The organism is Bradyrhizobium sp. S3.12.5 (assembly GCF_040548225.1).
GTDB classification, from domain to species: domain Bacteria; phylum Pseudomonadota; class Alphaproteobacteria; order Rhizobiales; family Xanthobacteraceae; genus Bradyrhizobium; species Bradyrhizobium cytisi.
The window spans coordinates 55,676-284,749 of record NZ_JBEPRF010000003.1 but is presented as its reverse complement, the minus strand read 5'-3'; the positions used below and the strand labels follow the sequence as shown (position 1 = coordinate 284,749).

The window sequence follows — 229,074 nt, the reverse complement described above, 5'->3', positions numbered from 1 at the left end:
GCATCGTGTTCAGCATGCCTGCAGCCTGAACGTTCAGGTAGAGCGGGATCATGTACACTTCAAAGGGAACGACCGATGTCGCGATGATGATGCCGAAGACGGCAGGGAACCAAGGCAGATCGAACTTGCCGAGCACGTAGCCGGCAATGGCGGAGGTGGTGACGACGCTGGCCGTCGAAATCCCTGCAAAGATGAGCGTATTGCCGATCCAATGAAGCAGTGGCGTTTCGTGCAGCACGCCGAGGATGTTCTCCAGCGTCGGCCGGTCCGGAATGATGGTTGGCGGCCAGGCCAGCAGCTCCGGCGGCGTCTTGAACGCGTTGCTGATCAGGAAGACGAGCGGCAGCAGCATCATCAGGCCGACAGCGAAAAGAACGACGTCGATCGCGAGGCCAGCAGGCGCGTTCCGGTCAACATCGCTGGACGGATGGTCTGGATCGCTCACGCGCGGCTCCGATCCCGAAACAGCCTGAACTGCGCGCCGGTCAGGACGAGCACGATCACGAGAAGGACCACGGCTTCGGCGGCGGCATAGCCGACCCGGTAATTTCGAAAGCTGTTTTCGAGCATGTCGAGGACGAGGACGCGAACGAGATGCCCCGGCGCGCCCTGGACGTCCGAGGCCAGGACGAAGGCCTGCGCATAAATGTTATACGACGAGATCAGCGTGATCACCGACACGTACAGCATCACCGGTCTCAACAGAGGTATTGCGACATAACGGAATGCCTGGAGAGCGGATGCGCCATCCAAGCGCGCCGCCTCGTACAGCGCCTCCGGAACGTTCTTCAATCCGACCAGAAAAATCAGGACGGCGTAGCCGATCGACTGCCAGGAGCACAGAACGATCAGACACACCAGCGATAAGGCAGGGTCGAACAACCAGGCCTGGGCCGGGATTCCGAACCATCCGATCAGGGCGTTGAGGGGCCCGAGCCGCGCATCGAAAATCCATTTCCAGGCCATCGCCGCTGGCACAAGCGAGACGACGTGAGGCAGGAAGATCGAGGTTTCGTAGAAGCCACTGCGCCGCAGGCCTTGCCGGCCGTTGATCAGCGCGGCGAGTGCCAACCCGACAGGAATGGTGATCACCAGCACGCCGAACGCAACGATAGTGGTGTTGAAGATCGCTTCGAGAAACAGCGGGTCACTCATCAGCTCGACAAAGTTGTCGAGTCCGACGAACGGTTTGCGCCGCGAGATGATGTTCCACTTGAAGAGGCTGAGACGCAGTGTCTCGGCGATCGGATAGATCCGCAGGCAAGCGTAGAGGCCGAGAACCGGGAGCAGCGCCAGAACCGGAAATAGCCATTTCGGCTTGGAACGCATGGAGTCTCCCAGAGCGGCCGCCGGCTAGCGCTGCAACTGTGTGGTCGCGACCATCGGATGCGATCTCACGGTTTGGCCAGCAGATCTTCCCGGGCAAGGATCTTGTCGCTCTCCTCAGCCGCAGATTTCAGGAAAGCGTCGATGCCGGCATCGTTTCCTGCCAGCGATTTGTCGGTGAATGCCTTCTCGAGCCGGGCCGCGAGCCGGGTGAGGATTTCGCTCGCCGGACTGATCGCCGGAACGGTGAAGAAGACGTGGTCGGCGGGCGTGTTCACAAACGCGCCGAGCTGGGGGATCTTGCCGAGGACCGCAGAGTAGTCGAGCCCCTTGCGATTGGGCACCCACGCCGTGTTCTCGAGCAGCCAAAGCAGATTCTCCGGCTCATTGGCCTTCTGAACGAAATCCCAGGCGATCTGGCTCTTCGGCCCCTTGTTGGGAACGTAGAGGTCCACCGGCACCATCAACGTTCCCTTCGGCAACGGCGCCGTCGCGTATTTGAGGTTGGGCGCCTTCTTGGCGATGTCGCCGATCACCCAGGACTCCCGGATGAACATCGCCGTCTGGCCGAGCTCGAAGGCTTCAGCGTCCGCCTTCATCTCAGGCGACACCGTCCGATAGGTCACGACGTTGTCGAGATACTGCTTGAGCGCATTGCGGCCGGCCTCGTTCGCATAGGCCGAGCGCCACTTCCCGCCCTTCTCCTCCAGCAACGTCCCGCCGAAATTATAGAGGATCGTCCAGTACTTCTCGGCGATACCTGAACCACCACCGCTGAGACGCAGGCTCCAGCCGCTCACCGTCGGCGCACCGGACGCGTCACGCTGGACAAGCTTCTGCGCATGGGCCGTATAGTCCGCCATCGTCTTGGGCGGCGAATTAAGGCCGGCCTTGGCAAACATGTCGGTGTTGTAGAACAGCGCGCCCTGCCCCTGGAACAACGGGACGCCGTAGATCTTGCCCTCATAAGTGGCGGTCTTCACGCGCGTCATGTCGTAATTGGCTTTGACGAACTCCACGATCGAGGCCGGCGGCTCCGGAATCAGGCCGGCCTCCAGATATCGCGCCGCCTCGACCTCCATCTCGATGACGTCTCCGGCCGCGCCGGATGGAAGCGACAGCGCCAGCCGCTTCTCATGCTCACGCAAGGCGATTGCCTCGACGCTGATGTCGAGATCGGGATACTTCGCCTTCAGCTGGTCGCCGACGCGCTTATAGAATGGGACGAGGTCGGGCCAGCCGCTCCAGATGGTCAGCTTCTCCGCTGACGCCGGCGACGCCAGCATTGGCAGGGCAACAGCCACTGCCAGCAATCCAGCAGCCGACAGCCATGAACGACGCTTCTTCCCGGGAGAGGCTGGATATCCGAACGTGCCAACCGATGTCGCGATGAAGGCCATGTCCCCGCTCCCAGAACTACATAAATCCCGATCAAAGGCTGTCATGCAACCGGTTGCGTGTCAATTGCGATCCGTTGCCGCTTTCGAAGGCTATTGACCAAATCGTCAGCGGCTTTTTCGTTTCGCCGGCGCCGGACCGGTGCTCGCGCGAACGACGAGATGAGAGTTCAGCTTGTGGCGGATTTCGCCCGACGCGCCACCGCTCATCTGGCTGAGCAGGAGGCCGACCGCGACGTCGCCGGCATCGGCGCAGCGCGCCGACACTGTCGTGAGCTGCGGGTAAGTGGTTTCGCCGAGGACATCATCGCAGCCGACGACGCTGAACGATCTGGGCACGTCGACGTCGAGGGCAGCAAGCCCCGCCAGCAGACCCTGGGCAACGAGATCGTCAAACGCGATGGCCGCGGTCACCCCGCTGGCGACGATCGGGGCGGCGGCAAGCCGGCCGGTGTCGTAGGACGGCGGGCGGGCCGGAATGGCGATCACCTTGAGCCCGCGCTTCGCCGCCTCCTTCCGGACGGCATTGCGCCGCTGCTGGTTGGACCATGACGTTGTGGGGCCGCTGACATAGGCGATGTGCCGATGCCCGAGCTCGGCAAGATGTGCGATCGCGGCTGCAACGCCTGGTGCTGTGTCGATCAAGACCCGCGTAATTCCTTCGATATCGCGATTGATCAGCACCAGCGGACGACGCGCCGCATAGATCCGGATTTGCGCTTCGTCCAGGCGGGACGAGGCGAGGACAAGTCCTTCCACCTGGCCGATAAAGCGGCCGAGCAGTAACTCCTCACGGGCGGGATCCTCGTCCGAATTGCCCAGAAAGACGCACAGTCCCGCCCTGTCGGCATGAAGCTGGGCCGCTCTGATCAAAGGTGGAAAGAACGGATTCGCAACGTCGGAGACAATGAGCGCGACATTGCCATGCCGCCCGGTCGAAAGTGCGCGCGCGACCTGGTTGGGCACATATCCCAGCTTGTCGGCGACAGCCTTGACGCGCCGGACGGTCTCCTCGCTCAGCATTCCCGGGCGCGTGAAGGCGCGCGATACGGTTGCACGCGAGACCCCGGAGATCTTTGCGACCTGACTGATGGTCGGCGCGATCTTGGCACGCTGCTCCCTGCCGTCGGAATCGCGTTTCACCGGGGGCGTCTCCTATACGGGATCTCGATACTACACATGCCTTGATCGTCGCCGGGGCGCAAGCTTGACATGCAACCGATTGCATTACATCCTCGATCGCACGGAGTGACGGGCCCCGGCAAGAACCACGGATGAGCATGATGGCTTCGGTCGCTCCAGGGATCGCGATATCAGAGACGCGGGATGCGATGGGCCGGGCTGCGGCTTTGGACATCGCAGCCGCGCTACGTGATCGCCTCGCGCGGCAAGACAGCGTGAGGATGGTGTTCGCCGCCGCTCCGAGCCAGGCAGAGATGCTGGACGCGTTGGCAGCAGAGCGCGATGTCGATTGGCGACGCGTGATCGCGTTCCACATGGACGAATACCTCGGGCTTCCGGCGCACGCACCCGAGCGCTTCGGAGTGTGGCTGACCCGCCATTTCTTCTCGCGCGTCCCTCTGGGCGCCGCCCATTTGATCGGACAAGAATTAGACCCGGACCACGAGGCGGCGCGCTACACCGCCCTTCTGGCCGAGGCCCCGATCGACATCGTGTGCCTCGGCATCGGCGTCAACGGGCATCTGGCGTTCAACGATCCGCCCGTCGCGGATTTGCTCGACACCAGGCAGGTCAAGATCGTCGAGCTCGACGCGATCTGCCGTCAGCAGCAGGTTGACGACAAGTGCTTTGCGACTCTGGGCGACGTTCCGACACACGCGATCACCCTGACGATCCCTCGATTGCTGGACGCTCATCAGCTTTTTTGCGTAGTGCCCGGCGCGGCCAAGCGCGCCGCCGTCGAGCAGTCCCTGTACGGCCCGATAGGTGCTGCCTGTCCGGCGAGCGCATTGCGTACGCATCCGCGATGCACGCTGTATCTCGACCGTGATTCCGCACCACTACGGCTTTCACTGCAAGCACCGGCACGCGCATGAGCGAGGTTACGACGCAGGTCTGGGGTCGCGATCCGGAGACCGGGCAACCTCGCACGATCACATTTATGGATGGCCATATTTCAGGCATCGCCCCCGGCGGCCCTGATGACGGGCATTGGTTGTCGCTCGGACTGTTCGATCTGCAATTGAACGGCTTCGGCGGCCATGACCTCAATGGCGGCACCGATCCGCAGACGGTTCGCGATCTCGCCCTGGCCGTCCATGGCAGCGGCGTTTCGCGTTTTGCTCCGACGTTGATCACGGCATCACGTGCTGCGCTCATCGATGCGTTGAAGGCGATCGCACAGGCGCGCGACAGCGATCCGCTGGTCAGGCACGCGATCCCCTTCGTCCATGTTGAAGGGCCCCATATCGCACCGGAGGACGGTCCTCGCGGCGCGCACCCGGCCGAACACGTCAGACCACCGGATCTCGCTGAGTTCGACGCCTGGCAAGCCGCCAGCGGAAACCTCGTCGGCCTGGTGACCTTGTCACCGCACTGGCCGGAGACGGCCGACTATGTGCGAGGGCTTCGCTCGCGCGGAGTTCATGTCGCGCTCGGCCATACCAATGCTACGACAGCTCAGATCTCCGCCGCGGTCGAGGCTGGAGCGATGTTGTCGACGCACCTTGGCAACGGCATCGCGGCCCAGCTGCCGCGGCACCCCAATCCGATTTGGACGCAGTTGGCGGAAGACAGGCTCTGGGCGAGCTTCATCGCCGATGGCCACCACCTTCCGCCCGAGACCTTCAAGGCCATGCTGCGCGCAAAGGGCCTCGAACGATCGATGCTGGTTTCAGACGCCGTCGCGCTCGCGGGATGTCCGCCGGCGATCTACGACATGCCTGTGGGCGGACGCGTCGAACTCAAAGCGAATGGCCGGCTGGAAGTCGTCGGCACGCCGTTTCTGGCGGGCGCAGCAGCCAGCCTTCCGTTCGGGGTCGCGACGGCCAGGCGAGTGGCCGGCTTGACGCTGGCCGAGGCACTCAGGCTGGCAACGATCAATCCACGCACACCATTCCAGCTGCCAGCTCTGACAGTCGGCGCGCCGGCGGATCTGCTTCGATTTCGTCTCGGAGACGACGGGTCCATCATTCCCGAGACCGTCTATGTCGCTGGTCAACCCTTTCCAGCCAAGCATTGAGGAATTGAGATGAGCCAACTTCGCATCGGGTTGGTCGGTCCAGGGGCGATCGGTGAAACACACGCGCGGGCGATCAGGGCGCTCGACGAGACAGTTTTGGCCGCTGTCGCCGGCGGTACCCCCGAGCAGATTGCCGCATGCATCGACGGCGCGCCTGTTCCGGCATTTGCAACCACCGACGCCATGCTGGCCGGTGCAGACATCGACGCCGTCGTTGTCTGCACTCCGAGCGGCGCTCATCATGACGCAGCACTTGCCGCCATCAGGTCCGGACGACATGTGCTGGTCGAGAAACCCCTCTGCGTCGATCCCGCCGAGGCCGCATCGCTGGTCCGTGCGGCCGAGAGCTCGCAGCTGACCTGCGGCGTGGTCTCGCAGCGCCGGCTCGAACCGCAACATTTGGCGATCAAGAAGCTGCTCGATGCAGGCAGCCTCGGACAACCGCGTCTGATCGAGGCGGCGATCCACTGGTATCGTTCCGACGCATATTATGCGGAGAAGCCATGGCGCGCCGAGGCCGATCACGGCGGCGGCTCGCTCTTCAACCAGGGCGTCCACAATCTGGATCTGATGCTTTGGCTGTTCGGACCAGTGGCGAGTGTTCAGGGCAAGACGGCGACGCTAGGACACGTTCACGCGATCGAGGACACGACGGCGGCGCTACTGTCCTTCGCATCCGGCCCCCTCGGCGTGATCGTGACGAGCACGGCACTGCCGCCGGGACGGCCGGCCATGCTGCGCCTGTTCACCGATCGGGGCAGCTGCGAGCTTGCACACGACCGCATCGTCTGCTGGGATTTTCCCGATATCCCGCAGCCGGCGAGCGCGACGGGACCAGGAAGTGCCGCCAACGATCCCAAGGCGATCGGAATCGAGGGGCATATCGCGCAATGGCGCGACTTCGTCCAGGCGGTCCGGGAGCGACGGGCACCCGCCACTCCGTTCAGGGATGGATTCGAGGCTACGCGCGTCGTCACCGCGATCTATCGCTCGGCCGCGGAAGGCCGGGCCGTCACCCCCAACGACGTCTTGCCGGAGATGGCCCTCGATGCCAGGTGATGCCTCTTCCATGCTCGACATTGCCATCATTGGTGCGGCTCATCCGCATGTCGAATACGTGCTCTCGGAGATCGCTGTCAGGACCGACGTCAGGATCGCTGCGGTCGCCGATCACGATGCCGCCCGCCTCACCGAGCTCGAGCGACGCACGCAGTCTCCCGGCTATGCTGACCCGATCGCATTGCTGGAGGCGCACAAGGTCCAGGCCGTGGCTGTTTTCACTGAGTTCGGTCTTCGAGCGCCGATCGTAGCCGAACTGCTGCGCCGGAATATTTTTGCGATCGTCGACAAGCCGATGGCGGTGACGCTTCCCCAGCTCGCCCTGATTGAGAACGCCCTTGCCGGGCGCAACCTGCTGACGCTTCTGCTCGAGAAGCGCTTCTATCCGGTCACGCTCGCGCTCCGCTCGGTCCTTGAAGGTGGCGAGTTAGGAGACATCGTATCGATCAACTCGACCGGGCCGCACAAGCTCGTGCCAAGCCGTCGTCCGGCATGGATGTTCGAGCCAGCGACCTATGGCGGCATCCTCGCCGACCTGACGGTCCACGACATCGATCTTGCACTTTGGCTGACAGGGCACACCAGCGGCACGATCAGCGGCTGGGTCTCGCCCACCCCGGCGGCCGGCACGACGAGCTTTCCCGCTTTGGGACGCGCCATCCTCGCATGCGACAACGGCCCGCAATTTTCGATCGAAGTGGACTGGATTCAGCCGGAAGCTTCTCCCCGCCATGGCGATTATGCCATGCGTATCTCAGGGACACGCGGGCGCGCGGACGTTCTCTTCGCGGAAAACAGGCTCCTCGTTGAAACGGCGACACGCCCTCGACACGACGTCGACCTTCCCCCGGGCGCCCCGCCTGCCGGCTTCGCCTTCGATCACCTCGCGCGCGGCGAAGCCCTGCAGATTTCGGCGAAGGATGCCCTGCGCGCCACGCGCATCGCGATCCTCGCCGAGGAAAGTGCGAAGCAAGGCGGCAAACCCATACGGTGGGGTTGAGGCGCAAGACCAGGAGTTGCCGCGACGATGCCCGACGTTACGGCAGATTATCCCGCAGAAAAATGTCGATGCGGATGCGCTCCTGATCGGGGCTGATCGGCTCGCCGGAACAATGCGCGAGCAGGACGCGCGCCGCAGACCGTGCCTCATGGCCCGGGTCCTGGTTGATGATGGCATCAAGCGTGCCGCGGACCAGGAAACGCCGCGTGTACTGCGTCAGCTCATGGGTGATCCAGACCACCTCGCGCGCGCGGCCGGAGGCCTCGAGCGCATCGGCGATGCCACGGTTTCCGGCACCGCAGCAATAGATGCCGCGGAGATCGGCATGACGCGCGAGCAACGCCGCGGTGAGCTGGCGCGTTCGCTCGCTGTCGTCGCGCCCCTCGATGACCGGTAGCGCGCGCAGGTTCGGATACTCGCTAGACAGGATCTGGTGGAAGCCAAACTGTCGCTCGGTGTGATCGCGCAGCGACAACGATCCCGCGATCACGGCGACCGTCCCCTCGCGCCCGGCAAGGAAGCGCCCAATCAGCGTCGATGCAGTCCGCCCTGCGGCCGGGTTGTCGATACCGACATAATGCAGGCGGCGCGAGCTCGGCGCGTCCGACACAAGGGTCACCACGGCGACCTCGCGCGCGATGAGCTCGTCGATCGCGGCACGCACCCTTGGATGGTCGAGCGCGATGACGGCGACGCCCTGATAGGCCGGCGACAGGTTTTCCAGCGCGCCGGCCAGCACATCTGGATCGAACACGTCGACATGGAGGATATCGATGAAGCCGCGCTGGCCGGCGAGCCAGTCCGCGGTGCGCTGGACCTGCTCGGTCAGGTTGGTCATGAAGCTGTTGCTGCCGGATGGCAGCACAAAGGCGAAGCGAAAACTCTGCCCGCGTGCGAGCCGTGCGGCCGCCACGTCCGCGCGGTAGCCGAGCTTGGCGACGGCGGCCTCGACACGCGCGACGGTCTTGGCGCGCACGCCCTCGCGCCGGTTGACAACGCGATCGACGGTGGCAAGCGAAACGCCCGCCGCACGTGCGACGTCCTCCAGCGTGGCGCGAACCGCCGGCTGCGTCGCGCCAGCTGTCATTCGCGCGCCGCCCACAGCATGCCGCGGGTCATCAACGTCCGGATCTCCGGTACGTCGAGCTCGTAGGCGCGGTGGCCGAGCGAGGAATAGAACACCCTGCCCGCGCCGTATCGCTTCTTCCAGACCACCGGCATCACCACGCCGTCGATCCAGGATGCGTGCTCGCCGGTAAAGGTCGTCGTTGCCAATACCTCGATGGCGGGGTCGACATGCATGTAGTACTGCTCGGAACGATGCTCGAAGCTCTTCAGGCCCTTCATGACGGGATCATCAGGCTTCGTCACGTCGACCTTGTAGTCGATGATATTGCCGGGATGCGCGACCCATTGCCCGCCGCACAGGAACTGATAGTCGACGGACTCGCGGAACGCGTCGCACATGCCGCCATGATGGCCGGCGAGCCCGACGCCGCCACGCACCGCCGCGCAGAGATTGAGCGCGTCCGCCTTCTCGATCTTCGACATGGTGTAGATCGGCATGATCAACGAGAGATCATGGATCGCAGGATCGCCGAATGCCTCCGTCGTCGTTTCAATCCGGACCTCGAAGCCTTCCGCCTTCAGCCAGCCGCGGATCATCGAGGCACAGAGATCGGGATCGTGTCCCGGCCAGCCGCCCCATACAATCAATGCCTTGCGCATGGTCATTCCCTCAGTCGATCTGTCCGGTTTCACGCCCGGCCGGCAGCATCGCCGGCCGCTCGACGCGGTTCTCGATCTTGATGCGCCGCCCTTCGTCGGCGGAGGTCTGGAACGCCTCCATCACCTCCAGCACGTGGAAGGCAAGCGCACCGCTGGCACGATGCGGCCGGTTGTTCAGGATCGCGGAGGCCATGTCGGCGACGCCGATGGAACGGAATTCGCCCTCGACATGACCGTGTGTCAACGGCACCGTCTCCCATTCGCCGCCGGTCTTCGCGACCTGCACCTCGCCGCCGAAGCGGTTCGGGTCCGGCACCACCATGCTGCCCTTGTCGCCGAATATCTCGATCGGCGCGTGCCGGTGCTTCGGCACATCGAAGCTCATCGCGATCGAGACGACCGCGCCGCTCTCGAATTCGAGCGTGCCCGCGACATGGGTCGAAACCTCGACCGGGATCAAGGTGCCGTTCATCGGCTGGCTGGTGACCAGACGTTCGGATTTCGGGCGCGCGGTCGAGCCCATCACACTCGCCACCGGGCCAAGCAGCTGCACGAGATCGGTGATGTAATACGGCCCCATGTCGAGCATCGGTCCGCCGCCGCGCAAGTAATAAAATCCCGGCGCCGGATGCCAGCGCTCGTGGCCGGGACAGCCGAAGAAGGCGCTGCCCGCCACCGGCGTGCCGATAGCGCCGTCGTCGATCAGCTTGCGCGCGGTCTGGTGCCCACCGCCGAGGAACGTGTCGGGCGCGCAGCCGACGCGAAGGCCCTTCTGCGCGGCGAGGTCCATCACCTTGCGGGCCTCCGCGACGTTGATGCCGAGCGGCTTCTCGGAATGGACATGCTTGCCGGCATTCAGCACCGCGAGACTGACGTCGGTGTGGGCAAGCGGCACGGTGAGATTGATGACGATCTCGACGTCGTCGCGCTTGAGCAGCTGGTCGACCCGCATCGCCGGCAGCCCGAAGGCGGCACCCTGACGCTCGGCCGCGTCGCTGCGCATGTCGGCGAGCGCCTTGATCTCCATGACCGGAAAGCGCTGGGCCGCTTTCAGATAGGCGGTGCTGATATTGCCGCAGCCGATGATTCCGACGCCGACTTTTCTCATTGTGATCTCCGTGAGGTACCGTTCATCCCTTGACCGCGCCTGCAGTGAGGCCGGCGACGATGTGCTTCTGTGCCAGCAGGAACAGAATGATCGTCGGCAGGATGGTGAGGGTGATGAAGGCCAGGATCAGGTGCCACTCGGACGAATACTCGCCCTGGTAAACCATGATGCCGAGCGGCCAGGGATAGAGCGCATCGGTGTTGAGCATCACCAGCGGCAGCAGATAGGCGTTCCAGCTGTTGACGAAGGTGATGGTGCCGACGGTCGCCAGGATCGGCCGCGACAGCGGCAACGTCACGTAGCGGAAGAATTTGACATAGCTGCAGCCATCGACCAGCGCCGCTTCGAGCAGCTCATGAGGGATGTCCCTAAAGAAGCGCCGCAGCAGCAGCACGCTCATGGCAAGGCTGAAGGCCACCTGCGGCAGCGCGACGCCGAAGTAAGTATCGAGCAGTCCGAGATCGCGCACCTTGATGAACAACGGCAGTACGGCGGTCGCCGCCGGAAACAGCAGGCCGAGCGTCAGGTAGCTCAGCAGCATCGACGAGCCGTAGAACTTGACATGGGCGAAGGTGAACGCCGCCATCGAGGCTGTGATCAGGGTCAATGTCACCGTGAGCGTCGAGATGATCAGCGAGTTGCGCAAGAGCTGCCAGTAACGGCCGGAGAACAGGATGTCGGCATAATTCTGCCATTCCCAGTGCGTGGGCCAGCCGAATGGATTGACGCGCAATTCGCCGAGCGATTTGAAGCCGCCGAGCAAGGTCGCAAGCAGCGGCACCAGCACGAAGATGGCGACAGCCGTGAGGAACGCCGCCTTGAACAGCACGGCGGGATCGAACGGCGCGCGGGTGGTCTCGGCACTACTCATCGCGCATGAACCATCGCTTGTAGGTGAAGGCAAAGGTCACGCAGATCACGAACAGGATGACGCCGATGGCGCTGCCATAGCCGACCCGCATGCGCGAGATGCCGTTGTTGTAGAGGAAGCTCACCATCGTGTTGGAGGAATCCGCAGGCCCCCCGCGCGTCAGCGGCATGACGAGATCGAACAGCTGCAGCGAGCCGACGACGGCGAAGAACACGGAGAGCCGGATCGTCGGATAGAGCAAGGGGATGACCACATGGCGCAGGGCTTGCGAGCGCGTCGCGCCGTCGATCCGCGCCGCCTCGATCAGGCTCTTGTCGAGGCTCTGGAGCGCCGCGATGAACAGCATCATGTGGAAGCCAAAGTACTTCCAGACGATCACGATCAGCACCGCCAGCATCGCGGTGTCGGTCGAGGCCAGCAGATGCGGCGCCTCGGCGCCGAATGTGCGCCAGATCGAGGCAACCAGTCCGTAGTCTCCGTCGTAAACAAAAGAGAAGATCAACCCGGTCGCGATCTCGGCCAGGATGTAGGGCATGAAGAACAGCATGCGCAGCGCCACCGCGCCACGAAAGCGCTCGGCGAGCATCAGGGCCAGCGTGAGCGCCAGCGGCAGCTGGACCGCGAGCGAGACTGCGATGATCAGTCCGTTGTTGCGCAGCGCGAGCCAGAAAGCGCGTGTCTCCAGCACGAAGCGGTAATTGTCGAAGCCGATCCAGTTGGTCGGCCGGCCGAATCCATTCCAGTTGAAGCCCGAATACCAGGCCGCCTCGCCGATCGGCAGCACCACGAATAGCGTGAACAGCAGCAATGCCGGCGGCAGGAACAGGATCAGGACGGTGAAGCGTCCGTCCCAGCTCGGGCCGCGTGTCGTGGCCTGCGGGACCGTCTCGCCGGTAACGCCCACCGCCGACACGATCGCGATCCGCCGCGTCATCGTCAGTTGCCCTGCTTCCGCGCCGCTTCGATCGCTTTGGCTGCGTCCTGCGGGCTCATGCTGCCACCGGCGATCTCCGCCGTGACATCGTTGACGACGCGACCGACCGAGGGGCCGAGGCTCTGGTCATAGAAGTTCTGGTGGTAGTTCGACTTCGCGAGATTGGCCGCGATCAGCTTCATGAAGGCGTTGTTGAGGCCGGCGTCCGCGCCCTGGACCACGGGGATAATGTAGTTGCCCGCCGCAAGCCGCGTCTGCACGTCCTTCGAGACGAAGTACTTCAGGAAATCGACCGCTTCCTTGGGGGAGTCCTTGGTGATCAGCCAGCCGGTGATGCCGCCCAGCGTATCCGTCGGCGCGCCCTTGCCGCCCGCGACGACCGGAAAATCGAACCAGCAGATCTTGTCTTCGCTCAATCCGACCTTGTCGGCGGCAAGCGCGCGCTGCAAATTATAGACGGTCGAGATCGCGAGCGTCATCGCGGCCTTGCCGTCGCCGAAATAGCCGACGGCCTGCGGGTTCTTGAAGCCGAGAAAACCGTTCTGGAACGGCTGGAGATCAACGAGCTGCTTGAACAGCTCGCCGGATTTCTGGAAGGTTTCGCCGGCAAAGCCACCATTCTCGCCGCGCAGCGCCGCATCGAAGGCCGCCTTGCCGCCGACGCGCACTGCAAGATGCGTCCAGTAGAAGTGCAGCGGCCATTTGTCGGCGCCACCGACCACGATCGGCGTGACACCAGCTGCCTTCAGCGTCTTCACGGCGGCAAGCAGATCGTCCCAGGTCTTGATCCCGGCGGGATCGACCTTCGCCTTTGCCATCAGGTCCTTGTTGCAGAGGAAGCCGACCTGCGACAGCGCGACGGGCAGTCCATAGACGCGGCCATTGCTGGTGAATGCAGCGAGCGCTGCCGGCGTGAGACTATCGCTGTAGCCCTTCACCTGATCGGTGATGTCGTCGAGGACCCCGGCCTCGATCTGCGTCTTCAGGACCCCGCCGGCCCAGCTGTAAATGATGTTCGGCCGATCCTTGGATTGCAGGATGGTGGGCAGCTTGGCCTTATAGGCCTCGTTCTCGAGGAACTGCATCTCGACCTTGACGCCCGGATGCGACGCCTCATAGCTGCGTGCGACCTCCTCCCAGATCTTCACCTGGGCTGGATTAACCTCGATGTGGAGCCATTTCACCGTGGTGTCGGCTGCGGCGACGTTGGCGCCAAGCAAGCATGCAGTCGCGGCGAGTCCCAGCTTCTCGAGCAGTCTCATCACATCCTCCCAACCGGCTTTTATTCGTTGGCTGCAATCCTGCCCTCAGTTTCTGAGGTACGCAACTAAAATTCTGACCTATGCACCTCACGCGGGGAATGGCTAAGGTCTGGAAAAGAATCGGGGCGGCCCGTCGCGTCACCCGAAACAAGCTGAGAGGTGCCCATGGCTGCCATCTATTCCGACCTCGCCGGCAAGGTTGTGCTCGTCACCGGAGGTGCGGCGGGGATTGGCGCTGCGATCGTGCGGCGCTTCGCGGAGCAGAAATCCAAGGTCGTGTTCTTCGACATCAAGGTCGAGGAGGGTCAACGCCTGGCGCGCGAGCTATCCGATCAGGGACTGGCTGCGCATTTCCAGCACGTCGACCTGACCGACATCCCCGCACTGCGCGCCGGCGTGGAGAAGGCACGCAAGACGCATGGCGCGATCAATATCCTGATCAACAACGCCGCCCATGACGAACGGCACAACACCGAGGAGATGACGCCGGAATATTGGGACGACCGCGTCGCGGTGAATCTGAAGCACCAGTTCTTTGCGTCGCAAGCCGTGCTGCCGGACATGAAGGCTGCGAATGCCGGGGCCATCATCAATTTCGGCTCGGTGTCGTGGATCGCCGGACAAGGCGGCATGGCCGCCTACACCGCCAGCAAATCGGGCGTGATCGGCCTGACGCGCTCGCTGGCGCGCGACTACGGTCCCTACAATATCCGCGTGAACGCGATCGCGCCGGGCTGGATCATGACCGAGCGCCAGCTCGAGAAATGGATGACGCCGGCGGGCGAGATCGAACTTCAGCAGCGACAGTGCCTGAAGCGCAGGCTGGTGCCGGACGAGGTCGCGAAATTCACGGTGTTCCTCGCCTCCGACGAGGCCTCCGCCTGCACCTCCCAGCACTATATCGTCGATGGTGGCTGGGTGTGATGCCTTGAGTATGCGCCGTTGTTCGGGCTACTCCGCGCGATAGTGCTGCTGCCAACGCAGCACGTAAGCCTGCAATCGCGCGGCGGGCTAGCGCAACACCGACCACTGAGGGTGTAATTCTCAAACGTTTGACCGATTGACCCTCAACGCGTGGTCGAACGTTCTCTCACCGTTCTACGCGACCCCGTCGTAAGTCTTTGGAATGCTTGGTGGGCGCACCAGGGCTCGAACCTGGGACCCGCTGATTAAGAGTCAGCTGCTCTACCAACTGAGCTATGCGCCCGAAAGGCGGTCAATGCCTTGCGAGGCCGGTCGTTTAGCAAAGCGATCCGGGTCTGGCAAGCGATGTGGCGCATGTTTTCCAAGGTTCTTCCACAGCCCCGGAAATGCGAAAAGCCGCCGGATTCCAGCGGCTTCTCAGAGGTTAATACCCGGGGAATCCCGGTGCGCTCACAGGCGCCCTTCCCGATCCGGGCCGCCGTCGCGGTCGCCGCCGCGGAAGTGGTCCATGCCACGCTCCATCATGCGGTCCATGCCGCGTTCCATGAAGCGGTGGGGCGGGCCGTCCTCGCCGCCGCCGAACGGGCCGCGGTGGCGGGTCAGCAGGGCGAGGCGCCGCTTCTGGCCGTCATCCAGGGTCTTGTAGAGCGGATCGGCGGCATCGGCGATCTTCTTCAGGGCCGCGGAGGTGGCGCCCATGTCCTCGGCGCGCTGGCGCAGGCGGGCGACCGGATCCTCCGGCTTGTCGGCATCCTTCGAAGCATCGCCGGGGCCGGCATTCATCCGCGCATTGGCGCGGTCGATGCGCAGCTTGGCGAAGTCGCGCACGGCGGCCTCGACCGGCGGCCACAGCTTCTCCTGGTCGGCGTTGAGCTTCAGCCCGGCATGGACGGCGGCGATCCGCGCGTCGACGAAGGCGGCGCGGTCTTCGGGGTTCATGCGGATGTGGCGGAAGTGCTCCATCCACGGGCGATGAAATTGGGCATAGACCGCGCCCGACCCGGCGATGCTGAGCACGGCGATGGCGGCGATGGTGAACTTCCTCATGACGTACCTCCTCTGGAAGGATGTCCTGAAGATGAGGGTCGCGAGGCCAAGGTGCAACTTACAACTTGGACAGGGAGGGCGTTCTTTCAGAGGTATAATTCACTTGAACGTCCGTTCAGCCACCGCCGGACATCATTCGCAACAAAAAAGGGCCTCCGTGCAGCCCGCACGGAGGCCCACCTTCATATTTCGTTTGGATTCGCTCGACGTGCGCTCGGTTCGTCGTGCTAGTTCGTCGTGCTCTTCGATTCCTTCAGGAACTCATCGATCAGCGGCTGGCCGACGCGGCTCGCCGCATCCTTGTAGACCGGCTCCATCGCCTTGCGCATCGCCTCGTCCTGCTCCGGCGTGAGCTTGATGATCTCGCTCTTGCCGCTCTTCTTGATCTCGGCGAACGCGTCATCGTTCTCCTTCTGCGACTGCGCGTTGTTGAAGTCGGTCGCTTCCTTCATCGCCTTCGACAGCTGGTCGCGGATGTCGGCCGGCAGATCGTCCCAGAACTTCTTGTTCACGATCACGACGTAGCCGATGTAGCCGTGATTGGTCTCGGTGATGTACTTCTGCACCTCGTGCATCTTCTGGGTATAGATGTTCGACCAGGTGTTCTCCTGGCCGTCGACCACGCCGGTCTGCAGCGCCTGGTAGACTTCCGAGAACGCCATCACCTGCGGCAGCGAGCCGAGCGCCTTGAACTGCGCCTGCAGCACGCGCGAGGACTGGATGCGGAACTTGACGCCCTGATAATCGGCCGGCGTCACCAGCTTCTTGTTGGCGCTCATCTGCTTGAAGCCGTTGTCCCAATAGGCAAGGCCGGTGATGCCCTTGGAGTCCAGCAGCTTGAGCAGTCTTGCGCCGAGCGGGCCTTCCGTCACCTTCCGCAGCGTCTTCAGGTCGGGAAGGATGTACGGGAGATCGAACACCTCGAACTCACGGATGCCGAGCGGGCCGAACTTGGAGTTGGACGGCGCCAGCATCTGCACGCTGCCGAGCTGAAGCGCCTCGAGCTCTTCCTTGTCCTTGTAGAGCGACGAGTTCGGATAGACCTCGATCTTGACCTTGCCGCCGGTGTACTTCTCGGCGAGCTCCTTGAATTTCTCGGACGCCTTGCCCTTCGGGGTGTCGGTCGCGACGACATGGCTGAACTTGATGATGATCGGGTCGGCGCTGGCGGGGCCGGCAAAGGTCAAGGCCAATGCCGCGACGGATGCCGCGATCGCGAAGGTGCGCATAATCTCTCCCTGCTATTCTCTTGGGCTGCCCAATACGGGCGCTCCTATCCTCGAGCCGGGAGCATCAATAGCGGCTCACACATTGAGCCGCTATTGGCCGTTAGCAGGGCAGCTATTCGCCACCACCAGCGATGTCATTCCGGGGCGGTCCGCAGGACCGAACCCGGAATCTCGAGATTCCGGGCTCGATGCCTCGCATCACCCCGGAATGACGACCTACGTTCTCAGCTTGCCGCGGCCGTCGTCACGGTGTCGCGCTGGCGCTTCATGACGATCTTGTTGAGCGCGCCGAGATAGGCTTTTGCGGACGCCACCAGCGTATCCGGATCCGCCGCCCGCGCCGTCATCGCACGTCCCTCATGCGACAGCCGCACCGACACCTCCGCCTGCGCGTCGGTGCCTTCGGTCACCGCATGGACCTGGTACAGCTCGAGCTTGGCTTCGTGCGGCACCAGGCGCTTGATGCAATTGAACACGGCATCGACAGGACCGTTGCCCTCGGCCTCCTCGATCTTGATCTGGCCGTCGACGTCGAGCTTCATGGTCGCGCGCTGCGGGCCATGGGTGCCGGCGATCACGGTCAGCGAGGTCAGCTTGATGCGGTCGTGCGACGCCGCCATCTCCTCGTCGACCAGCGCCTCGATGTCCTCGTCATAGATGTCCTTCTTGCGGTCGGCGAGCGCCTTCATCCGCGTGAACGCATCTTCCAGCTGGTTCGGACCGAGCTTGTAGCCCATCTCCTCCAGCTTGTGCACGAAGGCATGGCGTCCGGAATGCTTGCCGAGCACCAGCGAGGATTGCTTCAGGCCGACCATTTCGGGCCGCATGATCTCGTAGGTCGAGGCGTCCTTCAGCACGCCGTCCTGGTGAATGCCGCTCTCATGCGCGAACGCGTTCCGGCCGACGATCGCCTTGTTGTACTGCACCGGGAACGAGGTCGCCGCCGACACCACCTTCGAGGCGCGGGTCAGCTGCGTAGTGTCGATCTTGTTCCAGAACGGGAATTTGTCGTTGCGGACGTTGATCGCCATCACGATCTCTTCGAGCGCCGCGTTGCCGGCGCGCTCGCCGATGCCGTTGATGGTACACTCGACCTGACGCGCACCGCCGACCACGCCGGCCAGCGAGTTCGCCACGGCCATGCCGAGGTCGTTATGGCAGTGCACGGAGAACACCGCCTTGTCGGAGTTCGGCACGCGCTCGATCAGCGTCTTCATGAAGTGGGTGTATTCGTCGGGCGTGGTGTAACCGACGGTATCTGGGATGTTCACCGTGGTGGCGCCGGCCTTGATGACGGCTTCGACGATGCGGCACAGATAATCCATCTCGCTGCGGGTGCCGTCCTCGGCCGACCATTCGACGTCGTCGATCTGGTTGCGGGCGCGCGCGACCATCGCGACCGAGGTCTCGAGCACCTGCTCCGGGGTCTTGTTCAACTTCACCCGCATGTGCAGCGGCGAGGTCGCGATCACGGTGTGAACGCGGCCGCGTTTCGCAAATTTCACGGCTTCAGCGCAGCGGTCGATGTCGGCCGGGTGCGCACGCGACAGGCCGGCGATCACGGCGTTCTTGGAGCGGCGGGCGATCTCGCTCACCGCCTGGAAGTCGCCTTCGGAGGTGATGGGGAAGCCGGCTTCGATGACGTCGACGCCCATATCATCCAGCAGTTCCGCGACCTCGAGCTTCTCCTCGAAAGTCATGGTGGCGCCGGGGCACTGCTCGCCGTCGCGCAGTGTGGTGTCGAAAATGATGACGCGGTCCTTATCGGACTTGTTCGCGGGGGCCATTATCAAATTTCCTTTTGAGCTTTCGCGCCGACAGTCTGCTGGGCGCTTAAGGTGTCCGGTGATCTCGACCAACCCCTGAGCGCCCAGGCGCGTGGCGCCCAGCCGGCCCTCAGGGGCAAGTAAGAAGAAGCCCGCCGATCAGGAGGGTGGGCAGCAGCGCGGCCGGGATCGTGGCGGCGGCCAGAGCCACCTCCCTCGAAATCCCATCGATTTGGCCGCGAATCAGCATTGCCAGACCCTTTTGAGCCCCAAATCCTCGGGCAAAACCGTTGACGGTTGGTTGCCGGGAGGCTCAGTGCGTCGTTTCTAGACGAGAAATGGCCGCAACTGCAACGCCAAAAGATGGTCAGTATGGGTGACCCACCGCTTCACGGTGTCATCCCGGCGAAAGCCAGGAACATGCCGCGAAGGTCTATCGATGGCTGACGGTCTGAACGACCGGTCTTCACCAAACTTCCGCCTTGGATAGTCAGTCCTGCTTTCGGGAGGACGACGATAGGAGGTGTTGCGCGCAACTTCCTCAACGTCATTGCGAGCGAAGCGAAGCAATCCAGAGTCTTTCAGCGACGGGCAGTCTGGATTGCCTCGCTTCGCTCGCAATGCCGGAATTGCTTTTGTGAGTGCGGGCCATGCTCACCATCATTGTTAGGGCGCATACCTCCAGCGACAACCGCGTCGCGGTCACGCAAGGATGACGGTCGAGCTTGTTGTCTCTAGAAAGCTACCCCGTGCGACGCGAGCGGGCCCTGGTTTCCCAGCGATCCAGCATCTGGCCGAGTTCACCGAGGGCGGGGGACGGAGTTTCGTTGGTGTTGGCGGGAACGGTGGGGCTAAGCCAGTCCGGTTGCCTGTAGCCGCCCGAGCGGCGAGCCAATGCACGCCGTTTGCGGGACTGGAAATCGCGCGTGAAATAGCCGGCCGCATACGCGATCCCGAGCAACACGATCAATGTAATGACACCCTGCACCATTTGCTGCGGCCTTTCTCCCAAGGTTTTCTGCGCAGCAATAGAGGCGACGTCAAGGCTTGACGGGGCCCAAACTGGGGCTCGGTTAATTCCCCAAAGGCACGCGAATTGTCGCGTCACACCGGGCCGAACAGCGGTTCACACATATTCCTGGCCGCCCTCGCAACCGGGGATGAATGGGACTAACCTTGCACTTGCTCGGCCGGATCAACCGGCTAGCCGAACATGACCCGGGAGGACGCGAATGACACGCCAACAGCAGCGTGAGCAGGATGTTGCGCTTTCACGACGAACGCTAGTGCAGGGACTTGCGCTCGGTGCCGCGGCCACGTTCGCCGGAACGGGCGCCGCGCTGGCCCAGACCGGACCTGCCGCCCCGCCGACGACGATCACCACACCGCCGCGCGACTTCGGCCCCCGCGGCGCACCGACCACCTATTTCTGGGACCCCGATATCATCGCGGTCGATCCGTCCTTCAACGATCTCGCGCAACCCAACACCGCGATCAAGCGGCTCTACACCGGCGTGCTCTGGGCTGAAGGTCCGGCATGGAGCGCGCAAGGCCGCTATCTGCTCTGGAGCGACATTCCCAACAACAGGCAGATGCGCTGGAGCGAGGACGACGGCCGCGTCAGCGTATTCCGGGCGCCCTCCAACAATTCCAACGGCAACTCGTTCGACTTCCAGGGCCGTCAGCTCTCCTGCGAGCATCTGACCCGGCGGGTGACGCGCTACGAGCATGACGGCACCGCCACCGTGCTGTGCGACAATTACAACGGCAAGAGGCTGAACTCGCCGAACGATGTCGTCGCGCATCCCGACGGCAGCTACTGGTTCACCGATCCGCCCTATGGCGGCCAGCTCTATGAAGGTGAGCCCGATGCGGCGGGCGGACCGAGCAATGCGCCCGGCAAGCTCAACCCGCGGATCGGACAGCCGGCCGGCTTTACACCTGGCAAGCGCGAGCTGCCGACCAATTGCTATCGCATCGATCCAAGCGGCCGTGTCGATCTCGTCGTCACCGAGGAGCAGGTGCCCGATCCGAACGGCCTGTGCTTCTCGCCCGACTTCAAGAAGCTCTACGTCGTGTCGACCGGCAAGGGACCGGGCGACACCGGCCCCGGCGGCAAGGGCGAGATTTTCGTGTTCGATGTCGGCAGCGACAACAAGCTGTCCAACCTGAAGAGCTTCTCCGATTGCGTGATCGACGGCGTGAAGTGCGGGCCCGACGGCGTGCGCTGCGACGTCAACGGCAACGTCTGGGCCTCCAGCAATGCCGGTCGCGCCGTCGGCTATAACGGCGTGACGGTGTGGTCGCCGGAGGGCAAGCTGCTCGGCCGCATTCGACTGCCGGAAGTCTGCGGCAACATCTGCTTCGGCGGACCGAAGCGCAACCGCCTGTTCATGGCCGCGAGCCAGTCGCTCTACGCGGTGTTCACCGCGACGCAAGGTGCGGGGCCGGGCTGAGCAGGCGTGAGCTGAATTGTAACGAGGCGCCGGCGTGCCCCGCTGGCGCCTCAGACGTGAATCCGACCATTCGCAAGGACAACCAAGTGACCATCACCGTTCGTCCAATGACTTTGCCGGAAACTGCAATGGTCATTGAGTATTTCCACGCAGCGACGCCGGAGCATTTGGAAATGCTCGGGGTCGATCCGTCGCGGCTGCCGCAGGCATCGCAATGGCAGCGGCTCTATGAGCAGATGTTCGACCAGCCCATCGAGCAGAGGAGCAGCCTTTTGGTGAGCTGGCTTTACGATGACAGGCTGTTGGGGTTCTCGACCGCCGACAAGATCCGCGTTGGCCAGCAGGCGAACATGCACCTTCACATCACCGATGCCTCTCAACGTCAGCAGGGTATCGGCGTCGCGTGTGTCAGACAGACCGTCGATCTCTATTTCCAGACTCTAAAGCTAAAGCAACTCTTCTGTGAGCCCAATGCGTTCAATGTGGCGCCGAACCGCGCGCTCCAGAAGGCGGGATTCAAGTACGTCAAGACGCACATGACCGTCCCCGGCCCTCTCAACTTTCACCAGGCGGTCAACCGCTGGGTGATCGATAGAGGTTGACGCATCTCAGGAGCCTGCGTCGACGAATCATGAGTGCGCGCCCTCCTCTCCGCAGGCAACACGTGACTTCCAGACAGGGCGCGTGATAATTGAGCCATGGCAGACAAAATTCGCGTCGTTGTTCTCTATGGCGGCAGGTCCGGTGAGCATGAGGTCTCGCTGAAATCGGCGGCCTCCGTGCTCAGGCATCTCGACCGCGCGCGCTTCGAGGTGATCCCGGTCTCCATCGACAAGACCGGCCGGTGGCAGTGGAACGATCTTGCCAGGATCGATCCGGCGCAGGCGGCCTTGCCGATCTTGCCCGATGCACCCGAGATGCGGCTCGCCCGAGGGGCTGACGGACGTGGCGTTCTCGTGCCGATCTCCGAAAGCGCGACAGGCCCGATCGAGATCGACGTCGTGTTTCCGGTCATGCACGGCCCCCTTTGCGAGGACGGCACGGTGCAGGGTCTTTTGGAGCTGGCCGAGGTCGCCTATGTCGGCTCGGGCGTTCTCGCCTCCGCCGTCAGCATGGACAAGGATGTCGCCAAGCGGCTCGCGGAATTCGCCGGCGTTCCGGTCGCGCCCTATCGCGTGCTCACCCGCAAGGCCTTCGCCGCGGACCGCGCCGCGTCTCTCGCCAAGGCGGTCGAGGGGCTGAGCCTCCCGGTGTTCGTCAAGCCGTGCAACATGGGCTCCAGTGTCGGCATTCACAAGGTCAAGACGTGGGATGCACTCGGCACGGCGCTCGATGATGCGTTTCGCTATGACGTCAAGGTGCTGGTCGAACAGGGCATCGACGCGCGCGAAATCGAGGTCGCGGTGCTCGATGGCGAGACGCTGTTTGCGAGCGTCGCCAGCGAGCTCAATCCGAACGCCCATCACGAATTCTATTCGTACGAGGCCAAATATCTCGACCCCGACGGCGCCCGCGTCGATCTTCCGGCCAGGCTCGACCCGGCGCAGATGGAGCGCGTGCGCGCGCTCGCGGTGCAAGTGTTCGCGGCCCTCGAATGCAGCGACCTCGCGCGGGTCGATTTCTTTCTCGACCGGCAAACCGGCGAATTCTGCTTCAACGAGATCAACACCCTGCCCGGCTTCACGTCGATCAGCATGTATCCGAAGATGATGGAGGCCTCGGGCGTGCCGTATGGAGAGCTGCTGACGCGCCTCGTCCATCTGGCGCTGGAGCGATACCAGCAGCGTCATGCCCTGGAACGCGGCTATTCGAGCTAGGTTGTCTCCTCAACGGTAGGCCCCAGGTCAGGGATAAAGCCATGCGCGTTGTGATCTGCGGCGGCGGCGTGATCGGGGTCTGCACAGCTTATTTCCTCCGCCGCCTCGGCGTCGATGTCATCGTCGTCGAACGGACGGAAGTGGCGGCCGCGGCCTCCGGCAAGGCCGGCGGTTTTCTGGCATGTGACTGGTGTGCGGGCACGCCGCTCGATGCGCTGGCGCGGCGCAGCTTTGCGCTTCACGCGCAACTGCCGGAAGAGATCGCGGGCGATTGGGGCTACCGCCCGATGAGCGCATATGGTGGCTACGTGGCGTCCGATGGCGATCCGCGGCGGACTGCGCCATCCGCACTCGGCTGGCTCAGCGATGGCGTCGTCATCGCACAGCGCATCGGCACGACCGAGACGACCGCGATCGTTCATCCGCAAAAGTTCACGTCGGCCGTGATGACGGCGGCGCTCGCGCAAGGCGCCGAGCTTCGCCCCGGCCGCGTCACCGGCATCGTTCGCGATCCGCATGGGACGCGCGCGAAAGGTGTCGAGGTCGAAGGCAGCACCATCGAAGCGGATGCCATCGTGATTGCGATGGGACCATGGTCGCTGCTCGCGGCGCAATGGATGAGCCTGCCCGCTGTCTATGGCCAGCGCAGCCCGAGCATCGTCTACGACCTCGGCTCCAACGTGCCGGCCGATGCGTTGTTCCTGGAATGCGAGACGGATGGCGGCGCCGTGTCGATCGAGGTCTTTCCACGCGCCGACGGCAGCACGCATATCACGGCGCTGTCCGACATCGCGCCGCTGCCGCTCGATCCGGCGGCCGTGACGCCGGACCGCGATGCGATTGCGCGCCTGCAAACCATGTCGGAGCGGCTGTCGCCGCTGTTTCGCCCTGACAAGATCATCGCGCAGCAGGCCTGCTTCCGTCCGGTGACCGAGGACGGCCTGCCGCTGATCGGCCGGGTGCCGCAGAGCGACCGTCTCTACGTCGCGACCGGACATAATGTGTGGGGCATCCTGAATGCGCCCGCGACCGGCGAGGCCATGGCGCAGCTCATCGCCGAAGGCGGAACGCGTCAGGTGGATCTCGCGCCGTTCGATCCCGCCCGGCTCGTGCCGCTCGATCCATCGCTGCTGCAATCGCGCTAAGCAGCTCAGCTACCCTTTCTTGTAGCCTCGAATGCTCATGCATGCCCGCCACCGAAATCTGCATGCCTGCGTGCGGAATATCGATCCGCTCTGCCCGATATTTGCGCAAGCGCTAGACTTTAGTCCCCAACGTACAATCCTGAATACAGTTTCACTTGCCGGGGATTCTCTCGTCGTTATAGTCCCGCCCAATAGCTCAAAGAAGCTTGGTTCAAGGGAGAGAACAACATGAATAAAGCACTCTCTGGTGCATTGCGAAGTGCACTTGGTGCGGTCGCCATCGGCGCATTGTTGGCAGCGTCAGGCCCGGCTTTTGCGGCCGATCCGATCAGGATCGGCGTGATCGCGGAAGCGCAGGCGATCGCCGGCGCATCGATCCCGCAGGCGGCGCAGCTCGCCGCCGACGAGATCAACGCCAATGGCGGCGTCGACGGCCGCAAGATCGAGATCATCGGCTACGACAATCACTCCTCCTCGGCAGATTCGGTGCGCGCGTTCCAGCGCGCGGTGAACGAGGACAAGGTCAACGCGGTCATCGCCAGCTATATCAGCGAAGTGGTGCTGGCGCTGGAGCCCTGGGCTTCGCGGCTAAAGACGCCGTTCGTCACGCCGGGTGCCGCCTCCAACGAGATCAGCAAGAGCGTCCACGCCGACTACGAGAAGAACAAGTACACCTTCCACGGCTATCTGACCTCGGCGGCATTGGCGCTCTCGGTCTGCGACGGCGCCAAGGACCTGCTCGTCGACAAGATGCACATGAAGACGGCGGTCATCATGAGCGAGGACGCCGCCTGGACCAAGCCGCTCGATGTCGGCTACGAGGAATGTCTGCCCAAGGTCGGGCTGAAGGTGCTCGACCACATCCGCTTCTCGCCCGACACCACCGACTTCACGCCGATCTTCAACAAGATCGAGGGCGCCAAGCCCGACGTGATCATCACCGGCATTTCGCATGTCGGGGTGCAGCCGACGGTGCAGTGGAAAAACCAACAGGTGCCGATCCCGATGTTCGGCATCTCCTCGCAGGCGACCAACGAGACCTTCGGCAAGGACACCAACCAGGCCGCCGAAGGCGTGCTCTATCAGGGCGTCTCCGGGCCCGGCGTCGCGGTGACGCCGAAGTCGGTGCCGTTCGCGGAGAACTTCAAGAAGAAGTTCGGCAACTATCCCTCCTATGCCGGCTACACCGCCTATGACGAGGTCTATTACATCGCCGACGCCGTGAAGCGCGCCGGCTCGACCGATGCCGACAAGCTGGTCGAGGCGCTGGAGAAGACCGACTGGGAAGGTACGATCGGCCGCGTCCAGTTCTACGGCAAGGACGATCCGTTCACGCATTCGATCAAATACGGCAAGGGCCTGATCACCGGTCTGATGCTGCAATGGCAGGACGGCAAGCAGAGCGCGGTCTGGCCCAAGGACGTCGCCAAGGTCGACATCAAGTTCCCGAGCTTCATCAAGCTCAGCAACTGATCCGACATGCTCCCGGGATCACTTCCCGGGAGCTTCCACTTGTGGCCCTCCGCAGCACCTTTTCCTCTAGTGAGACTCCTGGCCAATCATAGATGCGAGCTTTCCAGATTCTGATCGATGGCTTTGCCATCAGCGCTCTCTACGCTCTCGGCGCCACCGGCTTCACACTGATCTTCGGCGTCTCCGGCGTGCTCAACCTCTCCCACGGTGCCATCATGGTGGCGGCAGCGGTGGCGGCTTGGGCCGCCGCCAGCGTGCTCAATGTCGGCACCTATGCCGGCGCGCTGATCGGGGTCGGCGTCGCCCTCCTCGCGGCGTTCGCCACCTACTTTGCGGTGGTGAAGCCGATCCAGGATTCCCGGCGCATCCCGAACGAGGAGAAGGAGATCTTCGTCCTCACGGGAACGCTGCTCTGGGGCATCATGATCCAGGAGCTGATCGCCTATTTCTTCACCAACAACGCCAAGACCGTGCTGCCGATCGTCGAGGGCGTCGTCGAGATCCTCGGCGTCCGCACGCCGAAGAACGAGATCTTTACCGCGATCGTGTGCTGCCTCGTCATCGCGCTGCTGTGGCTGCTGGTGAACCGCACCCGCACTGGCAAGGCGGTGCTGGCGGCCTCGATGAACCCGCGCGGCGTCACCCTGCTCGGGCTCGAGCTCACCAACATCTACATCGTGGTCTGGGCGATCTACGGCATCCTCGCCGGCATCGCCGGCGTGCTGCTAGGCATGTTCTTAGGGGTGAGCTCCTACAGCGTGGGTCCGCTGACCGCGAGCGCATTCTCGATCGTCGTGCTCGGTGGCCTCGGCAGCGTCTCCGGCTCGCTGATCGCGGCCTTCGTGGTCGGCTATCTCGAGACGCTGACGGCCTATCTGGTCTCGCCGGCCTATCGCACCATTCCGGCGCTGCTGCTGCTCGTGTTCGTGATGTATATCCGGCCCCAGGGCCTGCTGGGGAGGCGCTGAGATGGCGGGCTTCTTTACCTCGCGGCTGTTCTTCGTCTCGCTGGCGCTCGTGATCATCGCAGCCACGCTGCCGCTCTATGTCTCCGGCTACGTGCTCGGGCTCCTCACCGTCGCATTTTATTTCGGGGTGTTCGCGATGGCCTGGGACCTGCTGTTCGGCTTCGCGGGCGAGGTCAATTTCGGACCGACCTTCCTGATCGGCGTCGGCGCCTACACTGCCGGCATCCTCAATGCCCAGTTCGGCTGGTCGGTCTATCTCTGCATCGTGCTGGGCGCGTTCGCCTCCGTCATCGCCGGCCTCGTGCTGGCGCTGCCCGCGCTCCGGGTGCGCGGGCCGTATTTCGGCCTGACCACGCTGGTCGCGGTCTTGATGCTGCAGAACTTCATCGTCGTGTTCGCCGACCTCACCGGCGGCGAGATCGGCCTGACCATCCCCGACGTCATCACCATCAACGCCGGCGCCAATTACTGGATCGCGCTCGGCTTTATGACGATCTCGGCGGCGATCCTCTACGGCCTGTCGCAATCGCCGGTTGGCCTCGTGCTGCAAGCCAGCGGCCAGGATCCGGTGCAGGCCGGCGCGCTCGGTTTCAACATCGTCAAGCACAAGCTCGCCGCCTTCATCGTCAGCGCCTTCTTCTCAGGCCTGTCAGGCGCGCTGCTGGTGTTCTACTTCGGCACCGCCTCGGTCGGCACCGTCGTCGACGTCGCGGTCGGCGTCAACGTGATCGTGTCGGCAGTGCTCGGCGGCCGCCGCACCGTGCTCGGCGCCGCACTCGGCGCGATCTTCCTGATCGTCGCCGGCGAATTCCTGCGCCCCACCGGCGAGCTCGCGACCTTCATCGTCTCGGCGGTCGCGCTGCTCGTCGTGCTGTTCTTCCCCGGCGGCTTCCTCGGAGCGGCCCTCTCGCGCGAGGCTCGCTCGTAATGGACCAGAGGCTTTCAAACCGGCCCGTGCTCGAAGTCCGTGGCCTGACCAAACGCTTCGGCGGATTGACAGCGGTGAAGAACCTCGGCTTCGAGGTCAATGGCGGCGAGATCTTTGGCCTGATCGGGCCAAACGGCTCGGGTAAATCCACCGCGATGAAGAGCGTGATGGGCATCGAGCGCCCGACCGCGGGCGAAGTCGTCTTCGAGGGGGAGAACGTCGCCGGCCTGCCCGCGCACAGGATCGCGCGCAAAGGGTTTGGCATGGTGTTCCAGCATTCGCGGCCGCTGAACCGGCAGACGGTGCTGGAGAACATCATGGTGGCGCTGTTGCCGGACAGCCTGTTCATGCTGTTTCCGGACAAGGCGCTGCTCGATCGCGCCAAATGGATCGCCGATCGCGTCGGGCTCGGCAACGTGATGAACCGCCGGCCGCCGACGCTGCCCTTCGCCGATCTACGCCGGCTCGAGCTCGCCAAGGCAATCGCGCGGGACCCAAAAGTGGTGCTGGTCGACGAGCCCTTCGCCGGCCTCACTCGCGCCGAGGTCGATGTCTTCTCCGACCTGATCCGCAGCTTTCGCGACGAGGGCCGCGCGGTGATGCTGGTGGACCACAATGTCAAAAGCGTCGCGGCGCTGGTCGACCGCGTGCTCGCGATGTATCTCGGCGAGGAAATCGTCACCGGCAAGGCCGACGACGTCATGAAGAATGAGACCGTGCGCCGGGTCTATCTCGGCGGCGCCATCGCGACCCATGCACGGCCCGAGACCGGCTTCAAGGACAAGGTGCCGCTGCTCCAGGTCGAGAATGTCAGCGTCCATTACGGCAAGGCGCAGGCGCTGGAGAATGTCTCGATCCACATCCATGAAGGCGAGTTCGTCTCGGTTGTCGGCCTCAACGGCGCCGGCAAGACCACGCTGTTCAACACCATCTCAGGCTTCTTGCCCTATAGCGGCGAGATCATCCGCGGCGGCGAAAAGCTCCGCGGCACCAGCCCGGCGAAGATCGCCCGCAGCGGCCTCGTGCAATGCCCGGAATCGCGCGAGCTGTTCGGCGAGATGAGTGTGCGCGAGAACCTCGATCTCGGCGGGCAACATCTCACCGAGGACAAGCGCGCCGCACAGCTCGCCTGGCTGTTCGAGCTATTCCCGATCCTGAAGGAGCGCCAGGGCCAGCTGGCGCAGACGCTGTCCGGCGGCGAGCAGCAGATGCTCGCGATCGGACGCGCGCTGATGATGCAGCCGCAGATCCTGATCCTGGACGAGCCGACACTGGGCCTCGCGCCCGTCATCCTCGAGCTGTTGTCCAAGGCGCTGGAGAAGCTGCGGCAGACCACGTCGATCACGGTGCTGCTCGGCGAGCAGAACGTGACCTTCGCGCTGCCTCATGCCGACCGCGTCTATGTGCTGGAGCACGCAAGGATCGTCTGGGAGGGCGATCCCGGCCGCTTCGCGAGCGAAGCCGGTGCCGATTTTCTTTAGCTCGCGCATATCAACAACAAACAAGCGAAAGGGAAACGACCATGCGATCATCGAGCATTTTGAGCTCTGGCCTCCTCACCTCCGTGCTGGCGCTCTGCCTCGCCGCCCCCGCCCACGCGCAATCGAACGATCCGATCAAGATCGGCGTCATCGCCGAGGTGCAGTCGATCGCGGGTGCTGCGACGCCGGGCGGCGCACAGATTGCCGCCGACGAGATCAACGCCAAGGGTGGCATCCTCGGCCGCAAGGTCGAGATCGTCACCTATGACAACAAGAGCTCCTCGGCCGATTCGGTGCGCGCCTTCCAGCGCGCGGTGAGCGAGGACAAGGTCTCCGCGGTGATCGCGAGCTATATCAGCGAGGTCGTGCTGGCACTCGAGCCCTGGGCGGCGCGCCTGAAGATGCCGCTGATCACGCCCGGCGCCGCCTCGAACGAGATCACCAAGGCGATCCACAACGACTATGAGAAGAATAAGTACACCTTCCATGGCTACCTGACCTCGGCCGCGCAAGCGCAGATCGTCTGCGACGCGGCGAAGGATCTCCTCGTCGACAAGCTCAAGTTCAAGACCGTCGCGATCATGAGCGAGGACGCCGCCTGGACCAAGCCGCTCGATGTCGGCTACGAGGCTTGCCTGCCCAAGGCCGGGCTGAAGGTGGTCGAGCATGTGCGCTTCTCGCCGGATACCACCGACTTCACGCCGATCTTCAATAACATCGAAGGCAAGAAGCCTGATGTGATCGTCACCGGCATCTCGCATGTCGGCGTGCAGCCGACGGTGCAGTGGAAGAACCAGCAGGTGCCGATCCCGATGTTCGGCATCAGCGCGCAGGCGCTGAGCCCGACCTTCTGGAAGGATACCAATGGTGCTGCCGACGGCGTACCGTCACTGGCCGTCGCAACGCCCGATGTTGCCGTCACATCCAAGACGAAGCCGTTCGCGGCGGCCTTCGCCGCCAAGTTCGGCACGCCGCCGGCCTATACCGGCTACACCGCCTATGACGAGGTCTACATCATCACCGACGCCATCAAGCGCGCCGGCTCGACCGATCCCGACAAGATGGTCGCCGAGATGGAGAAGACCGACTTCGAGGGCACGATCGGCCAGATCAAGTTCTACGGCAAGGACGACGAGTTCACCCACGGCATCAAGTCCGGCGCGGGCGCGGTGACCGGCCTCGTCTTCCAGTGGCAGGACCAGAAGCAGGTCGTGGTCTGGCCGGAGAAGATCGCGGAAGGCAAGCTGAAGTTTCCGAACTTTGTGAAGCTGTCGCAGTAAGAAAGCAGAACAAGGCCACCGCAACGATGTGATGCCCGGGCAGAACCGCGTCTTCGCGCTAGATGTCCCGGGCATTTCATCTCTCGCTCGATGCGCCCCTGAAGTGAAGCCCGCTTGCAAATTCGGCAGGGTCGCTCACAGTAAGGGTGCACGCAGGCAACTCCAAGAATCTGCGGCCATCAAGGAGGACCCATGCTCCCTTATGTCGCGCACGACCTTCGCTTCGAGCGGCTCGTCATCGGCCATGTCAATCTCGAGAAACTCACCAGCGGTTGCCGCTGGGCCGAAGGCCCCGCCTATTTTCCGGCCGGGCGCTACCTGATCTGGTCCGACATTCCGAACAACCGGATGATGCGCTTCGACGAGACCGACGGATCGGTGTCGGTGTTCCGCGCGCCGAGCTTCAATTCCAACGGCAACACCACCGATCGCCAGGGGCGGCTGGTCAGTTGCGAGCATTTCATGCGGCGCGTCACCCGGACCGAGCACGATGGCTCGATCACCGTGCTGGCGGATGCGTTCGAGGGCCGCCGGCTGAATTCGCCCAACGACGTCGCGGTCAAGTCGGACAATTCGATCTGGTTCTCCGATCCGACCTACGGCATCGACAGCGACTATGAAGGGCAACAAAGTCCGTCCGAGATCGGCGCCTCCAACGTCTACCGGATCGACGGTAGTTCCGGCGCCATCACGCGCGTCGTGTCCGACCGAGTGCAGCCCAACGGGCTGGCCTTCTCGCCGGACGAAACCCTGCTCTATGTCGCCGACACCGGCGCCACCCATGTCCGCGGGCTTCCGCCGACGATCTGGTCCTATCAGGTCAAGGGGCAGACAGTCGGGGAAGCCTCGCTGTTTGCCACCTGCCCGGACGGGCTCTATGACGGCTTCCGCTGCGACATCCATGGCAACATCTGGACGTCGGCGGGGCGCAGCGTGTTCTGCTATGCGCCGGATGGCACGCATCTCGGTACGGTCCCGATCGGCGAGATCGTCGCCAATGTCTGCTTCGGCGGCCCGCGCCGCAACCGCCTCTACATCTGCGGACAGACCTCGCTGTATTCGATCTACCTCAATACACGGGCGGCGGTGTAGGGGCGCGATCGCAACCCAGCAGAACGTGTCGCGTCAACTCGTGACACGTTCGCCGCGCCCGTAGACCAGCAGCATGAAGATGATGACGAGGCCATAGATCACCTGGCGACCGGCCTCGGGCATGTCCATGATCGACAGCACGCTGTTGAGAAGCACGATCAGCACGACGCCGATCAGTGTCCCGAGATAACGGCCGCGGCCGCCAAGGATGTTGGTGCCGCCGATCACGACCGCCGCGATCGACGGCAGCAAATAGGCATCCCCCATGCCCTGATACGCCTTGGTGGAGTAGCCGGCGAGCAGAACGCCGGCGAGCGCGGCTGCGACACCGCACAGAACGAAGCAGATCACGGTGATGCGGCGGGTATCGACGCCGGCCAGATACGCGGCCGCCTCCTTGTTGCCGATGGCATAGACGTAGCGGCCAAGCGTCGTGCGCTGCAGAACAATCGTGACAAGTACCGACACGGCGATCCAGACGAACAAGGCGTTGGGAATGCCGAGCGTGCGGTCGCCGGCGAGCATCCGCATCAGGTCGGTGGCGCCGGTCTGCGGCGCGTAGCCGCCGGTATGGGCGACCATCAGGCCGCGCATCACCGCGTTGACGCCAAGCGTGAAGATCATCGAGGGCACGCGCAGATAGGCAACCCCGATGCCGTTGACGAGACCGACCAGAAGCCCGACCCCAAGCCCGACCGGAATCGCGAGCGAGCCGCCGATCGTTGTCGCCATCATCGCGGCCGCGGCGAGCGTCCACGGCACCGACAGGTCGATCTGGGCGATCAGGATCACCAGCATCATCCCGGCGGCCACGATGCCGAGGAAGGCGCCGATCTGAAGCTGCTGCAGCAAATAGGCCGGTGACAACAGCGGCGCACTGCCGAAGCGCGCAAAAGTATAGATCGTCCCCGCCACCAGGATGACGAGGATGAACAGGGCCGCGATCAGGATCGGGCGGTCATCGCGAGAGAGACTGAGGGAGGCCGAACTCATCGGAACAGCTCCAGCGTATTCTTGACGCGCAGCACGCCGAGCGCGCCGATGCTGACCGCCGCCAGCAGGATCAGGCCCTCGAACAGCGGTTGCAACAGCGGGGCGATGTCGAAGATGCGGAAGAAGAACGAGATGACGCGCAGCACCATCGCACCGAAGATCGAGCCGATCGCGCTGCCGGTCCCGCCGAGCAGCGAGGTCCCTCCGATGACGACGGAGGCGATCGAGTTGAGCGTGTAGGCGCCGGCCTGCGGGATGTCGGCATTGCCTGAGGATGTCTGGATGGCGAGGAACAGGCCGCCACAGCCAGCGAAGAAGCCGGCGAGCGTGAAGGCCGCGATCTTGGCACGCTCGATCGGAAGGCCGGACATGTAGGCTGCGCCTTCGGCCGAGCCGACCGCATAGACGGCCCGGCCAAGCACGGAGCGGCGGAACGGCACCCAGACCAGGAGCGCGATCAGGACGAGCAGCACGAACGGCACCGGGATCCAGGCCACCGGCCCAAACCAGCCGGCTCCGCCATCATCGAAGATATGGACGGTCGCGGCGAAATCCCCGAGCGAGTTGGTCAGCGCCCAGTTGAGATCCTCGTCGATCTTGCCGCCCGGCGTCGGCCGCAGGAACAGCGCGATGCCGATATAGACCGCCCCGGTCGCAAGCGTCGCAATGATCGGCTGGATGCGCCCATAAACGACGATGCAGCCATTGACGAAGCCGGCCAGTGCGCCGGTCGCAAGACATATGACGATCCCGAGCAGGATGCCGCTCACGCCGCCGGGAAAGATACCAAGGCCGAGATGCAGGCCGAAGATCTCGAGATGCAACGGGCTGCCCCCCGCCGCTCCCGTGAGCAGGTAGCTCGCGAAACACCCCACCATGGTCATGACGGCGCCAACCGAGAGATCCAGCCCCGACGCCAGCACCGGCACGGTCTGCGCCATCGCCAGCATGGCGAGTGCAAAGATCTCGTCGCCGTTCTGCACCAGAACCGCCGACGAGAAGCCCTTGGGGTGGGCGAGGTTGTAGAGCAGATAAAGGATGGAGAACAACAGGACGGCGGTGACGATGCCGATGTTCTGGCGAATCCTGATAGCGACATCGTCAAGCATGGACGGCTCCGGATGTGTCCGGCGTCGCGGCGTCGATGTTGAGCGCGCTGGCGATGATGTTGGTCTCGGTGAGCTCATCACCTTCAAGCTCGCGCACGATGCGCCCGTCATACATGATCGCCACCCGGTCGCAGCAGCCGATGAGCTCGTCATAGTCGGTCGAGTAGAACAGGATGGCAGCGCCCTGGTCGGCGAGCTCGCGCATCAGCCGGTAAAGCTCCTGCTTGGTGCCGACGTCGATGCCGCGCGTGGGATCATTGAGCAGGATGAGCTTGGGATCGGTCATCAGCCATTTGGCGAGAACGACCTTCTGCTGGTTGCCGCCGGAGAGCGTGGCGACGGCGTCGCCGGGCGCGCCGATCTTGATCTGCAGCCGCGCGATGGCGCGCTTGATCGCATCGGTCTCGCGCGCGCGGTCGACCAGAGGTCCGGTCGAGATCGCGTCGAGCGAGGCGATCACCAGATTGTCCGATATCGACATCGGCAGCATCAGGCCTTCGGTCTTGCGGTCCTCCGGCACGAGCGCGATGCCGACCGACTTCGCCGCCGCCGGCGAGCCCGGACGCACCTCGCGGCCTTCGACGGTGATTTGCCCGGAAACGCCACGCAAGACGCCGAACAGCGCCAGCAGCAGGGATTTCTGGCCCTGGCCGTCCAGCCCGCCGAGGCCGACGATCTCGCCGGCGCCGACGCGGAGCGAGATGCGATCCAGGCTTTTGTCCCAGCTCAGATGATCGACAGCCAGCATCGGCTTCGGCGATCCGCGCACGGGCTTGGGCGGATACTGGGTGGCAATGTCGCGCCCGATCATGAGCTGAACGATATCGGCGGTCGACCTCCTGCCCTGGTCGAAGGTCTCGATATGACGCCCGTTGCGGAACACGGAAGCACGGTCGGCCAGCGCCTCGACCTCGTGCATCCGGTGCGAGATGTAGAGAATGGCAACGCCCTCGGCCTTGAGCCGTGCCAGCATGGCATACACCTTCTCGACGTCGGCACTGGTGAGGGCCGATGTGGCTTCGTCGAGGATCAAGAGCTGCGGCTTCTTGCCGAGCGCCTTGGCGATCTCCACCACCTGGCGGCGCGACAGCGGCAGGTCGCGCACGCGCATCAGGGGATTGACGTCCTCGCATCCGATCTCGGCCAGCAGCTCCTCGGCGCGGCGGCGCTGCGCCCGCGCGTCGATGAGGCCGAAGCGGCGCGGCGGCGACGCGATCGAGATGTTGTCCGCGACCGAGAGGTCGGGCATCAACGACAATTCCTGGAAGATGCAGACGACGCCGGCTGCATTGGCGGCGGACGGTGTCGCGAAGGTCACATCGTGTCCGCCGAGCCGCATGGTGCCGGTATCGGGCTGGACGACGCCGGCGATGATCTTGATCAGCGTCGACTTGCCGGCGCCGTTCTCGCCCAGCACCGCGTGGATCTTGCCGCGCTCGCATGCGAAGTCGACGCCTTCGAGCGCCCGCACTCCGGCGTAACGCTTGGAGATTCCGGACAGGGTGAGGAAGGCGGATTGGCTTAGAGTAGCGTCCGGCATGGCGGGCTCACGCAGCAGCGGCCCGGCCAAGGCCGGGCCGCAACCGGAACATCTCCGGTGCGCTCACTGGGTGTTCTTCTCGCTCTGCGACATGATCTCCGGCGCCGTGAAATTGACGCCGCAGGGCGTGAACTGGTTCGGCGCGAAGAAGTTTGCGTTGAGGTCCGGCCAGTAGTTGGTGCCGGGCTTCAGATCCTTATAGGTCGCGACCGGGATCGGGATCGAGATGAGCTGCGGCATCACATTGCCCTGCAGCGCAGAGATCGCCGCCTTGGTGGCGATGGCGACCAGCGCCGGAGACTGGCCATAGGACATGCCCTTGAGCCCGTCCTTGGCGTGATCGGCGATCTGCTTGCGGTACTCGTTTTCTCCCTCGCCCGACATCGGGACGAAGGGATGCTTCGCCGACATCATCGCCTGCACGGTGCCATCGGAGCCGCCTTGCGTGAACACGCCGTCGAAATGGCCGTGCACCGCGAGCGCGTCCGCCGTCACCTTCTGCGAGGTGCCGGTATCCCAATTGCCGACCACTTCGGTGATCTTGAAGCTGTTGCCCGGCGCTTCCATGACCTCGCGGAAGCCGAGATGGCGGTCCCGGTCGACCGAATTGCCCGGCAGGCCGCGGACCTCGAGGATGTCGCCCGCCTTCTTGCCGCTCTCATCAATGAGCCACTTCGCCGACATGCGGCCCATTTCCTTCTGGTCCTCGTTGACCATCATCACCTTGTCGGTGTCGAGGACGTTGTCGAAGGGCACCACGACCACATTGTTCTTGTCGGCGAGGCGGATAATGCGGTCGAAGCCATCGGGGGCCACCGCGATGGTGACGATGGCGTCAAAACCCTGATTGATGAAGTCCTCCATCGCGCCGAGTTGCGCTGCAACATCGGTGCCGGTCGAGACGACCTTGAACTCCTTGATGTTCTCCTTGATGCCCGGCTGCGAGGCGAAGGCCTTTGCAGTCTTCACCATCTGGATGCGCCAGGTGTTGCCGACGAAGCCGTTGACGAGCGCGATCTTGTAGGGACCAGGCTTCTTGTCCCACTGGAAGAACTTGGTTTGGGCGGACCAGGGCTTGAAGCAACCCGGATCGGCGCCCGGACCGGACACGACCTTCGGCCCTGCCAAGGCACTGACCGGGGACAGCAACAGGCCAACGCAAGCGAGCCCCGCAAAACGAAGCGTCCACACCATGTCTCTTCTCCCTGAGCTTTTGTTTCGACCCTTAACGCGGCACGATGGCCAAGCCGGGAATTGGGCTTCCCGTGCAACTTACCCCGCTAGGATGGCACGCAATCTCCGATGCGCACAAGCCGAATGCCGGTCGTAAGCCTGGCCTGCGGCGAGCGCGCGGGAGCGAGACCATCACGATTGCGGGAGACGACGTCGCGTCGGGCCGAAGCTGAAAGCACACGCGCGACAAGCGGATGTTCGCGTCCGCGCATGATGCAGGCAACGGAACGATCCGTGGTGAGGGACAGCGGAGCGGTCTCTTCCTGAGCGCTCCACAAAAAGAATGATACTCAGGGAAAAATGCCGATCTGATCCACGCACGGCCGCGATCTGCCTGGTGCGGTGCATGTTGACTTTCACGAGCGCCCTCCAAATACTCGCCAAAAAACATAAAACCAGTCGCAAACGACGGTTCGGAGGGAGGGATAGGATGCCGACTTCACGCAGGCAGCTGCTGAAGGGTACGGCGGCTGCCGCCGCCACGCTCAGCCTCGATTGGACCCGGGCCCAGGCGCAAGCCGAGATTTTGCGCATCGGCCTGATCTACGATCTTACCGGACCATTTGCCGCCGGCGGCTCGGTCGCCTCCTCGGTCGGCGCCCAGATCGCCATCGATCTCGTCAACGAGAAGGGCGGCATCGGCGGCAAGACCAAGATCGTGCCGGTTGCGGCCGACTCCCAGAGCAAGGCTGATGTCGCCATCAACGAAGCCGAACGGCTGATCAGCCAGGAGAAGATCGACATCATCAACGGCGTCTATTCCAGCGCGCATGCGGTGCCAATGGCCGCGAAGGTCGAGCAGCAGAAGAAAATCCTCTGGATCACAACCGCGGTCTCGACGGCCGTGTTCAAGGACAAGAACCTGCAATATGTGTTTCGCGCGCAAATCCACTCGGACCAGTACGGCCAGGCCTTTGCCGGCTTCATGAGCGAGCACGCCAAGGCGAGGCTCGGCATGGAGCCGAAGGACGTCCGGATCGCACTGATCCACGAGGATGGCCCTTACGGCGTCGGAGTCGCCGCCGCGGACGAGGCCTATGCCAGGGAGGCCGGGCTCCAGATCGTGTTGAAGGAAGGCTATTCGGCCGCGGCGCCCGATCTCTCGGTGCTCGTGACCAAGATCAAGCGCGCCAAAGCCGACGTGATCTCGCATGCCGGCTACAACCCTGACATCACCCTGTTCCTGCGCCAGGCGCGCGAGAGCGGCCTGCGCTTCAAGATGCTGTTCGGCGCCGGCGCCGGCTACAGCCAGCTCGACAAGCTGCGCGCGACCTTCGGCGCCGACATCGACAATTTCTGCAACATCGATCCAGTGCCGGCACAACTGCTCGATCCGTCGAAGCTCGCGCCTGGCATAGGCGATCTCATCAAGACCATGGTTACGCGCTACCAGGCCAAGACCGGCGCGACCGACGTGCCGCCGCACTGCTCGATGGGTTGCAACCAGACCTGGGTGCTGCTCAACAACGTGCTGCCGGTGGCGAAAGAGAAGTACGGCAGCTTCGAGCCCGAAGCGATCCGCAAGGCCGCGCTCGACGTCGACATCCCCGCCGGCGGCACTATCCAGGGATACGGCGTAAAATTCTTCCCGCCGGGCACGCCGCTCTCCGGCCAGAACGAACGCTCGACGCCGGTGGTGATGCAGAACGCGGGCGAGCACATCTCGGTGGTGTGGCCGACCAACATCCGCACCCAGGATCCGGTGTTTCCGCTGCCGAAGGGCTCGACTTACGGGACGTAGCAATGAATGTGCTGAAACAGCTCGCGGCACCTCGGCGCCGTCTTCCCCTCTCCCCTTGTGGGAGAGGGTGGCTCGCCGCGATAGCGGCGAGACGGGTGAGGGGTCTCTCTCCGCACGTGAATCTCTCACGCTCGAATTCGCGGAGACAACCCCTCATCCGGCGCTTCGTGTCCAGCGGATGGATTGGTACATTCGCGCCACCTTCTCCCACAAGGGGAGAAGGATCGCAGTGTACATTGCAGCTAGTTCAGCGAACCAATCGCTACAACACCACGCGCCGTCCCTCTTCCGCCGCCCAATAGCCGGCATAGTTCACCTTGATCGTCTCGTACGCCAGCGCGAGGTCCGACAGCGGCTGGCGTCCCGTGGCGGCGCATTCCATGAAATCCTGAATCTCCTGGAGATAGCCGCGCGTCCATTCCTCCTCAAGGCAGACATATTGCCAGCCGGTTTTGCGGTCGACCTTCTCGGTGATGTAGACAGAGGCGAGCTTCTCCTCGCTGGTCTGGTAACTCATCAGATGCGTGTTGGGGGTGATGTTGGCGAACAACGAGCCGCCGCTGGTGTAGGTCTCGATCAGATTGCGCACGCCGCCCATGATCATGTCGCCGGAGAACACCGTGGCCTTGGTTCCGTCGGAGAAGGTCGCCGTCAGCGTGCCCCAATCCTCGACATCGACCGGATTGGCCTTGATGTAGGTCCGCTCCTCCGGCTTGAGACCAGCCGTGACGTTGCCGACATCGCCGGTGACGCTTGCAACCTTGATGGTCTCTCCACGCGCCTTCGCTTCGACCTGCTTGAGATAGAGCACGGCCGAGAGCGGATGGCAGCCCATCCGGATCAGCGAGCCGCCGCCGGTCATCGCCCATTGCGCGGCATGCGCCGCGTGCGAGCCGGAATGGCTCTCCTCGCCCTTCATGAACAGGATCTTGTCCTTTGTCGCCTTGAGGATCTCGGCGGTCTTGGTCACGGCTGGCGCGTAGATCCAGTCCTCGGCATACATGAAGAGTTTGCCGGTGCGCTCGATCGCGGCGCGGGTGGCGTTCATCTCCTCCAGCACGCGTTCATACATCAGCGCCTTCGGCACGTGCTTGCCGATCGGCTGCTTGTCACCCTTACGGCCGAAATAGCCGGCAAACGGCTTTTCGCAGATGACGTGCTTGCCGGCTTGCATGCTGGAGACGATCATCCCGGCATGAAGATTGGGTGGCGTGCAGATATCGATGACATCGAGCGCGCGGTCTGCGATCAATTCCGCAAAACTGCGATAGACCCGCGGGATGTCATGACGGGCAGCAAATTCGACGACGTGATCGCCGCGCGCAGCGACCGCCGCAACCTCGACGTCGACGCCGTAGACGCGCCGGAACGCATGCATATGCAGCTCCGACACGAAGCCGCAGCCGACGAGTCCGACCTTGATCCTTGCCATAGCGCTCCCCGCCCCTTGCTTTGGGCGGCACTATAGCGCGCTTGCAAGCCTATTCCACCGAGACCCGCACCACGCCTGCGCTCATCATGCCGAGCGCGCGGGCGGCGGGCACCGAGAGATCGACGATGCGGCCGCGGATGAAGGGACCGCGATCATTGACGCGGCATTGAATCGTCCGCCCGCTGTAGGACACCCTGAGCACGCTGCCGAACGGACGCGTCCGGTGCGCGCAGGTCAGCTCGCCATTCCTCGCGGCCTTCCCGTATCCGTAATATGAGGCAAGTCCGCTTTCGGCGTGGGCGATGGAAAATGCAGAAAGCGAGAAAGTGGTCAGACAATACAATAGTGTCGGCTGCGCTCGCACGGCACCGCTCCCGATTGGCCCTGGCCCGCGCGGCAACGCCGCCCGGTTCCACTTGGTTCCGGGAACTGCCGGGCGATGCCCGGCAGTGCCATCACACATTGTTACTGTTTGTGAAAGACCAGCGTGCGCACCTCGATGCTCTCGCGGGGCGCAGCATCGGCCGGCGTGGTCGGATCGACGAAGGCGGTGTGCGGAGCGAAACGGGTGCGGCCGTCGGTTGCTGAATCATAGCATTTGAGCAGCAGCGCCTCATCCGCCGTCATCTCCGGAAAATAGAACCAGCGATGGTTCGGATTGTATTTTACCGAATAGGTTTCGCCGCGACGATTGGGATAGATCAGGTCTGAGGCGACGAGATCGTCGGGAGAAACCGTGGTGCCATCGACCATCGCGAGCGGTGAATCGCGCAAGGGACCGCGGATCGGCCGCCAGAGATTGATCACCTGGACGCGGCCCTTGAGCAGCTCCTCGGCTTCGTCGGGCAGATGCTCGCGTACACGGTTGGCGCCGGAGACGGCGGTCTGGTCGACATGGACGCGCGTCGCGGGCTGGCGTGGGCCACCGTCGCGAATATCCGGAGCACCCTCGACGCGCTTGCGCACGGTGTGGTCGAATATGAAAACGCGATCGGCCTTCAGTGTCGCGCGCAGGAAGGCCTCGACGGCGGGGTAGTAGACGGTGCGGATTTCCTCGTCGTTGTAAAAGTCCTTCACCTGGTTGGGATGGCGTACCAGCGCAAAACCTTCTCGATCGAGCGAGACATTGTCCGCAATCAGCCGCGCATCGAAAATCGGGACCTGATGCGGCTCCGGCAGCGAGGTGCTCTTCGGCTCGCCCGGCGGCGGATCGAAGGCATAAGTGCGCGGCTTGCCGGATACCGGCGCGAGGTAGTTGAGTTCAGCTGTGACGAAGGGAAGCGATTCGATTTTTGTTTCTTGCAGGCCCATGGCCGGTCTCCCGATGTGGTCGTCTGAGTGATTTTTGACGGAGTGGGGCGCGGCGCAAGGGAGGTGGTGCAAATAGAAATGTCGATGTTGCTGCGTCTGTGAAATGCAGAACGAACATTTCGAGGAAGGCTCTGCGTGCGTTGTTGCTTCCCTTCTCCCCTTTTGGGAGAAGGTGGAGCGCCGGATGAGGGGTATGCATCCGCGAGTTCAAGATGTCAGAAACGTGATTGCGGACAGAACCCCTCACCCGTCTCGCCGCTGCGCGGCGAGCCACCCTCTCCCACAAGGGGAGAGGGAAAGTGCTCGCTACAACCCCGCCTTCGCGATGGCATCCGCAAAAGATCGGTCGACGATCTCGGCAGCAACGAGCTTCTGCCTGATCAGGCCCCAGCGGAAGTAGAGATCAATCGTGCTCTGCTCGTCCGCGACCACGCCGTCGTCGATCGGCGCGATGCGGATCTTTGCGCGCGAGAGCCAGTTCTGCGGGACCGCGGTCGGGATGTTCATCAGCTTGCCCCAGGTCTCGGCATAACCGTTGGCATTGGTCAGCGACCACGCCCGCGCTACGGTGAGGCGGCGGATGAAGTCGGTCAGCTCTGCGCGCTTGTCGCGGATCGCGTCGGGCCGCGCCACCTGGAAGCTCAGGCCCGGCGTCAGGCCTTCCGCCGTGATGACGCGGCGTGACTTGAACAGCACCTCCTCCTGGCTGACGTAAGGCTCCCAGGTCGACCACGCATCGACGGAGCCTTGCGTGTAGGCGATCTTGGCGTCCGACGGCGCCAGGAACGCGATCTGCACGTCGCTCGCAGCCCAGCCGTTCTTCTCGAGCGCGGCCAAAATCAGCTGATGCCCGATCGAGCCGCGGCCGGTTGCTATCTTCTTGCCGCGGAGATCGGCGAAGCTCTTGATCGGCGAATTTTCGGGCACGAGAATCGCGAGCCCTTCGCGCGTCTGCCGGATCGCGGCGATCGCCTTCACGGGCGCGCCGGAGGCGGCGGCGAAGGTGAAGGGAGCATCGCCCACGAGCCCGGTCTCGATCGCACCGGCGCTGAGCGCTTCCAGCAGCGGCGCGGCCGCCGGAAATTCCTTCCACTCGATCTTGTAGGGCACATCCTTCAATACGCCTGCCGCTTCCATCACGGCCTGCGAATTGCCCTTCTGGTCGCCAACGCGCAGCGTGGTCTGCGCAGCTGCGAGATCGGCACCCGCAAATGCGAGCGCTGCAGCAATGATGAACCGGATCATTCCGCCGCGATCCCCCGCTGCTGGTCGCGTTCGGCGATCAGCTTGCGCGTCAGCGGGATCAGCTCGCGGCCATAGTCGATGGCATCGGGAAGCGGATCGAAGCCGCGGATCAGAAAGTGGCTGACGCCGAGATCGTAATAGTCGGCGAAGACCTCGGCGACCTGCTCGGGCGTGCCGACCAGCGCGGTGGTGTTGCTGTTGGCGCCGGTGAGTTTCGCGATCTCGGTCCACAGCCGCTTGTCGATGCGCGCGCCCTGATCGGCCGCCGCCAGCAGCCGCTTGGCGCCCTCGGTTGCGTGATTGGGCCGGCGATAGCCGGTCTGGTCCTGCAGCGCGGTGGCGCGCTCCAGAATCGACTCGGCCTTCTGCCAGGCCTTTTCCTCGCTATCGGCGAGGATCGGCCGCACCGAGAGGCTGAAGCGGGGGCTCGGCCGCCCGTGCTTCGCGGCTGCCGCACGCACGCGCGCGGTGACGTCGCGCACCTGCGCATAGGATTCACCCCACAGCGCAAAGGTGTCGGCATGCTTGCCCGAGACCTCGATCGCGGCATCGGAGCCGCCGCCGACGAAGGTGTAGATGCCGCCCTTCTGCAGCGGCTTCACCTGCGAAAAGCCGTTCTCGACGGTGTAGTACTTGCCGCTGTAGTTGAACGGCTTCTCGCTGGTCCATTCCAGCCGCACGACGTCGAGGAATTCGCTGGTGCGGGCATAGCGCTCGTCCTTGTCGTCGAGCGTGTTGCCGTCCTGCCTGAGCTCGATCGCGTTGCCGCCGGTGATGACGTGCAGCGAGACGCGGCCGCCATAGAGCTGATCGAGCGTGGCAAGCTGGCGCGCCAGCAGCGTCGGCGCGGTGAAGCCCGGGCGCTGCGCGATCATCACCTTGAGATTCTTGGTGATGGTCAGCACGTGCTGGGCGATCTGGAGCGCGTCAGGCGTGGTCGAATGAAACGCGAGCAGCGCGCGGTCGAAACCGGCAAGCTCATGCGCCTTCGCCACCGTCTCGATATAATGCGGATCGAGCACCGGCCCCTGGCGCACGATGGTCTCGGAAGCGTTGCTGTTTGCGACAAAGCCGATGAACTCGACCGACATCAGGGAACTCCATATGTTGATTGAACAGGTTGATTGGTCAGATGCCGAGCGCGATGCGCCCGGCGGAGCTTTTCGTGCTGTCGTCCTGTGGCGTGTGGACGCGGCCGCAGAGCACGTCACGGTAATGCCGCTCCAGCGGATTTTTGCGCGACAGGCCATGATTGCTGGTCAGCGACAAGGCGTCCTCCACTGCGGCCACGGCATTATTGGTCACCGTCAGCTTGATGATGTTGGACTCGACCGCGCTGACCTGCAAGCCGTCGTCGAAATCGGAGGCGAAACTCCCGATCAAACGTGCGTTGACCGCAAGCCGCGCCTCGATGCCGCCGAGGATCTCCTGGGCGCGCGGCAAGGTCGCCAGCGCTGCGCCGAGACTGGCCGGCGCCCGCGTCTTCAGGAAGGTCACCAGCCAGTCGCGCGCCGCACGCGCAATGCCGTCATAGATCGCGGCAACGAAGATGGTGTGGACGGTCGCCTGCGCAACGTCCGGCGCGCGCCAGTCTGCGGGCTTGCGGACATCGACCTCGGCATCGAGCGGGATCACGACGTCGTCGAAGATGACGTCATGGCTGCCGCTGGCGCGCAGCCCATGGTGATCCCAGGTCTCGACGATACGGGTGCCCGGTAGCCCCGCCGGCACCAGGAACTGACCGACACGCGGCTCGGCCTCGTCGGTGCGAGCCCAGACCAGGTACCATTTCAGGATCGGCGAGCCGGTCGAATAGATCTTGTGGCCGGTGAGGCGCCAGCCGGTCTCGGTGCGCCGCGCGATCGTCGCCGGCAAGCCGCCGCGCGCGGGTGAGCCAAGCTCGGGCTCGACGCGGAGCGCATTGACGAGCGCGATTCCTTCGACGGTTTCCTGTGCGAGCTTGCGCGACAGCCGTATCGGCCAGAACGGGCTTCGCGCCATCACCAGATGATTGATGTAATGCATCGACAGCACCAGCGCCGTCGACGAGCAGGCTTTGCCGACGATACCGAGCACGCGCGCGGCATATCGCGCGCCCGCGCCGGCACCGCCGAACGCCGCAGGCACGGTCAGCGACAGCAGGCCTGCTTCCGAGAGCTCGCGAAAGTTCTCGAACGGAAAACTGCCGGTGCGGTCATGCTCGGCCGCACGCGCAGCAAAGCCTTCGGCCAGGGCCTCAGCACGCGCGATGTAGTCGGGTTCGCTATGGGCTGTGCGCCCTTTGGCTGCGGACGTCACCATGTGGCATCCAATCCCAGGAGGCCAAGAATCTGGCGGCGCAGATCGGCCAGATACGGGTCGCCGCGATGACGCGGATAGGGCCGGTCGACGCGGATGTCGGCCTTCACGCGCGCGGGACGCTCGCTGAAGACGATGACGCGGTTGGCGAGCACCAGCGCCTCCTCGGCATCATGCGTGACAAGGAGCGTGGTAAAACCCTTGCGCTGCCACAGCGACACCAGCTCGGCCTGCATGGTGATGCGGGTCAGCGAGTCCAATTTTCCCAGCGGCTCGTCCAGGATCAGGATTTTGGGATCGTTGACCAGCGCACGCGCCAGCGCGACGCGCTGCGCCATGCCGCCGGAGAGCTGATGCGGATAGGCGGTGCGGAAGTCCGATAGCCCGACGAGATCGAGCGCGGCATCGACGCGGTGGCGCTGGCTCTTCAAAATGCCCTGGGCTTCCAGCCCCAGCGCCACATTGTCCCAGACCGTGCGCCAGGGAAACAGCGTCGGGTCCTGGAACACAACGACGCGTGACGGATGCGGACTTCTGATGCGGACCTCGTCCTCGCGCAGCGTTCCCGCTTTGGGTTTGTCCAGGCCGGCGACAAGCCGCAGCAAGGTCGACTTGCCGCAGCCGGACGGCCCGAGCAGCGCGACGAACTCGCCGGGCTCGACGGCGATGCTGACCTCGCTGAGCACGGGGAGCTCGGCGCCGTCGATGTCGAAGGCGTGGCTGACCTGCTCGATGTCGAGGGCGGCGCCTGCGGCCGCATGCGCGATCGCTTCGGCGAAAGCAGCTTCTACCATTTCACGGTCCCCTTCTGCCAGACCAGCAGGCGGTCGCGGATCGCAAACAGCAGCGTGATCGCGCCGGAGCAGAGCAGCGACATCACGATCAGCGCCGCATACATGTTGGCGTAGGCCGCCCAGCCCTGCGCCCATTGCAGGTACCAGCCGAGCCCGGCCTTGACGCCGATCATCTCGGCAACGACCAGCACGGCAAAGGACGCGCCGAGCCCCATGAACAGACCGACGAAGACATGCGGCAGCGCCGCGGGGATCGCGACCTTCAGCACCAGGAAGGACGGTTTTGCGCCGAGCGTGCGCGCGACGTCGTAATAGGCCGTGCTGACGCTCGCGACGCCCGACCAGGTCAGCACCGTGACGGGGAATCCGCTGGCCAGCGCGATCAGGAAGGTCGAAGCACTCCAGCTCGACGGAAAGGTGAAGAAGGCAATCGGCAGCCAGGCGGTCGCCGGCAGCGGGCCGATGAAGCGCAGCACCGGATGCACCCAATAGCCGACAGCACGCGACCAGCCGATCGAGACGCCGGTCAAAAAGCCGATTGTGGCGCCGATGAGATAACCGCCGAGCTGAAGCTTGACCGAGGCGAACACGCTGTCGAGCAGCTTTGGCAGATCGTCGGTATAGACCTCGATGATGGATTGCGGCGGCGGAAAGAACGGCAGCGGCAGCCACGCCAATTTGGCGGTCGCGACCTCCCACAAGGTCAGGAAAGCTCCGAGCGCGATAAGCCACGGCGCGCGCTGGCGCAGGGCCCGGCCGGCCGGGCCGAGATAGTCCGCGCCGACGGTCCCGAACAGGGCGATGGCGGCGATGACGAAGGCGGCGATGCCGAGCGAATGCGTACGCGACCAGTCGCCGACGTCCTTCCACCACAGGCAGGAGAGACCGAAGGCGATCCAGGCGGCGCTGGCGGCCACGCCCGCACCGGATTCCTGGACCCAGGTCGCAAGCCACGGCGCGTGCGAGGTGCGCGGCGCGCCGGACGCGAGCCCGTCAGACAGAGAATACGTCGACATAGATGCGCTCCGCAAATTTGGTCGTGTCGGTGCTCTGCTTGAAGACCTGCACGCTCTTGAGATCGTCGGCATAAGCCTTGAGCTCGCGCTTCAGCACCTCCCCCGTGGGGTGATGATGATGCGTGTGGTAGCGCACCATGCCCTCGATATCGGCGAGCGTTGCCGCCTTCGGTGCGTAGGGCTGGAACGACTTGACCGCCAGCGACGGGTTCTGCGAGGTGAACATCGCGGCGTCGAGCAGCGCCTGGGTGATGGCGCGGGCGACCTGCGGCTCCTCGCGCACCAGGCTGCCGCGCAGGCCCACGATGCAGCAGCTCTTGTCGCGATAGTCGCCGTCGAGATTGGAGGCGACCTCCTTGTACTGGGTGTCCTTCAGCCAGAGATAGGCCAGCGGATCGCCTGACAGGAAGGCCTGCACCTCGCCCTTCTCGACCGCGACGTTGAGGAGGTTGCCGGGATAGGCACGCCAGTCGACGTCCTTGTTCGGATCGATGCCGAGTTTTGCAAGCTGGATCGAGAAGAAATTCTTGTCGGGCCCGGCGAGATCGCCGACGGCGACGCTTCTGCCCTTGAGATCGGCAAGCTTGGTCACGCCGGAATCGGCGCGGCTCAGCACGCGCATGCAGCCGCCATGGGTGCCGGCGGCGATCTTGACGTCAAAGCCCTGCTCCAGCGGCTTCAGCCAGCGCAGCGCCATGCCGAGACCGGCGTCGCTCTTTCCGGTGGCGATCGCCTCGAGCAGCTGATCGGTCGAGCCGGAATAGTTGACGAGCTCGACGTCGAGATTCTGCTTCTGGAAGAAGCCGTGCTCGATCGCGACCGGCAGCGGCGCGAGGCAGACCGCGCCGGCATTCCACGACAGTTTCAGCTTGCGCGGCGCGCCTGACAGCACCGGGCCATCCGACGCCGTCCGGCACAGCGGGAACTCCGAGAAGTCGACGCCGGATCCGATCGCCTGCGGCGCAAAGGCCTGCGCGCCTAGCGCACCGAGCGGCGCGGCGAAGGCCGCCGCAAGCCCCGCCTGGAGCAAGTGGCGCCGGTCGAGCCCCGATCCACCGCGCTTGTTGTCGTTGTTCATCGGCCTCTGGCTCCTGCGCTGGCATGGCTCCGCCGCATGTACAACGGTTCGCGTTGCGCACATTCCCTGCGGAGCTGCGTTGAGAGAAAATCTTCCCGTCGGCGCTTCGCGCGCCGCGTTGATGCGATGCGCAAATCATGCGGCGCGTTCCTCGCACCGTCAATGAAATGGAATTTCGAATGTTGCGCGAAGCGAAGACATTCTCTCCACCGGCGCGCGCGAGAACGATGAAACGATTTTCGCCGAAGCACCGGCCCGCGCTTCGTATCACGACTCCGTCACCCGCATCATTTGCGCGCGATTTCGTGCGCGTGCACGGCGTGTTCTCGAAAGCGGTCATTCGCTGAAACGTCCTTGCCCGGCGCGCGCGCAATACGGTTGGCCATTTCATTGACTGCGCATCGCGCGCTCATAGACTTGATCGTCCAGCTGCATCGTTCGCTCGCGCGTCGTGAGCAGGGCAAAAAAGACAGATCAACAAGACAGGCCACATGAGCATCAATTCCCACGATCGTTCCATCACGCGCCGGTTGGCATTCTCGCTGTTTGCTGCCGCCGTCACCTTGTCGACGGCGGCGGCGTCGTTCGCGGCCGACACGGCCGTGCTCCGCGTCGGCGACCAGAAGGGCGGCAACCGCTCGCTGCTGGAGATTTCAGGCTTTGCGAAAGACCTGCCCTACAAGATCGAATGGTCGGAATTCCCGGCGGCCGCGCCGATACTGGAAGCGCTCAACGCCGGCGCGCTCGACGTCGGCTACACCGGCGATCTCTCCTTCCTGACGGTCTACGCCGCCGGTGCGCCGATCAAGGCGATCGGCGGCACCAGGTCGGACGCGAAAACGCAAGCGATCCTGGTGCGCCAGGATTCGCCGATCAAATCGGCCGCCGACCTCAAAGGAAAACGCCTCGCCGGCACGCGCGGCGGCTGGGGACAGTTCCTGATCGACGCGACGCTGGAGAAAGCACAGATCAGGATCGAGGATGCGACCTTCGCGCCGCTCGGCCCCGTCGATGCCAAGGTCGCGCTGGTGGCCGGCTCGATCGACGCATGGGCGGTGCGGGAGCCCTATGTCTCGTTCGCAACGCTAAAGGACAAGGCGCGCGTGATAGCCGACGGCGAAGGCCTGACGCCGACCATCACCTTCATCGTCGCCTCCGACAGCGCCATCGCCACCAAGCGCGCGGCGGTGCAGGACCTCGTGCAGCGGCTGAACAAGGCGCGGCTCTGGTCGCTGGATCACCTCGACGAATATGCCAGGAGCACGGCCGAGCTGACCAAGCTGCCCGAGGACGTGCTGCTGTCGGCCTACGCTGCGCAGCGCACCAGCCCGATTCCGATCGACGAAAACGTCGTGAAGGAGGTGCAGGAAGCATCCAACCGTTCGACGCGCTACGGCATCCTGCCGAAGACGCTCGACGTCAGCAAAGCCGTCGACCGCAGCTTCACCGCCGCGGCCGCAGGATCGAACTAGCGCGGAGGCGGCGAGATGCGCAGGCTGCGTCTCAAAGCCGGCCCGCTGCATCTCGCCGCAATCGTGCTCGCCCATCTCGCCTGCATGAGCTTGATCGTGTGGCTGTCGCTCTAGGAGCATGATCCGGAAGAGTGTGAGGCGGTTTTCCGAAAGATCATATGCTCAAGCAAAAAGCTCTTACCAGTACCCGCCGTAATACGGGCGCGGACGGTAGTAGCCGTAATACGGACGGTAGGGCCGATAGTATCGCGGATAGGCCGGCCCGTAGCCGTAACCGTAATAGGCCGGCGCATAGCCGTAGTCCGGTCCCGGATATCCATAGCCATAGTACGGCCCACCGCCGTAATAGCCGTAGGGACCGCCGCTGGCGATGGCGCCGCCGATGATCGCGCCGGCAGCGAGGCCGCCGAGCCCCCATCCAAAGCCGCGGCCACGCCAGTAGACCGGCGTGACGTCATCGCCGGCCGCGGCCTTCATGGTCGCGACATTGGTCGGCAGCGGGGCCGCTGTCGCCTGCCCCAAATGGCCAGCCACGACCGCAGCCGTGAGCGAACAGGCAATTGCCGTTTTCCAGATCGTCATCGTCTCACCTCCTGACTGACGTTTCGGTTTGGAAAGTGATCCGGGCGCCATGATTCAGGCATCCCAGCGTTAAGTCAAAGCCTCGAGCTTGCGTGCAGCGCACAAGATGCCGGACCTGCCTGAAATGTGATCATCCGCGATGCCGAGATGACACCGGGACGACGGCGCGGGAGAGTTGAGATCGGCGGCAAAGCGTTAAGCTTTCCATGTGTTCGCAACCAACAAGCACCTTCCCGATTTACTATTCGTACCGTTACTATCGGTTCCAATGGTGCGCGGCCGGAAGGCACTTCGCGAGAGCCCGAGCTTGCGCCGGACGAGTGGGAGGATGACATGAGTGCCGCCGGAAATGAGCCGCTTGCCCGCCAGGCTTTGGCGTTTGTCCTGGCCGGTGGTCGCGGCAGCCGGCTGCTGGAATTGACCGACCGGCGCGCCAAGCCCGCGGTCTATTTCGGCGGCAAATCCCGCATCATCGATTTCGCGCTGTCGAACGCGGTCAACTCCGGCATCCGCCGCATCGCGGTCGCCACCCAGTACAAGGCGCACAGCCTGATCCGGCATCTTCAGATGGGCTGGAACTTCTTCCGTCCCGAGCGCAACGAGAGTTTTGACATCCTGCCTGCGAGCCAGCGCGTCTCGGAGAGCATGTGGTATGTCGGCACGGCGGACGCGATCTACCAGAACATCGACATCATCGAGTCGCACAACGCTCGCTTCATCGTGGTGCTCGCCGGCGATCATATCTATAAGATGGATTACGAGGTGATGCTGCGGCAGCATGTCGACAGCGGCGCCGACGTCACGGTCGGCTGCCTCGAAATGCCCCGCGCGGAATCAAGCGGCTTCGGCATCATGCATATCGACGAGAACGGCTGGATCCAGCAGTTCCTCGAGAAGCCCAAGGATCCGCCGCCGATGCCGGGCAAGCCGGATGTCTCGCTCGCCAGCATGGGCATCTACGTGTTCGACTCGAAATTCCTGTTCGACCAGCTCAAGCGCGACGCCGAGGATCCCAACTCGAACCACGATTTCGGCAAGGACATCATCCCCTACATCGTCAAGAACGGCCGCGCCATCGCGCATCAGTTCTCGACCTCCTGCGTGCGCACCGGCACCGAACCGCGCTCCTACTGGCGCGATGTCGGAACGGTTGATGCATACTGGGCCGCCAATATCGACCTCACCGACGTGGTGCCGGAGCTCGATCTGTTCGACCGCGCCTGGCCGATCTGGTCCTATTCGGAGATCACGCCGCCCGCGAAATTCGTCCACGACGAGGAGAGTCGGCGCGGTTACGCCGTCAGCTCGCTTGTCTCGGGCGGCTGCATCATCTCCGGCGCCTCGCTGCGCCGCTCGCTGCTGTTCACCGGCGTGCGCATCAACTCCTATGCCAATGTCGAGAACGCCGTGATCATGCCTTACGTCCACGTCGGGCGCGGCGCGCGGCTGAAGAACGTCGTGATCGACCGCGGCATCGAGATTCCGGAAGGACTTGTCGTCGGCGAGGATCCCGAGCTCGACGCCAAGCGATTCCGGACCACCGAGCAGGGCATCACGCTGATCACCCAGACGATGATCGACAGGCTCAATACATGACGCCTGTTCGCGTCCTCGCGGTCGCTTCTGAAGTCTACCCCATCGTCAAGACCGGCGGCCTCGCGGATGTCGCCGGCGCGCTGCCGGTCGCGCTGAAGGGGCACGGCGTCGAGATGCGCACGCTGATGCCGGGCTACCCGGACGTGATGCGGCTGCTCGCGGGCGCGGATGAAATCCGGCGCTGGCCGGATTATTTCGGCGGGCCGGGCCGGTTGCTTGCCGGCTCGCACGACGGGCTCGACCTGTTCGTGCTCGATGTGCCGCATCTCTACGCGCGGCCGGGCAACCCCTACGTCACCGCCGAAGGCACCGACTGGCCGGACAACGGCATACGCTTCGCCGCGCTGTCGCGCATTGCAGCCGATATCGGCCACGGTCTCGTCGCAAGCTTCGTGCCCGATGTCGTGCATGCCCATGACTGGCAGGCCGGGCTGGCACCGGCCTATCTGCACTACGATGGCGGGGCGCGCCCCGGCACCGTCATGACCATTCACAACATGGCCTATCAAGGCAAGTTCGACCGCACGCTCGCGGGCGCGATCGGCTTGCCCCAGCATGCGTCGTTCGACGTCCACGGCCTCGAATATTTCGGCGGCATCAGCTTTTTGAAAGCCGGCCTGCAGCTGGCCGATCGCATCACCACGGTGTCGCCGACCTACGCGCATGAAATCCAGAGCGACGAAGGCGGCATGGGGCTCGGCGGCTTGCTGCGCGAGCGCGCCGGCGTGCTGAGCGGCATCCTTAACGGCATCGACACCGAAGTGTGGAATCCGCAAACCGATCCGCATATCGCCTATCGGTTCGGCGCCGAGGAGCTGTCGTTTCGTTCGGCCAACAAGGCGGCGCTGCAGCAGCGGCTCGGCCTCGATCCGCGGCCGGATGCGCTGCTGCTCGGCGTCATCAGCCGCCTGTCGTGGCAGAAGGGGCTCGATCTGCTGCTGGAGTCCATGCCCACCATCCTGGGCGATGGGATGCAATTGGCGCTGCTCGGCAGCGGCGATGCCGAACTGCAGGATCGCTACCAGGGAACCGCACGCGGACATCCGGGCCGGATTGCGGCCGTGATCGGCTATGACGAGGCGCTCGCGCATCTGATCCAGGCCGGCTCTGACGCCCTGATTGTGCCGTCGCGGTTCGAGCCGTGCGGGCTGACCCAGCTCTGCGCCCTGCGCTATGGTGCCGTGCCGATCGTGTCGCGTGTGGGCGGCCTCGCGGATACCGTGAACGAGACGACCGGCTTCACATTCGGGCCCGTGACATCGGCAAATCTCTCGGCAGCGCTGGGGCGCGCGAGCTTCACCTTCCATGACAAGTCCGCGTGGCGGCAATTGCAGCTCGCGGGCCTTGCGACCGACGTCTCCTGGCGCAACCGGGCGGGCGAGTACGCGACGCTCTATCGCAACCTGGTGGCATCCCGCGGGCGCAATGCGTAGGCCGGATTAGCGAAGCGTAATCCGCCCTGCGAAAATCATCCAAACACATACGACGCCATCGCGACGCTTGCGACCTCGTCGACGAAGACGCGCTTGCCGACGTCGCTGCCGGCGGCGCCTGCCGTCACCATCAGCGGCAGCAAATGATCCTCACGCGGATGGGCGAGACGTGCGCTCGGCGCGTTCTCCCAGTCGACCAGCATCGCGTTGCGGCGGGCCGCATCCGGGTTGCTGATCGCCTCGTTCAGATAGGCTTCGAAATCATACGAGACGGGCTTGGACTCCGCGCGGCCAAAACCGCGCATGTTGTGATAGGTGAGCCCGCTGCCGACGATCAGAATGCCCTCGTCGCGGAGCGAGGCGATCGCCTGCCCGACCCTGATGTGCTCGGCCGCGTCGTAGCTCGACTTCAGCGACAGCAGCACGATCGGCATGTCGGCGTTCGGATACATCAGGCCGAGCGGCACGAAAGTGCCGTGGTCAAACCCCTGATTGGGATCTTCCCGGCAATGGAGGCCGGCGTGCTTGAGCAGCGCGCTCACCTCCGCAGCGAGCTCGGGCTGGCCCGGCGCCGGATATGTGATGTGATAGGTATGCTCGGGGAAACCGTAATAGTCGTACACCATCGGCGGATGCGCCGACGTCGACACGGTGAAGGCGTCGGCCTCCCAATGGCCGGTGATGACGAGCACCGCCTTCGGCCGCTCGGGAAGAAGCTGCGGCAAACGGCCGAACTCAGCAGCCGTCTTGGCATATTGCACTCGCCTGTCTTCCATAAACGGCCAAGGGCCGCCGCCGTGCGACAAAAACAAGGTCGGTAATCGCGTCATGGATGTCGGCTCGCCTGTTTCACAACATGCGCGTGCGAACGGCCCGCGCGAACGGCGGCGAGCATAGGCAAACCGGTATGGTTAGCAAGCCGTTAACGATTTACCGCCCACAATCCAACCGTGGCCGAAGGAACGGTCAGAAGACAAGTGAGACGTGAGATGAGGAAGTTTGCGCTGGGGGACGTCGTCAACAGTGACAAGGGACGCCGCGGCATCGTTCGCGCCGCCTACCGGTCCAGGGAAGGCCAGCAGTTCTATGCCGTCGAGAAGGACGGCGCGATGGACTATCTGGAAGAAGACCGGCTGAGCCCGGCGCCGCGCGTCGAGCTCGCGGCCTAAGTCCAACTCATTTTTTGCTTTCGCCTGCGAGCCGGTCCAGACGCTCTCCCCAAGGGTCGTCGCCGCTCGCGGTACGATCATTGGCGATCAGCAACAGATGGTCGCGGTCCGCGGCAGCATCCCAATGCGGCAGCTCTGCGCCGTTGGGGTCGCCGCTCCTGGCGAAGTTGATCCAGTAGGCCCGCATGCGGTTTGCGACCTCGCGGTCGCGTCGCGAGAAGATGCCCGCACCGGGCACGCCCTCCACGCCGAAGATGAACTGCAGCTCGCGCCCATGGCCTTCGTCGGGATTGCCGCGCCTGCCTTCCGGCACATAGGCAAAGCGGTAGCGGAAGGTCGGCGCGCCGGTCGCGGCATGAAGCCGGGCGAGCATTCGCACCGGCTCGGAGAAGACCTTGTCGGTGTAGAAGCTCGCCGCAACGTCTGAGGACCTTGCGGCATCGGGATAGAGCTTGCGCAGCTCGTCGATGCTCTCGCCCGACGCGGACAGCATCTCCTTGACCTCTAACTCGCTGTCGTAACGCGTCTCGTCGTCGTTCGAGCCGATGATCAGGGGAATGCGGCTCTCATGTCCTGCCGCAAATCCCGCGGCAATGTCTTCTGTCACCAGATCTCCATCCATCGCCGGCATAAAGCTGCGCGGCGATTTCTCCAGCAGACGCTTCTCACCAGCAAGCAGACGCGCCGGTTCGACGGTGCGCAGATCCGCCTGTTGCCCGAGCGCGGCGACAAATTGCCGGCCTGCGGTCTCGGCCCCCTGCGACGACGGTAGGCGCGTGCGGCCGGGCATCGATTGCAGAATGGCTTTCTGGAAGAGATTGCGGGATTGCGCGCACAGCATCAGCAGTGCGATCGACGTTGCGCCGGCATCGTTGCCGAACAGCGTCACGTTGTTCGCATCGCCGCCGAAGGCCGCGATGTTCTCATGCACCCAGCGCAGCGCCGCGATCTGGTCCATCAGGCCGAAATTGCCGGAGCCGCCGTCCGACAGCGCGGGATGCGTCAGCCAGCCGAGCGCACCGAGACGATAATTCACGGTGACCACGATGAGCCCGGCCTGCGCGAGCCTCGCACCATCGAACAGTGGATCATTGGCGGTGCCCTTAACGAAACCACCACCATGGATGAACACCATCACCGGCAGCGGCCCGTCGACGCCGAAGGGACGAAACACGTTGAGCGTGAGGCAATTTTCGCGCGCGGCCGGCAGCGATGGCTGGAGACAGGGCGCGCCATACTCGTAGGCCATGCTCATCTCCGAACTCTCGGGCAAGGCCTGCGGCGGACGCCAGCGCAGGCTGCCTACCGGCGGCGCTGCATAGGCAAGCCCCTTGAACGATGCCACCTCGCCTTCGACGGCGCCGAGCATCTGGCCTTCGCGCGTCAACGCAAATGGAAATTGCCCAACCGGCTGGGCCACGGCCCTGCCGGTGCAGAGCAATGCAAAGGCTGCAATGAACGCAAGCAGGGACCGCATCTTCAGGGGATCTCGATGCGCGAATTGTTCCCCGGCAGGTTACGTCCGAGCCCCGCAGTGAGGCAAGCGCTGTGGCGGGAGCTAGCCGCCCCTGGCAATAATCTCCGCCAGCGCGCGCCGTGCAATGATGCCGAGCTCGCCGAGCGTGGAGTGGCCGGATCGCGCTGCCTCGATCAGGCGCTCGGCGATGAACCTGCGGCTGTCGTGATCGCCGCCATGCGGCAATTGGCGGCACGTCTCCTCCAGGACGACGTCCATGTTGGCTTTGGTTCGCTCACTCAACTCTGTCATGACGCCCTGGCTTGTAGCCGCAAGCATACACAGACGGATCGTGCATGATTATCCGGGCAATCACGGCCATGGTGCATCGCGATGCGTGCATTGACGCAAGCTTCGCGCCGCCACGATGACGCCGCAAACGGGACTACCGAAGATTGCACCTGCTCTGATGACAAGCCGGGCCTGCGGCGCTAGCCTGCCGGCAAAATAAAATACACGGGAGGAATACCATGCCGGACGCAATGGTCGCCGCACGTGAGTCCAAGGCGGCGAGTGGAACAGCTCAACAGGTCGATGTTGCCGTGGTTGGCGCCGGATTTGCCGGCCTCTATCTACTCCATCGCCTGCGCAAGGCCGGCCTCTCCGCCGCCGGTCTCGACGAAGCCGGCGACGTCGGCGGCACCTGGTACTGGAACCGCTATCCCGGTGCGCGCTGCGATATCCAGACCATCGACTACAGCTACACGTTCGATCCGGAACTCGACAAGGTCTGGACCTGGTCGGAGAAATACGCCACCCAGCCCGAGATCCTGCGCTATCTCGGCTTCGTCGCGGACCGCTACGACCTGCGCCGCGACATCCGCTTCAAGACCAAGGTCACCGAAGCCAAGTGGGACGAGACGGCCGAGCGCTGGCAGCTCACCACCGACAATGGCGCACCGGTCTCCTGCCGCCATTACATCATGGCCACCGGCTGCCTCTCCGCGCCAAAACCGCCGGAGATCGACGGCGTCGGGGATTTCAAGGGCGAGGTCTATTTCACCGGACGCTGGCCGCATGACGGCGTCAATCTCGCCGGAAAACGCGTCGCCGTGATCGGCACGGGATCGTCGGCCATCCAGTCGATCCCGCTAATTGCCGAACAGGCCGCGCATCTGACCGTGTTCCAGCGCACGCCGAATTTCGCGCTGCCTGCGCATAACGGCCCCTCGCCGGCCGATCGCAGGGACCTGTTCCAGAGCGACCGCGCGGCCTATCGCGAGCAGGCGCGCCAGTCGATGGCCGGCGTGCCCTACCCGCAGCAGACGGCGGTGAGCTGGCAGCTCAGCGACGCCGAGCGGCGCGAACGCTTCGAGGTGGCCTGGGGCAAGGGTGACCTCGTCTATATCCTCACGCAGCTCTGGGCCGACCAGGGCGTCGACTTCGACGGCAACAAGCTGATCTGCGATCTCATTCGCGAGAAGATCTCGGCGGCCGTGAAGGATCCGGAGACGGCGGCAGCGCTGATGCCGCACGATCATCCCTTCGGCGCCAAACGTCCCTGCCTCGATACCAACTACTACGCGACCTACAACCGGCCGAACGTCACGCTGGTCAATCTGCGCCAGGAGCCGATCAAGGCAGTCACCGCAGGCGGCATCACCACCGGCAAACGCAACGTCGACGTCGACGTCATCGTGTTTGCGACCGGCTTCGACGCCATGACCGGCGCGATCCGCGCCGTGCATCCGATCACGGGGCGCGGCGGCAAGTCGCTCAGCGGTGTCTGGGCGCAGGGGCCGCAGAGCTATCTCGGTCTCACGGTCGAGGGCTTCCCGAACTTCTTCATGATCACCGGACCCGGCAGCCCGTCGGTGCTGTCGAACATGGCGGTCTCGATCGAGCAGCATGTCGACTGGGTCGTCGACCGCCTCGCCGCATTGCGCGACGCCGGCTTCACCACGATCGAGCCGACCGTGACGGCGCAAGCCGGCTGGGGCCGGCACATGGCCGACTGCTCGATGGTGACGCTGCACCGGCTCGCCAACACCTGGTACACGGGCGCCAACGTGCCCGGCAAGGTGCAGGGCCTGATGCCCTACACCGGCGGCGTCGGCCCCTATCGCAGCATCTGCGACGAGGTCGCGAGCCGCGGCATGCTCGGCTTCAGGCTCACCGGCCCCAACGTCGCCGCGCAATGCAATGACGGCGAGGTGGTGCGGCTGCAGCCGGACGTGCGGCTGGTGCTGAACCTGCTGGCGTCGCTGAACCTGCCGCCGATCGAGTCGATGGGCGCGATCGGCGCGCGTGCCTTCGTCAACGAGTTCAACAAGGGCCGGCCTGCGGGACGGCTGATCGGCGACATCGCCGACGGCACCCTGCCCGGCGCGGATGGCCCGCTGCCTTATCGCGTCTACAAGCCGGCCACACCGGGCCCGCATCAGATCGTGGTCTATTTCCACGGCGGCGGCTGGGTGCTCGGCGACGAGCAGTCGGACGAGCCGTTCTGCCGCGACATGGTGCGGCGAACCGGCATGAGCTTTGTCAGCGTCGGCTATCGCCACGCGCCGGAGCATCGCTTCCCCACCGCGGCCGAGGACGGCTACGCGGCGACGCGCTGGATCGCCGGGCATCTGGCCGAGCTCGGCGGCAAGCCCGATCCGGTGCTGGTGGCGGGCTGGAGCGCCGGCGGCAACATCGCCGCCGTCACCTGCCAGCTCGCGCGCGACCGCGGCGGGCCCGAGATCGCCGGCCAGCTGCTGGTGTGTCCGGTCACCGACTGCAGCTTCGACCGGCCCTCCTACAACGACAATGCGACCGGCTACTTCCTGACGCGATCGCTGATGGACTGGTTCTGGGACCTCTACTGCTCGCCGGCCGACCGCACCGATCCGCGTGTCTCGCCGCTGCGCGGCAAGGTCGCCGGCCTGCCGCCGGCCTTCGTCGTCACCTGCGAGTTCGATCCATTGCGCGACGAGGGGATCGCCTATGCGGAAGCGATGGCGGCCGCCGGCGTCCCGGTCGAGCAGCTGAAAGCCCGCGGCCATTTCCACTCGTCCTTTCCGATGGTCGACGTGGTGATCACCGGCGTCCAGGGCCGGATGCAGATGGCTCAAGCCTTGCGGCGCTTTGCCGGGCTGCCGCCGGAGGTCAGCCGCAGCGACGAGACCGGCCACAGCCATGAAAGCCCGGGTCACAAAATCGCAGCTGCCGCGAGTTAAGCCGCCATCGGCCGGGAACCTTTTCCCGGCCGCCGCGTTACCGATGCGTGGCATTGAGATGCAGCGATGGGTATGGGCCCCGGCACGGCAGATTGCGTGCTGGGGCTCTTGTTGCGTGAGGCGGGGACGAGGCGGGGACGATGGGTGGCGTATCAGTTGAGTCAAAAATCGATTTCAGCGCGCGCGCCGTGCTGCATAAATGGCCGTCACTCGGAAACCAGCGCCGGCCGGACCGCGCGTCCTATCACGTGAGCGAAGGCACGCTCGACGAGTGCATCTCGGCCTTCATGGAAAAGCCCGCGCCGACCCGGCATCTCTATGAGATCCACACCGCGCCGCAACCGCCGCTGGTCACGGACATCCTCTCGCCCGAACACATCGCAGAGCTGTCGCGGCTGCGGGAATTTCTCTGATTGCCGGTGGGCGAGCGGCTGCACGCGCACGACGAACGTCTTAGCCGCTTCCGCCGGCTTGGGTAGGAACCTTCTTCCGGTTTTTCCAGTTAACAGGATCGGAAGCCAATCCAAAGCCAAGACGTGAGCAACTCACATGCTTGAAGCTGGCGCGCAATTCCCGGTCGTGCCATTTGGCGCAGATCAAACCCTGTTCGTGGTGATCGATCGTCTCGACGAAGCGACTGAAATCCGGGTCGAACGAAGCGATCTCGACGCTACGATCAGCGAGCTCGTCGCGGGCTGCTTTAACGACCCCATCAAGGTGATCTCGTTCAACACGCTCGAGCACTGGATGAAGGACATCTCGACCGATGTCGCTGATGAGATCCAGGCACGCTGCGGCGCCGATGGCGTGACGCTGCCCGACTACCTCAGCGATTTCGTCGAGAACCATAGCTGACCCGCCTGCCGGCGATGACCTCGATCTCGCGGCGGCGTTCGCCGGCGAAGCTCAGGAGCTTCTCGATCGTCGGCGTATCCGTGATCCGTTTGGCAAGCCGCTCGGCGCGCGCCGCCTGATCTTCGAGATACTGGATCGTGTTCAAGCGCGTCCCCCCAAAGCCCCGAATTGCCGGGCACCCATGGTGCGGGAGAGCAGCTAACAGCCGGTTAAACGCGAAGCTTCGAAGTCGATCGATTACGCCCTATCGCACGACGTCGAGCCGGACATTGGTGATGCCCTTGTCGACCATGCCGAGCGCCTCGGCCGCGGACGGCGAGATGTCGACCACGCGGCCGCGAACGAAGGGCCCGCGATCATTGACCCTGACGGTCACGGCGCGGCCGGAGGAGACGTCGGTGACGCGCAGCCTGGTACCGAACGGCAGGCTCGGGTGAGCCGCGGTCAATTCGTTCTTGTCGAACTTCTCGCCGCTCGCAGTTTCCGTGTCCGAATAGAAGCTCGCAACGCCGCGCGAGGCCGTAGGCCTTGCGTCCGCGGTCTCGCTGGCAGCACGCACCCGGCTGATCGGCCGCGGATGCAGCGCCGCCACCCGGTGCGGCCGCTCGATCGCGACCTGCCGGCCGGTGCTGGCAAGGTCCGCCTTCTGGCGGCCGACCGGTGATTGCGCGCACGCGGCGAGCGAGGCGGCACCGATAATGGCGAGCAGCAACCGGCTCGAGGTTGCCGGCGAAATCCGGGCCGTTTCGGCAGCAGTTTCTGCACTTGCAAAGCGAGACATGATGCGCCCTCCGAACAACCCCAAGTTTCGGTGGGCAATGAGGGCAGAACCTTGGCTGAACAAAAGCGGCCTTGCGACCGCCAGCGTTTCGCGCCGGCTGTGATGAATCCACCACAGTTAGCTGTCCTGAATCGAAACAGGCTTGCGAAAAATCACCCCGATGCGGCGCGCCAGATGATCGGGCGCGTCTCCGGCCGCGCTTCGCCGCTCGCGACCTCGCCCCTGATGAGCCGCATCAGCTCGCGCCGATAGAGCAGCCGCCAGCCGGTTTTCAGGCTGGCGAGAAAGTCGAGCTCCCGTTGCGTCAGCATGTACATCATGAACCCGGTCAGCTTGCGAGGGCCGCGCCGAATTCGCGGGGGCCCGCTACCTTACGTAGTGTTACGCATCGTAACGCTCGCGGCGCCCGTGTGCAAGCCGCGATTGGCGCAAACGCGGCGCCGTCCTGGCGCGCCGCTAGAAATTCGGCCCCAGCGCGATCTTGGTGATCGTTCCGTTCCTGACGCCGATGCGCCATTCCGCCGAGCCGTTGGCGAACTGGGCGACATAGATGTCGCTGTCGAGCGCGGTGACGCCGCGGAACGAGACCGCGCGCAACGCCCCGAGCCGCGCCACGATGGCCTGGTCGAACAAAAGCTGCTGACGCGTGATGTTGGCGACCTCGGTGGTCATATGGTCGTAGTCGGGCTGCCCCTTGCCGATGCCCTCGATATATTGCCGCAGCATCGCCTCGCCATTGGCGATCGGGACGGCGCGACGCGACGCACGCCCCGGCCTGGCACTGACGTTCGAGGCCTCGACATTATGGAAGCGCGTCTGCCGGCCCGGCACCAGGATCTCCATGCACTTCCCTGACTTGTCGGCAATGACCCATGGGCTGTTCACGGTGGTCAGCGCGGCCCAGGTCATGTCCGACCTGACGACGCTCTGCGCCTTGCGCTCGCCGTCAGCGCCGAGATTGAAGACCTTAATATCGTCGTCCGTCTCGTTGTAGAGCATGATCCTGATCGGCGAGGTGCCGGCGCGGCCGCGCACATTCGCCTCCTCCGAGCAGGAGACGATGCCGCCAAGCTCGTCGTTGCCGTCGGGCCGGAAGATCACGTCGCCGGCCTTGCCGTCCGGCTCGAGCAGCACGCGGAATTCCGCCGTGCCGTTCTCGAATTTGGCGCCATAGATGTCGTAGCCGCCCGGCCCGACGCCGCGGAAGAAGATCGTCTCGACCGCACCGAGCGCCACGAAGGTCGCGCGCAATTCGTCGAGCCGACGATGGATGCTGGCGGCGAGCGGCGCGCTCATGCGATCGTAGTTCGGCGTGCCACGGCGCAAATCCTCGATACCAGTGAGGATCACCTCCTTGCTGCGCGCGGCCGGGACCTGCTCCCTGAATCTGTCAGGGACTTCCGCCAGGCGGCGCGCGAAGTCGGCCTCGATCGCCTGAGCCTGCGCTGCATCGATCCGCTGCGCGAGGCGGGCGCCGGAGGTGGCGTTGTGGACCAGCACGCGCGAGATGCCGGCCGTTTCATCGCGCAGGAAGATCAGGAGATGATCGCCATGGACGGAGAACGCGTCAGTGCCCTCGGCAAGAACCGGCGCTCGGCCCTGGCCGGTCTCTTGCACGTGCAGACGATCGCCATCGCGCCGCACGGTGAGCACGCGGCCCGGCGCGATCCTGTACCAGCCGACATATTGATCGAGCGACACCAGATCAGCTGTTGGCGCCGGCATCTCGGCAACGCGAACGGCAAGCACGTCGCGGCCATTCATATGCAGCGTCAATTCGGACGAGCGACGCTCCGCATCAACAGGGAACGTGATCTCGCCGGACGACGCCGCATAGGACGCCGTGCCGTCGTTGGCGACGGTCAGGCGCAGCCTGCGTTGTCCGGTGAGCTGCCCGTAGATTTCGTCGCCCTCGCGGAAGATGGCGAACACCGAGGCCGGGCCCATGACGTTGAAATTGACGGCGTAGAAATTGACGAACGGATGGTAATGCTCGGCCGGCACCTGGCCGAGATCTGCGCCGGCGGGCACCGGATCCGGCGTGCGATAGGCGATCATGCCGGCGGACACGATCACGACGGGCACGATCGCGGCCGCGATCCACAGCCGCTTGCGCCAACCGACCGCTGCGGGCATGGCGGCGGCTGCGATGATGCGTTCGACCCGCGCGCGCACGGTCGAAGCCCGCGCCATCGCAAGCTCCATCGGCCGCGGCTTCACGGAGGTCGCGACGTCGAGCAGGATTTCGGCGTAGGACAGCCGGTCGTCGATCATCTCGATCGCGCGGGCATCGCTGATGATCTCGGCAAGCTCGGCAAGCCGCGCCAGCTGCCACCAGGAGAACGGGCTGAACCAGAACACCGCGCGGTTGAGCGAGGCGAGCAAGAGGACGTAGAAATCGCCATTGGCGACATGCGCGCCCTCATGGGCGAGCACGGCGAGGCGCTTCTTCGCGTCCCAGCCGAAAAACTGCGGCGGCACCAGGATGATCGAGCCGAAGGTGACGGGGCCGCCGACGTCGCGGCTGACGCGCACATCGGCATCGATCATCTCACGGCTTTTCACCGGCTTCGCCGCGCGCGCCAGACGCCAGGTCAGGCAGAGGCCGATGGCCAGCCGCAGCAGCATCAGGCCGGCGAGGCAGGCATAGACGGTGGTGGCGACCATCCACCAGTCGATCGAGACACCTCGCTTCACCATCGGCGCGATGGCCGCAGCGGGCGCGATCGGCAGGGACGGCTGCGGTCGCTCCAGCATCGAGAAGTCAGCCGGCCACGCTTCATCCCGCATGGGCACGGACAAAGGCATCCGGTCGATGGTGAGCGTCGGCCAATGCATCACGAACGGCATCGCCAGCGATGCCAGCAGCACGACCATCCACGCCGTCATGTGGACGTGCGGATTGCGCACACGAAACAGGATGAGACCGATCCAGACGACGCCTCCCAGCGCGAAGGAGCGTAACGCCGCCTCAGCCAGAGCCGCGATCATTCTTTTTTCACTCCCCTCGCCTTCTTCGCCTTAGCCACCTGGTCGGCCAGCGCACGCAATTGCTGCTGGTCGAGCATCGCATTGTCCACCATGCCGACGAGGACCTCCTCCATCGAGCCGTTGCAGAACCAGTCGACGATGCGCTGCACCGCCTTGGCCGCAACCCGCGCCCGCTCTTCGGCGGCGTGATAGACGTAGGTGCGTCCGTCCACGGTGTGGCGAGCATAGCCCTTTTCTTCCAGCCTGCGCAGCACCGTCCGCACCGTCGATTCCTTCAGGCGTCGCGATAGCCGCTCGCGCACGATTTCGGCCGTGACCGGCCCATGGGCCCATACCAATTGCATGACCTCGTGCTCGAGATCGCCCAGGTCGGGCAAACGATCGTCCATGTGGCTTACCTAACAGCTTGAGATTCTTGTAACGCTACGCAGCGTCGCACATAAGGCACGGGCAGACAACGGCGATTCCGGCTGAGCCGGGGTCGGCGTGCCGGGCTGTCGCATATGCGAAAGGGCAGGCGGCTTGCCTGCGGCCATCCTTCGAGACGCCCGCCTGCGGCGGGCCCTCAGGATGAGGACGCGTCTGCTGCGAGATACCAGACCCTCATGGTGAGGAGCCCGCCAAAGCGGGCGTCTCGAACCATGCAGGCCGAGCTCTCCCGGCAGTATTCAACCGTCATAAGCGACAGGCTTGGACTGGTTCAATACTTCGGCTCGTACATCTGCGACTGGACCAGGGCCTTGACATCGTTGGGTGCGGGTCCGTCGGCGAGCCCGCGCTGATAGGCGACGTCAGCGACGGCCACCGCAATGCGGGCCGAGACCTCCCGGATGCGGGGCAGCGCAGGATAGAGGCTGCCCTGATCGAGGTCCTCCTTGCCGACGCAATTGGCGAGCGTATGCGCGGCCGCCATGAACATCTCGTCGGTCACGAGCCGCGAGCGGCTGGCGATGACGCCGAGGCCGACGCCGGGGAAGATGTAGGAGTTGTTGCCCTGGCGCGGCACGAAGGTGCGGCCATTGAGCGTGACCGGATCATAGGGGCTGCCGCAGGCAAACAGCGCGCGGCCCTCGGTGTAGCGATAGGCGTCTTCCGCCGAGCACTCGGCCTTCGAGGTCGGGTTGGACAGCGCGAACACGATCGGCTGCGCGTTGAGCCCGGCCATCGCCTTGAGCACCTCGGGCGTGAAGGCGCCGCCGACCGCGGCGACGCCGATGATCGCCGTCGGCTTCAGCGTCTTGATCGCGGTGAGGAAGTCGGCGATCGGCGCCTGGTCCTTATGCGCATAACGGAGCTTGTGGCCGGAGAGGCCTTCGCGACCGCCGACGACGAGGCCGCGGGAATCCACCAGCCAGTTGCGCCGGAGCGCCTCGGCTTCCGTTGCGCCCTCCGCGATCATGGCGGAGACGACGAGATCGGCGATGCCGGTCGCAGCCTCGCCTGCACCTAGGAACAGGATGCGCTGATCCCGGAGCTTGCCGCCATTGACGCGCAGCGCCGAGAACAGGCCGGCGAGCGCAACCGCTGCGGTGCCCTGGATGTCGTCGTTGAAGACGCAGGCTTCGTCGCGATATTTGTGCAGCAGCTTGAACGCGGAATGGTTGGCGAAGTCCTCGAACTGGATCAGCACATCGGGAAACGTCTTGCGCGCTGCGACCATGAATTCGTCGACGAAGCTGTCGTAAGCGTCTCCGGTGAGCCGCCGCTCGCGCAGGCCGAGATAGTAGGGATCGCTGAGGAGCTCCTCGTTGTTGGTGCCGACGTCGAGCACGATCGGCAGGCACTGCTCGGGATGCACACCGGCACAGGCCGAATAGAGCGAGAGCTTGCCGACGGGGATACCCATGCCGTTGGCGCCGAGATCGCCAAGCCCCAAAATGCGCTCGCCGTCAGTGACGACGATGAGTTTTGCGGCATTGGGCCAGTTCTTCAGGATCTCCGCGATCTGGCCGCGATCGCGCGAGGAGATGAACATGCCGCGCGGTCGCTGGTAGATCAGGCCATATTTCTGGCAAGCGAGCCCGACCGTCGGCGTGTAGATGATCGGCTGGATCTCGTCGATATTGTCGACCACGACGCGAAAGAACAGCGCCTCGTTGCGGTCATGCAGCGCGTTCAGCGCGACGAATTTTTCCAGGTCGGTCGGCAGCGTGCGCAGATTGGTCAGCACGCGCTCGACCTGCGTCTCCATTGTCAGCACGCAAGGCGGCAGCAGGCCACGCAGGCCGAGCGCTGTGCGCTCCGCTTCCGTGAAGGCCGTGCCCCTGTTGAGCAAGGGATCGCGCAGCAAGGCCATGCCGTGCGCGGAATCGGACGATGTCGAATGGGTGTCGACCCGAGCAGGTCTATTCACGAATTCCCCCAGGGAGTTTCTTATTGAAGGGCAAGCATTGTCGGCCAGCGTTCCATCGAGATCAAGGACGTTGCTCCTTGGGCCGCGATTGTGATCTCGCACCGCAGCGAGACTTTCGCGAGAGAGCGCAGTGCGCGCGACGCAAAAGTTAACGGCGCGGGGCGACTCGCGCTCCTCATGGTGAGGAGCGCGTCTTCGCGCGTCTCGAACCATGAAGGCCCCTATCTCGCCCGCGTCCATCCTTCGAGACGCCCGCTGCGCGGCCTCCTCAGGATAAGGAAAGCCCCTATTCCGCCTTGATATCCGCGGCCTTCACGACCGGCCACCATTTCTCGGTCTCGGCCTTCTGGAAGGCGGCAAGCGCTGCGGGTGATTGCTGGTCCACTGGCGGAATCTCCTGGCCCAGTTCGGCAAAGCGCTGCTTGACGGACGGATCGGCAAGGGCTGCGACAAAGGCCGCGTTGAGCTTTGTGACGATCTCCTTCGGCGTGTTCTTCGGTGCCCAGATGCCGTGCCAGTAGGAGATGTACAGGCCAGGCAGGCCCGCCTCGTCGACGGTCGGAATGTCGGGCGCGGACGCGAGCCGCGTCGGCGCCGTCACCGCGAACGCCTTGATCGTACCGTTTCTGTATTGCGGCAGCGAGTTCGAAGCCTGGTCGAACATGATGTCGATCTGTCCGGCGACGAGATCGATCATGGCGGGCCCGGCACCGCGATAAGGCACGAACTGGAAGTCGGTGCCGGTCTTCTCCTTGAAGAAGACGCCGGCGACATGCGCGCCGGTGCCTGCGCCGGCCGTCCCCGCGGTGGCCTTGCCGGGATTGGCCTTCAGCCACGCGATCATCTCTTTCAGATTGCTGGCCTCGAGCGACTTCCGGCCGACGATCAGCTGCGTGCCCATCGCGACCAGCGCGACCGGCTCGAAATCGGCGACTACGTCATACGGCAGCTTGAGGACCGCGCCGTTGAGTACATGCGTGCCCCAATGGCCGATGGTGATGGTCGTGCCGTCAGGCGTCGCCCGCGCGACGCGGGCGCCGGCGATGCTGCCGGACGCGCCGGCCACGTTCTCGACCACGATCGTCGCATGCAGCTCGGTGGCGATCCGCTCGGACAGGATCCGCGCCAGCGTGTCGGTCGGGCCGCCCGCCGCGAACGGCACGACAAGAGTGATGGGTCGCGACGGAAACGGCTGAGCGTCCGCCGGCGCCATCCACGCCGCACTTCCGATCAACGCGCACGCGACCATCACACGGCCGCGCAATCCGGCCCACAGCCCCCGCATCGTTCTCTCCCACCCTTTTTGCCGCCCGCACGTCGTCAGCGGGCTGAAGCCGGAGTGAACGCTGCCGGACGGGCAGAGGCAAGCTGGAAATGATGCCGGGCCGCTTAGGGGGTGGACTCATAAACTCGCGCTGCACTTTGTGTGAGGTCCGCTCTGCCTCCGATACCGGCCGTGTTGGCGCACCTCACCCGAGGTCCGAGTTGGGCACATGAGCGGACATGTCCGAACCGAAAAACACGGCCAGCTGAGACGGCTTCATACCAAGCTTGCGAGCAAGATGGCTATGAAAAGGGTAGGCCCATACGCGAGCAAGGCGACTTCGGCTCGGACCGATTTTTGGCGATATTGTTGGCCCAGCTCCGTGTAGTCAGCAGGATCGGTTTGGAATGAGAACTGGCGTGGCCCTAGGATGGGCCGCTCCTTCGGCACACGATGGTTCAGCATCTGCGCCGACAAGATGAAGTTCCATAAGAAGATGCCAATGCCGACGCCAATCCACAGCGCTACGCCGATGTAAACAAGGACACGCATTGGCCGCTCCGCACAAGGTATCAGGGATTATAAAACAGAGAAAATGAAAAGATCGAGGTCCGCGATGGGCGGTTATCGGACGTCAGAATGCGGCGGTCCAGAAGGTCGGCTACGGGCCAAGAGCGGCCATAGCGATAACACTGTAACTAGATGGCTCATCAAGATGCACCCCCAATGAACAGCCCTCGCGTGACCGCCATTCCGTTTTGCAGATAGACCTGATGCGGTTCAGGGAACACGTGGGTCAGCCGCCCCACCCACGGAAGCGTTTTGCTGATGTCTACGCGGACGGGATCACTCGTGACTTCGACGAAAACTCCGATCAAACGCGCGGAACGTCCAAACACTCGGGGGATGTCTGCCTGAGTTATTGGTTGTCCGCCGGCTGGATCGCCTCGGTCTCCAAACCACAAGAGTAGGGGCAGATTATCGTCTCTGAGTTTGCGCTTGCCTGACGGAGGTGACCAACCCCTCAAGTCATTGACCGACGTTCCCTTGTTGAACGCCCTCGGGAAGAGCCACAGCGCACCCCAAGGACCACCGTATGTGTCTGGCGCACCCCAGCGCTCTCCGTTGGCCAGTGCGGCGACGAGGACGCCCTTCTCTGTGAGGTCTACAACTGCGGCCTGTCCCCGCACGGTGGGACCGTACCCGCCCGAGTCGGCTATTTCAGGGCCACCATGCCAAGTGACCTCGATCACGCTAGAGCCGGAGTGGAGTTGTCCATCAATCTCGACGTCAACAGTCAATCGATATCGATAGGTATAATTGGGGTATTTATATAGGTAGAGCCCGACCGCTGCTCCCGCGATCAGAAGAACACTAAAAAGTCCGGCTAAGCAGCCCTTTTTCATATTTCGCCTATTGCTTCGAGCGTTGCACAACGCGCCTGACGACCTCTCTTGGTTGCATCGTGCTCGATGCGTCAACTGTGCGCTCACCGTGATGCCAATTTTCAGTGAACGCCAATAGTCAGCTTAGGGTCAAAAGCCGATGCCGCCACGGCAGGGACTTGATCGCTTGGAGTCCACTAAGGGCTGTTATCGGACTCCAGACTGGGGTCGCTGGGCATGTCGATTAAGGGCCATGAGCCGACCTGCCTCGCGGCGATTGTCTCTACCCAAATCGTTTGGCGAACTCTACGAGCGCTGCTGCAACATCTTTACGCCTAGCGTCCGTGCGTGTGAATCCCAGCGGTCCTGCGAACTTGATAACTACCTTTTCGGGATTGGATTTCGGCCGAGCATCGGTCGTCCAAGATAGCTCTCCGGCCCGAACCTTAACAAGATCGCGACTGGTGCACGCGGACTCAATCGATGAGAATATCTGCTTTGCTTCATCGACTGAAAGCTCCATCGATTGACACTCACCACCGCCGAGCGACATTAGGGTCAAACCAGACCGTTCGATGCGGAAGTACAGCCCATTGGTCAACGCGACAGTTTCCCTAGGTCCCAACCCGGCAGCAATAAGACACCGTCCCAACACTTCAAGAAAGACTTTAATCCGTCGATGATCATTCATGGGTTCGGTGTTGCCGTGTGTGGGCCAAGCTGACGACGAGAGCATCCCCGTCATTGATACGCATTGCAAGGCCTGCTTCGGGTCACAAGCAGCCTTCGACCGGATGCACACGGCAGGTCGGGTACGGGCCAAGAGCAGACCTCGGTACAGGAAGCTCCGCCGCTCTGCTTTAGGACAGATTCGGGACCACCCTCGTCAGTTGTTACTGTCGGGGACCTTTGGTGCCGAACCGAAGCACATCTCGCAAGGCGAAACCGGTTCGCATTCGACACGATCACCTTGCTCAAGCGGCCGATGAACGCCCCCCTCTAAGATATATAGTCCCTTTGTAGTCATCCTCTCTGTTTATGCCTCCAAACACGAACACTCCGTACCGTGAGAACGTGACAGCAAACACGTTCCAGTCTCGCCATTGTCCCTTCCTGTCTTTGTGCTTTAAGAGTCCGCAAACCCGTTTTGGTTCTGAAATCGAACGAGTGAGCCCACTCAGCATCGCTCCCGACGAGGCGTCTGTTACTCCCATCAAATCGACGCGCAACTCTTCAAAGAGCTGATGCTGCTCTTCCGACGTCAGAACGTGTCGAGACCAGTCCGCGAAATGCATCGGAACGTGAGGGATCAAATGCCTATCTGCGAAAAGGTAACCTTCCGCAGCCAGAGCGGCCGAAATGACTACCAAGACCATTCGCTTAGCTCTCATTCCGTCATTTCATCCCAGGCGTGCATTTTTGCAAGCCACTCGCACCAACAATATTAATATTTGGAGAAAGAGCTGCCCAAGCCGCCGATCACACGCAAGGTGGGAGACTTCCGGTTTGCATTGGTAAGCTGACGTTTATGGGTACACGCTCTGGTATTACGGTGACTTAATTTTGGAATTGAATGCACTGTAATACCCATGCAGCGCAGCATCATTCAATTACATAGTCAGCGCGGCTAAGGATTGACGGCGGGATGGCAAGGCCGAGCATTTTGGCAGTCTTGAGATTTAATCTCAGATCGAATCTAGTCGGCACCTGAACCGGAAGCTCTGCGGGGCTTGCGCCGTGGAGGATGCGATCGACGTAGAGGGCGGCGCCAACAAACAGGTCCTCGTCTACGGGGCCATACGAGAGTAGCCCACCCTGTTCGGTAGGAACCGTTCGATCTGAGACCGCAGGAACATGGTGTTGCGTCGCCAGTGATATGACCATTGCACGATGGACAACCATAAATCCATCCGATTGGACGACGAGACCTCCGCCTGGCTCCCGTCCAAGACTCGCAATCGCCGTTTCAATATCCGCCTCATTACGCACAGATGCTGTGATTGCCGAGACGCCAACAGACCGCGCGGCAGCTTCGAAGGAGGGAAGGAAATATGATCCGCCTGAGGGGGCCGTGTCTGGATTGAACATCATCCCGACCCGCATGACGCGAGGCGCGATCTCCTTCAGCAGCTCCAGCCACTTGCCGCCCATCGTCGGCTCTAGGTTGATGAAGCCGGTGATATTCGCGCCAGGGCGGGAAAGGCTCGCGACGAATCCGGCCCCTATTGGGTCAGACACTGTTACAAATACAATCGGAAGCATCCGTGTCTCCCGCTGGAGCGCAGCGGTTGCTGGGGTCGTGGATGCGACGATCAGGTCGGGTCTCAGTTCAACCAGCTCTTTCGCCAAGAGTTGCATCCGATCAACACTTCCCGCAGCCACGCGAACGTCCAGCCGGATGTTGTGTTCTTCTATCCAACCCAAGTCGCGAAGCCGCTGTGTCAACTTGGCGAGAAGGAGTTTTGTTGTCGGATTGTTCTCATCCCATCCCAAGAGGACGCCGACCCGCCGCATGCGGCCTTGCTGCGCGTACCCGGCGCGCGAAAGGGCTATCGTAGTAGCCGAACCAGCGAGAAGAGTAACGAACTCGCGCCGCCTCATTCGATCACCTCGTCGGCCAGGGCGAGCAGTGTAATGGCCCGAATAACGATAGCACAATCACGAGATGGCCAGAGACTGCTGCGGTGCGAGATTTTAATCCGGCCGATGGCCGCCGTGGGTCACAAGCCGCCGATCACACGCAAGGTGGGAGACTTCCGGTTTGGATTGGTAAGATGACGTTTATGGGTACACGCTCTAGCCGGCCGCCCGCCGCGGCGTCAGATTGTCGGCGCTGTCGGCCGGCGGCGCGATCTGCATCAGGATGGTCTGGACCGGGGACGCGACCTCGATGCCGTTCTGCTGGAAGCGCTGCTTCATGCGGCGGTTGAACTCGCGCTGGACCGGCCAGCGGCCCGCCTCGGTGCAGCGGATCTGACCGACGATCGACACCATGGCACCATCGACCTTGTCGATGCCCCAGAGCTCGAGATCGCCGCGGATCAGCGGGCGGAATTCCTGCTCGCGGCGCATCTCCTCGACGATGTCCTTGAGGATCTGGCCGGCGCGGTCGGTGTCTTCCTTGTAGGCGACATTGACGCTGACGGAGGCATTGCCGGCGCCACGGCTGGCATTGGTGATGGTCGTCACCGCGCTGAACGGCACGATGTGCACGGCGCCGTCGCCGGCGCGCAAGCGGATGGTGCGGATCGAGACGTTCTCGACCACGCCTGTGAGGCCCGACACGCTGACGGTGTCGCCGACCTGAACCGTGTTCTCCAGCAGCAGGAACAGGCCGGTGATGAGATCCTGCACCAGCTTTTGCGAACCGAAGCCGATGGCAATGCCGACGATGCCGGCACCCGCGAGCAGCGGCGCGACATTGACGCCGATTTCGCTCAGCGCCGTGAGGCCGACGACCGTGGCGATCACGCACAAAAGCGCCGTGCGCAACATCGGCTGGAAGGTGCGCAGCCGCGCCGCACGGGCATAATGTCCGTCGCGCGACAGCGTATTGATCTGCCGGTCCAGCAGCGCATTGCTGGCTTCCCAGATCGCCGCGGCGATGACGACAGCGACGCCGATCGTCGCTACCGCCGAGAGCAGCCGGCTGCCGATCTGGCCGCCATAGAACCAGACGATGGCATCGACGCCCCAGACCTCGAGCACGGCGACGAAGCCGATGAAGGCGATCACGCCGGAGACGATCCTGCGCAGCAGCGGCAGATAGCGGTTGGCGCGGATCTCCAGCCCCGGAAAGCGCTGCAGGATTTCCGGCTGGATGCGGAAGCCGCGGTCGATCAGGCTCAGTGTCACCATGATGGCGACCCGCGTGATCAGCACCACCGCGACGGTGCCGACAAAATATTGCAGCAGCAGCGAATAGCCGTTGCGGATGTTCAGCGCCCAGACCGCCCATAGCGCCAGATCGAGCGCGATGGCCAGATAATGCCAGCCGCCGGCGATGCGGTTGCGCAGGCGCGCGGCGATCCCCTGCCGGTCCGCGGGTGCGCGGATGGCGTCGGCGACCTGGCGCCGGCATTGCAGGATGATGACGACGACGAAGAGATGCACGACCAGCATCACCATGCGAATGAGCGCGGCATAGCCGGCGCGATGCAGGCCGAGCAGCAGCGCCACGTTGGCGAAGGCAATGCCGGTTACGGCGACGCCGACGATGCGACGCGCCCAGATCTCGATATAGGCTGCCGTCTCTGCGCGCACCGGAAACAGGCCGAACGGGCCTGCCAGCGCGCGGACGACGCAAATGAGCCCGCGCGAGAACGCATAGGCGTTGACGACGGCAAGGATCACGAGGCGGACGGTCGCGGGCTCGCCGATCTCTGTTCCGAGCAGTGCGGTCGCGATGCCAACGAAAACGACCACCGGCAGCAGTTCGAGCAACAGCCGCCCCAGCACGAAGGGCAGCCGCAGCAACAGCTGCCAGACCCGCGCGAGGCTGTGCCTGCGCTTGTGCAATTCCGGCTCGGGAGTGACGTCGGCGACCGATGAGGGTTGATCGGCAATGGGCAGCGCCTGCGCCGGCAGGCGCGCGGTCTGCGGCACGCGCCCTTCGAGGAAGGCTACGGGGCGCCGCATCAGGCGGACAATCCCCCATTCGGCCGCAAGCGCACAGCCGAACACCAGCGCCAGCTTCCAGGCGATCTCGATCAGGAGATTGTAGGCGTCGGGATCGTTCGCGGTCCGCACGATCCAGTAATAGAACGCCGAGAAATGCGTGAGCGTCCGCGCCATATCGGCGACATCGCGCGAGACGTCGCCGATCTGCTCTGACACGGTGAGCAGAAGCTGCGCACCGAGGCCGTCGGCCGATAGCGGGATCGCAGACTTCTGCTCGGGCGCGGGTGCGGGCTGCTGCGGACCGGACGCATTCGCGATCGCGCGCAGCGTATCGATCATTTGCGCACGCTTCTTGTCGTCCTGAAGCGTCTCCAGCGCCCGCCTGGCCTCGTCAGGCGACAGTGCGGCCGTGCTATTGGCGGCCGGCGCAGGCGGCTCTGCGTGGGCTGGGGAGACGGACGAAAGGACGAGAAAGAAGACAGCGACAAGCGCCGAAGCAAGCTTATGCGACACGCGGATTCCTCAAAATAAATGAAATGCGCCGGCGGAATCGGGACCGCACGAAGCACTGCGTCATGCCGGATGGAGGCTATTCGCCCCCAACCTGTGTCGGAAGTTTGCCGGTGAGGCGACCATCTCTTGGCATTTCCTCTCGCATTTCCTTGGGCATTTCCTTGGGCATTTCCCGCAACGCAGATGTGATGGAACCGCTTCGTGGTCAATGTCGCAAAAGCATGCGAGATTGCGGGTGGGAATTCGGGGGCATCACATGACAGATTCCGATCGGCGCCGGCTCGTGCTTGCGGGAGCCGCGGTCGTGCTCGGCCTGCCGTCAGCGGTCGCGCAGAATGGACCGACTTTCACCTATCGCGGCATCACGGTCGACACCAGCGCCGCGCAGGACCCGCCTTATATCATGGAGGTCGTCGCGTCGCTGAAGCATCAGATTGACATCGTCGTGGAATGCGGCGCGAAGCCCGAGATCATGACTTTCTTCAAGAGCCAGCCGGTCTCGGTCAAGCCCGGACAGGGCGACGGCGGCGGGCACTTCACGTCCAAGGTCAAGGGCGTCACGGTTGACGCGGCCGTCGTTGCGCCGGAGAAGCCGGTGCTGCTGCACGAGCTGCTCCACGCCTATCATTTTCGCGTCCTGCCGGGCGCGCTGGAGAATCCGGACCTCGTCCGTTTCTACGGCATCGCCAGGCAGGACGAGCTCTATCCGCTGGACGCCTACGTGCTGAAGAACGTGCAGGAGTTCTTCGCGGTGACCGGAAGCCTCTATCTCTGGGGCAATGTCGACCGTCCCCCCAACAATCGCGCCACGCTGCATGACAAGCAGCCGGTGTATTATCCCGGTGTATTATCAATGGCTCGGTGATCTCTTCGGCGTGCAGAAGAAGGCGTAGCCGATGCGCGAGGGTGCAAAACGCACAGCGCCGGGCAGGTAGGGGCCATGCCTTACTGACTGCAGCCCACTAAACCTTTACCCGGCGTGCCGTTCGCGGTTTTCGCCGCTATGCGATAGTCCGAACGAGCTCCATCGCACTTAACGCGGCTGGATTTGCGGAGGTGGAGTCATAGACCTCCCCTTGCTCATGAGGTGGACGTTACGCGTCGCTTGTTTGCGACCATCGGCATGCTCCTCCTGTGACATAAAACTGTCAAGCGGGATCAAATGGCCTGAGCATCACATTTGCAGAGCGGTTCCGCGACGACTGACCACATCAGAGCCGCACCGGCGCAATGGTGACATCATGCCCCTGTTTTGCCCGACGGGTCAAACGAAATTCTTTGAATCCGAATATCATTTGCGCTGTCATTCAAGTCATTGATTTCACGATCATCGGCTACTGTGCATGGGGTTGTTTTCGAGATCGGGCGTACTGACAGCCGACTTGCGCAGAAATCGTAGGGTGGGCAAAGGCGCACTCGTGCCGTGCCCACCATCTCTCCTGTCCGAACGAAGATTGGTGGGCACGCTTACCGCTTCCCCTTCCCCTCCTTCTCCAGCGCCTTGCGCACATTCTCGAACTCCGCCAGCGAAGCCTTGTCGGCGCGGGGAAAGCGCAGGTCCAGTTTTTCGAGCTCCGCGACGATGACGGAGCCGATCACCACGCGGGCAAACCATTTGTGGTCGGCGGGCACGACATACCACGGCGCATGCCGCGTGGCGGTGTGGCGCACGATGTCCTGATAGACCGCCTGGTAGCGCGGCCACAAGGCGCGCTCCTCGATGTCGCCCATCGAGAACTTCCACTGCTTGGCCGGCTCCTCCAGCCGGTCGAGAAAACGCGCGCGCTGCTCTTCCTTGGAGACGTTGAGAAAGAACTTCAGCACCAGGGTGCCGTTGCGGGAGAGATAACGTTCGTAGGCGGAGATGTCCTCGAACCGCTCCTTCCAGATATTTTTCGTCACGAGCTTTTGCGGCAGCTTCTCCCTGGCGAGGATCTCCGGGTGCACGCGCGTCACCAGGCATTCCTCGTAATGGGAGCGGTTGAAGATGCCGATATGGCCGCGCTCCGGCAGCGCGAGGACGTGGCGCCAGAGGAAATCGTGGTCGAGCTCCTTGCTGCTCGGTGCCTTGAAGGAAGTCACCTCGCAACCCTGCGGGTTGATGCCCTCGAAGATCGCCTTGATCGCACTGTCCTTGCCACCGGCGTCCATGGCCTGGAACACGATCAGCACCGACCAGCGGTCCTGGGCGTAGAGCTTCTCCTGGAACGCGACCAGCCGCTTCTTGTTGGCGTCGAGAATCTCCTGCGCCGCCTCCTTGTCCAGATCGCCCTTCTCGTTGGTCTTGTAGCCTTTCAGGCGAAACTTGCCGGACCCGTCGTGCCGGAATGGCGTGATGTAGCGGTCAAGTTCCTGGGCGAGCGATCTGGACGGCTTTTTGCTCATGAGGGCGGGGCACCTTGCGTTGCGACTTCAATCGGTCGAGCAGGCTACCAAGGATGCCCTTCGGAAGGAATATGATGAAAAGCACCAGCAGCACGCCGTAGACGAGATTGTCCCAGCCAACCGCCCTGGTGCCGAAGCCGATGCGCAGGGTTTCCGCGAGCAGGATGGTGATGACGGCGCCGACGGTCGGACCGAGCGAGACGAACAGGCCGCCGACGATGGCCGCGAACACCATCTGGAGCGACACCGCGATGCCGGAGACGGTGTCGGGCGTGATGAACATCTGGTACTGGCAATAGATCGCGCCCGCCAGTGCCGTCATTACGGCGCTGATCAAGGTGATCTTCAGTTTCTCCGCGGTGACGTCGACGCCGGCGGCGGCAGCCGCGTCCTCGTCCTCCGAGATCGCCTCGAGCGCGTAGCGGCTCATGCTGCGATCGATCAGGTGCCAGACGACGATGCCGCCGAGCCATACCGCAAGCGCGATCAGATACCAGGTCGTCTTGTCGTCGAATTGCAGCGCCAACAGCTTGTTGCCCGAGGCGCGGTTCGGCGTGTAGCCGAGCGAGCCGCCGGTATAGTCGCGCGTGGCCGTGATGATCTGGAGCACGATGCCGGAGAGCGCGAGCGTCACCAGCACGAAGTAATGCCCGGTGATGCGGAAGCGGAAGCAGGGGTAGCCTACGATCAGCGCCAGCGCGCCGGCCGCGACCATGCCGACGGGAATCCCGATCCATGGCGACAGGCCGAGATGGTTCCACAGCAGCGCGGTGACATAGGCGCCGATCCCCATGAAGCCGCCATGCCCGAGCGAGACCAGGCCGAACCGCCCCATCATCGACCACGACGTGTAGGCGAACGACCAGATCAGGATCAGCACCAGAATGTGCAGGTGATAGGGATCGCGATACACGAACGGCAGCGCGACCAGCGCGGTCAGTCCTAATCCCCATGCGACAAGCCGGCCCTGCCCCATCATCGGCGCCTCGCGAGCAGGCCCGCGGGCCGGATGAACATCATGACGATGAAGAAGGCGAAGGCGAGCACGTAGCCCCATTCGAGATCGGAGAACAGGCCGCCGAGCGAGATGATCTCGGCAAACACGAAGGCCGCAATGAAGCCGCCGATGAAATTGCCGAGGCCACCGAGCACGCAGATCAGGAAGGTGATCGGCCCGAACGAGAGGCCGACGAAGGGGTGCACGTCGTATTGCAGCACCAAGAGGCAGGCGGCGAGCCCGGCCAGCCCGCCGCCGATCGCGGACGTGATGAGATAGATCCGTTTGGTGTCGACGCCCATCAGCGCCATGATCTGGCGGTCCTGCGAGATGGCGCGGATCGCGGTGCCGGTGAAGGTGCGGGTCATGAACAGATAGACCGCGACCATGCCGACCAGCGCCGCCAGGAACGACAGAAGTCGCGCGTAGCTGAAATTCATGTCGCCGAAGGCGAGCACCGGCAGGCGGATGCCGAGGTTGCGGAAGTCGATGCCGAAGGCCACGGTGGCAAAGCTCTGCAGCACGAACAGCACGCCGCCGGTCGCGAGCAGCTGGTTGATCGGCGGCGCCGTCAACAGCGGCGCGATCACGAGATAATGCAGCAAGGCGCCGAGGATCGCGACCAGCAGAATGGTCAGTGGCGCGGCGATGAAGTAGCTGACACCATAGTACTGCACCAGGAAATACATCGCGTACATGCCGATCATCACGAGCTCGGCGTAGCAGATCCAGGTGACGTCGATGACACCAAAGATCAGGTTCAGCCCGAGCGCGAGCAACGCCAGCACGCCGCCGAGCAGGATGCCGTTGATCACGGCTTCCAGCAGATAAATGTCGAAAATGTCCAGGAACGCCTGCATGCCCTCGCCCGCCCTTTCACACCCCGAGATAAGCTTCCTTGACCGTGTCGCTCGCCAGCATCTCGGCCGAGGTGCCTGAGGCGCGGATCGTCCCGGCCCCGATCAGATAGGCCCGGTCGACCACGCGCAGCACCTGCTGCACGTTCTGCTCGACGATCAGCACCGTCAGTCCGCGCGCCCGAATCCGCTTCATGAGCTCAAACACCTGCTGCACCACCACCGGCGCCAGCCCGGCGGACGGCTCGTCGAGCAGGAGGAGCTTTGGATTGGACATCAGCGCGCGGCCGATCGCGCACATCTGCTGCTCGCCGCCGGACATGGTGCCGGCCATCTGATGGCGGCGCTCCTTCAGCCGCGGAAACAGGTCGAACACGACCTCCTGCCGCTCGGCATAATGGCCGCGCGCCTCCTTCATGAAGGCGCCCATCTTGAGATTGTCGTCGACCGTGAGCTGCGGAAACAGCCGCCGGTTCTCGGGCACATGCGCGATGCCGAGGCTGACGATCTTGTGCGCTGGCGTCGCGACGACGTCGGCGCCCTCCATGGCAATCGATCCGCGCGAGGGACGGATCAGGCCTGAGATGACACGCATCAGCGTGGTCTTGCCGGCGCCGTTCGGGCCGATAACGCCCACGGCCTCACCGGCCTTCACGTCGAGATTGAGGTCGAACAGCGCCTGGAACGTGCCGTAGCCGGCATTGACGCCGCGAAGCTCCAGCATCATTGGCCTCCCGCGCGGCGGCGCGCTTCGGCGGCCGCAGCCTGCGTAGTCTCGGCATCGGTGCCGAGATAGACCTCGATGACGCGCGGATCGCCCGCAACCGCGCTCGGCAGGCCTTCCGAGATTTTTTCGCCGTGATCGAGCACCATGACGCGGTCGACGACGCGCATCAAGACGCCCATGATATGCTCAACCCAGATGATGGTGATGCCGAGCTCGTCGCGGATGTTGCGCAGCATGTCGGCAGCCTGGTCCATCTCGGCATCGTCGAGACCGCCGAGGCTCTCGTCGGCAAGCAGAAGCTTTGGCGCGGTGGCGAGCGCTTTCGCGAGCTCGAGTTTCTTCAGCCCGGCCGCGCCGAGGCCGTCAACGCTGGCGTGGCGATCGGTCGGCAGGCCCACCATCGCGAGTGACCGCTCCGCCGCCTCCTCGGCCTTGACGCGGCTATGGCGGCCCTGGCCATAGAAGCCGGCAAGCACGACGTTCTCGAAAATCGTCAGCCGCCGGAACGGCCGCGGAATCTGGAAGGTGCGGCCGATGCCCCGGTTGATGATCCGGTGCGGCACCAGCCCCGCGATCTCCGAGCCATCGAACAGGATCGATCCGGAGCTTGGCGCCAGCGTGCCGGAGAGCATGTTGAAGATCGTGCTCTTGCCCGAGCCATTGGGACCGATCAGACCGAGAATCTCGCCCTGCTCGACTCTAAACGACACGTTGTTGACGGCGGTGAAGCCGCCAAACCGCTTCACCAGCCCGCTGACCTCCAGCACCGCCCCGCTCCGCCGCTACTGGTTGCTGTAGGAGGCGCATCTAAACCTCCTTGGACGATTGTGCATTGCAATTTTTTGTTTTGCTTTTGCGCCCATCACATGGGCTGGGGCGCGCGATGTCAAGCCTCGCGCGTCAGCGCGAGGCGAACTGCTGCGCGATGAAGGCCGTGACAAATCGCGGCATGGTCGGCGTGAGATCATCCATCCCACGCACGAGATGGATGGCCGAAAGCTCCGGTTCGTCCTGGCGAGCCAGATTGGCTTCGATCCGCGCGCGAGCAGCTTCACCCGGCATATCCAGGTTGAGGATCTGTATCATTGCAAGTGCGCTGCCGGTGACGACACAATGCCAGTCCGCCTCTGCCGAATAATCGGCGGGAAGCAGGCCGGTCTCCTCCTCGAGCTCGCGGACGACGCTGCCGGGAATGTCAAGCGTGCCGTCCCTGACATCATCGAGATCGGGTGTGCCTGACGCGAAATAGATGCGTCCCGCATTGGCGGTGTGATGTGCCATCTCGCCCATCACGAAGGCGCCGTCGGAGGTGCGTAGAGCGGCCATGCCGAACCCATTGAACACGGCCGGATCAGGAAAGCCCCAGTCGCGCCAAGCCAGGAAGCTGGCGAAATCCGTCTCGAAATAGGTCGCGGCGAGATGACCGCCGGTGAAGACGGCATCGCGCCCGAGCAGCACTCGGCCGTTCCAGATTTTCGGCCGCGCACGTTGCTGCTCGGCGAAATGCGCCTCGATCTCGGCGCGCCGGTCCCCGGCGAACGGCCAGACGACGGGGCGCACGGCAAGTTCAAGCGTCGAGACGCGATGAATGGTGAGTGACGTCATGACGCCTGATTACCAAGCCTTCGCGTCAGTTATTTGGCGCTCCCCGTGGTCTTCTTAGCCTGGTCGACGAACTTGTTGGTAAAAGTCTTGCTGACGTCGATTTTGGCGTTGGCCACCTCGGGCGAACCGACGCTGAACACCGCCAGCACGGCGTCGGCGCCCTTGGGATCCATCTTGCCGGTCTCGGAGAACATCGGGATCGTGTTCTTCAGCGCGGCGAGATAAAGGTCCTTGTTCTTGCCGACCATCTCGTCCGGCATCTTGGCCATGATCTCTTCGGGCGAATGCGAATGGATCCAGGCGATCGTGGCCAGCATTGCGTTGGTCAGCGCCTGCGTCTCCTTCTCATGTCCATTGATCCAGGCCAGTGTCGAGTACAGCGCGCCGCCCGGATATTCCCCGCCGAACGTCTCTAGCGTGTCCTTTTGCGTGCGGGTGTCGCTGAGAATGCGCAAATCCTTGTGGGTGCCCTGGAGCACGGTGACGGAGGGATCTAGCATCACCGCGGCATCGATCTGACCCTGCTCCATCGCAGCGACGGCCGTGGCGCCGAGGCCGACGCCGATCACGGCGGTGCCGGCCGGATCGAGCCCATTCTTCTTCAGAAGATATTTCAGGAAGAAGTCGGTGGAGGAGCCGGGCGCGCTGACACCGACCCTCTTGCCGGCCAGATCCTTGACCGATTTGATGTCCCCGCTATGCGACGGTGCGACGACCAGCACAAGCCCGGGATAGCGGTCATAGACCACGAAAGCCTGCAGCTCCTGCTTCTTGGCCGCCAGGTTGACGCAATGGTCGAAATAACCGGAAACCACGTCGGCACTGCCGCCGAGCACGGCCTTGAGCGCGTCCGAGCCCCCCTTGAGATCGACCAGCTCGACATTGAGGCCGGCCTTCTCGTACTCGCCGAGCTGCTTGGCCAGCACCGTCGGCAAATAGCACAGGCAGGCGCCGCCACCTATCGCGATGGTCACCTTGCTTTGCGCTGCGGCAAGACCGGTGGTGAGCGTCAGCGCGAGCAGCGCGCCAGCGAGCCTGGCAATCGTGTTCTTCATTGGTTTCCTCCGTTCGGCTGGCGGCACCATAGAGCAGCGCAACTGGCTTGAGAAGCACCGCTTAAGTGGCACTGGCCATTGGCCTTTCGGCGAAATAGCATGCGCCCACAACAATAATCTCTGAGGGGAGGATCATCCATGAATCGCCTTGCTGCCGGGCTGTCGATCACCGCTGCCTTTGTCGCCGGATGCGGCGCGACCTACCTGCTCGGGCCGGCGCTCGCCGCCGAAAACATCACCGCGCAGATCATCCATACCGGCGACATGGAAGGCGACGCACTCGGCCCCGCCAACCAAGTCGGATACCGTTCGAAGACGTTCATGACCGCTGATGGCTCGACCGTGTCGATCCAGGTCGGCAATGTGCCGAAACACCTGCATCCCAACACCAACGAGATTCAGTACATCCTGGACGGCACCGGGACGATCTGGCTCGGCGACAAGGAAGTGACGGTGAAGCCGGGCGATCTCGTCATCATCCCGAAGGGCACGCCGCATGGCGGCACCAAGCCGATCAGCGGCCAGGTCAAGGCGATCGCGATCAAGACGCCGCCGCAGGCGCCCGACGACGTCAAGCTGCTGGATTGAGCATTTGCTATCGGGGTTCGCGCAGATGCGCGGGCCCTTTTGCCGCTAGCCGCGGCCGTCCACGGTCGGCCGCCAGACCAATAGCCGCCGCTCGACCAGCGTGACACCAAAATCGATCAGGATGACGAAGGCCGACAGCACAAACATGCCGGCGAACACGCCGGCGACGTCGAACACGCCTTCGGCCTGCTGGATCAGATAGCCGAGGCCTGCCGCCGATCCCAGATATTCGCCGACGACGGCGCCGACCACGGCGAAGCCGACCGAGGTGTGCAGCGAGGAGAACATCCACGACAGCGCCGACGGCCAATAGACGTGCCGCATTAGCTGCCCCTCGCTCATGCCGAGCATGCGGCCGTTGTCGAGCACGGTGCGGCTGACTTCCTTGACGCCCTGGTAGACGTTGAAGAACACGATGAAGAACACCAGCGTCACGCCGAGCGCGACCTTGGACCAGATGCCAAGCCCCAGCCACAGCGCGAAGATCGGCGCCAGCACCACACGCGGCAACGCATTGACCATCTTCACATAGGGGTCGAACACCGCGGCCACCAGCGGCTGGCGCGCGAACCAGAAGCCGATGAGGACGCCGCCGAGCGATCCGATCACGAAGGCGAGGATCGATTCCACCAGCGTGATCCAGAGATGCTTCCAGATCACGCCGGAGACGAACCATTTGACGATCTGCTCGAACACGTCGACCGGGTTGGAGAAGAAGAACGGCGGCAGCAGGATCTTGCCGAACACCGGCACGGTCGACAGCAACTGCCACAGCACGATGCAGACGATCGCGACCAGGACTTGCAAGGCAAGCAGCGTGACGCGCGACATCAGACGGCCTCCGCCGCGTGGGTGGATTGCGCGTAGCCTTTCATCACCTCGTCCTTGAGCACGCTCCAGATCTCTCGATGCAGCGCGTGGAAGTCCTTGTCCATCCGCACCTCGAAGATGTCACGCGGGCGGGCGAGCTGCACGCGCCAGTCGCCGATGATGCGCGAGGACGGCCCCGCCGACATGATCACGACGCGGTCAGCGAGTGCGATCGCCTCCTCGAGATCGTGGGTGACGAACAGCACGGCCTTGCGGTCGGCGTTCCAGAGATCGAGCAGCAAATTGCCCATCACCTGGCGCGTCTGCGCATCGAGCGGCCCGAACGGCTCGTCCATCAGCAGGATCTTCGGGTCGCGGATCAGGACCTGCGCCAACGCCACACGCTTGCGCTGGCCGCCGGAGAGCATGTGCGGATAGCGGTTGGCAAACGCGCCGAGACCTACGGAGGTGAGCCATTTTTGCGCCTGTGGCAGCGCCTCGCTGCGTGGTGTGCCCTTGATCTCGAGCCCGATCGCGACATTGTCGAGCGCCGTCTTCCAGGGGAACAGCGCATCGGCCTGGAAAAGATAACCGGCATCCCGGTTCAGCCCGGCGAGCGGCCGATCAAAGATCTTGACGCTGCCGGCGGCCGGTTTGAGCAGCCCGGCGGCGACATTGAGCAGCGTGGATTTTCCGCAGCCGGTCGGGCCGACAATGGCGACGAACTCGCCCTGCGCGACTGCGAGATGGGCCTTCTCCACCGCCGTATAGACCCGCCCGTCCCCCAGCCGGAACGCGACCTTGGCATCTTCCAGCGCCACTGCCGTGGGCGTAGTCATGTGTTTCCTCCGAACTTGGCTTGATGCCTTAGCCGCTCGCGCGACCAAGTTCAATCAAGGCGCCAAGCGTGCTACGCATGGGCCTCGTCATACCCTCCCTCCACGGGCGGGTCAGCGAAGTGAGCCCCCGCCCGATGCCGTCCAGACCGATGATTGGCTATTCCCGCGTCACCAAGAGCTTCGGCCCCCTCAGGGCCGTCGACGACGTGTCGCTCGACATCGCCGAGGGTGAATTTCTGGCCATCGTCGGCGGCTCGGGCTCGGGCAAGACGACGCTGGTGCGGCTTGCCAACCGGCTGATCGAGGCCGATGACGGCATCATCACGGTCGAGGGCGAGGACGTCCAAAACATCGATCCGGTCGCGCTGCGGCGCCGGATCGGCTACGTCTTCCAGAGCGGCGGGCTGTTTCCGCATCTAAATGTCGCCGACAATATCGGGATCACGCCAAAGCTGCTGGGCGAGCCGGCAGCGGCGATCGCGACGCGCGTCGACGAGTTGCTGGAGCTCGTCCAGCTCGACCGTGCCACCCATCGTGACAGGCTGCCGGAGGCACTCTCGGGCGGGCAGCGTCAGCGCGTCGGCGTGGCACGGGCGCTGGCAGCAAAGCCTCGCATCTTGCTGATGGACGAGCCATTCGGCGCGCTCGATCCCCTCACCCGTGATGCGCTCGGCGAGGACTTTCGCGAGCTGCACCGCAAGCTCGGCCTGACAACCGTGATGATTACGCACGACATGACGGAGGCGATTTTGCTTGCCGACCGCATCGCGGTCATGCGCGGCGGCAAGCTGCTCGCGCAGGGCACGCCGTCTGAGCTCTCGACGAGCAGCGATGCCTATGTGCTGGAGCTGCTAAGCACGCCGCGGCGCCAGGTCGAGCGGCTGAACGCGCTCTTGCCACAGGGCGGTGCGGCATGAGCTTCTTCAATGATCCGCGCTGGGGCGAGGCGCTGTCGCATTTGCCCGATTATCTCGGCAATCATGTGCGGGTGAGCCTCGCCGCGCTCGCGCTCGGCCTGATAGTCAGCCTGCCGCTCGCAATCCTCACACGCAACCGCCCGGCGCCGCGCGCCATCCTGCTCGCGCTCGCCAGCATCGTGCAGACCGTGCCGGGGCTGGCGCTGCTCGCGCTGTTCTACCCGCTGCTGCTGCTCGCGGCGTCCGTGACGCTGAAATGGTTCGGCATCTCCTTCTCCGCATTCGGATTCCTGCCGGCGATGCTGGCGCTGGCGCTCTATTCGATGCTGCCGGTGCTGCGCAACGGCATCACCGGGCTCAACGGCATCGACCCCGCTCTGATCGAAGCCGCCAAGGGCGTCGGCATGACGGCGCGGCAGTCGCTCGTCATGGTCGAGCTGCCGCTGGCACTGCCAGTGATGATGGCCGGCATCCGCACCGCCGCCGTGTGGGTGATCGGCACCGCGACGCTGTCGACGCCGATCGGTCAAACCAGCCTCGGCAATTACATTTTCGCGGGGTTGCAGACCCAGAACTGGGTATTCGTGCTGTTCGGCTGCTTGGCCTCGGCCCTGCTCGCGCTCGCCGTCGATCAGCTGCTTGGCCTCGTCGAGAGCGGCCTGCGCAATCGCAGCCGCCTGGGTGCCGGGCTCGGTGCGATCGGGATCGCGGCGCTGGTTGCGGCGACGCTGGTGCCGACGATGGGACGTTCGTCGTCCGGCTATGTGGTCGGTGCAAAGACCTTCGCCGAGCAATATGTGCTCTCGGCCCTGCTGAGGGACCGCCTCCAGGCAGCCGGTTTCTCCGCCGCGGCACGGTCCGGTCTCGGCTCGAGCGTGATCTTCGGGGCGCTGAAGGCCGGCGATATCGATCTCTATGTCGACTATTCCGGCACGCTCTGGGCCAATCAGCTGCACCGCACCGACATCAAGCCGCGCGCGGAGCTGGTGACAGATTTGAAGACGGCGCTCGCAAAGGACAACATCACGCTGCTCGGCGAACTCGGTTTCGAGAATGCTTATGCGCTGGTGATGCCGAAGACGCGCGCCGACGCGCTCGGCATCCACACCATCGCCGATCTCGCCGCGCACGCTTCAACGATGTCGATTGCCGGCGATTACGAATTCTTCTCGCGGCCGGAATGGGCGGCGCTGCGACAGGCCTATGGCCTTCAGTTCAGCGCGCAGCGCCAGATGCAGCCGGACTTCATGTATGCGGCGGTCGCGAGCGGCGAGGTCGACGTGATCGCCGGCTACACCAGCGACGGGCTGATCGCGAAATACGATCTGGTGGCGCTCGACGATCCCAAGCACGCGATCCCGCCTTACGATGCCATCCTGCTGCTGGCACCGAAGCGCGCTGGCGACGAGCGGCTCAAAGCGGCGCTGAGCCCGCTGCTCGGCAAGATCGACATCGCCACCATGCGCGAAGCAAACCTGCGCGCCAGCGGCAATGACGCGAATTCATCGCCGGATGTGGTGGCGAGGTGGCTGTGGGAGAAGGTCGGCAGGCAGTAGGCCCGTGCCGCGCACGCTCGCACCCAAGCCGTCATCCTGAGAGCTTGTGAAGCTTTCAGGGTGACGGGGAAAGGGCAGCGCTCGGACGGGCAAACAGCCTTAAAGCCCGTGTATCATCCCCGCATTGATCAGCAGCCGGTTGAGCCGCCGCGCCTCGGCGCCGTCCTTGCAGCCGTAGAAGATGCCGTTGCAGCGGAGCATGATCTCCTTCTGCTCGGCGAAGGACGGATCGAGCGGAATGCCGGCCGCCTCCTGGATCACCAGCGGCAGATAGGGACCGTCGACCGTGTCCATCACCGTATCGCTCTTCACCGGCTCGAAATTGACGGCGTCGATCGCGTAATAGGTCGCATAGAGGCGCGGATCATAAGCGTCGAGCTTCTTGCCGATCGCGCCTTCGTCGAGCCCGGGCTCGAGCAGATTGGGCGCGAACTCGGGCTGGTGATCGCCGTAGCGCACGATCAGGAAAGGCTCGCCCGGAAAATTCTTCTTCAAGCCCGCAATGAAGGACTTGTATTGCTCGGCGCTCATCGCCTGCCGGCGCAGATATTCGTCGATCGACGGCGCGTTGCCCGGCGCGCGCCAGTTCGGCACCAGATCGGGGCGGAAGCGCGTCTCCCAGGGGAAATGATTGGCGCCGAGATAGATGAAGCTGAACAACGGCTTGTTCGGCGTCCGCTCGCCCATCAGCCGCAGCGCCTTGTCGTAGAAGAAGCTGTCGGGCTCGACGTCCTTCGCGCCGAGATCCCTGGAGTCGAGGAAGCGCTCGACGCCGGTCGTCACCTGGAAGCTGCGCGCACCCATGAAGCCGCCATAGGCGGGATAGAGCGACATGGTGTCGTAGCCGCACCGGCGCAGCGCCAGCGGCAGGCCGCGCTCGACGCGGCCCGACGCAATACGCGTCACGAAATAGGCGAAGCGGCCGAACGAGCGCGAGGAAAGACCCGCAAGCACATTGTATTCGGTGAACCAGCTAGGCCCGCCATTGCTCTCGGCCAGAAATGTGCGCTCCTTACCGTCCCAGGACTTGAAGTGACTGCCGTAACCCGGCGGCACCTTGATGCCCTGTGCGGCGCGGATGTCAAAACTCGATTCATCATGGATCATGATGATGTTCGGCCGGCGGCCGGCCGGATGGCAGGCGTCGACCAGCGGCATGTTGAGCCGCTCATTGGTCGAGGCGTCCGACTCCATGAAGCCGTACTGCACGAAATCGGAGACGGCGGTGACGCCGGAGCGGAAGAACTTTGAGAGATAGCCGTCGTCGTAATAGCCGCGCCAAGCTTCATCAGGATGATAGACGGAATATCCGACCACCCCCGCGAGACAGGCGAGCATCGCGGCGAGCGCCGGCAGGCGGCGGATGCGGAACGGATCGAGCCACCACAGCGCATACATCAGCGGCAGCGTGACGAAGCCGGCGCCGATCACCGACCAGCGCAAGTTCGGGAAGATCGTGAACAGGAACGCGACCGTGTCGCGGTCGATCATCATCAGGTCGATGAAGTTGACCGTCATCTGCACGACGTCGTGCTTGAGCCGCGACAGCAGCACCAGCACCACGACCATGGTCAGCGACAATGCGCCCGACAGCGCCGGCCGGCGCAACAACGCGATCCAGAAGAAGTTGAGGATGCCCCAGGCGAGCAAGAAGGACAGGCGCGAGCCGAAATCGGTCTCGGTCTCGTACATGAGAGCGAGGGCGGCAAGATGCGGTGCGGCAACCGCGAGCAGCCGCCAGATGCCGAGCGCGGCGACGCTCGCCAGGACGGCGGTGGTGGCGGAAGGACCTGAATTGGGCGCGGACGCCATCGACGACACGCAACTTCTGGTCCGGCGGGTGATGCCAGGCCGTCTGGCGGGCCTGCGGCGTTCGGCGCAGCCGGAAGCCTGCACCGTGTCATAAAACTGTAATTGAACGGTCACGGACAAGCAACGCGAGCAGCGAACCGACCTTCGCTTAATGTTAGCGGGTGGCGAAAGGCGGCACGCCGGCACGCTAGGGCTTGGCGATCCCCACGATGAACAGATCGATCACCGCCTCCGCCATCCGCTCGATCTCGTCCTCCGCCACGCCCCAGCGCGGAAAATGGCCGTCGAGGTTCATCCGGGCAAAACCGTAAATCAGGGCGCGGCCGGCGATCAGGACGCGTTTGAGATCCGCCGATTGCAGCAGGCCCTGCTCGGCCGCGTCAGCCAGCATCTGCTCGGTCAGCGCGACCAGCTCGGCATTGTCGCGCGTCAGCTCGGCCGAGCTGCCATGGGCGAAATAGCGGCCGGTGGAGATGATCTCGAAATGCGCGGGGTTACGTATCGCCCAGCGTACATAAGCGATGCCGAAAGCGCGGAAGCGGGCCAGCGGGTCGGCCGATGGCACTTCCCTCAGCGCGGCCTCGATCTCGACGCGGAAGCGCCGCTGCGCCTCCCCGGCCACCGCCGCCATCAGCGCGTCGCGATTGGGGAAGTGCCGGAACGGTGCCCCCGGCGACACCGCAGCCCGGCGCGCAGCCTCGCGCACGGACACCTCGGCGCCCTCGGCTGCCAGCTGCAGCGCAGCATCGATCAGCACGCGACGGAGGTCGCCGTGATGATAGGGCCGGGCTTCCGATGTCTGGCGAAGGGTGCGGGACTTGGATGTCTGACGCTTGGAGGTCTGACGGGCGGGCATGGCGTCTTCTAGCATCACCCGAACGTGAATGTAAGCAGAGATTACATTATTGACGATCACGCCGCCCGAAATGTAATCGATGATTACATGATAGAGGAGACCACCATGTCGCAACGGCAAAGCTGGTTCGAAGGCTGGCGGCTGCTCGCCGTCCTCACGCTGAGCCTGATTGCCTTAAGCCTCTGGATCGCCTCGATGCGGCAGTTCGAGGTCGAGGGCATGCGCATGGTCATCCGCTTCACGGCGCGCAGCTCGCTGCTGCTGTTCTGCCTGGCCTTCGGTGCCGCTGCGCTGGCGCGGCTGTGGCCGAACGCCTGGACACGCTGGCAGCGCCGCAACCGCCGCTATCTGGGTTTAAGCTTTGCGGCCTCCCACGCCATCCATGCGCTCGCGATCGTCGTATTCGCGAAAATGGACCCGGCTGGCTTTGCGGAGGCGACCTCGCCCGCCTCCTACGTCTTCGGCGGCATCGGCTACGCCGTCATCATCGCCATGAGCGCGACCTCATTCGACCGCACGGCCGCACTGATCGGACCGCGCGCCTGGCGCGCGCTGCACCTCGTAGGCGGCTATTATCTCTGGTTCCAGTTCATGGTGTCGTTCGGCAAGCGCGTGCCGGCGATGCCGCTCTATGTCGCGTTCCTCATTCCGCTGCTGGCCATGATGGCGTTGCGGCTGATCGCGATGGCCGCCCATCCGCGCGGACGGACGGCCGTGGCAGGTTGAGCGGCCGCTTCAGCCTTGCGGCAGCAGCCCGAGCCGCTTGGCGATGATGCGGTCGACCGTTCGCTTGGGCAGTGCGGCCGTCATGAAGTGCCGCATCCGGTCGGGCGTGATCTGGTAGCGAACCTTGGGCCTCGCAGCCGTGAGGGCCTCGAAGACGACCTCGGCGATACGTTCGGCCGGCAGCCCGGTCTCGCCGAGCTTCATCATGAACGCCATGACCTTGTTGAGCGCCGGGAGATAGGGCGAGTTCTGGTAGACCGACATATCGAACTGCTCGGCCTTGCTCCAGATTGGCGTCTTCACTGCGCCGGGCGCGACGATAATGACGTCGATGCCGAACAGCATCAGTTCGCGGCGCAGGCTCTCCGACAGGCCCTCGATGGCGTGCTTGGAGGTGCAGTAGGGCGCCGACAGCGGATTGCCATTCTTGCCTGCGACCGAGCTGATCATGACGATCCGCCCTTTCGGCCCGTTCAGCGACGGATCTGCGCCGAGCAACGGGCCGAACGCCTGCGTCGCGATCACAGGGCCGATGACGTTGACGTCCATCTGGCGGCGGAAATCATCCGCCGACAATTCGAGCACGGGACCGGCGATGGCAACGCCGGCATTGTTGACGAGGCCCGCCAGCGTCTCGCCGCTCAGCACCTCGCGCACCTGGCGCGCGGCCGCCAGCACGGCGGCCTCGTCGGTGACGTCGAACAGCAGCGGCGTGAAGTTTTGGCCGAACTCACCCGTGAGCCGGTCGGCGTCGGCCTGCTTGCGGACGCTGCCGAAAACGCGATAGCCGCGCGCAATCAAATATTGCGCGATGGCCCAGCCGATGCCGGTGGACGCGCCGGTGACGACGACAGATCGCATGGTCTTCCCCCCAATAGTTCCCATGGTCATGTAGGAGGAAGGCGTCGGTGCGCAATGCCGTCCACCTCCAAGCAGGTGCGGCGGATGTCGGTACTTAAGGTGGAGCGGCGCGAGAACATCGCGACACATGATCGATTGCATCCTGACAATACGGATGAAGTGCCGAATCCTTGACTCTGAAGACGCAGCACTTTTGGCGATTGAAGGTTTCTGAAAAAGCTCTGAAAAAGACGCGAGACCAAGAATGTGCTTTAAGCGTCAGTTCTTGGTCTTGCGCCGAGGCTTCAAGCATCGAAGAGTTTGAATGAAGCTACAAAGCTTGAGAGGGAATGCATGTGTCGGGGCATCCATCTCATCTCGGTTCGAATATACCGGATAAGCACTTAATTTTTGGTTTGCCTCCGCTAATGGACAGCACCCTGGCCGGCCCGCTCGCGGAGCCGATAGAACTGGAGCGCAGCCTTCGCGGTATTCGGCTTCAACCGGAAGAAGCTCGCAAAGCACTGCTCCAATCGTGCTTTCGCCTCGGGGGCCGAGCCGCGCTGAAACGTCAAGATCGCCTTCGTCGTGTCCCAGGATAGTCCGATGGCCTTCGCGAGAATGAGAATTTGCTCGGGCTCGGAGCGGACCAGCGCACGCTCGATCGCTCCGATCGGCAGATCGCTCATGAGCGACAGGGCAATTGCGGTCTTGTCGAAGTTTCGCTCGCCGATGAAGCCGAGCACCCTGGCCTCGTCGAGTATTCCCCCAGAGTGCAGGGACCTCACCTCGGCCATCGCCCGGGCATGCTCGCTCGAGCCCACCCGTGCCGTCATCTGAAGCTCGTCGGAGGCCTCCGCGACGGCGCTGCGGATCAGGACTGCCCGGCGGGGATCGGCAGCTTCCAGCTTGCACCGCACCATCTCGGATGCATGGACGAACAATTTCAGCAGGGTCTCGCGCGGAATATCCGGGCGAGACCAGATGCACATGGCGAGCGCGCCATTGTCCCGCGCCCGCTTGACGAGCATGGACATCCCCTGGGGCGAGAATCTGGCTCCGCCGTTGCCGGCAGTCCGTACGGCAACATCATCGTTGCCGCGTTGGACGAGGACATCGGTGACGGGTTCCGTCAACTGGCTGCGCCCGGCGATGGCCAGCAGGTGATCCTGGCTCCTGGTCCGCGCGTTCTCCGCCAACGTCACCTCGTCGAGCCGTGGCGAATGCTCGAGCACCGGCGCGGCCACCTCGGGCGCATCGTCAAACGCCAGCAAGCGGATCGTCCGGGGCGGAGCGTCAGGCAATCTGGAAAGCCGGCTCCCGAAGGTCGCCCGGGCGGCGCATTCGATATTCTGGAGCAGCGTGCTCATCACCTCGTCGAACAGATCAATCTGTCCCTCGGTGAACTTGCCCGAGCCGAACACGAAGAGGTCTGCGACTTGTCGCAGGAGCTCGGCGCGCTTCGACAGCTCCGGGCTCGCCAGCGCCGTCTCGAGTTGATCGATCACGCCGTTCGCCAAATTCATCTCTCGTGTCCCGGAGATCGAGTTGCCCGTATTCCGACGAAGATCATGACATCACGCGACGTTTTGCGCCGGCAACGGCGAATCGAAACTGACTTCCGAGTTCGGCACGGGTCGCCCGAACAGATATCCCTGGACGAGGTCCACTCCCGCCGCCTGCAGGGCCTCGAACTGCGCACGACTCTCGACCCCTTTGGCGACCGTGGCGACATCGAGACCGCGCGCCAATGCGACGGCAGAGGCGACGACCGCCGCGCAGTCCCGTCGCGTTGCGCAGCCCTGCACGATCGCCCGGTCGATCTTGAACTTGTCGAATGGGAAGCTCTGGAGGTAGCTCCCGGCGGAATAGCCCACACCGCAATTGTCGAGGACGACGCCGACGCCCAGGTTCTTTAGTTGCCGGACCGTGAGCAGATGAGCCGCAAGATTCCCGTCCAGCAGCGCAGCGTCGGGAATTTCGAGCTCGAGGCGCTCCGGCGACAATCCCGACTCGACCAGCGCGCACAGGACGACGTCCAGTAGGTTACCTTTGTGGAACTGGGCAGCGCTCATGTTGACGGCGACCCGGATATGGGCCGGCCAGGCGGCCGCATCCAGGCAGGCCTGTCGCAGAATCCATTCACCGAGCGGCAGCATCAGTCCGGCCTGCTCGGCGACATCGAGGAACTGCGAAGGCGCCAGCACGCCCTTCGACGGGTGATGCCAGCGCACAAAACATTCCAGGCCGGTCATCGCGCACGTTCCGGCATCAATGATCGGCTGGTAGTGCAGCTCCAACTCGTTGCGAGCCATCGCCTCGCGCAGTTCGCCTTCGATCGACTTCTGTGTGTCGGCAGCTTCCGTCATCTCGGGTTGGAAGATGCGGAAATCATTCCGCCCTGCGGATTTCGTCGCATAAAGCGCCAAGTCCGCCCTCTGTAGCAAGCTCTCGGCATCGGCGCCGTGCTCCGGCGCGAAGGCGATACCGATACTGGTGCCGACGCTGACGCGATGACCGTCCAGATCGAAGGGTTGCTCGATTAGACCGATGATCCTCAGAGCCAATGCGATCGCGCCTTCGCTTTGAACTTTTTCGTTCTCCTGGATGATCGCGAATTCGTCGCCGCCGAGGCGCGCCAGGACGTCGGTATCCCGCAGCGATGAACTCAGCCGCCGCGCCACCTCAATCAGCAACTGGTCGCCCGCAGCATGACCGAGCGTATCGTTGACCGCCTTGAATCTGTCCAGATCCAGCATCAGCACGGTGAACTTTGCGCCATGACGCTGCGACCGCTTTGCAGCATCGTCGAGTTTTTCGGAGAACACGGCGCGGTTCGCAAGACCCGTGAGCAGATCGTGCTGCGCCAGATATGCGATGCGCTTCTCGTCTCTCGCTCGCTCGGTGATATCCTCGTGGGTCGTGAGCCAGCCACCGTCCGCCATCATGTGACGCGCAATCGCGACCACCCTGCCGTCGGCGAGTTCCCGGATCTCGCTGAGCTGCTTCACGTTCTGATTGAGATAGACGTCCGGCGCGACGTCGACGAAATGCGTGCCTTGCTCGCGACGATACTCGAGAATTTGCGCCAGCATGGTTCCTGGTTTTATCCGATCACCGTCAATGTGGTAGATTTCGCTATAGCGTGCGTTCGACACCACGATCCTCTGGTCCGCATCGAACATGCAAAGCCCTTGGGACATGTTGTTGAGGGCGGCGTCGAAGCGCATGTTGATCGCTTCGAGCTCCGCGGCCTTCTGGGCCAGCATTTGCTCGCCGCGCCTTTGCTCGGTGACGTCTTCGTGCGTCGCGACCCAGCCGCCATCCGGCAGCGGCTTGCGCTGGATCAGAACCTGGCGCTGGTCTTTCAGTTCATAGGCCTGCTGCCGCAGGGTCGGCATCTTCTGAAGATGTTGATTGACTGTCAGGTCGCCGGCGGATTCGCCGCGATCCGCGTAGTGCTGCAATATCCGTTCCAGCGGCGTGCCGGGCATGACGAGTTCGTCTGGCAGATCGTACATCTGCTGATAGCGGCTGTTCGATATCACGAGATTCTTGTCTGCATCAAACAGGCAGAGCCCCTGGGACATGTTGCTGATAGCGACATCGAACCGCGTGTTGATGAGCTTCAGCTCGGCGGCATTTTCCGCTAGCAGCATCTCGTCGCGCCGCTTCTCGGTGATGTCCTCATGGGTGGCGACCCAGCCGCCATCGGCCATGGGGGTACGCAGGATCGAGATGATCCGGCCGTCGGCGAGCGTGACAATCCGCGGGGTCCGGCGCCTTGCGCCATCGAGGAACTCGTCAATGTCGAGATCGCCTCCCGCCGTCTTGTAGACGCCGACGATGCTGCCCAGCGGCGTACCGCGCCTGACCTGCGCCTCGGTGAGGTCGTAGATATCACGATAACGGCTGTTGGCGATCAGCAGCTTCGCGTCGGCATCAAACATGCTGAGCCCATGCGGCATGTTGCTCAACGCAGCGTCGAACCGAGCACTCGCGGCCGCAAGTGCATTCGTTTGCCGTCGCAGCAGAAATGTACCGATCAGAATAATGGTGACGATCGCGGCAGCCAGCGGACCGAAGGTGTAGAGATGCCGGTACAGCGGCTGCAACACGTAACTGCGCGAGTAAGTCACCACCAGAACCAGCGGCAGGCCGGAAACGGCCTTGTACGCTGCAATGCGCGCGACGCCATCGATGGGGCTCGTGAGCTCGTATGAGCCTACCTCGGAGACCGGCAGATATTGGGTAAACAGCGGGCCGCCGGCGACCGACTTGCCGAGGACATCTTTCTGTTCCGGTACGCGCGCGAGGACCCGTCCGTTGCGGTGGAGCAGCACCACCGAGCCATTCGGGCCGAGATCGATCTTCCGGTAGATCTTCAGGAGAAAAGATTGATCCAGCGGCGCAGTGACGATGCCCGCAAAGCTTCCATCCGGGTTGTTCAATCGGCGTGACGCCGCACTGAACCATTTGTCGCCGCCTGCCGAGCGATAGGGTGGTGCAACGAACAATCCGGTGCCAGCGCCATCGCGTTGCGCGATGAAGTGCGCCATGTCCGAGATGTTGTTGCGCGGCAGCGTGTGGTCGTAGGAATGCGCAACGACCGCGCCGGACGCATCGGTCCAGCCGACCGCGACGAGAATCGACGAGCTCTTGACCAGTTGACGCAGCGCGACATTGGCCGCTTCGCCATCGGCGTATTTTCCGGACAAAGCGTCCCTGCGGATTGCCCGCGCCTCAAGCAGCACACGATCGATGTCTTCGAACGTCACCGCGGCATGCTCGGCCAGAATAGCCGAGAGATTGAGGGCGTCGGTTTTCGCAGATGCGACTGCTTCTCGGTAGCGGATGCCCAGATCAACGAGAAAAAGGGCGACGACAACGAGCGAAAACAGCAAGCCCAGGATCGTGACGGACGATCCCGGCGATCCGGTCGGCCTTCGCCAAGGGTTCGGCATTGTCCATCTGCGGTACGAGCAAAAGTTCACCCTCGCTCAGTCGCACTAAGATTTGGTTGATCTGCCTATCGCAATTGGACTCCGTAGTCGCACGGAAATCACGTCAGTAACGGTGTCCCAATACTCGGGAGCTCGCTGGAAAACATCCATTCTGCTGCAAAACCGAAGCCGGTTTCGGCAGGAGCTTCGCGCAGCGCGGGGCAGCGGCGCGCACGACAACGAGATCACGCTGGCACGAGGCGGACGTCGCATCGCCGCGTTACTTCCGGGGAGGCGTCCATGCAAACCCCGGAGGCTAGTGAACATCGATCGAGGTCCGGGGGGCGCGACTTCGTCACGTCCCCCGAATGACGGCGTTGCCGTCAGTTCTTGCTCTTGTCGACCAGCGCGCCCTTCTTGATCCAGGGCATCATGTCGCGCAGCTTGGCGCCGACTTCCTCGATCGGGTGCTGGGCGAGCTTGGCGCGGGTCGCCTTGAACGAGGTCTGGTTGACCTTGTTCTCGAGCATCCAGTCGCGGGCGAACTTGCCGCCCTGGATGTCGGCGAGAACGCGCTTCATCTCGGCCTTGGTCTCGGCGGTGACGATACGCGGACCGGTGACATACTCGCCGTACTCCGCGGTGTTGGAGATCGAGTAGTTCATGTTGGCGATGCCGCCTTCATAGATCAGGTCGACGATCAGCTTCACTTCGTGCAGGCACTCGAAATAGGCCATCTCGGGGGCGTAGCCGGCTTCGACCAGGGTCTCGTAGCCGCCCTTGATCAGCTCGACCAGGCCGCCGCAGAGCACGACCTGCTCGCCGAACAGATCGGTCTCGCACTCTTCCTTGAAGGTGGTCTCGATGATGCCGGCGCGGCCGCCGCCGACAGCGGAGGCGTAGGACAGGCCGAGGTCATGGGCGTTGCCCGAGACATCCTTGGCGATCGCGATCAGGCAGGGCACGCCGCCGCCACGCTGATACTCCGAGCGCACGGTGTGGCCGGGGCCCTTCGGCGCAATCATCAGCACGTCGAGGTCGGCGCGCGGATCGAGCAGGTTGAAGTGGACGTTGAGGCCGTGCGCGAACACGAGCGCTGCGCCCTTCTTCATGTTGTCGTGCAGGTGTTCGCGATAGATGTCGCCCTGGAGCTCGTCCGGGGTCAGCATCATGACGAGGTCGGCCCATTTGGCGGCATCGGCGACTTCCATCACCTTGAAGCCGGCGGCTTCAGCCTTCTTGACCGAGCCCGAGTCCTTGCGCAGCGCGATCGCGACGTCCTTGACGCCGGAGTCCTTGAGGTTGAGCGCATGGGCGTGGCCCTGGCTGCCATAGCCGACGATGGCGACCTTCTTGCCCTTGATCAGGTTCAGGTCGGCGTCGCGATCGTAATAAACACGCATAGTCGTTTCCTCGTTCAGGGCCAGAATCGGCCGATAGTCAGTGTCCGAATGGTGAAATTTGCGGATTTCGGGGACTGTCTAGAGCATTTTCAGCCCCTAGGGAAACCCGTTTCTGCATGGAAATCCGCGACATCATGCATCCATGAAAACGGGGTAGAGGGAGGCGAGCAGCAGGATCGCCATCAGGATATTGAAGGCACGGACCAGCCGCTCCGAAGTCAGCACCGGCCGTAGTGCAGTGCCGAAGAAGGCCCAGACCACGGTCGAGACCGTGCCCACGAGCAGGCTGATCAAGGTCTGGATTGCGATGTTGATGGGAAACTGGGCTATCGCCGCATAGGCGGTGATGGTCCCGATCACGATGACCCAGCCCTTGGCATTAATCCATTGGAACATGGCCGCGCCCCAGAAGGTCATCGGGCCGCGACCATCCCCCTCGCCCGGCTTCGCCGGACCGGAGAAGGCGATCACGGCGGCGAGGTAAATCAAATAGGCCGCGCCGGCATATTTCAAAATGGTCTGGAGGATCGGATAAGCCAGGAACACCGTGCCGAGCCCGAGGCCGACGGCGCCGACCATGAAGGCGAAGCCGATGACGATGCCGGCGATGTGGGGGATGGTACGCCGGAAGCCGTACGTCAAGCCCGAGGCCAGCAGCATGATGTTGTTTGGCCCCGGGGTGAAGTACATCACCACCATGAAGGCGAGGAAGGCGTAGAACAGCGAATTGGCCATGTTCACCTCACGCGATCTTCGCAAGCGGCCGAGGCCGCTTGACCAGCACCATCACCGCAATGCCGCCGATCACGGTCAGCATGCCGGCGAGGCGTAGCGGCCCGAACCGCTCGCCGAACACGATGCTGGATGCAGCCGAACCGACGAACGGCACCAGCAGCGCGAACGGCACCACTTGCGCAGCCGGATAGTCACGCAGCAGCCGGCCCCACAGCCAATAGGCGATGCTGGTGGAGATCGCGCCGATCACCAGCAGGCAGATGAGGCCGGTCAGCGACATATGGACCAGCGACTGGAAGGTCGGCACCGGTCCGTTCACGACGAGCGCGAGTGCGAACAGCGGCACCGCGGCGGTGAGGCACAGCCATGCGAACAGATCGAACATCGGCGCACCGCGAGCACCGCGCAGCAGGAGATTGCCGACAGCAAAGCAGATCGGGGCGATCATCAGCACCGCGAAGGCGCCGACGCTGAAATCATAACCGACGGTGCCGCAGATCATCAGCAGCCCGATGGCCGCAATGACAATTCCGAGCGTTTGCGCCGGCGTCGGGCGCTCGCCGAAGACCAACGCCGCGAAACCGATCGTGAACAGCGCCTGGCTCTGCACCACGACGCTGGTCAGCCCCACCGGCACCCCGTGGGCGATGCCGTAGGCCTGGCTCAGGAACTGCCCGAGAAACAGCGTAAGACTGATCGCGATCAGAAGCGACCAGGCGACCTTCGGCCTGGGAATAAACAGGCACGGCACCGCGGCAATGGAAAAGCGCATCGCCGTCATCAGCTCCGGCGAAAACTCGTCGAGCGCGATCCGGCTCGCCACAAAGGCAAGCCCCCAGATGATCGCCACCATGAGGGCGATGAGGATGTCGGCCGGCTTCATTGTTGTTTCCGGTTCTGCCCTGTCGTGCAGCCCTGCTTGTTGTTTCTAGCCTTGCTCGCCGGCTTTCGGTTTGCGTAGGAGATAAGTGCCGTGCATCGGGGCGTGGTAGTCGGCCGAGACCAGCGTGAAGCCGACATCGGTCAGCATCCGCTCCATCACCCAGCCGAAGGTGGAATATTCGTCGCGCATATGCGTCACCACGCTCTCACACGAGAAATCGTGGTTCTTGATATGGAAGTCGGCCCATTGCTCGACGTCGCGCTCGACGGCGTCAGGCATTGACGCGTAAACGATGTCGCGTAGGTAAAAGGTCGCGCCGGGCTTGAGCGCACGAAAGATCCGCGACATCGCCACCGCTTTCCAGAAATCCGGCAGGTGATGCAGCGTGAATTCGCTGACGATCAAATCATAAGAGTCCGGCCGGTAGGCGAAGGAAAGCAGGCCGGCCGACTGGGTGCGCACGGGCGCCTTGCGATCACGCGCGTAGATCTCGGCGAGCGCCAGCATCGCCGGCGAGATGTCGATGGCGTCGACCTCGGCCCCCATCAGCGCGGCTTCGGTCGCCAACACGCCGTTGCCGCAACCGATGTCGGCGATGCGCCAGCCGCGCTGGACCCCGAGCATCTTCAGCGCAGCGCGCGCCCGGATATCGGCGTCATCGTGACTGTCGTAGATCGACGCGACCGCGGGCCCGATGCCCATCCGGTTGCGTTCGTTGTAGTACCAGTCGCGCGCCAGCATGGGTCACATCCCCTCAGGCCCGCGGCCGATCGCGGCAACGCCGGTGCGCGACACCTCGACAAGGCCGAGCGGGCGCATCAGGTCGATGAACTGGTTGATTTTGTCCGTATTGCCTGTGATCTCGAACACGAAGCTCTCGGTGGTGGCGTCGATCACGCGGGCGCGGAACGCATCCGCCAGCCGCAGCGCCTCGACGCGATGTTCGCCCTGCCCGCGCACTTTCACCATCGCAAGCTCACGTTCGATCGAGCGCTTGGTCTGGGTCATGTCGACGACCTGGTAGACCGGAATCATGCGGTCGAGCTGGTGCTTGATCTGCTGGATCACCATCGGCGTGCCCGTGGTGACGATGGTGATGCGCGAGAGGTGCGTCTGGCTCTCGGTCTCCGAGACCGTGAGGCTCTCGATGTTGTAGCCGCGCCCCGAGAACAGGCCGATCACACGGGCGAGCACGCCGGGCTCGTTCTGCACGAGCACCGCAAGCGTGTGCGTCTCGTTGGGATCGTGGCGCTCCTCGATGAAGTAGGCGGATGCGGGCTGGTTCATTGTCGTCCCTTTCAAAACTTCTTCGTCATGCCCGCGAAGGCGGGCATCCAGTAATCACCGGCGCCTGAGATTCCCACGACTGCCGCGGCGTACTGGATCGTCCGGTCAAGCCGGACGATGACAGCGGAATTTTTCGCAGTTGCTCGGGTCATCGTGCGACTCCCCGCAAGCGGCGAGAGGCGAAGAAGGCGCGCTCGTCTCTCCTGAACCATCGTTCCGCTAACTCACACCAGCGCCTTGCCGCCGGCGAACGCCTTGGCCGTGGCTTCGTCGTTGGCCTGCTCCGGCAGCAGCATCTCGTTGTGCGCCTTGCCTGAGGGGATCATCGGGAAGCAGTTTTCGAGCGCCGCGACGCGGCAGTCGAACAGCACCGGGCGCTTGACCGAGATCATCTCCTTGATGGCGCCTTCGAGATCGCCAGGCTTGGTGACCTGTAGACCGACGCCGCCATAGGCTTCCGCGAGCTTGACGAAATCCGGCAGCGCCTCCGAGTAGGAATGCGACAATCGGTTGCCGTGGAGCAGCTGCTGCCACTGCCTCACCATGCCCATGTACTGGTTGTTCAGGATGAAGATCTTGATCGGCAGCTCGTACTGAACCGCCGTCGACATCTCCTGCATCGTCATCTGCACCGAGGCGTCGCCCGCGATATCGATGACGAGGCTGTCGGGATGGGCGACCTGCACGCCGATCGCGGCCGGCAGGCCGTAGCCCATGGTGCCGAGACCACCCGATGTCATCCAGCGGTGCGGCTCCTCGAAGCCGTAGAACTGCGCCGCCCACATCTGATGCTGACCGACTTCGGTCGTGATGTAGGTGTCCTTGCCGCGCGTCAGCTCGAACAGGCTCTGGATCGCGTGCTGCGGCAGGATCACATCGTTGCTCTTCTTGTAATAGAGCGAGTTGCGGGCGCGCCACTGCGCGATCTGCTGCCACCAGGTCTTGACGTCGGGCTTCTTCGCCTCGGCCTTGAACACCTGCAGGATATCGCCGAGGATGTTGCCGCAATCGCCGATGATCGGCACGTCGACGCGGATGTTCTTATTGATCGAGGACGGATCGATGTCGATGTGGATCTTCTTCGAGTTCGGCGAGAACGCATCGACACGGCCAGTGATGCGGTCGTCGAAGCGCGCGCCAACGCACAGCATGACATCGCAGTCATGCATGGTCATGTTGGCTTCGTAGGTGCCGTGCATGCCGAGCATGCCGAGCCAGTTCTTGCCCGACGCCGGATACGCACCCAGGCCCATCAGCGTCGAGGTGATCGGGAAGCCCGTGACCTCGACCAGCTCGCGCAGCAGCTTCGTTGCCTCGGGACCGGAATTGATGACGCCGCCGCCGCTATAGATCACCGGACGCTTGGCGCCCGCGAGCAGTGACACGGCCTTGCGGATCTGCGTCGCATCGCCCTTCACGCGCGGCGCATAGGAGCGGTGCACGTCGGACTTGCGCGGCGGATGATAGGTGCCGGTCGCGAACTGCACGTCCTTGGGAACGTCGACGAGCACCGGGCCCGGACGGCCCGTGGTCGCAACGTAGAACGCCTCGTGCAGCACTTTTGCGAGATCGTTGACGTCGCGCACCAGCCAATTGTGCTTGGTGCAGGGGCGCGTGATGCCGACGGTGTCGCATTCCTGGAATGCGTCGTTGCCGATCAGGTGCGTCGGCACTTGGCCGGAGATGCAGACCAGCGGGATCGAATCCATCAGCGCGTCGGTCAGCGGCGTCACCATGTTGGTGGCGCCGGGACCGGAGGTCACCAGCGCAACGCCGGGCTTGCCGGTCGAGCGTGCGTAGCCCTCGGCGGCATGGCCCGCGCCCTGCTCATGGCGGACCAGGATGTGCTGGACCTCGCTCTGCTGGAAGATCTCGTCGTAGATCGGAAGCACTGCGCCGCCGGGATAGCCGAAAATGTCGGTCACGCCGTGATCGATGAGCGCGCGGACGATCATCGCGGCGCCGGTCATCTGGTTCGGATCGTGGCTCTTGTCGCTCATTGGCTTGCTCCGGATGCGCTGTTGTCAGCGGCTTCGTTCGTGTCTGATTCGGGAAATAAAAAAGGCCCCGAAGAGGGACCCTGCACACCGCCTGTCATGTGGATGGCAGCTAGCCACCCCCGGCGGTGTGCCTGGGTACGACGACGATAAGGAGGTTGGTAATAATATTACGCATGGCAGGCGCTCAGCTTCCCAAAGGTTGCGCGAAACATAACGACCAAAGCCCCGATGTCAAGGCAAAGCGGCCGTTCCCGCGCGATTTTGGCAATGTAGCGTTGTTCCCGGGGTTCGGCGAGAGGTAAAATCGAGAACTCGAGCACAAAAGCGCGTTTAGCGGGAGGCTCGGGCCGCGTTGGCGGCGCCCGCGAGCCATCCCCTCGCCTCGTCCGGCTTCACCCACTCGAATTCGGGAAGCTGGTGCCGGAACCAGGTGAATTGCCGCTTGGCATAGTGGCGTGTGTCGGCCCGGCCGATCATCGCGGCGTCCTCCAGACTGAGCTCACCACGCAGCTGCCGGATCAGCGCAGGCACGCCATGAGCCTTCATGGCCGGCAGCAGTGGGTCCAGGCCGCGGGCGGCGAGCTGCTCGATCTCGGTCAGGGCACCGGCGGCCAACATGGCGTCGAAACGGGCGTCGATGCGGGCATAGAGCTCGTCGCGCTCGGGCGCGAGAAACACCGCGCGAAAACTGTCCTTCGGCAGCAGCGGCGGCTGGCCCTCATGGTGCCAGTCGAGCAGCGAACGGCCGGTCGCCTCGATCACTTCGAGCGCACGCGCGATCCGCGTCCGGTCGCGGAGATTCAGTCGTTCGGCCGCACGCGGATCGCGGCGCGCGAGTTCCGCATGCAGCACCTCGACGCCGTTCCGCTCCAATCGGGCACGTACGTCCTCTCGTATTTCCGCAGCGATCGGCGGCACCACCGAGAGACCCGCCGTCAGCGCCTTGAAATACAGCCCGGTGCCGCCGATGAAGATCGGCAGGCGGCCCTCAATCCGCGCTTCTTCGAGCGCCTTCGCGGCATCAGCCACCCAGGCGCCGGCGGAAAAGTTCACGGCCGCATCGACATGGCCATAGAGGCGATGCGGAATGCGCGCCTCCTCATCCTGCGTGGGGCGCGCCGTGATGATGCGGAGGTCGCGATAGACCTGCATGGAATCGGCATTGATGACGATTCCGCCCGCGCTCAGCGCAAGCTCCAGCGCCAGCGCCGACTTGCCGCTGGCGGTCGGGCCTGCGATAAGCACGGCCTTGCTCGAATGCCTCTCGCTCACGAAAACCTCAAATGTCCCTCGTCGCCACGCTGATCTGCAACCCAAACAATCCCGCCCTCGACTCGACCATCGTCGACGGCGCCCGCGCTGTGCTGCCGCAAGCGGCACCCGCGCACTGGCTGTTCGACGGGGTTGCGGTCGACATTCCCTTCGGCGCCGACAGTAACCTCGAAGGCGACCGTCACGCCATCGAAGAGCGGTTGCGCGAGCTTCGCGGCGACCTGCCCATCGACATCGTGGTGCAGCCTGCCGGCGTCCGGCGCAAGAAGCTTTTTCTCGCCGACATGGATTCCACCATGATCGGCCAGGAATGCATCGACGAGCTGGCCGATCTCGTCGGGATGAAGGCCCACGTGGCCGCCATCACCGAGCGCGCAATGCGCGGCGAGATCGAGTTCGAGCCGGCGCTGCGCGAGCGCGTCGCGCTACTGAAGGACCTCCCTGCCGGCGTCGTCGACAAGGTGGTGGCCGAACGCATCACGCTGACACCGGGCGGCCGCGAATTGGTCGCGACCATGCGCGCCCACGGCGCCTATACCTGTCTCGTCTCCGGCGGCTTCACCCTGTTCACCAGCGCGGTCGCCGCCAGGATCGGCTTCCAGGAGAACCGCGCCAACGAGCTCGTCGTGCGCGACGGCAAGTTCACCGGCGAAGTGAAGGAGCCGATCTTGGGCCGTGCGGCCAAGCTCGCGACGCTGGTGGATCTCATGGATTCGTTCGATCTCGACGACATCGACTCGGTCGTGGTCGGCGACGGCGCCAACGACCTGGCGATGATCCAGGCGGCGGGCTTGGGCGTGGCGTATCACGCCAAACCGGCAGTAGCTGCAGCGGCAGCGGCGAGGATCGATCACGGCGATCTCACCGCGCTGCTGTATGCGCAGGGGTACAAGCGCGAGGAGTTTGTCGAGGGGTAGCGAACGCGGAGCCGCCGTAGGGTGGGCAAAGGCGCACTTGCGCCGTGCCCACCACTCTTGCTGCGACGGTAAAAAGGATGGTGCGCACGCTTTCGCTTTGCCCACCCTACAGGACGTTGCCTCGACTACTGCACGCTCAGCGCCACAAAGCGCAGCTCGCCGTCGCCGTTCGAGACCAGCAGCAGCGCGGACTTCTTGCCGTCCTTCTTGAGCTGCTCGATCCGCTTCTGGATATCGGCGCCGCTCGCGACCGCTTCCTGCGCGACTTCGACGATGACGTCGCCGGCGGAGAGCCGCTTCTCGGCAGCATCCGAATTGGCGTCGACATTGGTGACGACCACGCCCTTGACGGTGTCCTTGATCTTGTAGCGCGTGCGTAGATCCTTGTTCAGCACGGCGAGATCGAGGCCGAGCGCCTTCTGCGTCACCAGCTTCTCCGGCGGCGGCTCGTCGGTCTTTACGGCGGCCTGCACCTTGTCGGGATCCTGCAGGCGGCCGAGCGTGACCTTCTTGGTCTGCTCCTCGCCTTTGCGGATGATGACGACGTCGACCTCCTTGCCGACCGCGGTGTCGGCGACGACGCGAGACAGGTCCTTTGGGTCCTTGACGTCCTTGCCGTCGAACTTGACGACGACGTCGCCCGGCTCGATGCCGGCCGGCTTGGCCGGACCCTTGTCGTCGATGCCGGCCACCAGCGCGCCGCGCGCCGGCTTGATGTTGAGGCTCTCGGCAATCTCGTCTGTGACGCTCTGGATGCGCACGCCAAGCCAGCCGCGACGCAATTCGCCGAACTGGCGGAGCTGGTCGACGACGCCTGCGACCGTCTTCGACGGCACGGCGAAGCCGATGCCGATCGAGCCGCCAGAGGGCGAGATGATCAGGGTGTTGACGCCGATGACGTCGCCTTCGAGGTTGAACAGCGGGCCGCCGGAATTGCCGCGATTGATCGCGGCGTCGGTCTGGATGTAGCTGTCATAGGGCCCCGAGGAGATGTCGCGGTTCTTGGCCGAGACGATGCCCGCGGTCACCGTGCCGCCGAGACTGAACGGGTTGCCGATCGCCACCACCCAGTCACCCAGGCGCAGCTTGTCGGAGTCGCCGAACTTCACCGAGACAAGCGGCTTCGGCGGCTTGAACTTCAAGACGGCAAGATCGGTCTTCTTGTCGACACCGACGAGGTCAGCCTTGATCTTGGTGCCGTCGTTGAGAATGACGTTGATCTCGTCGGCATCGGCGATGACGTGGTTGTTGGTCACGACGACACCGGAGGTGTCGATGATGAAGCCGCTTCCGAGCGAGTTGGTCTTGCGCGGCGGGCCGCTGCCGTTATCACCGCCCTTGCTGCCGCCGCCGGGTCCTTTCCTGTTCTTGAAGAAGTCATCGAAGAATTCCTCGAAGGGCGAGCCGGGCGGCAGTTGCGGCATGGTGTTGCTGCCGCCGCCCTTGGCCTCGACCGTCTGCGAGGTCGAGATGTTGACGACCGCGTCGATCACCTTCTCGGCGACGTCGGCGATGCCCTCCGGTCCGCGCGCCTGCGCCGGCGAGCCGAACACGCTGAAAGCGCCGACGGCGAGCGCGGCCAGCCCAAACCGCGCATGTTGGCGCAAGCGGGTCGTGACAATGGTGGCAGCGGTCATTGTGGTCTCCAGGGAATAAGGATTCGGCCTCAAGACTGCGCTCGAACGGGGGCACGGCGCAAGCGCGTAGCTTAACGGGCCTCAAGACTCGAATAATACGGCGAAAACCCGCCTCCCGCCTTCACTTTGGCGTTGGCTGTGCGGCTAGATCGGCCGTCGCATCACCCAGATCAGGATCAGGCCGGCCACGGCCGAGCCGATCCCGACCGCCCGCAGGATATTGTCCGGCGTGGCGATGGCGCTTTTCATGGCCTTGCGCATCCAGTTCGGACTGGCCGCGAACATCAAGCCTTCCAGCACAAACAAGATGCCTAAGCCGATGAGGAAGTCGGCGAACGCAATGGACCTCATCGGATTGGAACCTCCCGTGGTGCTGTTCTTGTCTGGACGAAGGGCGGCCAAACCTGCCGCCCTTGTCTAGCTTACGGTTTCGCCGGCGTCCCGGTCGCCGTCTTGCCGGACGGGTTACCAAAATACCGGAAGAAATCCGAGTCCGGCCGCAGCAGGAAGCGGGTGTCGTCCTTCTTCAGTCCGTTCTCGTAGGCCGTCATCGACCGGTAGAAAGCGAAGAAGTCAGCATCCTTGCCATAGGCTTCGGCGAACAGGCGGTTGCGCTCGGCGTCACCCACGCCGCGCGTCTGCTCGGCGGTCGAGTTGGCTTCCGCGATGATCACCGTCGCTTCACGATCGGCCTTGGAGCGGATCTCCTGCGCCTTCTGGCCGCCCTGCGCGCGGAACTCGGCTGCTTCGCGCTGACGTTCGGTCTGCATGCGCTGGTAGACCGCCTGGCTGTTCTGCTCAGGAAGATCCGCACGGCGGATCCGGACGTCGACGACCTCGATGCCGTAGCCGTCGGCCTCGTGGTCGAGCTGCTCGCGGATGCGTCCCATCAGCTTCTCGCGCTCATCACGCACCACGGTGATGAAGTTGACCTCGCCGAGCACGCGGCGCAGCGCTGCGTTCAAGAGCGAAGTGAGCTGGAGGTTCGCCGCCTGGATCGAGCCGACGCTCTGATAGAAGCGCAGCGCGTCCTTGATGCGGTAGCGCGCAAAGGCGTCGACCACGAGCCGCTTCTGGTCGGAGGCAATGACCTCCTGCGACGGGTTTTCCAGGTCGAGGATGCGCTTGTCGATGTTGATCACGGAGTTCCAGGGTGCCTTGAAGTGCAGCCCGGGGTCAGTGACGACGTCCACCGGCTTACCGAATTGCAGCACGATGGTCTGCTCGGTCTGTTGCACCGTGAACAGCGACATGTAGGCGACGATCATCACCAGCAGCAACGCAAGCAGCGCGACAATGCCTGTAACCGGAGACCTCATCGTGTGCCTCCGCTCGACTGCTGACCCGTCGTGGTGGGCCGCTTGGTCGTCAATTCGTTGAGCGGCAGATAGGGCACGACGCCCTGGCCCGAGGAGCCTCCGTCATAAATCAGCTTCTCGGAGCCACCGAGCACCCGCTCCATCGTCTCCAGATAGATCCGTTCACGCGTCACGTCGGGCGCCTTCTTGTATTCCTCGTACACCTTCAGGAAGCGGGAGCTCTGGCCCTTGGCCTCGGCAACCGCCTGCTCCTTGTAGCCTTCGGCCGCCTGCACGATCTGCGCCGCGCGGCCTCGCGCGTCCGGCACGACCTTGTTGGCGTAGGTCTGGGCTTCATTCTGCAACTGCTCGAGATTGGCGCGCGCCGCCTGCACGTCGCGGAACGCGTCGATCACCTGTGCCGGCGGATCGACCTTCTGCATCTGCACCTGGGCGATCTGGATGCCCGCGCCGTAGCCGTCGAGCGTCCTCTGCATCAAATCCTGCACGGTGGTCTCGGTCTGCGTCCGCGCGCCGGTCAGGATCGGCTGGATATTGGAGCGGCCGATGACCTCGCGCATCGCGCTTTCGGCGACCGCCTTCACGGTGCCCTCGGGGTTCTGGATGTTGAACAGGAAGTTGCCGACGCCGTTGGGCTTGATCCGCCACAGCACGGTGAAGTCGACATCGACGATGTTCTCGTCGCCGGTCAGCATCAGGCTCTCTTCCGGCACGTCGCGGATCGAGCGGCCGCGGCGGGCGGGATCGTCGATCAGGGTCATGCCGATGGAAATGGTCGACACGCGCAGCGCCTTCGGCAGCAGCACTGTCTCGATCGGATAGGGCAGATGGTAGTTCAGCCCGGGGTCCACGGTGCGCACGTGCTTGCCAAAGCGCAGCACGACGCCCTGTTCTTCAGACTGCACCCTGAAGAAGCCCGACAGCAGCCAGAGCGCGACGATGATGAGCAGGATCAGCGTGATGCCGATGCCGGAGAAATAGCCGCCCGGCATGATCTGCTGCAGCCGGTCCTGGCCACGCCGCAGAAGGTCCTCCAGATCCGGCGGCCTCGGCCCGACCGGTTGTGGGCCTGTGCCCCATGGTCCTTTCGGACCCGAGCCCCATGGGCCACCGCCCTGATTCTTCCACGGCATTCGACGCTCTCCTCGGCAGGCCGGGACTAGAACTTAAGCCGGCCCGCATTGTCCGGTCCGGCTTTATAGGGGACCGAAAGGACCCTTACAACGCAAGCCTAACCGACCCACGAGCTATGCTCGGGGGCGGAAAAGTCAATGTAAACATTGGCGAATGCAGTTAATGGGACCGCCGCCGACGATATGTCACATAGGAGAAGTCGGCGCTGTCGTCGGGGCCGGCGGGATGGCGGACGCGCCCGGTCTCATCCCACCGCGCCCTGTCGATGTCGAAATGCGTGTCGCCGTCGGGCCGCGCATGCACTTCCGTGATCTCGAGGCGATCGGCGCGATCGAGCCATTGCCGGTAGATTTCGGCGCCGCCGATCACGGCGATTTCAGCGGCTGAACGCCGCAGGGCATCCCCAAGCGCAACCGCGCCCGCATCCGCCGCCGATGTCGTGACGACAGCGCCGGCGGCGCGATAGGCCGGATCGCGCGTGATCACGATGTTGGTGCGGTTCGGAAGCGGCCGGCGCCCAGGCAAGGATTCAAAGGTCTTGCGGCCCATGATCACGGGCCTGCCGATCGTGAGCGCCTTGAAGCGCGCCATGTCGGATTTCAATCGCCACGGGATCGCGTTGCCGGCACCGATGATGCCGTTCTCCGCAATCGCAACGACGAAGACGATCTCCATCAGGACGCGCTCCCTGCAAGCCGCATCAGCGCAGGACCGGAGACGCGGCACAGCGTCCAGTCGTCCAGCAACGCCGCGCCGAGCGATTTGTAGAACGCGATCGACGGCGCGTTCCAGTCGAGCACCGCCCATTGCAAGCGCGACCAGCCGTTGTCGACGCATTCCTTCGCCAGATGGACCAGCAGCGCCTTGCCGAGGCCCCTGCCCCGATGCGACGGCCGCACATACAAATCTTCGAGATAGATGCCGTGGCGGCCGCTGAAGGTGGAGAAATTGAGGAACCAGACCGCAAAGCCGACCGGCTCGCCGTTCCACTCGGCAATCGCGCAAAACAGCCGCGGGTCGGCGCCGAACAAGGCGTCGGCGATGTCAGCCTCGGTCGCCTCGACCTCATGCGACAGCTTTTCGTACTCGGCGAGTTCGCAGACGAACGAAAGAACGAGCCCGGCTTCGCCCGGACGCGCGCGGCGAATGTTGAGAGACATCGGCGCTAGACCGCGACTGCCGCCTTGATATGCGGATGCGGATCGTAGCCGACGAGCTCGAAATCCTCGTAGCGGAAGGAGAAGATGTCCTTCACGTCGGGATTGATCCGCATCACCGGCAGCGCTCGCGGCGCGCGCGTGAGCTGCAGCCGCGCCTGCTCCAGATGGTTGGAATAGAGATGCGTGTCGCCGAACGAATGCACGAAGTCGCCGGGCTTCAGGCCGGTGACCTGTGCCACCATCATGGTGAGCAGCGCATAGGAGGCGATGTTGAAGGGCACGCCGAGGAAAACGTCGGCCGAGCGCTGGTAGAGCTGGCAGGACAGCTTGCCGTTGGCAACGTAGAACTGGAACAGGCAGTGGCACGGCGGCAGCGCCATCTTGTCGACCTCGGCCGGATTCCAGGCCGAGACGATCAGGCGGCGCGAGTCCGGATTGCGCTTGATCATGTCGACGACATTGGCGATCTGATCGATGCTGCGTCCATCCGGCGCCGGCCAGGAGCGCCACTGATGGCCATAGACCGGGCCGAGATCGCCGTTGGCGTCCGCCCATTCGTCCCAGATGGTGACGCCGTTGTCGCGCAGATATTTGACGTTGGTGTCCCCCTTCAGGAACCACAGCAGCTCATGCACGATCGCCTTCAGCGGCAGCCGCTTGGTGGTCAGCATCGGGAAGCCGGCGGACAGATTGAAGCGCATCTGATGGCCGAACACCGACAGCGTGCCGGTACCGGTCCGATCGGTCTTCTCGGCGCCGTCTGAAAGAATCCGCTCGAGCAGGTCCTGATACTGGTGCATGTGCCAATGAGCCTTTGGGAAGGCGGCAAACTTAACGGCCACCCCCGTGCTACGACAGCGGCGATTCGCTGGTCTCGCCGATTATACCCGGAAAAGTGAGTGTTCTCGGCGCAAACGACAAGGGGCGGAACTAGCGTCCCGCCTCACGCCTATCGGCTTGATTGTACTGATTAACTTGCCGGCTTGAGCACCGGGGTCCACTTCGCGATCTCGGATTTGACGAGGGCGGCGAGCGCCTCCGGCGTCCGTTCCCCAGGGGTGGGAATGACGCTGCCGAGTTCGAGCAGGCGCTTCTTCACGGTCTCGTCGTCGAGCGCCTTGACGGCTGCGGCGTTCAGGCTCGCCAGGATCGCGGGCGAGGTTCCCTTCGGGGCGAACATCGCGTTCCAGGCCTGGGCCTGGAATGTGGTCAGGCCCGCTTCCGCCGTCGTCGGCACGTTCGGCAGCGACGGATTGCGTTCCGGCGTTGCGATCGCATAGGCCTTGATGGTGCCGGCATTGATCTGCGGCACGGCGTTCACGATCTGGTCGCACATGTAATCGACCTGGCCCGCCACCAGCGCGTTCATCGCAGGCCCCGTGCCGTTGAAGGGCACGCCGACCGGCTTGATGTCGAGGATGGAGTGCAGGAGCTCGCAGGACACGTGCGAGACCGAGCCGACGCCGGCATGCGCGGCGTTCACCTTCTCGGCGTTGGTTTTCACGTAAGCGACGAACTCCTTGAGATCCTTCGGCGGGAAATCCTTGCGCGCCAGGATCAGGATCGGCGTGCCCGCCAGCAGCGCGATCGGCTCGAAGTCTTTCTCGGGATGGTAGGCGAGCTTCGGATAGAGCGGCACGGAGGCGGCGTGCGTGCCCATATGCCCGGTGATCAGCGTATAGCCGTCATTGCCAGCACGCGCAGCGCGCGTGGTCGCAGTGGTGCCGCCGGCGCCGACGGCATTCTCGATGATGATGCTTTGTCCGAGCGTCTGCGCCATGTGCGACGTGACGATGCGCGAGATCACGTCGGTCGGGCCACCGGCCGCGAACGGCACGATCATGGTAATGCTGCGGGTCGGATAGGTCTGCGCCTGAACCGGTGCGACAAAGGAGCACAGCGATGCAAGCACGGCTGCGCATGTGCCCGCGGCAAGCGTGCGAATAGACGTCATCTCGATCCCCTTGCCGTTCCCTTGCAACACAAAAATGCCGGCCTCACGGCCGGCATTCTCATTTCACGAAGCTGTCACGCAAGTCGATTGGACTTCCGAATGCGGCGCGCCGACGCAGGCGCGATCAGTTCTCGGATTCGGTGAACACCTCGTCGCGCTTGGCCCGCAAGAAAGGCAACACCGTGAGGACCAGCAGGAAGCCCGCGATCGCCAGCAGCACGGCCGACAACGGACGCGTCAGGAACACGGTCCAGTCGCCGCGCGAGATCAGCAGCGCGCGGCGCAGGTTCTCTTCCATCAGCGGTCCGAGCACCATGCCGAGCAACAGCGGCGCCGGCTCGAAATCGTGCTTGATCAGCCAGTAGCCGACGAGGCCGAACACACCTGCGAGGATGACGTCGACCGGCGCATTGTTCACCGAGTAGATGCCGATCGCGCAGAAGATCACGATCGAGGGGAACATCAGCCGGTAGGGAACGCGCAACAACCGCACCCAGATGCCGACCAGCGGCAGGTTGATGATGATCAGCATCAGATTGCCGATCCACATCGAGGCGATCATGCCCCAGACCAGATCAGGCTGCTTCTGCATCACCTGCGGACCCGGCACGATGCCGTGAATGGTCATCGCGCCTACCATCAGCGCCATCACCGCGTTCGGCGGGATGCCGAGAGTGAGCAGCGGGATGAAGGAGGTCTGCGCTGCGGCGTTGTTGGCGCTTTCCGGAGCCGCTACGCCCTCGATCGCGCCGCGGCCGAACCGCTTCGGATCCTTCGCAAGCTTCTTCTCGAGCGTGTAGGCAGCGAACGACGCAATCACCGCGCCGCCGCCCGGCAGGATGCCGAGGATCGAGCCGAGCACGGTGCCGCGCAGGATCGCCGGCGCCGAGTCGACCAGATCCTTCTTGGTCGGCATCAGGCCGGTGATCTTCTGCTGCACGAGATCGCGGTTCATCTCGGCACCGGCATCGAGGTTGCGGATGATCTCGGCAAAGCCGAACACGCCCATCGCCACCGTCGCAAAGCCGAGACCGTCGGCAAGCTCCGGAATGTTGAAGGCCATGCGCGAGGCGCCGGTCTCGATGTCCGAGCCGACCATCGACAGCAGCAGGCCGAACACGATCATCGCGATCGCCTTCAGCACCGAGCCCTTGGCCAGCACGACCGCGAAGATCAGGCCGAGCACCATCAGCGAGAAATACTCGGCCGGGCCGAACGCCAGCGCGAGCTTGGTCAAGGGCGCACCGAGCACCGCGATGAGCACGGTCGCTACGCAGCCGGCGAAGAACGAGCCGATGGCGGCGATCGCCAGCGCCGGGCCGGCGCGGCCCTGCTTGGCCATCGCGTGGCCGTCGATGGCGGTGACGACCGATGTCGCCTCGCCGGGGATGTTGACCAGGATCGACGTGGTTGAGCCGCCATACTGGGCGCCGTAATAAATGCCAGCGAGCATGATCAGCGCGCCGACCGGCGGCAGTCCGAAGGTGATCGGCAGCAGCATTGCGACGGTCGCGATGGTGCCGATGCCCGGCAGCACGCCGACCAGCGTGCCGACGAGGGCGCCGATCAGGCACATCAACAGATTGATCGGAGAGAATGCGACGGCAAAACCGTGAGCGAGGTTGGCAAAGAGCTCCATGACAGCCTCACTGAGCCAGGAAACGCGGGAACATCGGCATCGGCAACCCGAGCACGTACGGGAATAGAAGTGCGCAGCCGAGCGTCAGGCAGGCGCCGACGATGATCGTTTCGACCCAGCGCGTCTCATGTGTCCCCATCGCCGCGATCAGGAAGCTCACGAACGCCGAAACCACCACCCCAAGCGGACGGATCGCCAAGGCAAAGAAGACGATCGAGGCCATCACGAACAGCGGCCCGCGCCAGGAGTAATGCGCCATCGCCGGTCCATCGGCCAACAGTCCCGTCAATGCGATGCCGGCGCCAAGCGCAACGAGCAGCCCGCCGAACATCCGCGGCGCCGTGCCTGCGCCAAAGGAGAAGCCGCGCATCCCCTGCAAATCGCTCGAGGCCCACAGCGCGAACAGGGCGAGCGCCATCAGAACGATCCCGCCGACATAGTCCTGTGCCGACCTGATCGTCATGAAGATCGTCATGATCGCCACCGCGAACAGCGGATAGGAATAGATCAGCGCCAGCAGCACATCCGATGACGCCTTCTTGGTGTCACCACCGACCGCGCCGAGCAACGCGCCGGGAGCACCCGCGAGCAGCGCAGTGGCATGGCTGATCACGACGGTGGCCGGGCCGCGGCCCACGCCCCAGCCGAAGATGGTTCCTATCGACCAGATGAACTCGAAAATCTGCGGCGCGAGCGCCAGCAGGCAGAACCCGATCGCCACCGAGGTGTTTCGTGTGGCTGTCGCCGAGTGGCCCATTGTATCGGCCATGCATGTCTCCTCCGCGACTCCTAAGTCACGAGCACTGTTGTTCTAATCGGCTGGAAAATGGATCCCCGGCCCGGATCATTGCCTAGCGATTTTCATCACACAATGCCAGCGAAACCCAACAGCCCCCCTGCGAGCAGAAGCCACAGCGGATTGATGCGCGAGACGGAGGCGATCAGGGCAACGGTCGCGGTCAGAAGCAGTGCAGCAATGGTGCGATCGGTCGATTGGGCCAGGATCAGGGCACTCGCCGCCATCAGTCCGATCGATAGCAGAACCAGTGCAGCCTGGATCAGGCCGGGCCAGCGCGATTGGCTCGGCCGGTTCAGGAGCCGGCTGACAAAATAGGCAAGCAGCGCCGTCGGCAGGCACATCGCCAGCGTTGCGGCCAGCGCGCCGGGGATGCCGGCAACGGCATAGCCGATTAGCGTGACGATAAGGACGTTGGGACCCGGCGAGAGCTGCGCTATCGCATAGGCGTCGGCGAACTGCTTGTCGGTCATCCAGTGATGCACATCAACGGCGATGCGGTGCATCTCGGGCACCGCCGCCGCCGCGCCGCCAACCGCGAACAGCGACATCAGACCAAAGATGGAGATCAGCGCCCAGATCGGGTTCTCGCTGGTCATGCTGCTACCTTCCGTCGCATCAGTGAGGTGACGCCGATGCTGAGCGGGATCGCGACCAGTAGCACCGCCTGCAACGGCAGGCGGAGCACGCCGATGGCTGTGAACACCGCGAGCATCAGGATCAGCGCGGCGGCATCCATCCGCTTGAGCAGCGGCGTCATCATCCGGAAGACCACCGCGATCAGGAGGCCGACGGCAGCGCAGGAGATGCCGGCAAGGCTGCGGCGCAGCACATCCACATCGCCGAACCGGGCGTAGATGATCGCGAGCACAGTCATGATCAGCGTCGGTGGCAACAGCAGCCCGGCGAATGCGGCAACGCCGCCCGCGATCCCGCGCAGCCGCGACCCGAACACCATCGACAGATTGACGATGTTGGGGCCGGGCAGGAAGTGGCAGAGCGCAAAGGTCTCGTTGAATTCGTCCGCCGTCATCCAGCGGTGCTGCTCGACGATGGCCCGCCGGGCAAACACCAGGACCCCGCCGAAGCCCGCCAGCGACATCCTGGCAAAGGCCAGAAACAGCGCCCACAGGCTAGGCGGAAGGCCATGAACGGCGGCAGGAATATCCGGCTCTTGGGCGGCCGGTGCTGAATCCGGGGACATGTCAGGAGCTTAGAACGTGGACCTCTTTGCGGCCAAGTCCGTCCGGAACCTATCCAAAGGGAACATCGCCATGGCCGCGCCAAACCCCTGTCTTTCGAAACCTTTGCCCCCTATATTGGGGGTGCCGGTTCGCCGGCTATGGAAATAAACGGTCGTCGCAATAAACCATTCGGACCCGGGGGCGGTACCCGGCGCCTCCACCAAAGCCCACCGATTTTCGGGCTTCAGCCTGCCGAGAGGCGGGTTTTGGCGGGGGCGAAATAGGATCGACGAGGGCGTAAAGGGCGAACTTTTTCCCGGTATTGTTCCGCCGTTATCGGGCTATGCAATAGTTGCCAACGACAACTTTGCTCCGGTTGCTCAGGCTGCGTAACGCAGTTTGAAAGACCATTCTGAAGTCCTAACGGGTTAAGCTCCGTTAGGCGGGGTTCGGAGGCACCTGGCAACAGAAGCCTCCACTTACCTCTGATTTCCTTCCCGGCGGGGACTCCTGCTGACCCGCCAGGCGCGGTACTATTGCGGCTTGGCGAGTCGGGCCGGCAGGGCCCGCCTCCTGGAATGCAACAGGACCACCATGGCGACCGATCATATCCGATACGATGTGCTGGCCCGCGATGCGCTGCGCGGCGTGCTGCGCAAGGTGCTGACCGATGCCGCGGCCCATGGCCTGCCAGGCGAACATCATTTCTTCATCACCTTCCTATCAAAGGCCGAGTGCGTGAAGATCTCGCCGCGGCTGCTCGCGCAATATCCCGAAGAGATGACGATCATCCTCCAGCACCAGTTCTGGGATCTAACCGTGCTCGAGGACCGCTTCGAGGTCGGCCTGTCCTTCGGCGGCATTCCGGAGCGACTGATCGTGCCGTTCAGCGCGATCAAGAGCTTCCTCGATCCGTCCGTGAAGTTCGGCCTCCAGTTCGACACCTCAGATGTCGCCGAGGTGGCGGGCGAGAATTTGCCGGCGACCCCGGCACCATCAGCCGCAGCAGTGCCCGCACCGGCCACTGAAGCTGCGGAGACCGCGGAAGAGCCGACCCCGCCGAACCAGGGTGGCGCCGAGGTCGTGCGGCTCGATCGTTTCCGCAAGAAATGATCCAGGTTGGCCGCGAGACCGTCGCACCCGGCCAAACTCCCTATATAGAAGAGCACATGAGGAGGCCGCGCGGCGTTCGTGTGGCAGAATGGATGTGCTCATGGCCAAAGCTGCCCGCGCGAAGACCGCCCGCCCAGCGACCCGCATCGAGACCGACAGTTTTGGTCCCATCGAGGTCCCCGCCGATCGTTATTGGGGGGCGCAAACCGAACGCTCACGCCAGAATTTTCGCATCGGCATCGACCGCATGCCGATCTCGCTCGTGCATGCGCTCGGCATCGTCAAGCTTGCGGCCGCACAGTCGAATCTCGAGCTTGGCCTGCTCGACAAGCGCCGCGCCAACGCCATCATCCGCGCCGCGCACGAGGTGATCGAGGGCAAGCTCGACGATCATTTCCCGCTTGTCGTGTGGCAGACCGGCTCGGGCACCCAGAGCAACATGAACCTCAACGAGGTCATCGCCAACCGCGCCAACGAGCTGCTCGGCGGCGACCTCGGCAGCAAGAAGCCGGTGCATCCCAACGACCACGTCAACATGAGCCAGTCGTCGAACGACTCTTTCCCGACCGCGATGCACATTGCGGCCGCAAGCCGCGTCACCGCCGATCTCGTCCCCGCCCTCGGCGAGCTGCACCGCGCGCTGCGCAACAAGGAGAAAGAGTTCGCCAAGATCGTGAAGATCGGCCGCACCCACACCCAGGATGCGACGCCGCTGACGCTCGGCCAGGAATTTTCAGGGTATGCCGCGCAGGTCGAGAGCGGCATCGCGCGGCTCAAGGTCGCGGTGAAGGACCTCTATCCGCTGGCGCAGGGCGGCACCGCCGTCGGCACCGGCCTCAACTCCAAGCCGCGCTTCGCAAAGCTGTTTGCAAAGCACGTCGCCGGGATCACGAAACTTCCCTTCACCAGCGCCGCCAACAAATTCGAGGCGCTGGCCTCGAACGATGCCTATGTGCTGGCGCACGGCGCCATCAATTCCGTCGCGACAGGCCTGTTCAAGATCGCCAACGACATCCGCCTGCTCGGATCGGGTCCGCGCTCAGGCCTCGGCGAATTGATCCTGCCGGAGAACGAGCCGGGCTCATCGATCATGCCTGGCAAGGTCAATCCGACCCAATGCGAGGCAATGACCATGGTGTGCTGCCAGGTGTTCGGCAATCACACCGCGATCACGGTCGCCGGCAGCCAGGGCCATTTCGAGCTCAACGTCTACAAGCCCGTGCTCGCCTACAACATGCTGCACTCGATCCGCCTGATGGCGGACGCCGCGCGCTCATTCACCGAGCATTGCGTCAGCGGCATCCGTGCCGACCAGAAGCACATCAAGGATCTGATGGAGCGTTCGCTGATGCTGGTGACCGCGCTCGCGCCGAAGATCGGCTACGACAACGCAGCCAAGGTTGCCAAGACCGCACATGCCAACGGCACCACGCTAAAGGAGGAAGCGCTGCGGCTCGGCTTCGTCTCGGCGGATGAATTCGACCGCCTGGTGCAGCCGGAGAAGATGACGCGGCCTGGATGAATTCCGAATTCCGAATTCCGACAGTCATCCGTAATGATACGGAGCCCCAAGGCTCATAATTATAAGGCTTAAAGGACAGGATTTGATTACCGTCAATGTGGCATTGGGGGCGCGTCCTACGCAAAGCCCCGCTGCCCCTGACGGGGCGGAATTCATCGTTTTATGGCCCCTGGAGGCCGATTGATGAGGACGAGCGAATGACGATCAAGTCTTGCGGGGCGCAACGCGGCGCCCTGTTTCTGGAAATTTCATCCAACCTGAAGAGGAGCGGGTGATGGAGACGCGGCATGGGGAACGTCATCAACCTGAATCGTTTCCGGAAGCGCGCCGAGCGGGAAGCCTCGGCGAAGCAGGCGGACGCCAACCGAACGAAGTTCGGCCGCACGAAGGCGGAGCGGTCGGCGGAGGAGACCCGCGCGGACCAGGCGAAGGAGCATCTGGACCAGCACCGGATCGATCGCGAGGAGCAGCCATGAAATCGCCCGTCGTGAAGCGTTCGATCGTGGTCGCTGGCCACAAGACCAGCGTCAGCCTGGAAGAGGCGTTCTGGAACGGCATGAAGGAGATCTCGGGCCTGCGCAACATGACGCTGTCCGAGCTCGTCGGCGAAATCGACGGCGCCCGCCAGCAGGGCAATCTGTCCTCGGCGATCCGCCTGTTCGTGCTCGACTACTTCAAGAGCCGCGCCATGGCCGCCATCCAGCCGGAAAAGGTCGCGGCGCAGTAGCGCCAGGGCGCTCCGCCCACGGCTTCGTGATCTGCACTTTAAAATCCCTCTAAGGTGCAGTTTCGACGAGCGTGCGCGCTTGACCTCAATGCCCTGCGTTGAAAATACAGGGCATGACCGACACCCATGATACGCGCCGCGAGATGCCGCTGGGCCTGGCCAAGCGCGGCTATACCGGCGTCATCCAGCACCTCTCCGCCAAGGACGCCGGCTCGGCTCTCTCAGACATCGAGCTCGAGAGCCGGCTGATCGAGCTCGGCTTCGTCGAGGGGGCCAGGGTGGAGGTCCTGCACGAGGGGCTGGTCGGACGCGACCCGATCGCCGTTCGTGTCGACAACATCACCATCGCGGTGCGCCGCCGCGAAGCCATGGCCATCATCGTCGCCTGAGATCGCGACCGGACATCCGATCCCATGGAATTACCCCTTCTGCATCTCGCCCTGGTCGGCACGCCAAACAGCGGCAAGACCTCGCTGTTCAATGCCCTGACCGGCAGCCGGCAGAAGGTGGCGAACTATCCGGGCGTCACCGTCGAGCGCAAGGAAGGTTTTTTCGTCACCCCGCAGGGCCGCCAGGTCTCCGTCGTCGACCTGCCCGGCACCTATTCGCTGCGCGGCCGCAGCCCGGACGAGGAGATCACCCGCGATTTCGTGCTCGGCAAGGCCTCCGGCGAGACCTTGCCGGATCTCGTGCTGTGCGTGGCGGACTCGACCAATCTGCGCCTGACCATCCGCCTGCTGCTCGAGCTGAAGCGCACCGGACGGCCGATGCTTCTCGTGCTCAACATGTTCGACATCGCGAGCCGACGCGGCATCAATGTCGACGTCGAGCGGCTCGCCAAGGAGCTCGGCGTGCCCGTGGTCACCTCGATCGCGGTGCGCAAGGGCGGCACGGCCGACCTGTTGGCGCTGACCGACGAGATCTCGGCGAAGCTCGCGGCCGAACCTGCCGAGAACAGCTGGCGCGCACTCAGCGTCGCCGAGTTGCGCGCCACCCAGCGCGAGGCCGATCGCATCATCTCGGACTGCGTCAGCCTGCCTGCTAGCCCCGACACCTGGACCGCGCGGATCGACGCGATCGTGCTGCATCCGGTCGGCGGCCTCATCGTGCTCGCGCTCATCCTGTTCGTGATGTTCCAGGCAGTGTTCGCCTGGGCGCAGCCGCTGATGGAGCTGCTGCAATCGGGCTTCGACGCGCTCGGCGACATCGTCCACGCCACCCTGCCCGAGGGCCTGGTGCAAAGCTTCCTGCAGAACGGCGTGATCTCCGGCGTCGGCAGCGTCATCGTGTTCCTGCCGCAGATCATCATCATCTTCCTGTTCATCCTGCTGCTGGAAGATTTCGGCTACATGGCGCGCGCGGCGTTCCTGATGGACCGCATCATGGGCGGCGCCGGCCTGCACGGCCGCGCTTTCATTCCGCTGCTATCGAGCTTTGCCTGCGCCATCCCCGGCATCATGGCGACGCGCGTCATCGACAACAAGCGCGACCGGCTGACCACGATCCTGATCGCGCCGCTGATGACCTGCTCGGCGCGCATCCCGGTCTACACACTGATCATCTCGGCCTTCATTCCGGCCAAGGACGTCTGGGGCTTCATCAACCTGCAGGGCCTCGTGATGTTCGGGCTCTATACGGCCGGCATCGCCAGCGCGCTGATCGTCTCGTTCGTGATCAAGTTCTTCATGCTGCGCGACTACGCGCCGGCGCCCTTCATGCTGGAGCTGCCGGACTACAAGATGCCGAGATTGAAATCGATCGCGATCGGCATCTTCACCCGCGCAAAGATGTTCCTGCAGCGCGCCGGCACCACGATCTTCTCGATGATGGTGCTGATCTGGTTTCTGGCCTCGTTCCCGCAGCCGCCCGCAGGCACCACCGAACCCGCCATCGATTTCAGCCTGGCCGCCATCATCGGCAAGGCGCTCGCGCCGCTGCTCGCGCCTGTCGGCTTCAACTGGCAGATCGCGGTGGCGCTGATCCCGGGCATGGCGGCGCGCGAGGTCGCGGTCGCGGCACTCGGCACCGTCTATGCGATCGAAGGCGGCAAGGAAGCGGCCGAGCAGATCGGCCAGGTGCTGGCGACGAAATGGTCGCTCGCGACCGCGCTGTCGATGCTCGCCTGGTACATCTTCGCCCCGCAATGCGCCTCGACGCTCGCCGTGATCCGGCGCGAGACCGGAAGCTGGGGCTGGATGGCGGCGACCTTCGGCTACATGCTGGTGCTCGCCTATGCCGCAAGCCTTCTGACCTACAACGTCGCGGTCGCGTTAGGGGCGGGCTAGCGTCCCACTCGAAACTGAAATGGCGAAAACAACCCCATGCACAGTAGATTGGGGGCGCCGGGATGTTATCCGGTGGCTTTTGCGAAGCCGTTGATGCGTCCGAAGAAATAGACGTAGCCGGTAGGATGGGTAGAGCGAAAGCGAAACCCATCACGCTTCAGCTCGGAGGCAACGATGGGTTTCGCAAGAGCTCTATCCATCCTACGCACTCGATGCGCGCTACGGATTACGCGCCGCTTGACCCGTCGGGCAAAACAGGCGCACGATGCCATCATCAATCTTCATCGATATGGCGAGGATGTCGTGATCTACCGTATCAGGCGGTGATACTCGAATCGCCGGCAGCTCGCAGCGTCATGAGGGCCGCCACGAGCCGCTCGGGCTGAAACGGCTTTTCGAGCAGCACGCTGTTGGGCACGCCCTGTGACTTCCACAATGCAGCGTCAGCACCGCTCGTGATGTACACGACCGGAAGGTTTGGATCCTTCTCTCGCATGCGCCGGGCCAGATCCCAGCCGTTCAGCTTGCCGCCCAGATAGACATCGGTCACGAGCGCCTTGTGATTTTTTCCGCGCGCTATGAACACCGTGATTGCCTCCTCGCCGGAGGCGAGGATGTCGGACGTAAAGCCAGCCTGCGCCAGCGCCATTTCGAGCACGCCCTGAAGCAGATATTCGTCCTCGACGATCAGGATCGAAGGCTGTCCCGACATGTTTGCCTTTTGCTGGCCGGTTATCCGAAGCGGCGCATGTTCCAATTCGCGCGCAATCCAGCACGTGGGTTTGGCATTCTCGCGGCAGACCGCATGAAACCTGAACAGCCATTCAAGAAAGTTTCTTGCCAGTTCCAGCAACAGGCGATCGCGGCAGAAGTTGACCTTTCGACGATGCAGAAGGAGGAGGAACAGATGAGGAAGCTGACTTACGCTATCGCGGCAATCGCAACGCTTGCAATCGGTGCCCCCACCATCGCCAATGCGGGTGGCGTCGGCGTCTATGTCGGCGGCGACCGCGACGATTATTATGGCCCGCGCGCACGCTTCTACGAGCATGACCGCGGCTGGCATCATGGCTGGTACCACCACGATCGCGACTACGACCGCGGCTTCGTGATCCGTCGCCATCACTGGGATGACGATTAAGTCATGCCAGCACGGTGCAACGAGGGGGCCTCGCTTCGGCGAGGCCTTTTTGTATCTGATGCGGAACAGCTGTCAGTTCCGCCGAGAACGGCGCGACGCTTCACGGCTCCAGCGTGTAGGGCCGCCCGGGTTCAAGCACATAGATCGTCAGAAAGCGGAGCGGACGGTCCGGGTCGCAATTGCGAAAGTGCGTATGTGGAAGATCCGCGCGGTCCTGCAGCGTCTCCCCCGCGCGATACTGCCGGGGCGCGTCGCTGCCATAAGCGGACTCGGCAACGCCTTCGACGATGTAGATCGCGCCTGCAACGGGATGGCGGTGAAGCGGAGCGACGCCGCCGGGCGGATAGGTGACCTCGACGACCATGAGCTCCTGATTGCCAGGCAATGGAAGGCGTTCGAGAATTTTGCGCGTGACACCGGCAAAGCCTGCTAGTGGCGCGCTTGCGTGAGCGTCTGGATCTTCAGCCATGGGGCACCTTCATGGTCGATCTGCCTCGTAGGATGGGTAGAGCGGAAGCGAAACCCATCACGCGGCGGCATGCTCGAACGCAGCGATGGGTTTCGCAAGAGCTCTACCCATCCTACGGACTAGTCCACACCCGGCCACGCCGCCATCGCCGCCTTGGCTGCACCTCTCAGTTCCGCCTGCGTGGCACCGTCCTTGGCCTGAATGGCCATGCCCTGGAAGACGCCGAGATAGAACCGGCTCAACGCATTCACGTCGGTCGCATCGGGCAATTCGCCGCTGGAGACTGCCGCCTCTAACCGCGCGCGCAGATTGTCCAGCAGCTCGAGCCTGACCTTTCTCACCTCGCGCGCGATGGTGGCCGGCCATTCGTCGCTGATGGCGCCCAGCGCGACCATGCAGCCGGCGGGCGCCGTGCGGGATTTCGGTAACGTGTCGGCCGCCTTAATCAGCAGATTCTCAACACCGGCCCGCGCGGCCGCCCCCTCCGCGAGCTTGTCCCAGACCGCCTGCCCGTCAGTCGCGGCGTAATGCTGGAACGCCGCCAGATACAGCGCCTCCTTGCTGTTGAAGGCCGCATAGAGGCTCGGCGAGCGGACGCCCATGGCCTCGCACAGATCGTTCATCGAGGCGCCGGCAAAGCCCTTGCGCCAGAACAGCAGCATCGCGGCCTCCAGCGCCGCCTCGCGATCAAATTCCCGTGGCCGTCCCGCCATGACGCCTCTTTCTGTAATGATCAACACATAATTCACTTGACGCGGCCGATCAAGATCCCAGATATTCTGTGTCGATCATTACAGAATAGGAGAGTATGATGACGCTGGCAGGAAAACGGGCCCTGGTGACGGGCGCAAGCAGGGGGATCGGCGCGGCCATCGCAAAGGCGCTCGCCGCGGAAGGCGCCGATGTCGCCATCACTTACGAAAAGTCGGCAGACAGCGCCGCGAAGGTCGTCGACGCCATCAAGGCTTTGGGTCGGAAAGCGGTCGCGATTCAGGCCGACAGCGCCGATGTCGCCGCCGTCCAGGCCTCGGTCGACAAGACCGTCGCCGCATTGGGCGGCCTTGATATCCTGGTCAACAACGCCGGCATTCTTCGCCTGGGCGGCCTCAACGACATCTCGCTCGCCGACATCGACGCGCTGCTGAACGTCAACGTCCGCTCCCCGATCGTCGCGAGTAAGGCCGCGCTGCCCCACCTCGGCAAGGGCGGCCGCATCATCACCATCGGCAGCTATTTCGCCGACCGCGTGCCGTCGCCGGCGCTCGGCGTCTACGCGGCGTCGAAGTCGGCGCTGATCGCGTTCAACAAGGCGTTGGCGCGCGAGCTCGGCCCCAAGGACATTACCGTCAATCTGGTGCAGCCGGGCTCGATCAACACCGACATGAACCCGGCCCACGGTCCGACCGCGGAGACGCTGAAGCAGTTCATGGCGCTCGGCCGCTACGGCGCGCCGGATGATATCGCGAATGCGGTGGCGTTCCTGGCAAGCGAGAAGGCGAAATACATCACCGGCTCGGCCTTGACCGTTGATGGCGGTGCGAACGCATAGACGACAGGGGCGTGACGGCCGGGCCGCGATTCAGCCCGGCCGGATTTTCTGTCCGTGCGCGCCTGCAAAAAATCCCACTCGAATTTGAATGGCGTTCCCGCGACCGACTGTTTATGGTCGGCTCATGTCGCGCCTCTTATGTATATTTGTTGCTGCCATCCTGTCGCTGCTGCCGGTCGTTGCGCCCGCGGCGGCGGCGCCCAAAAAGCCCAAGCAAAGCTGGCATGGCTACGGTTTCCTGCCGGGCTATCGCCAGCCGCTCAGCAACAGCCAGCCGATCTTCATGCAGAAGAACGGCTTTCGTCGCTACGCGCGCGAGAACCAGCGCCCCTGGTATATCGATCCCGTGCCGAGCTATTACCGCTACATTGACGGCGAATGGCACTATTTCGGCCGGCCCGGCTTCGGCGGCTCACGCTACAATGGCGGCAGCTTCGGTCCGTGCTGGACCCGGACGCCGATCGGCGCGATCTGGAATTGCGGCTGATCCGTCCGTCGCAATTCAATCAGGATCGAGCCGGCTATTCAGAACAAAACGTTCCGAAGACGCGATCCCACATGCTGGTGACCACGCCGAAATTGCACGGCCGCTTGCCATAGTGATGGCGCGTATGGCGGCGCTTCAGGCGCCAGAGATAGCCGCCGCGCTTCACGGGGTGATGATGGATGATATGGTGAAGCGCACCGAAATAGATGTAGCCCAGCATCAGCCCCGCCGTGACGGTGCAGGCGCTGCCAAACCCGACCAGCAGCCATATCGGCAGCAGCGATCCGCAACAGATCGATCCCAGGCTCAGCCACAGCGGCGAGCCGACCAATGCGCGCGGATCGGAATGGTGCATGTCGTGCAAGGCGGCCAGATAGGCCGGACCATGCAGGGCGAACCGGTGAATGACGTATTCGGCGAGGCTCCAGAGCAACAGCCCGCTTGCGAAACCGATCGCCGCTTCGTCCCAGCGCAGCGGCTCCCTCAAGAGCAAAGCGACCGCGACCAGCGCGGTACTTGCCAGCGGATAGAAGACGAAATCGGCAAAGTACAAGAACTTTTTCAGTCGCATGGGTTTGCGCATGGGCTGGTCTTGCTGGAACGCTCCATGGCCGCCCGTGCTTCGAAAATCTCCGGCAACTCCTGTGCGTTGGCGAACATCCCGATCACCGGACCGAGGACGCTCCGCGCCTGCGCATCCGTTCCGCTCGCCTGATACAGCCTGGCAAGCGAAAGCGCTGCGCGCAGCTCGTACGTCGCGGTCTGCTGCGCCCGCGCGGCCTCGATGGCCCGGGTGAACGCCGCCTCCGCGGCGACGATATCGATGGGATCCTTGCGCAGCAGCAGCTCGCCGCGCCGGCGCTGGATTTCCGGGGTGAACCATTCCTGTCCGGTCCGCTCCACCTCGACGAGCTGTTCGTCGAGAATCGCGAGCGCCTCGTCGAACTGTCCTTCGCCGGCCTTGGCCTCCGCGAGCAGCGTCCAGGTCAAGGGCACGTAGAGCCCGGTCGCCATTTTTCCGACCAGCGGCAGCGCGATGGAGTCCTCCATCTCCCGGAGCCCGGCCGCACGCTCGCCGAGACGGCAACGGATCCAGCCGTTCCAGAATTTACCGGCTCGCGTGTAGAGCAGAAGTCCGTGCTCGCGGCTGAGCTCGATCACGGCATCGACATGCGGCCTCGCGCCTTCAGGGTTGCCGCGCACCGCCTCGAGCACGATCTTGTGGAAATGCGTGTAGACCATCGTCGCGACATGGCCGCTATCGGCCGCGCGGCGGATCGCCTGCTGCGCCAGTTGCTCGGCGCGATCGACTTCGCCGAGCGGCCACAGCACCAGCGCGAGGTAGATCGCCGCAGCGATCCCGCAATCGTGGCCGTACAGGAAGGCGAGATTGCGATCGTGCTCGTCGCGGTCAATCGCGAGCGCCTGCTCGAGATGCTGCCTGGCATCGACGAAATTGCCCTCGAACCAGCGCGTCATGCCGCAGACGCGATGCGCGACTCCTGCCTCCGGCGCATCGGGGCGGTCAGCGGTATCGTGCAGGAATGCCTGCGCGAGCTCCTGCATCGATCCGAGCTCGCTGCGAACCAGGCTTCCGACCCACAGGCCGTAGGTGGCGGCGAAGCGCTCGGGCGCGCCCTTGAGGCTGGACGCGAGCTCGCGGGCGCGTGCGAACGCGACCGACGTCTCCGGCGCGCCATAGCCGCGCGTCGCGATCAGCGCGTTGCCATAGGCGATCTGCAATTGCAGCCGGCGGCTCTGCCCGGCCGGGCTTTCGCTCAAGCCTTCGGCAAGACCGATAGCCTTGGTCAGATGCGCGATCGCCTCGGGATAGGCCGAGCTGCGCAGCGCGCGATCGCCGGCCTTGCCCCACCACTCGACGGCGTCCTCGACGAGACCGGCCTGCGTGAGATGATGCGCGGCGATCTCGGGCGCTGCTGCGGCGGCATCCGGGAATTTCTCCTGGAGCACGGCTGCGATCCGCTCGTGCAATCGCCGCCGGCTGCTCCTGAGCAGGCTCTCATAGGCAGTGTCCTGCACCAGCGCATGCTTGAACGTATAGACGGCTTCGGGGGCGGCCCCGCTGCGGAAAATCAACTCGGCGGCTTCGAGCTGGGCGAGCCGGGCACCGAGCTCCGCATCGTCCTTGTCCGAGATCGCACGCAGCAGCACGTCGGAGAATTCGCGGCCGATGACGGCGCTGACCTGCGCGACCTCCTTTGCGGGCCCGAGGCGGTCGAGCCGCGCCATCAGCGAATCCTGGAGCGTCGCGGGGATCGACAGGCGCGGCAGGCTGCCGGCCATCCTGTAGCGGCCCCCCGCCCCCTTTTCGAGAACGCCCATCTCCAGCACCGTGCGCGTCAGCTCCTCGACGAACAACGGGATGCCGTCGGTCCGGGTCGCGATCTGCGTGACCAGCTCGGAGGGGACCGCGCGGCTTCCGATCACCTCGGCGATCATGCGCTGGACGTCGGTCTCCTTGAGGCGTCCGAGCTCCAGCGTCGTCAGATTCGCCGGGCCCATCCATGGCAGCGCGAATTCGTCGCGGAACGTCAGCACGAGCAGCAGGCGAAGCTGGTCGGCAAGCCTGACCGCGAGCCCGAGCAGCTCGAGCGAGGTCGCGTCGGCCCAATGCAGATCCTCGACGATGCAGACCACCGGTGCCTCGGCGCACAGGCGCTGCAAGCGCTGGATCAACGCGGCAAGCGTGTTGCGCCGCAGCTGCTGTGGCGTCCAGTCGAGCGGCGGATAGCGTCCGTCGGTGGCAATCGAGAGCAGGTCCGCAAACAGCGGCACCAACGTCGGAGTCTTCAGATCAGTGCGCCCGAGCAGCGCTTCCAGCTTGCGCAGCCGCTGTGCATTGCTGTCGCCGGCGCCGAGCTTCGCCGCCCGCTGCAGCTGCGCGATGACAGGATAGAGCGCGCTGGCGCGATGATGCGGCGAGCACTGATAGCGCAACCGGATGTGCGGCTCCGCCGCGATCCGCTCATTGAGGAAATGCGCCGCGAGCCGCGACTTGCCGATGCCGGGCTCGCCGGAGATCAGCACGACCTGGCCCTGGCCGCGCCAGGCCCGCTGCTTGCACTCGGCCAGCCGGTCGAGCTCGTGCTCGCGGCCGACGAACCCGGCGAGGCCCGCGGAGCGGTAGGCTTCGAAGCGGCTCCCGAGCGGCGATGGACGGTCCACCGCCCAGACTTCGGTCGCCTCGCTGAATCCCTTGATCGTGCGCGTGCCGAGCGCGCGCAGCTCGAACAGATTGCCGAGCAGCCGGCGCGTCGAGGACGCGATGATGACGGTGCCCGGTTCGGCGAAGGCCTGCATCCGCGCCGCGAGGTTGGGTGTCTCGCCGATCACCTCGAGCCGGCTCGAGGCGCCTTTTGCGAAGAGATCACCGACGACGACCAGTCCGGTGGCGATGCCGATCCTGACCTCCAGCCGCAAGCCCGGCTGCACGGCGATGGCCCGGACTGCGGCGGTGATCTCGAGCCCGGCGCGGACCGCGCGCTCGGCGTCGTCCTCATGGGCCGACGGATAGCCGAAATAGGACAGGATGCCGTCGCCCACCAATCGCGAGACGATGCCGTCATAGCGCGCGATGATCGCGGTCGCGGCCTCGCGATAGGCTTGCAGGATCTCGCGCATCTCCTCGGGATCGAACTGCTGCGACAATGCAGTCGAGCCGACGAGGTCGCAGAACATGATCGTGAGTTGCCGGCGCTCCGCGCCCGCGTCGATCTTCGGTGCGAGCAGACGCGCCTTCGGAACGTCGAGCTCGACAATCGAACGCAACAGCCTGCGCCGGTGCCCCAGCACGACGCCCATGGTCGCGAGATCGCGATCCGTAATCTCGGAAAGGATGTCGAAATCAATGCCGTGGTCGGAAAAGGACTTCAGGTATTGAGGGAGGCCGACCTTCTCCAACCAGGCAGCAACCTGCCCAGTCATCGCGCGGAGTCCAGCATGAATTGTACTAAACCTAAAGTATATCCCCGCTCGGAATGAAGTCAATCGTGGCAGGCAAGCGTCGCCATTGTTGACGCATTGAGGACCTTGGCTCATGCTTTATGGTGGAAGCGTTCCCCATTTTCGCGCGAGAGTATTCATCCGTGAAGCAGGATCCGTATCCGACAGCGGCAAACCCGATCCATTCGGCCGTCGTAAAACTGTTTTATTCGCGCGCGGCGCGCCAGCTTTTCACCAACGCCTGGTACTCGCTGCTGAGCAACCTCGACAGGGACGCCGCGATCCGATTCCTCAACTACGGCTATGCCCCGCTGAACGGCGAGCAGGTCGCGCTGCAAGCCGCCGACGAGCCCGATCGCTACGCGATCCAGCTCTATCATCACGTGGCGTCGGGGTCTGCGATTGCGGGCAAGGATGTGCTGGAGGTCGGAAGCGGCCGCGGCGGCGGCGCGTCCTACATCGCGCGGTACCTCCATCCGAAGAGCTACACCGGGCTCGACATCTGCAAGCCGGCGATCCGCTTCAGCAAGGCGCGCTATGCCGGCCAGGACAATCTCGCATTCCGCGTCGGCAATGCGCTCAGCCTGCCGTTCGCGGACGAGAGTTTCGACGTCGTGGTCAACGTCGAGAGTGCGCAGCATTATGGCGACATGGGACGCTTTCTGGAGGAGGTCCACCGCGTGCTCAGGCCGGGCGGTGCTTTTTTGATGGCGTGCTTCGAAGACCGCTCGAAGGACGTGTATCCGCGCGAGTCCCTGGTCCGGTCGCGCTTGCGCCTCGTTCGGGAGGACGACATCACCGCCAATGTGGCGCGCGCGCTGGAGCTCGACGGCGCGCGGCGAACGGCGCTGGCGGACGAGATCGTGCCGCGGGTGCTGCTCGGCGTGTCGCACGAGTTCGCCGGCATTCCGGGGACGCAGCTGCATGCGTCCTTCGCCGACGGCACCTGTCCCTATTATTGCTTCACCTGCCGCAAGGACTAAAGCGGCCGCTCAGAGCATCTTGAGATATTCGATCAGTGCCTTGCGGTCATCCTCGGTCAGATCCGTTCCGTAAACGTGCCCGGCATTCGAGTTACCGCGTACGGTCGTATCGAACAGGAACGCGCCCGGCATCTCGGCCTTCATGTCGTATCCCACGATGTCCGGATTGAACTCCCAATTGCCGACATAGAAGGTCTTCGGCCGCTGCCCTGGCGGTAGCAAAAGGTCGTTCAACGACGGCACCGAGCCGTTGTGCAGATAGGGCGCCATCGCCCAGATGCCGTTGAGCGGCCTTGCCCGGTATGCGAGCGGCGCCCTGTACTGGTTTGGACGGCCGCAATTGATCTCGGCGGCGCTGGCCGCGTTATCCTTGGACCGACCGATCCATTGCGCGGCGATGTTTCCGGTGAGAACCTCGGCGGCCTTGTAGTTGGACATCGCGTCCGGACCACCGATCTTCGACAGCGCGATCTTGCGGCTGTTGAACGTCGTCGCCTGCTCGGGATCGGTGCCGATCTTGCGGAGATCGACCAGCGGGACCTGGATCTCGCTGCAGGCCCCGGAAGCCGCTTCGACAGGGGCGGCATCGTGGCAATTCGCGCACGCGCTGACATAGACGAGCTGGCCGCGCAGCGCGCGCTTCTGGTCAAGTGCACCGAGAATGGCTTCCGGCCAGCGCGGCGAGCGCAGATCCATCAGCTTCCGCTGCCCCCAGACGACATTCTCCATCTGGACCCCATGCATGACGTCGGGCGTGAGCATCGTCGCGTCATGCTTGATCGGCGCGAGCACACCGAGCGCCTCGACGATGTTGCGCGTCAGCGGCTGACGGATCGAGGCGTTGTACAGCACCCAGTTGAAGCGCGGCGTGTCCCACAGCGCCGGATATCGCACCGGCGCGGTCAGGTGCGCATAATTCCTGGTCTCGCCGGTGTCCGACGGGTCGGTCATGAGCCTGAAGGGTCCGGCGAGAAGCTGGTTCAAGCCGGCGCCGTGCGCGTCCAGCCTGCCCGCCCCGCCCGCCGTATCGCCGGAGTTTCCACCGACGTCCTGGTTGAACTTCGCGGCCGCCTGCAAGACGCCGCCGAAGCATTGCAATCCGCTCTGCACATCGGCAGGGGGCGCCTTCACCCGCGCCATGAAGCGCTGTCCGGCCCCGTCCTGATTCTGCAGGACCGCGGTAATGGATCCGACCAGCTGTCCGACGAACGCGTCGATATCGATGTGGGAAGGACCGCCCTCGATGCGGATCTGCTGGCCGCGGTAGCTGACTTGCCCGGTATGACAGCCGGCACAGCCGAGGCCAAGCCAGTTGCCTTTCCAGCACGCGTGCCTGCCGTCGGGAAGGTCGACCGGGGTGCTGTAGAGACCGATCGCGAGACCGTCCGGATTGTTGGTCGGGCTGACGGGTTCGGGGAGGAAACCCAGACGCTGCAAATTGTCGGGCGCCTTGATCAGCGCGGTTTGGCCGGAAGGCTGCCCCGGCTGCTCCAGCGCGACGAACCATTCATAGGGGATCAGCGCCGTTCCCTGCGAGATGAAATGCCAGCGATCGGCGGTCTCGTCGCTCCAGCCCTGTTGCAGATGGACGGGACCAGCCGGCGCGGGCCTGTCTTCAGCTGATGCGGCGATGAAAGCGGCAAGAAGGGTGGCGACGGCAATCAACGGAACGCGCACATCAAATTTCATCATCGGCTCCAATATTGTGAAGCGCTCAATCATGACGGCGTGAATGCCGTCGCTACATCGCAATCAGCAATCGTGCGCCACCGATGGCGCTACGCGCAGCACCGGAGGCCTTCCAGATAATTTCGTGGACCAGATATTTTCGAGCAAATGACAACGCGCAGCGAGCGCATGCGCTCGTGCCGAACCACCAGCAAGGCAGACACGCCGCCCCATAGCGACCGCTCCGAACCCCATTGCCTGCGGCCGCACTTCCGGCGCCCGCAAGTGCAGGCTACATCATGTCAGATATAAGCGCAAAGGTAGAGATGGGGCATCAGGACGCGCTGCCGGGAAGCGCGATACTGCGGTTTCCGCGCCGTTACCGGAAATAACCCAGCACGAGATCGGTATCCGCGCTGGCGGCGACCTTGCCGTTCAGCTCGGCGTCGATGACGCGGCGGCTGGCTTCGATCGCGGCGTGGTCGCCGAGATCGTTGGCGGCTTCCAGCACGAGCCATGCGGCGTCGACCGTGGCCCTCTCCGGAGCCGATCCGCCGGTCTCGGCGGCGAGGTTCTTGGTGAGGCTCTTGGTCTTGCGAACTGCGGTGCCGAATTGAGGCAACATTGCAAATACTCCCTCGATGTCCCGTTCAGTGAACCTGGAGCTCGGGCTGACGACCCGTCGCGGGATCGGTGCCGGCGCTGTTCTTGCGCGACTGGTAGAATTTCAGAATGCTGCGTGACGTCTCGATCTTGAGGCGGCCGAAATCGCGCTCGTTGTCGTGGAGCTCGCGCGCCGTGATCAGATGATCCTTGGCGCCGAGGAACAGCAGCGACATCGTCGTGTCCCAGGAGAAGTCGAGCGCCTTGCACAGCACCAGGATCATCTCGCGGTTGCGGTCCATCAGCGCCCGCTCGATCACGTCGACCGGCAGCGACGACAGCAGCGACAGGCCGATCTGCACCTCGTCGAAACGGTGCTGGCGCGCATAGTTCGAGATCGAGACCTGGTTGAGGTTGCCCTGCCGGTACTGCGTCGTCACCACGCGCTTGGCGACGAAATAGCTGCGAGAGGACGGGCCGAACTTGGACTGCAAATCGCCGGTGACCCCGGTCACCGAGCTCTGGATCTGCGACATCATCTCGGGGCGCTCGGTCTCGAGCCGGCGGCGAACGTCTTCCGACGCCTTTGAGATGAGCTGCTGGAAGATGTGGCGCGGCACGTCCTTGCGCAGGCCGAGCTGCTCGGCAAGAATTGAATCGCCCTCGGCGCGCCGGACCATGTGCAGCAGGCCGGAGCCGGAGAAGCGCGCGCCCTCGTTCCTGGCGACCGAGGTGACAACCTCTTGGTTACCACGCTTGACGAGCACATCGGTCACGGCCTCGCCGATCGCATTGCGCTGGGCGATCGCGAGCAGATGCGCCTGGCCCTTGGTCATGGCGCTCTCGACCAGCACCTTCTCGTCGATCCGGGTCGAGTCGCGCAGCACGGGACCCGCGACCTCGATCTCGTCGTCCAGGGCGAGCTTCTCGATGACGTTGAGCGGCGCATGATCGTAACCCGCCATCAGTTCGGAGAGCTGCGCCCGCGCGGCGACCTCGATCTCGTCGGCAAGCCGGCCGATGACCTCGCCGAACATGCTGATCTCGTCGTCGACGTAGCGACCGGTGATCAAAAGATCGGTCGCGTGCCACAACGCCTTCGCCCGGCTTTCATCGGTGCCGCGCGCGATCGCGTCGTCCAGATCCTGTAGAAGCGATGGTGCCCCGTTCATCTCGATAACCCCCGTTCTTGGAATCTAAGTTCTTGGAATCTAAGTTCTTGGCGAGCCGTCCTACTTGTGCGGGCGGGACTCCGAATTCCTCTGGGAACCAACACTAGGGATCAAACGCGAGAATCCAGTAAAACCGGCAGATCAGTTTTGCCGGGCAAAATTCCTTCAAATGCGAGCGAATGCGTTTACTCGCGCGCAAGTTGCCTCGCCCCTACGGATTCGACGGCGTCAGGACCAGCGGCGGCTTCGGCCGGGGTTTTGCGGGCGGCGGGCCCGGGGCGGGCCGCACGTCGATCGGCGGCGGCAGGGGCGCGACCTGCTGGCTTGCCAGCGGCGGGCTCGGCACGGCAGGCGCGGCAAGCGGCGCCTTCGGCGTCGGTGCGGGCGTCGGTGCGGTCTTGGGCTCAACCCTCGGTTCAACCTTTGCCTTCGGCGGCAGGCGGCGCGGATCGCGGCCGGGCATCGGCACGTCGGTCAGCGCCGGCTCGGGCGCGGGCTCGGGCGAGACCAGCGCCGGCAGCGCGGCGGTCGCCGGCGGCGGCTCGCCGCGCTCGATGGCATCGAGCCTTCGCGTCTCGCGATCGATCGTGCGCACCGCAAGCCACGACGATAGCGGCGTGAGATCGACGGTGCGATTGAGCTTGTCGGGCGGGCCTGCCGCAAACAGCTGGATCTCCGGCGGCGCGCCGGAGAGACCGGTCATGATCGGTGTCAGGCTGGCGCGGATGTCGGCCTGGTCGGCGGGGATGTCGTAACCGCCGGAGACGATGGCGCGCGCGTTCTTCGCCTCCAGCGGCGTTGCGCCGACGCGCAGGCGGCCGTCGCGGATCGTGAACGCGATCTGCGCCGAGGCGACAGCGATGGGAGCGGCCGACAATGCGGGCTCGACGAGCTGACGCAATCGGTTGTCGTCGGAGACCTGCCCGCCATCGCTGGCGCGGATGGCGAGCTCGAAGGCGCGCGGATTGAGCCCGCTGATCTCGGCCGCGTCCAGCGTCACCGTGCCGCTGCCGGCGAGCGCGCCGGTCAGCGCCGAGACGCTGCGGCCCTGGCTCGTCAGCGTCATCTGCACCGAGGCGCGTCCCTTGGGCAGAGCGAGATCGCGGTAGCGCAGCGAGGCCGCGTCGACATTGGTGAGATCGAGACGTGCGTTCAGCGCCAGCCCGTTGGCGCCATTGCGCGCATCGAGACTTGCGGTCATCTCGCCGCCACCGACGCCGCCCTTGAGTGCATCGAGCGCGAGCGACTGACCGTCGCTCCGGATCGTGCCGCTGAACGGACGCATCTCGATTCCACCAGGCAGGCTACCACGCAAGGCCTGGAACGCGATGCGGCCGCGCCAGCCGCTGACGAGACCTGCACTCAGCGGCTCGCCCGCGTCACGTCCGGCCGCGCCGACGGCAAGCGCGAGCGCAGGCGCCAGATCGAGCGTGTCGAGCCCGACCTCGCCGTCAACGTTCTTCTCCTGATCGAGCGTCATGACGAGATGGCCGCGCAGATGCGAGCCGGAAGCGGTGCCGTCGAGATCGTCGAATGTCAGGCGATTGCCCGATAACCCGACGCGGGAGGACAGGCTCACATTCCGGGCCGATTTGTCGGCCGGGCTGGTCCCGAACAGCGGCGCCAGATTGGCGTTGCGCACGCGCAGATTCACGCTGGCCTTCGGCTCCGGCGCCGACAATTCGACGCTGCCCTGCGCATCCGCATCCAGCCCGCCGCCGCTGATTTTGGCGTTCAGTTGCAACGGCCGGCGCCACGCGCCGCTCAGTCTGGCTTCGATCTGCGAGGCGCCCTCGCCTGCCGCGACCAAGCGATCGAGACCGAGCAGCGCCGTCAGCGAAGCGGCCTGCGGCGATGACAGTTTCGACTCCAGCGTGAAGTCGCTGTTGCGCAATTTTTCGATGTCGATGCCGTTGACCGCCGCCACCGGCGGCTGCGCGGCGAGCGTCGCGGTGGCCTTGAGCTGCGGCGCATCGAGGTCGAGCACGGCGCGGGCCTCGCTGCGATCGGCATGTTCGGCGTTCTTGTCGAGGCTGAGGTCGAGCTTCAGGCGGGTTGCGCCGGGCAACGGTGCGATCGCGTCGAAGCGTGCACGCAGCGCAGGCGCGATCGGCTCCAGCAGCGCCGTGAGGTCGCTCAGCGAATTGGCGGAGGATTTCAGCGCGAGCTTGCCGGTGGCCCTGGTGCGATCGAAACTGCCGCTCGCCTCCGTGGTCACGCCGCTGGCCTGGCCGAAGCGCAACTGCTCCAGCGATAGCGAGGTCGGACCGTAGCCAAGCCTGGCCGCGAACGGCCGCAGCTCCTGGCCGGCCGAGATCGCGCGCCCCACATCAAGCGAAAGCTTAGCCTCCTCCGGCCATTCGCCCTGCGGCCCGGCGAACGCGCGGACAAAACTCGCGGCGGCATCGAGATCGAGACGGTCGGCCTTGAGATCGGCATCGATCCGCGAGCCTTTGCTGGCGCCCGTCTGCGCGAAGGCAATGCGGCCCTCGACCGCGCCGCCTTCGATGTCGGCTTTCAGTTTGTCGATGGCGAGACGATTGGCGGCGATCGTCACGTCGCCGGCAAGGCGCAGCGGCCGCGTGCTGCGGCGGTTGACCTCGCTGCGGCCCTGGAGCCAGGCCACCAGCGTATCGGGATCGGAGGACTCGACGCTGAGGTGGCCGCTAAAACTGTCGGCACCGGGCGCGGCGCCGTTGAGCGACAACTGCGTCATGCCGGGCGCGCGCAGCTCGAGCCGCTGGAAGGTCCAGGACCGGCCGTCGGTCTGCAGCTCGGCCGTGATGTTCTGGAGCGGACGGCCGCCCAGCATGATCTGTTCGGAGTTGAACTCGATCTGCGCCGGGATCGGCGCCTGCGGGATCGCGGCGAGAGCGGCGCGCAAGCTCGGCAGGATGCGCAGCGGCTCGGCGTCGTTCCGGCCGGCGAGCTTGTCGGCATCGACCTGCCGCGCCGACAGCACCGCGCGCAGCAGCGGCGAGGCGCCAAACCTGAGATCGCCGACGCCGCCGAGCTTCAGCGCGGTGTCCTCAGGGCCAAAGCTCGCGTCGACCTGGTCGAACCTGGCGCCAGCCGGATCGGCCTTGAGTTTCGCGGCGAGCTTCCAAGGTGTCGGTCCCGCCTCGCCCGGCTTCTTCGTCGGCGGCACAGCCAGCGTCAGGGCGCCGTCGAATTTCGGTTGGCGGTTGTCGAAGGCAAGCACGCCTTCGAGATCGGCCAGGATGGCACGCTCGCCGGGATCGATGTTGAGGTGAAGACGGGTGGCGCTGCCGTCGAGGCTCGGGCCGGAGGAGACGCGGAACGGGTAGCGCACGCCTGCGGCGGTGAAATTGCCGTCGCCCCGCACGGAGCCCGCGAGCGAGCGCACGTCGCCGGAGAAAGCGATGTCGTTGAGCTCGAGCGTCGAGCGGCTGGCAGCGTCATGAAGCGCGATGCGGCCGGTGAGGTTCAGCCGCTCGATGGCGAGCGAAGCGAGATTGAAGGTGCCGCTTGCGATAGACGGCAACTCGACCTTGCCCTTGGCGTCGAGGCCGAGATCCACCGCCATGCCGCCGATCGAAAGCTCGGTGGCGCGCCACTCGCCGCGCATCAGCGAGCTCAGGCTGAACTCGACGTCGAGCTTGTCGGCACGCAGCCGGCCGAGATCGTTGTTGCCGCCGAAGCTGACCGAGCGCAGCCGCAGCGTCGGCGCCGGCAAGAGCCGCGCATCGAGCTCGCCCGCCACGCGCACCGGCACCCCGATAATCCGGGTCGCTTCCGCCTCGAACTGGGGCCGAAACTGGTTCCAGTCGACGAAATAAGGCCCGATCAGCGCGGCCAGCAGCGCTAAGATAAAGGCAATTGCCAATCCGAGCAGCGTCGTCTGCACGGGTCTCCCCTCGGCCAAGCCGGCACCCGGGTCAAACCCAAGCCTACAACCAAGCTTCAGGCGCACCGGAACTGCCCCTATATAAGGGGAAGTGTGGCGAAGTCACAGCGACTGTTGCGCGCGGAGGTTAATGCGCGCCCCGGCTCACCAGCTCGCCGGCAGGTGCTTCAGGCCCCGCAGCACGAAGGTCGGCCGCCATGCGGGGTTCTCGACGTCGTCGATGCGCAGATCGGGCAGCCGCCGCAGCAGCGTCGCAATGGCAATCTCGGCCTCGATGCGCGCCAATTGGGCCCCCAGGCAGAAATGGATGCCACCGCCGAACGACAGCGGCCGGACGTTCGGCCGGGTGATGTCGAGCCTATCAGGATGGTCGGGATAGACCGCCGGATCGTGATTGGCCGAGCCGAGCAGGCAGAGCACGCTCTCCCCCTTCGGGATCCGCTTGCCGCCGAGATCGTCGATCTCCTCCAGCGCGACGCGCCCGGTCATCTGCACCGACGAATCGTAGCGCAAGAATTCCTCGATCGCGTTGGTGATCAGGTCCGGCCGCGCCTTCAAGAGCGCGAGCTGGTCGGGATTGCGATGGAGCGCCAGCAGGCCGTTGCCGATCAGATTGACGGTGGTCTCGTGGCCGGCGCCGAACAGCAGGATGATGTTGGCCGTCAGCTCCTCGTTGGTGAGCTTGTTGCCGTCTTCCTCGGCCTGCACCAGTTGGGTGGTGAGATCGTCGGCGGGACTGCGGCGGCGCAACTCGAACAGCTGCTGGAAATACATTTGCGCCATCATGTTGGCGGCGTTGCCCTTCGCGATCTCCTCGGGCGTCATCGGCACCGGATCGAGCAGCCGGCCGCCGTCGCGTGAGCTCTTGTAGAAGACCTCGCGATGATCCTCGGGGATGCCGAGCATGTCGCAGATGATGGTCACGGGCAGACGGAAGGCGAAATCCTCGATCAGGTCCATGTGGCCGCGGTCGATCACCGCATCGATGGTCTGGTCGACGATCTCCTGAATGCGAGGCCGCATGTCCTCGACGCGGCGGGCGGTGAACGCCTTCACGACGAGGCCACGCAGGCGGGTATGGTCGGGCGGATCGGCCTGCAGCATCCAGCAGCTCATGCTGCGGAACACCGGCTCGTTCATGATCTCGGGGCCGTAGCGGCGCGTCGTGCGCTCGACGAAATCCTTGCCGAAACGCTTGTCGCGCATGACGAGGCTGACGTCGGCGTGACGGCTGGCGACGAACTGGCCGAACGGCGTCTCGTGGATCGGATCGATCGTGCGCAGCCGGTCGTAATACGGATAGGGATTGCGGATGAAGTCCGGCGCCAGCGGATTGAACAGCGGATCGCTCGCGACGCCTTGCACTTGCTCGTTCATGGTGGACCTCACATCGGTTGCCGCATGACACGAATACGCGAGGCTGCCCCACGCCCGGCGTAACCATCCCTGTTAATCTTCGACTCGATACATTGTTGTATCGAGTTGCATTCTGCCCTAAACTGGCCCGATGTCAAGGGTGAGAACCAGGCCGACCAGGGACGACACGCGCGACAAGTTGTTCGAGGCGGCAGCGCGGGTGTTCGAGCAAGACGGCATCGGCGGCGCCAGCATCGAGGCGATCGCGGCGGAAGCCGGCTTCACCCGCGGCGCGTTCTATTCGAACTTCAAAAGCAAGGACGAATTGATCATCGCCATGCTCGAGGACCACGTCGAGCAATCGATCCGGCGCAACATGGAGATCCTTGCGCAACACAACAATCTCGACGACTTCATTGCAGCGCTGAAGGCAATGGACCGCACCCGGCAGGATCCCCTCGGCCGCTCGCCGCTGCTGCACATGGAGATGATCCTGTTCGTCGCGCGCGCCGAGAAGCGCCGGCCCGAGCTCGCCAAGCGCCTGCGCGCGCGGCGCAAGCTGATCGCCGACATCGTCGAGGCGACATTGAAGGACAACGCGAAGGGCGACACGCTGAACCCGCCATGGATGGCGTCCGTCGTGCTGGCGCTGGAGGACGGCTTTCGCCTGCACCGGCTGATCGATCCGGAGACGACGCCGGCCGACAGCTTCTTGCGCGCGATCACGGATTTGCGACGCAGGACGGGACTGGCGTCGGACAGCAGCTCATAAATAAAAGGAGAGGCCGTATTATGCGGTGCGGACAGCTTGACGCTGAAAACGCACGACTGTAGCGTTACGATCAGTAGCATTAAGCGATGGCGCGGCATGCCTGCAAGTCGAGGTCGCGAGAAACCATGAAAGCCCCGTTCTGGCTTGTTTTGGCGATCGTGCTCGGCACCTCGCCCGCGTTCGCCATCAGCGATAGCGATCTGAAGGCCGCGCTGTTGCAGCGCTTCAGCAGCGATCGTACCGGCGCCTGTGTTGCGGCCGGCGTGGTCGACAACGGGACCGTCGCGACAGCTTACGTCTGCGCCGATCCCAAATCCGCGCGCCCCCATGACGAACACACGGCCTTCGAAATCGGCTCCGTCACCAAGACCATGACCGCGGCGCTGCTCGCCGAGCTGATCGCAACGCATGACATCGCGCTCGACGATCCCATCGCGAAGCTTTTGCCTCCGGGCACAAGCGTGCCGTCATTCAACGGCCACGAGATCACCGTCGGCGAAATCGTGACGCACACGTCGGGCATTCCTGCGAACCTCCCCGACTATCACCCGCCGGACCCCAGCAATCCCTATGCGGGCGCAACCGAGCGCGACCTGCTCGATATTCTGGCCACGATCAAGCTGACGCGCGAGCCGGGCTCGAAATGGGAATACTCGAATCCCGCGATGATCGTCCTGTCCTATGCGCTCGCCAAACGCGCGGGCAAGAATTACGAGACGCTGCTTCGCGAACGCCTGCTCGGTCCGCTCGGCATGAACGAGACCTACGTGGCCACGCGCCCGCCGCAGGTGCATCTGGCGCAAGGCCATTATCCCAACGGCGAGGCCGCACCGCCTTGGGATTTTCATCCCGACATGGCCGGCGTCGGAGGGGTGCGCGCAACACTGGCGGACATGTTGCGCTACATGGAAGGCGAGCTCGGCACCCGCGACAGCGCGATCACGCCGGCGCTGACGCTGACACAGCAAGAGGTTGCGTATGTCGACGGACACCGCATGGGCATGAACTGGAATCTGCTCGTCATGAACCGACACACCATCGCCACCCACGGAGGTGCGACCGGCGGCTACTCGTCCTTTGTGGGATTCGATCGTAACGCGAAGCGCGCCGTGGTCCTGCTGAGCGATACGTCCCTGGTCACGCTCGGCGGCCTCGGACAATTCGGATTGCATCTGCTGGACCCCTCACGCTCGGCCGGCGAACCGCGCACCGCGACAACAGCCGATGCCAAGCTGATCGACGCGCTGGTGGGCAAGTATCGCCTGCGGGGCGGCCTCGGCATCGAATTGCGGCACAAGGACAGCGGCCTGACCATCCAGGCCGACGGCCAGAGCGAATTCGAGATGGGCTATGACAGCGCCGGCGATTTCTATCCGCACAAATTTGACGCGGTGTTGCGGCCCAAGCGCAAAGCGGACGGAACCTATGGATTCACCTGGTTTCAGGGCGGAGGCGCAGTCGAGGCCAAACGCATTGATCCGCTTCCGGCGACGGCGAGCAAGTGGATGCCAACCGACGCGCAACTCCCGGACTATGTCGGACTCTATCCGCTGACGCCGAAATTCGGGCTGCGCATCTTCGTCGCCGATGCACAGCTCTCTGTGCAGGGAACCAACCAGCGGCCACTCAAGCTCGCGCCGGTCGAGCCGGATATCTTCGTCGCGGAGCAGGTCGGCGCGGAGATCGATTTTGCCCGTGATAGCGGCGGCAAGATCGTGGCATTGACGCTCAGGCAGAACGGACAGGTCCTGAAGGGCGAGCGCGAGCAGGATACGACGACCGAACCGGCCAATCGCTGAGTCCTGCCGATTCGAGGGGACACGCCAGCGACCTTTCGCCTGCGCTAAACCGTCGCAGTCAGGGGAACAAGCGCGACGCGATCTATGAGCGCGGAACAGCGGAACGCGCGCTCTCGCGAACGTGCGTTTGCAACTTTTGCCCATCGTTGATGTTGGCACGACATTACAACACCAACCGGGAGGAAAGCACATGATGAAGAAGACCGCGCTGGTTCTGGCAACCGTCGGCACGCTCGGCTTGAGCGCCGTGGCAGCGCCAACGCCCGCGGAAGCCCGCTGGCATGGCGGCTTCGGTCCAGCGCTGGCAGGCGGATTGATTGCAGGCGCGATATTCGGCGGCCTGGCCTCTTCCGCTTACGCGTATGGTCCGGATTACGGCTACTACGGATACCCCCGCTATTACGACGGCGATTACGCACCGGCGTACTACGGCGGCTACGAGCCGTATTCCTGGGGCGGCCACACCACGACCTACTACAGCACTGGTTATGCCCCGGCCTATTACGGCTACCGCTATCGCCGCGTCGTGCGTCCGGCCTTCGCCTATTACGGCGCACCGTTCCCGCGACGGCACTTCTATTACCATCGTTGGTGATGTGAAGCGGCAAGATGGGGCCGGCGCCGGCCGCTGGGCCCCCGATATCAAACACCAGGTCGATGCCTCCGGCTTCGACGGAGAGAGCACGAGCGGTCGCGGCGCGACGAAGCCGCGCAACAGCAACCAGGCAAACCCAAGGAGCAAACCCAGGGAGATTGAAGGGAGATTGAGATGACCATTGGAAAGAACAAGTTTCTGCTGACTACAGCGGTGCTGCTGGCCGGCGTCAGCCTGGCGTCGGTGCAAGGATCGGCGCAAGGCATGCGTGAAGGAGCCGGCGGCGGAATGAGCGCAGGCGGAGGAGCCGGCGGCAGCGCCAGCGGTGGTGCTGGTGGTGCTGCGGAACGCCCCGGCGGCGCGACGTCGCACGGTGCAGGTGGCGCCTTGCACAGCGAAGGCTCGCACAACCAAGGAATGACGCAGGGCCGCGCCGGCGGCCGGGCCGAGGGGCCCTCTGCGGCGCAAGAGAGCAGCCGGGCCTCCGACAAGGGCGACAAGCAGACCATGGGCCGCGACCGCGACAATTCGCGTCAGTCGCAATCCGAGCACCAGAAGCAAGGCAAGGAGCAGACGGTCGGTCAGTCGCCCGGCGGTCGCGACCGCGCGTATCAGTCCAAGTCCGAGAGCGACAAGAGCGGACAGAAGGACCAGACCGTCGGACAGAGCCGCAGCGACCGCGACCACACACGTCAGTCGCAAGGCGCAGAGCAGAACAAGAGCACGACCACGGGCGCCAATGTCCGGGACAATGCCCAGGATAAGAGTGCGCAAAACAAGAATGCGCAAGGCAAGAACGCACTAGACAAGAATGCCCAGGGCAAGAATGCCCAAGGCAAGAATGAGCCGGGTCAGACCACCACCACGACCGGCGCGAACACCAGGAGCGATGCTCAGAACAAGAACGCGCAGGATCAGAGCAAGACGACCACCGGCGCGAACACTGGCAGCAACGCCCAGAGCCAGAACGCTCAGGGCACAACGACCGGCGCCAACACGCAAGGACAGGCCAACGCCCAGGCGCAGACAGCGGGCGGGGCCACCCAGAGCTTGTCCGGCCGCGTGCAGGTGAACGCACAGCAGCAGACGCAGCTGCAACAGTCGGTGCTGAGCTCGCGCAATATCGAGCGCGTGCGGGTCAACAACAATGCGATCAACTTCCGCGTCGATGCCGGCGTGGTCGTGCCGCGGAACATTTCCGTGGTTTCGGTCTCGGCTTTTCCCGTGCTGATCGACATCTATCCGGACTACCGCGACGACAGCTTCTTCGTCGTGGATGACGAGATCGTCGTCACCGACCGCAGCCGCCGGATCGTCGACGTTATTCCAGCGGGCCCGCGGACGCACTATGCCCACCGCGGCAGCTCCAGCGGCGGCAGCAGCAGCGTCGCTGCACTGAATCTCAGCCCCGACGAGATTCGCGTCGTTCAGCGTGTCCTGATTCAACGCGGCATGCTGTCCGGCGAAGCGGACGGCGTCCTCGGACCCGATACGCGCCGTGCGCTGATGACCTTCCAGAGACAGGAAGGATTCCAGGCCACCGGCTCGATCGATACCCGCACCGTCGCTGCGCTTGGCGTATCCAACCAGATCAGCGCTACCCAGGGCCAGTCGACGACCGTTGGCCAGGGCGGAAGCAACCAGTCGATGCCGCAGAACACGACCGGGCAAGGCACCGGCGAGAGCAACGCGCCGGTGCAGCAGAACCAGACCACGGGTCAGGCTCCGCAGAACCAGCCGTCCACAACCGGCCAGGCTCAGCAGAACCAACCGGCAAATTCGGGCGAGGCCAATACGAATCGCCCGTCGGGCCAGACCACGGGCCAGGCTCCGGCCCGGAGCAACAATCAGAGCAACAACCAGGACAACAATCAGTCCACCAGTCAACCCAGCGCCAACCAGAGCACGCAAACTGAACAAACCAACCAGAACAATGCCCCGCCGCCTTCGACGTCAGGGCCGCCGGCCAAGCAATGATCTAGCCGGCACCGCGCTTGGAGCCCCGCCATTTGGCGGGGCTCTCTCACGAACGTTCACCGAAAATCCTACGATCTGCTGCCCGCAGCCCGCGAGCAGCTTTTTTCATTCGAGAGGCGATTAAGCCAGCCGCTTCACCGCGGCCGCACCCGCCGGCTTGATAGCGAGCCGGCCTTGCATCGCCCTCGCCTGCGCGGCGCAGTGCTCGATCAGCCAGCGCTCGAAGGCGACGGGGGCGAGCGCGGGGGCATAGAGGAAGCCCTGCACGACGTCGCAGCCAAGCTCGGCCAGCATCTTGCGCTGGCCTTCGGTCTCGACGCCTTCGGCGACGACGGTCATGCCGAGGCCCTGGCCGACGCGCACCACGGCGGTGGCGATGGCGAGTGCGCCGGCGTCCTTCTCGATGTCGCGCATGAAACTGCGGTCGATCTTGAGCTCGCGGATCGGCAGCTGCGCGAGGCGGCTGAGGCTCGAACAGCCGGTGCCGAAATCATCCACGGACAGGCCGATGCCGAGCGCGCGAATCGCGTGCATCGTCTCGAGCGCGGCGGCGCCGTCCTGCATGAAGGTGCCTTCGGTAATCTCCAGCATCAGGGCATCCGGCGGCAGCTGGTATTCGGCGAGGACGTCGGCAAGCCGCGCGGCCAAGGTGACGTTGCGGAAATTGAGCGGCGACAGATTCACCGAGACGGAGGGAATGTTGAGCCCGGCGCGGCGCCAGCTCGCCATCTGCCGGCAAGCCTCGCGCACCGACCACAGCCCGATCTGCTCGATCAGGCCGCATTCTTCGGCGAGCGGAATGAATTTTGCCGGCGAGACATCGCCGAGCTCCGCATCGCGCCAGCGCGCCAGCGCCTCGACGCCGTGGATGGCGCCATCGTCACTGCGGATCTGCGGTTGATAACTGAGGCTCAGCGCATTGTCGGCAATGGCGCGGCGGAGTGCTGCGATCATCGCCAGCCGCTGCTCGGCCAATCCGTTCATCTCGGCGCTGAACATGCGATGGGTCGATCGGCCCGCCTGCTTGGCCATGTACATGGCGGCGTCGGCCTGCTGCATCAGCGTGTCGATATCGGTGGCGTGGTCGGGATAGAGGCTGATGCCGATGCTGGCCGACATCGGCATCAGCTTCGATCCGAGCCGCAACGGCGCGGCCAGCGCTTGGGTAACGTCGGCCGCGACGCGCGTGGCGCTCTCGGCGTTGCGGTTCGGCAGCAGAATGACGAATTCGTCGCCGCCGAGCCGGCCCAGCATGTCCTCGGGCCCGATCTGCTCGCGCAAACGCTGCGCGAGCTGAATCAGCAGCTCGTCGCCCGCGGCGTGACCGAGCGTGTCATTGACGTCCTTGAAATGATCGACGTCGAGGAAGGCGAGCGCAACGTGGCTGCCAGTCGGACAGGCATCGATCGCGGTGGTGATCAGGTGCCGCAATTGTGCGCGGTTGGGCAGCCCGGTGAGGATGTCGTGATAGGCGAGCCGCGCAATCTCGGCGCGCGCTTCCTTGCGCTCGATCGCGAAAGCGCCGAGGTTGACGCAGGCATCGACGATGCGCCGGTGCCAATTGCTCGGCGCCCGCGGCTCACAGAAGTAGAAGGCGAAGGTGGCGATGACGCGGCCGTCCTTGGCCTTGACCGGCGTCGACCAGCAGGCACGCAGGCCGATTTCGAGCGGCATGGCCTTGTAGGGCTGCCAGCGCGGATCGGTGTCAAGATCTTCAGCCAGCACCGGCTCGCCGTAGAAAGCGGCGGTGCCGCAGGAGCCGACATTGGGGCCGATCGGGATGCCGTCGAGCGCACGGGAATAATCCTCGGGCAGGCTCGGGCCGCCGAGCGGATGGATCAGTCCGGCGGAATCGACATGGAGCAGCGAGCAGACGACATCGGGCGCGATCTCTTCGACGCGGCGGCACAGCCGGTCGGCGATCTCGGCGATCGGCACCTCGTCGGCCAGCGCGCTCGTGATGAGTTGCTGGAGCGAGCGCAGCTGCCGGGACTCGGTGATGTCCTCGAGCAGCGCGAAGATGTGCTTGACGCGGCCCTTCTTGTCGCGGAAGGCGTCGACCCGGGCGCAGACCCAGATCTCCTCGCCGTCCCTGGTGTAGACCAGCGTCTCGACCTCGCCGCGCCGGCCTCCGTCGAGGAGCCGCTTGACCAGCTTTGCAATGCCGGTGCGATTGGTATGGCAGCCGGCGATGAGCTCGCCAGCGCGCCGCCCCTCGGCTTCCTCGCTGGTGTAACCGAACAGCGTCGTGAAGGACGAATTGACGTAGCGGATGTTCTGCTCGACGTCGGTGATGATCACCGCGCGATTGGTCTGGTCGGAGACCGCGTTGAGCAGCCCGATCCTGACGCGACGCTCGGCATCGGCCGTGACGTCGCGCGCGAACACGATGTGATGGGTCGCGCCGTCGATCGTCGCCGACGACAGCGCGATCGTCGCCTTGATCCGGCTGCCGTCGCGCCGCACCAGGCTGATCTCGTCGCGAAAATCCGCGATCGGATCGGCCTGAAGGCATCTCAGCGAGAGAATTTCGGCATCGCGGCCGAGGACATCGGCGCGTGCGAGCTTCCATATCCGCTCGGCACCGGCGTTGAAGTGCGTGATGCGATGCGCACCATCGACAATGACGATGCCGTCGTCGGCGCATTCGAGCGCCGCGCGCAGCACGTCCGGCATTTCGGTCACTGGGCAATCGGAGGCGGACATCGTTGGGCTCGGCAGCATCAGGAAAATGCGGCAATCGGCCCCAAGCTAATGCTCCGATGGTGTCCAAGGCGTTTTTGCAACCGGCTCGCGCTCCGCCAAGCCGCGACATGCTTAACATTCCGCGAAAGCGGCGCCGGTAATGCGGTGCGTACGGAACCTACTTTGCAGCTTGGAGCTTGTGCAGCCGCCCGGCCACGGCCCGCACCTTGCCCGGGGAGGCCTGCCAGACCGACAGCGCCGACAGCAGGCTGACGACGATGGCGATGCCGAAGGCGAGCGTGTAGTCGCCGGCGCGATCGTAGAGCAGGCCGGTCACCCACGGGCCGGCCGCGCCACCCGCCAATGCCGCGAGCATGATCATGCCGAAAATGCTGCCCTGGTGCCGGCCCTGAAAAATCTCGAACACCACCGCGCCCATGATCGAGGTGAGGCCGTAACCGAGCGCGCCTTGCGTGAACACCATCAGCCAGACCAGCCAGAACGAGGGTTGGAACTTCAGCGCCATCAGCGCCGCGAAGCAGATCGCAAAGCCGGCGCAGCTGATCGCCCACACCCATTCCCGCCCGATCCGGTCGGAGATATGGCCAAGGAAAATCTGGCCGGGGATGCCAAGCAGGCTGACGGCGCCGAGCGCCCAGACCGCAACGCTCGGGCTGAAGCCGATGTCGAGCAGGAATTTCGTTTGGTGAACCTGCACCGCGTACCAGATGTAGAGGCCGCAGAAATAGCCGAGCGCGATCCACCAGAAGCGTGCCGTCGCAACCGCCCGCCTCAGCGTCCAGTCGGTGGCGGCCCAGACGGGGTCGACGATGTTGGAGACCGGCCTTGCGGTCCCTGCGGCCGGCGCCGCGTCGCCGTCGGGCTGAAGGCCGATGTCTTCCGGGCGCTTGTGCAGGAGCAGGTTGATCGGCGCCAGCACGATCAGGATCATCAGGCCCATCGCGGTGCAGGCGGTGCGCCAACCGGTCTGCTCGATCATGTGCTGTACCCATGGCAGCAACGTCATCGAACCGATACCGACGCCGGCAAAGGCGATGCCGATGGCAAAGCCGCGCTTGCGGATGAACCAGTTCGGCAGGAACAGCGATTGGCCGGAATAGCCGAGACACACCGAGCCGGCGCCGACCATGACCCCGATCGTCAGATAGAGATGCCAGGGCTGGCTGGTGAGAGGCGCGAGCAGCAGCCCCCCGGCCATCAGCAACACGCCAAGCTCCATCACGGCGCGCGGTCCCGCGCGATCCATCAGCCGTCCGATCAACGGACTGGCCACGCCGGATGCGACGAACCCGAAGGAGAAAGCGCCCGCGGTGACGCCGCGTTCCCAGCCGAATTCGGAAATGATCGGCGGAAAGAACAGCGAGAAGGAGGTGCGCGCGTTGACACCGATCGCCATGGTGACGAACGTCACCGCAACCACAATCCAGCCGTAGAAGAACGGAAGCCGCATTTTTGTTTATTTCATCCCGGGCCGCCGCGTCCAGCGGTCGGCGTTGACGGCACCCTGCGGGGCCTCGCCCTTGATGATGGCGTTGACCTGCCGCACCGTTTCCAGCGACTGATATTCGATCGCCTGCGGCGTCAGGCCGCCGACATGCGGCGTCGCGACGACGTTCGGCAGCTTCGCCAGTTCCGGCGTCGGCATCTGGTCGGGCGCGCGGCCGACATCCATCGCAACGCCAGCGATGCGGTTCTCCAGCAGCGCCTTTGCGAGCGCGGCCTCGTCGACGAGATTGCCGCGCGAGAGATTGATGAAGACGGCGTGCTTCTGCATGCGCGCCAGTGCCGCCTCCCCGATCATCTTCTCGGTCTGCTCGTTGGCGATTGCGAGGCAGACGACGTAGTCGGAAGCCGCCAGGAGCTCGTCGAGGCCGAGTTGCTTGATCGCGCCGTCGCTGACATCAGCGAAGGGATCTGAGACCAGCACCTCCATGCGCATCACCTTGGCGATCTCGGCGAGATAACGACCGATGCTGCCATAGCCGATGATACCGATTGTGCCGCCGGCGAGCTGACGCCCCATTCGCGCCTCCGGCTTGCGGCCGGCATGGTAGTCGGCGCTGGCCCGCGACACGCCGCGCGACAGGTCAACCATGAAGCCGACCGCGAGCTCTGCAACCGCCTGCACGAAGCCGGGACCGGCACGCGTCACCAGCACGCCGGCCTGCGAGGCGGCATCGACATCGACGTTGCGGATGTCGACGGCGCAGCGGACGAAGGCACGCAGGCGCGGCAGTTGCGCAAATATCTCGCCGCGCCCTTCCGTCATGCGATCGGCGACGATGATGTCGGCGTCCTTTGCCGCGTTCACGAGGCTTGCCGCATCGAGCGCCCGGTCGTCTTCGTGCAGGATCACGTCCGCAATCGCCCGCAGGCCGCTCAGGCTGCGATCGCCGTAATAATTGCGGCGCATCTCCGGCGTGTGGGCCAGCAGGACTTTCACGGCGACACTCCCTCAGTAGCCGAACGCGCGCGGCAACGCGGTCGAGAGCCATGGTACGAAGGCGATGACGAGCAGGCAGAGAAACAGCAGGCCGAGATAACCCAGGATCGGCTTCACCGTCTGCTCGATTGGCACGTTGCCGATCAGGCAGGCGCCGTAGAGCCCAAGCCCGAGCGGCGGCGCAAACAGGCCGACGCCCATCGCGATCACCAGCACGACGCCGAAATGCAGCGGATCGATCCCGAGCTGCACCGCCACGGGAAGAAGCAGCGGGCCGAAGATGATGAGCGCAGCCGCGCCTTCCAGCACCGAGCCCATCACGATCAGCACGGCGATCGCGAGCAGGATGAACAGCCAGGTGCCGCTCGTTTTGGACAGTCCCAGCATGAAGTCGCCGACCGCGTGCGGCACCTGCTGCAAGGTCAGCGTGAACGCCAGCGATTGCGCGGCGGCGACGATGAACAGCACCAGCCCGGCTCGCGTCGCCGCCTGAATGAAACTATGCGTCGCCGATCTGAAGCTGAGCTCGCGGAATACGACGCTGCCGACGACGAGCGCGTAGGCGACCGCAAAGGCCGAGATCTCGGTTGCCGTGGCAAAGCCGCTCTTGAAGCCGAAGAAGATCATGAAGATCAGGCCGAATGAGGCGATCGCGCCGCTCCACAATCCTGACACCGGCACTTGCGGCTCGATTTCCTCGGCGGTCGCCGGCGTCTTGCCGAAGATGATGGAGAAGGCGATCAGCACCGCCGCCATCAGCGCCGCCGGCAGCAGCCCCGCCATGAACAGGCCGCCGATCGACAGGTTCGCGACAAAACCCAGAATGATCAGGTTGATGCAGGGCGGAATCGTCTCCGCCATCACCGCGGACGCCGCGAGCAGGGCCACCGCGCTGCCCGGATTCTGCTTCGAGCGGCGCGCCGCCGGGATCAGCACGGAGCCTACGGCCGCGACGTCGGCCATCTTCGAGCCCGAGATGCCGGAGAACAGCACCATCGAGGCCACCATCACCACGTTCAAGCCGCCGCGCATGCGGCCGACCCCGCGCTGCAACAGCTCGATCAGGCGCACCGACATGCCGTTGGCTTCCATGAGATAGCCAACGAGGATGAAGAACGGGATCGCGAGCAGCACGAAATTGTCGATGCCGCGCGCCATCTGCTGGGCGAAGATGACACCGGGCAGCGCGCCCTCGACCCAGATGAAGATCAGCGCGGCCAGCGCCAGCGCAAAACCAATCGGCAGGCCGCCGAACAGCGTGGCAAAGAAGCCGATCAGCATCAGCACGCCCGCCGACGGCACCGAGGACGGCGACAGATAATCCCAGGCGAGATAGAGGACGGTCACGACGCCGACCGCAACAAGGCCTCTCATGATCTCAGGCAGCGGCCGTGCGCAGAGATGGTCGATCGCGAACACCGTCATGAACAGCGCGCCGACGCCCATCGGATAGAAGGTCAGCTCCAGCGGCAGGCCGGAGCCGGTGGTCTGTCCCGCCGTCAGCGAGCCCAGCTTGATGGCGTTGTAGGCGACGTAGCCGGAGATCAGCACGACGAGCACGGCGCTGGCGGCGTCGACCAAGGTGCGTAGCCGCAGCGCCAGCAGATCGTGGAAGAAGGACACGCCGACATTCTCGCCGCGCGCGAGCGCACTTGCCGCGCCGAAGAAGGCCGATCCGACCATCAATCCGCGCGCGACGTCGTCCGACCATTCGACCGGCGCGTTGAAGCAGAAACGCAGCAGCACGGATCCACAGACGACCGCGAGATCGGCGGCCAGAAGGATGGCCGCGATCGCGTCGCTCAGGCGAAGCAGAAGGGCGATGCTTCCGTGGCGACCGCCCGCGAGCGGCACGGCTTCTGTCACCGCCATCTCAGGCTTGAGTCGAACGAATGATGTCGATGACGGCCTTGGACTCCGGGCGCGCCTTGATGAAGTTCTCAATCTGCGGCGCCACGCGCTTCTTGAACGCCTCGCGGTCGCATTCGGCCACGGTCACGCCCTTCTCGGTCAGAGCCGTCAGCGCTTCCTTCTCGACCGCAAGCCCATGGGCCCGCGTGTCGATCGCGGCCTTCTTCGCGGCGTCGAGAAACCCCTCGCGCAGCTTCGGATCCATGCGGTTGAAGGTCATGTCGCTGAAGTAGACCGCGAGCGGCGAGAAATTGTGCTGCGTCAGCGCATAGAACTTCGCCGTTTCGAAGAACTTGCTGGCGAGGATCGTCGGCGGATCATGCTCCAGGCCATCGAGCACGCCGGCCTGCAACGCCGTGTAGATTTCGCCGAACGCCAGCGGCGTCGCCGCTGCCCCCATCAGCCGCAGGCATTCCGTGATGACGGGATTCGGCAGCGTCCTGATCTTGAGACCGGCGAGATCCTCCGGAGTCTTCACCGGCTTCTTCGCAAAGACGCTGCGCGAGCCGAAATTATAGGCCCAGGCGATGATGCGGATGTTGCTGCCCTTGAGCAGCGCGTCCTCAATCGGCTTGGCGGCACCGGCGTCGAACGCCTTGGTCTGCTGCGGGAAGCTCGAGAACAGAAAGCCGAGGTCGTAGGTGCCGACCAGCGGCACCAGATTAGCCGAGATCGACGAGCCCGACACCATGAGGTCGATGACGCCGAGCTTCACCGAATTGATGACGTCGATCTCCTGACCGAGCTGATTGTCCGGGAAGAAGGCGACCTCGACCTGCTCGCCGAGCCCGTTGCCCTTCAGATTCTTGACGAGGTTGTCGTAGTAGACGCGGCCGTTGGCGAATTTCGGATCGTTCGGCAGCGAGGAGGAGCATTTCAGCTTCAGCGTCGCGGCTTCGGCGCGGCCGATGATGGCGGGAGAGAGCACGAGGCCGGCGGTCACTGCCGTCGACGACTTGATGAACGTGCGGCGGCTGACGGGCACGATGCTCATGGTGTCTCTCCCCGATATTTTTGTTCGCGGCCGCGGTCATAGCCATGGCCTGTTGCGCGAACTCTATGGCCAAAGCGACGGGGCAGGCAAGGGTTGCGGCCGGCGCAGCCGAGACGGGAGGAGAGCAAGGCGTGCCGGCAGAGATTGCAGCGAAAGGGCTATGTCTGCCGGGGTTTTCGATCTTGCCGCATCGCGACCGAACAGCTGGCTCCGCAAGATCGACGCGGATCGATCCAATTCAGGTATGGATCAATGCCGAACACAGATTGATGAGCTTTGGCTGCTGCACACACGTTGGCAGGTAACAAAAAGCTGCGGGACCGTGATCCCGCAGCTCTCGCGTTGCAATGATGCGACGACGTCAGCGCGACGACGCGACGCTCAATTGTCCATTCGCCGCCTCGACATCGCGTGAGAACCGCAGCGCGAAAGCGCCATCGCCGAGCAGAGCCTGCGCGGCCAGCGCGATCGCCCAGAACGCGGGGAATTCCCAGCCGCCCTTCGGATTGGTGAAGAAGAAGCCGGCGGCGCCGTGCACCGTGAAGATGGCTCCGAGCAGGATCGGAATCCCGGCCAGCGCCGCATAGCGAGTCCAGACACCGAGGATGAGAGCGATGCCGCTCAGCACTTCAACCGTCATGATGAGATAAGCGAGCTCCGGCGGGAAACCGAGGCTGCCAAAGAATTTTGCCGTGCCGGCCGGGGTGAAAACGAACAATTTCAGGCTGGCATGGGCCAGGAACAGCGCGCCCAGCGTCACGCGCAGCACCAGCGCGGCGTAGGGAGCGGTACGGGAATCGATCATGGTGGTCTCCATTGTTGGCCGCACCTATGATCTATTCTTATTAGGATGATAATCGGCTATTCTGAAAATATACTTCACACCAATGGAGTGAGATAGATGCTCGACCGGCTGACCAGCCTGGAAGTCTTCGCCAAGGTGGCGGCGAACGGCAGCCTGTCCGGTGCGGCCCGAGCGATGGGCCTGTCGCAGACCATGGTCACCAAGCACGTGGCCTCGCTGGAGGCGCGGCTCGGCATCAAGCTGTTCCACCGCACCACGCGGCGGCTGTCGATCACCGAAGCCGGCCGCCTCTATCTGGAATCCTCCGAGCGGATCCTTGCCGACATGGAGACGGCCGATGCCGCCGTCGCGCGGGAGCGCGCCGAGCCGCGCGGATTGTTGCGGGTCAACGTTCCCGTCGTGTTCGGCACGCGGCAGGTCGCGCCCCTCATGGCAGACTTCTCGGAACGCTACCCCGAGGTCATCATCGAGCTCGGCCTCAACGATCGCCTCGTCGACCTCGCCGAGGAAGGCTGGGACCTCGCGATCCGCATCGGACGCTTGCGCGACTCCAGCATGGTGGCGCGAAAGCTCGCGCCAAACCGCCTGGTGGTCTGTGCCGCCCCGTCCTATCTGGCAAAGCACGGCACGCCGCGCACCGTCGCCGACCTCGCCGCGCATAATTGTCTCGGCTACACGCTCACGCAGCAGGGCAGCGCCGCGGAATGGCCGTTCGGCGTTGATGGCGAGATCCGCATCCAGATCAGCGGCACCTTGCGCGCCAACAATGGCGATGCGCTGCGCGCCGCGACGCTGGCCGGCCTCGGCCTCGCCCGGCAGCCGACCTTCATCATCGCTGACGATTTACGCGCCGGCACGCTGGTCGCGCTTCCGCTCGATCAGCCGGAGATGCAGTCCTCCGCGGTGCATGCCGTCTACCTGCCCGATCGCCGGCCGCCGGCGAAGGTGCGCGCCTTCATCGATTTCCTCGCCGCACGCTTTGCGCCCGTTACGCCCTGGGACCGTGGGCTATTCTGACGGCGCACCCCGGCAGTCGCGCTGCCCAATTTTGCCGCAGCGCCTACGTGATCCAGTGCACAGACAGGGTCATGGCGCGCAACTAGAAAAGGTGACATCCTCGCGCCATTTCCAATGGAGGTGACACCATGCGCCGTCCACTTCTTTGTAATTTGATTGTTGCCTCCAGCCTCCTTGCGCTTTCGCAATTGATGACACCGACAGATGCCGCGGCCGAAGCGCGGCTTGCGCTGGTGATCGGCCAGTCCGCCTATCGCACGGTGCCGGAGCTACCCAACGCCGCCAACGACGCCAAGGGCATGGCGGAGCTGCTCGGCAATGCCGGCTTCAATGTCACCACGGCGCCAAACCTGTCACAGAACGAGATGCGCCAGACGATCTCCGATTTCGCCGGCAAGGTCAGCGCCAGCGGCGCCGATACCGTCGCGCTGGTGTTCTATGCCGGCCACGGCTTGCAGATCGACGGCGAGAACTATCTGGTGCCGGTCGATCTCGATCCCAAGCGCGAGGCCGACATTCCGCTCCAGGGCGTGCGGCTGAACGATCTCCTCAACACGCTCGGCGCGCTGCCGACGCGCGCGCGCATCTTCATGCTCGATGCCTGCCGCAACAATCCGTTCCCCGCGCTCAGCGGCGCCGGCCACGGGCTTGCGATCGTCGACACCAAGGCCGGCGCGCCCGGTTCCTTCATTTCCTATTCGACATCGCCCGGTGCGGAAGCCGAGGACGGCTCCGGCGCCGACAGCCCCTACACAACCGCGGCTTTAACGGTTGCCAAGCAACCGAACATCCCGATCGAAGAGGTATTCAAGCGCATTCGCATCTCAGTGGCACAATCGACGGACGGGCGGCAGATCCCTTGGGAAAGCTCGTCGCTGACGACCGACTTCAAATTCTTCGGCGACAGCAGCGGCCAGCCTCCTGCTCCGGGCGCAAACGCGATGGCGCTCGCCAGCGCCACGCGCAGTGTCGCGGACTGGCGCAAGGATTTGCAAGGCAAGGATGCCAAGGTCGCTTATGACCTCGTGATTGCCGACGACACCGTGGAAGCCTATCAGGCGTATGTCGAGCTTTACGCGCAGGCCTCCTACACGCCGCGTCTGCGCACCGTGCTGGAGCGGCGGCGCCAGATGCTGGCGTGGGACCGTGCGGTAGCGATCAACACCCGCGCCTCCTTCGAGGCCTATCTGGCAAATTGGGACAACAGCGATCTCGCCGCGACCGCGCGCCGGCTGCTGCTCCGCGTGCAGAACCGCAATTACAGTTTGCCCGTCGCAGCCGCTGCGGTCCCTGCTCCGATTGCCGTCGCGCTGGCGCCGACCTGTCCGTGCACAGCGCCGTCGACCCCGGCGACGCCGATCAATCCGATTGTCGCGCCTGTCATCAAGAAGCGCGTCGACGACACGCCGCCGAAGCGCAAGGTCGTCGACACGCCGCCGAAACCGCGCCGGCCGCCGCCTGACGAGGTCGTCGAGCGCGCCCCGCCGGGGCCATCGCCTGAAGCCGTCGGCGTCGGGATCGGTCTCGGAATTGGTCTCGGCATGGGCATGGGCGGCCATGGCGGAGGCATGGGACGCGGCGGCGACTACAACCGCGGCAGGTACTGAGGCTCCCGCGAGATACGGAGGACACATCTCTCCTCCGTCATTGCGAGCGCAGCGAAGCAATCCAGAGCCTTTCCGCGGTAGGATTCTGGATTGCTTCGCTGCGCTCGCAATGACGACGGATGTAGAGAATTTACGTCTACCGACTCCCAATCCGGAAATGCTGTAGTCTGATCGACCGACGCACGCTTCCGGGGATTCCACATCGATGCCGCAAGACACTCACGCCAAGCATGCATGGCCGCTCTTCCGCTCGCTCGCCTCCTATTCCCTGCCCGGCGATCTCATGGCGGGGCTGACGTTGGCGGCGATCGCGATCCCCGAGCAGATGGCGACCGCGCGGCTCGGCGGCTTCGCGCCGCAGATCGGCTTCTTCGCCTTCATGGCGGGCTCGCTCGGCTTTGCACTCCTCGGCGGCAACCGATTCCTGTCCTGCGGCGCCGATTCCACGATCACGCCGATCTTCGCCGGCGGGCTTGCAGCGCTCGCCGCTGCCGGCTCACCCGAATATCAGGGGCTCGCGATCGCGCTGGCGCTGATGGTCGGCGCAATGATGCTGGCCGGCGGCGCGTTTCGGCTCGGCGGCATCGCCAACCTGCTGTCGATGCCGGTGATGGTCGGCTTCCTCGCCGGCATCTCCGTCCACATCATCGTGTCGCAATTGCCTGGCGTGCTGGGACTGGAATCGCCGAGCGGGCCGACGCTCGATCGCATCGGCGTGCTCGCAACCGAGCTCGGCCGCACCAATCCCGTGACGCTCTGCATCGGTTTCGGCGTGCTGGCCGTGGTCATTATCTCCGAAAAAATCAGCGCAAAGATCCCCGGCGCGCTGGTCGGGCTCGCCGCAGCGACCCTGGCCACGATCGCACTCGGCCTCGAGAGCAAGGGCGTCAACGTCGTCGGCAGTGTGCCGGGCACGCTGCCGCGGCCGACCCTGCCCGAGCTTGCACCGGAGCTCTGGGTGCGCCTCGTGCCACTCGCTTTCGTCATCACGGTCGTCGTGATGGTGCAGACCGCGGCAACGACTCGGTCGTTTCCGTCCGATCCCGATAAGCCCGCCGATGTCGATCGTGACTTCCTCGGCGCCGGCGCCGGCAGCGTCCTGTCAGGCCTGTTCGGCGCATTTCCGGTCAATGCGAGCCCGCCGCGCACGGGCATCGTCGCCGAGACCGGCGGGCAATCGCAGCTTGCGGGCCTTGCGGCTGCAGTGATCGTATTGTTGTTGCTCGCGTTCGGAACGGGGCTGCTGCAGCACGTCCCGGATGCAGCCCTTGGCGGCATCCTGCTGTTCGTCGCGCTGCGCATCATCCGCATCAAGCAGATCCTCACGATCTATCGCCAGTCCTTCAGCGAATTCCTGCTGATCGTCGCCACCGCCGCGCTGATCATCGTGCTGCCGATCCAGCAGGGCGCGTTCCTCGGCATCGTGCTGTCGCTGCTGCACGGCATCTGGAGCACGACGCGCGCAAGGCTCATCGAGTTCGAGCGCGTGCCGGGCACCACGATCTGGTGGCCGGCACATCCGCACATCACCGGCGAGCGCATCGCCGGTGTCGCCGTGATCGGGCTTCAGGCACCGCTGTCCTTCCTCAACGCACCGGGCTTCCGCAGCGACGTGACCAAAGTCCTGGGCACGGCGACGCCGCAATTGCTGGTGCTGGAGGCAAGCGGCATGGTCGAGATCGACTTCACCGCCGCGCAGATCCTGCTCGACGTCTTCAAGACGTGCAATGAACAGGGCGTCACGGTCGCGCTGGCGCGGCTGGAATCGGTGCGCGCGCAGGATGCGTTCGAGCGCTTCAAACTGTTCGATGTGCTGCCGAAGGAGCACGTCTTCCACAGCGTGGATGAGGCCGTCCGCAAGCTGGCGAAATAGCAGCGTTCACTGCAACAGCACGGGATAGTCCCGCTGCACCGCCTCGCGGATCCAGCTGGCCTGGATCGCGCGCGACAAAATCTGCCCGGTCTTGATGTCATTGGCCTTCATGCAGAGATCGACGATGCGGCGGACCGCGTCGTCGCGCATCAGATCGTCGGAGATCTTCATCGCGATTTCCATCGCGGCGCGCGCCGCACGTTCATAGCGTTCGCTCTCGCGCCTGTCGTTGCGCGCCGAACCTCCGACCGTCGCTGCGCTCGCAGTCGCAGCGTCACAAATGGTGCGGATGCGCGCGGCGGCTTCGATGTCGCCGAGCGGGCCCTGGATCACCTCGTCCCAGACGTCCCCCGGCTTCTGCTTCGCGAACCACTTCATCACCCCGCCACCCGTGGTCTTCCCGCCGCCGTATTGTCGTGCTTCAGTCCACCCAGCATAGAGAACCGCAGCGAGATCGGCGAGGCGGTTTTTTGCGCCACACTCCTTGGCTCGCGACGCATTCAGGACGTCCGACGTGGCCCGATCGCCTCGAATTGCGCTTTCTGCTCGTCGTTCAGCGTGGCGTAAAAATCCTCCAGCGCCGCGCGAACCGATTTGACGCCATCGACCATTACGTCGAGCCGCTTGCGGACCGCGGCCATGCGCGCCGGCGGCGTCATCACATCGTTGGGCTGGCAGGCCGCCTTGAGCGATGCACTGACCTTGCCGCTGGTATCCTGCAGCACCTGTAGCGCAGCGCGCTGGGTGTCGTTGGGATGAAGCCTCGCCTCGATGTCGGCTCCGGGCCAATCGAGCGCAGCAGACGCCCCGCAATTCTGGACCAGCGATCCATTGGTATTGCCGGAAGCGGTGGCGCGACGCTGATCTTCGGCCAGCGCATTGAAGCGCGCCTTCTGCTCGTCCGTGAGCGAGCCATAGAATTTATCCAGTGCGGGCTGAACGAGATCGACGGCTTTCGCCATCGCCTCGATACGCTGTTGCATCGCCGCCAGCCGACCGGGCGCCGTCGCCGCAACCTGCGCCGGACAGGACGCCCGGATCATCCCCGCCGCCTGGATCGAGGCATTGCCGAGCTCGTCGAGGCTTGCACCTTGCGTCTCCGTCGGCTGCACCGCGGCTGCGATCTGGTCGATCGGCAGGCCGACGATTTCGCGGCGGTCGCTGCCGCAAAGCTGATCGAGCGCAACGCCTCGCGCTTGCCGTCGTCCCTGCGGCCGCTGCGGCAGATAGGCCGACAGGCCGTCATAGCCATAGGGCCCGAAGATGCCGGCATAGATGTCCGGGTAGCCGTAGCCCCAGAAGCCCAGACCGTCGCCCCAGATCGTGTAGTCGTAGAGATCGTTATAGGCGAACGGCCAGAACAACGGTCCGACCCAGCCATAGCCGCCCCCCGCATGTTGCCACCATCCGCTGCTTGCGCCATGCCAGCCGGCAAGTGCGGCCGCGGCTGCGATCTGGGCCCGCGCCGCCGGATTGCTGATCAGTCGGCCGTTGCGGAACGCGCTGGAGTGCGCGTTGAAGGCATTGCGGAAATGCGCAGGACGGACGCCCGCATTGCGGATCCGACCGAAGTTCGGACCACCATGTCGAGCTCCGGCTGCGAACCGCACCCCGCCATGATGCCCGCCGCCATGCCCGTGTCCGAAGCCATGACCGCCAAAATGGCCGCCACCATGATGGCCACCGCCATGCCCACCGCCATGGCCACCACCATGACCACCACCATGTCCGCCGCCATGTCCGCCGCCGCCCTTTCCCAGAGCCGCGCCTGCCAGCATGCAGGCAAGCGCCATCACGGCAATTCCAATGACCGGTCGCAACATCGCATCCTCCCGCAGAGCCGCGCCATTAAGGCATCGGAAGTTGACGGGAATTGGAACCGGCGTGGTGGGCGAAAGTTCCGCGACCGCGATGCAGCGCCGTGCGCTACGCCTCCGGCACGATCTTGCCGGGGTTGAAGATGTTTTGCGGATCGAGTGCCTTTTTCAGCGCACGCATCGCATCCAGCGCCTCTGGGCCCAGCTCGGCCTTGAGGTATTTTTGCTTGCCCTGGCCGATGCCGTGCTCGCCGGTGCAGGTTCCGTCCATCGCCTGCGCACGCTCGACCAGGCGATGCATGAACTCCTCGCCGCGCGCCATCTCGGCCGCGTCGTTGGTGTCACACACCAGCGAGCAGTGGAAATTACCGTCGCCGACATGGCCGACGATCGGCGACAACAGGTTGAGCCGCTCGAGATCTTCCTCGGTCTCGCTGACGCAATCAGCAAGCCGCGAGATCGGCACGCAGACGTCGGTTGCGACCACGCCGATGCTGTCGCCGGGCCGCAGCGCCTTGACGGACCAATAGGCATCGTGCCGCGCCTGCCACAGTTTTGTGCGATCCTCCGGCTTGGTGGTCCAGGAGAAATCGCCGCCGCCGCAATCCCTGGCGATCTCGCCGAACGCCTTCGACTGCGCATCGACCTCGATCTCGCTGCCGTGAAATTCCATCAGCAGCAGCGGCGTCTCCGGCAGCGTCAGCTTCGAATACGCATTGCAGGCCTTCACCTGCGCGGCGTTGAGCAGCTCGATGCGCGCCACGGGAATTCCGGTCTGGATCGCCATGATCACGGCCTGACACGCCCCATGCACGGTCACGAACGACACTGCGGCCGCCGCGATCGTCTCGGGAATTCCGCGCAGCCGAATGGTCAGTTCGGAGATGATGCCGAGGGTGCCTTCGGCGCCGACGAACAGATGCGTCAGGTCGTAGCCGGCGGATGATTTCTTGGCGCGCGTGCCTGTGGTGATGATCTCGCCGTCGCCGCGCACGACCTTCAGCGCCAGCACGCTGTCGCGCATGGTGCCGTAGCGCACCGCATTGGTGCCGGAGGCGCGCGTCGAGGCCATGCCGCCGAGCGAGGCGTCCGCGCCGGGATCGATCGGGAAGAACAGGCCCTGGTCGCGCAGATGCTCGTTGAGCGCCTTGCGGGTGACGCCGGGCTGGATCACGCAGTCGAGATCCTCGGCATGCACCGCGAGCACCTTGTTCATGTCGCGCAAATCGATCGAGATGCCGCCGGCGGGCGCGTTGACCTGGCCCTCGAGCGAGGTGCCGGTGCCGAAGGCAATCACGGGCACGCCGTTGCTGGCGCAGATCCGCACCACGTCCTGGATGTCGGCGGTCTCCTGCGCCATCACCACGCCGTCCGGCGGCTGGTTGACGATCCATGTGGTGGTATGGCCGTGCTGCTCGCGGACGGCCTGCGAGGTGATGAGGCGGTTGCCGAAGCGTGCGGCAAGCTGCTCCAGCGCGCTTGCGAGGGCTTTCGGCGACGGCCGCGGCGGATTATTGGTGATGGTCGTACCCACGGACACTCCTCCCGACACAGGAAACCGTGGCAAAGGACATCTCACCGGTCAAGTCAAGCGACCGGACGCATAGCCAGGGAATGAGACATGCCGGAGAGTGCCGCCACCGCCCCTACGCCTAAGCCGTTCCGCAGCTCGATCATGCAGATCGAGCCGCAATGGATCGACTATAACGGTCATCTCAACATGGCCTATTACAACGTGATGTTCGACCGGGCGATCGACGAACTCTGGCTCGAGCTCGGGATAGGGCCCGCCTACAAGAAGGAGCGCCACGGCTCGACCTTCACCGCCGAATGCCATGTGCGGTACTTGCGCGAAATTCACCTCGGCGATCCCGTGCAGATCTTCGTCTGGCTGCTCGAAGCCGATGACAAGCGGCTGCACACGTTCGAGGAGCTGCGGCACGCCACTGAAGGCTGGCTGTCGGCGACGTCGGAGAACATGTCGCTGCACATGGACATGAATGCGCGGCGCGTTGCGCCGTTTCCGTCCGACATCCAGGAGCGTATCGCAGGGGTTGCCAAGGCCCACGGCGCCGTGCCGCGGCCCGAGGGCATCGGCCGGAACGTATCGATGCCCTCGAAACGGTGAGCGCCGCTAGATCCTGGTGCGGCGGCGGGCAACGCCGAACACGGCCGAAACCAGGAACAGAATGACCGCGATGAAGAAGATGACCTTGGCGATCTCGACCGAAGCGCCGGCGATGCCGCCGAAGCCCAGGATCCCGGCGATCAGTGCGATAATCAGAAACGTCACAACCCAGCCAAGCATGGTCAAACCCTCGTCTTGATGTCTGTCTGCGTTCGGCGCGGCTGGCCGCGCCACCTGACGAGACAATCTCGACGCGGAAACGATGGTTCCGGCTCGTGCAGGAGCGAAATTCGCGCCGGCGTCAGGAACAAATTGGCCTGCCGCGCACGTGGAAAACCCGTTCCGGCCGCCCCATATAGGCAGCAATCCCTGTTATGAAGGCTCCCTTCCGCGACCCCGCGGTGCCATCGTGGGGCCAATGATTCGCATGACCGAGCCGAGCAAGATCACAGGCGTCCCCGACCATCAGCCCGCAGCCGGCGGCATCGCCGCGCGTGCGCGCGCCTCCGTGGGTCCGAAATACCTGACCGGGCTCAATCCCGAGCAGCGCGACGCCGTGGAGACACTGGATGGCCCGGTTCTGGTGCTGGCCGGCGCCGGCACCGGCAAGACCCGCGTGCTGACCACCCGCATCGCCCACATCCTGAGCCAGGGCCGCGCCCGCCCCTCCGAGATCCTGTCGGTGACCTTCACCAACAAGGCCGCGCGCGAGATGAAGCACCGGCTCGGCCAGATGCTCGGGCAGGCCGTCGAAGGCATGCCGTGGCTCGGCACCTTCCACTCCATCGGCGGCCGCATCCTGCGGACCCATGCAGAGCTGGCACAGCTCAAGTCGAACTTCACCGTGCTCGACACCGACGACCAGGTGCGGCTGCTCAAGCAGTTGCTGCAAGCCGACAACATCGACGACAAGCGCTGGCCGGCGCGCATGCTGGCCGGGCTGATCGACGGCTGGAAGAACCGCGGCCTGACGCCGTCGCAGGTGCCATCAGGCGAAGCCGCCGTCTTCGCCAACGGCAAGGGCGGCAAGCTCTATGCGAGCTACCAGGAGCGGCTGAAGATCCTGAACGCCGCCGATTTCGGCGACCTGCTGCTCGAAGACATCCGCATCTTCCGCGAGCACCCGGATATTCTCCGGCAGTACCAGCAGCGCTTCAAATACATCCTGGTGGACGAATATCAGGACACCAACGTCGCGCAGTATCTGTGGCTGCGGCTGCTGTCGCAGGCGCCCTCCTCTTTCACCTCTCCCCGCGTGCGGGGAGAGGTCGATTTGCGAAGCAAATCGGGTGAGGGGGACTCTCCAAGCACCGCGCTCGCGGAGACTCCCCCTCTCCCCGCAAGCGGGGAGAGGGAGAAAACCAAAAACATCTGCTGCGTCGGCGACGACGACCAGTCGATCTATGGCTGGCGCGGCGCCGAGGTCGACAACATCCTGCGCTTCGACCACGATTTTCCCGGCGCAAAAGTCATCCGTCTCGAGCGCAACTACCGCTCGACCGGCCACATCCTCGCGGCCGCCTCGCACCTGATCGCGCATAACGAAGGCCGGCTCGGCAAGACACTGCGCACCGAGGACCAGGACGGCGAGAAGGTGACGGTGACGGGCTCGTGGGATTCGGAAGAGGAAGCCCGCGGTATCGGCGAGGAGATCGAGCAGATTCAGCGCCAGGGCGAGAAGCTCAACGAGATCGCCATTCTCGTACGCGCGTCCTACCAGATGCGCGAATTCGAAGACCGTTTTGTCACGCTCGGCCTGCCCTATCGCGTCATCGGCGGCCCACGCTTCTACGAGCGCGCCGAAATCCGCGATGCGCTGGCTTACCTGCGCGTGATCAATTCGCCGGCCGACGATCTCGCCTTCGAGCGTATCGTCAACGTGCCCAAGCGCGGGCTTGGCGATGCCACCGTGCAGATGCTGCACGACCACGCCCGCAAGCGCCGCATTCCGCTGTTCGAGGCGGCGCGGGCCGTGGTCGAGACCGACGAGCTGAAGCCGAAGGCGCGCGGCAGTCTGCGCGACGTCGTCGCCCAGTTCGACCGCTGGCGCGCCCAGCGCGAGGTCACCGCCCACACGGATCTCGCCCAGATCGTGCTCGACGAGAGCGGCTACACCGAGATGTGGCAGAAGGACCGTTCGGCGGACGCCGCAGGCCGGCTGGAGAACCTCAAAGAGCTGGTGCGCTCGATGGAGGAGTTCGAGAACCTGCAAGGGTTTTTGGAGCACATCTCCCTGGTGATGGACCGCGACAGCGGCGCCGATGAGGACGCGGTGTCGCTGATGACGCTGCATTCGGCCAAGGGCCTCGAATTCGACAACGTGTTCCTGCCCGGCTGGGAGGAAGGCCTGTTCCCGAGCCAGCGCACGCTGGACGAACAGGGCCGCGCCGGCCTCGAGGAAGAGCGCCGGCTCGGCCATGTCGGCCTCACCCGCGCGAGGCGGCGCGCGAAAATCTATTTTGCGACCAACCGCCGGATCCATGGCACCTGGTCGACCACGATCCCGTCGCGCTTCCTCGACGAATTGCCGGCGGCCAATGTCGAGATCACGGAGTCCAAGGGCGGTTCAGCCTGGGGCGGCACCGGCGGCTACGGCGCCTCGCGCTTCGACGACATGGAGGCGTTCGGCTCGACCTATTCGACGCCGGGCTGGCAGCGCGCCCAGGCCAACCGCAACAAAGGCGGCAGCCGCAATGGCGGCGGCGGACGCGGCGGCTTCGAGGAAGAGGCCTCGAATTTTTCGTCCTCTTCGTCATCTGGCCCCGATTTCGGCAGCTTCTCCTCGCGCCGCCGCGGGCCGCTGACGATCGAGGGCGAGCTGGTCGCCAAATCGACCGGCACGACATCCGAGTTTTCGCTCTCCGACCGTGTCTTCCACCAGAAGTTCGGCTACGGCCGCGTCACCAGGATCGACGGCAACAAGCTCACCATCGCCTTCGACAAGGCCGGCGAGAAGAAGGTCGTGGACAGCTTTGTGCAGCGGGCGTGAGTACACCCGCGTCGCCCGCATTTAACCCCGGCGGCTACGTTTTAGTGTTCCGGTCAGATGATTCCTTGGGGAGAAAGTCATGCTGACCGCAAGCCGCGACATTATTCGTCGTCTGGAGCGAGAGGGCTGGAAACTCGTGCGTGTGACCGGGTCGCATCACGTGTTCAAAAGTCCCGCTTCGGGCGAAACGATCGTCGTTCCGCATCCCAAGAAGGACTTGGGAAAGGGCTTGGTCCGTGCCATTTATAAGGGGGCGGGCTGGAAGCCCGATTGAGGTCGATATGGCTCACTACATTGCCATCATTGAGGACGCAGGCCCGGACCACGCCGTCGGCGTGTGGTTTCCAGACCTACCCGGCTGCATTTCTGGCGGCGACGACATCGACGAAGCCTTGGAGAATGCACCGGAAGCGCTTGAGCTCTACGCGCAGGAGCTGATCGGGGACGGCCGCCAGCTTCCCTCGCCGAGGACGTTGACCGAACTTAAGGCCGATCCAGAGGTTGCCGAGGACCTCAGGAACTACATGGTCGCCCTGATAGAGTTGCCTAGCCGCGCTCACGCTGCCGAGTGAGGACTGTTCGCCGCATTGGCCGGACTCTCGACAATTCCCGGGCGAACGCCCCTTGACCATGGCGAACTTCCCCGTATCAGATGCAACCATGGTCCGGGGCTCCATCACACTGATCGTCCTTGCATTGGGGATGCCGTCGCTTGCGACGGCGGAGACCATGAGCTTTGGCGATTCGATCGGCCTGCTGGCAAAAAGCTGCGGTGCGGAAATCGTCGCCAATTGCCGCGGCGTCAATCCGGATTCCACCCGGCTGAAGGAGTGCCTGTCCCGCAACCGGGACGTGCTCTCCCAGCAGTGCCAGAGCGACTACCTCACCGCGTTCGACGCCATCCAGAAGCGCGTCGCCGCCCGTGTCACGGTCGCGAACGCCTGCCAGCGCGAGATCGTCAAGGTCTGCGGCGGCTCGACCAAGGAGACCAGCAAGTCGGTCCCCTGCCTGATCTCGACGCCCAAGGGCATCAGCAACAACTGCCTGAAGGCCGTCGACGACGCGGGGTACCGATGATGCGCGCAGCCGGGCACATCACCGCCGGACTCGGTTTCGCATTGGGCCTCGCTCTGCTCGCGGGCGCAGCAGGCGCACAGACGGCGCCGACCCGTGACGACATCGTCGGCAAGCTCAATCATTTCGAGGAGGCCCCCGAGCTCGACCTTCCCGCGCTGAAGCAGCAGGTGATGGAGCGAGCCAAGGCCAGGATCAAGAACGATCCGGGTCCGGTGAACCGGCCGCTGATCGCGCCCGATCTGGCCAAGCTGCCCGCCTTCAACGCCCAGATCCAGTTCGACGCCGACACGCCGATCATCCAGCCGGACTCCTACCAGACCGTCGGCCGGATCGCCGACGCAATGGTTCACGCCTCGCTGCTGCCCTACACGTTCCTGATCGCCGGCCATGTCGAGTCCAATCAGAAGACGCGGGAAGCCAACGCGATCCTGAGCCAGCGCCGGGCGGATGCAATCCGTGACGTGCTGGTGAACACATTCAAGATTTCGACCAAGCGGCTGCAGCCGATCGGCCTCGGCGAGGAGCAGCTCCTCGACCGCGCCAAGCCGACCTCGGCGGTCAACGGCCAGTTGCAAATCCTGACCTTTGCCAAAGTGCCCGAAGATGCGCCTGCGCATCCCACAGCAGCACCTGCGCCTGCGACGAAAAAGCCCGCCAAGAAACATTGAGCGCACGGCCTTTGCGCACGGCGGAACCCGTTGAAGTCTTGGCTGATTTGTGACCTGTCTCACAGCGCGACAGCGCGGTCCTGCGCGACAATAGCGCCAGTTTGTGCACTGCCCTATCAGGTGCTATAGGCAGTCTTCGCCCTTCCCCGACCCCGTGCCGCATGAGACCAAGATGGCTGGCCATTTTCAACGCCAACTGGCCGATTATGTCGAATACCATCGCGATCCCTGGAATTGCGCGATGCATGTGGTCGGCATTCTCCTGCTCTTCACCGGCGCGACGCTGCCGCTGACGCTGGTCCATTTCTCCGTGTTCGGCGTCGAGGTCAGTCTGGCGGTGATTCTGGCCCTGCCCGTGCTGGTCTACTGGCTGATGCTGGACGCCGGGGTCGGGCTCGGCATCCTCGTGTCGATGATCGTGCTGCTTTCGGTCGCAACCGCGATCGGCAATCAGGTCTCGCTTGCCATGATGTGGTCGATTTTTGCGGTGCTGATCGTGCTCGGCGTCGCATCGCAGATCGTCGGCCACAGGGTGTTCGAGGAGCGGCAGCCGTCGATGGTCGACCACCCCACGCATTTTCTGCTTGGACCGATGTTCGTGATGGCAAAATTTTACATTGCACTGGGTTTTCGTCGCGACCTTGCCGCGATTCTCGCGCCTCTTCCGAGCAACTCCCTTTCAACCCGATAGCTTTCTCGAAGCGGAACAGCAAAACCTACTTCATGACTCTCGTACTGGTTACCGGTGGCAGCGGTTTCATCGGACAGCATCTCGTCGAAGCGCTCCGCGCCCGTGGGCAGCGGGTACGTGTTCTCGACGTGCGGCCGCCGGCCACCGCGAACGCGGACGTTGAATATGTGCACGGCTCGGTGCTGGACGGCGCCGCGGTCGATGCTGCGCTTTCCGGGATAGACCAAGTCTATCACCTCGCCGGCCTGCCCGGCATGTGGGTCGCCAACAAGCGGGATTTTCATGACGTCAATTTCCGCGGCACCGAGGTCGTGCTTGCGGCTGCGATGAAGCGCGGTGTGTCGCGCTTCCTGCACTGCTCGACGGAATCGATCCTGTTTCCTTATGCGAACCTCGACGGCGTTGCCGCCGAGGAGGCGCTGCAGCCGGCCGACGCGATGCCCGGCGCCTACACGCGCTCGAAGTCCCTCGCCGAGCACCACGCGGCGAAGGCCGCATCCACTGGCTTTCCGCTCGTGATCGGCACGCCGACCATGCCGATCGGCCCCGCCGACCACAATCTGACGCCGCCCACCGCAATGCTGTGGTACTTCCTGCAGAAGAAGGTGCAGCCGCATCTCGACTTCCTGGTCAACCTCGTCGACGTTCGCGACGTCGCCATGGGCCTGGTGCTGACGATGGAGCGCGGCCGCACCGGCCAGCGCTACATCCTCGGCGGCGATTGCGTCAGGCTCGGCCAGATCCTGCGGATGATGTCAGCGATGAGCGGACGGCGGCAATATCCGGTGGTCGTTCCCGGCAAGATCGCCGAGCTCTCCGCCATCATGCTGGAATCGATCTCCGACCGCATCACGCGCCGTCCGCCCAACGGCACCGCCGAGGGCGTGCGCATCGCGCTTGCCGCGAGCGACCTTTCAATTGGCAAGGCCCGTAACGAGCTCGGCTATGCGCCGCGCCCGATCGAGCCGGTGCTGCGCGAAACCATCACCCATCTGCTCGCCCGCGGCGGCCAGGCCGCGTCCAATGCCATCGAGCATCACGCACTGTCGTCGCGCGCGAGCTGATCTGCTCCCCAACCCAAAGAACCTTTCCGCATGTCCTTCGATTTCAGCAAGCTTCTCTCTGTCGCCTGGGGCGGCTGGACCACGACCTGGCCGACCGAACTCCTGGCCCTGATCTGGCTCGCCTTTCTCGCCAGCTGGGTGGGCGCCTCGTTCTGGCAGGGCCGCACCAAGAAGCAGGTCATGACGCTGGAGTCGCAGCGCTATCGTCTGCCGATCCTGGTCGGCGGCATCCTGTACACGCCATGGATTGCGGAAGTCATGGGCTGGAAGCCGCTCTGGGTGCTCAGCAACACGGGCATCTCCATCGCCGCGGTTCTCTCGGTCGCCGGCATCGCCTTCGCCTGGTGGGGGCGGCTGCATCTTGGAAAGTTTTGGTCCAACACCATCACCCACAAGGAAGACCACCGCGTCATCGACACCGGCCCGTACGGCATCGTGCGGCACCCGATCTACACCGGGCTGATCTTCGGCATGCTCGTCACCGGCATAGCGATCGGTACAGTGACGACGATCCTCGGCGCAATCCTGATCTCACTCGGCATGTGGCAGAAGGGCCGGATGGAAGAGGTGTTTTTGTCGAAGGAGCTCGGCGAAGATGCCTACGGCGCCTATTGCCGTCGCGTCCCGATGATCATCCCCTTCCTCTCGCCGCGCTGAAGTTTAGTCTCGTGTCCCGGACGCGTTGCAACGCTCTTGGCGTTGCGACGCAGAGCCGGGACCCAACAGATGGCGGTCGTAAGATGGGCCCCGGCTCAGCAGCGCACCGCGGAAGGCGCGCTACGCTGCGTCCGGGGCACAGCGCACAGTTCGACGCGCTGATGGGAACCGCCCCCTTCGCGAAGCTGAAGCAGCGCACGGTCGCGCGCGTCTATCACCTCCTCTCCAGGGAGGCCGCGCTCGCGCCGAACATCCGTCACCTCGATCGTTTCCGCGCGCCGCGACGGCTGGAGCTGCAGGTCCGCCGCTAGTCCCCTCGCCCATGCAAATTCGATCAGCAGCCATTCCACGGGAATAGACCTCCGCGGAGTTCCGCCGCGGTTGACCTTTTGACCGCGACCCAGTTGGATGCGCGCGCAAAACGGCACGGCGACAGTTCATCGTCGATCTGGAGAGTTCGACGATCAGGCAGAGATCAGGTCCTGGCCCGCGCGGGGCTTTGGGCGATCCGCATTGGACAGCGCCGCAGGGTTCGACAGGGGATTTTCATGACATTTTCCAGCATCTTTGCGCAGTTCGTCGCGTTCGTGGGCGGCATCGCGCTGCAATGGCGAAAGCTGTCGGGCACCACACCCGCGCCGGCCTGGGGCCAAGCGCCGGCGATTCCCGAAGCGAAGCCGCAAGGCGCGCTGCCGACGTTGAAGATGCCGACCGCCCGCGGCTGGAGCGAGGGCCAGAAGCCGACGGCCGCACCCGGGCTCAAGGTCAATGCGTTTGCGACCGGGCTCGACCATCCACGCTGGATCGAGGTGCTGCCCAATGGCGACGTGCTGATCGCGGAAGCGACGCAGATCGCGGGCGCCCCGAGGTCGGTGTTCCACTACGCGATGCAGGCGACGATGCGGCGCGCCGCGGCGCTCGGCGAGTCCGCCAACCGCATCACGCTCCTGCGCGACAAGGACGGCGACGGCATCGCTGAATATCGCGGCGCCTTCATGGAGAACCTCAGCCAGCCGTTCGGCATGGCGCTGGTCGGCGACACCTTCTATGTCGGCAACACCGACGGCGTGATGGCCTTTCCTTACGTCGCCAATGCCGATCGCATCACCGCGCCGGGCAAGCGGCTCACCACCTTCAAGCCGAGCGGCCACTGGACGCGCAGCCTGCTCGCCAGCCCCGACGGCAAGAAGCTCTACGCCGGCGTCGGCTCGCTCAGCAACATCGCCGAGATGGGCATGGAGGTCGAGGAAGGCCGCGCCGCGGTCTACGAGCTCGATCTCACCGCCGGCACGCATCGCATTTTTGGTGCAGGACTGCGCAACCCGGTTGGACTCGCGTGGGAGCCGAACACGAACGTGCTCTGGACCGTCGTCAACGAGCGCGACGGGCTCGGCGACGAGACGCCGCCGGACTACCTGACCTCGGTGCGCGACGGCGGCTTCTACGGCTGGCCCTATTGCTACTGGGGCAAGACGGTGGACGACCGCGTGCCGCAGGATGCAGCGATGGTCGCCAAGGCGCTTCAACCGGACTACGCGCTCGGTGGCCACACCGCTTCGCTCGGCCTGTGCTGGATGCCTGCCGGCACGCTGCCGGGCTTCCCTGACGGCATGGTGATCGGCCAGCACGGCTCGTGGAATCGCAGCACGCTATCCGGCTACAAGCTGGTGTTCATCCCGTTCGAGAACGGCAAACCCTCCGGCCACGGTCGCGACATCCTGTCGGGCTTCCTGTCCCCGGACGAGAAGGAATCCTACGGCCGCCCGGTTGGCGTCGTGATCGGCCCTGACAAGAAGTCACTGCTGATGGCCGATGACGTCGGCAACGTGATCTGGCGCGTCACCGGCGCTTAGAGAGTTACGTCCCGACGCAAAGCGTGGCGCGCTGCTTGCGCAGCAGCGCGATCACGGACAGCGCGGTGATCATCCCGGTCTTGGGATTTTCGGATGGGATGTTCTCGATGCCCATCGAGAACCGCGCCGAATCCGCTTCGACCTCGATGCGGTGAACATTGCGCGTCACAGTGGGGTCGGCCCAAACCTGCATCCGGGTGCGATCGGGGCCGATACCCGCCAGCGACAGCGCAACGGCGACATTGACGTTCGCCGGGAAGCCCTTCGCCGCGTCGCGCGCGCTGCCCTCGAACAGTTTTAGCGGCTCGCGCAGATTGTCGAGATCGATCTTGTTCTGAACGATGAACGGTGCGCCCTTCAGCCCGTCGATCGGCTTGCGCGTGACCATCTTCACCGAATGAATGGTGCCGACCGCAGCTGCGTTGACCGCATCGAGCCCGACCAGCGCACCGGTCGGGACGAGGATGCGGCCGCCATTGGAGCGGGCGATATCGACGAGATCAAAATTATCGAGCAATCCGCCAACGCTGACCACGACCGCGGACCTGCCGCGCGTCACCGCCGGCTCGACGATGGAGCGCAGCTGGCTGCTCGGCGCGCATTCGACCACGATGTCGGCGGCGTCGCCGAGCTGGTCGATCGGCAAAACCTGCGGCGGACGGCGCAGGCTGCTCAGGAAGCTCTGGTGTTTCGCGGGATCGCGTACCGCCACGGCAGAGAGCGTCAGCCCCTCAATGCCCTGATCAAGCGCAGCTGCAATCTTGCTGCCGATCGAGCCCAGGCCTGCGATGGCAACCCGCAATTCGTTCTGAGCCTTCTGATCAGTCATCGCATCCACCGTTTGTCCAGGCCACTGTCATAGCCGCTCACGCTTCCCGCGCATAGCTGCGCAGGCGCGCCTCCAACACCGACAGCATCGCATCGCGGGCCGGATCGCGCGATCCGCGCAACCAGGCCGCTGCCAGCGGCAGCCGGCCGACAGGGCCGCTCTGCTTCGGACGGAGCGGTACGAAGCGTACGCCGGAGACCGCCATCCGCGTGGTCCAGCGCGGCACGATCGCAACCCCGAGCTTCGTTGCCACCAGATGGATGATGGTCTGCTTCTCGTCGGCCACCTGCACGATGCGCGGCATCAATCCGGCCTGCTCGAACAGCTTTATCGTGAGGTCGTGGCTGTGCGGCCGCGAGCGACGGTCCGGGACCAGCATCGGCTCGTCGGCGATGTCGGCCAGCGTGATCGACTTGCGCGTAGCGAGCGCGTGGCGCTGCGGAAACGCCACGATCGCGGTCTCCTGAAGCAGAGGCCGGAACTCCAGCCGCTTGTCCGGCCGGTCGGGCGGACGAACGAAGGCGAGATCGAGCGCGCCGGTCAGGATTTTCGGCAACAGCCGGACAGTCTTGTCCTCCAGCAGCTGGACCGCGACCTCGGGATGCCCGGCGCGGAAGTCACGCAGCAGCGGCGGCAGCAACCCCGCCGCCGCGCTGTCGATGGCGCCGACCCGCAGCCGCCGCGCGGCGCCGGCGCGCGAGCGGTTGCGCAGGTTACTCTCCACGGCTTCGACCCGGGCGAGGATGGCGCGGGCGTCGCGCAGCAGCGTCGTGCCGTCCTCGGTGAGCGAGACCGCGCGGGTGGTGCGCGCGAACAGCCGCGTCCCCAGATCCTCTTCCAGCAGCCTGATCTGGCGGCCGAGCGCGGACGGCAGCATCTGGAGATGCTGCGCGGCGCGGCCGAAATGCAGCTGCTCGGCCGCCGCCACGAAGCATCGGAGCTGATGCAATTCCATTCGCGGATCCCCTCGTCTCGCCGTAGGAGGATTATATCATTTTTTTGTATAAACCAGCGGCAATTGAGTCCCACTCCTGCCCACGCCTAGGCTCGCTGCCACACAACGAGAATCAGGACTTGAGGGAGGCCAGAGTGGCGAGCGAGATTCAGACGCGCGTGCTGCGCAAGATCACCTGGCGCATCGTTCCCTTCATCATGCTGCTCTACTTCGTGGCCTTCATCGACCGCGTCAATATCGGCTTCGCCTCGCTGACGATGAACAAGGACATCGGCCTGTCGCCGACCGTCTACGGTTTTGGCGCCGGCATCTTCTTCTGGGGCTACTTTCTGTTCGAGGTGCCCTCCAACATCATCCTGCACAAGGTCGGCGCCCGGATCTGGATCGCGCGGGTGATGATCACCTGGGGCCTGGTCTCGGCGGCAATGGCGTTCGTGCAGGGTGCGACCAGCTTCTACATCCTGCGCTTCCTGCTCGGCGTCGCGGAAGCCGGCTTCTTTCCCGGCATCATCCTCTATCTCTCCTACTGGTTCCCGGCTCGCCAGCGCGCCGCGGTGACCGCATTGTTCATGGCGGCAGCACCACTCTCGACCGTGCTGGGCTCACCGGTCTCCGGCGCGCTGCTGGAGATGGACGGACTATTCGGCTTCAAGGGCTGGCAGTGGCTGTTCGTGCTGGAGGCGCTGCCGGCCGTGCTGCTCGGCTTCGTCGTGCTTGCGTTCCTCACCGACCGGCCCGAGAAGGCGAAGTGGCTCGCCGACGACGAGCGGCGATGGCTGGTCGAGACCATGAATGAGGAGACCACCAGCAAGGCCGCGACCGCGAGCCATAGCATCTGGCGCGGGCTCGCCGATCCGCGCGTGCTGGCGCTGTCGCTGATCTATTTCGGCACTTCGGCCGGCCTCTACACGCTCGGCGTCTGGGCGCCGCAGATCATCAAGCAGTTCGGCCTGTCCACGCTTCAGGTCGGCTTCCTCAATGCGTTGCCGGCCACAGCTGCCGTCGTCGCCATGGTGCTGTGGGCGCGGCATTCGGATCGCACCGGCGAGCGCACCTGGCACGTCGTGTGGGCCTGCCTGATCGCCGCCGTGGGCCTCGCCTATGCCGGTCTTGCGGCCGGAGTCGTCGCGGTGCTGGTGGCACTGGCGCTGGTCAATATCGGTATCTCCTCGGCCAAGCCGCCGCTCTGGAGCATGCCAACGCTGTTCCTGTCCGGTCCCGCGGCTGCCGCCGGCATCGCCACCATCAATTCGATCGGCAATCTCGGCGGTTTCGTCGGTCCCGCCATGATCGGCTGGATCAAGGACCAGACCGGGAGTTTTGTCGGCGGGCTCTATTTCGTCGCCAGCCTGCTCGTCCTCTCGGCGGTGCTGACCCTGCTATTGTCGCGCGCGCAGACCGCGCCCGTCGAACCCGTCCCGCAATCCCACTGATCTCTCCAACGGAGCTTTCTCATGCGCACCCATTCGATCGCAGCCATTCCCGCCGACGGCATCGGTCCCGAGGTCATCTCGGCCGGAATCCGCGTGCTGGAGGCGCTGGCCAAGCGCAGCGGCGACCTCGCCTTTACCATCAAGACCTTCGACTGGGGCTCGGACTATTACAAGAAGCACGGCGTGATGATGCCAGCCGATGGCCTCACTGAACTGAAGAAGTTCGACGCCATCTATTTCGGCGCGGTCGGCGCGCCCGACGTGCCTGATCACATCACGCTGTGGGGCCTGCGCTTGCCGATCTGCCAGGGCTTTGACCAATACGCCAATGTGCGGCCGACCAAGATTTTGCCCGGCGTCGCCTCGCCGCTGCGCAATGTCGGCATCGGCGATCTCGACTGGGTGATCGTGCGCGAGAATTCGGAGGGCGAATATGCCGGCATGGGCGGCCGCGCTCACAAGGGCCTGCCGGAAGAGGTCGGCACCGAAGTCGCGGTGTTCACCCGCGTCGGCGTCACCCGCATCATGCGTTACGCATTCCAGCTCGCGCAATCGCGTCCGCGCAAATTCCTGACCGTGGTGACCAAGTCGAACGCGCAGCGCCACGGCATGGTGATGTGGGACGAGATCGCAGCCGAAGTCGCCAATGAATTCCCCGACGTCACCTGGGACAAGATGCTGGTCGACGCCATGACTGTGCGCATGACGCTGCATCCGAAGAGCCTCGACACCATCGTGGCGACCAACCTCCACGCCGACATCCTCTCAGATCTCGCCGGCGCGCTGGCGGGCAGCCTCGGCGTGGCGCCGACCGGCAACATCGATCCGCAGCGCCGCTTTCCCTCGATGTTCGAGCCGATCCACGGCTCGGCCTTCGACATCACCGGTAAAGGCATCGCCAACCCGGTCGCGACGTTCTGGACCGGCGCGCAGATGCTCGAGCATCTCGGCGAGAAGGACGCAGCCGCACGGCTGATGAAGGCCGTCGAGCAGGTCTGCGCCGCTGGCGTGCTGACACCTGATGTCGGCGGCAAGGCGAGCACGAAGGATGTGACGGATGCCGTGATCGACGCGATCCACGGCTCGAACGTGTGATCTTCTCCCTCCCCTCGCAAGCAAGGCGAGGTGATGAGGTGACGAAGCACTACTTTCGCCCAGCCGGCGGAGGCGCCGGCGCCGCCATCGCGGCCGCGGCGTCCGGCGGCGTCAAATGGCGCGGGACGATGATCGACTGGCCGGGGGTGAGCGTCGCATTCTCCGGCAGCGAGTTGCTCTGCGCGAGCGTCCACAGCGGCACGCGATTGGCGGCAGCAATGCTTGCCATGGTGTCGCCGCGGCGGACCGGCAGCCGCACGCCGCTATCCCACAACTCGACCAGCGTATCCCCCGGCACCAGATAGCGCAGCGGCACAGCATCGACCTGGATCTGCGGCGGGATGCGCGGCAACTGCGTCACCATGTCGACGATCTGGCGGTGGATGTCGTCGGACTTCTCGATGTTGATGTGCGAGACCCGCGAGTTCTCCTTGAGGTCGTAGCTCGCATAATGGCCGCGGAATCCCGGCACCGCGACCACATTGCCGCCGCCGAGCACGCTGTCGGAGAGGAAGATGTTGATGAAGCGCTCGACATTGAGCGGCACGTCATCGGTTGCATGGGCGGGGTCGATGGTGATGACGAGGCTGATCGGGATGTTCTCCTTGGCCGCCATCTCGGAGATGATCACCGAGCACAGCCCGCCCATGGAATGGCCGATCAGCACGATCGGCGCCGGCGCTTCCTTGTAGCTCGCAATCGCACGATCGCCGATCCATCGGCAGATGGTGAATTCGTAGACGTCGGCCGAGAAGCCGGCCTTGGTCAGCTTCTCGGCAAGCCGGTCCATGCCGGTCGAGAAGATCGGCCCCATCGCGCCGCGAAACAGATAGATCTTCGGCGGCGGCAACGGCTCGGCCGGCGGAAGTGGCGCGACGGCCGGGACCGCAGCCGGCTTCGGCTTGGCGGGCGAGGCCGCGGCCATGCCGGGGTTCAAGGCGAGCAGCGCAACCGCTGCCAGCACCACAAGTCGCCTTGGATCAATCATCAAGTCCCGCAGTCCCACCACAGGAGGCAGACGCCTCCCCGGGGGCTTAGTGACCACCGATTGGGTGGTTTTTGGGGCACGGAACCGAGGCCGCCGTCATCACTGCCTGCTCTTGAGTCGGTTGCGATGCGCGGCCTGCTTGGCGCGGTTGCCGCAGACCGCCATGATGCACCACCGTCGCGCGCGCCTGCGGGTGTGGTCGGCGAACAGCATTGTGCAGTTATGGCCCTCGCACGCCTTCACGCCGGAAAAGTCCTCCTCGCAGACGAACTTCGCCATCGCCTCGCCGACCGGCAGCAGCAGGGACTCGGGCGACCGCCAGCGCCGTATCTTTTGCAGCGCGAGGCCGTCACTGCTCTCACCGTGACGTGACACGATCTGCCGGAACGCTTCATCGCGTTCCAAAAGACTATTCAACGGACCAAGCTCTTGCAGCGCCTTCGCCGTGAGCGGCCGGCCTGCATGCTTGCGAACAAAGCCTCTGAACCATTCGCGCAAGGCGCGCGCCTGATCGGCGACCTTGTCCAGCTCGCGCGGCAAGGCGCGCGCTCTCATCGCATCGAGCTCGTCAGATGGAACGAGCTTGGCCTGGCCTAGCCAGTCAATCAGCCCGGCGCCATCGTCGATCCAATCGACGGGCGTATCGACCGGGGTCGCAATCGAATTGAGGAAATCGAGACCGAGCGAGTCGGCAATAAACATGGCAGGCGGTCTGTTTGGCAAGTGCGGCTCCCCCAGCCAGACGGAATACAATAACATAACCTGTAAGATGGTCGTTGACAAGTTACTATCAAGGAACGTAACCTACAAATAGACTTGAACAGGTTACGATGGAGGGATGAAGATGGCCCGAGGCAATGTCACGGTGGTCCTTGCCCATGGCGCGTGGGCGGACGGATCGAGCTGGGCGCGCGTCATCACCGCGCTCGGGGCCGAGGGGATCAAGGCGCAGGCGGCGCCGCTGCCGCTGACCTCCTTGGCTGACGATATCGCGGCCCTGAACCGCAGCTTGGATCGCACCGAGGGGCCGATCGTGCTAGCCGGCCACGCCTATGCCGGCGCGGTGATCGCACTCGCACGTCCTGCCCGCGTGAAGGCGCTGGTCTATGTCGCGGCCCTTGCCCCCGACGAGAGCGAGAAGGTTGCGGACGTGTTCTATCGCCTTCCGCCGCATCCGCAGGCGCCGAAGCTTGCTCCCGACGACAATGGCCTGATCTGGCTGCCCGAAGACGCCTTCGCAGCGGCGTTCGCGCAGAACGCCCCGGCGGAAGATCGTGCCGTGCTCGCGGCCGTGCAGCGGCCGATCTCTCTGAACTGCATCACGGTCCCGGCCGCCGCCCGCTCTGGAAGGATATCCCGAGCTGGTTCCTGATCGCCGAGCAGGATCGCATGATCGTGCCAGAGACGCAGCGCTACATGGCGGAGCGTATGAAGGCGAACATCCGCGCCTTCCCCGTCGATCACACACCGAGCGTCACGGCACCGGCGGCCGTCACCGACATCATTCGCGACGCGGTCCGCACCGTGAGCGGCAACTAAGGCGCCCTGCGCCACCGGCGTCGCGCCGGTGCCGTTCCAACTTTCTTAAGGCAACCCCAATGACGGAGACTGCCATGACCTCCACCAGATATCGCACCGCCGACATTGACGGCTTCAAGGTGTTCTATCGCGAAGCCGGGCCTATCGCCGCACCGAAGCTTCTACTGCTGCACGGCTTCCCGAGCGCCGGCCACATGTTCCGTGACCTGATCCCGCTGCTGGCCGACAGGTTTCACCTGGTCGCGCCCGATCTTCCCGGCTTCGGCCAGTCCGACATGCCGTCGCGCGAAGCGTTCAGCTACACCTTCGACAACTTCGCGCGCGTGATCGAGCGCTTCACCGAGGTGATCGGCTTCGACCGCTTTGGAATCTATGTCTTCGACTATGGCGCGCCGACCGGCTTCCGATTGGCACTCAGCCGTCCCGAGCGGATCACGGCCATCATCTCGCAAAACGGCAACGCCTATGAGGATGGGTTGAGCGACGGCTGGACTCCGATCAAGGCCTATTGGCAGGATCCATCGCCCGCCAATCGCGACGCGCTGCGCGCCTTCCTCACACCTGAGACGACGCGCTGGCAGTACACGCATGGCGTACCCGATCCGACCCTGGTGTCACCGGACGGCCAGAACCTCGACAATTTCTATCTGGCGCGGTCGGGCTCCGATGACGTGCAGCTCGACCTGTTCGGCGACTACAAAAGCAATGTCGCGCTCTATCCCGCCTTCCAGGAGTATTTCCGCAAGCACAAGCCGCCGTTCCTCGCGGTCTGGGGCAAGAACGATCCCTTCTTCATTCCGCCCGGCGCCGAAGCGTTCAAGCGCGATAATCCCAACGCGGTCGTCAAATTCCTCGACACCGGTCATTTCGCGCTGGAGACGCATGCAAGCGAGATCGCGGATGCCATTCGCGCCTTCCTGGCGTAGCGAGAGCAGTCCGCTGCGGCGGCGTGCCTTCACCGCATGGACAAGACAATGCCGCCGCCGACATGGATTTCGACGGCGGCATGATGAGGTCAGCCGCTACGGGCGAAAGCTTCAGTTCCTCGCCGGCGCCACAGCCGCGGCCGAGTGCGCAGCCCGCGGAGCGCCGGGTTCGGCGACCGGTCCAGCCGGACCGCGCGAGCGGGCGATCGCGGCATCGATCTCGGCGATCACGCGGCGCTGGATTGCCTCGTTCTTGTCGATGGTGATGTGACCGACGCCGCTGCCGCGCACGTCGACATTGTCGAGCTTGCCACGGAGACCGGACGCGGCCCGCACCGGCTCACCCGGACCGTCGCCGATATAGATGTTGATGTAGCGCTCGGCACCGGTCGTCAGCTTGGTCTTGAACACGGAGTCGAGCCCGATCGCGAGCTTTACGGGCACGCCGAGCTGGTTGAGCTTGGCGATCATGTCGGGCAGCGCGGTCGCGCCCGATGAATGGCCGACCAGCACGATGGTCTTGAGCCGGCCCGCCTTGTAGTTCGCAGCCGCCTCATCGGCGAGCGAGGACCAGGACACGAAGTTCGCGACGGTCACCGGGATGCCCTGCGCCTGGAGGCGGGCGCCGATCGTGTCGAGCCCGAGCGAGAAGATGTTGAGCACGCCGCGGAGCAAATAGACATGCGTCGTCGCGGCAGCCTGGCTCGGCGCCGCCTTGGCGGTGGTCGGGCTCATGGCAACAGCTGACAGCAGAAGCAGGCAGATCGCCCACATACGGAGGGTGGACAACTGGCTGGCGCCGGCGGTGTGACGGCCGTTCGGTCTCATCGATCTTTTCCCTGGGGACATACGCTTCGCGATTGGCTGGAATCGTAGCCACGGGCCGCTCGCAGACGCAACAAAGAGCCGCGTGAACGGCGATCTTAGCCGCAATCCGTGACCATCGCGCAACACTTGCCTGAAACCTGCCACCGAAGCGCCTGTTTTGAGACCAATTTTCTCCGGCCAATTGCGACGGGGCAACGGCATTCCTATTTCAGGGCTCCGCTGCTCCCCGCCCGACAGGGTGCGGGTTCCGGCGCCTCCCTCCCCACCCGACCGGCCATCATGTCCTCCATCATTTCCGTCGCCAATCTGTCGAAGACCTATGGGTCCGGCTTCAAGGCGCTCAAGAACGTCAATCTCGACATCAAGCGCGGCGAGATTTTTGCGCTGCTCGGCCCCAACGGCGCGGGCAAGACCACGCTGATCTCGATCATCTGCGGCATCGCCAATCCCAGCGAGGGCAAGGTTCTCGTCGGCGGCGAAGACATCCAGACCTCCTATCGCAAGGCACGCTCGCTGATCGGCCTGGTGCCGCAGGAGCTGCACACGGACGCGTTCGAGAGCGTGTGGGCGACCGTGAGCTTCTCCCGCGGCCTGTTCGGCAAGCCGAAGAATCCTGCGCACATCGAGAAGATCCTCAAGGACCTGTCGCTCTGGGACAAGAAGGACAACAAGATCATCACGCTGTCCGGCGGCATGAAGCGCCGCGTCATGATCGCGAAAGCGCTGTCGCACGAGCCGCAGATCCTGTTCCTGGACGAGCCGACCGCCGGCGTCGACGTCGAGCTACGCAAGGGCATGTGGGAGGTGGTCCGCACGCTTCAGCAGTCCGGTGTCACCATCATCCTCACCACGCATTACATCGAGGAAGCCGAGGAGATGGCCGACCGCATCGGCGTCATCAACAAGGGCGAGATCGTGCTGGTCGAGGACAAGGCCACCTTGATGCAGAAGCTCGGCAAGAAGCGGCTGACGCTGCATCTGCAGCCCACGCTCGCCGCGCTGCCGGAGAGCCTCGCTCATTACGAGCTCGACCTTTGCGACAGCGGTGCGACGCTGGTCTACGATTACGACACCAAGGGCGAGCGCACCGGCATCACCAGCCTGCTCAGCGACCTCCGCACCGCCGGCATCCGTTTCAACGATCTCGACACGACCCAATCGTCGCTCGAGGACATCTTCGTCGACCTCGTGAGGGCGTCATGAATTACCGCGCCGTCCGCGCCATCTATCTGTTCGAAATGGCGCGCACCTGGCGCACGCTGCTGCAGAGCATCGTTTCGCCCGTGGTTTCGACCTCGCTCTATTTCGTGGTGTTTGGTGCTGCGATCGGCTCGCGCATCAGCCAGGTCGAGGGCGTGAGCTACGGCACCTTCATCGTGCCGGGCCTCATCATGCTCTCGGTGCTGACGCAAAGCATCGCCAACGCCTCGTTCGGCATCTACTTCCCGAAATTCACCGGCACGATCTACGAGATCCTGTCGGCGCCGATTTCTTACTTCGAGATCGTGCTTGGTTATGTCGGTGCGGCTGCGACCAAGTCGATCATCCTCGGCCTGATCATTCTCGCCACCGCCGGGCTGTTCGTGCCGCTGCACATCCATCATCCGGTCTGGATGCTGACCTTCCTGGTGCTGACGGCGGTGACGTTCAGCCTGTTCGGCTTCGTCATCGGCATCTGGGCCGATGGGTTCGAAAAGCTCCAGATGATCCCGATGCTGGTGGTGACGCCGCTGACCTTCCTCGGCGGCAGCTTCTATTCCATCGACATGCTGCCGCCCACCTGGCGCACCGTCGCGCTGCTCAACCCGGTCGTCTATCTGATCTCGGGCTTCCGCTGGAGCTTCTACGAGATCGCCGATGTCAGCGTCGCCGTCAGCATCGGCATGACGACGGCGTTCCTGGTGATTTGCCTCGCCGTGATCTGGTGGATTTTCCGGACCGGCTATCGGCTAAAGAACTGACCGTCATTCCGGGCGCGCTCCGCGCACCCGGAATGACGGCGTGTTACCTGTAGCAGCGGAAATGGTGGTACCCATCATAATAGCCGCGACAGTGGCGGTGGCCGTGATAGGGGATACCCAAAATACCATCGACAGCACCAACAGCACCACCGACACCGGCGCCAACGACACCGCCGACAGCGCCGCCCACGGGACCAGCGATGCGGTTACCCTCGTAAGAACCTTCCTGAGCGCCACGCACAATGCCCTGGGCGTGGCTGGCTTGCGGCACGCAAGCCAGGGCAAGAAGGACGGCGGCGGCCGCGAAGAGCAGGCGGACGGGCAGACCCGCCGGCAACTGCGCAGCGGCAATACGAGCTTTGTTCATCTTGAATCCCCAAGGGTAAGTGGCGGCGACAGCCGCCAATTGGCAGGCCGTGTTCAACGCTCGAAGCGGCCAAATGGTTGCGCCTTTGTGACGAATTGTCGGCGTTGTGAAAGCAGCTTCCGCTCGCGAAAATGTCAGCATCGCCAGAGCCGGCGCGGCACAAAGCGGCCTTGCTTACGCCCGGCATCACGTTAACGATGGGTGCGGCAGGCCGCTGGAACGAAAGCCGGATTGCAGCCATAGTGCACGCCGGGGGACGGAGAGCCGCGGCGTTATTGTTTGAGCATGATCTTTTCGGAAAACCGCTACACACTTTTCCGGATCATGCTCTAGCGCGAACAGGCCGGAGGCCAGAATTCAAATGCGTTCCTTTTTCATTGCGTTCACGTCCCTGATGCTTTTGAGCGCGGGCACCGCGCAGGCCAAGGTCGACATTACGATCGACAAGGACAATCAGCAGATGACCGTCGTGGTCGACGGCGTCACGCGCTACCACTGGCCGGTGTCGACCGGCATCCCCTCGCGCGAGACGCCGGGCGGCGCCTTCCGCGCCTTCCGCATGGAAGAGGATCACTACTCGAAGGAATTCGACGACGCGCCGATGCCGCACTCGATCTTCTTCACCAAGATCGGGCACGCCATCCACGGCACCGACTCGGTCGGACGATTGGGCACGCCCGCCTCACATGGCTGCGTGCGGCTGTCACGCCAGAACGCTTCGACGCTCTACGCGCTGGTGCAGGAGCAGGGCGTGCTCAACACCACGGTGACGCTGACCGGCTCGGCGCAGGTGGCGCTGGCCCGCAACCCACGCGGTCGCGCCGACAATGCGGTGGCCCGCGCCCAGCAGCCAGCTGAGGAGCAGTACGCGACCTCGGGCGATCCCGTGAATTTGACGCCGCCGATGCAGCCGGCCCGCCGCTACATGCCGCAGGACGACAACTACATCTATCCCGCCGACGGCAGCGACACCGGCGCGCGCTATCCGGCGCCGCGCCCGGTCACCCGCCCCTATGGCACGCAGGCCTACCAGCAGCTGCCGCAACCGCAGCCGACGTACGACCAGGGCTATGGCCAGCAGGGCTACTACTATCAGCAGCAGCAACAGCCCCGGCAGTATTATCAGCCGCGCGGCTATTACCAGCAGAACTGAATCTATCGTTTGAGATCGCCCCCGGGGTGGCGAGCGCGGCTTTGAGCTTGTCGACGGGCTCGCCGCTTCTGAGCAGCCGCCAGCCCCTCGGTCCAGCGCCCTCCTTGCGTCGCTGCGTTCATCTGCGCAAGTAGCGAATCAAAATCGTCGCCGCGCTGGGCGACGGCTGGCTTGGATATGGCCAGAGCGGCGAACAAGCGGGGGCGGCTCAATCGCGTCGCAGGCGTCAAACTGCAACTTTCGGAGCATACGGCGGCCGTTGCCCCTGTTGACCGCAGGAAATCGCGCCAACCTGGGCACGAAATGAGCAGCCGTGCGGCGCAGGAAAGCAACAGTCCCCAACCTTCAACGCCGCGGCGTTTGGGCCAAATTGACAACCTTGAGGTCGCCCGTATTGTCGTTCCGACTGTTTCTGGGAAATGACATGACACGCGAGCAGATTTCGGATTTCTGCGTTACGGCGCTAGCCAATATCCTGCGAATTTCGAAGGACCGCGTCGACACCGGCACGAAATTCAGCCGCCTCGGCCTCGATTCGGCGATGCTCGTCTATCTCATGATGGAGCTCGAGGAGAAGCTCGACCTCGAACTGTCGACGGATGACTTCTACGACCACCCTACGGTTGAGGCGCTGTCGCGATTTCTCGCGGACAAGCGCGCGCTCCGCTCCGCCGCCTGAGGGCGGCTGAAGCCGGCGCAATCCAGATGGACAATCTCCGCTCACTCGTCGCGCTGCTGGCGCGGCGCGCGGCGGAGCAGGCTGACGATCGCGCCTATGTCTTCGTCTCCGATCGCGCGACGGAGGAAGCAGTCCTCACCTTCCGTCAACTCCATGAGACCGCAACCGCCCTCGCCGCGCGCCTGAGCGCGTCCGCACGGCCCGGCGACCGCGCGATCCTGGTGTTTCCGCCAGGCATCGAATTCATGGTGGCGTTCTTCGGCTGCCTGATGGCGGGGATCATCGCCGTGCCGATGATGATGCCGCGGCGAAACAGCGCCCGCGATTCCAGCGCAGCGATTCTCGCCAATTGCACGCCGGAGCTCGCGCTGACGACCACCGCATTCGCAATGCGCGGTGACCTGGAGGCGCGCTTTGCGCAGGAGAATATCCGGTGGATCGAAGTCGACCTCACTGAAGCGGCCGGTGCGACGATCGATCTGCCGGAGCCAGCGCCCGACGACATCGCGTTCCTGCAATACACCTCCGGTTCGACCTCCGAGCCGAAGGGCGTCATGGTGAGCCACGCCAATCTGCTCGCCAATCTCGAGATGATCCGGATCGCGCTCGGCAACACCGGGCAATCGACCTATGTCAACTGGGTGCCGCTCTATCACGACATGGGGCTGATCCTGAACGCGCTGCAGGCCCTCTATGTCGGCGCGACCTGCGTGCTGATGGCGCCGAACGCGTTCATGCAGCGGCCGCTCGGCTGGCTGCGCGCAATCTCGCATTATCGTGCGGAGGTCGCCTGCGGGCCCAATTTCGGCTTTGACCTCTGCGTCAGCCGCTATCGCGCCGATCAGATGGAGGGCGTGGACCTGTCCTCGCTCCGGATCGCGCTCAACGGCGCCGAGCCGGTGCGCGCCGATACCATCGCGCGCTTCATCGAAACATTTGCGCCGCACGGCTTCGATCCCCGCGTGATGTATCCCGCCTATGGCATGGCAGAAGCGACGCTCCTGATCTCCGGCGGGACACGCGGCGGCGGCCACGTCACACGCAGTATCAGCCGCGCCGCGCTTCAGGCCCATGCGGCCGAGGCGCTGGCGGATCCTGACGACGCCCAGCTCGTCGTCGGTTGCGGCCGCGCGCTTGTCGGCGAGCGGATCGCCATTGTCGACCCCGAGCAGCGCCGACGGCTTCCGGCCGACCGCGTCGGCGAAATCTGGGTCAGCGGCGCCAATGTCGCACGCGTCTACTGGTGCAACGATGCGGCGACGCGCGAAGAGCTCAATGCGGAGATCGCGGATGAGGATGGCCGGTGGCTGCGCACCGGCGACCTCGGCTTCCTCGATCATACCGGCGAATTGTTCGTCACCGGCCGGATCAAGGATCTCATCATCATCCGTGGCATCAACCATTATCCGCAGGACATCGAGCGCACCGTGCAGTCGCTGGACAACGCATTGCGCGAGAACTGCGGCGCCGCCTTTTCCGTGCCGGACGAACATGGCGAGGAAAGTCTCGTCATCGTCCAGGAGGTCGAACGCACTGCGCGCCATACGATCGACACGACCGAGATCAAGGGCCAGATCCGCGAGGCCATCGCCGACAGCCACGAGCTCTCCGCCCGACATGTCGCGCTGATCCGTCCCGGCGCGCTGCCAAAAACCACCAGCGGCAAGATCCAGCGCAAGCTTGCGCGCAGGCTCTGGCTCGACGGTGGATTCGAGGAGATCGGCTGAGCCGGCTCAGAAATCGATCGTCGCGCTCTCGCCATCGCGCAGGCTGGCGATAATGCCTTGCTCGATCCGGCGCGCGAGTTTCGGGCGATAGTGGATGAAGTCGGCGAAGTTGTCGCGATCGCGGGTCAGCGCGTTGTCGACACGATAGCTGATGAAATTGCTGCGCGGACGCCCCGCGATGACGGCTTTCAGCGCGGCATCGCAAGCGACGCGCTCCAGCGCCACATCCGTGCCGGGCTTCGGCACGGTAGCCGCGAAAGTCGGCGGCACGATGATGACGATCGGCACGTCGGCCGGCAGCTTCCTGACGATCTCTACCAGCGCAGCGATCTCCGGGAATGTCGCCCGCGTCCCGGCGGATGTAGCCGGCGCCGGATCCCTGGGCCAGCCGACCTCCTTGAATTGGCCAGGCGGCCAGATGTCCTCATAGCTGACAAAGCCGTCCGGATTCATCCGCTGCCGCCAGCCGAGCCCGATGCTGAGCCGCTGAAAGGCCTGCTCGATCGCCTGCCAGGAGATCAGCCGCACCGCGTAGGTGACGACACTTCTGTCGTAGAGCCAATAGGGAAACGGAGCGCCCTCCTCCTTCGGCCGCGCATGAACGCACCAGCCGGGATCGGCCGCGAGCACCAGCGCGCCGACCTGCTTGTGATTGCGCAGGAAGAAATCGAGCACCGCGAGCTGCTCGCGCGGAGCCGAGCCGGTGGTGTAGAGCTGCACGAAGCGCAGGCCCGTCGCGCCGGACAATTCCGCCGGCGCGATCAGCTGCGCCGTCGAGTTGCCGAGGATGGCCGCGTTGAAATTCGGATCTCTGGCGCGGCTCGCAGCCGTGATCTGCGTGAGACGATTGTCGACGCCATCGATGCCGAGCAGGCCGAGCTTGCCGCTGTCATAGGGATCGACGATCACCATCAGCGCCAGCACCAGCACGGCCGCGCCGATCAGCGTGCCCATGCAGGCTATGATGCCCCTCCCCCAGCCGGGATCGGTCTCAGAACTTGAAGTAGACGAATTCATGGAGATCCCGACCACCCATGTGGAGCAGCAAAGCGAAAAGGCAGATCCCGAGCACGCCCGCAAGCCAGGGACTCGGGCGGCGCGTGAAGAATGCGACGATGTCCTGACTCGCCGGCAACAGGAAGGCGAACAACGGCGCCACGATCAGCGGCCAAAGGTGCCGCCCGCGCGCGAGCGGCAGCGGCTGGGCGAGCCCCGCGAAAACATGCCAGGCGGCCTCGACCGAGCCGGCGCGAAAGATCACGCCGGTTGCCAGCACGAACAGCACGGTGAGAGCCCAGCCGAGCCATGACGGGAAGCGCGGGCCATAGCGCCGCCACAGAGAACAAACGACCTGCGCAAGACCGTGCAGCACGCCCCAAAGGACAAAAGCCCAGCTCGCGCCATGCCACAAGCCGCACAGCGCCATGGTGATCAGCATTGCGCCGAAGAACTGCACCGGCAGAAAGCGCCGCGGCAGGATACGTAGATTGACCAGCGGATAGAACACGTAATCGCGCAGGAACAGCATCAGCGTGATGTGCCAGCGCTGCCAGAAATCCTGGATGTTGGTCGAGCGCAGCGGCGCATTGAAATTGTAGGGCAGCTGCACGCCGAACAGCAGCCCAAGGCCGATCGCGATGTCGGAATAGCCGGAGAAGTCGAACAGGATCTGGAACGAGAAGCAGAATGCGAGCCAGGCATCGCCGCTCGCAAGCGGCCCAGCCGTCGCCTGCATGTAGATGGGATCAAGCAGGTGCGCGATGCTGTCGGCGATCACGATCTTCTGGAACAGGCCGAGCGCGATGAAGCAGATCGCGATGCAGAATTGACGCTGCCAGCCCGGCACATAGACCTGCCTGCCGAACTGATGCATCACCTCCGACCAGCGCGCCAGCGGCCCCGCGATCGCCTGCGGAAAGAAGGCGATGTAGAGCGCGTAGCGATCGATCGCGTAGAGCGGCGCCTTGCCGCGCCGGAGATCGACCAGATACATGATGTGATGGAAGGTGAAGAAGGAGATGCCGAGCGGCAACCCGATGTCGAGCGTCGGCAACGTGGCACCCAGCACATGCCCGAGGTTGGCGAGGATGAAGTTGGCGTATTTGAACAGCGCGAGCACGCCGATATCGAGCAAGATGACGAGCGTCAGCACCGCCTTCCACTTCACCCGCCCATAGGCGACCGAGGCGAGCCAGTTGATGACGATCGAGGCGATCAGGAGCAGGACGAAGGACGGACTGCCCCAGGCGTAGAAGGCCAGCGACAGCGCCACCTGCACGACGATGCGCAAGCGCGGATAGGGATCGAACAGGCGGTAGATCAGCAGTGCCGCCGGCAGGAACACCAGGAGGAAGGGATAGTCGTTGAACAGCATCGGTTCAGCGCTGCGCCGTCATCGCCGGATGCCGATCCTCAGCCCGTTTCCAGATCGGGCGCGGCATCGCCCGGCTGCTGCAGCATGCGCCGGGCGATCTTCTCCTCGCTCGGCACCTTGACGTCCCAGGCTAGTCCGAGCGCCTCCAGCGCGCGGATGAAGATGAAGCCGGGATCGAACTCGAACCAGCGCAGGCCGAAGGCCGCCGAATACGGGAACGCGTGGTGGTTGTTGTGCCAGCCCTCGCCCCAGGCGAGCCAGGCCATCACGCCGAGATTGCGGCTGTTATCGTCACGGGTGACGAAGGGCTGCGCGCCAAACGTGTGCATGATGGAGTTGATGGCGGACATGGTCTGCTCGACCACGAACATGCGCACCACGCCGCCCCAGAGCAGGCCCGTCAGCGCGCCCCACAGGCTCATGGTGGCGAGGCCGCCAATCGCCGCCGGCAGCACCAAGCCGAGCGCGACCCAGCTGTAATAATAGCTGTTGACCGCAACCAGGGTGCGGTTGGCCATCAGATCCGGCACGTAATGGGCGACGTTGGGATAGTCGTGTGCGATCATCCAGGTCAAATGCGCGTGCAGAAAGCCGCGCAGGCGGCCCAGCACGCCGCCGCCATGCAGACGCGGCGAATGCAGATCGCCGTCGTGGTCGGACAATTCGTGGTGCCGCCGGTGCATCGCCGCCCAGGACAGCATCGGGCCGCGCCCGGCCATCGATCCCATCACGATCAAGATCGCGCTCATCCCGGTCGAGGTGGCGAAGGCGCGATGGGTGAACAGGCGGTGATAGCCGACGGTCAGCCCAAGCCCGGTGATCAGCCAGAAGCCGAACAACAGGCTGAGCTCAACGATGCCGATCGGACGATAGAAGAGGAGGCCCAGCGCAATCAGCGTACCGACAAAGGGCAAAACGTCGAAAATGATGAAATGCCGCCGCTGCATCTTGTGAAAATGCCGACTGCGAATGATGCGGTGATCGCGTTTCTGTTGCACGGTCGGGATTCCAAGGCGAGGTCTATGAGTACATACCGGCAGAGCGGACGCAACCGCAAGCTGCGGCCCCAGGTTTCAACAGGCGCAAAAGGCTGTAAAACAGGCTGGACGCGCTCAGCCGCGTTCAAGCATTGTTGTTTCACTTGCCACCGGAACTGTGATGACGTCACGTACTACGACAATATTGACTTTGCTGTCACTTCTCATTTCGGGAAAGGCCATGGCTTTCGATCTCGAGGCGCATCGCGGCGGGCGGGCGCTGCTGCCGGAGAACACCCTGCCGGCCTTTGCCAATGCCCTCGCGATGGGCGTGGACACGCTGGAACTGGACGTCGGCGTCACCGCCGACGGCGAGGTCGTCGTGTCGCATGAGCGCGGGCTCAATCCCGATCTCGCGCGGGATGCGAATGGCGCCTATGTCACGGCGCCCGGCACGCCTTTCGTGAAACTGCGGTTCGCCGATGCCAGGGCCTACGACGTCGGCCAAATCCGGCCGGACAGCGCCTATGCGAAGCAATTTCCCGACCAGCGCGCCGTGCCGGGGACCCGCATTCCCACGCTGAAGGAGCTGTTCGCGCTGGTGCGCAAATCCGGCAACGAACGCGTGCGCTTCAATATCGAGACCAAGATCGATCCGGATCATCCGGATGAATCGCTTGGCCCACAGGCCTTCGTCGCAAAGCTGCTCGGGGTGATCGCAGACGAGAAATTTTCCGACCGCGTCATGATCCAGTCATTCGACTGGCGGACCCTGCTGCTGGTCCAGCAGCAGGCCCCGACAATTCCGACCGTGTACCTGACGCTCCAGCGCGGCTCGGCACCGACCGTCGTCCTCGACAAGGCCACCAGCTGGACGGCGGGTTACAGCCCGGCCGATCACGGCGGCTCGCTGCCGCGCACGATCAAGGCCGCGGGCGGCGCGGTGTGGTCGCCCTATTTCGGCGACGTGACCGCGGCGCTTGTCACTGAAGCCCAGACTCAGGGATTGCGCGTGGTGGTCTGGACCGTCAACAAGCCCGACGACATGGCGCGTATGATCGAGATCGGCGTCGACGGCATCATCTCCGACCGGCCCGACCTGTTGCGGCAGGTCGCCGGCGAGAAGGGAATTGCGCTGCCTGCGGGAACGCCGGTCGAGCCGTAAGTCCGAGCGTTACTGCTCGCCGTAGCGCAAGCGTCGATACAGCGCGCCCAGGATGTTGGAATAGTCGTCGGTCCAGACCCGCACCTTCTCGTCCGCGTCGGTCTCCTCCCATTGCTTGGAGGACGCCAGCTTGCCGACGTCATCAGCTTCGCGCGCGGAGATGACGACGTCGGTGGAGAAGATGTAGTCGGCGTCGCGGCCCGAATCCTCGTCGTAGACCCAGCTCTTCAGATCGTTGGCATCGGCGATCCCGACCACGACGGGCTCGAGATCGAGGTGCCGGTTGGAGACGTGCATCACCACGGCGCCGTGCGGGGCGAGCTTGTCCTTGTAGATCTTCATCGCCTCCTCGGTCGCGAGATGGATCGGGATCGCATCCGACGAATAGGCATCGACGATGATGAGGTCGTAGACACCGTCGGGCTCCCTGGCGAACGTGAGACGCGCATCCCCAATCACCGGCTTCAGGTCCGGCAGGCAGCTCGAGATGTAGCGGAAATTTTTGGGGTCACGCGCGGCATCGACCATGGACTGGTCGATCTCGAAAAATTTCCAGTCCTCGCCGGGCTCCGCGGCGCAGGCGAGCGTGCCCGATCCGACACCGATCGCCGCGACCTTCAACGGCGCGCCCTTGCGCTCGCGCATCGCGGTGATGGCCTGACCGATGCCGCCATCCTTATGATAATAGGTGATCGGCTCGGGCCGGCCGGTGACGGGCGTGCCGTCATTGTTGCGGAAGCGCTCGGCGCCGTGAATCGTGGTGCCGTGCATCAGCACGTGGAAATAGCCGCCCGGCGTCACCACGATCTTGTGCACGCCGAAGAAGCTGCGCACCGTGGTGACGCGGCCCTCGTCGGCCGGATAGATCCGCATCAGGGCCAGCGCCAGCGCGACTGTCGCAAAGATCTTCCAGCGATCCGCATTGAGCGCCAACGCCAGAAGCGCTGCGAGCACGCCGACGGCGCCGGCGACCCAGACGCGGTGATCCTCGAACCAGGTCGAAAGATCCCCTGTCATGTACGTCGGTGCAACCAGCGCCGCCGCGAGAACGGCAAGCGCCAGCCAGTACCATCTCACGACGCCCGCAAGACGCTCGCTCGCCGACGGCCGGCAGAGCGCGGCGAGCGCGACCAGGATCGGATATTCGGCGATCCATGAGAAGGTGAATGGCGCGACGAGGCCTGCAAAGAGACCGCCTACCATGCCGCCGAACGACAGCGCGACATAGAATCCGGTGAGATATTTGGCTGCGGGCCGGGTCCGCGCCAGTTCGCCGTGGCAGGCCATGGCGATGACGAAGAAGCACAATTGATGGCCGCCGAGCGTGAGCAGCAAATTCTGCTCGCCGCCGAAGGCGAGCAGAAAGATGACGCCCGCGATCGCGACCGGCTGCAGCATCAGCATCCATTTGTGCGGCAACAGCGGCCGCGACTGGAACACTAGCACCCAGGTCAGCAGATATAGCGACAGTGGCAGCACCCACAGCAGCGGCGCCGCCGCGACGTCGGTCGAGATATGCGCGGTGACTGCGATGAGCAGCCCTGACGGCACCGCGGCGAGGAAGATCCAGCGCAGCCGCGTCACCAGCGTCGGCGCCGGCGTGTTTGCGTCCTCGGTGCGCGCGTCGGCCACCGCGAGCTTCGGCGAGCGCAGCAACAGCACGCCACAGGCCGCAATCAGAAGAATCAAGACGCCATAGCCGCCGGTCCAGAGCCGGTTCTGCGTGTGCAGCGTGTACATCGGCTCCAGCAGGAACGGATAGGACAACAGCGCGAGGAAGCTGCCGATGTTGGAGGAGGCATAGAGGAAATAGGGATCGCGGCCATCAGGATGGCCGGTGCGGACGAACCAGGCCTGCAGCAGCGGATTGTTGGCGGCAAGCGCGAAGAACGGCACGCCGATCGACATCACGAACAGGCCGAGCAGCCAGAATGCGTAACCGGACGCTGGTGGCTCGCCATAAGCAGTGGCAATCCCGAGCGGCAGCGTGACGAAGGCCGCGATCAGCAGCACGAGATGCACCACCACCGGAACCACGCGATTCCTGATCTGCATGAGGAGATGCGCATAGGCGTAGCCCGCCAGCAGCAGCGACTGGAAGAACACCATCGCCACCGACCACACCGCCGGCGAGCCGCCGAGCCGCGGCAGCACCATTTTCGTGAACAGCGGCTGCACCGAGAACAGCAGCAGCGCGCTGACGAAGATCGCGGCGGTATAGACCGTCAGCAGCAGCCGGTTGCGCGACGTGGACGGCTGCTCCGTGGCGGCGGGTTGCACGATCGAATCCATGGAAGCTCCGGCTTACCCCCGGCGGCCGCCGGGCGCGCGCAATGGAGCACACCGCGCCTGAACGGGCAATAAATGGTCTCGTGATGTTGCATCAGGAAATGCCTGATATACAGCTGTCATTCCGGCGCGGTCCTCTGGACCATCTGGAATGACCGTGGAACATTCTGAAATCAATCATGAGCGAAACCGACGTCGTCATCATCGGCGCTGGCCATAACGGCCTCACCTGCGCAGCCTATCTCGCGATGGCGGGCTTGCGCGTGCATGTGGTCGAGCGCCGCAAGGTGGTCGGCGGGGCGGCGGTCACGGAGGAGTTTCATCCGGGCTTCAGCAATTCGGTCGCGGCCTACACCGTGAGCCTGCTCAACCCGCAGGTGATCCGCGATCTGGGCCTTACCGAGCAGGGCCTGCGCGTCGTCGAACGGCGCGCCCAGAATTTTCTGCCCGCACCCGACGGCAACTATCTCCTCACCGGCGAGGGGCGGACGAAGGCCTCCGTCGCGCGGCTCAGTGCGCGCGATGCCGACGCGCTCGACGGGTTTTCGCGCGAGCTCGAGGACATCGCCGACGTGCTGAGGCAGTTCGTGCTGCGGGCGCCACCGAACCTGCTCGGCAGCTTTGGCATTGGCGCGATCCGCGAGGCCGCGAACGCGTTGAGTACGGCCAACATCCTGCGCGGCCTGACGCTGGAGCAAAGCCGCAGCCTGCTCGATCTCTTCACCCGCTCCGCCGGCGAGATGCTGGACGAGCGGTTCGAGCACGATCTGGTCAAGGCGTTGTTCGGCTTCGACGCCATCGTCGGCAATTATGCGAGCCCCTACGCCGCCGGCTCGGCCTATGTGATGCTGCATCATGCCTTCGGCGAGGTGAACGGCAAGAAGGGCGTCTGGGGCCACGCCATCGGCGGCATGGGCGCGATCACGCAGGCGATGGCGCGCGCTGCGCGCGGGCGCGGCGTCACGATCGACACCGATGCCGGCGTGCGCGAGGTGATCGTCGAGCGCGACCGCGCCGCCGGCGTGGTGCTGGAGAATGGCACGTCGATCCGCGCCAAATATGTCGCGGCCAACGTCAATCCAAAGCTGCTCTACACGCGGATGATCGCGGCCGACGCCCTTCCGTCCGATTTCCTCGCCCGCATCCGTCACTGGAAGAACGGCTCCGGCACCTTCCGCATGAACGTGGCACTGGATCGCCTGCCCTCTTTCACCGCGTTGCCTGGCGATGGCGATCATCTCACCTCCGGCATCATCCTGGCGCCTGATCTCGACTATATGGACCGCGCGTATCTCGATGCACGGGCGCAGGGCTGGAGCCGGCAGCCGATCGTCGAGATGCTGATCCCCTCGACGCTCGACGACACGCTCGCGCCCGCGGGACAACACGTCGCGAGCTTGTTCTGCCAGCACGTCGCGCCGGAGCTGCCGGACGGCAAGTCCTGGGACGACCACCGCGAGGAGGTCGCCGATCTCATGATCGCGACGGTGGACAGCTACGCGCCGGGCTTTGGAACAAGCGTGCTCGGGCGCCAGATCCTCTCCCCGCTCGATCTTGAACGGCAGTTTGGGCTCCTCGGCGGCGACATCTTCCACGGAGCACTGACCTTGAACCAGCTGTTCTCGGCGCGGCCGATGCTGGGCCATGCCGATTATCGCGGACCCCTGAAGGGCCTCTATCACTGCGGCTCCGGCGCCCATCCCGGCGGCGGCGTCACCGGCGCGCCCGGCCACAACGCGGCGCAGGCGATCTTGCGGGATCACCGCGGCCTGTTCGCAAGCCGTGGATAGGTCTGTGGACGGGCTGTGGACAGGCCTGTTGGCAGAGCTGTGGTGAAGCCGTGGAAACCTGGCCGGGCGGCTTGGTACGGGCCGGGATCAAGCTGTGGAGAAGGGGTTGATAAGCCGCGTATAAGCCGGCGGGTCGCGAGTTGATCCATGAGCGGACAACCTGTGGAGCTCCTACCGAAACGAGCTCAAAAACGACTTCACCCGCCAGGAGCAATTCCCCCCAGCGGGCGGTCGTCGAAAAAGCCATCTATGAAGAAAGCGGCCCCGCTAGGAAATCGGAGGCAGAAATTACTTCAAGGAGCTGCTAATCGAACCGAACTTGTCGTTCATGGTGGTGCCCAGGCTGTTAACCACGGTGATGATCGCCAGTGCGATACCGGCTGCGATCAGGCCGTATTCGATCGCAGTCGCACCGGATTCATCGGACCAGAACTTCGAAACCATGCGCTTCAAGATTCGCCTCCATTTCCATCTCAAGGTGTGTTGGTTGGGTCTAACATCCGGGAAAGTACGGTCCACAACCTACGGCGGGGTTAATCTGGGAACTGCAAGTTACGCGGAAAATTGTGACTAAAAGTTCCAAAAATTGAAGCGGACGGACCCCTAGAATGCAGCCTTCCCCTACCCATCGCGCCAATTTTTCGCTTCCCAACGAGGCTGCCGCCAGGCGTGTCGTCGACGTGCTCACGGAGGTCTTTTTCGAGGGCGATGCGGCGGTCGCCGCCTTCGAGCGGCCCGACGGACAATGGGACGTCACGCTGCATTTTGCCGAGGCGCCGGATCAGGAATTGCTCCGCGAACTCGTTGCAACTTCAGCAGGAAATGATATCGCCGCCACGCTTGTCTTCGACACGATCGAGGCCAAGGACTGGGTCAAGGCGAGCCTGGAGGATCTCGTCCCGGTGCCGGCCGGACGATTCGTCGTCCATGGCAGCCACGACCGCGACCGCGTGGCGCAAAACAAGCTCGCCATCGAGATCGAGGCGGCGCTCGCGTTCGGAACCGGCCACCACGGCACCACGCGTGGCTGTTTACTTCTGCTTGACCATGTCCTGAAACACGCACGGCCGAAGCGCGTACTCGACCTCGGCACCGGCACCGGCGTGTTGGGGATCGCGGCAGCCAAAGCGCTGCATCGCGCGGTGCTGGCCTCCGACATCGACCCGCCTTCCGTGCGGGTCGCGGCCGAGAACGCGGCCCTGAACGAAGCTGGTCAATACGTGCGGGTGATCCGGGCCACCGGCTTCGCTGCGCCGGACTTTGCCAAAAGCGGCCCGTTCGACCTGGTGCTGGCCAACATCCTTGCCAATCCGTTACGCCAACTGGCAGGTCCGATGGTCCGACATCTTGCGCCCCGCGCCCGTGTCATTCTCTCCGGCCTGTTGACCCACCAGGCCCCCGCCGTGATCGCCGCCTATCGCGCGCGCGGCCTCGTGCCGTTGCGGCATCTGCGGATCGAGGGGTGGAGCAGCTTGTTGCTGCGGAAGATGGGGTAAGCTGCGTCCGCGGAAGGAAGGCCGCGCTACTCCGCCGGCTTGTCGTCCCGGCGCATCGCGCGCTCATCCTGCAACGCCCGCTTGGCGCGCCGCTCGGCGACGCGATCCATCATCTGGCTGATGAGGCCGCGCGGCTTCTTCGGTGTCGTTGCTGCGGGTGCGCGGCGCACCGGCGGCGAAATCTTCTCAAACGTGAACGCTGGCATCGTGTGTCCCCTCGCCGTTGAGATGAACCACTTGCTCGAATTTCCCTGTTATTCGGACGAAGCGCAACTGCTGCATCCTTTACTCCACTCAATTCGAATGGAACTATTTCAAGCACGGTCCATGCCAGATGCGACCTCAAATGCGTCTACATTGCGGACTGATCCTCATGATCCTAAACTGAGCCATGTTCGAAGCACACTTTCAGACGTTCGAGGAGCCCGAAGCCGGCGTCGCACTGGCGGCGCGGCTCGCCGCACTCCGTGAAGAGCTCGTCCGCCGCAAGCTGACCGGCTTCGTCATTCCGCGCGCCGATCAGCAGCAGAATGAGTATGTGGCCCCCTCCGAAGAGCGGCTCGCCTGGCTGACCGGCTTTACCGGCTCGGCCGGGCTCGCCGTGGTGCTGAGCCAGGAAGCTGCATTGTTCGTCGATGGCCGTTACACGATCCAGGCGGCCAAGCAGATCGACGCCAAGGCGTGGGCGGTGGAGTCGCTGATCGATCCGCCGCCGGAGAGCTGGGTCTCGGCGCATCTCAAATCCGGCGATCGCCTGGGATTTGATCCGTGGCTGCACACTTTTGCGGCAACCGAGCGTCTCTCGGCCGCCTGTGCGAAGGCCGGTGCCGAACTGGTGGCGGTCGACAGCAATCCGGTCGACGCGGTCTGGCAGGATCGGCCGCAGCCGCCCGTCGCGCCGGTCGCGATCCACGGCCTGCAATATGCCGGTGTCGCCGAGGCCGAGAAGCTGGCCCAGATCAAGAGCGAGATCGAGAAATTGGGGGCCGACGCGCTGGTGCTGTCGGATAGCCACGCGGTCGCCTGGACCTTCAACATCCGCGGCGCCGACGTCGCGCATACGCCGCTGCCGCTGTCCTACGCGCTGGTGCCCAAGGTCGGCCGGCCAACCGTCTTCATCGACCACCGCAAGCTCTCCAACCTCTCGCGCGACCATCTCGAGCAGTCGGCCGATGTGCGCGAGCCCGATGCGCTGACGCCGACGCTGATGGCGCTCGCCAAGAGCGGCGCTGCGATTGCGCTCGACAACGCCACCGCGGCCGACGCGCTGAGCCGGTTGATCTCGGGCGGCGGCGGCAAGCCGGTGCGCGGCAGCGATCCGATTGCGCTGCTGAAGGCCGTGAAGAACGCGACCGAGATCAAGGGGACGCAGACGGCGCACCGGCGCGACGCAATTGCACTGGCGCGTTTCCTCGCCTTCATCGATCGCGAGGCAGGAAGCGGCAAGCTCACCGAGATCGATGCGGTCGAGGCGCTGGAGACGTTCCGCCGCGATACCGGTGCGCTGAAGGACGTATCGTTCCCGACCATCTCCGGCACAGGTCCGAACGGCGCCATCGTGCACTACCGCGTCACCCGCAAGAGCAACCGACGGATCGCCCGCGGCGACCTGCTGCTGATCGATTCCGGCGCGCAGTATGAAGACGGCACCACCGACGTCACCCGCACCATGGCGGTGGGGGAGCCCACCGAGGAGATGCGCGACCGCTTCACCCGCGTGCTCCGCGGCCACATCGCGATCGCGCGTGCGGTGTTTCCCGACGGCACCACCGGCGCGCAGCTCGACACGCTGGCGCGGCAATATCTCTGGGCCGCCGGCGTCGATTTCGAGCACGGCACCGGCCACGGCGTCGGCAGCTATCTCAGTGTGCACGAAGGCCCGGCGCGGATCTCGAAGCTCGGCACCACGCCGCTGAAACGCGGCATGATCCTCTCCAACGAGCCCGGCTATTACAAGACCGACGGTTTTGGCATCCGCATCGAGAACCTCGAGCTGGTGGTCGCCGCCGACATCGAGGGTGCTGAGAAATCGATGAATGCGTTCGAGACGCTGACGCTGGCGCCGATCGACCGCCGGCTCATCGACGCGGCGATGCTGAGCAAGGAAGAGCTCGCCTGGCTCAATGCCTACCACGCGCGCGTCCGCGCCGAGGTGGGGCCGGCGCTGGACGAGGTGACGAAGGCGTGGCTCGATCAGGCCACGGTCGAGCTGACGTAGCGCCGCGCATAGCGCTACGCGATTTGCGCAACTCTCATCCCACGAGAAGTGTCATGCCCCGCGCAGGCGGGGCATCCAGTATTCCAGAGGCAGTAAACGCCTGCGGAAAAGCCGCGGGGTACTGGATTCCCCGCCTTCGCGGGGAATGACAGCGGAGGCCGGGGCGGTCATTCGCACCGTCGGCATAACCGTCCCGGAATCCGTATAGCGGCATTCCGAAACGCCGATATCCGTCTTGTGCAAGCACGCTACAGTCCGATTCGAAATTCGAAAGACGGACGCACATGCACGGCATGATCAGCAGACCGCCGGAGGCGGCGACGAAGAACATCGCGACGTCGCGCGTGGTGTTGCTGCTGCTGGTCGTCATGACCGGGATCGCGCCGATCTCGCTCTACATCCTGGTGCCGGCGCTGCCCGTGCTGGCGACGAATTTCGGCCGCGACATCTCGATCGCGCAGATGACGGTGTCGCTCTATATGGTCGGCATCGCGCTGTCGCAGCTGATCATGGGGCCGCTGTCGGACAGGTTCGGCCGCCGTCCGGTACTGCTTGGCGGCCTCGCGTTGATGGTCGCGGCCAGCGTCGCCTGCATCTTTGCCGAAACCCTGCCGCAGCTGATCGCAGCACGCTTCTTCCAGGCGCTCGGCGGCGCCTCGGGCATGGTGGTCAGCCGGGCCATCATCCGCGACATCTACGAGCGCGACCGTGTCGCCTCCATGATCAGCCTCGTGATCGCCGCCCTGATGATCGGCCAGATGGTCTCACCGCTCACCGGCGGCCTGATCGAGACCGCGTTTGGCTGGCGGGCGATCTTCTACGCCGTCACGATCGGCGCGCTTGCAGTCGCCGTCGGCATCGCCATCGCGTTGCCTGAGACGCGCCGCGACCGCGCGATCGGCAGTGGCGGCTTTCGCAGCGACGTCGGCACCCTGATCAAGAGCCGGGCCTTCATCGGCTATGTGATGTGCCAGGTGCTGGCGTCGCAGATCATCTTCACCTTCGCCGGCGGGGGCCCCTACATCGTCGTGACGCAGATGGGCCGGACCAGTGCCGAATACGGCGCGTGGTTCGCCACGACGGGATTTGCGTATCTGGTCGGCAACCTGCTCTGCGTGCGCTTTGCGCCGCGGCACTCGCTGGAGAAGCTGATCTGGTTCGGGCTCGGCCTGCAACTCTGCGGCAGCCTGTTGAACCTGCTCTGGAGCTTTACCGGCTGGAACGAGGCGCCGGCCTGGCTGTTCGGCACGCAGATGATCGTGATGGTCGGCAACGCCTTCGTGATGGCGAACTCCGCCGCCGGTGCGATCAGCATCCGTCCCGAAGCCGCCGGTACCGCGTCAGGCGCGATGGGCTTTCTCCAGCAAGGGATCGGCGCGCTGATGTCGCAATTCGGCGCCTATCTCGGCGGCCACTCCGCAACGACGCTGCCGCTGACCTCGGCCGTGCTCGCCGTCTCGCTGCTCTGCGCCTGCATGATGATCTTCGTCGTCCCCCGCCGCGAACTGATGGTGAGCGAGGAATTGATCGAACAGACGGAGGGGGAAGAGAGCGTGATGATGTGAGGTCGCTGCGCGCCCTCTCCTCGTCATTGCGAGCGAAGCGAAGCAATCCAGACTGTCACAGCAGATGCAGTCTGGATTGCTTCGTCGCAAGGGCTCCTCGCAATGACGAAGAGAGACCTCACTCTCCGATCAGCTTGAGCCACTCGTCCTCGGTCAGTACCTTGACGCCGTGCTTGTTAGCCTCTGCGAGCTTCGAGCCCGCGCCGGGGCCGGCAACGACGAGATCGGTCTTCTTCGACACCGAGCCCGAGACCTTGGCGCCCAATCGCTCCGCGGTCGCCTTGGCTTCGTCGCGCGTCATCTTCTCCAGGGAGCCGGTGAACACCACGGTCTTGCCGGCGACCGCGGAGTTGCCCTTCGGCCTCTCCGCGTCGACGATCTCGACCTCTTTGGTCAGCCGCTCGACAATGCCGCGATTGTGACTCTCGCCGAAATAATCGGCGATGCTCTTGATCACGGTGTGGCCGATCTGGTCGAGCGCATCCATCTCCGCCTTCGCCTCCTCGTCGCCCTTGGCGACCTTGAGGCAGGCATCGTGAAAGGCCTCCCAGGAGCCGTAGCCGCGCGCGAGCGCCAAGGCGGTTGTCTCACCGACATGGCGCATGCCGAGCGCATAGACGAAGCGCTCCAGCGCGATCTTGCGCCGGCTCTCGATGGCACCGAACAGATTGCGGACCGAGGTCGCGCCGTAGCCCTCGATCTCCTCGAGCTTGAGCTTCGCGTTGCGCTTCTCCAGTGTGAAGATGTCGGAGGGCTCCTTCACCCATCCTTCATCGAAGAAATGCTGCAGCTGCTTCTCGCCGAGACCGTCGATGTCGAAGGCGCGCCGCGACACGAACAGCTTGAGATGCTCGATCTTCTGATAGGGGCAGGCAAACTCGCCAGTGCAGCGGGCGCGGGATTCCTCTTCGCCGGCGGCCGTCTCCCCGCGCACGACGTCGGTATGCAGCGGACACGGGCACTTCTTCGGGAAGTGGTATTCCCTGGCGCTCTTCGGGCGCTTGTCGAGGACGACGTCGACGATCTGCGGGATCACGTCGCCGGCGCGCTGGACTACGACGGTATCACCGATCCGGATGTCGCGCCCCTCGCGCAGCACCTCGCCCTTGTTGCCGATGCCCCTGATGTAGTCCTCGTTGTGCAGCGTGACGTTCTGCACGATCACGCCGCCGACGCCGACCGGCTCGAGCTTGCCGACCGGCGTGAACGAGCCGGTACGGCCGACCTGGATCTCGATGTCGCGCAGCACCGTCACGGCCCGTTCGGCCGGGAATTTGTGCGCGATGCCCCAACGCGGCGTGCGCGAGACGAAACCGAGCCGCTCCTGCCAATCGATGCGATCGACCTTGTAGACGACGCCGTCGATATCGTAGTCGAGCTCGGCGCGCTCTTCCTCGATGCTCTGATGGAACGCGATCAGCTCCTCGACCGAGTGGCATAGCTTGGTCAGCGGATTGGTCTTGAAGCCGCAGCGCTCGAACCACTGGATCATGCCGCTCTGCGTGTCCTCGGGCATCGCGCTCATCTCGCCCCAGGCATAGGCGAAGAAGCCGAGCGGGCGCGATGCGGTGATGGTCGGATCCTTCTGCCGCAGGGAGCCCGCGGCCGAATTACGCGGGTTGGCGAAGATGGTATCGCCAGCCGCCTTCTGCCGCTCGTTGAGCGCGAGAAAGGCCTTCTTGGTCATGTAGACCTCGCCGCGGACCTCGCAGATATCGGGAATGTTGCGGCCCTTCAGCTTCTGCGGCACGTCTTCGAGCGTGCGGATGTTGGCCGTGACATCCTCGCCGATTGCGCCGTCGCCGCGCGTCGCCGCGGTGACGAGCTCGCCGCCCTCGTAGCGCAGCGACATCGACAGGCCGTCGATCTTCGGCTCGGCCGAGAAATTGACCTTGTCGTCGTCGAGCTTGAGGAAGCGCACGATGCGGCCGACGAAGTCGCGGACGTCCTCCTCGGCAAAGGCGTTGTCGAGCGAAAGCATGGGAACGGAATGCCGGACTTTCCTGAAGCGCCCGGATGGCGCCGCGCCGACCTTCTGTGAGGGCGAATCGCCACTGACGAATTCCGGAAAGCGTTTTTCGATCGCATCGAGGCGCTGGCGCAGGGCGTCATACTCTGCGTCGGTCACGGTCGGCGCGTCGTCCTGGTAGTAGCGCTCGTTGTGTCCCTCGATCTCGAGCGACAGCCGCATGTGCTCGACCTTGGCCTGCGCCTTGGTGAGGTCGGCGACGTCACGAAGCGTCTTGGATTTTGCTGCTCTTGCCATGGTGCTTGGATACGACGGAGCGGGCGGGAGGGTAAAGGTGGGCGGAGGTCTTGTTCCCCGGACGCAATGCAGCGCTTCTTCAGCGGTGCATTGCAGAGCCGGGGCCCACGGGGGCGGCATTCTGGGTCCCGGCTCGCGCTTCGCGCGTCCGGGACAAAAAAATCAGGCCGTCGCTGCCTTGAGCAGCCGGTCCGCGGCCGCCCTCGCCTCGGCCGTGATTTCGGCGCCGGCGAGCATGCGGGCGATTTCCTCGCGGCGGTGGTCGGCGGCGAGTGCGTTGACGCGGGTGGCGACGCGCTTGCCCTTGTCCAACGCATCCTTGGAAATCAGCAGATGCTGGTCGGCGCGCGCCGCAACCTGCGGGGCATGGGTCACGGCCATCACCTGAACCTTGCCGGCAAGCCGCGCCAGCCGTCCGCCGATGGCATCCGCGACCGCGCCGCCAACGCCGGTGTCGATCTCGTCGAACACCAGGGTCGGCGCCGAGCCGCGATCGGACAGCACGACCTTGAGCGCCAAGAGGAAGCGCGAGAGCTCGCCGCCGGAGGCGACCTTCATCATCGGCCCCGGCCTGGTGCCCGGATTGGTCTGCACCCAGAACTCGACCCGATCGAAGCCTTGCGGACCCGGCGCGGTCTCGTCGGTGGCGACTTGCGTCATGAATTTCGCGCGCTCGAGCTTGAGCGGGGCGAGCTCGGCATTGACGGCCTTGTTGAGCTTCTCGGCCGATTTCTGCCGCGCTGCCGAGAGCTTTTTCGCAGCCGCCGCATAGCGTGCATCGGCCTCGATCGCGGCCTGCTCCAGCTTCTTCAGGCGCGAGGCGCCGGCATCGATCAGCACGACGTCGGCGGCGTATTTGGCGGCAAGTGCCGCCAGGCCATCGACCGGCGTCGAATATTTGCGCGAGGCGGCGCGCAGAGCGAACAACCGCTCCTCGATGCGTTCGAGCTCGGCCGGATCGAAGTCGGTCGCGGCAAGTGCGGCCTGGAGATGCTGGTCGGCCTCCTCCAGCGCGTTGATCGCGATGTCGATTGCCTTCACCGCGGGCTCGACCAGAGCCGGCGAATTGACACCGCGGCGTTCCAGCCGGCGCACGGCGGTCGAAAGGGCGGCAACCGGCGAATGATGGCCGCCGACGACCTCCTGCGCCTCGCGCAAATCGGAGGCGATTTTCTCGCCCTGCATCATGGTGGTGCGGCGCGAGGCGAGCGAGGTCTCCTCGCCGTCCTTCGGCGCGAGCCGCTTCAGCTCGTCGGAGGCGTGGCGCAGATAGTCGGCCTCGCGCGCGGCGCGCTCCATGCCGGCGCGGTGCTCTTCCAGCTCGGTGTTGGCGGTGCGGCGCGCGTCCCAGAGGGCTTCGACGGCCGCGACATCCTTTTCGAGGCCGGCAAAGGCATCAAGCAGGCGGCGATGGGTGGCGGCATCGACCAGCGCGCGCTCGTCATGCTGGCCGTGGATCTCGACCAGCGCGGCGCCGACCGCCTTCAGGGTCTGCACGCTGATCGCCTGATCGTTGATGAAAGCGCGGGTGCGGCCGTCGGCGAGCTGCACGCGGCGGAGAATCATCTCGCCGGTATCGTCGAGCCCGTTCTCGGCGAGGATTTTCGTCGAGGGATGATTCTTCGGGATATCGAAGACGGCCGTAACCTGCCCCTGCTCCGCGCCATGGCGCACGAGGCCGGCGTCGCCGCGGCCGCCGAGCGCCAGCGCAAAGGCATCGAGCAGGATGGATTTGCCCGCACCGGTCTCGCCGGTCAAAACCGCAAGTCCGGTGGCGAATTCGATATCGAGCCGTTCGATCAGGACGATGTCACGGATCGACAGACGCGCCAGCATGGAACCAGATTTCCTAGCCGAGACCTAGAGGCCTATCCCCTTGAAGGTCCGGCTGATCCAGGACCCCTGATTCTCGCTCGGCTCGAGACCGCCGGATTTTACAAGATTATAGGCGTCCTTGTACCATCGGCTGTCGGGAAAATTATGCCCGAGCACGGCGGCGGCGGTCTGGGCCTCGCCGACGATGCCGATCGACATGTAGGCCTCGGTGAGGCGGTAGAGTGCCTCCTCGACATGGCGCGTGGTCTGGTACTGCGTCACCACGGCCTTGTAGCGGTTGATCGCCGCCGTGTAGTCGCGCTTCTGCATGTAGTAGCGGCCGACATTCATTTCCTTGCCGGCGAGCTGATCGCGCGCGCCCTCGATCTTGGCCTTGGCGGAGGTCGCATATTCCGATGTCGGATATTTGCGCACCACCTCTTCCAGCGAGGCGATCGCCTTCTCGGTGCGGGCCTGGTCGCGGCTGATATCCGGGATCTGATCGTAATGCGAGGCGGCGATCAGATACTGCGCGTAAGCGGCGTCCGGGCTGCCGGGATGCAGGGTGACGTAGCGGGTGGCAGCGCCGATGCAGCTGTCATAGTCGCCGCCCTGGTAGGACGCGTAAGCCGACATCAGCAGCGATTTGCGCGCCCAGTCGGAATAGGGATGCTGGCGGTCGACCTCTTCGAACTTCTTGTTCGCCGCCTTCATGTCCTTCTTTTCGTTCATGAGGTACAAGCCCTCATTGTAGATCTTGTCGGCAGGCTCCTCGACGAAGGTATCGTCCTTGGCGATGAACTTGTCCCAGAGCGAGCCGGTGCCGCAGCCGGCCAGCGGCAAGGCGAGCAGAAAGAGGGTCGCGGCCTGAAGCAGCCGACGAATCCCGGTCGGAGCTTTTGGAGAGGCCAAGAGATATCCGCGCGTCATACGCTGTGCCGACATGAATTTAAGACCTGACGCCCTGTGATGCGGTGCCCGCCAGCCCATGATCCCCGTCACGGGCGCGAAATGTGACCGTGGTGCCTGCCATGCGACCACGTCGGTGTAACCGAAAAACGATTGTTAACCTATCGGATAGGCAGGCATTCCGCCCGGATTAAGGCGAAAACGCCGCAATGCTAGCCGATCATGGTTACCAGGAGTTTCCCGGACAAAACGCCAGCCGCACCAGGCTTCAGGACACGTCCGGCCCATAGGCCGCAGCGATCCGGCCGCCAACAATACCGCTGCCGACTTCGGCCACAGGACGCGTGGTGCGGCGGGCCGCTTCGCCCTCGACCACCCGCCAGGCGGTACGGTCGGCGAGCAATGCGGTCAGGACGGCGTGGTTGAGCTTGTGACCGCCACGCACCGAGCGATAGGCGCCAAGCAGCGGCAGGCCGGCCAGCGCGAGATCGCCGATCACGTCCAGCACCTTGTGGCGAGCGCATTCGTCGGCGTAGCGCAGGCCCTCGGTGTTGAGCAGCCGCTCGTCGTCGAACACGACGGTATTTTCAAAGGAGGCGCCTAGCGCATAGCCCGCGCTCCAGAGCCGGGCAACATCACCCATCAGACCGAAGGTCCGGGCACGGCCGACTTCGCGGCGGAAGCGCTCGGGGCTCACGTCGAAGCCACAGCTCTGCCGGCCGATGACGGGATTGGTGAAGTCGATCTCCACCTCGGCGCGGAAGCCGTTGGCGTAGGGCCGAATCTCGCCGAAGGCGTCGCCGATCTTGACCGAGACCGGCTTCAAAACCTGGATGAACCGGCGCTGCGCCGGCTGGTTGACGATACCGGCCTGATCGATCGCCGCGATGAACGCAGCGGCGCTGCCGTCCATGATCGGCACCTCGGGACCGTCGACCTCGATGGTGGCGTTGTCGACACCCATGCCCCGCAGCGCAGCCAGCACGTGCTCCGCGGTAGAAACCAGCGGACCGCTGCGATCACCGAGGACGGTCGCGAAGTCGGTCGCGATCACCTGCTCGGCGGTCGCCTGGATCTCGCGGTCACGTCCGTCGAGCCCGGTGCGGACAAAAATAAAGCCTGCATCGACAGGTGCAGGTCCGAGCGTAAGGGTGACTGGAAGACCGGAATGAACGCCGACGCCGGCCACACTGGCTTGCGCGCGAAGCGTTGTTTGCCGGCTAAATTTCATCTGGAACCGCCCCACTACGACCCATTGCGACTTATACTAAACCCGACTGATCGATCGAGATCGACCTTCCGAATCTCCGTATCCCCAAGTCACGCCGAACCATAGTCACTGCCTTAAACAGCGCCAACTCACGCTTTTTTACCGATTGTTACCCCAAACCAGCCGTATTCGCGCCAAGGCTTAACCAAATTGCGCCGGGGTTTGGGGCCGTTATCGGCAGCTTTACTGAAGCACCGAACCTGTAATTAATGATTTAAAATCAGTTGCTTGAACGCCCAATCCGGATATGCACGGGACCAAAGGAAAGGCCCCGGCAAGCTTCCCGCCGGGGCCTTTCTGCGTCTGCCTTATTGTAACAATCCTCAGGTCGCCTGCCGCCGCAGGAAGGCCGGGATATCAAGATGGTCGTCTCCCTGTGGCGCCGGCGCAACAGGCGCGGGGCGACCATGGGCGTCGAGACCCTGCGGCGCGGGCCGGCGGGCATATTCCGACACCGGTTCGCTGGCGGCGATCTGCTGCTGCACCGTTCGCTGCGCCTTGCGCTCGGGCAGCGCCGGCATGGCGGGACCGGCGGTGCGGGCGGCGATCGGGGCCTCGGTCTCCTCGTCGCGACGACCGAGGCCGACATTGGCAAGGCGCTGGAGCAGCGACAGGCGGGTCTTTTGCGGCGTCTCTTCCTCAACCTCGCCACGGGCCTGACGCAGCTCGGCCTGGGCCGGCATCGGCAGCTCGTCGAGGCGCGGCATCCGCGGCGCGCGCGCCGGGGCACGCTCGGCCTGCGGTGGGATGAAGGTTTCCGGCGTCATTGGCTCATGCATGGCCATCGGCGCCTGCTCGGGCTCCGGAAACAGCGTGGGCTTCTGCGCGATCGGGCGCACGGTGACGTCGCCATAGGTCTGCATCGGCGCGGGCGCCTGCGGGACTTCGGAAACGGCAGCCGCGATGGCCGCAAGCGCCGCACGTTCGACATTGGAACGCGGCGCGATCGGAGCAGCAGCGCCCGGCGCGGTACCCGGGATCTGCGATTCCAGCTTCTGAGCGCGCTCGGCCATGCGCTGGTTGTCGGCGCGGAGACGCGCGGTCAGGTCGGCGAGACGGCTCTCGGCAGCGGCGGCCGGAGCCGCGGGAGCCTGCTGGACCTGAGGTGCCGCGTTCGCAACCGGAGCGCTGGTGCCCTGGGTGTTGCGGGCGATCGCAGCCTGCTCGATCCCGGTGGCGACGACCGAGACGCGGATCAGGCCGTCGAGCGCTTCGTCGAAGGTCGCGCCGACGATGATGTTGGCGTCCTGGTCGACTTCCTCGCGGATGCGGGTCGCGGCTTCGTCGACCTCGAACAGGGTGAGGTCCTTGCCGCCGGTGATGGAGATGAGGAGGCCCTTGGCACCCTTCATCGAGCTGTCGTCGATCAGCGGGTTGGCGATCGCGGCCTCAGCGGCGGTCAGCGCGCGCTTGTCGCCGGAGGCTTCGCCGGTGCCCATCATCGCCTTGCCCATTTCCCTCATCACCGCTCTCACGTCGGCGAAGTCGAGATTGATCAGGCCTTCCTTGACCATCAAATCGGTGATGCAGGCCACGCCCGAGTAGAGCACCTGGTCGGCCATCGCGAAGGCGTCGGCAAACGTGGTCTTCTCGTTGGCAACCCGGAACAGGTTCTGGTTCGGAATAATCAGGAGCGTGTCGACAACCTTGTGAAGCTCGTTGATGCCGGCTTCAGCGGTGCGCATGCGGCGGCCGCCTTCGAAGTGGAATGGCTTGGTCACGACGCCGACCGTGAGGATGCCCATGTCGCGGGCGGTCTTGGCGATGACGGGAGCTGCGCCGGTGCCGGTGCCGCCGCCCATACCGGCGGTGACGAACACCATGTTGGCGCCCGAGAGATGATCGCGCAGCTCGTCGATGACTTCTTCCGCGGCAGCAGCGCCGACGTTCGGCTGCGAGCCGGCGCCGAGGCCCTGCGTCACCGCGGTGCCCATCTGCACGATGCGCTGCGCCTTCGACATCGTCAGCGCCTGCGCGTCGGTATTGGCGACCACGAAGTCGACGCCCTGGAGGCCGGCCGTGATCATGTTGTTGACGGCGTTGCCACCGGCGCCGCCGACGCCGAACACGGTGATGCGGGGCTTCAGTTCGTGAATATCAGGAGCATTGATGCTGATGGTCATGTTTGCCTCTCGATCACGCGCGCGTGGGTTCGCCCCGGCCTGCGGCCGCGGGAGTTGGTGAAAATCGACAATTGAGGAAAGCGGTCATCAGAAGCCCTCGCGTAGCCATCGTCCGACCTTTCCGAAATAACCGCCTGTTCCTGTCCTGACCTGCTGCCGCGTTTGCCGCGGTTCGACATGTTCGTGGTGAACATATTGCGGGTAGACGAGAAGTCCGGCCGGCACCGCGAACGCGGCGTTCTTCGCCTCGTTGGGCAGCCGGCCAAAACCGAGCGGACGTCCGACCCGCACGGGCCGGCCGAGAATCTGGGTTCCGAGCTCGACGAGGCCGGTGAGCTGCGAGGCTCCGCCGGAGAGCACGACACGGCCCTTAGGCTCTGCCGCGAAGGGCGAATCCTTCAGCTTGTCCCGAACCATTTCGAAGACTTCCTCGGCACGATGCTTGACGATGGTGGCGATGGTGGCGCGCGAAACGATCTGCGGCAGATCCTGGTCGTCACCGGCTGTCGGTACAGACATCAGCTCACGCGAGTCCGATCCGCCGGTGATGACGGTGCCGTATAACGTCTTGATTCGCTCGGCATCGGCAATGGTCGCCGAGAGTCCGCGCGCGAGATCCATCGTGATGTGTTGCCCGCCGACCGCAAATCCGGCCGCGTGCACGAAACGTCCGCCGGAATAGACCGCGATGGTGGTGGTGCCCGCACCCATCTCGACCACGGCAGCGCCGAGATCGGCCTCGTCGTCGGTTAGCACCGACAGGCCGGCCACATAGGGGCTCGCCGCCATGGCTTCGACGTTGAGATGGCAGCGTTCCACCGCCAGCATCAGGTTCCTCGCCACGGTGGCGTCGCAAGTGACGACATTCATGTCGACGCCGAATTGATGCGCAACCATGCCGCGGGGATCGCGGATGCCTTTGACGCCATCGAGCGTGTAGCCGACCGGCAGCGCATGCAGCACGGTACGGCCCTCGCCGGTGGCGTGGCGCATGCCGGTGGAGGTGACGCGGCTGACATCGGCCGGCGTCACTGCGCCGCCGCGGATATCGGCTGCCGCCTCGACCAGCTGGCCCGCGAGACGACCGCCGGAGACTGACAGCAAAACGGACTCGACCCGGACCTTGGCCATTTTCTCCGCAAGCCCGACGGCCTGGCGCACCGCCTGCTCGCATTCGGCGAGATCGACCACCGCGCCGGCCTTCATGCCGCGCGACTGGATCTGGCTGTAACCGATCAGTTCGACCGCGTGGGTCCGGCCGCCCAAGGCCTCGCTCGGCGCCGACGGCTTCAGCCGCGCGATCATGCAGGCGATCTTGCTGGTGCCGATGTCGAGGCAGGCGACGAGACCGCCGCGCTTGTGCGGCATTGGGCGCGTCTTCGGCGTCTGGGTGCGATCAAGACCGGTCATGCGGCGTCCCCGGCCTTCTTTTTCTTCTTGTCCTTGAACAGATCCTCGCGCGCCTTTGCGGCGTCATCGGACAGCTGCACCACCAGACGGTCGGGCAGGCGCATGTCGATCGCGACGATATCCTTCGAGAACAGCCTGTCGTCCTTATCGAGCTTGGAGAGCGCAGCCAGTGCGTTGCCGACATCCTGCTCCGGAAGGCGAATGTCGAGGCCGTCCTTCAGCCTCAGGTTCCAGCGCCGCTCACCGACATAGATCGCGGCTTTCGTCACCGAGTTCACCTGCGGATAGCGGGCGAGCAGCGCGAGGAAGTCGCGGGCCTGCGTGTCGGCGCCCTTGCCGACCACGAGCGGCAGCGACAGGAACCGGCGCGAGACATAGGGTTCGAGTAGCGCGCCGTCGTCGGCGATGACGGAAAGCCGGCCGGCATCCTGCCACAGCGCGAACGCCTTGCGCTCGGTGATCTCGATCATGAGCCGGCCCGGATAGAGCTTCAGCACGGTCGCGTCCGCAATCCAGGGATTGGCCTTGAGCTTGTCGCGGACGTCGTCGGCAGCGAGGAACAGCAGCGAGGAGCGGCCGCTGACGCCGCCGATCGCGAGAATCTCGTCCTGGCTGAGCTGCTTGCGGCCGTTGATCACGACCGAGGTGATGCGGAAGCCGGCCGAATTGGCCATGGCGTTGCGCGCGTCGCTGACCGCCGTGATGAAATCCTGGAGATGGCCGCCCTTGACGGTGCCGAGGCCGCAGCTGCCGATCAGCAGCAGCACGGTCAAGCTGATCCCGACCCGGCGCGGCAGGTAGCGCTCGACCAGCGCGACCAGGCGCGGTGGCGGCTCGCGCTCGACGACAGCCTTGGCCTTGATCCTTTGCTTGGCAGCAGCACGCGTCTGTTCAAGTCTTTCCTGGCGCTTGTCCTGGACCCACTCGCGCAGAAGCACGACCGCTCCGATAGCGGCCGCCTTCAGGTCAGCTTGGGGCCTCAGCGATCTCAAAAACGACCGGGTGAGGCTTCCTGCACCATCCATTGCACGAGCTCGTCAACAGTTTGCCCACGACACCGCGCGGGTCCTGGCGAATGTGACGTCTCGGTCTGCCGGGCCGGGTGAGGGTCTTCGGCAGAAGAAACCGCTCCCCTTCAAAGCGTTCGCCGGTCGGGGACAATCCGAAACAGCTCACGCACCGGCAGCCAAAACGCCATATGCGCCGCCAGCGTTAACCTTCGGACTTCCTGGTAAACAAAAGGTAAAGTTCGTTAACGGAGAATGCTTTTTGCCCAGCTCTGTGAGGCAGTTATGCCACGATATCCGGCATTTTACCGGTTTTGGGCACCAAACCGGCCGTTTTCGCCCTGTCAGCCGTTAACCAATCCTAACTATTTCCGCACCCGCCGCACCGCCAGCTCGATCAGGTCGCGGAGGAAGTCGACAAACGCGATGCCCTCGGCTTTCAGTGCCTTGGGGTAGAGCGAGGACTTGGTCAGCCCGGGCAGCGTGTTGGTTTCGAGATAGACCAGCCCCTTCTCCGAGACGATGAAGTCCGAGCGGGAATAGCCGGCGCAGGACATCGCACGATGCGCCAGCATCGCCTGGGTCTTGAGCGCGGCGGTGACCTCGGGGGTGAAGCGGCCCGGGCAGATTTCCTGGGTCGACTTCAAAAGATATTTTGCGGCGTAGTCGAAACTGCCCTCGCCCGGAATGATCTCGATCGGCGGCAGCGAGACGATCGAGCCATCGGTGCGCTCCAGCACGCCGCAGGTCGCCTCGACGCCGGCGATGTAGGGCTCGATCACATACTCTTCGTGTTTTGCGGCATTGCGGACGGCGACGAGATCCTGCCTGGCGTTGACGAAGATGAGGCCATAGCTGGAGCCATCGCGCGCCGGCTTTGCAATCAGCCTTCCGTACTCGGCGAAGGCATCATCGATATTCTCGAGCGCGATACCCTCAGGCGGCGTCACGCCGCCGAGCGCAGCAAAGCGCTTGGCCGCGATCTTGTCGAAGGCGAGATGCGAGGAGGCCGAGCCGGAGCCTGTGAACGGCACGCCGCGCGCCTCGCACATCACCTGCAATTCGCCGTTCTCAGCGCTGCCGCCATGCAGGCTGAGCACGAGGACGCGGTCTTCAGTCCTGGCCCTGTCGAGCGCCTGCGCCAGCGGAATGCCGCGCGTGCCAGGCTTGAACTCGTCCTCGAAGGGCCGGGAATGTTCGAGCAGCTGCTTGGTCTGCACGACGTGCACCTTGTCCTCGACGTCCCACCACCAGAGATCGGCCTCGGGCAGCGCCTGATGCAGCGCCTGGGCTGAAGCGACGGAAACCAGACGCTCTCGATTGGAGCCGCCAAAGAGGATCGTGGTGCGCATGTTCTCTCGTCGCCTGTTTGCCTCGTCGTTCAAGCGGAAACCCCGATCCGCTTGATTTCCCAGTGCAGCTCAATTCCGGAATTCGTCTTCACGCGTTCGCGCACCGTCTCGCCCAGCGTCTCGATGTCGTGCGCGGTGGCATCGCCCGTGTTGATCAGGAAATTGCAGTGCATCTCGGAGACCTGCGCGCCGCCGACGCGCAGGCCGCGGCAGCCTGCGGCATCGACCAGCTTCCAGGCGGAATGGCCGGGCGGATTCTTGAAGGTCGACCCGCCGGTCTTTTCGCGGATCGGCTGCGCGGTCTCGCGGTGGTTCTGCACCTCCGCCATGCGCGCGCGGATCGCATCGGTATCCCTGATCTCGCCGCGAAAGCGTGCGGAGGTGAAGATGATGGAGGGGTCGACGCCGCTATTGCGGTAGACGAATTTCATGTCGGCGTTGGAGAATACTTGCTTCGTGCCGTCGCGCCCGACGCCGCGCGCCTCGATCAGCACGTCCTTGGTCTCGCCGCCATTGGCGCCCGCGTTCATGCGCATCGCGCCGCCGATCGTGCCGGGAATGCCGGAATAGAATTCGAGCCCGCCGATATTGGCAGAAGCCGCGACCTCCGCGACGCGCTTGTCGAGCGCAGCCGCACCTGCGGTGACGACGTCACCGTTCGCAGCGGCCTCACCAAAAGTGCGCGGCGCCAGCCGGATCACCACGCCGGCAATGCCGCCATCGCGCACGATGAGGTTGGAGCCGACACCGACGACATAGACCGGGATATCCTTGGCGAGATGCGCGAGGAAATAAGCGAGATCATCCTCGTCCGCCGGCGTGAACAGCACCTGCGCCGGCCCGCCGACGCGAAACCAGGTCAGCTCGGCCAGCGACTGGTTGGCCAGCAACCGCCCGCGAAGATCCGGCACCGCGGCTTTGAGATCGGGCGTGATGTCGGGGAATGCCACCACCCTACCCCAGCGCCTTCAATTCGCCGGGCAGTGCGTACGCCCATTGCGTGATGTTGCCGGCACCGAGACAGACGACGAGATCACCCGACTTCGCCACGCCTTTGACGATGTCCGCAAGCTCGGAGGCTGCCGGCAACGGGATCACCTCGCGGTGGCCATGCGCGCGCAGGCTAGCTACGAAATGATCGCGGTCGATGCCGTCGATCGGCGTCTCGCCGGCGGCATAGACGTCGGCGACGACAACAGCATCGGCATCGTTGAAGCAGGTACAAAATTCCTCGAACAGCGATTGCAGGCGGGTGTAGCGATGCGGCTGCACCACGGCGATGATCTTGCCGTTGGTGGATTCCCGCGCCGCCTTCAGCACCGCGGCGATCTCGACCGGGTGATGGCCATAATCGTCGATCACGGTGATGCCGCTCCACTCGCCGGTCTTGGTGAAGCGGCGCTTGACGCCGCCGAATCCGGCAATCGCCTTGCGGATCGCGTCATCTGAAACGCCGAGCTCGCGCGCGACCGCGATCGCGGCCGTCGCGTTGGAGGCATTGTGACGGCCCGGCATCGGCAGCATGAGATCGGCGATCTCGTGCACAGTCCCAGTTTTGCGATCACGGAACGCGACCTTGAATTTTGATCCGCCCCCCATCGGCGTGAGATCGACAAACTGCACATCGGCCTGCGGATTCGCGCCGTAAGTGATGATGCGTCGGTCCTCGATCTTGCCGACGAGGTTCTGCACGACAGGATGATCGATGCACATCACGGCAAAGCCGTAGAACGGCAGGTTCTCGACGAAATGCCGGAAGGCATCCTGCACGGCCTCGAAGGTCTTGAAGTGATCGAGATGCTCAGGATCGACATTGGTGACAATGGCAACATCGGTCGGCAGCTTCAGGAACGTGCCGTCGCTCTCGTCGGCCTCTACCACCATCCAGTCGCCGGCGCCGAGACGCGCGTTGGAGCCATAGGCGTTGATGATGCCGCCGTTGATCACGGTCGGATCGAGCCCGCCGGCATCGAGCAGCGTTGCGACCATCGTGGTCGTGGTGGTCTTGCCGTGCGTGCCGGCAATCGCGACGCAGCTCTTCAGCCGCATCAGCTCGGCCAGCATCTCGGCGCGGCGCACCACGGGAATGCGCCGCTCACGCGCCGCCATCAGTTCCGGATTGTCGCGCTTGATCGCGGTGGAGACCACGACGACCTCGGCCCCGTCGACATTCTCGGCCTTATGGCCGACCGAAACTTTCGCGCCCTTCTTGCGCAAACGGTCGAGATTGTAATTGTCGGAGGCGTCCGAGCCCTGCACGGAATAGCCGAGATTGACCAGCACCTCGGCGATGCCGCTCATGCCGATCCCGCCGATCCCGACGAAGTGGATGGGTCCGATCTCGCGCGGCAGTCTCATGCTCTATCCCATGGTTCCGTCGTCATGCCCGGGCTTGTCCCGGGCATCCACGAATCCCAAGCTACTTCATGCAAGACGTGGATGGCCGGGACAAGCCCGGCCATGACGGCAAAAATACGAAAATCGGTCCGTTTAGGCTCAGATTCCCGCGACTTTGACCACCAGATCGGCCAGCCGCTCGGTGGCGTCGAGCCGGCCCGCCCCCTTCGCCGCGGCCGCCATGGCGGCAAGGCGCGCCGGCTCGGCCGCGAAACCGGATATCTCGGCGGCGAGACGATCCGAGGTGAACTCGGTCTGCGGGATGCGAATGGCGCCGTCGACATTGGCCAGCACGCCGGCATTGGCGAACTGATCCTGGTCGATCGCGCCCGGCAGCGGCACCAGGATCGAGGGTCGGCCGATCGCGGCGAGCTCGGCGACCGTGCCGGCGCCGGAGCGCGACACCACCAGGTCGTTCGAGGCGAGCCGCGCCGGCAGATCCGTGAAGAACGGCGCGAGCTCGGCATTGATCTTGAGCTTGTCGTAGACCGCGCGCACGCGCGCCATGTCCTCGTCGCGGACCTGCTGGGTGAGGACGAGCCGGCCCCACAACGCGGGCTCGAGCCGCTCGATCGCGCCCGGCACGATGTCAGCCATGATCCGGGCGCCCTGGCTGCCGCCGACGACGAGCAGGCGCAGCGAGCCATTCACTTCGGGCGCGACATATGGCTCGGCCGCAGCGGCGAGGACCGTCGGCCGCATCGGCGTGCCAACCGTCGTGGTCTTGGCTGCCAGCGCTGGATCGCGATCGAGCACGCCCGGCAACGACGTCGCGATGGCGCGGACGCGGCTCGACAAGAAACGGTTGGCGCGGCCGAGCACCGCATTGGCCTCGTGGATGATGCCGGGCACGCCGGCGAATTTTGCCGCGATCAATGGCGGCAATGTCGGATAGCCACCGAAGCCGATGACGGCAGCGGGGTTCAATCGCTTGATCAGGCGGTAAGCGGACAGCGTGCCGGTGGCGAGCGTGATGCCGGCATAAGCCAGCTGGACCGGATTGCGACTGCGCGCCGTCTCGCTCGCGACGACGTCGATCATGTCCTTGCTGAACAGCCCACTATAGCGCAGCGCGCGCTCATCCGTAACCAGGCGCACGCGAAAGCCGCGCCGGATCAGTTCGACGCCGAGCGCTTCGGCCGGAAACAGATGGCCGCCGGTGCCGCCCGCGGCGAGAAGAATCAAGGGGGAATTGTGCATGAATGCCCTTTTACAAGGCCTCCGCCGTCATTGCGAGCGAAGCGAAGCAATCCAGACTGTGCCCGTGGAGGGATTCTGGATTGCTTCGCTGCGCTCGCAAAGACGAAAAACTACGCGTAGCTGCGCATCGCCTCGGCATGGCCGCTGGCCTCGACTTCGGTGCGCGGGCGCAGCCGCGTCAGCGCCAGCATCATGCCGACGCCATAGGACAGCGATATGATCGAGGAGCCGCCATAGGAGATGAAGGGCAGCGTCATGCCCTTGGCAGGGATGAGCTGAAGGTTGACCGACATGTTGATCGCCGCCTGCACGCCGAACAGGATTGCAAGGCCGGAAGCCGCAAAGCGCGAGAACATGTCCTCGTTGGCATAGGCACGCGACAGCGTACGAATGACGACGAAGGCGAACAGCGTCAGCATCGCCAGGCACAGGATGATGCCGAACTCTTCGGCGGCAACCGCGAACACGAAGTCGGTATGGCTGTCCGGCAGGCTGCGTTTTGCGATGCCCTCGCCCGGTCCGAGGCCAAACCAGCCACCGTTGTAGAAGGCCTCCATCGCAGTATCGACCTGGAAAGTGTCGCCGGAGGCCGGGTTCATGAAGCGCTTGATGCGGCCGGCAACGTGGGGAACAAAAAGGTATGCGCTGAACAGGCCGGCCGCGGCCGCGCCGGCAAGGCCGAACACCCAGATCATGCGCATGCCCGCGATGAAGAACAGCGAGCCCCACACCATCAGGATCAGCATGGTCTGGCCGAAGTCGGGCTCCATCACCAGCAGCGACACCAGCATCAGCAGCAGCACCAGCGCCATCGAGGTCGCAGGCATCTCCGGCCGCTTGGTCGATTCCGCGAACAGCCAGGCCGCGATGACGACGAACGACGGCTTTGCGATTTCGGAGGCCTGAATGTTGACGCCGAGCAGCGTGATCCAGCGCCGCGAGCCCTTGACCTCGGGGCCGATCGCGAGCGTCACCACGATCAGGATAATGCTGATCGTGAAGATGATCAGCGCGCTTCGCCGGATCGAGCGCGGCGACAGGAAGGAGACGCCGACCAGCACCATGAAGGACGGCGCCAGGAACATCACGTGGCGGCTGAAGAAGTGGAAGGGATCGAGCCCGATGCGGGTCGCGACCGGCGGGCTCGCCGCCAGCGACAGGATGACGCCGGTCAGCATCAGCACCAGGATCGCGCCGAGCAGCGGCTTGTCGACGGTCCACCACCACTCGGTAAAGGGGGTGCGTTCTTCACGGGAGAGCATGGGCGGCCGCTTTCGGACAGAGGTCGGCCCATTGGTCGCCGAGGTTGGTTACCGGGGGGTTAAGGCAATAGCTATCTTTCGAGATAGCATACGTCGGCCACCACAAATGCCCGTCATACCCCGCGAAGGCGGGGTATCCAGTACGCCGTGGCGTCGCGGCCCAAGCACCGCCTCTGGGATACTGGGTCACCCGCCTTCGCGGGTGACGACAGCAGAGATTGTGCAGCAAGCGCGCCCTACACCACCGGCTTCACACCCGGCAGCGCCTGCACCAGCTCGCGGAACCTGGTGCCGCGGATCTCAAAATTGCGGTACTGGTCGAAGGAGGCGCAGGCCGGCGACAGCAGCACGACCGCGTCGGACAGGCCCGACGCTTCCGCATCGCGCGCGGCGTGCTCGACGGCAACGTCGAGTGTCTGGCTGATCTCGTGCGCGACCGAGCCGAGAGTGCCGGAAAACTCCTTCGCGGCCTCGCCGATCAGATAGGCCTTGCGGATGCGCGGGAAGAAGCCGGCGAGGCCGGTGATGCCGCCCGCCTTCGGCTTGCCGCCCGCGATCCAGAAGATGTCGGCAAAGGACGACAGCGCATGCGCGGTGGCGTCGGCGTTGGTGCCCTTGGAGTCGTTGACGAACAGCACATTGCCGCGGCGGCCGACCTGCTCCATGCGGTGCGCCAGGCCCGGAAAGCTGCGCAGGCCGTCCTGCAACACGTCCAGGCTGATGCCCATCGCAAGCGCGGCAGCCGCCGCGCAAGCCGCGTTCTGCGCATTGTGCAGGCCGCGCAGCGAACCGATGCCGCCGAGCTTTGCGATTTCGCTGCGCGCGCCGCCCGAGGTGCGCACGATGGTGCCATGCTCGACATGAATGCCGCTCGCCAGCGGATTCCTGATGGAGATGCGCACCACGTTCTTGCCGGCGCGGTCGAGCCGGTCGGCGATGTCGCGGCAATAGCCGTCATCGACGCCGATAATCGACGTGCCACCTGCCTGCACGCCGACGACGAGACGCTCCTTCACCGCGGCGTAATGCGCGATAGTGCCATGACGATCGATATGGTCCTCGCTGACATTGAGCAAAATGCCGACGGAGGGATCGAGCGAGGGCGTGAGGTCGATCTGGTAGGACGACATCTCGATGACGTGGACGCGACCCATGCGCGGCGGCTCCAGCGACAGGATCGCGGTGCCGATATTGCCGCCCATCTGGGTGTCGTAGCCGGCGACCTTGGTCAGATGCGCGATCAGCGCCGTCGTGGTCGACTTGCCGTTGGTGCCGGTGATGGCAACGAACGGCGCGTTCGGCGCGTGGCGGCGGCGCTCGCGGCAGAACAGCTCGATGTCGCCGATCACCTCGACGCCCGCCTCGCGCGCCTTCAGCACGCTCCAGTGCGGTACTGGGTGGGTCAGCGGCACGCCCGGCGCGAGCACGAGCGCTGCGAAATTGCCCCAGGAAACGTTGCGCAAATCTGCGGTGATGAACCCGGCCTGCGCCGCCTTGGCGACGTTCTCGGCGCTATCGTCGGCGGCGATCACCTCGGCGCCACCGGCCTTCAGCGCGTGGCAGGAGGCAAGCCCCGAGCCGCCAAGGCCGAACACCGCGACCGTCTTGCCGGCGAAGGATGTGACCGGGATCATCGTGGTACCGTCAGCGCAGCTTCAGCGTGGAGAGGCCGGCGAGCGCCAGCATCACCGAGATGATCCAGAAGCGGATCACGATCTGCGGCTCGGTCCAGCCGAGCTGCTCGAAATGGTGGTGGATCGGCGCCATCCGGAAGATGCGCTTGCCCGTGAGCTTGAACGACACCACCTGCACGATGACGGAGACCGCCTCCAGCACGAACAGGCCGCCGATCACCGCGAGCACGATTTCGTGCTTCACCGCGACCGCGATCGCCCCAAGCATGCCGCCGAGCGCGAGCGAGCCGGTGTCGCCCATGAAGATGGAGGCCGGCGGCGCGTTGAACCAGAGGAAGCCGAGGCCGGCGCCCAATAGCGCGCCGCAGAGCACCGCGAGCTCGCCGGTGCCCGCGACATATTTGATCTGGAGATAATCGGCGAACACCGCGTTGCCGGCGAGATAGGCGATCATCGCAAAGCTCGCGGTCGCGATCATCACGGGCACGATGGCGAGGCCGTCGAGACCGTCGGTGAGGTTCACCGCATTGCCGGCACCGACGATGACGAAGGCGCCGAACACGACGAAGAACCAGCCGAAATGCAGCACCGTGTCTTTCAGGAAGGGTATAGTCAGCGCGGTCGAGGCGGGATCGCGGTTCAGCCGCACCAGCGCATAGCAGGCGACCAGCGCGATCACCGCCTCGATCAGCAGGCGCAACTTGCCGCCGAATCCGCTCGTGGTCTGCTTGGTGACCTTGAGGTAGTCGTCATAGAAGCCGACGAAGCCGAAGCCGAGCGTCACCGCCAGCACGATCCAGACATAGGGATTGAGTGGGTTGGCCCACAGCACCGTGCCGACCGTGAGGCCGGACAGGATCATCAGCCCGCCCATGGTGGGCGTGCCCTTCTTGGCCAGATGCGATTGCGGACCGTCGGTGCGGATCGGCTGGCCCTTGCCCTGGCGGATGCGCAGATGATCGATGATCCAGGGCCCGAACAGGAACACGAACAGCGCGCCGGTGACCACGGCGCCGCCGGTGCGGAAGGTGATGTAGCGGAAGACGTTCAGAACGGTGCGCACTGCACCGAAGCCCGGAAATGTGTTGGAGAGCTCGATCAGCCAGTAAAACATTCAGACGGTCCTATGGCGCCTTTCGCACGCAGGCTTTTTCAGACGCAGATTTCGCCTCACGCGCATTCGCCGGTCTTCATTATCGGTCGGGCGACCTTTAAGAAACCTGCCGGCAAGAAACCTGCAGGCTCGGCGCCGCAAAACGGTGGGATTCGGGAACAGCGCCTTCCAAGCAGTTTACGCCTTTGCCTGCAAGGCGGCCACTAGGCCCGGCACAAACTTGTTGACCCAGAACATCTTCTTGCTGCCCTTGACAACCACGACATCGCCTGCCTTCAGCAGGCCCGCGACCTCGCCCGGCTTCAGCGTGGCAGGATCGTCGTGCCAGCCGAGCCCTTTGCCGGCGGGAAGCGCGTCATAGAGGTGCCGCATCAGCGGCCCGACGCAATAGATGCCGTCGACGCCGTCGAGATGCGTGGCCAGCGCGGTGTGGTAGCTTGGTGCGTCGTCGCCCAGTTCCAGCATGTCGCCGAGCACCGCAATGCGGCGGCCGCCGGTGACGTTGCGCGCCTGCAGGCTTTGCAGCGCGGCGGCAATGCTCGCCGGATTGCCGTTAAAGCTGTCGTCGATCACGGTGACACCGCCGACTGCCTGCTCGACGCCGCGGCCGGTCATGATGCCGACGCGATCGAGCTTGATCGCGAGCGTCGCCACATCGAGATGCGCGGCATGAACCGAGGCGAGCGCGGCGAGCGCATTCTGCACGCGGTGCGGTGCACCCGGCGTGAGGCTGAAGGCGATCTCCTTCTTGCCGATCGCGGCCACGACCTGCCAGCTCTCGCCATGCGGGGCGTGTGCGACCTCGTGCACCTCGGCCTTGTCGCCGAAGCGCACCAGCTTGCCCTTCCAGTCGGGCGCCTTGATCCCGGCCGGCAGCACCAGCACACCATTCTCCGGCAGGCCGAGCGCGATCGACACCTTCTCGCGGCGGATCGCGTCGAGCGAGCCGAGCTTTTCCAGATGCACCGGCTGGACGTTGACGACGAGCGCTACGGTCGGCCGCGTCAATTCGCTGAGTCGCGCGATCTCACCCTTCTGATTCATGCCCATCTCGACGACCCAGAGGCTGGCATCGGGCCGGGCGTTGCACAGCGTCAGCGGCACGCCCCAGAAATTGTTGAAGCTCGAAGGGCTCGCATAGGCATTGGGATAGGCCGCGAGATACTCCTTGGTGCTGGTCTTGCCGGCGCTGCCGGTGAGCCCGATCACCGGCCGGTTGAAGCGCGCGCGTGCGGCGCGCGCGAGGCCCCAGAGGCCGTCGATCAGCGTGTCCTTCACGACGATCTGCGGAATACCAACACCCGCGATTTCATGCGGTACGATCATCGCGACCGCGCCCGACGCTTGCGCCTTGTCCGCGAACTCCCAGCCGTCGCGCGCGCTGGCGAAGGCCGAGATGAAGCCGCCGCTCGGCGTGCCGCTCAACGCCACGAACAAGCTGCCCGGCTTCACCAGGCGGCTGTCCTGGGTGACGAAGTCGATCGGCGTGTCCGGGAATGAGCCGGCCGCCCCAAGCGCACGCGCCACCTCGGCAAGCGTCCATAATGGCGCGCTCATGCCACCCTCGATGCTAGTGCGGCGGCAACCGCCTCGTGATCGCTGAACGGCAGGACCTCGCCGCCGACGATCTGCCCGGTCTCGTGGCCCTTGCCGGCGACCAGCAGTGCATCGCCATCTTCCAGTTCCTCGATCGCAGCGCGGATCGCGGCCGCGCGGTCGCCGATTTCGCGCGCGCCCTTTGCGGTGGCGAGGATCGCGGCGCGAATGGCTTCCGGTTTCTCGCTGCGCGGATTGTCGTCGGTGATGATGACGCGATCGGCATTCTCGGCCGCGATCTCGCCCATGATCGGACGCTTGCCGGCGTCGCGATCGCCGCCGGCGCCGAACACGACGATCAGCCTGCGCCTGGCGTAGGGACGCAGCGCCTGCAACGCCTTCGCCAGCGCATCGGGCTTGTGCGCGTAGTCGACGAAGATCGGCGCGCCGTTGCGTTCGCCGACGCGTTCGAGCCGGCCCTTGGCGCCTTCGAGATGTTCGAGGCTCGCAAAGACACTGGCCACATCGCTGCCTGTGCCGATGGCCAGACCGGCCGAGACCAGCGCGTTCTCGATCTGGAATTCGCCGACCAGCGGCAGCCGGACGGCATAGGCCCTGTCGCGATGTACGAGCGAAAGCTCTTGCGAGAAGCCTGAGACCTCGGCATTGACGAGGCGAATGCCCTCACCTGCCCCGTCGCCGTTGCGGCCCACCGCCATCACGCGCAGACCGCGCGTCCTCGCGGCGTCGATCGCTTCCGCCGAGCATTCATGATCGGCCGAGATCACCGCGGCGCCACCGGGCGGCACGAGCTCGCGAAACAGCCGGAGTTTTGCTGCGAGATAATGCGCCACGGTCGGATGATAATCCATGTGGTCGCGCGAGAGATTGGTGAAGCCTGCGGCGGAGACGCGCACGCCGTCGAGGCGATATTGATCGAGCCCGTGTGACGATGCTTCGAAGGCGAGATGCGTCACGCCCTCGCGCGCGATCTGATCGAGCTGCCGATGCAACGCGATCGGATCGGGCGTCGTCAGCGAACCGTAAACCGTGCGTTTGGGCGAGACGAGGCCGATGGTGCCGATGCTGGCCGAGGCATGGCCCAGCCGCTCCCAGATCTGGCGCGTGAACGCGGCAACCGAGGTCTTGCCGCTGGTTCCCGTCACCGCCGCGATGGTCGCAGGCTGCGTGGGGAAGAATTTTGCCGCGGCCAGCGCCAGCGCGCGGCGCGGATTGGCGGTTGCGATGAACGGCACCTTGCAGGGGGCCGGCGCATGATCGCCGACCACGGCCACGGCGCCGGCCGCAATCGCAGCATCGATGAAGCGCGCGCCGTCGGTCTTGCTGCCGGCGAGCGCGAAGAAGAGATCGCCGGGCTTGACCACGCGGCTGTCGAGCGCAACGCCGCTCACATCAAGCGCCGCGACAGCGGGCTCGATCGCGGCATCGTTGCCCAAGACATCCTGACCCAAGAGTTCGCGCAGCTTCATGGTCATCCAGTCGACATGCCGTGCCGGAAAGCCGAATCTTCGGGAAAATCCCGACTCAGCAGCGGCAGTGGCCCACCCCGTTGATTACTGGGTTGCCCTGGATGCCGCAAGAATAAGGCGGTCGGACGGCGGCAAATCGAACCGAGGTTCGACCCCCAGGAGCGGCGCGATCCGCTCGATCACCTTGCCGCCCGTGGGCACCGCGTTAAAGCCCGAGGTGATGAAACCATGCGTTTCAGGCAACGCCTGCGGCTCGTCCAGCATGACGAGAATCTGATATTTCGGATCGTCGGACGGCATGATCGCGGTGAAGGAGTTGAGCACCCGCTTCTTGGCGTAGCGGCCATTGATGACCTTCTCGGAAGTGCCGGTCTTGCCGCCGACGTAATAGCCCTTCACATCGGCGGACCTGGCCGTACCGATTTCGGCATTGAGCCGCATCAGATACCGCATCTTGTCGCTAGTCTCCTGCTTGATCACGCGCTTGGCCATCGCCCGCGCTTCGTCTTCGCTGCGTTTCATGAATGTCGGCGGAATCAAATAGCCGCCGTTCATCAGGGCGTTGATGCCCATCACCGCTTGGAGCGGCGCTACCGACAGGCCCTGACCGAACGCGATGGTGACAGTGTTCAGCTCACCCCAGTGGCGCGGCACCAGCGGAGCCGCACTCTCCGGCAACTCGGTGCGCAGCCGCGTCAATTGTCCCATCTTGGCCAGGAACGCCTTGTGCGCCTCGACACCCTGGTTGAGCGCGATCCGCGCGGCGCCGATATTGGACGAGTAGGTGAACACTTCCTTCGTATTGATGAAACGTCCCAGGTTGTGACTGTCATGGATGGTGAACTTGCCGTAGTGCAGGTTTCCACGTGCGTCCCACGACGAGTTCAGGTTGATCTTGCCGGAGTCGAGCGCCATCGCCAGCGTGAAGGCCTTGAAGGTCGAGCCCATTTCGTAGACGCCGGTGGTCAGGCGGTTGATGCGGTCTGGGTCGTGCGCTTCCTTCGGATTGTTGGGATCGAAGTCCGGCAGCGAGACCATGGCCACGATCTCGCCGGTCTTGACGTTGGAGATGATGCCGGAAGCCGCCTTGGCGTGGAATTTCTCCTTCGCCTTCTGAAGCTCGTCGCGCAGCGCGTGCTCGACGCGCAAATCGACCGACAGCTCGATCGGCTTTTGCAGCCGGTCGGTGGCAAAGCCCGCGCGGTGGAGATCGGCGAGCCCTTGATTGTCGAGCCACTTCTCCATGCCCGCGATGCCCTGGTTGTCGATGTTGACCAGACCAATGACGTGGGCGACCTCGTTGCCGGTCGGATAGACGCGCTTGTTCTCGCGCAGGAAGCCGATGCCGGGAAGGCCGAGCTTGTGGATGTCCTGCTGCTGCTTCGGCGTGATCTCGCGCTTGAGCCAGACGAAGCCTTTCCGCGACGACAGGCGCTCGCGCACTTCGGCCTCATCTAGGTCGGGCACCGTCGCGGTCAGAAGCTCGATCGCCTCGTCCTTGTCGATGATGCGGCGCGGCTCGCCGAACAGGCTGGCCGCCTTGACGTCGGTCGCCAGGATCGCGCCGTTGCGGTCGACGATGTCGGGCCGCGCGGTCGCAACCACTTCCTGCGAGGCGGCACGACGCGCACTGTGAGCGTCGGCACCGATCGCGAACATCACGAGCCGGCTGCCGATCAGGGCATAGACCAGGGCAAAGGCGAGCATTGCGAGGCCGACGCGCGCGCGCGCCTTCGCGGCGCGATCGACATTGCGCCCGTAGAGCAGGCTGCGGATCAGACGCTGCCGCCACGGCTCAGCTGGCCGCTCGGTGGATTTGGCCGGAACAGCGCTCATTGCTTGTCCTCGGGGTGAGGCACGGAGCCCGTCACCGTATCGGGATCGCTCGCAGCTTCGATGGTATTGAGCATGGCTCCGATCGGATCAGGCTCGCCCGGCCTGAACATCCGCGCTGGACGGTCCGGCAGGTTCTTCAGTGCATCATATTGCGTGCCGTTGACGGGCTTGAGCGGCAGATGCCGCTCGGAGAGGCCCTGCAGGCGCAGCGGCGCATCGAGCCTGGCCCATTCGGAGCGCAGTTGCGCGATCGCGTCGCGCTGCTCGCGGATCTCCGCGTGCAGCCGCAGCACCTTCTCGGTGCGGGCGGTGGAATCCATCTTGATCCGGTAGACATAGGCCGCCGCGAAGATCAGCGCGCCGATGACGAGAACGTGGATGAAGCGCATGTGCTAGCCGCCCCTCATCACGTCGGAGAGTTTGGGCCAGGACGATGGCTCGGTGTCGTCATGCGCCGGCGCCGATGTGCGCTCGGCGGCGCGCAGCTTGGCGGAGCGGGCGCGCGGATTATGCGCAACTTCCGCCTCGCCGGCGACCACGGGCCGCCGCGTCAGCAACTGGAAGCTCGGCGCGCCTTGCGCCACTTCCGGCAGATGGCGCGAGCCGCCGCCGGTCTTGGAGCGCAGGCTAAGGAAATTCTTGACGATGCGGTCTTCCAGCGAATGGAACGAGACCACGACCAGACGGCCGCCGGGCTTGAGCACGCGCTCGGCCGCCGCGAGCGCGGTCTGGAGCTCCTCGAGCTCCTCGTTAACGAAGATGCGCAGCGCCTGGAATGTCCGCGTTGCCGGGTGAATGTCACCGGGCTTCGAGCGCACCACCCGGCCGACGAGATCGGCGAGCGCGCGCGTCGTGGTGAACGGCGTCTCCTGCCGATCAGCCACGATGGCGCGGGCGACACGGCGCGAATGCCGCTCCTCGCCGAAGAGATAGATGATGTCGGCGAGATCGCTTTCCGAGGCGCGCGCGACGACGTCGGCCGCCGTTGGTCCGACCTGCCCCATCCGCATGTCGAGCGGACCGTCGAGGCGGAACGAGAAGCCGCGACCGGCCTGGTCGAGCTGCATCGAGGACACCCCGACATCCATCACGACGCCGTCGACCGCATCGACGTCCTGCGCCGCGCAGACCTCGGTGAGATTCGAGAAGCGGTCCTCGACCAGCGTCAGCCGGCCCGCGGCGCGCTCAACCAGTTCCGCGCCGCCGGCAATCGCCGTTTGGTCGCGGTCGATCGCGATGACGCGAGTTCCCGCAACATCCAGGATGGCGCGGCTGTAGCCACCGGCCCCGAAGGTGGCATCGACATAGATGCCGCCCTCGCGCGGCGCGAGATGCTCGATCGCCTCGCGGCCAAGCACGGGAATGTGCGGCGCGGCGCTCATGCGGCGCGCCTGCCGGGTGCGCAGGCGAACGGCCAAATGAAATCGGGGGCGAAGCAGCCCATCACGCCTCGAATAACTCCGCGTCGCGGCGGTTCCACGACCCAAACCCTCTCCAGCATGCTTGCCAGCATGCGCGCCGAGCCCGGTCGTCCCAGGCGGCAGACCCGGTGTTCCCAGCGGATTATGTCGGGCAGCCATGGGATTTCGAGCCAAAAACGCTTTTGGCCGCCTCCGGACGCGGGTCGGCTCTTCACCCCTCAGTAACGGCCCTTAGCGTTAAGAAAGCGTTGATCGGCTGGTTACAAGTCGAAAAGGTGGCCGGGCGGTGATGCCCTATCCACACACCCACCCGAAATGCAGCCGTTAACCGCACCGCGCGATTGCGCGGACCGGACAGTAAAGAAATAGTAAAGAGAAGGGCTTGGCCCACTCTCCTATCCGACTTGAGCTGTCTATGTCGTCCGGTCCGTCAACGCCGTCTGGAACTGATTCGAAGCGTCAGCGCGTTCTTCCGGTTCCCAAGGCCGCGGCGAACATGCGGACGTTCGAGCCGGATTCGTCGATCGTTTCCGACATCATCCCTTCGCCCAATCATGGCGAGCGCACCAAGGGACGGCAGCCCGACATGATCGTGCTGCACTACACCGGCATGCCCGACGTCGAGGGCGCGCTGGCGCGGCTGTGCACGGCCGGCACCGAGGTGTCGGCCCATTACGTGGTGCTCGAAGACGGTCGCATTGTGCAATGCGTACCCGAAGCGCGGCGCGCCTGGCACGCCGGCGTCTCGTCCTGGGCCGGCGAGGACGACATCAACTCCTGCTCGATCGGGATCGAGATCATCAATCGCGGCCACGATTGGGGCTATCCGGAATATCCGCTGCGCCAGATCGCCGCCGTGATCGCGCTGTGCCGCGGAATCATGCTCCGCCGCAAGGTCGCGCCGCAACGGGTGCTCGGTCATTCCGACGTCGCGCCCGCGCGCAAGAAGGATCCCGGCGAAAAATTTCCCTGGCATTCGCTGGCCAATTCCGGCGTCGGTCACTGGGTGACGCCGGCGCCGGTCGTGCGCGGCGAAAGCCTGATGCTCGGCACCATCAGCGACGAGGTGCTGAGCCTGCAGCAGGCGCTGGCGCGCTACGGCTATGGCGTGCCGCTGACCGGCAAATACGACGCATCGACGATGGAAGTCATCACAGCATTCCAGCGGCACTTCCGCCCGGCGCGGCTGGATGGCGTTGCCGATCATTCGACCCTGTCGACGTTGCAGGCGCTGCTGGCGAGCCTGCCGGCGGATGGGGCGACAGTCGCGTCGAAATAGCAGACGTCTTCGAGAACGTGCCCCCTTGCTCCGTCATGCCCGGGCTTGTCCCGGGCATCCACGTCTTTGTCTCCGCGCGCGAAGAACGTGGATGGCCGGGACAAGCCCGGCCATGACGGAAACTCAATCCATCTCCCGCACCCGCCGCGCATACAGCCGCCGCAACGGATCGAGCTGCGTCGCCTCCGCCGCGGCCGCGTAGGCCTCGCGCGCTTGGTCGTTGCGGCCGAGCCGCCGCAACAGATCGGCACGCACCGCCGGCAACATCTCATAGCCGTCCAGCCCGCCGCGCGCGGTGATCGCGTCGACGAGATCGAGCGCGCGCGCCGGACCGTCGACCATCGAGACCGCGGCAGCATGGTTGAGCTCGATCACCGGAGACGGGCTGATGCGCAGCAGCACCTCATAGAGGCCGGCGATCTGCGGCCAATCGGTCTCCTCAAAGCTCGGTGCGCGGGCATGCAGCGCGGCGATCGCCGCCTGCACCGCATAAGGCTGCGGCCGGCCCGGCACGCGCAGCGCGTCATCGACGAGACGCAGGCCTTCCTCGATCTGCGCGCGATCCCAGAGCGAGCGGTCCTGCTCTTCCAGGAGAACGATATCTCCGGCCGCGGTCTCGCGACCGGCACGGCGCGCATCGTGGAGCAGCATCAGCGCCAGCAGTCCCTTGATCCCGGCGCGGTCCGGCATGAGCCGGTCGAGCAAGCGGCCGAGCCTGATCGCCTCGACCGCAAGGTCAGGCCGCATCAGATCCGCGCCGGAGGTCGCGACATAGCCTTCGGTGAAGACGAGATAGATCACGGCGAGCACGCCATTGAGCCGCGGCGTCAGCGCGGCGTGCTCCGGCACTTCGTAGGGAATGCCGGCGAGCCTGATCTTCTGCTTGGCGCGAACGAGGCGCTGCGCCATCGCCTCCTCGCTGATGAGGAAGGCACGAGCGACCTGGGCCATCGAAAGCCCGCAGACGGTGCGCAGCGTCAGCGCCACCTGAACTTCGGCGGCGAACGCCGGATGGCAGCAGGTGAAGATCAGCCGCAGCATGTCGTCGTCGAGCATCGCTGGCGGTTCGGCTGGCGTGTCTGCGTTGAGCTCGAGCTCGTGCACGAGTGCCTGCTGCTTGCCGCGAAAGACGGCCTGCCGCCGGACGCGGTCGATCGCCTTGTTGCGGCCGACATTGACCAGCCAGGCGCGCGGATTGTCGGGGACCTCGCCCGCGGCCCAGCGCTCAAGGGCAACCGCAAAGGCGTCCTGGAGCGCGTCCTCGGCCAGATCGAAATCGCCGACGAGGCGGATCAGGGTAGCCAGCGCCCGCCCCGCCTCGTCGCGGAAGATCCTGTCGATGTCGGTGGACGAGATCACTTGTTGTAGATCATGACCGGCCTGACCTCGATCGATCCTTCCCTGGCTTCGGGAATCCGCGCGGCCAGCGCGATGGCAGTGTCGAGATCCTTGGCCTCGACCAGATAGTAGCCGCCGAGCTGCTCGCGGGTCTCTGCGAACGGACCGTCAGTCGTCAGGGTCTTGCCCTCGCGCACGCGCACGGTCGTCGCCGTCGTGCTCGGCTGGAGCCCGTCGCCGGCCTTGAAATGGCCGCTCTGGATGATGGACTGGGTGTAGGCGCCGTACTCCGCCGACACTTTCTGACGCTCGGTCGCGTCCATATTGATCAGTTTCTGTTCGTTCCGGTAGATCAGCAGCAGGTACTGCATGGCTTACTCCTGTTGTTCGGCTTGATCGCCGACATCCAGTCGAACGGGGCCAACTTCAAACGACATCCTCGGGATAATTATTCGATGCCGGCGGACGAGATCATTTGTAGATCATGACGGGCCTGACCTCGATCGACCCGTCCCTGGCTCCGGGAATCCGCGCAGCCATTGCAATCGCGGCGTCGAGATCCCTGGCCTCGACCAGATAATAGCCGCCGAGCTGCTCGCGCGTCTCGGCAAAGGGACCATCGGTCGCCAGGATCTTGCCCTCACGAACGCGAACGGTGGTCGCAGTCGAGGTCGGCTGGAGCCCGTCGCCAGCCTTGAAGTTGCCGCTCTGAACGATGGACTGGGTGTAGGCGGAATACTCCGCCAGCAGCTTCTGGTAGCCAGCGGGGTCCATCTTGCTCTGTTGAGCTTCGTTTCGGTAGATCAGCAGCAAATACTGCATCGCCTAACTCCTGTTGCTCGGCTGGAATGCCGACATCCAGTCGAACCGGGCGCACACCCCACGACATCTTCAGGATAAATTATTTACGCTGCGGCGTGCGCGGCGATCTCCGCTTGACGGAACCGTCACAAATGGCCCATGCGTACCCCGTCAGTCGGCCGGACGGCCGCTCCGGCAAGTGCCGAAAGGCCGCCGGGGAGGAAAGTCCGGGCTCCCTTGACATACGGTGCCGGATAACGTCCGGCGGGGGCAACCCTAGGGAAAGTGCCACAGAGAACGAACCGCCCGCCGACGCAGCGCAAGCTGCGCAGGCGGGTAAGGGTGAAAAGGTGCGGTAAGAGCGCACCGCGGGTCCGGCAACGGAGCCGGCATGGTAAACCCCACCGGGAGCAAAACCGAATAGGGACGGCGTAGCGGGCTGTTCGCGCAAGCGATAACGCCGCGGGGCGATGTCAGGCCCGCCGTCCGGGTAGGTTGCTCGAGGCCATGTGCAAACATGGTCCCAGAGGAATGGCCGTCACGTATCGTTTGCGCAAGCGGACGGTGCCCTACAGAACCCGGCTTACAGGCCGGCTGATATCTTGCGACGAGGGGTTCGATGTTAGCGCATCGGACCCCTCACCAATTTTCAATGGTCGTCATTCCGGGGCGTGCGCAGCACGAACCCGGAATCCATCAAGCGGCAGAGACGGTGGATGAATGGATTCCGGGCTCTCGCTTCGCGAGCCCCGGAATGACGGCGAGAGCTACGCCACAATCTCCCGCAACACACCCATCAGCGCCTCCGGCGCGGTCACATTCGGCGCGTGACTGGCGTCGAGCTCGAAATAGCGCCAGCCCTCCTCGCTGTTCGTGCGTTTTGCGAATTGCCCGAACACATCGCCCGGCGGAATGCGCTTGCAGTAGATATAGCTGCGCGGCATCGCTGGCTCGCCGTGTTGAAGCTTCAGCTTGGTCTCGAAACATTTAAGCGGCATGTTGACGCGGCGCGCGTTGAGCCAGTCGAGATCGGCCTGCGGCGTGTCCAGCGGCGGCGGGTTTGGCGGGATGCGGTAGCCGTCGCCGGCGGCAGCAGCCTTGCGCATCGGTTCGCGCCCGGCCTCGTTGAGATCGAACAGCGACTGGCCATCGCGCGGCACGAAGGCGTCCAGATAGATCAATTGCTTCACGCGCTCTCTTGCGCGGTCGGCAACGCCCGTTGCAACCATGCCACCATAGCTGTGGCCAAGCAGCACGATATCGCCGAGATCCTCGAACGTGATGACGTTGAGGATGTCCTGGATATGCGTCTCAAGATCGATCGCGGGATTGGCGAGATGCGAACGCTCGCCGAGCCCGGTGTAGGTCGGCGCGATCAGACGATGGCCGGCCTGCGCCATCAGCGGATGCATCTTCGTCCAGGCCCACCCGCCGGACCACGCGCCATGACAGAGCAGGAAAGTCTTCGCGCGTTCAGTCATCGGCGTTTCCATCGTTCTTGTTGGATACGATGGAGTGTAACGGGCAGCCGCCCGATGTAAACGCCGCCGGGCGTCAAGCCGCGCGCGGCGCCTTGACGAGCACGGTCGCGAGCTGACCGGCTTCGCGCCGCAGCTTGCCCGCCTCAAAGCCGTGCATGCCGATCTGCCATTGCAAGCCCACGATGGCGCCCTTGGTCGGCTGCAGCAAAGCGAGCGAAGCAAACAGCGTCACCGGTAGCCACACCGCGAGTTGGAGCCAGACCGGTGGGGCATAAGCGGTCTCGACCGCGAGGATCGCCGGCACCACGATGTGACCGACCACGACCATCACCAGATAGGCCGGAAAGTCATCGGCGCGCTGGTGAAGCAGCTCCTCGCCGCAATGGTCGCAGCTGTCCGCCACCTTCAGGAAGCGGCCGAACATATGCCCATCGCCGCAGTTCGGGCACTTGCCGCGAAAACCGCGCCACATCGCCTTTGCCAGAGAGACTGAACCGGTCGCCATGACGACACCTCTTCCATTTTGCTGATCCATACAATAATCTCTTGCATCCATACATTCAAAGGATACGAGCCTAAATTGCATGGATTGGACCCCTACAATCTCGGAGCTGAGCGGGCCGCGCTATCAGCGTATCGTCGACGCCATGGAGGCCGACATCGCCGCCGGCCGGCTGGTGCGCGGACAGCAACTGCCGACGCAGCGTGCGCTCGCAAAGGCGCTCGGGATCGACCTGACCACGGTGACACGCGCCTACACCGAGGCGCGGCGCCGCGGCATCATTGAGGCGCGCGTCGGCCAGGGATCGTTCGTGTCGGAGACCAGCGCACGCCGCGCGGTCGACCTGCCGCATCCGGTGGCGATCGACCTCTCGATGAACGTGCCGCCGCACCCCCTCGAAGCGCAGCTCGACGAGCGCATCATCGCTGGCCTCGAAGCCATTCGCGCGCAATCGGGGCTCACCGCATTCCTGAACTACCAGCCGCCCGGCGGCAGCGCGCATGAGCGCGAGGTCGCCGCGCGCTGGATGCGTACGCGCGTTCCGCATGCGCACGCCGACAAGCTCATGATCTTTCCCGGCGCGCAGACCATCCTGTTCAACCTGCTCGCCCATCTCGCGCGGCCGGGCGACGTCATCCTGACTGAGGCCCTCACCTTCCCCGGCATCAAGGCCGCAGCAGCACAGCTCGGCGTCAAGCTCGTCGGCGTCGCCATGGATGACGGCGGCGTGCTGCCCGATGCGCTGGCGAAGGCCTGCCGCACGCAGAGGCCGAAGGCCGTCTATCTCATTCCGACGCTGCACAATCCGACCACGGCGACGCTCTCTGCCGAGCGGCGCAGCGCGATCGCCAAGATCATCCGCGACGCCGATACGATGTTGATCGAGGACGACGCCTACGGGCTCCTCGATCGTTCGGCATCGCCGATCGCCAATCTCATTCCGGAGCGGACATATCTCGCGACCACACTGTCAAAATGCATCGCGCCGGCGCTACGCGTCGCTTATCTGCTCACGCCCGACAGCGGCGCGCAGCGTCAGATGCGCGGCCATCTCCAGGCGACCGTGCAGATGCCGGCACCGCTGATGGTCGCGCTGGCGACGCATTGGCTCGAAACCGGCG

At 64.5% G+C, this 229,074-nt stretch carries 203 protein-coding genes, 1 tRNA gene, 2 other RNA genes and 1 pseudogene (2 of these 207 only partly in view); 75 read left to right on the top strand and 132 right to left on the bottom strand.

The window, feature by feature from the left end; translation table 11 throughout:
• The 4 genes from ABIC09_RS05420 to ABIC09_RS05405 all read right to left on the bottom strand — a co-directional run.
• Positions 1–445, bottom strand: partial view of a carbohydrate ABC transporter permease gene (locus tag ABIC09_RS05420; RefSeq protein WP_354108629.1) — the 5' portion only. 413 nt of this gene lie to the left of the window's left edge; the window shows 445 of its 858 coding nt (coding positions 1–445); the start codon lies at positions 443–445; the stop codon falls past the left edge of the window.
• Entirely contained in the window at positions 442–1,329 is an 888-nt protein-coding gene (locus tag ABIC09_RS05415; protein WP_148756003.1) for a carbohydrate ABC transporter permease, read from the bottom strand. The genes ABIC09_RS05420 and ABIC09_RS05415 overlap by 4 nt, the downstream gene beginning before the upstream one ends.
• A gap of 65 nt (positions 1,330–1,394) precedes the next feature.
• Positions 1,395–2,630, bottom strand: a complete 1,236-nt coding sequence (locus tag ABIC09_RS05410) for an extracellular solute-binding protein (RefSeq protein ID WP_354108628.1) — start codon at positions 2,628–2,630, stop codon at positions 1,395–1,397.
• A gap of 201 nt (positions 2,631–2,831) precedes the next feature.
• The gene (locus tag ABIC09_RS05405) at positions 2,832–3,866 is read right to left on the bottom strand and encodes a LacI family DNA-binding transcriptional regulator (RefSeq protein ID WP_148756001.1); all 1,035 of its coding nucleotides are present in this window, start codon (positions 3,864–3,866) and stop codon (positions 2,832–2,834) included.
• A gap of 131 nt (positions 3,867–3,997) precedes the next feature.
• On the opposite strand from ABIC09_RS05405, the gene ABIC09_RS05400 reads away from it, so the two are divergent.
• Genes ABIC09_RS05400 through ABIC09_RS05385 form a run of 4 tightly spaced genes read left to right on the top strand, consistent with a single transcriptional unit; the run spans position 3,998 to position 7,984 of the window.
• The gene (locus tag ABIC09_RS05400) at positions 3,998–4,780 is read left to right on the top strand and encodes a glucosamine-6-phosphate deaminase (RefSeq protein ID WP_354108627.1); all 783 of its coding nucleotides are present in this window, start codon (positions 3,998–4,000) and stop codon (positions 4,778–4,780) included.
• Positions 4,777–5,925 (top strand): N-acetylglucosamine-6-phosphate deacetylase, encoded by a 1,149-nt coding sequence (locus ABIC09_RS05395; RefSeq protein WP_354108626.1) that lies wholly within the window; start codon positions 4,777–4,779, stop codon positions 5,923–5,925. The genes ABIC09_RS05400 and ABIC09_RS05395 overlap by 4 nt, the downstream gene beginning before the upstream one ends.
• A 9-nt stretch (positions 5,926–5,934) precedes the next feature.
• Positions 5,935–6,984, top strand: coding sequence for a Gfo/Idh/MocA family protein (locus tag ABIC09_RS05390; protein ID WP_354108625.1), 1,050 nt, complete (start codon positions 5,935–5,937; stop codon positions 6,982–6,984).
• A 10-nt stretch (positions 6,985–6,994) separates the two neighbouring features.
• Complete coding sequence (locus tag ABIC09_RS05385) at positions 6,995–7,984, top strand: Gfo/Idh/MocA family protein (protein WP_354108624.1); 990 nt, start codon at positions 6,995–6,997, stop codon at positions 7,982–7,984.
• Between the two features lie 37 nt (positions 7,985–8,021).
• Here the strand turns inward: ABIC09_RS05385 and ABIC09_RS05380 are convergent, their stop codons facing one another.
• From ABIC09_RS05380 to ABIC09_RS05355, 6 genes are read right to left on the bottom strand one after another with little or no spacing between them, the layout of a single operon-like run.
• The gene (locus tag ABIC09_RS05380; protein WP_354108623.1) at positions 8,022–9,071 is read right to left on the bottom strand and encodes a LacI family DNA-binding transcriptional regulator; all 1,050 of its coding nucleotides are present in this window, start codon (positions 9,069–9,071) and stop codon (positions 8,022–8,024) included.
• On the bottom strand, positions 9,068–9,712 hold the full coding sequence (locus tag ABIC09_RS05375; protein ID WP_354108622.1) for a ThuA domain-containing protein: 645 nt from the start codon (positions 9,710–9,712) through the stop codon (positions 9,068–9,070). Before ABIC09_RS05375 ends, ABIC09_RS05380 begins: the two co-directional genes overlap by 4 nt.
• 10 nt (positions 9,713–9,722) lie before the next feature.
• Complete coding sequence (locus ABIC09_RS05370) at positions 9,723–10,820, bottom strand: Gfo/Idh/MocA family protein (RefSeq protein ID WP_148755995.1); 1,098 nt, start codon at positions 10,818–10,820, stop codon at positions 9,723–9,725.
• Positions 10,821–10,842: 22 nt separating this feature from the next.
• The gene (locus ABIC09_RS05365; protein ID WP_354035348.1) at positions 10,843–11,691 is read right to left on the bottom strand and encodes a carbohydrate ABC transporter permease; all 849 of its coding nucleotides are present in this window, start codon (positions 11,689–11,691) and stop codon (positions 10,843–10,845) included.
• Positions 11,684–12,625 (bottom strand): carbohydrate ABC transporter permease, encoded by a 942-nt coding sequence (locus tag ABIC09_RS05360; protein WP_148755993.1) that lies wholly within the window; start codon positions 12,623–12,625, stop codon positions 11,684–11,686. The genes ABIC09_RS05365 and ABIC09_RS05360 overlap by 8 nt, the downstream gene beginning before the upstream one ends.
• A gap of 2 nt (positions 12,626–12,627) precedes the next feature.
• Positions 12,628–13,887 carry an ABC transporter substrate-binding protein gene (locus ABIC09_RS05355; RefSeq protein ID WP_354108621.1) on the bottom strand — a complete coding sequence of 420 codons (1,260 nt, stop codon included), beginning with the start codon at positions 13,885–13,887 and terminating at the stop codon, positions 12,628–12,630.
• A 165-nt stretch (positions 13,888–14,052) separates the two neighbouring features.
• Here ABIC09_RS05355 and ABIC09_RS05350 point away from each other — a divergent pair, with 165 nt between their 5' ends.
• Entirely contained in the window at positions 14,053–14,811 is a 759-nt protein-coding gene (locus ABIC09_RS05350; RefSeq protein WP_148755991.1) for an SDR family NAD(P)-dependent oxidoreductase, read from the top strand.
• A 207-nt stretch (positions 14,812–15,018) separates the two neighbouring features.
• On the opposite strand, the gene ABIC09_RS05345 is transcribed toward ABIC09_RS05350, so the two are convergent.
• From ABIC09_RS05345 to ABIC09_RS05325, 5 genes are all read right to left on the bottom strand, one after another.
• Positions 15,019–15,094, bottom strand: a tRNA-Lys gene (locus ABIC09_RS05345).
• Between the two features lie 167 nt (positions 15,095–15,261).
• A complete protein-coding gene (locus tag ABIC09_RS05340) occupies positions 15,262–15,858 on the bottom strand; it encodes a Spy/CpxP family protein refolding chaperone (protein ID WP_354083377.1) in 597 nt (198 codons plus the stop codon).
• A 227-nt stretch (positions 15,859–16,085) separates the two neighbouring features.
• A complete protein-coding gene (locus ABIC09_RS05335) occupies positions 16,086–17,087 on the bottom strand; it encodes a TRAP transporter substrate-binding protein (RefSeq protein ID WP_354035340.1) in 1,002 nt (333 codons plus the stop codon).
• A 224-nt stretch (positions 17,088–17,311) separates the two neighbouring features.
• Positions 17,312–18,874, bottom strand: a complete 1,563-nt coding sequence (locus ABIC09_RS05330) for a 2-isopropylmalate synthase (protein ID WP_148755988.1) — start codon at positions 18,872–18,874, stop codon at positions 17,312–17,314.
• Positions 18,875–19,595: 721 nt separating this feature from the next.
• Positions 19,596–19,841, bottom strand: a complete 246-nt coding sequence (locus tag ABIC09_RS05325) for a hypothetical protein (protein ID WP_354035491.1) — start codon at positions 19,839–19,841, stop codon at positions 19,596–19,598.
• A 244-nt stretch (positions 19,842–20,085) separates the two neighbouring features.
• Between ABIC09_RS05325 and ABIC09_RS05320 the strand changes: the two genes are divergently transcribed.
• From ABIC09_RS05320 to ABIC09_RS05275, 10 genes are all read left to right on the top strand, one after another.
• Positions 20,086–21,309 (top strand): SMP-30/gluconolactonase/LRE family protein, encoded by a 1,224-nt coding sequence (locus tag ABIC09_RS05320; protein WP_354108620.1) that lies wholly within the window; start codon positions 20,086–20,088, stop codon positions 21,307–21,309.
• 86 nt (positions 21,310–21,395) lie between these two features.
• Complete coding sequence (locus ABIC09_RS05315) at positions 21,396–21,911, top strand: GNAT family N-acetyltransferase (protein ID WP_354108619.1); 516 nt, start codon at positions 21,396–21,398, stop codon at positions 21,909–21,911.
• A 96-nt stretch (positions 21,912–22,007) separates the two neighbouring features.
• Positions 22,008–23,126, top strand: coding sequence for a D-alanine--D-alanine ligase family protein (locus tag ABIC09_RS05310; RefSeq protein ID WP_354108618.1), 1,119 nt, complete (start codon positions 22,008–22,010; stop codon positions 23,124–23,126).
• On the top strand, positions 23,084–24,271 hold the full coding sequence (locus ABIC09_RS05305) for an NAD(P)/FAD-dependent oxidoreductase (protein WP_354108690.1): 1,188 nt from the start codon (positions 23,084–23,086) through the stop codon (positions 24,269–24,271). The genes ABIC09_RS05310 and ABIC09_RS05305 overlap by 43 nt, the downstream gene beginning before the upstream one ends.
• Positions 24,272–24,499: 228 nt before the next feature.
• On the top strand, positions 24,500–25,744 hold the full coding sequence (locus ABIC09_RS05300; RefSeq protein WP_354108617.1) for an ABC transporter substrate-binding protein: 1,245 nt from the start codon (positions 24,500–24,502) through the stop codon (positions 25,742–25,744).
• A 92-nt stretch (positions 25,745–25,836) separates the two neighbouring features.
• Entirely contained in the window at positions 25,837–26,712 is an 876-nt protein-coding gene (locus ABIC09_RS05295) for a branched-chain amino acid ABC transporter permease (RefSeq protein ID WP_354035330.1), read from the top strand.
• 1 nt (position 26,713) lies between these two features.
• Positions 26,714–27,640 (top strand): branched-chain amino acid ABC transporter permease, encoded by a 927-nt coding sequence (locus tag ABIC09_RS05290; RefSeq protein ID WP_354108616.1) that lies wholly within the window; start codon positions 26,714–26,716, stop codon positions 27,638–27,640.
• Entirely contained in the window at positions 27,640–29,121 is a 1,482-nt protein-coding gene (locus tag ABIC09_RS05285) for an ATP-binding cassette domain-containing protein (RefSeq protein WP_354108615.1), read from the top strand. The genes ABIC09_RS05290 and ABIC09_RS05285 overlap by 1 nt, the downstream gene beginning before the upstream one ends.
• Before the next feature lie 41 nt (positions 29,122–29,162).
• Positions 29,163–30,401 carry an ABC transporter substrate-binding protein gene (locus ABIC09_RS05280; RefSeq protein WP_354108614.1) on the top strand — a complete coding sequence of 413 codons (1,239 nt, stop codon included), beginning with the start codon at positions 29,163–29,165 and terminating at the stop codon, positions 30,399–30,401.
• Between the two features lie 192 nt (positions 30,402–30,593).
• A complete protein-coding gene (locus tag ABIC09_RS05275; protein WP_354108613.1) occupies positions 30,594–31,493 on the top strand; it encodes an SMP-30/gluconolactonase/LRE family protein in 900 nt (299 codons plus the stop codon).
• A 33-nt stretch (positions 31,494–31,526) separates the two neighbouring features.
• Here ABIC09_RS05275 and ABIC09_RS05270 read toward each other — a convergent pair whose 3' ends face one another.
• From ABIC09_RS05270 to ABIC09_RS05255, 4 genes are all read right to left on the bottom strand, one after another.
• Entirely contained in the window at positions 31,527–32,486 is a 960-nt protein-coding gene (locus ABIC09_RS05270) for an ABC transporter permease (protein WP_354108612.1), read from the bottom strand.
• Complete coding sequence (locus ABIC09_RS05265) at positions 32,483–33,595, bottom strand: ABC transporter permease (RefSeq protein WP_354108611.1); 1,113 nt, start codon at positions 33,593–33,595, stop codon at positions 32,483–32,485. Before ABIC09_RS05265 ends, ABIC09_RS05270 begins: the two co-directional genes overlap by 4 nt.
• Positions 33,588–35,135: a sugar ABC transporter ATP-binding protein gene (locus ABIC09_RS05260; RefSeq protein WP_354108610.1), complete on the bottom strand. Its 1,548-nt coding sequence runs from the start codon at positions 35,133–35,135 to the stop codon at positions 33,588–33,590. The genes ABIC09_RS05265 and ABIC09_RS05260 overlap by 8 nt, the downstream gene beginning before the upstream one ends.
• Positions 35,136–35,198: 63 nt before the next feature.
• Complete coding sequence (locus tag ABIC09_RS05255; RefSeq protein ID WP_354108609.1) at positions 35,199–36,329, bottom strand: sugar ABC transporter substrate-binding protein; 1,131 nt, start codon at positions 36,327–36,329, stop codon at positions 35,199–35,201.
• 469 nt (positions 36,330–36,798) lie between these two features.
• Here ABIC09_RS05255 and ABIC09_RS05250 point away from each other — a divergent pair, with 469 nt between their 5' ends.
• Complete coding sequence (locus ABIC09_RS05250; RefSeq protein WP_354108608.1) at positions 36,799–38,109, top strand: ABC transporter substrate-binding protein; 1,311 nt, start codon at positions 36,799–36,801, stop codon at positions 38,107–38,109.
• Between the two features lie 262 nt (positions 38,110–38,371).
• Here the strand turns inward: ABIC09_RS05250 and ABIC09_RS05245 are convergent, their stop codons facing one another.
• The 9 genes from ABIC09_RS05245 to ABIC09_RS05205 all read right to left on the bottom strand — a co-directional run bounded on the left by ABIC09_RS05245 (position 38,372) and on the right by ABIC09_RS05205 (position 47,283).
• Positions 38,372–39,541 carry a Gfo/Idh/MocA family protein gene (locus tag ABIC09_RS05245; protein WP_354108607.1) on the bottom strand — a complete coding sequence of 390 codons (1,170 nt, stop codon included), beginning with the start codon at positions 39,539–39,541 and terminating at the stop codon, positions 38,372–38,374.
• 49 nt (positions 39,542–39,590) lie between these two features.
• Entirely contained in the window at positions 39,591–39,905 is a 315-nt protein-coding gene (locus ABIC09_RS05240; protein ID WP_148753077.1) for a septal ring lytic transglycosylase RlpA family protein, read from the bottom strand.
• A gap of 101 nt (positions 39,906–40,006) precedes the next feature.
• The gene (locus ABIC09_RS05235) at positions 40,007–40,852 is read right to left on the bottom strand and encodes a CmcJ/NvfI family oxidoreductase (RefSeq protein WP_148753078.1); all 846 of its coding nucleotides are present in this window, start codon (positions 40,850–40,852) and stop codon (positions 40,007–40,009) included.
• Between the two features lie 306 nt (positions 40,853–41,158).
• Complete coding sequence (locus tag ABIC09_RS05230; RefSeq protein WP_354108606.1) at positions 41,159–42,097, bottom strand: ABC transporter substrate-binding protein; 939 nt, start codon at positions 42,095–42,097, stop codon at positions 41,159–41,161.
• Complete coding sequence (locus ABIC09_RS05225; protein ID WP_354108605.1) at positions 42,094–43,188, bottom strand: LLM class flavin-dependent oxidoreductase; 1,095 nt, start codon at positions 43,186–43,188, stop codon at positions 42,094–42,096. Before ABIC09_RS05225 ends, ABIC09_RS05230 begins: the two co-directional genes overlap by 4 nt.
• Positions 43,189–43,225: 37 nt before the next feature.
• Positions 43,226–44,398 (bottom strand): acyl-CoA dehydrogenase family protein, encoded by a 1,173-nt coding sequence (locus ABIC09_RS05220; RefSeq protein ID WP_354108604.1) that lies wholly within the window; start codon positions 44,396–44,398, stop codon positions 43,226–43,228.
• A complete protein-coding gene (locus tag ABIC09_RS05215; protein WP_354034104.1) occupies positions 44,392–45,189 on the bottom strand; it encodes an ABC transporter ATP-binding protein in 798 nt (265 codons plus the stop codon). Before ABIC09_RS05215 ends, ABIC09_RS05220 begins: the two co-directional genes overlap by 7 nt.
• Complete coding sequence (locus tag ABIC09_RS05210) at positions 45,183–46,205, bottom strand: ABC transporter permease (RefSeq protein ID WP_354108603.1); 1,023 nt, start codon at positions 46,203–46,205, stop codon at positions 45,183–45,185. Before ABIC09_RS05210 ends, ABIC09_RS05215 begins: the two co-directional genes overlap by 7 nt.
• Positions 46,183–47,283 carry an ABC transporter substrate-binding protein gene (locus ABIC09_RS05205; protein WP_354108602.1) on the bottom strand — a complete coding sequence of 367 codons (1,101 nt, stop codon included), beginning with the start codon at positions 47,281–47,283 and terminating at the stop codon, positions 46,183–46,185. The genes ABIC09_RS05210 and ABIC09_RS05205 overlap by 23 nt, the downstream gene beginning before the upstream one ends.
• 491 nt (positions 47,284–47,774) lie before the next feature.
• Here ABIC09_RS05205 and ABIC09_RS05200 point away from each other — a divergent pair, with 491 nt between their 5' ends.
• The gene (locus tag ABIC09_RS05200; RefSeq protein WP_354108601.1) at positions 47,775–48,755 is read left to right on the top strand and encodes an ABC transporter substrate-binding protein; all 981 of its coding nucleotides are present in this window, start codon (positions 47,775–47,777) and stop codon (positions 48,753–48,755) included.
• 177 nt (positions 48,756–48,932) lie between these two features.
• On the opposite strand, the gene ABIC09_RS05195 is transcribed toward ABIC09_RS05200, so the two are convergent.
• On the bottom strand, positions 48,933–49,337 hold the full coding sequence (locus ABIC09_RS05195) for a hypothetical protein (protein WP_354108600.1): 405 nt from the start codon (positions 49,335–49,337) through the stop codon (positions 48,933–48,935).
• 333 nt (positions 49,338–49,670) lie between these two features.
• Between ABIC09_RS05195 and glgC the strand changes: the two genes are divergently transcribed.
• Both glgC and glgA read left to right on the top strand, forming a co-directional pair.
• Positions 49,671–50,933, top strand: a complete 1,263-nt coding sequence (glgC, locus tag ABIC09_RS05190) for a glucose-1-phosphate adenylyltransferase (protein WP_354108599.1) — start codon at positions 49,671–49,673, stop codon at positions 50,931–50,933.
• Entirely contained in the window at positions 50,930–52,366 is a 1,437-nt protein-coding gene (gene glgA / locus ABIC09_RS05185; protein ID WP_354108598.1) for a glycogen synthase GlgA, read from the top strand. The genes glgC and glgA overlap by 4 nt, the downstream gene beginning before the upstream one ends.
• 35 nt (positions 52,367–52,401) lie before the next feature.
• Here glgA and ABIC09_RS05180 read toward each other — a convergent pair whose 3' ends face one another.
• A complete protein-coding gene (locus tag ABIC09_RS05180) occupies positions 52,402–53,196 on the bottom strand; it encodes a DODA-type extradiol aromatic ring-opening family dioxygenase (RefSeq protein ID WP_354108597.1) in 795 nt (264 codons plus the stop codon).
• A gap of 159 nt (positions 53,197–53,355) precedes the next feature.
• Between ABIC09_RS05180 and ABIC09_RS05175 the strand changes: the two genes are divergently transcribed.
• A complete protein-coding gene (locus ABIC09_RS05175) occupies positions 53,356–53,535 on the top strand; it encodes a hypothetical protein (RefSeq protein WP_354034117.1) in 180 nt (59 codons plus the stop codon).
• Between the two features lie 7 nt (positions 53,536–53,542).
• Here ABIC09_RS05175 and ABIC09_RS05170 read toward each other — a convergent pair whose 3' ends face one another.
• Together ABIC09_RS05170 and ABIC09_RS05165 are read right to left on the bottom strand one after the other, a co-directional pair.
• Positions 53,543–55,012, bottom strand: coding sequence for a carboxylesterase/lipase family protein (locus ABIC09_RS05170; RefSeq protein WP_354108596.1), 1,470 nt, complete (start codon positions 55,010–55,012; stop codon positions 53,543–53,545).
• 81 nt (positions 55,013–55,093) lie between these two features.
• Positions 55,094–55,330 (bottom strand): hypothetical protein, encoded by a 237-nt coding sequence (locus ABIC09_RS05165; protein WP_354034120.1) that lies wholly within the window; start codon positions 55,328–55,330, stop codon positions 55,094–55,096.
• A gap of 191 nt (positions 55,331–55,521) precedes the next feature.
• Between ABIC09_RS05165 and ABIC09_RS05160 the strand changes: the two genes are divergently transcribed.
• The 3 genes from ABIC09_RS05160 (at position 55,522) to ABIC09_RS05150 (ending at position 59,067) form a co-directional block, all read left to right on the top strand.
• On the top strand, positions 55,522–58,212 hold the full coding sequence (locus tag ABIC09_RS05160; protein ID WP_354108595.1) for a flavin-containing monooxygenase: 2,691 nt from the start codon (positions 55,522–55,524) through the stop codon (positions 58,210–58,212).
• Positions 58,213–58,352: 140 nt separating this feature from the next.
• Entirely contained in the window at positions 58,353–58,625 is a 273-nt protein-coding gene (locus ABIC09_RS05155) for a hypothetical protein (RefSeq protein ID WP_148753100.1), read from the top strand.
• A 136-nt stretch (positions 58,626–58,761) separates the two neighbouring features.
• A complete protein-coding gene (locus ABIC09_RS05150) occupies positions 58,762–59,067 on the top strand; it encodes a hypothetical protein (RefSeq protein ID WP_148753094.1) in 306 nt (101 codons plus the stop codon).
• Here the strand turns inward: ABIC09_RS05150 and ABIC09_RS05145 are convergent.
• The 10 genes from ABIC09_RS05145 to ABIC09_RS05100 form a co-directional block, all read right to left on the bottom strand.
• Positions 59,039–59,212, bottom strand: a complete 174-nt coding sequence (locus ABIC09_RS05145; RefSeq protein ID WP_354108594.1) for a hypothetical protein — start codon at positions 59,210–59,212, stop codon at positions 59,039–59,041. The genes ABIC09_RS05150 and ABIC09_RS05145 overlap by 29 nt on opposite strands.
• A 99-nt stretch (positions 59,213–59,311) precedes the next feature.
• A complete protein-coding gene (locus tag ABIC09_RS05140) occupies positions 59,312–59,848 on the bottom strand; it encodes a septal ring lytic transglycosylase RlpA family protein (protein WP_354034128.1) in 537 nt (178 codons plus the stop codon).
• Positions 59,849–60,000: 152 nt separating this feature from the next.
• Entirely contained in the window at positions 60,001–60,159 is a 159-nt protein-coding gene (locus tag ABIC09_RS05135; protein ID WP_187435055.1) for a hypothetical protein, read from the bottom strand.
• Positions 60,160–60,304: 145 nt separating this feature from the next.
• Positions 60,305–62,839, bottom strand: coding sequence for a M56 family metallopeptidase (locus tag ABIC09_RS05130; protein WP_354108593.1), 2,535 nt, complete (start codon positions 62,837–62,839; stop codon positions 60,305–60,307).
• A complete protein-coding gene (locus ABIC09_RS05125; RefSeq protein ID WP_148753097.1) occupies positions 62,836–63,228 on the bottom strand; it encodes a BlaI/MecI/CopY family transcriptional regulator in 393 nt (130 codons plus the stop codon). The genes ABIC09_RS05130 and ABIC09_RS05125 overlap by 4 nt, the downstream gene beginning before the upstream one ends.
• 311 nt (positions 63,229–63,539) lie before the next feature.
• On the bottom strand, positions 63,540–65,192 hold the full coding sequence (locus tag ABIC09_RS05120) for an NAD-dependent malic enzyme (protein ID WP_354108592.1): 1,653 nt from the start codon (positions 65,190–65,192) through the stop codon (positions 63,540–63,542).
• Between the two features lie 286 nt (positions 65,193–65,478).
• Complete coding sequence (locus tag ABIC09_RS05115) at positions 65,479–66,477, bottom strand: tripartite tricarboxylate transporter substrate-binding protein (protein WP_354108591.1); 999 nt, start codon at positions 66,475–66,477, stop codon at positions 65,479–65,481.
• A 255-nt stretch (positions 66,478–66,732) separates the two neighbouring features.
• Positions 66,733–67,008, bottom strand: coding sequence for a hypothetical protein (locus tag ABIC09_RS05110; RefSeq protein ID WP_354108590.1), 276 nt, complete (start codon positions 67,006–67,008; stop codon positions 66,733–66,735).
• Positions 67,009–69,443: 2,435 nt separating this feature from the next.
• Positions 69,444–70,442: an ABC transporter substrate-binding protein gene (locus ABIC09_RS05105; protein ID WP_354108589.1), complete on the bottom strand. Its 999-nt coding sequence runs from the start codon at positions 70,440–70,442 to the stop codon at positions 69,444–69,446.
• Between the two features lie 195 nt (positions 70,443–70,637).
• Positions 70,638–72,974, bottom strand: coding sequence for a mechanosensitive ion channel family protein (locus ABIC09_RS05100; RefSeq protein WP_354108588.1), 2,337 nt, complete (start codon positions 72,972–72,974; stop codon positions 70,638–70,640).
• A 256-nt stretch (positions 72,975–73,230) separates the two neighbouring features.
• Between ABIC09_RS05100 and ABIC09_RS05095 the strand changes: the two genes are divergently transcribed.
• Complete coding sequence (locus ABIC09_RS05095) at positions 73,231–73,839, top strand: hypothetical protein (protein WP_354108587.1); 609 nt, start codon at positions 73,231–73,233, stop codon at positions 73,837–73,839.
• Between the two features lie 602 nt (positions 73,840–74,441).
• On the opposite strand, the gene ABIC09_RS05090 is transcribed toward ABIC09_RS05095, so the two are convergent.
• From ABIC09_RS05090 to ABIC09_RS05060, 7 genes are all read right to left on the bottom strand, one after another.
• A complete protein-coding gene (locus ABIC09_RS05090; RefSeq protein ID WP_354083408.1) occupies positions 74,442–75,359 on the bottom strand; it encodes a polyphosphate kinase 2 family protein in 918 nt (305 codons plus the stop codon).
• Complete coding sequence (locus ABIC09_RS05085; RefSeq protein WP_354108586.1) at positions 75,319–76,338, bottom strand: branched-chain amino acid ABC transporter permease; 1,020 nt, start codon at positions 76,336–76,338, stop codon at positions 75,319–75,321. Before ABIC09_RS05085 ends, ABIC09_RS05090 begins: the two co-directional genes overlap by 41 nt.
• Entirely contained in the window at positions 76,335–77,216 is an 882-nt protein-coding gene (locus ABIC09_RS05080) for a branched-chain amino acid ABC transporter permease (RefSeq protein WP_354108585.1), read from the bottom strand. The genes ABIC09_RS05085 and ABIC09_RS05080 overlap by 4 nt, the downstream gene beginning before the upstream one ends.
• A 16-nt stretch (positions 77,217–77,232) precedes the next feature.
• Positions 77,233–77,937: an ABC transporter ATP-binding protein gene (locus ABIC09_RS05075; RefSeq protein WP_354108689.1), complete on the bottom strand. Its 705-nt coding sequence runs from the start codon at positions 77,935–77,937 to the stop codon at positions 77,233–77,235.
• The gene (locus ABIC09_RS05070; protein ID WP_354083409.1) at positions 77,937–78,707 is read right to left on the bottom strand and encodes an ABC transporter ATP-binding protein; all 771 of its coding nucleotides are present in this window, start codon (positions 78,705–78,707) and stop codon (positions 77,937–77,939) included. The genes ABIC09_RS05075 and ABIC09_RS05070 overlap by 1 nt, the downstream gene beginning before the upstream one ends.
• A 133-nt stretch (positions 78,708–78,840) precedes the next feature.
• A complete protein-coding gene (locus tag ABIC09_RS05065; protein WP_354034148.1) occupies positions 78,841–79,545 on the bottom strand; it encodes an NUDIX hydrolase in 705 nt (234 codons plus the stop codon).
• Between the two features lie 29 nt (positions 79,546–79,574).
• Positions 79,575–80,600: an ABC transporter substrate-binding protein gene (locus ABIC09_RS05060; RefSeq protein ID WP_187435195.1), complete on the bottom strand. Its 1,026-nt coding sequence runs from the start codon at positions 80,598–80,600 to the stop codon at positions 79,575–79,577.
• 138 nt (positions 80,601–80,738) lie between these two features.
• Between ABIC09_RS05060 and ABIC09_RS05055 the strand changes: the two genes are divergently transcribed.
• Positions 80,739–81,188 (top strand): cupin domain-containing protein, encoded by a 450-nt coding sequence (locus ABIC09_RS05055; RefSeq protein WP_148754194.1) that lies wholly within the window; start codon positions 80,739–80,741, stop codon positions 81,186–81,188.
• Between the two features lie 45 nt (positions 81,189–81,233).
• Here ABIC09_RS05055 and ABIC09_RS05050 read toward each other — a convergent pair whose 3' ends face one another.
• Both ABIC09_RS05050 and ABIC09_RS05045 read right to left on the bottom strand, forming a co-directional pair.
• The gene (locus tag ABIC09_RS05050) at positions 81,234–82,019 is read right to left on the bottom strand and encodes an ABC transporter permease (protein WP_148754193.1); all 786 of its coding nucleotides are present in this window, start codon (positions 82,017–82,019) and stop codon (positions 81,234–81,236) included.
• Entirely contained in the window at positions 82,019–82,837 is an 819-nt protein-coding gene (locus ABIC09_RS05045) for an ABC transporter ATP-binding protein (protein ID WP_354034153.1), read from the bottom strand. Before ABIC09_RS05045 ends, ABIC09_RS05050 begins: the two co-directional genes overlap by 1 nt.
• A gap of 134 nt (positions 82,838–82,971) precedes the next feature.
• Here ABIC09_RS05045 and ABIC09_RS05040 point away from each other — a divergent pair, with 134 nt between their 5' ends.
• Positions 82,972–83,754 (top strand): ATP-binding cassette domain-containing protein, encoded by a 783-nt coding sequence (locus ABIC09_RS05040; RefSeq protein ID WP_354083411.1) that lies wholly within the window; start codon positions 82,972–82,974, stop codon positions 83,752–83,754.
• Entirely contained in the window at positions 83,751–85,310 is a 1,560-nt protein-coding gene (locus ABIC09_RS05035) for an ABC transporter permease/substrate-binding protein (RefSeq protein ID WP_354108584.1), read from the top strand. The genes ABIC09_RS05040 and ABIC09_RS05035 overlap by 4 nt, the downstream gene beginning before the upstream one ends.
• A gap of 99 nt (positions 85,311–85,409) precedes the next feature.
• On the opposite strand, the gene ABIC09_RS05030 is transcribed toward ABIC09_RS05035, so the two are convergent.
• Together ABIC09_RS05030 and ABIC09_RS05025 are read right to left on the bottom strand one after the other, a co-directional pair.
• On the bottom strand, positions 85,410–87,122 hold the full coding sequence (locus ABIC09_RS05030) for a sulfatase-like hydrolase/transferase (RefSeq protein WP_354108583.1): 1,713 nt from the start codon (positions 87,120–87,122) through the stop codon (positions 85,410–85,412).
• A gap of 187 nt (positions 87,123–87,309) precedes the next feature.
• Entirely contained in the window at positions 87,310–87,978 is a 669-nt protein-coding gene (locus ABIC09_RS05025; RefSeq protein WP_354108582.1) for a TetR/AcrR family transcriptional regulator, read from the bottom strand.
• Positions 87,979–88,083: 105 nt separating this feature from the next.
• Here ABIC09_RS05025 and ABIC09_RS05020 point away from each other — a divergent pair, with 105 nt between their 5' ends.
• Positions 88,084–88,704, top strand: a complete 621-nt coding sequence (locus tag ABIC09_RS05020) for a hypothetical protein (RefSeq protein WP_354108581.1) — start codon at positions 88,084–88,086, stop codon at positions 88,702–88,704.
• A gap of 9 nt (positions 88,705–88,713) precedes the next feature.
• On the opposite strand, the gene ABIC09_RS05015 is transcribed toward ABIC09_RS05020, so the two are convergent.
• The 11 genes from ABIC09_RS05015 to miaA all read right to left on the bottom strand — a co-directional run bounded on the left by ABIC09_RS05015 (position 88,714) and on the right by miaA (position 102,067).
• Positions 88,714–89,565, bottom strand: a complete 852-nt coding sequence (locus tag ABIC09_RS05015; RefSeq protein WP_354108580.1) for an SDR family oxidoreductase — start codon at positions 89,563–89,565, stop codon at positions 88,714–88,716.
• A 404-nt stretch (positions 89,566–89,969) separates the two neighbouring features.
• The gene (locus ABIC09_RS05010) at positions 89,970–91,070 is read right to left on the bottom strand and encodes a DUF2336 domain-containing protein (RefSeq protein ID WP_354108579.1); all 1,101 of its coding nucleotides are present in this window, start codon (positions 91,068–91,070) and stop codon (positions 89,970–89,972) included.
• A 51-nt stretch (positions 91,071–91,121) separates the two neighbouring features.
• A complete protein-coding gene (locus tag ABIC09_RS05005; RefSeq protein WP_354034163.1) occupies positions 91,122–94,508 on the bottom strand; it encodes a bifunctional diguanylate cyclase/phosphodiesterase in 3,387 nt (1,128 codons plus the stop codon).
• A 362-nt stretch (positions 94,509–94,870) separates the two neighbouring features.
• A complete protein-coding gene (ilvC, locus tag ABIC09_RS05000) occupies positions 94,871–95,890 on the bottom strand; it encodes a ketol-acid reductoisomerase (protein WP_008131520.1) in 1,020 nt (339 codons plus the stop codon).
• A gap of 132 nt (positions 95,891–96,022) precedes the next feature.
• Positions 96,023–96,625: a LysE family translocator gene (locus ABIC09_RS04995; RefSeq protein ID WP_354034165.1), complete on the bottom strand. Its 603-nt coding sequence runs from the start codon at positions 96,623–96,625 to the stop codon at positions 96,023–96,025.
• Between the two features lie 7 nt (positions 96,626–96,632).
• Positions 96,633–97,508 carry an EamA family transporter gene (locus tag ABIC09_RS04990; RefSeq protein ID WP_354034166.1) on the bottom strand — a complete coding sequence of 292 codons (876 nt, stop codon included), beginning with the start codon at positions 97,506–97,508 and terminating at the stop codon, positions 96,633–96,635.
• A 45-nt stretch (positions 97,509–97,553) separates the two neighbouring features.
• Positions 97,554–98,249: a class I SAM-dependent methyltransferase gene (locus ABIC09_RS04985; RefSeq protein ID WP_354034167.1), complete on the bottom strand. Its 696-nt coding sequence runs from the start codon at positions 98,247–98,249 to the stop codon at positions 97,554–97,556.
• A 3-nt stretch (positions 98,250–98,252) separates the two neighbouring features.
• The gene (gene ilvN, locus ABIC09_RS04980; protein ID WP_148754180.1) at positions 98,253–98,795 is read right to left on the bottom strand and encodes an acetolactate synthase small subunit; all 543 of its coding nucleotides are present in this window, start codon (positions 98,793–98,795) and stop codon (positions 98,253–98,255) included.
• A gap of 11 nt (positions 98,796–98,806) precedes the next feature.
• Positions 98,807–98,947, bottom strand: coding sequence for a hypothetical protein (locus tag ABIC09_RS04975; protein WP_187435191.1), 141 nt, complete (start codon positions 98,945–98,947; stop codon positions 98,807–98,809).
• Between the two features lie 72 nt (positions 98,948–99,019).
• Positions 99,020–100,795 carry an acetolactate synthase 3 large subunit gene (locus ABIC09_RS04970; RefSeq protein WP_354034168.1) on the bottom strand — a complete coding sequence of 592 codons (1,776 nt, stop codon included), beginning with the start codon at positions 100,793–100,795 and terminating at the stop codon, positions 99,020–99,022.
• A 330-nt stretch (positions 100,796–101,125) separates the two neighbouring features.
• The gene (gene miaA, locus ABIC09_RS04965; protein WP_354108578.1) at positions 101,126–102,067 is read right to left on the bottom strand and encodes a tRNA (adenosine(37)-N6)-dimethylallyltransferase MiaA; all 942 of its coding nucleotides are present in this window, start codon (positions 102,065–102,067) and stop codon (positions 101,126–101,128) included.
• An 11-nt stretch (positions 102,068–102,078) separates the two neighbouring features.
• On the opposite strand from miaA, the gene serB reads away from it, so the two are divergent.
• On the top strand, positions 102,079–102,984 hold the full coding sequence (serB, locus tag ABIC09_RS04960) for a phosphoserine phosphatase SerB (RefSeq protein WP_354108577.1): 906 nt from the start codon (positions 102,079–102,081) through the stop codon (positions 102,982–102,984).
• Between the two features lie 125 nt (positions 102,985–103,109).
• Here serB and ABIC09_RS04955 read toward each other — a convergent pair whose 3' ends face one another.
• From ABIC09_RS04955 to ABIC09_RS04900, 12 genes are all read right to left on the bottom strand, one after another.
• Positions 103,110–104,621 carry a Do family serine endopeptidase gene (locus ABIC09_RS04955; RefSeq protein ID WP_354034177.1) on the bottom strand — a complete coding sequence of 504 codons (1,512 nt, stop codon included), beginning with the start codon at positions 104,619–104,621 and terminating at the stop codon, positions 103,110–103,112.
• A gap of 144 nt (positions 104,622–104,765) precedes the next feature.
• Positions 104,766–104,972 (bottom strand): DUF2065 domain-containing protein, encoded by a 207-nt coding sequence (locus tag ABIC09_RS04950; protein ID WP_057747247.1) that lies wholly within the window; start codon positions 104,970–104,972, stop codon positions 104,766–104,768.
• Positions 104,973–105,043: 71 nt separating this feature from the next.
• Positions 105,044–105,940, bottom strand: coding sequence for a protease modulator HflC (hflC, locus tag ABIC09_RS04945; RefSeq protein ID WP_148754175.1), 897 nt, complete (start codon positions 105,938–105,940; stop codon positions 105,044–105,046).
• Positions 105,937–107,073: an FtsH protease activity modulator HflK gene (gene hflK, locus ABIC09_RS04940; RefSeq protein WP_148754174.1), complete on the bottom strand. Its 1,137-nt coding sequence runs from the start codon at positions 107,071–107,073 to the stop codon at positions 105,937–105,939. Before hflK ends, hflC begins: the two co-directional genes overlap by 4 nt.
• Positions 107,074–107,233: 160 nt before the next feature.
• On the bottom strand, positions 107,234–107,749 hold the full coding sequence (locus tag ABIC09_RS04935) for a dihydrofolate reductase (protein WP_148754173.1): 516 nt from the start codon (positions 107,747–107,749) through the stop codon (positions 107,234–107,236).
• Positions 107,749–108,234, bottom strand: coding sequence for a GNAT family N-acetyltransferase (locus tag ABIC09_RS04930; RefSeq protein ID WP_354108576.1), 486 nt, complete (start codon positions 108,232–108,234; stop codon positions 107,749–107,751). Before ABIC09_RS04930 ends, ABIC09_RS04935 begins: the two co-directional genes overlap by 1 nt.
• A gap of 5 nt (positions 108,235–108,239) precedes the next feature.
• Positions 108,240–109,034 (bottom strand): thymidylate synthase, encoded by a 795-nt coding sequence (locus ABIC09_RS04925; protein WP_354108575.1) that lies wholly within the window; start codon positions 109,032–109,034, stop codon positions 108,240–108,242.
• A gap of 170 nt (positions 109,035–109,204) precedes the next feature.
• On the bottom strand, positions 109,205–110,188 hold the full coding sequence (locus ABIC09_RS04920; protein WP_354108574.1) for a tripartite tricarboxylate transporter substrate binding protein BugD: 984 nt from the start codon (positions 110,186–110,188) through the stop codon (positions 109,205–109,207).
• 124 nt (positions 110,189–110,312) lie between these two features.
• The gene (locus tag ABIC09_RS04915) at positions 110,313–111,827 is read right to left on the bottom strand and encodes a tripartite tricarboxylate transporter permease (RefSeq protein ID WP_148754169.1); all 1,515 of its coding nucleotides are present in this window, start codon (positions 111,825–111,827) and stop codon (positions 110,313–110,315) included.
• 7 nt (positions 111,828–111,834) lie between these two features.
• The gene (locus ABIC09_RS04910; protein WP_354108573.1) at positions 111,835–112,596 is read right to left on the bottom strand and encodes a tripartite tricarboxylate transporter TctB family protein; all 762 of its coding nucleotides are present in this window, start codon (positions 112,594–112,596) and stop codon (positions 111,835–111,837) included.
• A 95-nt stretch (positions 112,597–112,691) separates the two neighbouring features.
• Positions 112,692–113,222 carry a chromate transporter gene (locus ABIC09_RS04905; protein ID WP_354108572.1) on the bottom strand — a complete coding sequence of 177 codons (531 nt, stop codon included), beginning with the start codon at positions 113,220–113,222 and terminating at the stop codon, positions 112,692–112,694.
• Complete coding sequence (locus ABIC09_RS04900; RefSeq protein ID WP_354083423.1) at positions 113,219–113,827, bottom strand: chromate transporter; 609 nt, start codon at positions 113,825–113,827, stop codon at positions 113,219–113,221. Before ABIC09_RS04900 ends, ABIC09_RS04905 begins: the two co-directional genes overlap by 4 nt.
• 84 nt (positions 113,828–113,911) lie before the next feature.
• On the opposite strand from ABIC09_RS04900, the gene ssrA reads away from it, so the two are divergent.
• The 7 genes from ssrA to feoB all read left to right on the top strand — a co-directional run bounded on the left by ssrA (position 113,912) and on the right by feoB (position 119,454).
• Positions 113,912–114,287: a transfer-messenger RNA gene (ssrA, locus tag ABIC09_RS04895) on the top strand.
• A gap of 114 nt (positions 114,288–114,401) precedes the next feature.
• On the top strand, positions 114,402–114,920 hold the full coding sequence (locus tag ABIC09_RS04890) for an SspB family protein (RefSeq protein ID WP_354108571.1): 519 nt from the start codon (positions 114,402–114,404) through the stop codon (positions 114,918–114,920).
• Between the two features lie 88 nt (positions 114,921–115,008).
• The gene (gene fumC, locus ABIC09_RS04885) at positions 115,009–116,442 is read left to right on the top strand and encodes a class II fumarate hydratase (protein ID WP_148754164.1); all 1,434 of its coding nucleotides are present in this window, start codon (positions 115,009–115,011) and stop codon (positions 116,440–116,442) included.
• A 287-nt stretch (positions 116,443–116,729) separates the two neighbouring features.
• Positions 116,730–116,918 carry a DUF4169 family protein gene (locus tag ABIC09_RS04880; protein ID WP_354034190.1) on the top strand — a complete coding sequence of 63 codons (189 nt, stop codon included), beginning with the start codon at positions 116,730–116,732 and terminating at the stop codon, positions 116,916–116,918.
• Positions 116,915–117,169 (top strand): ribbon-helix-helix domain-containing protein, encoded by a 255-nt coding sequence (locus tag ABIC09_RS04875; protein WP_148754162.1) that lies wholly within the window; start codon positions 116,915–116,917, stop codon positions 117,167–117,169. Before ABIC09_RS04880 ends, ABIC09_RS04875 begins: the two co-directional genes overlap by 4 nt.
• A gap of 113 nt (positions 117,170–117,282) precedes the next feature.
• Complete coding sequence (locus ABIC09_RS04870) at positions 117,283–117,558, top strand: FeoA family protein (protein WP_148754161.1); 276 nt, start codon at positions 117,283–117,285, stop codon at positions 117,556–117,558.
• Positions 117,559–117,582: 24 nt separating this feature from the next.
• A complete protein-coding gene (feoB, locus tag ABIC09_RS04865) occupies positions 117,583–119,454 on the top strand; it encodes a ferrous iron transporter B (RefSeq protein ID WP_354108570.1) in 1,872 nt (623 codons plus the stop codon).
• 316 nt (positions 119,455–119,770) lie between these two features.
• Here feoB and ABIC09_RS04860 read toward each other — a convergent pair whose 3' ends face one another.
• Positions 119,771–120,307 carry a response regulator gene (locus tag ABIC09_RS04860; protein WP_347340243.1) on the bottom strand — a complete coding sequence of 179 codons (537 nt, stop codon included), beginning with the start codon at positions 120,305–120,307 and terminating at the stop codon, positions 119,771–119,773.
• 54 nt (positions 120,308–120,361) lie between these two features.
• On the opposite strand from ABIC09_RS04860, the gene ABIC09_RS04855 reads away from it, so the two are divergent.
• Positions 120,362–120,595, top strand: coding sequence for a hypothetical protein (locus ABIC09_RS04855; RefSeq protein ID WP_148754159.1), 234 nt, complete (start codon positions 120,362–120,364; stop codon positions 120,593–120,595).
• 100 nt (positions 120,596–120,695) lie between these two features.
• On the opposite strand, the gene ABIC09_RS04850 is transcribed toward ABIC09_RS04855, so the two are convergent.
• Both ABIC09_RS04850 and ABIC09_RS04845 read right to left on the bottom strand, forming a co-directional pair.
• The gene (locus ABIC09_RS04850) at positions 120,696–120,959 is read right to left on the bottom strand and encodes a cupin domain-containing protein (protein WP_354034192.1); all 264 of its coding nucleotides are present in this window, start codon (positions 120,957–120,959) and stop codon (positions 120,696–120,698) included.
• Positions 120,960–121,183: 224 nt separating this feature from the next.
• Positions 121,184–121,726: a TetR/AcrR family transcriptional regulator gene (locus tag ABIC09_RS04845; protein WP_354108569.1), complete on the bottom strand. Its 543-nt coding sequence runs from the start codon at positions 121,724–121,726 to the stop codon at positions 121,184–121,186.
• Between the two features lie 146 nt (positions 121,727–121,872).
• Here ABIC09_RS04845 and ABIC09_RS04840 point away from each other — a divergent pair, with 146 nt between their 5' ends.
• Together ABIC09_RS04840 and ABIC09_RS04835 are read left to right on the top strand one after the other, a co-directional pair.
• Entirely contained in the window at positions 121,873–122,613 is a 741-nt protein-coding gene (locus tag ABIC09_RS04840) for a 3-oxoacyl-ACP reductase family protein (RefSeq protein WP_354083428.1), read from the top strand.
• 124 nt (positions 122,614–122,737) lie between these two features.
• Complete coding sequence (locus ABIC09_RS04835) at positions 122,738–123,100, top strand: hypothetical protein (protein ID WP_354108568.1); 363 nt, start codon at positions 122,738–122,740, stop codon at positions 123,098–123,100.
• 34 nt (positions 123,101–123,134) lie between these two features.
• Here the strand turns inward: ABIC09_RS04835 and ABIC09_RS04830 are convergent, their stop codons facing one another.
• Both ABIC09_RS04830 and ABIC09_RS04825 read right to left on the bottom strand, forming a co-directional pair.
• On the bottom strand, positions 123,135–123,683 hold the full coding sequence (locus ABIC09_RS04830) for a sterol desaturase family protein (protein WP_354108567.1): 549 nt from the start codon (positions 123,681–123,683) through the stop codon (positions 123,135–123,137).
• Positions 123,662–127,159, bottom strand: coding sequence for an AAA family ATPase (locus ABIC09_RS04825; RefSeq protein WP_354108566.1), 3,498 nt, complete (start codon positions 127,157–127,159; stop codon positions 123,662–123,664). The genes ABIC09_RS04830 and ABIC09_RS04825 overlap by 22 nt, the downstream gene beginning before the upstream one ends.
• A gap of 47 nt (positions 127,160–127,206) precedes the next feature.
• Here ABIC09_RS04825 and ABIC09_RS04820 point away from each other — a divergent pair, with 47 nt between their 5' ends.
• Positions 127,207–128,046, top strand: a complete 840-nt coding sequence (locus ABIC09_RS04820; RefSeq protein WP_354108565.1) for a class I SAM-dependent methyltransferase — start codon at positions 127,207–127,209, stop codon at positions 128,044–128,046.
• Positions 128,047–128,055: 9 nt separating this feature from the next.
• Here the strand turns inward: ABIC09_RS04820 and ABIC09_RS04815 are convergent, their stop codons facing one another.
• The 5 genes from ABIC09_RS04815 to ABIC09_RS04795 all read right to left on the bottom strand — a co-directional run bounded on the left by ABIC09_RS04815 (position 128,056) and on the right by ABIC09_RS04795 (position 136,734).
• Positions 128,056–129,738, bottom strand: coding sequence for a di-heme-cytochrome C peroxidase (locus tag ABIC09_RS04815; protein ID WP_354108564.1), 1,683 nt, complete (start codon positions 129,736–129,738; stop codon positions 128,056–128,058).
• A 355-nt stretch (positions 129,739–130,093) separates the two neighbouring features.
• Positions 130,094–130,339: a hypothetical protein gene (locus ABIC09_RS04810; RefSeq protein ID WP_148754153.1), complete on the bottom strand. Its 246-nt coding sequence runs from the start codon at positions 130,337–130,339 to the stop codon at positions 130,094–130,096.
• A gap of 25 nt (positions 130,340–130,364) precedes the next feature.
• The gene (locus ABIC09_RS04805; RefSeq protein WP_354108563.1) at positions 130,365–131,489 is read right to left on the bottom strand and encodes a DUF2336 domain-containing protein; all 1,125 of its coding nucleotides are present in this window, start codon (positions 131,487–131,489) and stop codon (positions 130,365–130,367) included.
• A 211-nt stretch (positions 131,490–131,700) separates the two neighbouring features.
• A complete protein-coding gene (locus ABIC09_RS04800; RefSeq protein WP_354108562.1) occupies positions 131,701–135,357 on the bottom strand; it encodes an AsmA family protein in 3,657 nt (1,218 codons plus the stop codon).
• 144 nt (positions 135,358–135,501) lie between these two features.
• Positions 135,502–136,734 carry a cytochrome P450 gene (locus tag ABIC09_RS04795; RefSeq protein WP_354108561.1) on the bottom strand — a complete coding sequence of 411 codons (1,233 nt, stop codon included), beginning with the start codon at positions 136,732–136,734 and terminating at the stop codon, positions 135,502–135,504.
• Between the two features lie 130 nt (positions 136,735–136,864).
• Here ABIC09_RS04795 and ABIC09_RS04790 point away from each other — a divergent pair, with 130 nt between their 5' ends.
• The 4 genes from ABIC09_RS04790 (at position 136,865) to ABIC09_RS04775 (ending at position 141,856) form a co-directional block, all read left to right on the top strand.
• Positions 136,865–137,485: a TetR/AcrR family transcriptional regulator gene (locus ABIC09_RS04790; RefSeq protein ID WP_354108560.1), complete on the top strand. Its 621-nt coding sequence runs from the start codon at positions 136,865–136,867 to the stop codon at positions 137,483–137,485.
• A gap of 125 nt (positions 137,486–137,610) precedes the next feature.
• Positions 137,611–139,284: a serine hydrolase gene (locus ABIC09_RS04785; RefSeq protein ID WP_354108559.1), complete on the top strand. Its 1,674-nt coding sequence runs from the start codon at positions 137,611–137,613 to the stop codon at positions 139,282–139,284.
• Between the two features lie 190 nt (positions 139,285–139,474).
• Positions 139,475–139,879 (top strand): hypothetical protein, encoded by a 405-nt coding sequence (locus ABIC09_RS04780; protein ID WP_354108558.1) that lies wholly within the window; start codon positions 139,475–139,477, stop codon positions 139,877–139,879.
• Positions 139,880–140,053: 174 nt separating this feature from the next.
• Positions 140,054–141,856: a peptidoglycan-binding protein gene (locus tag ABIC09_RS04775; protein ID WP_354108557.1), complete on the top strand. Its 1,803-nt coding sequence runs from the start codon at positions 140,054–140,056 to the stop codon at positions 141,854–141,856.
• A 120-nt stretch (positions 141,857–141,976) separates the two neighbouring features.
• Here ABIC09_RS04775 and ABIC09_RS04770 read toward each other — a convergent pair whose 3' ends face one another.
• The 6 genes from ABIC09_RS04770 to ABIC09_RS04745 all read right to left on the bottom strand — a co-directional run bounded on the left by ABIC09_RS04770 (position 141,977) and on the right by ABIC09_RS04745 (position 150,715).
• The gene (locus ABIC09_RS04770) at positions 141,977–144,562 is read right to left on the bottom strand and encodes an EAL domain-containing protein (protein ID WP_354108556.1); all 2,586 of its coding nucleotides are present in this window, start codon (positions 144,560–144,562) and stop codon (positions 141,977–141,979) included.
• 157 nt (positions 144,563–144,719) lie between these two features.
• Positions 144,720–146,012: an MFS transporter gene (locus ABIC09_RS04765; RefSeq protein WP_354034219.1), complete on the bottom strand. Its 1,293-nt coding sequence runs from the start codon at positions 146,010–146,012 to the stop codon at positions 144,720–144,722.
• Positions 146,013–146,018: 6 nt separating this feature from the next.
• The gene (locus tag ABIC09_RS04760) at positions 146,019–147,005 is read right to left on the bottom strand and encodes a hydroxyacid dehydrogenase (protein ID WP_354108555.1); all 987 of its coding nucleotides are present in this window, start codon (positions 147,003–147,005) and stop codon (positions 146,019–146,021) included.
• 12 nt (positions 147,006–147,017) lie between these two features.
• Positions 147,018–148,877 carry a TRAP transporter large permease gene (locus tag ABIC09_RS04755; RefSeq protein WP_354108554.1) on the bottom strand — a complete coding sequence of 620 codons (1,860 nt, stop codon included), beginning with the start codon at positions 148,875–148,877 and terminating at the stop codon, positions 147,018–147,020.
• A gap of 1 nt (position 148,878) precedes the next feature.
• Complete coding sequence (locus ABIC09_RS04750; RefSeq protein ID WP_354108553.1) at positions 148,879–149,910, bottom strand: TRAP transporter substrate-binding protein; 1,032 nt, start codon at positions 149,908–149,910, stop codon at positions 148,879–148,881.
• Between the two features lie 361 nt (positions 149,911–150,271).
• Positions 150,272–150,715 (bottom strand): DoxX family protein, encoded by a 444-nt coding sequence (locus ABIC09_RS04745; protein WP_354108552.1) that lies wholly within the window; start codon positions 150,713–150,715, stop codon positions 150,272–150,274.
• A gap of 96 nt (positions 150,716–150,811) precedes the next feature.
• Between ABIC09_RS04745 and ABIC09_RS04740 the strand changes: the two genes are divergently transcribed.
• The 3 genes from ABIC09_RS04740 (at position 150,812) to ABIC09_RS04730 (ending at position 155,212) form a co-directional block, all read left to right on the top strand.
• Entirely contained in the window at positions 150,812–151,732 is a 921-nt protein-coding gene (locus tag ABIC09_RS04740; protein WP_354034225.1) for a LysR family transcriptional regulator, read from the top strand.
• A 128-nt stretch (positions 151,733–151,860) separates the two neighbouring features.
• Entirely contained in the window at positions 151,861–153,339 is a 1,479-nt protein-coding gene (locus ABIC09_RS04735) for a caspase family protein (RefSeq protein WP_354108551.1), read from the top strand.
• 205 nt (positions 153,340–153,544) lie between these two features.
• A complete protein-coding gene (locus ABIC09_RS04730) occupies positions 153,545–155,212 on the top strand; it encodes a SulP family inorganic anion transporter (RefSeq protein ID WP_148754136.1) in 1,668 nt (555 codons plus the stop codon).
• 6 nt (positions 155,213–155,218) lie between these two features.
• Here the strand turns inward: ABIC09_RS04730 and ABIC09_RS04725 are convergent, their stop codons facing one another.
• The 3 genes from ABIC09_RS04725 to ABIC09_RS04715 all read right to left on the bottom strand — a co-directional run bounded on the left by ABIC09_RS04725 (position 155,219) and on the right by ABIC09_RS04715 (position 158,563).
• A complete protein-coding gene (locus ABIC09_RS04725; protein ID WP_354108550.1) occupies positions 155,219–155,590 on the bottom strand; it encodes a hypothetical protein in 372 nt (123 codons plus the stop codon).
• A gap of 122 nt (positions 155,591–155,712) precedes the next feature.
• Entirely contained in the window at positions 155,713–157,035 is a 1,323-nt protein-coding gene (locus tag ABIC09_RS04720) for a Spy/CpxP family protein refolding chaperone (protein WP_354108549.1), read from the bottom strand.
• Positions 157,036–157,138: 103 nt separating this feature from the next.
• A complete protein-coding gene (locus tag ABIC09_RS04715) occupies positions 157,139–158,563 on the bottom strand; it encodes an FAD-binding oxidoreductase (RefSeq protein ID WP_354108548.1) in 1,425 nt (474 codons plus the stop codon).
• A gap of 87 nt (positions 158,564–158,650) precedes the next feature.
• Here ABIC09_RS04715 and ABIC09_RS04710 point away from each other — a divergent pair, with 87 nt between their 5' ends.
• Complete coding sequence (locus tag ABIC09_RS04710) at positions 158,651–159,157, top strand: thioesterase family protein (protein ID WP_354108547.1); 507 nt, start codon at positions 158,651–158,653, stop codon at positions 159,155–159,157.
• Positions 159,158–159,163: 6 nt separating this feature from the next.
• Here the strand turns inward: ABIC09_RS04710 and ABIC09_RS04705 are convergent, their stop codons facing one another.
• Positions 159,164–159,337, bottom strand: coding sequence for a DUF1328 domain-containing protein (locus tag ABIC09_RS04705; protein WP_148754131.1), 174 nt, complete (start codon positions 159,335–159,337; stop codon positions 159,164–159,166).
• Between the two features lie 238 nt (positions 159,338–159,575).
• Between ABIC09_RS04705 and ABIC09_RS04700 the strand changes: the two genes are divergently transcribed.
• From ABIC09_RS04700 to ABIC09_RS04655, 10 genes are all read left to right on the top strand, one after another.
• Positions 159,576–162,146, top strand: coding sequence for an ATP-dependent helicase (locus ABIC09_RS04700; protein WP_354108546.1), 2,571 nt, complete (start codon positions 159,576–159,578; stop codon positions 162,144–162,146).
• Positions 162,147–162,225: 79 nt separating this feature from the next.
• The gene (locus ABIC09_RS04695; RefSeq protein WP_354108545.1) at positions 162,226–162,420 is read left to right on the top strand and encodes a type II toxin-antitoxin system HicA family toxin; all 195 of its coding nucleotides are present in this window, start codon (positions 162,226–162,228) and stop codon (positions 162,418–162,420) included.
• 7 nt (positions 162,421–162,427) lie between these two features.
• The gene (locus tag ABIC09_RS04690) at positions 162,428–162,718 is read left to right on the top strand and encodes a type II toxin-antitoxin system HicB family antitoxin (protein ID WP_148754129.1); all 291 of its coding nucleotides are present in this window, start codon (positions 162,428–162,430) and stop codon (positions 162,716–162,718) included.
• 88 nt (positions 162,719–162,806) lie between these two features.
• On the top strand, positions 162,807–163,223 hold the full coding sequence (locus ABIC09_RS04685) for a hypothetical protein (protein ID WP_187435187.1): 417 nt from the start codon (positions 162,807–162,809) through the stop codon (positions 163,221–163,223).
• Positions 163,223–163,891 carry an OmpA family protein gene (locus ABIC09_RS04680; protein WP_354108688.1) on the top strand — a complete coding sequence of 223 codons (669 nt, stop codon included), beginning with the start codon at positions 163,223–163,225 and terminating at the stop codon, positions 163,889–163,891. Before ABIC09_RS04685 ends, ABIC09_RS04680 begins: the two co-directional genes overlap by 1 nt.
• 172 nt (positions 163,892–164,063) lie before the next feature.
• Entirely contained in the window at positions 164,064–164,582 is a 519-nt protein-coding gene (locus ABIC09_RS04675) for an Mpo1 family 2-hydroxy fatty acid dioxygenase (protein WP_354108544.1), read from the top strand.
• Positions 164,583–164,614: 32 nt separating this feature from the next.
• Positions 164,615–165,646, top strand: a complete 1,032-nt coding sequence (locus ABIC09_RS04670) for an NAD-dependent epimerase/dehydratase family protein (protein WP_354108543.1) — start codon at positions 164,615–164,617, stop codon at positions 165,644–165,646.
• Between the two features lie 30 nt (positions 165,647–165,676).
• Entirely contained in the window at positions 165,677–166,303 is a 627-nt protein-coding gene (locus ABIC09_RS04665) for a methyltransferase family protein (protein WP_148754125.1), read from the top strand.
• 161 nt (positions 166,304–166,464) lie between these two features.
• Complete coding sequence (locus ABIC09_RS04660) at positions 166,465–166,614, top strand: hypothetical protein (RefSeq protein ID WP_354108542.1); 150 nt, start codon at positions 166,465–166,467, stop codon at positions 166,612–166,614.
• 237 nt (positions 166,615–166,851) lie between these two features.
• The gene (locus ABIC09_RS04655) at positions 166,852–168,156 is read left to right on the top strand and encodes a PQQ-dependent sugar dehydrogenase (RefSeq protein ID WP_354108541.1); all 1,305 of its coding nucleotides are present in this window, start codon (positions 166,852–166,854) and stop codon (positions 168,154–168,156) included.
• A 4-nt stretch (positions 168,157–168,160) separates the two neighbouring features.
• On the opposite strand, the gene ABIC09_RS04650 is transcribed toward ABIC09_RS04655, so the two are convergent.
• Both ABIC09_RS04650 and ABIC09_RS04645 read right to left on the bottom strand, forming a co-directional pair.
• A complete protein-coding gene (locus tag ABIC09_RS04650; protein WP_354108540.1) occupies positions 168,161–168,985 on the bottom strand; it encodes an aspartate dehydrogenase in 825 nt (274 codons plus the stop codon).
• A gap of 37 nt (positions 168,986–169,022) precedes the next feature.
• Entirely contained in the window at positions 169,023–169,940 is a 918-nt protein-coding gene (locus ABIC09_RS04645) for a LysR family transcriptional regulator (RefSeq protein ID WP_354108539.1), read from the bottom strand.
• Between the two features lie 134 nt (positions 169,941–170,074).
• Between ABIC09_RS04645 and ABIC09_RS04640 the strand changes: the two genes are divergently transcribed.
• Both ABIC09_RS04640 and ABIC09_RS04635 read left to right on the top strand, forming a co-directional pair.
• Positions 170,075–171,373 carry an MFS transporter gene (locus ABIC09_RS04640; protein ID WP_354108538.1) on the top strand — a complete coding sequence of 433 codons (1,299 nt, stop codon included), beginning with the start codon at positions 170,075–170,077 and terminating at the stop codon, positions 171,371–171,373.
• Positions 171,374–171,394: 21 nt separating this feature from the next.
• Entirely contained in the window at positions 171,395–172,468 is a 1,074-nt protein-coding gene (locus ABIC09_RS04635) for a tartrate dehydrogenase (protein ID WP_148754119.1), read from the top strand.
• A 49-nt stretch (positions 172,469–172,517) separates the two neighbouring features.
• Here ABIC09_RS04635 and ABIC09_RS04630 read toward each other — a convergent pair whose 3' ends face one another.
• Together ABIC09_RS04630 and ABIC09_RS04625 are read right to left on the bottom strand one after the other, a co-directional pair.
• A complete protein-coding gene (locus ABIC09_RS04630) occupies positions 172,518–173,456 on the bottom strand; it encodes a LysM peptidoglycan-binding domain-containing protein (protein WP_148754207.1) in 939 nt (312 codons plus the stop codon).
• A gap of 99 nt (positions 173,457–173,555) precedes the next feature.
• A complete protein-coding gene (locus tag ABIC09_RS04625; RefSeq protein ID WP_502917645.1) occupies positions 173,556–174,215 on the bottom strand; it encodes a CGNR zinc finger domain-containing protein in 660 nt (219 codons plus the stop codon).
• Positions 174,216–174,294: 79 nt separating this feature from the next.
• Between ABIC09_RS04625 and ABIC09_RS04620 the strand changes: the two are divergent.
• Both ABIC09_RS04620 and ABIC09_RS04615 read left to right on the top strand, forming a co-directional pair.
• Positions 174,295–174,995, top strand: a pseudogene (locus ABIC09_RS04620) (alpha/beta fold hydrolase).
• 74 nt (positions 174,996–175,069) lie between these two features.
• The gene (locus ABIC09_RS04615) at positions 175,070–175,921 is read left to right on the top strand and encodes an alpha/beta fold hydrolase (protein ID WP_354108537.1); all 852 of its coding nucleotides are present in this window, start codon (positions 175,070–175,072) and stop codon (positions 175,919–175,921) included.
• A 111-nt stretch (positions 175,922–176,032) separates the two neighbouring features.
• On the opposite strand, the gene ABIC09_RS04610 is transcribed toward ABIC09_RS04615, so the two are convergent.
• Positions 176,033–176,749 (bottom strand): hypothetical protein, encoded by a 717-nt coding sequence (locus tag ABIC09_RS04610; RefSeq protein WP_354034246.1) that lies wholly within the window; start codon positions 176,747–176,749, stop codon positions 176,033–176,035.
• Positions 176,750–177,028: 279 nt separating this feature from the next.
• Between ABIC09_RS04610 and ABIC09_RS04605 the strand changes: the two genes are divergently transcribed.
• Together ABIC09_RS04605 and ABIC09_RS04600 are read left to right on the top strand one after the other, a co-directional pair.
• The gene (locus tag ABIC09_RS04605) at positions 177,029–177,952 is read left to right on the top strand and encodes an ABC transporter ATP-binding protein (RefSeq protein ID WP_148754116.1); all 924 of its coding nucleotides are present in this window, start codon (positions 177,029–177,031) and stop codon (positions 177,950–177,952) included.
• The gene (locus ABIC09_RS04600) at positions 177,949–178,710 is read left to right on the top strand and encodes an ABC transporter permease (protein WP_148754115.1); all 762 of its coding nucleotides are present in this window, start codon (positions 177,949–177,951) and stop codon (positions 178,708–178,710) included. Before ABIC09_RS04605 ends, ABIC09_RS04600 begins: the two co-directional genes overlap by 4 nt.
• 43 nt (positions 178,711–178,753) lie before the next feature.
• On the opposite strand, the gene ABIC09_RS04595 is transcribed toward ABIC09_RS04600, so the two are convergent.
• The gene (locus tag ABIC09_RS04595; protein WP_148754114.1) at positions 178,754–179,077 is read right to left on the bottom strand and encodes a hypothetical protein; all 324 of its coding nucleotides are present in this window, start codon (positions 179,075–179,077) and stop codon (positions 178,754–178,756) included.
• A 361-nt stretch (positions 179,078–179,438) separates the two neighbouring features.
• Between ABIC09_RS04595 and ABIC09_RS04590 the strand changes: the two genes are divergently transcribed.
• The 3 genes from ABIC09_RS04590 (at position 179,439) to ABIC09_RS04580 (ending at position 182,636) form a co-directional block, all read left to right on the top strand.
• A complete protein-coding gene (locus ABIC09_RS04590) occupies positions 179,439–180,230 on the top strand; it encodes a L,D-transpeptidase (RefSeq protein WP_354108536.1) in 792 nt (263 codons plus the stop codon).
• 424 nt (positions 180,231–180,654) lie between these two features.
• The gene (locus ABIC09_RS04585; RefSeq protein WP_148754112.1) at positions 180,655–180,909 is read left to right on the top strand and encodes an acyl carrier protein; all 255 of its coding nucleotides are present in this window, start codon (positions 180,655–180,657) and stop codon (positions 180,907–180,909) included.
• Positions 180,910–180,935: 26 nt separating this feature from the next.
• Positions 180,936–182,636, top strand: coding sequence for a fatty acyl-AMP ligase (locus tag ABIC09_RS04580; protein ID WP_354108535.1), 1,701 nt, complete (start codon positions 180,936–180,938; stop codon positions 182,634–182,636).
• Between the two features lie 6 nt (positions 182,637–182,642).
• Here ABIC09_RS04580 and ABIC09_RS04575 read toward each other — a convergent pair whose 3' ends face one another.
• From ABIC09_RS04575 to ABIC09_RS04565, 3 genes are read right to left on the bottom strand one after another with little or no spacing between them, the layout of a single operon-like run.
• Positions 182,643–183,653 carry a hypothetical protein gene (locus ABIC09_RS04575; protein ID WP_354108534.1) on the bottom strand — a complete coding sequence of 337 codons (1,011 nt, stop codon included), beginning with the start codon at positions 183,651–183,653 and terminating at the stop codon, positions 182,643–182,645.
• Positions 183,628–185,010: an MBOAT family O-acyltransferase gene (locus ABIC09_RS04570; RefSeq protein WP_354108533.1), complete on the bottom strand. Its 1,383-nt coding sequence runs from the start codon at positions 185,008–185,010 to the stop codon at positions 183,628–183,630. The genes ABIC09_RS04575 and ABIC09_RS04570 overlap by 26 nt, the downstream gene beginning before the upstream one ends.
• A 38-nt stretch (positions 185,011–185,048) precedes the next feature.
• Positions 185,049–186,008: an acyl-CoA desaturase gene (locus tag ABIC09_RS04565; protein ID WP_354108532.1), complete on the bottom strand. Its 960-nt coding sequence runs from the start codon at positions 186,006–186,008 to the stop codon at positions 185,049–185,051.
• Positions 186,009–186,168: 160 nt separating this feature from the next.
• Between ABIC09_RS04565 and ABIC09_RS04560 the strand changes: the two genes are divergently transcribed.
• Complete coding sequence (locus ABIC09_RS04560) at positions 186,169–187,152, top strand: glycerophosphodiester phosphodiesterase (RefSeq protein WP_354083462.1); 984 nt, start codon at positions 186,169–186,171, stop codon at positions 187,150–187,152.
• A gap of 9 nt (positions 187,153–187,161) precedes the next feature.
• Here the strand turns inward: ABIC09_RS04560 and ABIC09_RS04555 are convergent, their stop codons facing one another.
• A complete protein-coding gene (locus tag ABIC09_RS04555) occupies positions 187,162–189,444 on the bottom strand; it encodes a spermidine synthase (RefSeq protein WP_354108531.1) in 2,283 nt (760 codons plus the stop codon).
• 176 nt (positions 189,445–189,620) lie between these two features.
• Between ABIC09_RS04555 and ABIC09_RS04550 the strand changes: the two genes are divergently transcribed.
• Positions 189,621–191,231: a phytoene desaturase family protein gene (locus ABIC09_RS04550; RefSeq protein ID WP_354108530.1), complete on the top strand. Its 1,611-nt coding sequence runs from the start codon at positions 189,621–189,623 to the stop codon at positions 191,229–191,231.
• Between the two features lie 288 nt (positions 191,232–191,519).
• On the opposite strand, the gene ABIC09_RS04545 is transcribed toward ABIC09_RS04550, so the two are convergent.
• Entirely contained in the window at positions 191,520–191,675 is a 156-nt protein-coding gene (locus ABIC09_RS04545) for a Flp family type IVb pilin (RefSeq protein WP_148754203.1), read from the bottom strand.
• A gap of 164 nt (positions 191,676–191,839) precedes the next feature.
• Between ABIC09_RS04545 and ABIC09_RS04540 the strand changes: the two genes are divergently transcribed.
• Positions 191,840–192,727 carry a 50S ribosomal protein L11 methyltransferase gene (locus ABIC09_RS04540; protein WP_354108529.1) on the top strand — a complete coding sequence of 296 codons (888 nt, stop codon included), beginning with the start codon at positions 191,840–191,842 and terminating at the stop codon, positions 192,725–192,727.
• 26 nt (positions 192,728–192,753) lie between these two features.
• Here ABIC09_RS04540 and ABIC09_RS04535 read toward each other — a convergent pair whose 3' ends face one another.
• The gene (locus ABIC09_RS04535; RefSeq protein ID WP_354108528.1) at positions 192,754–192,933 is read right to left on the bottom strand and encodes a hypothetical protein; all 180 of its coding nucleotides are present in this window, start codon (positions 192,931–192,933) and stop codon (positions 192,754–192,756) included.
• A 185-nt stretch (positions 192,934–193,118) separates the two neighbouring features.
• Between ABIC09_RS04535 and ABIC09_RS04530 the strand changes: the two genes are divergently transcribed.
• Positions 193,119–194,945: an aminopeptidase P family protein gene (locus ABIC09_RS04530; protein ID WP_354108527.1), complete on the top strand. Its 1,827-nt coding sequence runs from the start codon at positions 193,119–193,121 to the stop codon at positions 194,943–194,945.
• Between the two features lie 284 nt (positions 194,946–195,229).
• The gene (locus tag ABIC09_RS04525; RefSeq protein ID WP_354108526.1) at positions 195,230–196,510 is read left to right on the top strand and encodes a multidrug effflux MFS transporter; all 1,281 of its coding nucleotides are present in this window, start codon (positions 195,230–195,232) and stop codon (positions 196,508–196,510) included.
• A gap of 118 nt (positions 196,511–196,628) precedes the next feature.
• Here ABIC09_RS04525 and ligA read toward each other — a convergent pair whose 3' ends face one another.
• From ligA to rsmH, 19 genes are all read right to left on the bottom strand, one after another.
• Positions 196,629–198,776 carry an NAD-dependent DNA ligase LigA gene (gene ligA, locus ABIC09_RS04520; RefSeq protein WP_354108525.1) on the bottom strand — a complete coding sequence of 716 codons (2,148 nt, stop codon included), beginning with the start codon at positions 198,774–198,776 and terminating at the stop codon, positions 196,629–196,631.
• Positions 198,777–198,938: 162 nt separating this feature from the next.
• Complete coding sequence (gene recN, locus ABIC09_RS04515) at positions 198,939–200,612, bottom strand: DNA repair protein RecN (protein ID WP_354034269.1); 1,674 nt, start codon at positions 200,610–200,612, stop codon at positions 198,939–198,941.
• Between the two features lie 24 nt (positions 200,613–200,636).
• A complete protein-coding gene (locus tag ABIC09_RS04510) occupies positions 200,637–201,536 on the bottom strand; it encodes an outer membrane protein assembly factor BamD (protein WP_148754099.1) in 900 nt (299 codons plus the stop codon).
• Between the two features lie 232 nt (positions 201,537–201,768).
• A complete protein-coding gene (lpxC, locus tag ABIC09_RS04505; protein WP_354108524.1) occupies positions 201,769–202,731 on the bottom strand; it encodes a UDP-3-O-acyl-N-acetylglucosamine deacetylase in 963 nt (320 codons plus the stop codon).
• A gap of 362 nt (positions 202,732–203,093) precedes the next feature.
• Complete coding sequence (gene ftsZ / locus ABIC09_RS04500) at positions 203,094–204,893, bottom strand: cell division protein FtsZ (RefSeq protein ID WP_354108523.1); 1,800 nt, start codon at positions 204,891–204,893, stop codon at positions 203,094–203,096.
• 87 nt (positions 204,894–204,980) lie between these two features.
• The gene (gene ftsA, locus ABIC09_RS04495; RefSeq protein ID WP_354034272.1) at positions 204,981–206,303 is read right to left on the bottom strand and encodes a cell division protein FtsA; all 1,323 of its coding nucleotides are present in this window, start codon (positions 206,301–206,303) and stop codon (positions 204,981–204,983) included.
• Positions 206,300–207,328, bottom strand: a complete 1,029-nt coding sequence (locus ABIC09_RS04490; protein ID WP_148754095.1) for a cell division protein FtsQ/DivIB — start codon at positions 207,326–207,328, stop codon at positions 206,300–206,302. The genes ftsA and ABIC09_RS04490 overlap by 4 nt, the downstream gene beginning before the upstream one ends.
• 347 nt (positions 207,329–207,675) lie before the next feature.
• Positions 207,676–208,662, bottom strand: coding sequence for a D-alanine--D-alanine ligase family protein (locus ABIC09_RS04485; protein WP_354108522.1), 987 nt, complete (start codon positions 208,660–208,662; stop codon positions 207,676–207,678).
• A 29-nt stretch (positions 208,663–208,691) separates the two neighbouring features.
• The gene (gene murB, locus ABIC09_RS04480; RefSeq protein ID WP_354108521.1) at positions 208,692–209,612 is read right to left on the bottom strand and encodes a UDP-N-acetylmuramate dehydrogenase; all 921 of its coding nucleotides are present in this window, start codon (positions 209,610–209,612) and stop codon (positions 208,692–208,694) included.
• A 4-nt stretch (positions 209,613–209,616) separates the two neighbouring features.
• Complete coding sequence (gene murC, locus ABIC09_RS04475) at positions 209,617–211,020, bottom strand: UDP-N-acetylmuramate--L-alanine ligase (RefSeq protein WP_354108520.1); 1,404 nt, start codon at positions 211,018–211,020, stop codon at positions 209,617–209,619.
• A gap of 138 nt (positions 211,021–211,158) precedes the next feature.
• Positions 211,159–212,259, bottom strand: a complete 1,101-nt coding sequence (gene murG, locus ABIC09_RS04470; protein WP_354108519.1) for an undecaprenyldiphospho-muramoylpentapeptide beta-N-acetylglucosaminyltransferase — start codon at positions 212,257–212,259, stop codon at positions 211,159–211,161.
• Between the two features lie 110 nt (positions 212,260–212,369).
• A complete protein-coding gene (ftsW, locus tag ABIC09_RS04465) occupies positions 212,370–213,521 on the bottom strand; it encodes a putative lipid II flippase FtsW (RefSeq protein ID WP_148754090.1) in 1,152 nt (383 codons plus the stop codon).
• 236 nt (positions 213,522–213,757) lie between these two features.
• The gene (gene murD, locus ABIC09_RS04460; protein WP_354108518.1) at positions 213,758–215,155 is read right to left on the bottom strand and encodes a UDP-N-acetylmuramoyl-L-alanine--D-glutamate ligase; all 1,398 of its coding nucleotides are present in this window, start codon (positions 215,153–215,155) and stop codon (positions 213,758–213,760) included.
• A 10-nt stretch (positions 215,156–215,165) separates the two neighbouring features.
• The gene (gene mraY / locus ABIC09_RS04455; RefSeq protein WP_148754087.1) at positions 215,166–216,269 is read right to left on the bottom strand and encodes a phospho-N-acetylmuramoyl-pentapeptide-transferase; all 1,104 of its coding nucleotides are present in this window, start codon (positions 216,267–216,269) and stop codon (positions 215,166–215,168) included.
• Between the two features lie 177 nt (positions 216,270–216,446).
• Positions 216,447–217,826, bottom strand: a complete 1,380-nt coding sequence (locus ABIC09_RS04450; RefSeq protein WP_354108517.1) for a UDP-N-acetylmuramoyl-tripeptide--D-alanyl-D-alanine ligase — start codon at positions 217,824–217,826, stop codon at positions 216,447–216,449.
• The gene (locus tag ABIC09_RS04445) at positions 217,823–219,295 is read right to left on the bottom strand and encodes a UDP-N-acetylmuramoyl-L-alanyl-D-glutamate--2,6-diaminopimelate ligase (RefSeq protein ID WP_354108516.1); all 1,473 of its coding nucleotides are present in this window, start codon (positions 219,293–219,295) and stop codon (positions 217,823–217,825) included. The genes ABIC09_RS04450 and ABIC09_RS04445 overlap by 4 nt, the downstream gene beginning before the upstream one ends.
• Positions 219,296–219,379: 84 nt before the next feature.
• Complete coding sequence (locus ABIC09_RS04440) at positions 219,380–221,131, bottom strand: peptidoglycan D,D-transpeptidase FtsI family protein (RefSeq protein ID WP_354034286.1); 1,752 nt, start codon at positions 221,129–221,131, stop codon at positions 219,380–219,382.
• Positions 221,128–221,520, bottom strand: coding sequence for a cell division protein FtsL (ftsL, locus tag ABIC09_RS04435; protein WP_354083480.1), 393 nt, complete (start codon positions 221,518–221,520; stop codon positions 221,128–221,130). The genes ABIC09_RS04440 and ftsL overlap by 4 nt, the downstream gene beginning before the upstream one ends.
• 3 nt (positions 221,521–221,523) lie before the next feature.
• Positions 221,524–222,513, bottom strand: a complete 990-nt coding sequence (rsmH, locus tag ABIC09_RS04430) for a 16S rRNA (cytosine(1402)-N(4))-methyltransferase RsmH (protein ID WP_354083481.1) — start codon at positions 222,511–222,513, stop codon at positions 221,524–221,526.
• Between the two features lie 535 nt (positions 222,514–223,048).
• Here rsmH and ABIC09_RS04425 point away from each other — a divergent pair.
• Complete coding sequence (locus ABIC09_RS04425; RefSeq protein WP_148754082.1) at positions 223,049–223,831, top strand: N-acetylmuramoyl-L-alanine amidase; 783 nt, start codon at positions 223,049–223,051, stop codon at positions 223,829–223,831.
• A 123-nt stretch (positions 223,832–223,954) separates the two neighbouring features.
• Here the strand turns inward: ABIC09_RS04425 and ABIC09_RS04420 are convergent, their stop codons facing one another.
• From ABIC09_RS04420 to ABIC09_RS04410, 3 genes are all read right to left on the bottom strand, one after another.
• Positions 223,955–225,190, bottom strand: a complete 1,236-nt coding sequence (locus ABIC09_RS04420; protein ID WP_502917642.1) for an RNA polymerase sigma factor — start codon at positions 225,188–225,190, stop codon at positions 223,955–223,957.
• Positions 225,187–225,540: a YciI family protein gene (locus ABIC09_RS04415; RefSeq protein WP_148754080.1), complete on the bottom strand. Its 354-nt coding sequence runs from the start codon at positions 225,538–225,540 to the stop codon at positions 225,187–225,189. Before ABIC09_RS04415 ends, ABIC09_RS04420 begins: the two co-directional genes overlap by 4 nt.
• A 100-nt stretch (positions 225,541–225,640) precedes the next feature.
• Entirely contained in the window at positions 225,641–225,991 is a 351-nt protein-coding gene (locus tag ABIC09_RS04410; protein ID WP_354034288.1) for a YciI family protein, read from the bottom strand.
• A 150-nt stretch (positions 225,992–226,141) separates the two neighbouring features.
• Here ABIC09_RS04410 and rnpB point away from each other — a divergent pair.
• Positions 226,142–226,572, top strand: an RNA gene (rnpB, locus tag ABIC09_RS04405) — RNase P RNA component class A.
• A 165-nt stretch (positions 226,573–226,737) separates the two neighbouring features.
• Here the strand turns inward: rnpB and ABIC09_RS04400 are convergent.
• Positions 226,738–227,451 carry an alpha/beta fold hydrolase gene (locus tag ABIC09_RS04400; RefSeq protein WP_354108515.1) on the bottom strand — a complete coding sequence of 238 codons (714 nt, stop codon included), beginning with the start codon at positions 227,449–227,451 and terminating at the stop codon, positions 226,738–226,740.
• 73 nt (positions 227,452–227,524) lie between these two features.
• A complete protein-coding gene (locus tag ABIC09_RS04395; RefSeq protein WP_502917641.1) occupies positions 227,525–227,986 on the bottom strand; it encodes a DUF983 domain-containing protein in 462 nt (153 codons plus the stop codon).
• A gap of 49 nt (positions 227,987–228,035) precedes the next feature.
• On the opposite strand from ABIC09_RS04395, the gene ABIC09_RS04390 reads away from it, so the two are divergent.
• Positions 228,036–229,074, top strand: partial view of an aminotransferase-like domain-containing protein gene (locus ABIC09_RS04390; protein ID WP_354108513.1) — the 5' portion only. Its footprint extends 332 nt past the window's final position; 1,039 of the gene's 1,371 nt are visible here — the first part of the coding sequence; the start codon lies at positions 228,036–228,038; the stop codon falls past the right edge of the window.

Bases quoted from the DNA above. Each gene is read 5' to 3' on its own strand.
- ABIC09_RS05415 (WP_148756003.1), bottom strand. From the start codon at position 1,329: ATGCGTTCCAAGCCGAAATGGCTATTTCCGGTTCTGGCGCTGCTCCCG.
- ABIC09_RS05400 (WP_354108627.1), top strand. From the start codon at position 3,998: ATGAGCATGATGGCTTCGGTCGCTCCAGGGATCGCGATATCAGAGACG.
- ABIC09_RS05395 (WP_354108626.1), top strand. From the start codon at position 4,777: ATGAGCGAGGTTACGACGCAGGTCTGGGGTCGCGATCCGGAGACCGGG.
- ABIC09_RS05390 (WP_354108625.1), top strand. From the start codon at position 5,935: ATGAGCCAACTTCGCATCGGGTTGGTCGGTCCAGGGGCGATCGGTGAA.
- ABIC09_RS05385 (WP_354108624.1), top strand. From the start codon at position 6,995: ATGCTCGACATTGCCATCATTGGTGCGGCTCATCCGCATGTCGAATAC.
- ABIC09_RS05380 (WP_354108623.1), bottom strand. From the start codon at position 9,071: ATGACAGCTGGCGCGACGCAGCCGGCGGTTCGCGCCACGCTGGAGGAC.
- ABIC09_RS05375 (WP_354108622.1), bottom strand. From the start codon at position 9,712: ATGCGCAAGGCATTGATTGTATGGGGCGGCTGGCCGGGACACGATCCC.
- ABIC09_RS05370 (WP_148755995.1), bottom strand. From the start codon at position 10,820: ATGAGAAAAGTCGGCGTCGGAATCATCGGCTGCGGCAATATCAGCACC.
- ABIC09_RS05365 (WP_354035348.1), bottom strand. From the start codon at position 11,691: ATGAGTAGTGCCGAGACCACCCGCGCGCCGTTCGATCCCGCCGTGCTG.
- ABIC09_RS05360 (WP_148755993.1), bottom strand. From the start codon at position 12,625: ATGACGCGGCGGATCGCGATCGTGTCGGCGGTGGGCGTTACCGGCGAG.
- ABIC09_RS05355 (WP_354108621.1), bottom strand. From the start codon at position 13,887: ATGAGACTGCTCGAGAAGCTGGGACTCGCCGCGACTGCATGCTTGCTT.
- ABIC09_RS05350 (WP_148755991.1), top strand. From the start codon at position 14,053: ATGGCTGCCATCTATTCCGACCTCGCCGGCAAGGTTGTGCTCGTCACC.
- ABIC09_RS05340 (WP_354083377.1), bottom strand. From the start codon at position 15,858: ATGAGGAAGTTCACCATCGCCGCCATCGCCGTGCTCAGCATCGCCGGG.
- ABIC09_RS05335 (WP_354035340.1), bottom strand. From the start codon at position 17,087: ATGCGCACCTTCGCGATCGCGGCATCCGTCGCGGCATTGGCCTTGACC.
- ABIC09_RS05330 (WP_148755988.1), bottom strand. From the start codon at position 18,874: ATGGCCCCCGCGAACAAGTCCGATAAGGACCGCGTCATCATTTTCGAC.
- ABIC09_RS05320 (WP_354108620.1), top strand. From the start codon at position 20,086: ATGACACGCCAACAGCAGCGTGAGCAGGATGTTGCGCTTTCACGACGA.
- ABIC09_RS05310 (WP_354108618.1), top strand. From the start codon at position 22,008: ATGGCAGACAAAATTCGCGTCGTTGTTCTCTATGGCGGCAGGTCCGGT.
- ABIC09_RS05300 (WP_354108617.1), top strand. From the start codon at position 24,500: ATGAATAAAGCACTCTCTGGTGCATTGCGAAGTGCACTTGGTGCGGTC.
- ABIC09_RS05295 (WP_354035330.1), top strand. From the start codon at position 25,837: ATGCGAGCTTTCCAGATTCTGATCGATGGCTTTGCCATCAGCGCTCTC.
- ABIC09_RS05290 (WP_354108616.1), top strand. From the start codon at position 26,714: ATGGCGGGCTTCTTTACCTCGCGGCTGTTCTTCGTCTCGCTGGCGCTC.
- ABIC09_RS05285 (WP_354108615.1), top strand. From the start codon at position 27,640: ATGGACCAGAGGCTTTCAAACCGGCCCGTGCTCGAAGTCCGTGGCCTG.
- ABIC09_RS05280 (WP_354108614.1), top strand. From the start codon at position 29,163: ATGCGATCATCGAGCATTTTGAGCTCTGGCCTCCTCACCTCCGTGCTG.
- ABIC09_RS05275 (WP_354108613.1), top strand. From the start codon at position 30,594: ATGCTCCCTTATGTCGCGCACGACCTTCGCTTCGAGCGGCTCGTCATC.
- ABIC09_RS05270 (WP_354108612.1), bottom strand. From the start codon at position 32,486: ATGAGTTCGGCCTCCCTCAGTCTCTCTCGCGATGACCGCCCGATCCTG.
- ABIC09_RS05265 (WP_354108611.1), bottom strand. From the start codon at position 33,595: ATGCTTGACGATGTCGCTATCAGGATTCGCCAGAACATCGGCATCGTC.
- ABIC09_RS05260 (WP_354108610.1), bottom strand. From the start codon at position 35,135: ATGCCGGACGCTACTCTAAGCCAATCCGCCTTCCTCACCCTGTCCGGA.
- ABIC09_RS05255 (WP_354108609.1), bottom strand. From the start codon at position 36,329: ATGGTGTGGACGCTTCGTTTTGCGGGGCTCGCTTGCGTTGGCCTGTTG.
- ABIC09_RS05250 (WP_354108608.1), top strand. From the start codon at position 36,799: ATGCCGACTTCACGCAGGCAGCTGCTGAAGGGTACGGCGGCTGCCGCC.
- ABIC09_RS05245 (WP_354108607.1), bottom strand. From the start codon at position 39,541: ATGGCAAGGATCAAGGTCGGACTCGTCGGCTGCGGCTTCGTGTCGGAG.
- ABIC09_RS05235 (WP_148753078.1), bottom strand. From the start codon at position 40,852: ATGGGCCTGCAAGAAACAAAAATCGAATCGCTTCCCTTCGTCACAGCT.
- ABIC09_RS05230 (WP_354108606.1), bottom strand. From the start codon at position 42,097: ATGATCCGGTTCATCATTGCTGCAGCGCTCGCATTTGCGGGTGCCGAT.
- ABIC09_RS05225 (WP_354108605.1), bottom strand. From the start codon at position 43,188: ATGTCGGTCGAGTTCATCGGCTTTGTCGCAAACAGCAACGCTTCCGAG.
- ABIC09_RS05220 (WP_354108604.1), bottom strand. From the start codon at position 44,398: ATGGTGACGTCCGCAGCCAAAGGGCGCACAGCCCATAGCGAACCCGAC.
- ABIC09_RS05215 (WP_354034104.1), bottom strand. From the start codon at position 45,189: ATGGTAGAAGCTGCTTTCGCCGAAGCGATCGCGCATGCGGCCGCAGGC.
- ABIC09_RS05210 (WP_354108603.1), bottom strand. From the start codon at position 46,205: ATGTCGACGTATTCTCTGTCTGACGGGCTCGCGTCCGGCGCGCCGCGC.
- ABIC09_RS05205 (WP_354108602.1), bottom strand. From the start codon at position 47,283: ATGAACAACGACAACAAGCGCGGTGGATCGGGGCTCGACCGGCGCCAC.
- ABIC09_RS05200 (WP_354108601.1), top strand. From the start codon at position 47,775: ATGAGCATCAATTCCCACGATCGTTCCATCACGCGCCGGTTGGCATTC.
- ABIC09_RS05195 (WP_354108600.1), bottom strand. From the start codon at position 49,337: ATGACGATCTGGAAAACGGCAATTGCCTGTTCGCTCACGGCTGCGGTC.
- glgC (WP_354108599.1), top strand. From the start codon at position 49,671: ATGAGTGCCGCCGGAAATGAGCCGCTTGCCCGCCAGGCTTTGGCGTTT.
- glgA (WP_354108598.1), top strand. From the start codon at position 50,930: ATGACGCCTGTTCGCGTCCTCGCGGTCGCTTCTGAAGTCTACCCCATC.
- ABIC09_RS05180 (WP_354108597.1), bottom strand. From the start codon at position 53,196: ATGACGCGATTACCGACCTTGTTTTTGTCGCACGGCGGCGGCCCTTGG.
- ABIC09_RS05175 (WP_354034117.1), top strand. From the start codon at position 53,356: ATGAGGAAGTTTGCGCTGGGGGACGTCGTCAACAGTGACAAGGGACGC.
- ABIC09_RS05170 (WP_354108596.1), bottom strand. From the start codon at position 55,012: ATGCGGTCCCTGCTTGCGTTCATTGCAGCCTTTGCATTGCTCTGCACC.
- ABIC09_RS05165 (WP_354034120.1), bottom strand. From the start codon at position 55,330: ATGCTTGCGGCTACAAGCCAGGGCGTCATGACAGAGTTGAGTGAGCGA.
- ABIC09_RS05160 (WP_354108595.1), top strand. From the start codon at position 55,522: ATGCCGGACGCAATGGTCGCCGCACGTGAGTCCAAGGCGGCGAGTGGA.
- ABIC09_RS05155 (WP_148753100.1), top strand. From the start codon at position 58,353: ATGGGTGGCGTATCAGTTGAGTCAAAAATCGATTTCAGCGCGCGCGCC.
- ABIC09_RS05150 (WP_148753094.1), top strand. From the start codon at position 58,762: ATGCTTGAAGCTGGCGCGCAATTCCCGGTCGTGCCATTTGGCGCAGAT.
- ABIC09_RS05140 (WP_354034128.1), bottom strand. From the start codon at position 59,848: ATGTCTCGCTTTGCAAGTGCAGAAACTGCTGCCGAAACGGCCCGGATT.
- ABIC09_RS05135 (WP_187435055.1), bottom strand. From the start codon at position 60,159: ATGCTGACGCAACGGGAGCTCGACTTTCTCGCCAGCCTGAAAACCGGC.
- ABIC09_RS05130 (WP_354108593.1), bottom strand. From the start codon at position 62,839: ATGATCGCGGCTCTGGCTGAGGCGGCGTTACGCTCCTTCGCGCTGGGA.
- ABIC09_RS05125 (WP_148753097.1), bottom strand. From the start codon at position 63,228: ATGGACGATCGTTTGCCCGACCTGGGCGATCTCGAGCACGAGGTCATG.
- ABIC09_RS05115 (WP_354108591.1), bottom strand. From the start codon at position 66,477: ATGCGGGGGCTGTGGGCCGGATTGCGCGGCCGTGTGATGGTCGCGTGC.
- ABIC09_RS05110 (WP_354108590.1), bottom strand. From the start codon at position 67,008: ATGCGTGTCCTTGTTTACATCGGCGTAGCGCTGTGGATTGGCGTCGGC.
- ABIC09_RS05105 (WP_354108589.1), bottom strand. From the start codon at position 70,442: ATGAGGCGGCGCGAGTTCGTTACTCTTCTCGCTGGTTCGGCTACTACG.
- ABIC09_RS05095 (WP_354108587.1), top strand. From the start codon at position 73,231: ATGACAGATTCCGATCGGCGCCGGCTCGTGCTTGCGGGAGCCGCGGTC.
- ABIC09_RS05090 (WP_354083408.1), bottom strand. From the start codon at position 75,359: ATGAGCAAAAAGCCGTCCAGATCGCTCGCCCAGGAACTTGACCGCTAC.
- ABIC09_RS05085 (WP_354108586.1), bottom strand. From the start codon at position 76,338: ATGATGGGGCAGGGCCGGCTTGTCGCATGGGGATTAGGACTGACCGCG.
- ABIC09_RS05080 (WP_354108585.1), bottom strand. From the start codon at position 77,216: ATGCAGGCGTTCCTGGACATTTTCGACATTTATCTGCTGGAAGCCGTG.
- ABIC09_RS05075 (WP_354108689.1), bottom strand. From the start codon at position 77,937: ATGCTGGAGCTTCGCGGCGTCAATGCCGGCTACGGCACGTTCCAGGCG.
- ABIC09_RS05065 (WP_354034148.1), bottom strand. From the start codon at position 79,545: ATGACGTCACTCACCATTCATCGCGTCTCGACGCTTGAACTTGCCGTG.
- ABIC09_RS05060 (WP_187435195.1), bottom strand. From the start codon at position 80,600: ATGAAGAACACGATTGCCAGGCTCGCTGGCGCGCTGCTCGCGCTGACG.
- ABIC09_RS05055 (WP_148754194.1), top strand. From the start codon at position 80,739: ATGAATCGCCTTGCTGCCGGGCTGTCGATCACCGCTGCCTTTGTCGCC.
- ABIC09_RS05050 (WP_148754193.1), bottom strand. From the start codon at position 82,019: ATGTCGCGCGTCACGCTGCTTGCCTTGCAAGTCCTGGTCGCGATCGTC.
- ABIC09_RS05045 (WP_354034153.1), bottom strand. From the start codon at position 82,837: ATGACTACGCCCACGGCAGTGGCGCTGGAAGATGCCAAGGTCGCGTTC.
- ABIC09_RS05040 (WP_354083411.1), top strand. From the start codon at position 82,972: ATGCCGTCCAGACCGATGATTGGCTATTCCCGCGTCACCAAGAGCTTC.
- ABIC09_RS05035 (WP_354108584.1), top strand. From the start codon at position 83,751: ATGAGCTTCTTCAATGATCCGCGCTGGGGCGAGGCGCTGTCGCATTTG.
- ABIC09_RS05030 (WP_354108583.1), bottom strand. From the start codon at position 87,122: ATGGCGTCCGCGCCCAATTCAGGTCCTTCCGCCACCACCGCCGTCCTG.
- ABIC09_RS05025 (WP_354108582.1), bottom strand. From the start codon at position 87,978: ATGCCCGCCCGTCAGACCTCCAAGCGTCAGACATCCAAGTCCCGCACC.
- ABIC09_RS05020 (WP_354108581.1), top strand. From the start codon at position 88,084: ATGTCGCAACGGCAAAGCTGGTTCGAAGGCTGGCGGCTGCTCGCCGTC.
- ABIC09_RS05015 (WP_354108580.1), bottom strand. From the start codon at position 89,565: ATGCGATCTGTCGTCGTCACCGGCGCGTCCACCGGCATCGGCTGGGCC.
- ABIC09_RS05010 (WP_354108579.1), bottom strand. From the start codon at position 91,070: ATGAATTTGGCGAACGGCGTGATCGATCAACTCGAGACGGCGCTGGCG.
- ABIC09_RS05005 (WP_354034163.1), bottom strand. From the start codon at position 94,508: ATGCCGAACCCTTGGCGAAGGCCGACCGGATCGCCGGGATCGTCCGTC.
- ilvC (WP_008131520.1), bottom strand. From the start codon at position 95,890: ATGCGTGTTTATTACGATCGCGACGCCGACCTGAACCTGATCAAGGGC.
- ABIC09_RS04995 (WP_354034165.1), bottom strand. From the start codon at position 96,625: ATGGCCAATTCGCTGTTCTACGCCTTCCTCGCCTTCATGGTGGTGATG.
- ABIC09_RS04990 (WP_354034166.1), bottom strand. From the start codon at position 97,508: ATGAAGCCGGCCGACATCCTCATCGCCCTCATGGTGGCGATCATCTGG.
- ABIC09_RS04985 (WP_354034167.1), bottom strand. From the start codon at position 98,249: ATGCTGGCGCGCGACTGGTACTACAACGAACGCAACCGGATGGGCATC.
- ilvN (WP_148754180.1), bottom strand. From the start codon at position 98,795: ATGAACCAGCCCGCATCCGCCTACTTCATCGAGGAGCGCCACGATCCC.
- ABIC09_RS04975 (WP_187435191.1), bottom strand. From the start codon at position 98,947: ATGACCCGAGCAACTGCGAAAAATTCCGCTGTCATCGTCCGGCTTGAC.
- ABIC09_RS04970 (WP_354034168.1), bottom strand. From the start codon at position 100,795: ATGAGCGACAAGAGCCACGATCCGAACCAGATGACCGGCGCCGCGATG.
- serB (WP_354108577.1), top strand. From the start codon at position 102,079: ATGTCCCTCGTCGCCACGCTGATCTGCAACCCAAACAATCCCGCCCTC.
- ABIC09_RS04955 (WP_354034177.1), bottom strand. From the start codon at position 104,621: ATGACCGCTGCCACCATTGTCACGACCCGCTTGCGCCAACATGCGCGG.
- ABIC09_RS04950 (WP_057747247.1), bottom strand. From the start codon at position 104,972: ATGAGGTCCATTGCGTTCGCCGACTTCCTCATCGGCTTAGGCATCTTG.
- hflC (WP_148754175.1), bottom strand. From the start codon at position 105,940: ATGAGGTCTCCGGTTACAGGCATTGTCGCGCTGCTTGCGTTGCTGCTG.
- hflK (WP_148754174.1), bottom strand. From the start codon at position 107,073: ATGCCGTGGAAGAATCAGGGCGGTGGCCCATGGGGCTCGGGTCCGAAA.
- ABIC09_RS04935 (WP_148754173.1), bottom strand. From the start codon at position 107,749: ATGGAGATCGTCTTCGTCGTTGCGATTGCGGAGAACGGCATCATCGGT.
- ABIC09_RS04930 (WP_354108576.1), bottom strand. From the start codon at position 108,234: ATGTCTCTCAACATTCGCCGCGCGCGTCCGGGCGAAGCCGGGCTCGTT.
- ABIC09_RS04925 (WP_354108575.1), bottom strand. From the start codon at position 109,034: ATGCACCAGTATCAGGACCTGCTCGAGCGGATTCTTTCAGACGGCGCC.
- ABIC09_RS04920 (WP_354108574.1), bottom strand. From the start codon at position 110,188: ATGACGTCTATTCGCACGCTTGCCGCGGGCACATGCGCAGCCGTGCTT.
- ABIC09_RS04915 (WP_148754169.1), bottom strand. From the start codon at position 111,827: ATGGAGCTCTTTGCCAACCTCGCTCACGGTTTTGCCGTCGCATTCTCT.
- ABIC09_RS04910 (WP_354108573.1), bottom strand. From the start codon at position 112,596: ATGGCCGATACAATGGGCCACTCGGCGACAGCCACACGAAACACCTCG.
- ABIC09_RS04905 (WP_354108572.1), bottom strand. From the start codon at position 113,222: ATGACCAGCGAGAACCCGATCTGGGCGCTGATCTCCATCTTTGGTCTG.
- ABIC09_RS04900 (WP_354083423.1), bottom strand. From the start codon at position 113,827: ATGTCCCCGGATTCAGCACCGGCCGCCCAAGAGCCGGATATTCCTGCC.
- ABIC09_RS04890 (WP_354108571.1), top strand. From the start codon at position 114,402: ATGGCGACCGATCATATCCGATACGATGTGCTGGCCCGCGATGCGCTG.
- fumC (WP_148754164.1), top strand. From the start codon at position 115,009: ATGGATGTGCTCATGGCCAAAGCTGCCCGCGCGAAGACCGCCCGCCCA.
- ABIC09_RS04880 (WP_354034190.1), top strand. From the start codon at position 116,730: ATGGGGAACGTCATCAACCTGAATCGTTTCCGGAAGCGCGCCGAGCGG.
- ABIC09_RS04875 (WP_148754162.1), top strand. From the start codon at position 116,915: ATGAAATCGCCCGTCGTGAAGCGTTCGATCGTGGTCGCTGGCCACAAG.
- ABIC09_RS04870 (WP_148754161.1), top strand. From the start codon at position 117,283: ATGACCGACACCCATGATACGCGCCGCGAGATGCCGCTGGGCCTGGCC.
- feoB (WP_354108570.1), top strand. From the start codon at position 117,583: ATGGAATTACCCCTTCTGCATCTCGCCCTGGTCGGCACGCCAAACAGC.
- ABIC09_RS04855 (WP_148754159.1), top strand. From the start codon at position 120,362: ATGAGGAAGCTGACTTACGCTATCGCGGCAATCGCAACGCTTGCAATC.
- ABIC09_RS04850 (WP_354034192.1), bottom strand. From the start codon at position 120,959: ATGGTCGTCGAGGTCACCTATCCGCCCGGCGGCGTCGCTCCGCTTCAC.
- ABIC09_RS04845 (WP_354108569.1), bottom strand. From the start codon at position 121,726: ATGCTGCTGTTCTGGCGCAAGGGCTTTGCCGGCGCCTCGATGAACGAT.
- ABIC09_RS04840 (WP_354083428.1), top strand. From the start codon at position 121,873: ATGATGACGCTGGCAGGAAAACGGGCCCTGGTGACGGGCGCAAGCAGG.
- ABIC09_RS04835 (WP_354108568.1), top strand. From the start codon at position 122,738: ATGTCGCGCCTCTTATGTATATTTGTTGCTGCCATCCTGTCGCTGCTG.
- ABIC09_RS04830 (WP_354108567.1), bottom strand. From the start codon at position 123,683: ATGCGCAAACCCATGCGACTGAAAAAGTTCTTGTACTTTGCCGATTTC.
- ABIC09_RS04825 (WP_354108566.1), bottom strand. From the start codon at position 127,159: ATGAGCCAAGGTCCTCAATGCGTCAACAATGGCGACGCTTGCCTGCCA.
- ABIC09_RS04815 (WP_354108564.1), bottom strand. From the start codon at position 129,738: ATGATGAAATTTGATGTGCGCGTTCCGTTGATTGCCGTCGCCACCCTT.
- ABIC09_RS04810 (WP_148754153.1), bottom strand. From the start codon at position 130,339: ATGTTGCCTCAATTCGGCACCGCAGTTCGCAAGACCAAGAGCCTCACC.
- ABIC09_RS04805 (WP_354108563.1), bottom strand. From the start codon at position 131,489: ATGAACGGGGCACCATCGCTTCTACAGGATCTGGACGACGCGATCGCG.
- ABIC09_RS04795 (WP_354108561.1), bottom strand. From the start codon at position 136,734: ATGAACGAGCAAGTGCAAGGCGTCGCGAGCGATCCGCTGTTCAATCCG.
- ABIC09_RS04790 (WP_354108560.1), top strand. From the start codon at position 136,865: ATGTCAAGGGTGAGAACCAGGCCGACCAGGGACGACACGCGCGACAAG.
- ABIC09_RS04785 (WP_354108559.1), top strand. From the start codon at position 137,611: ATGAAAGCCCCGTTCTGGCTTGTTTTGGCGATCGTGCTCGGCACCTCG.
- ABIC09_RS04780 (WP_354108558.1), top strand. From the start codon at position 139,475: ATGATGAAGAAGACCGCGCTGGTTCTGGCAACCGTCGGCACGCTCGGC.
- ABIC09_RS04775 (WP_354108557.1), top strand. From the start codon at position 140,054: ATGACCATTGGAAAGAACAAGTTTCTGCTGACTACAGCGGTGCTGCTG.
- ABIC09_RS04770 (WP_354108556.1), bottom strand. From the start codon at position 144,562: ATGTCCGCCTCCGATTGCCCAGTGACCGAAATGCCGGACGTGCTGCGC.
- ABIC09_RS04765 (WP_354034219.1), bottom strand. From the start codon at position 146,012: ATGCGGCTTCCGTTCTTCTACGGCTGGATTGTGGTTGCGGTGACGTTC.
- ABIC09_RS04755 (WP_354108554.1), bottom strand. From the start codon at position 148,877: ATGGCGGTGACAGAAGCCGTGCCGCTCGCGGGCGGTCGCCACGGAAGC.
- ABIC09_RS04750 (WP_354108553.1), bottom strand. From the start codon at position 149,910: ATGAGCATCGTGCCCGTCAGCCGCCGCACGTTCATCAAGTCGTCGACG.
- ABIC09_RS04745 (WP_354108552.1), bottom strand. From the start codon at position 150,715: ATGATCGATTCCCGTACCGCTCCCTACGCCGCGCTGGTGCTGCGCGTG.
- ABIC09_RS04740 (WP_354034225.1), top strand. From the start codon at position 150,812: ATGCTCGACCGGCTGACCAGCCTGGAAGTCTTCGCCAAGGTGGCGGCG.
- ABIC09_RS04735 (WP_354108551.1), top strand. From the start codon at position 151,861: ATGCGCCGTCCACTTCTTTGTAATTTGATTGTTGCCTCCAGCCTCCTT.
- ABIC09_RS04730 (WP_148754136.1), top strand. From the start codon at position 153,545: ATGCCGCAAGACACTCACGCCAAGCATGCATGGCCGCTCTTCCGCTCG.
- ABIC09_RS04725 (WP_354108550.1), bottom strand. From the start codon at position 155,590: ATGAAGTGGTTCGCGAAGCAGAAGCCGGGGGACGTCTGGGACGAGGTG.
- ABIC09_RS04720 (WP_354108549.1), bottom strand. From the start codon at position 157,035: ATGTTGCGACCGGTCATTGGAATTGCCGTGATGGCGCTTGCCTGCATG.
- ABIC09_RS04710 (WP_354108547.1), top strand. From the start codon at position 158,651: ATGCCGGAGAGTGCCGCCACCGCCCCTACGCCTAAGCCGTTCCGCAGC.
- ABIC09_RS04705 (WP_148754131.1), bottom strand. From the start codon at position 159,337: ATGCTTGGCTGGGTTGTGACGTTTCTGATTATCGCACTGATCGCCGGG.
- ABIC09_RS04700 (WP_354108546.1), top strand. From the start codon at position 159,576: ATGATTCGCATGACCGAGCCGAGCAAGATCACAGGCGTCCCCGACCAT.
- ABIC09_RS04695 (WP_354108545.1), top strand. From the start codon at position 162,226: ATGCTGACCGCAAGCCGCGACATTATTCGTCGTCTGGAGCGAGAGGGC.
- ABIC09_RS04690 (WP_148754129.1), top strand. From the start codon at position 162,428: ATGGCTCACTACATTGCCATCATTGAGGACGCAGGCCCGGACCACGCC.
- ABIC09_RS04685 (WP_187435187.1), top strand. From the start codon at position 162,807: ATGGTCCGGGGCTCCATCACACTGATCGTCCTTGCATTGGGGATGCCG.
- ABIC09_RS04680 (WP_354108688.1), top strand. From the start codon at position 163,223: ATGCGCGCAGCCGGGCACATCACCGCCGGACTCGGTTTCGCATTGGGC.
- ABIC09_RS04675 (WP_354108544.1), top strand. From the start codon at position 164,064: ATGGCTGGCCATTTTCAACGCCAACTGGCCGATTATGTCGAATACCAT.
- ABIC09_RS04670 (WP_354108543.1), top strand. From the start codon at position 164,615: ATGACTCTCGTACTGGTTACCGGTGGCAGCGGTTTCATCGGACAGCAT.
- ABIC09_RS04665 (WP_148754125.1), top strand. From the start codon at position 165,677: ATGTCCTTCGATTTCAGCAAGCTTCTCTCTGTCGCCTGGGGCGGCTGG.
- ABIC09_RS04660 (WP_354108542.1), top strand. From the start codon at position 166,465: ATGGGAACCGCCCCCTTCGCGAAGCTGAAGCAGCGCACGGTCGCGCGC.
- ABIC09_RS04655 (WP_354108541.1), top strand. From the start codon at position 166,852: ATGACATTTTCCAGCATCTTTGCGCAGTTCGTCGCGTTCGTGGGCGGC.
- ABIC09_RS04650 (WP_354108540.1), bottom strand. From the start codon at position 168,985: ATGACTGATCAGAAGGCTCAGAACGAATTGCGGGTTGCCATCGCAGGC.
- ABIC09_RS04645 (WP_354108539.1), bottom strand. From the start codon at position 169,940: ATGGAATTGCATCAGCTCCGATGCTTCGTGGCGGCGGCCGAGCAGCTG.
- ABIC09_RS04635 (WP_148754119.1), top strand. From the start codon at position 171,395: ATGCGCACCCATTCGATCGCAGCCATTCCCGCCGACGGCATCGGTCCC.
- ABIC09_RS04630 (WP_148754207.1), bottom strand. From the start codon at position 173,456: ATGATTGATCCAAGGCGACTTGTGGTGCTGGCAGCGGTTGCGCTGCTC.
- ABIC09_RS04625 (WP_502917645.1), bottom strand. From the start codon at position 174,215: ATGTTATTGTATTCCGTCTGGCTGGGGGAGCCGCACTTGCCAAACAGA.
- ABIC09_RS04615 (WP_354108537.1), top strand. From the start codon at position 175,070: ATGACCTCCACCAGATATCGCACCGCCGACATTGACGGCTTCAAGGTG.
- ABIC09_RS04610 (WP_354034246.1), bottom strand. From the start codon at position 176,749: ATGAGACCGAACGGCCGTCACACCGCCGGCGCCAGCCAGTTGTCCACC.
- ABIC09_RS04605 (WP_148754116.1), top strand. From the start codon at position 177,029: ATGTCCTCCATCATTTCCGTCGCCAATCTGTCGAAGACCTATGGGTCC.
- ABIC09_RS04600 (WP_148754115.1), top strand. From the start codon at position 177,949: ATGAATTACCGCGCCGTCCGCGCCATCTATCTGTTCGAAATGGCGCGC.
- ABIC09_RS04595 (WP_148754114.1), bottom strand. From the start codon at position 179,077: ATGAACAAAGCTCGTATTGCCGCTGCGCAGTTGCCGGCGGGTCTGCCC.
- ABIC09_RS04590 (WP_354108536.1), top strand. From the start codon at position 179,439: ATGCGTTCCTTTTTCATTGCGTTCACGTCCCTGATGCTTTTGAGCGCG.
- ABIC09_RS04585 (WP_148754112.1), top strand. From the start codon at position 180,655: ATGACACGCGAGCAGATTTCGGATTTCTGCGTTACGGCGCTAGCCAAT.
- ABIC09_RS04580 (WP_354108535.1), top strand. From the start codon at position 180,936: ATGGACAATCTCCGCTCACTCGTCGCGCTGCTGGCGCGGCGCGCGGCG.
- ABIC09_RS04575 (WP_354108534.1), bottom strand. From the start codon at position 183,653: ATGAATTCGTCTACTTCAAGTTCTGAGACCGATCCCGGCTGGGGGAGG.
- ABIC09_RS04570 (WP_354108533.1), bottom strand. From the start codon at position 185,010: ATGCTGTTCAACGACTATCCCTTCCTCCTGGTGTTCCTGCCGGCGGCA.
- ABIC09_RS04560 (WP_354083462.1), top strand. From the start codon at position 186,169: ATGACGTCACGTACTACGACAATATTGACTTTGCTGTCACTTCTCATT.
- ABIC09_RS04555 (WP_354108531.1), bottom strand. From the start codon at position 189,444: ATGGATTCGATCGTGCAACCCGCCGCCACGGAGCAGCCGTCCACGTCG.
- ABIC09_RS04550 (WP_354108530.1), top strand. From the start codon at position 189,621: ATGAGCGAAACCGACGTCGTCATCATCGGCGCTGGCCATAACGGCCTC.
- ABIC09_RS04545 (WP_148754203.1), bottom strand. From the start codon at position 191,675: ATGGTTTCGAAGTTCTGGTCCGATGAATCCGGTGCGACTGCGATCGAA.
- ABIC09_RS04540 (WP_354108529.1), top strand. From the start codon at position 191,840: ATGCAGCCTTCCCCTACCCATCGCGCCAATTTTTCGCTTCCCAACGAG.
- ABIC09_RS04535 (WP_354108528.1), bottom strand. From the start codon at position 192,933: ATGCCAGCGTTCACGTTTGAGAAGATTTCGCCGCCGGTGCGCCGCGCA.
- ABIC09_RS04530 (WP_354108527.1), top strand. From the start codon at position 193,119: ATGTTCGAAGCACACTTTCAGACGTTCGAGGAGCCCGAAGCCGGCGTC.
- ABIC09_RS04525 (WP_354108526.1), top strand. From the start codon at position 195,230: ATGCACGGCATGATCAGCAGACCGCCGGAGGCGGCGACGAAGAACATC.
- ligA (WP_354108525.1), bottom strand. From the start codon at position 198,776: ATGGCAAGAGCAGCAAAATCCAAGACGCTTCGTGACGTCGCCGACCTC.
- recN (WP_354034269.1), bottom strand. From the start codon at position 200,612: ATGCTGGCGCGTCTGTCGATCCGTGACATCGTCCTGATCGAACGGCTC.
- ABIC09_RS04510 (WP_148754099.1), bottom strand. From the start codon at position 201,536: ATGTCGGCACAGCGTATGACGCGCGGATATCTCTTGGCCTCTCCAAAA.
- lpxC (WP_354108524.1), bottom strand. From the start codon at position 202,731: ATGAAATTTAGCCGGCAAACAACGCTTCGCGCGCAAGCCAGTGTGGCC.
- ftsZ (WP_354108523.1), bottom strand. From the start codon at position 204,893: ATGACCATCAGCATCAATGCTCCTGATATTCACGAACTGAAGCCCCGC.
- ftsA (WP_354034272.1), bottom strand. From the start codon at position 206,303: ATGACCGGTCTTGATCGCACCCAGACGCCGAAGACGCGCCCAATGCCG.
- ABIC09_RS04490 (WP_148754095.1), bottom strand. From the start codon at position 207,328: ATGGATGGTGCAGGAAGCCTCACCCGGTCGTTTTTGAGATCGCTGAGG.
- ABIC09_RS04485 (WP_354108522.1), bottom strand. From the start codon at position 208,662: ATGCGCACCACGATCCTCTTTGGCGGCTCCAATCGAGAGCGTCTGGTT.
- murC (WP_354108520.1), bottom strand. From the start codon at position 211,020: ATGAGACTGCCGCGCGAGATCGGACCCATCCACTTCGTCGGGATCGGC.
- murG (WP_354108519.1), bottom strand. From the start codon at position 212,259: ATGCACAATTCCCCCTTGATTCTTCTCGCCGCGGGCGGCACCGGCGGC.
- ftsW (WP_148754090.1), bottom strand. From the start codon at position 213,521: ATGCTCTCCCGTGAAGAACGCACCCCCTTTACCGAGTGGTGGTGGACC.
- murD (WP_354108518.1), bottom strand. From the start codon at position 215,155: ATGATCCCGGTCACATCCTTCGCCGGCAAGACGGTCGCGGTGTTCGGC.
- mraY (WP_148754087.1), bottom strand. From the start codon at position 216,269: ATGTTTTACTGGCTGATCGAGCTCTCCAACACATTTCCGGGCTTCGGT.
- ABIC09_RS04450 (WP_354108517.1), bottom strand. From the start codon at position 217,826: ATGAGCGCGCCATTATGGACGCTTGCCGAGGTGGCGCGTGCGCTTGGG.
- ABIC09_RS04445 (WP_354108516.1), bottom strand. From the start codon at position 219,295: ATGAAGCTGCGCGAACTCTTGGGTCAGGATGTCTTGGGCAACGATGCC.
- ABIC09_RS04440 (WP_354034286.1), bottom strand. From the start codon at position 221,131: ATGAGCGCTGTTCCGGCCAAATCCACCGAGCGGCCAGCTGAGCCGTGG.
- ftsL (WP_354083480.1), bottom strand. From the start codon at position 221,520: ATGCGCTTCATCCACGTTCTCGTCATCGGCGCGCTGATCTTCGCGGCG.
- rsmH (WP_354083481.1), bottom strand. From the start codon at position 222,513: ATGAGCGCCGCGCCGCACATTCCCGTGCTTGGCCGCGAGGCGATCGAG.
- ABIC09_RS04425 (WP_148754082.1), top strand. From the start codon at position 223,049: ATGCGGACGTTCGAGCCGGATTCGTCGATCGTTTCCGACATCATCCCT.
- ABIC09_RS04415 (WP_148754080.1), bottom strand. From the start codon at position 225,540: ATGCAGTACCTGCTGCTGATCTACCGGAACGAACAGAAACTGATCAAT.
- ABIC09_RS04410 (WP_354034288.1), bottom strand. From the start codon at position 225,991: ATGCAGTATTTGCTGCTGATCTACCGAAACGAAGCTCAACAGAGCAAG.
- ABIC09_RS04400 (WP_354108515.1), bottom strand. From the start codon at position 227,451: ATGACTGAACGCGCGAAGACTTTCCTGCTCTGTCATGGCGCGTGGTCC.
- ABIC09_RS04395 (WP_502917641.1), bottom strand. From the start codon at position 227,986: ATGGATCAGCAAAATGGAAGAGGTGTCGTCATGGCGACCGGTTCAGTC.